213 protein-coding genes, 1 tRNA gene, 1 other RNA gene, 12 pseudogenes, 2 riboswitches and 1 other annotated feature (2 of these 230 only partly in view) are annotated in these 230,686 nt (G+C 41.0%); of the genes and pseudogenes, 52 read left to right on the forward strand and 175 right to left on the reverse strand.

Annotation, left to right across the window (positions count from 1 at the left end; translation table 11 throughout):
* Together BFM96_RS08675 and BFM96_RS08680 are read right to left on the reverse strand one after the other, a co-directional pair.
* Positions 1–2,680 carry the 5' portion of a MucBP domain-containing protein gene (locus BFM96_RS08675; RefSeq protein ID WP_068993057.1) on the reverse strand. The gene continues 4,382 nt to the left of window position 1, outside the view, so only the first 2,680 of its 7,062 coding nucleotides appear in the window; its start codon is at positions 2,678–2,680; the stop codon falls past the left edge of the window.
* Positions 2,681–2,694: 14 nt separating this feature from the next.
* On the reverse strand, positions 2,695–4,143 hold the full coding sequence (locus BFM96_RS08680) for a glycosyltransferase (RefSeq protein ID WP_068993059.1): 1,449 nt from the start codon (positions 4,141–4,143) through the stop codon (positions 2,695–2,697).
* Positions 4,144–4,783: 640 nt separating this feature from the next.
* Between BFM96_RS08680 and BFM96_RS08685 the strand changes: the two genes are divergently transcribed.
* Positions 4,784–6,040, forward strand: a complete 1,257-nt coding sequence (locus BFM96_RS08685; protein WP_068993061.1) for an ISL3 family transposase — start codon at positions 4,784–4,786, stop codon at positions 6,038–6,040.
* Between the two features lie 153 nt (positions 6,041–6,193).
* On the opposite strand, the gene pyk is transcribed toward BFM96_RS08685, so the two are convergent.
* From pyk to BFM96_RS08700, 3 genes are all read right to left on the reverse strand, one after another.
* On the reverse strand, positions 6,194–7,699 hold the full coding sequence (gene pyk / locus BFM96_RS08690) for a pyruvate kinase (protein WP_068993063.1): 1,506 nt from the start codon (positions 7,697–7,699) through the stop codon (positions 6,194–6,196).
* Between the two features lie 50 nt (positions 7,700–7,749).
* Positions 7,750–8,760 (reverse strand): 6-phosphofructokinase, encoded by a 1,011-nt coding sequence (pfkA, locus tag BFM96_RS08695; RefSeq protein WP_068993066.1) that lies wholly within the window; start codon positions 8,758–8,760, stop codon positions 7,750–7,752.
* An 84-nt stretch (positions 8,761–8,844) separates the two neighbouring features.
* Positions 8,845–11,946 carry a DNA polymerase III subunit alpha gene (locus BFM96_RS08700; protein WP_068993069.1) on the reverse strand — a complete coding sequence of 1,034 codons (3,102 nt, stop codon included), beginning with the start codon at positions 11,944–11,946 and terminating at the stop codon, positions 8,845–8,847.
* Between the two features lie 159 nt (positions 11,947–12,105).
* On the opposite strand from BFM96_RS08700, the gene BFM96_RS08705 reads away from it, so the two are divergent.
* The 3 genes from BFM96_RS08705 to BFM96_RS08715 are packed head-to-tail and all read left to right on the forward strand — an operon-like array spanning position 12,106 to position 14,004.
* Positions 12,106–12,471 (forward strand): GntR family transcriptional regulator, encoded by a 366-nt coding sequence (locus BFM96_RS08705; protein WP_068993071.1) that lies wholly within the window; start codon positions 12,106–12,108, stop codon positions 12,469–12,471.
* A gap of 1 nt (position 12,472) precedes the next feature.
* The gene (locus tag BFM96_RS08710) at positions 12,473–13,168 is read left to right on the forward strand and encodes an ABC transporter ATP-binding protein (protein ID WP_068993073.1); all 696 of its coding nucleotides are present in this window, start codon (positions 12,473–12,475) and stop codon (positions 13,166–13,168) included.
* A 23-nt stretch (positions 13,169–13,191) separates the two neighbouring features.
* Positions 13,192–14,004 carry an ABC-2 transporter permease gene (locus BFM96_RS08715; protein ID WP_068993075.1) on the forward strand — a complete coding sequence of 271 codons (813 nt, stop codon included), beginning with the start codon at positions 13,192–13,194 and terminating at the stop codon, positions 14,002–14,004.
* 211 nt (positions 14,005–14,215) lie between these two features.
* Here BFM96_RS08715 and BFM96_RS08720 read toward each other — a convergent pair.
* Positions 14,216–14,303 (reverse strand) — tRNA-Ser (locus BFM96_RS08720).
* A 154-nt stretch (positions 14,304–14,457) separates the two neighbouring features.
* On the opposite strand from BFM96_RS08720, the gene BFM96_RS11245 reads away from it, so the two are divergent.
* A complete protein-coding gene (locus BFM96_RS11245) occupies positions 14,458–15,318 on the forward strand; it encodes a hypothetical protein (RefSeq protein ID WP_068993078.1) in 861 nt (286 codons plus the stop codon).
* A gap of 229 nt (positions 15,319–15,547) precedes the next feature.
* On the opposite strand, the gene ssrA is transcribed toward BFM96_RS11245, so the two are convergent.
* Positions 15,548–15,896, reverse strand: a transfer-messenger RNA (tmRNA) gene (ssrA, locus tag BFM96_RS08730).
* Between the two features lie 490 nt (positions 15,897–16,386).
* Here ssrA and lctO point away from each other — a divergent pair.
* Both lctO and BFM96_RS08740 read left to right on the forward strand, forming a co-directional pair.
* Positions 16,387–17,523, forward strand: a complete 1,137-nt coding sequence (gene lctO / locus BFM96_RS08735) for an L-lactate oxidase (protein ID WP_068993080.1) — start codon at positions 16,387–16,389, stop codon at positions 17,521–17,523.
* 154 nt (positions 17,524–17,677) lie between these two features.
* Positions 17,678–17,917 carry a hypothetical protein gene (locus BFM96_RS08740; protein ID WP_068993082.1) on the forward strand — a complete coding sequence of 80 codons (240 nt, stop codon included), beginning with the start codon at positions 17,678–17,680 and terminating at the stop codon, positions 17,915–17,917.
* A gap of 45 nt (positions 17,918–17,962) precedes the next feature.
* On the opposite strand, the gene BFM96_RS08745 is transcribed toward BFM96_RS08740, so the two are convergent.
* The 6 genes from BFM96_RS08745 to BFM96_RS08770 all read right to left on the reverse strand — a co-directional run bounded on the left by BFM96_RS08745 (position 17,963) and on the right by BFM96_RS08770 (position 22,187).
* Positions 17,963–18,685, reverse strand: coding sequence for an MmcQ/YjbR family DNA-binding protein (locus BFM96_RS08745; protein ID WP_068993085.1), 723 nt, complete (start codon positions 18,683–18,685; stop codon positions 17,963–17,965).
* A gap of 77 nt (positions 18,686–18,762) precedes the next feature.
* Complete coding sequence (locus BFM96_RS08750; protein WP_373283968.1) at positions 18,763–19,392, reverse strand: ABC transporter permease; 630 nt, start codon at positions 19,390–19,392, stop codon at positions 18,763–18,765.
* A complete protein-coding gene (locus BFM96_RS08755) occupies positions 19,389–20,156 on the reverse strand; it encodes an ABC transporter ATP-binding protein (protein WP_068993089.1) in 768 nt (255 codons plus the stop codon). The genes BFM96_RS08750 and BFM96_RS08755 overlap by 4 nt, the downstream gene beginning before the upstream one ends.
* 9 nt (positions 20,157–20,165) lie before the next feature.
* Positions 20,166–21,083, reverse strand: a complete 918-nt coding sequence (locus BFM96_RS08760; RefSeq protein ID WP_068993092.1) for a glycine betaine ABC transporter substrate-binding protein — start codon at positions 21,081–21,083, stop codon at positions 20,166–20,168.
* The gene (locus BFM96_RS08765; protein ID WP_068993094.1) at positions 21,080–21,718 is read right to left on the reverse strand and encodes an ABC transporter permease; all 639 of its coding nucleotides are present in this window, start codon (positions 21,716–21,718) and stop codon (positions 21,080–21,082) included. Before BFM96_RS08765 ends, BFM96_RS08760 begins: the two co-directional genes overlap by 4 nt.
* The gene (locus BFM96_RS08770; protein ID WP_068993097.1) at positions 21,708–22,187 is read right to left on the reverse strand and encodes a MarR family winged helix-turn-helix transcriptional regulator; all 480 of its coding nucleotides are present in this window, start codon (positions 22,185–22,187) and stop codon (positions 21,708–21,710) included. Before BFM96_RS08770 ends, BFM96_RS08765 begins: the two co-directional genes overlap by 11 nt.
* Positions 22,188–22,592: 405 nt before the next feature.
* Here BFM96_RS08770 and BFM96_RS08775 point away from each other — a divergent pair.
* A pseudogene (locus BFM96_RS08775) lies at positions 22,593–22,857 on the forward strand (helix-turn-helix domain-containing protein); the annotation flags it as partial.
* Between the two features lie 155 nt (positions 22,858–23,012).
* On the opposite strand, the gene BFM96_RS08780 reads toward BFM96_RS08775, so the two are convergent.
* Entirely contained in the window at positions 23,013–24,788 is a 1,776-nt protein-coding gene (locus BFM96_RS08780) for an ABC transporter ATP-binding protein (protein WP_068993100.1), read from the reverse strand.
* A gap of 8 nt (positions 24,789–24,796) precedes the next feature.
* Complete coding sequence (locus tag BFM96_RS08785; protein ID WP_068993103.1) at positions 24,797–26,536, reverse strand: ABC transporter ATP-binding protein; 1,740 nt, start codon at positions 26,534–26,536, stop codon at positions 24,797–24,799.
* 463 nt (positions 26,537–26,999) lie between these two features.
* On the opposite strand from BFM96_RS08785, the gene BFM96_RS08795 reads away from it, so the two are divergent.
* Positions 27,000–27,455, forward strand: a complete 456-nt coding sequence (locus BFM96_RS08795; RefSeq protein WP_068993108.1) for a hypothetical protein — start codon at positions 27,000–27,002, stop codon at positions 27,453–27,455.
* Between the two features lie 1,135 nt (positions 27,456–28,590).
* A complete protein-coding gene (locus BFM96_RS08800; RefSeq protein WP_068993110.1) occupies positions 28,591–30,126 on the forward strand; it encodes an ATP-binding cassette domain-containing protein in 1,536 nt (511 codons plus the stop codon).
* Positions 30,127–30,130: 4 nt separating this feature from the next.
* Here BFM96_RS08800 and BFM96_RS08805 read toward each other — a convergent pair whose 3' ends face one another.
* The 5 genes from BFM96_RS08805 to BFM96_RS08825 form a co-directional block, all read right to left on the reverse strand.
* Complete coding sequence (locus tag BFM96_RS08805) at positions 30,131–31,312, reverse strand: MFS transporter (RefSeq protein ID WP_068993112.1); 1,182 nt, start codon at positions 31,310–31,312, stop codon at positions 30,131–30,133.
* A gap of 115 nt (positions 31,313–31,427) precedes the next feature.
* On the reverse strand, positions 31,428–32,303 hold the full coding sequence (locus BFM96_RS08810) for an Rgg/GadR/MutR family transcriptional regulator (RefSeq protein WP_068993113.1): 876 nt from the start codon (positions 32,301–32,303) through the stop codon (positions 31,428–31,430).
* Between the two features lie 134 nt (positions 32,304–32,437).
* Positions 32,438–34,324 (reverse strand): ABC-F family ATP-binding cassette domain-containing protein, encoded by a 1,887-nt coding sequence (locus BFM96_RS08815; RefSeq protein WP_068993116.1) that lies wholly within the window; start codon positions 34,322–34,324, stop codon positions 32,438–32,440.
* Positions 34,325–34,909: 585 nt separating this feature from the next.
* Entirely contained in the window at positions 34,910–35,695 is a 786-nt protein-coding gene (locus BFM96_RS08820) for an alpha/beta hydrolase (RefSeq protein ID WP_068993119.1), read from the reverse strand.
* 121 nt (positions 35,696–35,816) lie between these two features.
* Positions 35,817–37,478 carry a ribonuclease J gene (locus BFM96_RS08825; RefSeq protein ID WP_068993122.1) on the reverse strand — a complete coding sequence of 554 codons (1,662 nt, stop codon included), beginning with the start codon at positions 37,476–37,478 and terminating at the stop codon, positions 35,817–35,819.
* Positions 37,479–37,718: 240 nt separating this feature from the next.
* On the opposite strand from BFM96_RS08825, the gene BFM96_RS08830 reads away from it, so the two are divergent.
* Positions 37,719–38,000 (forward strand): hypothetical protein, encoded by a 282-nt coding sequence (locus tag BFM96_RS08830; protein ID WP_068993124.1) that lies wholly within the window; start codon positions 37,719–37,721, stop codon positions 37,998–38,000.
* A gap of 111 nt (positions 38,001–38,111) precedes the next feature.
* On the opposite strand, the gene BFM96_RS08835 is transcribed toward BFM96_RS08830, so the two are convergent.
* The 3 genes from BFM96_RS08835 to trpX form a co-directional block, all read right to left on the reverse strand.
* On the reverse strand, positions 38,112–38,870 hold the full coding sequence (locus BFM96_RS08835) for an ABC transporter ATP-binding protein (RefSeq protein ID WP_068993127.1): 759 nt from the start codon (positions 38,868–38,870) through the stop codon (positions 38,112–38,114).
* Positions 38,867–39,733 (reverse strand): ABC transporter permease, encoded by an 867-nt coding sequence (locus tag BFM96_RS08840; protein WP_068993130.1) that lies wholly within the window; start codon positions 39,731–39,733, stop codon positions 38,867–38,869. The genes BFM96_RS08835 and BFM96_RS08840 overlap by 4 nt, the downstream gene beginning before the upstream one ends.
* Before the next feature lie 75 nt (positions 39,734–39,808).
* Positions 39,809–40,807 carry a tryptophan ABC transporter substrate-binding protein gene (trpX, locus tag BFM96_RS08845; protein WP_068993132.1) on the reverse strand — a complete coding sequence of 333 codons (999 nt, stop codon included), beginning with the start codon at positions 40,805–40,807 and terminating at the stop codon, positions 39,809–39,811.
* 667 nt (positions 40,808–41,474) lie between these two features.
* On the opposite strand from trpX, the gene BFM96_RS08850 reads away from it, so the two are divergent.
* Entirely contained in the window at positions 41,475–43,127 is a 1,653-nt protein-coding gene (locus BFM96_RS08850) for an Rqc2 family fibronectin-binding protein (protein ID WP_068993135.1), read from the forward strand.
* A gap of 345 nt (positions 43,128–43,472) precedes the next feature.
* Here BFM96_RS08850 and BFM96_RS08855 read toward each other — a convergent pair whose 3' ends face one another.
* The 3 genes from BFM96_RS08855 to BFM96_RS08865 all read right to left on the reverse strand — a co-directional run bounded on the left by BFM96_RS08855 (position 43,473) and on the right by BFM96_RS08865 (position 46,354).
* Positions 43,473–43,739: a PspC domain-containing protein gene (locus tag BFM96_RS08855; protein WP_068993138.1), complete on the reverse strand. Its 267-nt coding sequence runs from the start codon at positions 43,737–43,739 to the stop codon at positions 43,473–43,475.
* A gap of 67 nt (positions 43,740–43,806) precedes the next feature.
* Positions 43,807–44,238, reverse strand: a complete 432-nt coding sequence (locus BFM96_RS08860) for a SprT family protein (RefSeq protein WP_068993141.1) — start codon at positions 44,236–44,238, stop codon at positions 43,807–43,809.
* Positions 44,225–46,354, reverse strand: coding sequence for a Tex family protein (locus tag BFM96_RS08865; protein ID WP_068993142.1), 2,130 nt, complete (start codon positions 46,352–46,354; stop codon positions 44,225–44,227). The genes BFM96_RS08860 and BFM96_RS08865 overlap by 14 nt, the downstream gene beginning before the upstream one ends.
* 371 nt (positions 46,355–46,725) lie before the next feature.
* On the opposite strand from BFM96_RS08865, the gene BFM96_RS11250 reads away from it, so the two are divergent.
* The 3 genes from BFM96_RS11250 to BFM96_RS08875 are packed head-to-tail and all read left to right on the forward strand — an operon-like array spanning position 46,726 to position 48,580.
* Positions 46,726–46,866 carry an SPJ_0845 family protein gene (locus tag BFM96_RS11250; protein WP_188595283.1) on the forward strand — a complete coding sequence of 47 codons (141 nt, stop codon included), beginning with the start codon at positions 46,726–46,728 and terminating at the stop codon, positions 46,864–46,866.
* Positions 46,863–47,768 (forward strand): permease, encoded by a 906-nt coding sequence (locus BFM96_RS08870; protein WP_068993144.1) that lies wholly within the window; start codon positions 46,863–46,865, stop codon positions 47,766–47,768. Before BFM96_RS11250 ends, BFM96_RS08870 begins: the two co-directional genes overlap by 4 nt.
* Positions 47,765–48,580, forward strand: coding sequence for a TIGR03943 family putative permease subunit (locus BFM96_RS08875; protein ID WP_068993146.1), 816 nt, complete (start codon positions 47,765–47,767; stop codon positions 48,578–48,580). Before BFM96_RS08870 ends, BFM96_RS08875 begins: the two co-directional genes overlap by 4 nt.
* A gap of 283 nt (positions 48,581–48,863) precedes the next feature.
* On the opposite strand, the gene BFM96_RS11255 is transcribed toward BFM96_RS08875, so the two are convergent.
* From BFM96_RS11255 to BFM96_RS08895, 5 genes are all read right to left on the reverse strand, one after another.
* Positions 48,864–49,001: a hypothetical protein gene (locus BFM96_RS11255; RefSeq protein WP_189234566.1), complete on the reverse strand. Its 138-nt coding sequence runs from the start codon at positions 48,999–49,001 to the stop codon at positions 48,864–48,866.
* Between the two features lie 130 nt (positions 49,002–49,131).
* On the reverse strand, positions 49,132–50,733 hold the full coding sequence (locus BFM96_RS08880; RefSeq protein ID WP_068993149.1) for an ATP-binding cassette domain-containing protein: 1,602 nt from the start codon (positions 50,731–50,733) through the stop codon (positions 49,132–49,134).
* Entirely contained in the window at positions 50,723–51,802 is a 1,080-nt protein-coding gene (locus BFM96_RS10960; RefSeq protein ID WP_083201778.1) for an ArsR/SmtB family transcription factor, read from the reverse strand. The genes BFM96_RS08880 and BFM96_RS10960 overlap by 11 nt, the downstream gene beginning before the upstream one ends.
* Position 51,803: 1 nt before the next feature.
* The gene (locus BFM96_RS08890) at positions 51,804–52,178 is read right to left on the reverse strand and encodes a glycoside hydrolase family protein (RefSeq protein ID WP_188595284.1); all 375 of its coding nucleotides are present in this window, start codon (positions 52,176–52,178) and stop codon (positions 51,804–51,806) included.
* 525 nt (positions 52,179–52,703) lie between these two features.
* Positions 52,704–53,081: a hypothetical protein gene (locus BFM96_RS08895; protein ID WP_068993155.1), complete on the reverse strand. Its 378-nt coding sequence runs from the start codon at positions 53,079–53,081 to the stop codon at positions 52,704–52,706.
* Positions 53,082–53,261: 180 nt separating this feature from the next.
* On the opposite strand from BFM96_RS08895, the gene zwf reads away from it, so the two are divergent.
* Entirely contained in the window at positions 53,262–54,740 is a 1,479-nt protein-coding gene (gene zwf, locus BFM96_RS08900; protein ID WP_068993158.1) for a glucose-6-phosphate dehydrogenase, read from the forward strand.
* Between the two features lie 337 nt (positions 54,741–55,077).
* On the opposite strand, the gene BFM96_RS11505 is transcribed toward zwf, so the two are convergent.
* From BFM96_RS11505 to rimM, 4 genes are all read right to left on the reverse strand, one after another.
* A complete protein-coding gene (locus BFM96_RS11505; protein WP_068993161.1) occupies positions 55,078–58,044 on the reverse strand; it encodes a pneumococcal-type histidine triad protein in 2,967 nt (988 codons plus the stop codon).
* The gene (locus tag BFM96_RS08910) at positions 58,041–58,925 is read right to left on the reverse strand and encodes a metal ABC transporter solute-binding protein, Zn/Mn family (protein ID WP_373283969.1); all 885 of its coding nucleotides are present in this window, start codon (positions 58,923–58,925) and stop codon (positions 58,041–58,043) included. The genes BFM96_RS11505 and BFM96_RS08910 overlap by 4 nt, the downstream gene beginning before the upstream one ends.
* A 552-nt stretch (positions 58,926–59,477) precedes the next feature.
* Positions 59,478–60,200 carry a tRNA (guanosine(37)-N1)-methyltransferase TrmD gene (gene trmD / locus BFM96_RS08915; protein ID WP_068994297.1) on the reverse strand — a complete coding sequence of 241 codons (723 nt, stop codon included), beginning with the start codon at positions 60,198–60,200 and terminating at the stop codon, positions 59,478–59,480.
* On the reverse strand, positions 60,190–60,708 hold the full coding sequence (gene rimM / locus BFM96_RS08920; protein WP_068993167.1) for a ribosome maturation factor RimM: 519 nt from the start codon (positions 60,706–60,708) through the stop codon (positions 60,190–60,192). Before rimM ends, trmD begins: the two co-directional genes overlap by 11 nt.
* Before the next feature lie 217 nt (positions 60,709–60,925).
* Here rimM and BFM96_RS08925 point away from each other — a divergent pair.
* A pseudogene (locus tag BFM96_RS08925) lies at positions 60,926–62,182 on the forward strand (ISL3 family transposase).
* Positions 62,183–62,221: 39 nt separating this feature from the next.
* Here the strand turns inward: BFM96_RS08925 and BFM96_RS08930 are convergent.
* From BFM96_RS08930 to BFM96_RS08960, 7 genes are all read right to left on the reverse strand, one after another.
* Entirely contained in the window at positions 62,222–62,461 is a 240-nt protein-coding gene (locus BFM96_RS08930) for a KH domain-containing protein (protein ID WP_068993169.1), read from the reverse strand.
* A 22-nt stretch (positions 62,462–62,483) separates the two neighbouring features.
* Positions 62,484–62,756: a 30S ribosomal protein S16 gene (rpsP, locus tag BFM96_RS08935; RefSeq protein WP_068993172.1), complete on the reverse strand. Its 273-nt coding sequence runs from the start codon at positions 62,754–62,756 to the stop codon at positions 62,484–62,486.
* A 115-nt stretch (positions 62,757–62,871) separates the two neighbouring features.
* A complete protein-coding gene (gene pulA / locus BFM96_RS08940) occupies positions 62,872–65,166 on the reverse strand; it encodes a type I pullulanase (protein ID WP_068993175.1) in 2,295 nt (764 codons plus the stop codon).
* Complete coding sequence (locus BFM96_RS08945; RefSeq protein ID WP_068993178.1) at positions 65,167–66,126, reverse strand: diacylglycerol kinase family lipid kinase; 960 nt, start codon at positions 66,124–66,126, stop codon at positions 65,167–65,169.
* Positions 66,127–66,134: 8 nt separating this feature from the next.
* Entirely contained in the window at positions 66,135–68,093 is a 1,959-nt protein-coding gene (ligA, locus tag BFM96_RS08950; RefSeq protein WP_068993181.1) for an NAD-dependent DNA ligase LigA, read from the reverse strand.
* 452 nt (positions 68,094–68,545) lie between these two features.
* Positions 68,546–69,589, reverse strand: a complete 1,044-nt coding sequence (locus tag BFM96_RS08955) for a zinc-binding dehydrogenase (protein WP_068993183.1) — start codon at positions 69,587–69,589, stop codon at positions 68,546–68,548.
* A gap of 116 nt (positions 69,590–69,705) precedes the next feature.
* On the reverse strand, positions 69,706–70,215 hold the full coding sequence (locus tag BFM96_RS08960) for a QueT transporter family protein (RefSeq protein WP_068993185.1): 510 nt from the start codon (positions 70,213–70,215) through the stop codon (positions 69,706–69,708).
* Positions 70,213–70,310, reverse strand: a riboswitch (PreQ1 riboswitch). (Overlaps the previous gene by 3 nt.)
* Positions 70,311–70,418: 108 nt before the next feature.
* On the opposite strand from BFM96_RS08960, the gene BFM96_RS08965 reads away from it, so the two are divergent.
* The gene (locus BFM96_RS08965; protein WP_068993188.1) at positions 70,419–70,868 is read left to right on the forward strand and encodes a GtrA family protein; all 450 of its coding nucleotides are present in this window, start codon (positions 70,419–70,421) and stop codon (positions 70,866–70,868) included.
* Positions 70,869–71,012: 144 nt separating this feature from the next.
* Positions 71,013–72,266: pseudogene (locus tag BFM96_RS08970) on the forward strand (ISL3 family transposase).
* A 98-nt stretch (positions 72,267–72,364) separates the two neighbouring features.
* Here BFM96_RS08970 and BFM96_RS08975 read toward each other — a convergent pair.
* From BFM96_RS08975 to BFM96_RS09035, 13 genes and pseudogenes are all read right to left on the reverse strand, one after another.
* Positions 72,365–73,700 (reverse strand): annotated as a pseudogene (locus BFM96_RS08975) (IS1182 family transposase); the annotation flags it as partial.
* 267 nt (positions 73,701–73,967) lie between these two features.
* Complete coding sequence (locus tag BFM96_RS08980) at positions 73,968–75,011, reverse strand: hypothetical protein (protein WP_068993190.1); 1,044 nt, start codon at positions 75,009–75,011, stop codon at positions 73,968–73,970.
* A 1-nt stretch (position 75,012) separates the two neighbouring features.
* Entirely contained in the window at positions 75,013–75,918 is a 906-nt protein-coding gene (locus tag BFM96_RS08985; protein ID WP_068993192.1) for a YihY/virulence factor BrkB family protein, read from the reverse strand.
* A gap of 66 nt (positions 75,919–75,984) precedes the next feature.
* On the reverse strand, positions 75,985–76,845 hold the full coding sequence (locus BFM96_RS08990; protein WP_068993195.1) for a methionyl aminopeptidase: 861 nt from the start codon (positions 76,843–76,845) through the stop codon (positions 75,985–75,987).
* A 9-nt stretch (positions 76,846–76,854) separates the two neighbouring features.
* Positions 76,855–78,132: a CBS-HotDog domain-containing transcription factor SpxR gene (spxR, locus tag BFM96_RS08995; protein WP_068993198.1), complete on the reverse strand. Its 1,278-nt coding sequence runs from the start codon at positions 78,130–78,132 to the stop codon at positions 76,855–76,857.
* The gene (locus BFM96_RS09000) at positions 78,125–78,676 is read right to left on the reverse strand and encodes a GNAT family N-acetyltransferase (protein WP_068993201.1); all 552 of its coding nucleotides are present in this window, start codon (positions 78,674–78,676) and stop codon (positions 78,125–78,127) included. Before BFM96_RS09000 ends, spxR begins: the two co-directional genes overlap by 8 nt.
* 20 nt (positions 78,677–78,696) lie before the next feature.
* The gene (locus BFM96_RS09005; protein WP_068993203.1) at positions 78,697–79,956 is read right to left on the reverse strand and encodes a UDP-N-acetylglucosamine 1-carboxyvinyltransferase; all 1,260 of its coding nucleotides are present in this window, start codon (positions 79,954–79,956) and stop codon (positions 78,697–78,699) included.
* A gap of 448 nt (positions 79,957–80,404) precedes the next feature.
* On the reverse strand, positions 80,405–81,598 hold the full coding sequence (metK, locus tag BFM96_RS09010) for a methionine adenosyltransferase (RefSeq protein ID WP_068993208.1): 1,194 nt from the start codon (positions 81,596–81,598) through the stop codon (positions 80,405–80,407).
* 448 nt (positions 81,599–82,046) lie between these two features.
* Entirely contained in the window at positions 82,047–82,661 is a 615-nt protein-coding gene (locus tag BFM96_RS09015; protein ID WP_068994299.1) for a hypothetical protein, read from the reverse strand.
* A gap of 49 nt (positions 82,662–82,710) precedes the next feature.
* Entirely contained in the window at positions 82,711–83,928 is a 1,218-nt protein-coding gene (locus tag BFM96_RS09020) for an ABC transporter permease (RefSeq protein WP_068993212.1), read from the reverse strand.
* Positions 83,925–84,818, reverse strand: coding sequence for an ABC transporter ATP-binding protein (locus BFM96_RS09025; RefSeq protein WP_068993217.1), 894 nt, complete (start codon positions 84,816–84,818; stop codon positions 83,925–83,927). The genes BFM96_RS09020 and BFM96_RS09025 overlap by 4 nt, the downstream gene beginning before the upstream one ends.
* Positions 84,819–84,950: 132 nt before the next feature.
* Positions 84,951–85,415: a deoxycytidylate deaminase gene (locus BFM96_RS09030; protein ID WP_068993220.1), complete on the reverse strand. Its 465-nt coding sequence runs from the start codon at positions 85,413–85,415 to the stop codon at positions 84,951–84,953.
* Positions 85,412–86,002, reverse strand: a complete 591-nt coding sequence (locus BFM96_RS09035; RefSeq protein ID WP_068993223.1) for a TetR/AcrR family transcriptional regulator — start codon at positions 86,000–86,002, stop codon at positions 85,412–85,414. Before BFM96_RS09035 ends, BFM96_RS09030 begins: the two co-directional genes overlap by 4 nt.
* 128 nt (positions 86,003–86,130) lie before the next feature.
* Here BFM96_RS09035 and BFM96_RS09040 point away from each other — a divergent pair, with 128 nt between their 5' ends.
* Positions 86,131–86,976 carry a DegV family protein gene (locus BFM96_RS09040; RefSeq protein WP_068993226.1) on the forward strand — a complete coding sequence of 282 codons (846 nt, stop codon included), beginning with the start codon at positions 86,131–86,133 and terminating at the stop codon, positions 86,974–86,976.
* Between the two features lie 74 nt (positions 86,977–87,050).
* Here the strand turns inward: BFM96_RS09040 and BFM96_RS09045 are convergent, their stop codons facing one another.
* Complete coding sequence (locus BFM96_RS09045) at positions 87,051–88,088, reverse strand: M42 family metallopeptidase (RefSeq protein ID WP_068993229.1); 1,038 nt, start codon at positions 88,086–88,088, stop codon at positions 87,051–87,053.
* 124 nt (positions 88,089–88,212) lie between these two features.
* On the opposite strand from BFM96_RS09045, the gene lysS reads away from it, so the two are divergent.
* The 5 genes and pseudogenes from lysS (at position 88,213) to tnpC (ending at position 92,137) form a co-directional block, all read left to right on the forward strand.
* Entirely contained in the window at positions 88,213–89,703 is a 1,491-nt protein-coding gene (gene lysS / locus BFM96_RS09050) for a lysine--tRNA ligase (protein ID WP_068993232.1), read from the forward strand.
* Between the two features lie 303 nt (positions 89,704–90,006).
* A complete protein-coding gene (locus tag BFM96_RS09055) occupies positions 90,007–90,192 on the forward strand; it encodes a hypothetical protein (protein WP_068993235.1) in 186 nt (61 codons plus the stop codon).
* Positions 90,173–90,523, forward strand: a complete 351-nt coding sequence (gene tnpB, locus BFM96_RS09060; protein ID WP_068993238.1) for an IS66 family insertion sequence element accessory protein TnpB — start codon at positions 90,173–90,175, stop codon at positions 90,521–90,523. The genes BFM96_RS09055 and tnpB (BFM96_RS09060) overlap by 20 nt, the downstream gene beginning before the upstream one ends.
* A gap of 51 nt (positions 90,524–90,574) precedes the next feature.
* Entirely contained in the window at positions 90,575–90,781 is a 207-nt protein-coding gene (locus BFM96_RS09065) for an IS66 family transposase (protein ID WP_068993241.1), read from the forward strand.
* Positions 90,753–92,137 (forward strand): annotated as a pseudogene (gene tnpC, locus BFM96_RS09070) (IS66 family transposase). Before BFM96_RS09065 ends, tnpC begins: the two are co-directional and overlap by 29 nt.
* Before the next feature lie 361 nt (positions 92,138–92,498).
* Here the strand turns inward: tnpC and BFM96_RS09080 are convergent.
* From BFM96_RS09080 to BFM96_RS09090, 3 genes are all read right to left on the reverse strand, one after another.
* Positions 92,499–92,948, reverse strand: a complete 450-nt coding sequence (locus BFM96_RS09080) for a type II toxin-antitoxin system HicB family antitoxin (protein ID WP_068993245.1) — start codon at positions 92,946–92,948, stop codon at positions 92,499–92,501.
* 39 nt (positions 92,949–92,987) lie between these two features.
* The gene (locus BFM96_RS09085; RefSeq protein WP_068993248.1) at positions 92,988–93,167 is read right to left on the reverse strand and encodes a type II toxin-antitoxin system HicA family toxin; all 180 of its coding nucleotides are present in this window, start codon (positions 93,165–93,167) and stop codon (positions 92,988–92,990) included.
* 183 nt (positions 93,168–93,350) lie between these two features.
* A complete protein-coding gene (locus BFM96_RS09090) occupies positions 93,351–93,758 on the reverse strand; it encodes an ArpU family transcriptional regulator (RefSeq protein ID WP_223245856.1) in 408 nt (135 codons plus the stop codon).
* Positions 93,759–94,148: 390 nt separating this feature from the next.
* Here BFM96_RS09090 and BFM96_RS09095 point away from each other — a divergent pair, with 390 nt between their 5' ends.
* From BFM96_RS09095 to BFM96_RS09115, 5 genes and pseudogenes are all read left to right on the forward strand, one after another.
* Positions 94,149–94,334, forward strand: a complete 186-nt coding sequence (locus BFM96_RS09095; protein ID WP_068993251.1) for a hypothetical protein — start codon at positions 94,149–94,151, stop codon at positions 94,332–94,334.
* Positions 94,315–94,665 carry an IS66 family insertion sequence element accessory protein TnpB gene (tnpB, locus tag BFM96_RS09100; protein WP_068993254.1) on the forward strand — a complete coding sequence of 117 codons (351 nt, stop codon included), beginning with the start codon at positions 94,315–94,317 and terminating at the stop codon, positions 94,663–94,665. Before BFM96_RS09095 ends, tnpB (BFM96_RS09100) begins: the two co-directional genes overlap by 20 nt.
* Positions 94,666–94,716: 51 nt before the next feature.
* Positions 94,717–94,923, forward strand: coding sequence for an IS66 family transposase (locus BFM96_RS09105; protein ID WP_068993256.1), 207 nt, complete (start codon positions 94,717–94,719; stop codon positions 94,921–94,923).
* A pseudogene (locus BFM96_RS09110) lies at positions 94,895–95,617 on the forward strand (IS66 family transposase); the annotation flags it as partial. The gene BFM96_RS09105 and the pseudogene BFM96_RS09110, both read left to right, overlap by 29 nt.
* Positions 95,618–95,719: 102 nt before the next feature.
* A pseudogene (locus BFM96_RS09115) lies at positions 95,720–96,330 on the forward strand (IS66 family transposase); the annotation flags it as partial.
* Positions 96,331–96,380: 50 nt separating this feature from the next.
* Here the strand turns inward: BFM96_RS09115 and BFM96_RS09120 are convergent.
* From BFM96_RS09120 to BFM96_RS09175, 13 genes are all read right to left on the reverse strand, one after another.
* The gene (locus tag BFM96_RS09120; RefSeq protein ID WP_068993262.1) at positions 96,381–96,983 is read right to left on the reverse strand and encodes a hypothetical protein; all 603 of its coding nucleotides are present in this window, start codon (positions 96,981–96,983) and stop codon (positions 96,381–96,383) included.
* Positions 96,984–97,023: 40 nt separating this feature from the next.
* Entirely contained in the window at positions 97,024–97,380 is a 357-nt protein-coding gene (locus tag BFM96_RS09125) for a minor capsid protein (RefSeq protein ID WP_068993265.1), read from the reverse strand.
* Positions 97,381–97,468: 88 nt separating this feature from the next.
* On the reverse strand, positions 97,469–97,636 hold the full coding sequence (locus tag BFM96_RS11130; protein WP_145939727.1) for a DUF2292 domain-containing protein: 168 nt from the start codon (positions 97,634–97,636) through the stop codon (positions 97,469–97,471).
* An 8-nt stretch (positions 97,637–97,644) separates the two neighbouring features.
* On the reverse strand, positions 97,645–97,896 hold the full coding sequence (locus tag BFM96_RS09130; protein ID WP_068993267.1) for a hypothetical protein: 252 nt from the start codon (positions 97,894–97,896) through the stop codon (positions 97,645–97,647).
* Between the two features lies 1 nt (position 97,897).
* Positions 97,898–98,143 (reverse strand): hypothetical protein, encoded by a 246-nt coding sequence (locus tag BFM96_RS09135; protein WP_068993270.1) that lies wholly within the window; start codon positions 98,141–98,143, stop codon positions 97,898–97,900.
* Positions 98,144–98,449: 306 nt separating this feature from the next.
* Positions 98,450–99,874, reverse strand: coding sequence for a virulence-associated E family protein (locus BFM96_RS09140; protein WP_223245857.1), 1,425 nt, complete (start codon positions 99,872–99,874; stop codon positions 98,450–98,452).
* On the reverse strand, positions 99,867–100,382 hold the full coding sequence (locus tag BFM96_RS09145) for a hypothetical protein (RefSeq protein ID WP_068993273.1): 516 nt from the start codon (positions 100,380–100,382) through the stop codon (positions 99,867–99,869). The genes BFM96_RS09140 and BFM96_RS09145 overlap by 8 nt, the downstream gene beginning before the upstream one ends.
* A gap of 154 nt (positions 100,383–100,536) precedes the next feature.
* The gene (locus tag BFM96_RS09150) at positions 100,537–100,803 is read right to left on the reverse strand and encodes a hypothetical protein (RefSeq protein WP_068993276.1); all 267 of its coding nucleotides are present in this window, start codon (positions 100,801–100,803) and stop codon (positions 100,537–100,539) included.
* Positions 100,804–100,814: 11 nt separating this feature from the next.
* Positions 100,815–101,021, reverse strand: a complete 207-nt coding sequence (locus tag BFM96_RS09155; protein ID WP_068993279.1) for a hypothetical protein — start codon at positions 101,019–101,021, stop codon at positions 100,815–100,817.
* Positions 101,018–101,410, reverse strand: coding sequence for a hypothetical protein (locus BFM96_RS09160; RefSeq protein WP_068993281.1), 393 nt, complete (start codon positions 101,408–101,410; stop codon positions 101,018–101,020). The genes BFM96_RS09155 and BFM96_RS09160 overlap by 4 nt, the downstream gene beginning before the upstream one ends.
* A 126-nt stretch (positions 101,411–101,536) precedes the next feature.
* Entirely contained in the window at positions 101,537–101,743 is a 207-nt protein-coding gene (locus tag BFM96_RS09165) for a hypothetical protein (protein ID WP_068993284.1), read from the reverse strand.
* A complete protein-coding gene (locus tag BFM96_RS09170; RefSeq protein WP_068993288.1) occupies positions 101,736–102,200 on the reverse strand; it encodes a hypothetical protein in 465 nt (154 codons plus the stop codon). Before BFM96_RS09170 ends, BFM96_RS09165 begins: the two co-directional genes overlap by 8 nt.
* 59 nt (positions 102,201–102,259) lie before the next feature.
* Positions 102,260–102,457, reverse strand: a complete 198-nt coding sequence (locus tag BFM96_RS09175; protein ID WP_068993292.1) for a helix-turn-helix domain-containing protein — start codon at positions 102,455–102,457, stop codon at positions 102,260–102,262.
* 146 nt (positions 102,458–102,603) lie between these two features.
* On the opposite strand from BFM96_RS09175, the gene BFM96_RS09180 reads away from it, so the two are divergent.
* The 6 genes and pseudogenes from BFM96_RS09180 to BFM96_RS09200 all read left to right on the forward strand — a co-directional run bounded on the left by BFM96_RS09180 (position 102,604) and on the right by BFM96_RS09200 (position 107,163).
* Entirely contained in the window at positions 102,604–103,116 is a 513-nt protein-coding gene (locus BFM96_RS09180) for a helix-turn-helix transcriptional regulator (protein ID WP_068993295.1), read from the forward strand.
* Between the two features lie 11 nt (positions 103,117–103,127).
* Positions 103,128–103,277, forward strand: a pseudogene (locus BFM96_RS11260) (hypothetical protein); the annotation flags it as partial.
* A 42-nt stretch (positions 103,278–103,319) separates the two neighbouring features.
* A complete protein-coding gene (locus BFM96_RS09185) occupies positions 103,320–104,141 on the forward strand; it encodes an EbhA (RefSeq protein WP_068993297.1) in 822 nt (273 codons plus the stop codon).
* Positions 104,142–104,352: 211 nt separating this feature from the next.
* The gene (locus tag BFM96_RS09190; RefSeq protein ID WP_068993299.1) at positions 104,353–105,354 is read left to right on the forward strand and encodes a virulence RhuM family protein; all 1,002 of its coding nucleotides are present in this window, start codon (positions 104,353–104,355) and stop codon (positions 105,352–105,354) included.
* Positions 105,355–105,516: 162 nt separating this feature from the next.
* Positions 105,517–106,680 (forward strand): tyrosine-type recombinase/integrase, encoded by a 1,164-nt coding sequence (locus BFM96_RS09195; protein ID WP_068993301.1) that lies wholly within the window; start codon positions 105,517–105,519, stop codon positions 106,678–106,680.
* A gap of 192 nt (positions 106,681–106,872) precedes the next feature.
* Entirely contained in the window at positions 106,873–107,163 is a 291-nt protein-coding gene (locus BFM96_RS09200; protein ID WP_068993303.1) for a hypothetical protein, read from the forward strand.
* A 43-nt stretch (positions 107,164–107,206) separates the two neighbouring features.
* Here the strand turns inward: BFM96_RS09200 and BFM96_RS09205 are convergent, their stop codons facing one another.
* From BFM96_RS09205 to BFM96_RS09230, 6 genes are all read right to left on the reverse strand, one after another.
* Positions 107,207–109,777, reverse strand: coding sequence for an SNF2-related protein (locus BFM96_RS09205; RefSeq protein WP_068993305.1), 2,571 nt, complete (start codon positions 109,775–109,777; stop codon positions 107,207–107,209).
* On the reverse strand, positions 109,777–110,967 hold the full coding sequence (locus BFM96_RS09210; protein ID WP_068993307.1) for a ParB/RepB/Spo0J family partition protein: 1,191 nt from the start codon (positions 110,965–110,967) through the stop codon (positions 109,777–109,779). The genes BFM96_RS09205 and BFM96_RS09210 overlap by 1 nt, the downstream gene beginning before the upstream one ends.
* Positions 110,964–112,331: a hypothetical protein gene (locus tag BFM96_RS09215; protein WP_068993309.1), complete on the reverse strand. Its 1,368-nt coding sequence runs from the start codon at positions 112,329–112,331 to the stop codon at positions 110,964–110,966. Before BFM96_RS09215 ends, BFM96_RS09210 begins: the two co-directional genes overlap by 4 nt.
* A gap of 260 nt (positions 112,332–112,591) precedes the next feature.
* Complete coding sequence (locus tag BFM96_RS09220) at positions 112,592–113,152, reverse strand: sigma factor-like helix-turn-helix DNA-binding protein (RefSeq protein WP_068993312.1); 561 nt, start codon at positions 113,150–113,152, stop codon at positions 112,592–112,594.
* Positions 113,121–113,378 (reverse strand): hypothetical protein, encoded by a 258-nt coding sequence (locus tag BFM96_RS11265; RefSeq protein ID WP_068993315.1) that lies wholly within the window; start codon positions 113,376–113,378, stop codon positions 113,121–113,123. Before BFM96_RS11265 ends, BFM96_RS09220 begins: the two co-directional genes overlap by 32 nt.
* Before the next feature lie 51 nt (positions 113,379–113,429).
* Positions 113,430–114,920 (reverse strand): Sau3AI family type II restriction endonuclease, encoded by a 1,491-nt coding sequence (locus BFM96_RS09230; RefSeq protein ID WP_068993317.1) that lies wholly within the window; start codon positions 114,918–114,920, stop codon positions 113,430–113,432.
* A gap of 106 nt (positions 114,921–115,026) precedes the next feature.
* On the opposite strand from BFM96_RS09230, the gene BFM96_RS09235 reads away from it, so the two are divergent.
* Positions 115,027–116,289: a DNA cytosine methyltransferase gene (locus tag BFM96_RS09235; protein WP_068993319.1), complete on the forward strand. Its 1,263-nt coding sequence runs from the start codon at positions 115,027–115,029 to the stop codon at positions 116,287–116,289.
* 42 nt (positions 116,290–116,331) lie between these two features.
* On the opposite strand, the gene BFM96_RS09240 is transcribed toward BFM96_RS09235, so the two are convergent.
* The 7 genes from BFM96_RS09240 to BFM96_RS09270 all read right to left on the reverse strand — a co-directional run bounded on the left by BFM96_RS09240 (position 116,332) and on the right by BFM96_RS09270 (position 123,023).
* Complete coding sequence (locus BFM96_RS09240; RefSeq protein WP_068993322.1) at positions 116,332–118,857, reverse strand: Spaf_1101 family AAA-like ATPase; 2,526 nt, start codon at positions 118,855–118,857, stop codon at positions 116,332–116,334.
* A gap of 247 nt (positions 118,858–119,104) precedes the next feature.
* Positions 119,105–119,788, reverse strand: coding sequence for a S24 family peptidase (locus tag BFM96_RS09245; RefSeq protein ID WP_068993325.1), 684 nt, complete (start codon positions 119,786–119,788; stop codon positions 119,105–119,107).
* A 19-nt stretch (positions 119,789–119,807) separates the two neighbouring features.
* Positions 119,808–120,662 (reverse strand): ImmA/IrrE family metallo-endopeptidase, encoded by an 855-nt coding sequence (locus BFM96_RS09250; protein WP_068993327.1) that lies wholly within the window; start codon positions 120,660–120,662, stop codon positions 119,808–119,810.
* Between the two features lie 112 nt (positions 120,663–120,774).
* Positions 120,775–121,827, reverse strand: a complete 1,053-nt coding sequence (locus BFM96_RS09255; RefSeq protein WP_068993329.1) for a DGQHR domain-containing protein — start codon at positions 121,825–121,827, stop codon at positions 120,775–120,777.
* The gene (locus BFM96_RS09260) at positions 121,824–122,411 is read right to left on the reverse strand and encodes a hypothetical protein (RefSeq protein ID WP_068993332.1); all 588 of its coding nucleotides are present in this window, start codon (positions 122,409–122,411) and stop codon (positions 121,824–121,826) included. Before BFM96_RS09260 ends, BFM96_RS09255 begins: the two co-directional genes overlap by 4 nt.
* Positions 122,378–122,596: a helix-turn-helix transcriptional regulator gene (locus tag BFM96_RS09265; RefSeq protein WP_068993336.1), complete on the reverse strand. Its 219-nt coding sequence runs from the start codon at positions 122,594–122,596 to the stop codon at positions 122,378–122,380. The genes BFM96_RS09260 and BFM96_RS09265 overlap by 34 nt, the downstream gene beginning before the upstream one ends.
* Before the next feature lie 73 nt (positions 122,597–122,669).
* Entirely contained in the window at positions 122,670–123,023 is a 354-nt protein-coding gene (locus BFM96_RS09270; RefSeq protein WP_068993339.1) for a helix-turn-helix domain-containing protein, read from the reverse strand.
* A gap of 609 nt (positions 123,024–123,632) precedes the next feature.
* Here BFM96_RS09270 and BFM96_RS09275 point away from each other — a divergent pair.
* The 5 genes from BFM96_RS09275 (at position 123,633) to BFM96_RS09295 (ending at position 127,794) form a co-directional block, all read left to right on the forward strand.
* Positions 123,633–123,872 (forward strand): hypothetical protein, encoded by a 240-nt coding sequence (locus BFM96_RS09275; RefSeq protein WP_068993342.1) that lies wholly within the window; start codon positions 123,633–123,635, stop codon positions 123,870–123,872.
* A 30-nt stretch (positions 123,873–123,902) separates the two neighbouring features.
* Positions 123,903–124,196, forward strand: coding sequence for a cytoplasmic protein (locus BFM96_RS09280; protein ID WP_068993344.1), 294 nt, complete (start codon positions 123,903–123,905; stop codon positions 124,194–124,196).
* 40 nt (positions 124,197–124,236) lie between these two features.
* A complete protein-coding gene (locus BFM96_RS09285; protein ID WP_068993349.1) occupies positions 124,237–124,683 on the forward strand; it encodes a hypothetical protein in 447 nt (148 codons plus the stop codon).
* A complete protein-coding gene (locus BFM96_RS09290; RefSeq protein ID WP_068993351.1) occupies positions 124,680–126,263 on the forward strand; it encodes an FtsK/SpoIIIE domain-containing protein in 1,584 nt (527 codons plus the stop codon). Before BFM96_RS09285 ends, BFM96_RS09290 begins: the two co-directional genes overlap by 4 nt.
* Before the next feature lie 88 nt (positions 126,264–126,351).
* Positions 126,352–127,794, forward strand: coding sequence for an IS1182 family transposase (locus BFM96_RS09295; RefSeq protein WP_083201781.1), 1,443 nt, complete (start codon positions 126,352–126,354; stop codon positions 127,792–127,794).
* A 47-nt stretch (positions 127,795–127,841) separates the two neighbouring features.
* Here the strand turns inward: BFM96_RS09295 and rlmD are convergent, their stop codons facing one another.
* The 12 genes from rlmD to BFM96_RS09355 all read right to left on the reverse strand — a co-directional run bounded on the left by rlmD (position 127,842) and on the right by BFM96_RS09355 (position 140,092).
* The gene (gene rlmD / locus BFM96_RS09300) at positions 127,842–129,197 is read right to left on the reverse strand and encodes a 23S rRNA (uracil(1939)-C(5))-methyltransferase RlmD (protein ID WP_068993354.1); all 1,356 of its coding nucleotides are present in this window, start codon (positions 129,195–129,197) and stop codon (positions 127,842–127,844) included.
* A 457-nt stretch (positions 129,198–129,654) separates the two neighbouring features.
* A complete protein-coding gene (locus BFM96_RS09305; RefSeq protein WP_068993357.1) occupies positions 129,655–130,899 on the reverse strand; it encodes an LCP family protein in 1,245 nt (414 codons plus the stop codon).
* A 12-nt stretch (positions 130,900–130,911) separates the two neighbouring features.
* A complete protein-coding gene (gene pheA, locus BFM96_RS09310; RefSeq protein ID WP_068993359.1) occupies positions 130,912–131,745 on the reverse strand; it encodes a prephenate dehydratase in 834 nt (277 codons plus the stop codon).
* Entirely contained in the window at positions 131,742–132,218 is a 477-nt protein-coding gene (locus BFM96_RS09315; RefSeq protein WP_068993361.1) for a shikimate kinase, read from the reverse strand. The genes pheA and BFM96_RS09315 overlap by 4 nt, the downstream gene beginning before the upstream one ends.
* Complete coding sequence (gene aroA, locus BFM96_RS09320) at positions 132,211–133,494, reverse strand: 3-phosphoshikimate 1-carboxyvinyltransferase (RefSeq protein WP_068993364.1); 1,284 nt, start codon at positions 133,492–133,494, stop codon at positions 132,211–132,213. Before aroA ends, BFM96_RS09315 begins: the two co-directional genes overlap by 8 nt.
* A 142-nt stretch (positions 133,495–133,636) precedes the next feature.
* Positions 133,637–133,975, reverse strand: a complete 339-nt coding sequence (locus BFM96_RS09325; protein ID WP_068993366.1) for a YlbF/YmcA family competence regulator — start codon at positions 133,973–133,975, stop codon at positions 133,637–133,639.
* A gap of 12 nt (positions 133,976–133,987) precedes the next feature.
* The gene (locus BFM96_RS09330) at positions 133,988–135,094 is read right to left on the reverse strand and encodes a prephenate dehydrogenase (RefSeq protein ID WP_068993371.1); all 1,107 of its coding nucleotides are present in this window, start codon (positions 135,092–135,094) and stop codon (positions 133,988–133,990) included.
* A gap of 29 nt (positions 135,095–135,123) precedes the next feature.
* Positions 135,124–136,290 (reverse strand): chorismate synthase, encoded by a 1,167-nt coding sequence (gene aroC / locus BFM96_RS09335; protein WP_068993373.1) that lies wholly within the window; start codon positions 136,288–136,290, stop codon positions 135,124–135,126.
* Positions 136,291–136,333: 43 nt separating this feature from the next.
* A complete protein-coding gene (gene aroB / locus BFM96_RS09340; RefSeq protein ID WP_068993375.1) occupies positions 136,334–137,401 on the reverse strand; it encodes a 3-dehydroquinate synthase in 1,068 nt (355 codons plus the stop codon).
* 9 nt (positions 137,402–137,410) lie between these two features.
* Positions 137,411–138,265: a shikimate dehydrogenase gene (locus BFM96_RS09345; RefSeq protein WP_068993380.1), complete on the reverse strand. Its 855-nt coding sequence runs from the start codon at positions 138,263–138,265 to the stop codon at positions 137,411–137,413.
* Positions 138,255–138,932: a type I 3-dehydroquinate dehydratase gene (aroD, locus tag BFM96_RS09350; RefSeq protein WP_068993384.1), complete on the reverse strand. Its 678-nt coding sequence runs from the start codon at positions 138,930–138,932 to the stop codon at positions 138,255–138,257. The genes BFM96_RS09345 and aroD overlap by 11 nt, the downstream gene beginning before the upstream one ends.
* Complete coding sequence (locus tag BFM96_RS09355) at positions 138,929–140,092, reverse strand: class I SAM-dependent rRNA methyltransferase (protein WP_068993387.1); 1,164 nt, start codon at positions 140,090–140,092, stop codon at positions 138,929–138,931. Before BFM96_RS09355 ends, aroD begins: the two co-directional genes overlap by 4 nt.
* A gap of 196 nt (positions 140,093–140,288) precedes the next feature.
* Between BFM96_RS09355 and BFM96_RS09360 the strand changes: the two genes are divergently transcribed.
* The gene (locus tag BFM96_RS09360; RefSeq protein WP_373283971.1) at positions 140,289–142,469 is read left to right on the forward strand and encodes an LTA synthase family protein; all 2,181 of its coding nucleotides are present in this window, start codon (positions 140,289–140,291) and stop codon (positions 142,467–142,469) included.
* A 347-nt stretch (positions 142,470–142,816) separates the two neighbouring features.
* On the opposite strand, the gene BFM96_RS09365 is transcribed toward BFM96_RS09360, so the two are convergent.
* Positions 142,817–144,355 (reverse strand): ABC-F family ATP-binding cassette domain-containing protein, encoded by a 1,539-nt coding sequence (locus BFM96_RS09365; RefSeq protein ID WP_068993393.1) that lies wholly within the window; start codon positions 144,353–144,355, stop codon positions 142,817–142,819.
* A gap of 125 nt (positions 144,356–144,480) precedes the next feature.
* On the reverse strand, positions 144,481–145,080 hold the full coding sequence (locus tag BFM96_RS11510; protein ID WP_308419380.1) for an LPXTG cell wall anchor domain-containing protein: 600 nt from the start codon (positions 145,078–145,080) through the stop codon (positions 144,481–144,483).
* On the opposite strand from BFM96_RS11510, the gene BFM96_RS11515 reads away from it, so the two are divergent.
* Positions 145,061–147,181, forward strand: coding sequence for a hypothetical protein (locus BFM96_RS11515; RefSeq protein ID WP_308419381.1), 2,121 nt, complete (start codon positions 145,061–145,063; stop codon positions 147,179–147,181). The two genes, BFM96_RS11510 and BFM96_RS11515, sit on opposite strands and share 20 nt — an antisense overlap.
* 117 nt (positions 147,182–147,298) lie before the next feature.
* Positions 147,299–148,795, forward strand: coding sequence for a hypothetical protein (locus BFM96_RS11395; protein WP_223245858.1), 1,497 nt, complete (start codon positions 147,299–147,301; stop codon positions 148,793–148,795).
* 434 nt (positions 148,796–149,229) lie between these two features.
* Here the strand turns inward: BFM96_RS11395 and BFM96_RS11550 are convergent.
* The 11 genes and pseudogenes from BFM96_RS11550 to BFM96_RS09425 form a co-directional block, all read right to left on the reverse strand.
* Positions 149,230–150,942 (reverse strand): annotated as a pseudogene (locus tag BFM96_RS11550) (lectin-like domain-containing protein); the annotation flags it as partial.
* 427 nt (positions 150,943–151,369) lie between these two features.
* A complete protein-coding gene (gene gtfB / locus BFM96_RS09380) occupies positions 151,370–152,707 on the reverse strand; it encodes an accessory Sec system glycosylation chaperone GtfB (RefSeq protein ID WP_068993401.1) in 1,338 nt (445 codons plus the stop codon).
* Positions 152,700–154,202, reverse strand: a complete 1,503-nt coding sequence (gene gtfA, locus BFM96_RS09385) for an accessory Sec system glycosyltransferase GtfA (protein WP_068993409.1) — start codon at positions 154,200–154,202, stop codon at positions 152,700–152,702. The genes gtfB and gtfA overlap by 8 nt, the downstream gene beginning before the upstream one ends.
* 13 nt (positions 154,203–154,215) lie before the next feature.
* Positions 154,216–156,606, reverse strand: coding sequence for an accessory Sec system translocase SecA2 (gene secA2 / locus BFM96_RS09390; RefSeq protein ID WP_068993412.1), 2,391 nt, complete (start codon positions 156,604–156,606; stop codon positions 154,216–154,218).
* A 23-nt stretch (positions 156,607–156,629) separates the two neighbouring features.
* Positions 156,630–157,541 (reverse strand): accessory Sec system protein Asp3, encoded by a 912-nt coding sequence (gene asp3 / locus BFM96_RS09395; RefSeq protein ID WP_068993415.1) that lies wholly within the window; start codon positions 157,539–157,541, stop codon positions 156,630–156,632.
* On the reverse strand, positions 157,538–159,139 hold the full coding sequence (gene asp2 / locus BFM96_RS09400) for an accessory Sec system protein Asp2 (protein ID WP_068993418.1): 1,602 nt from the start codon (positions 159,137–159,139) through the stop codon (positions 157,538–157,540). The genes asp3 and asp2 overlap by 4 nt, the downstream gene beginning before the upstream one ends.
* Complete coding sequence (asp1, locus tag BFM96_RS09405; RefSeq protein ID WP_068993421.1) at positions 159,132–160,688, reverse strand: accessory Sec system protein Asp1; 1,557 nt, start codon at positions 160,686–160,688, stop codon at positions 159,132–159,134. Before asp1 ends, asp2 begins: the two co-directional genes overlap by 8 nt.
* A 9-nt stretch (positions 160,689–160,697) precedes the next feature.
* The gene (gene secY2, locus BFM96_RS09410) at positions 160,698–161,918 is read right to left on the reverse strand and encodes an accessory Sec system protein translocase subunit SecY2 (protein WP_068993424.1); all 1,221 of its coding nucleotides are present in this window, start codon (positions 161,916–161,918) and stop codon (positions 160,698–160,700) included.
* Between the two features lie 2 nt (positions 161,919–161,920).
* Entirely contained in the window at positions 161,921–162,940 is a 1,020-nt protein-coding gene (locus BFM96_RS09415) for a sugar transferase (RefSeq protein ID WP_068994308.1), read from the reverse strand.
* 78 nt (positions 162,941–163,018) lie between these two features.
* The gene (locus BFM96_RS09420) at positions 163,019–163,207 is read right to left on the reverse strand and encodes a hypothetical protein (RefSeq protein WP_068993426.1); all 189 of its coding nucleotides are present in this window, start codon (positions 163,205–163,207) and stop codon (positions 163,019–163,021) included.
* Complete coding sequence (locus BFM96_RS09425) at positions 163,204–164,037, reverse strand: glycosyltransferase (RefSeq protein WP_229676524.1); 834 nt, start codon at positions 164,035–164,037, stop codon at positions 163,204–163,206. Before BFM96_RS09425 ends, BFM96_RS09420 begins: the two co-directional genes overlap by 4 nt.
* A gap of 86 nt (positions 164,038–164,123) precedes the next feature.
* Here BFM96_RS09425 and BFM96_RS10975 point away from each other — a divergent pair.
* A protein-coding gene (locus tag BFM96_RS10975; protein WP_145939728.1) for an IS630 family transposase occupies positions 164,124–165,171 on the forward strand; the annotation gives its coding sequence in 2 pieces (ribosomal slippage) (positions 164,124–164,561 and positions 164,563–165,171; 1,047 coding nt in all).
* On the opposite strand, the gene BFM96_RS09440 is transcribed toward BFM96_RS10975, so the two are convergent.
* From BFM96_RS09440 to glmU, 6 genes are read right to left on the reverse strand one after another with little or no spacing between them, the layout of a single operon-like run.
* Positions 165,151–165,510, reverse strand: a complete 360-nt coding sequence (locus BFM96_RS09440; RefSeq protein WP_068993433.1) for a glycosyltransferase — start codon at positions 165,508–165,510, stop codon at positions 165,151–165,153. The genes BFM96_RS10975 and BFM96_RS09440 overlap by 21 nt on opposite strands.
* Positions 165,507–166,700, reverse strand: coding sequence for a glycosyltransferase (locus BFM96_RS09445; protein ID WP_068993435.1), 1,194 nt, complete (start codon positions 166,698–166,700; stop codon positions 165,507–165,509). The genes BFM96_RS09440 and BFM96_RS09445 overlap by 4 nt, the downstream gene beginning before the upstream one ends.
* Before the next feature lie 47 nt (positions 166,701–166,747).
* Positions 166,748–167,440 (reverse strand): 5'-methylthioadenosine/adenosylhomocysteine nucleosidase, encoded by a 693-nt coding sequence (locus BFM96_RS09450; RefSeq protein WP_068993438.1) that lies wholly within the window; start codon positions 167,438–167,440, stop codon positions 166,748–166,750.
* A gap of 15 nt (positions 167,441–167,455) precedes the next feature.
* Positions 167,456–167,764: a cell wall synthase accessory phosphoprotein MacP gene (gene macP / locus BFM96_RS09455; protein WP_068993441.1), complete on the reverse strand. Its 309-nt coding sequence runs from the start codon at positions 167,762–167,764 to the stop codon at positions 167,456–167,458.
* A gap of 12 nt (positions 167,765–167,776) precedes the next feature.
* On the reverse strand, positions 167,777–168,325 hold the full coding sequence (locus BFM96_RS09460; protein WP_068994311.1) for an NUDIX hydrolase: 549 nt from the start codon (positions 168,323–168,325) through the stop codon (positions 167,777–167,779).
* A gap of 5 nt (positions 168,326–168,330) precedes the next feature.
* Positions 168,331–169,713, reverse strand: a complete 1,383-nt coding sequence (gene glmU, locus BFM96_RS09465) for a bifunctional UDP-N-acetylglucosamine diphosphorylase/glucosamine-1-phosphate N-acetyltransferase GlmU (protein WP_068993444.1) — start codon at positions 169,711–169,713, stop codon at positions 168,331–168,333.
* Positions 169,714–170,311: 598 nt separating this feature from the next.
* Positions 170,312–170,401, forward strand: a riboswitch (THF riboswitch).
* 35 nt (positions 170,402–170,436) lie between these two features.
* Between glmU and BFM96_RS09470 the strand changes: the two genes are divergently transcribed.
* Positions 170,437–170,997: a folate family ECF transporter S component gene (locus tag BFM96_RS09470; RefSeq protein WP_068993447.1), complete on the forward strand. Its 561-nt coding sequence runs from the start codon at positions 170,437–170,439 to the stop codon at positions 170,995–170,997.
* A 53-nt stretch (positions 170,998–171,050) separates the two neighbouring features.
* On the opposite strand, the gene BFM96_RS09475 is transcribed toward BFM96_RS09470, so the two are convergent.
* The 3 genes from BFM96_RS09475 to BFM96_RS09485 are packed head-to-tail and all read right to left on the reverse strand — an operon-like array spanning position 171,051 to position 174,152.
* Positions 171,051–172,316 (reverse strand): ABC transporter permease, encoded by a 1,266-nt coding sequence (locus BFM96_RS09475; protein WP_068993450.1) that lies wholly within the window; start codon positions 172,314–172,316, stop codon positions 171,051–171,053.
* On the reverse strand, positions 172,316–173,011 hold the full coding sequence (locus BFM96_RS09480; protein WP_068993453.1) for an ABC transporter ATP-binding protein: 696 nt from the start codon (positions 173,009–173,011) through the stop codon (positions 172,316–172,318). The genes BFM96_RS09475 and BFM96_RS09480 overlap by 1 nt, the downstream gene beginning before the upstream one ends.
* Positions 172,995–174,152: an efflux RND transporter periplasmic adaptor subunit gene (locus BFM96_RS09485; RefSeq protein ID WP_068993456.1), complete on the reverse strand. Its 1,158-nt coding sequence runs from the start codon at positions 174,150–174,152 to the stop codon at positions 172,995–172,997. Before BFM96_RS09485 ends, BFM96_RS09480 begins: the two co-directional genes overlap by 17 nt.
* A gap of 230 nt (positions 174,153–174,382) precedes the next feature.
* Here BFM96_RS09485 and gorA point away from each other — a divergent pair, with 230 nt between their 5' ends.
* The 3 genes from gorA to BFM96_RS09500 all read left to right on the forward strand — a co-directional run bounded on the left by gorA (position 174,383) and on the right by BFM96_RS09500 (position 178,089).
* On the forward strand, positions 174,383–175,732 hold the full coding sequence (gene gorA, locus BFM96_RS09490; protein WP_068993459.1) for a glutathione-disulfide reductase: 1,350 nt from the start codon (positions 174,383–174,385) through the stop codon (positions 175,730–175,732).
* Positions 175,733–176,226: 494 nt separating this feature from the next.
* On the forward strand, positions 176,227–176,763 hold the full coding sequence (locus BFM96_RS09495) for a biotin transporter BioY (protein WP_068993462.1): 537 nt from the start codon (positions 176,227–176,229) through the stop codon (positions 176,761–176,763).
* A gap of 57 nt (positions 176,764–176,820) precedes the next feature.
* Positions 176,821–178,089 (forward strand): aminotransferase-like domain-containing protein, encoded by a 1,269-nt coding sequence (locus tag BFM96_RS09500; protein ID WP_068993464.1) that lies wholly within the window; start codon positions 176,821–176,823, stop codon positions 178,087–178,089.
* A gap of 509 nt (positions 178,090–178,598) precedes the next feature.
* On the opposite strand, the gene BFM96_RS09505 is transcribed toward BFM96_RS09500, so the two are convergent.
* The 3 genes from BFM96_RS09505 to BFM96_RS09515 all read right to left on the reverse strand — a co-directional run bounded on the left by BFM96_RS09505 (position 178,599) and on the right by BFM96_RS09515 (position 180,930).
* Positions 178,599–179,267 carry an MmcQ/YjbR family DNA-binding protein gene (locus tag BFM96_RS09505; protein ID WP_188595317.1) on the reverse strand — a complete coding sequence of 223 codons (669 nt, stop codon included), beginning with the start codon at positions 179,265–179,267 and terminating at the stop codon, positions 178,599–178,601.
* 5 nt (positions 179,268–179,272) lie between these two features.
* A complete protein-coding gene (locus BFM96_RS09510; protein WP_068993466.1) occupies positions 179,273–179,908 on the reverse strand; it encodes a copper homeostasis protein CutC in 636 nt (211 codons plus the stop codon).
* A 218-nt stretch (positions 179,909–180,126) separates the two neighbouring features.
* Positions 180,127–180,930, reverse strand: a complete 804-nt coding sequence (locus tag BFM96_RS09515) for a transporter substrate-binding domain-containing protein (protein ID WP_068993469.1) — start codon at positions 180,928–180,930, stop codon at positions 180,127–180,129.
* 390 nt (positions 180,931–181,320) lie between these two features.
* Between BFM96_RS09515 and BFM96_RS09520 the strand changes: the two are divergent.
* Positions 181,321–182,629, forward strand: a pseudogene (locus BFM96_RS09520) (transposase).
* An 85-nt stretch (positions 182,630–182,714) separates the two neighbouring features.
* Here BFM96_RS09520 and rpmA read toward each other — a convergent pair.
* From rpmA to BFM96_RS09565, 9 genes are all read right to left on the reverse strand, one after another.
* The gene (rpmA, locus tag BFM96_RS09525) at positions 182,715–183,008 is read right to left on the reverse strand and encodes a 50S ribosomal protein L27 (RefSeq protein ID WP_003065365.1); all 294 of its coding nucleotides are present in this window, start codon (positions 183,006–183,008) and stop codon (positions 182,715–182,717) included.
* Positions 183,009–183,024: 16 nt separating this feature from the next.
* Positions 183,025–183,369, reverse strand: coding sequence for a ribosomal-processing cysteine protease Prp (locus BFM96_RS09530; protein ID WP_068993472.1), 345 nt, complete (start codon positions 183,367–183,369; stop codon positions 183,025–183,027).
* A 16-nt stretch (positions 183,370–183,385) separates the two neighbouring features.
* Positions 183,386–183,700 carry a 50S ribosomal protein L21 gene (gene rplU, locus BFM96_RS09535; protein ID WP_068993475.1) on the reverse strand — a complete coding sequence of 105 codons (315 nt, stop codon included), beginning with the start codon at positions 183,698–183,700 and terminating at the stop codon, positions 183,386–183,388.
* 33 nt (positions 183,701–183,733) lie between these two features.
* Positions 183,734–183,804, reverse strand: a sequence feature (ribosomal protein L21 leader region).
* Positions 183,805–183,939: 135 nt separating this feature from the next.
* On the reverse strand, positions 183,940–184,869 hold the full coding sequence (locus BFM96_RS09540; RefSeq protein WP_068993478.1) for an alpha/beta hydrolase: 930 nt from the start codon (positions 184,867–184,869) through the stop codon (positions 183,940–183,942).
* Between the two features lie 7 nt (positions 184,870–184,876).
* On the reverse strand, positions 184,877–186,091 hold the full coding sequence (gene thiI / locus BFM96_RS09545) for a tRNA uracil 4-sulfurtransferase ThiI (protein WP_068993481.1): 1,215 nt from the start codon (positions 186,089–186,091) through the stop codon (positions 184,877–184,879).
* A gap of 11 nt (positions 186,092–186,102) precedes the next feature.
* Positions 186,103–187,245 (reverse strand): cysteine desulfurase family protein, encoded by a 1,143-nt coding sequence (locus BFM96_RS09550; protein ID WP_068993484.1) that lies wholly within the window; start codon positions 187,243–187,245, stop codon positions 186,103–186,105.
* Positions 187,246–187,696: 451 nt separating this feature from the next.
* Positions 187,697–188,416 carry an acetolactate decarboxylase gene (gene budA / locus BFM96_RS09555; protein WP_068993486.1) on the reverse strand — a complete coding sequence of 240 codons (720 nt, stop codon included), beginning with the start codon at positions 188,414–188,416 and terminating at the stop codon, positions 187,697–187,699.
* 124 nt (positions 188,417–188,540) lie between these two features.
* Positions 188,541–189,776, reverse strand: coding sequence for a tetratricopeptide repeat protein (locus BFM96_RS09560; RefSeq protein ID WP_188595265.1), 1,236 nt, complete (start codon positions 189,774–189,776; stop codon positions 188,541–188,543).
* On the reverse strand, positions 189,766–190,926 hold the full coding sequence (locus BFM96_RS09565) for an AI-2E family transporter (RefSeq protein WP_068993495.1): 1,161 nt from the start codon (positions 190,924–190,926) through the stop codon (positions 189,766–189,768). The genes BFM96_RS09560 and BFM96_RS09565 overlap by 11 nt, the downstream gene beginning before the upstream one ends.
* A 264-nt stretch (positions 190,927–191,190) precedes the next feature.
* On the opposite strand from BFM96_RS09565, the gene BFM96_RS09570 reads away from it, so the two are divergent.
* On the forward strand, positions 191,191–192,198 hold the full coding sequence (locus tag BFM96_RS09570; RefSeq protein ID WP_068993498.1) for a lactonase family protein: 1,008 nt from the start codon (positions 191,191–191,193) through the stop codon (positions 192,196–192,198).
* A 429-nt stretch (positions 192,199–192,627) separates the two neighbouring features.
* Here the strand turns inward: BFM96_RS09570 and mmuM are convergent, their stop codons facing one another.
* The 44 genes and pseudogenes from mmuM to BFM96_RS09780 all read right to left on the reverse strand — a co-directional run.
* Positions 192,628–193,575 carry a homocysteine S-methyltransferase gene (gene mmuM / locus BFM96_RS09575; protein ID WP_068993501.1) on the reverse strand — a complete coding sequence of 316 codons (948 nt, stop codon included), beginning with the start codon at positions 193,573–193,575 and terminating at the stop codon, positions 192,628–192,630.
* Positions 193,576–193,584: 9 nt separating this feature from the next.
* Complete coding sequence (locus BFM96_RS09580; RefSeq protein WP_068993504.1) at positions 193,585–194,961, reverse strand: amino acid permease; 1,377 nt, start codon at positions 194,959–194,961, stop codon at positions 193,585–193,587.
* A gap of 230 nt (positions 194,962–195,191) precedes the next feature.
* The gene (locus BFM96_RS09585; RefSeq protein ID WP_068993507.1) at positions 195,192–195,578 is read right to left on the reverse strand and encodes a PaaI family thioesterase; all 387 of its coding nucleotides are present in this window, start codon (positions 195,576–195,578) and stop codon (positions 195,192–195,194) included.
* Positions 195,572–196,285, reverse strand: a complete 714-nt coding sequence (locus tag BFM96_RS09590; protein WP_068993510.1) for a YjjG family noncanonical pyrimidine nucleotidase — start codon at positions 196,283–196,285, stop codon at positions 195,572–195,574. The genes BFM96_RS09585 and BFM96_RS09590 overlap by 7 nt, the downstream gene beginning before the upstream one ends.
* A gap of 193 nt (positions 196,286–196,478) precedes the next feature.
* Complete coding sequence (locus BFM96_RS09595) at positions 196,479–198,044, reverse strand: recombinase family protein (protein ID WP_068993513.1); 1,566 nt, start codon at positions 198,042–198,044, stop codon at positions 196,479–196,481.
* Complete coding sequence (locus tag BFM96_RS09600) at positions 198,041–199,252, reverse strand: recombinase family protein (protein ID WP_068993516.1); 1,212 nt, start codon at positions 199,250–199,252, stop codon at positions 198,041–198,043. Before BFM96_RS09600 ends, BFM96_RS09595 begins: the two co-directional genes overlap by 4 nt.
* Positions 199,253–199,309: 57 nt before the next feature.
* On the reverse strand, positions 199,310–199,468 hold the full coding sequence (locus BFM96_RS11280) for an SHOCT domain-containing protein (protein WP_188595266.1): 159 nt from the start codon (positions 199,466–199,468) through the stop codon (positions 199,310–199,312).
* Positions 199,446–199,871: an RNA polymerase subunit sigma-70 gene (locus BFM96_RS09605; RefSeq protein ID WP_068993519.1), complete on the reverse strand. Its 426-nt coding sequence runs from the start codon at positions 199,869–199,871 to the stop codon at positions 199,446–199,448. The genes BFM96_RS11280 and BFM96_RS09605 overlap by 23 nt, the downstream gene beginning before the upstream one ends.
* Before the next feature lie 173 nt (positions 199,872–200,044).
* Positions 200,045–201,514, reverse strand: a complete 1,470-nt coding sequence (locus BFM96_RS09610; RefSeq protein WP_068993522.1) for a LysM peptidoglycan-binding domain-containing protein — start codon at positions 201,512–201,514, stop codon at positions 200,045–200,047.
* A gap of 2 nt (positions 201,515–201,516) precedes the next feature.
* A complete protein-coding gene (locus tag BFM96_RS09615) occupies positions 201,517–201,918 on the reverse strand; it encodes a phage holin family protein (protein ID WP_068993525.1) in 402 nt (133 codons plus the stop codon).
* Positions 201,893–202,264 carry a hypothetical protein gene (locus BFM96_RS09620; protein ID WP_068993528.1) on the reverse strand — a complete coding sequence of 124 codons (372 nt, stop codon included), beginning with the start codon at positions 202,262–202,264 and terminating at the stop codon, positions 201,893–201,895. Before BFM96_RS09620 ends, BFM96_RS09615 begins: the two co-directional genes overlap by 26 nt.
* Positions 202,242–202,475 carry a hypothetical protein gene (locus BFM96_RS09625; RefSeq protein ID WP_068993531.1) on the reverse strand — a complete coding sequence of 78 codons (234 nt, stop codon included), beginning with the start codon at positions 202,473–202,475 and terminating at the stop codon, positions 202,242–202,244. Before BFM96_RS09625 ends, BFM96_RS09620 begins: the two co-directional genes overlap by 23 nt.
* Positions 202,476–202,487: 12 nt before the next feature.
* A complete protein-coding gene (locus tag BFM96_RS09630; RefSeq protein WP_068993534.1) occupies positions 202,488–206,906 on the reverse strand; it encodes a phage tail spike protein in 4,419 nt (1,472 codons plus the stop codon).
* Positions 206,906–207,628, reverse strand: coding sequence for a phage tail protein (locus BFM96_RS09635; protein ID WP_068993537.1), 723 nt, complete (start codon positions 207,626–207,628; stop codon positions 206,906–206,908). The genes BFM96_RS09630 and BFM96_RS09635 overlap by 1 nt, the downstream gene beginning before the upstream one ends.
* Positions 207,625–210,744: a phage tail tape measure protein gene (locus tag BFM96_RS09640; protein WP_068993540.1), complete on the reverse strand. Its 3,120-nt coding sequence runs from the start codon at positions 210,742–210,744 to the stop codon at positions 207,625–207,627. Before BFM96_RS09640 ends, BFM96_RS09635 begins: the two co-directional genes overlap by 4 nt.
* A gap of 182 nt (positions 210,745–210,926) precedes the next feature.
* A complete protein-coding gene (locus tag BFM96_RS09645; RefSeq protein WP_068993543.1) occupies positions 210,927–211,346 on the reverse strand; it encodes a hypothetical protein in 420 nt (139 codons plus the stop codon).
* 11 nt (positions 211,347–211,357) lie between these two features.
* Complete coding sequence (locus tag BFM96_RS09650; protein WP_068993546.1) at positions 211,358–211,927, reverse strand: major tail protein; 570 nt, start codon at positions 211,925–211,927, stop codon at positions 211,358–211,360.
* Positions 211,928–211,929: 2 nt separating this feature from the next.
* On the reverse strand, positions 211,930–212,256 hold the full coding sequence (locus BFM96_RS09655) for a hypothetical protein (protein ID WP_068993548.1): 327 nt from the start codon (positions 212,254–212,256) through the stop codon (positions 211,930–211,932).
* Between the two features lie 7 nt (positions 212,257–212,263).
* The gene (locus tag BFM96_RS09660) at positions 212,264–212,632 is read right to left on the reverse strand and encodes an HK97 gp10 family phage protein (RefSeq protein ID WP_068993550.1); all 369 of its coding nucleotides are present in this window, start codon (positions 212,630–212,632) and stop codon (positions 212,264–212,266) included.
* Positions 212,625–212,963 carry a phage head closure protein gene (locus tag BFM96_RS09665; RefSeq protein ID WP_068993552.1) on the reverse strand — a complete coding sequence of 113 codons (339 nt, stop codon included), beginning with the start codon at positions 212,961–212,963 and terminating at the stop codon, positions 212,625–212,627. Before BFM96_RS09665 ends, BFM96_RS09660 begins: the two co-directional genes overlap by 8 nt.
* Complete coding sequence (locus BFM96_RS09670; protein ID WP_068993555.1) at positions 212,963–213,220, reverse strand: head-tail connector protein; 258 nt, start codon at positions 213,218–213,220, stop codon at positions 212,963–212,965. The genes BFM96_RS09665 and BFM96_RS09670 overlap by 1 nt, the downstream gene beginning before the upstream one ends.
* A gap of 2 nt (positions 213,221–213,222) precedes the next feature.
* Positions 213,223–214,428 (reverse strand): phage major capsid protein, encoded by a 1,206-nt coding sequence (locus BFM96_RS09675; RefSeq protein ID WP_068993557.1) that lies wholly within the window; start codon positions 214,426–214,428, stop codon positions 213,223–213,225.
* 13 nt (positions 214,429–214,441) lie between these two features.
* A complete protein-coding gene (locus tag BFM96_RS09680) occupies positions 214,442–215,137 on the reverse strand; it encodes a head maturation protease, ClpP-related (RefSeq protein ID WP_068993559.1) in 696 nt (231 codons plus the stop codon).
* Positions 215,130–216,407 carry a phage portal protein gene (locus BFM96_RS09685; RefSeq protein WP_068993563.1) on the reverse strand — a complete coding sequence of 426 codons (1,278 nt, stop codon included), beginning with the start codon at positions 216,405–216,407 and terminating at the stop codon, positions 215,130–215,132. The genes BFM96_RS09680 and BFM96_RS09685 overlap by 8 nt, the downstream gene beginning before the upstream one ends.
* Positions 216,408–216,457: 50 nt before the next feature.
* The gene (locus BFM96_RS09690; protein WP_068993565.1) at positions 216,458–216,796 is read right to left on the reverse strand and encodes a type II toxin-antitoxin system RelE/ParE family toxin; all 339 of its coding nucleotides are present in this window, start codon (positions 216,794–216,796) and stop codon (positions 216,458–216,460) included.
* Positions 216,789–217,082, reverse strand: a complete 294-nt coding sequence (relB, locus tag BFM96_RS09695) for a type II toxin-antitoxin system RelB/ParD family antitoxin (RefSeq protein ID WP_068993568.1) — start codon at positions 217,080–217,082, stop codon at positions 216,789–216,791. The genes BFM96_RS09690 and relB overlap by 8 nt, the downstream gene beginning before the upstream one ends.
* Positions 217,083–217,148: 66 nt before the next feature.
* Positions 217,149–217,271: pseudogene (locus tag BFM96_RS10980) on the reverse strand (terminase); the annotation flags it as partial.
* Between the two features lie 62 nt (positions 217,272–217,333).
* Positions 217,334–217,669 carry a type II toxin-antitoxin system RelE/ParE family toxin gene (locus BFM96_RS09700; RefSeq protein WP_068993570.1) on the reverse strand — a complete coding sequence of 112 codons (336 nt, stop codon included), beginning with the start codon at positions 217,667–217,669 and terminating at the stop codon, positions 217,334–217,336.
* Positions 217,662–217,943: a type II toxin-antitoxin system PemI/MazE family antitoxin gene (gene mazE, locus BFM96_RS09705; protein ID WP_068993572.1), complete on the reverse strand. Its 282-nt coding sequence runs from the start codon at positions 217,941–217,943 to the stop codon at positions 217,662–217,664. Before mazE ends, BFM96_RS09700 begins: the two co-directional genes overlap by 8 nt.
* A 62-nt stretch (positions 217,944–218,005) precedes the next feature.
* Entirely contained in the window at positions 218,006–219,598 is a 1,593-nt protein-coding gene (locus tag BFM96_RS09710; protein WP_068993575.1) for a terminase large subunit, read from the reverse strand.
* Positions 219,595–220,068: a phage terminase small subunit P27 family gene (locus tag BFM96_RS09715; RefSeq protein WP_068993578.1), complete on the reverse strand. Its 474-nt coding sequence runs from the start codon at positions 220,066–220,068 to the stop codon at positions 219,595–219,597. The genes BFM96_RS09710 and BFM96_RS09715 overlap by 4 nt, the downstream gene beginning before the upstream one ends.
* A gap of 47 nt (positions 220,069–220,115) precedes the next feature.
* Positions 220,116–220,319 (reverse strand): DUF4314 domain-containing protein, encoded by a 204-nt coding sequence (locus tag BFM96_RS09720; RefSeq protein ID WP_068993581.1) that lies wholly within the window; start codon positions 220,317–220,319, stop codon positions 220,116–220,118.
* The gene (locus tag BFM96_RS09725) at positions 220,319–220,582 is read right to left on the reverse strand and encodes a hypothetical protein (protein ID WP_068993585.1); all 264 of its coding nucleotides are present in this window, start codon (positions 220,580–220,582) and stop codon (positions 220,319–220,321) included. Before BFM96_RS09725 ends, BFM96_RS09720 begins: the two co-directional genes overlap by 1 nt.
* A gap of 196 nt (positions 220,583–220,778) precedes the next feature.
* On the reverse strand, positions 220,779–221,060 hold the full coding sequence (locus tag BFM96_RS09730; RefSeq protein ID WP_068993587.1) for a hypothetical protein: 282 nt from the start codon (positions 221,058–221,060) through the stop codon (positions 220,779–220,781).
* A 76-nt stretch (positions 221,061–221,136) separates the two neighbouring features.
* Positions 221,137–222,389: pseudogene (gene dcm / locus BFM96_RS09735) on the reverse strand (DNA (cytosine-5-)-methyltransferase).
* The gene (locus tag BFM96_RS09740) at positions 222,386–223,642 is read right to left on the reverse strand and encodes a site-specific DNA-methyltransferase (protein ID WP_068993590.1); all 1,257 of its coding nucleotides are present in this window, start codon (positions 223,640–223,642) and stop codon (positions 222,386–222,388) included. The pseudogene dcm and the gene BFM96_RS09740 overlap by 4 nt, the downstream one beginning before the upstream one ends.
* Complete coding sequence (locus BFM96_RS09745; RefSeq protein WP_068993593.1) at positions 223,614–224,066, reverse strand: hypothetical protein; 453 nt, start codon at positions 224,064–224,066, stop codon at positions 223,614–223,616. Before BFM96_RS09745 ends, BFM96_RS09740 begins: the two co-directional genes overlap by 29 nt.
* 287 nt (positions 224,067–224,353) lie before the next feature.
* A complete protein-coding gene (locus tag BFM96_RS09750; RefSeq protein WP_068993595.1) occupies positions 224,354–224,719 on the reverse strand; it encodes an HNH endonuclease in 366 nt (121 codons plus the stop codon).
* A 1-nt stretch (position 224,720) separates the two neighbouring features.
* Positions 224,721–225,758, reverse strand: a complete 1,038-nt coding sequence (gene metK / locus BFM96_RS09755) for a methionine adenosyltransferase (RefSeq protein ID WP_068993599.1) — start codon at positions 225,756–225,758, stop codon at positions 224,721–224,723.
* A gap of 44 nt (positions 225,759–225,802) precedes the next feature.
* Positions 225,803–225,985 (reverse strand): DUF6900 domain-containing protein, encoded by a 183-nt coding sequence (locus BFM96_RS09760; RefSeq protein ID WP_068993600.1) that lies wholly within the window; start codon positions 225,983–225,985, stop codon positions 225,803–225,805.
* A gap of 194 nt (positions 225,986–226,179) precedes the next feature.
* Positions 226,180–226,656, reverse strand: a complete 477-nt coding sequence (locus tag BFM96_RS09765) for a hypothetical protein (RefSeq protein WP_068993605.1) — start codon at positions 226,654–226,656, stop codon at positions 226,180–226,182.
* Complete coding sequence (locus BFM96_RS09770) at positions 226,649–228,025, reverse strand: DEAD/DEAH box helicase (RefSeq protein WP_068993608.1); 1,377 nt, start codon at positions 228,023–228,025, stop codon at positions 226,649–226,651. Before BFM96_RS09770 ends, BFM96_RS09765 begins: the two co-directional genes overlap by 8 nt.
* Entirely contained in the window at positions 228,006–228,287 is a 282-nt protein-coding gene (locus tag BFM96_RS09775) for a VRR-NUC domain-containing protein (protein WP_068993609.1), read from the reverse strand. The genes BFM96_RS09770 and BFM96_RS09775 overlap by 20 nt, the downstream gene beginning before the upstream one ends.
* A 284-nt stretch (positions 228,288–228,571) precedes the next feature.
* Positions 228,572–230,686, reverse strand: the 3' portion of a protein-coding gene (locus BFM96_RS09780; protein WP_068993613.1) for a phage/plasmid primase, P4 family. Its footprint extends 171 nt past the window's final position; the window shows 2,115 of its 2,286 coding nt (coding positions 172–2,286); the start codon falls outside the window, past its right edge; its stop codon occupies positions 228,572–228,574.

The following is a 230,686-nucleotide window of genomic DNA, read 5'->3' on the forward strand; positions in this document are numbered from 1 at the left end:
TCGTCCTTCTCTTGAGAAGCGCTCCATCTACTACTGCAGTCCTAGCCTTGATAATCGTACCACCGATTGTCTGGTAGGTTACAAAAACACTTCCTTTTTCTTCTTCTACTCGTGTCTTAGGTACAACACTGTAGATATAGGTAATCTCTGTCGTGCCAGCTGGGAGGATACCACTCAACTCTTTGTTGTCTTTTACTGCGGTAAATTTATATTCAAAGCCTTCATAAGTGATGGTGTCTCTCTTATCAGGCTCGACATCATAAGTCTCTTTTGTAGGAGTCTTTTCAATTTCAGGTTCGCGACCACCTGGATAAGTCGTCGTTTTTACCTTATTGACAACAACTTCAGGGTAAGTTTTGTCTTTGTCAATTGGGTTACCCTTTTCATCGACATAATGAACAACGACATGACCTTTTTCCTCACTCTCTGTCGTTTTTGGGTCAACTTCATAATAGACATCAATAGTGCGGACGTGACGGGCACGGTCATACACTCGGTATTCACCATTTGGATTATTGCGAACTTCTTCTGCTCGTTTATCGTCGACCGCTTCTACAAATGGGAAGTAACCATAATCAACGTTAAATCCTGCTCCATCGTAGCCATTTCCAGAAAAGAATGGTGGCGCAACTGTTCCCATTCTCTCAATAGCAAACTCACTATAGCGTACCCTTGATTCAACGAGATGAATATCATTATCCGTTTTAGGAACTTTATAAATATACTGTTGATCCGTATGCTCCGCTCGAAGATATTTATATCCTTCGTCAAGAACATCCTTTGATCCTTTCGTATAATATTCATTGAGCATGGTAATCGGACCTTTTTGCTCCTCAAGATGTAAGGTAAATGGATCATCAGAACTATTTCGTACCCAATGACGGACAAGAACATCTGGCACCAAAACTGAGGAGCGATTTGGATCAGCATTATCGATGTAAGCGGCTAATTCTAGTTCTGCCTGCTTAGCAACATCTTTCCGATACGGTAGATTGTTAAATCCGTAAAGATCTTTCGGATCATCCATATTCGCTGCTCTGCGCACTAAATCTTGATTTTTATACTCAGAAAGGGCAGCTGCAACACGATTCTTGTCATTTTCTGTAGTCGCTCCATAGACCTTTTTGTAGAGCTCAACAAGATACGATTTGCTAACATTAAAATTGGAATCATGGACCAATTTCAATAAAGGATTTTCAGAAATCGAAATAGTCCCTGCTTGGGCATCTTCAGCTCCTTCCGTCTTATTGAATTTTGGAAGACTAAGTCCAATCATCTGAGCATTAAAGGTTGTGTTGTCTTGACTCGTTGGAATATCTGCTGTTTTGATACGCTCCTCATTCACAACCACACGTTCGCCCGTTTTTGCATCTAGTTTATAGGTGCGATAAACTGTATAGTCACCATCAACAGTAGCCGTCGGCGATACGTCTACACTATAAGGCTTCCGATACCAAGCATCTAGCTCGAGATTTTGATCCTGACGAGCTAGATTGGGGGCTGGCTTACTCCCATCTCCTACAATATAGGTAATATGCGGTTTTAGGGTAATATCCCCGATTGTTTCCCAAGGATTGGTATCATTTGGCTTGTAGGTTTCTCCACTCCAACTACCAGTATTGAAACGTGGTCGTTCACCCTCTCCTCTAAAGTCGATAAACAGATCTAAATAAGGTAATTCTGCTGAGTAGTAGTAACGATAAGACACTTTGAGATTTAAGTCAACATCTTTTTCACCATTATAGAGATAGAGCTGATTATTGATCATACGCTTCTCTGGAACAACTTCATTTGTGCGAGGATTCAATACTTTTGTAAAGTAGTTGTATTGACCAACTTCACCATTAAGGAAATTATTTCGTGACAATCGAGTCATATAATAGCTAAAATCGGTATAACCAGGAGAACCATTAGTAGTAAATCCAGAACTCTCATTGACATCGTCACTAAAGCTTCTCTTTAAATCACGATAGCGAAGATCATCTGGGCGAATTCCTCCATCTGCTCCTGGAAAGACTCTGAAATAGGTCGTATTGCCATCGCTTCCTTCAAAACGGAATTCAACCCCACGCTTGGTATCTGCAGTCGTATTATTCCAATTATCGCTAATTGGTTTCAGGAATTTATTGAGGTCAAGACGGCCTTCTTCGCCAAACCCTTGAAGGACAAGGGAATCTTGAGGACCATTGTACTCTTTTAACTCCACATCTTCATATGGAGTGACTAAATCTTTGTAATTCTCTGCTTTTACATTTTCAACCACATCTGCAACTTCTCGAAGGGTACTTCCATTCGTTTCTGCATTGACCAAAGGATAAATAACCGTATAATTCGTAGTCGAAACTGCTTCCTTGCCATCTACGATTTTTTCTTCAACTACTGGCTTGGTCCCCACTTGAACTGTAACCCGACGATTTTCATTCGGCTCAGAAATCGTTCCCTTACCATATTCAATATTAGGGTTTTCATTGATTAAATAATCTTTGATGGGTGCTACAGCACCATAGGTATCTTGATTATCTGGTTGTTCTTGATCAGCAGTTGCCGTCGTAGCTGTGTTATTCGCTACCTCATCTGCAAATACCGGAACCATTGCCCCACCCGCTAGAGCAAATCCGATTAAGACAGAGCCTACGCCCATTTTAAATTTACGGATACTATATTTATTTTTTCTTTCCATTATTTTCACTCCCTTTAGATACTTTCTAAAAGTTCCTTCCATTGTTGTTTCGTTTTTTCTTTTGTATACTGCAACGCTTTTGCAAGGCTATTTTTTTGATACTCTACGTGACGATCTTCTTGGTAGAATTGTACGATAGCCTTTGCCATATTTTCTACCACCTCATCATCCGCTTCACCTTCAACCAGTATGCCATTGCCCTCTACCATTTCTAAATTTCCATACGGAACTTTTCGTACAATGAGGGGCAAACCTTGGCCTAACGCGTCAAAGGTTGATAAGCCAAACGATTCCCCTGGCGAACTACTGATATAAGCATCGTATTGTGAATAATACTCGACTACATTTTCAGTATGACCTTTTAGGGAAATCTTATCCTGCATTCCTACTGAATCAATAAGTTCCTGTAATGATTCTTGATCGCCGCCGCCATAAATAGCTAATTGAAGCTGAGGAAGTTCTTGACTGGCTTTAACAATAGATTGAACCAGCAAATCTAGGCGCTTTTCAGGAGCTATCCGACTAGCTGTCAATAGCCGATAAGATAGTTTTTCCCCCGTTTGAGGAGGCTCCTTTGCCAGATAAGTCGGAGGAATAGCCTCGATTCTCCCTTGAATGCCCAACCTGTCAAGATGTTCCCCAAGCAATTCTTTTTGTGCTTGCGTCATCACTCGAAATACATCTACAAGATGAGAATTCCTAAAGATATACTGGTAATGAGGATTGAAAACCAGCTTTTCTGGATAAAAATCCCTCATAAAATGTTCCGAGTGAAGAGTCGCAATCACCTTTGCTTTCCCTGTGAAAGGAAGAATATCTTGATCGATAAAAGCATAGCGATCCAATATAATCGTATCTGACTCTTTCAGATCTAGACCATTCATAACATACTTCATGAATTCTTGCTTAGAAGACCACTGGTAGTCTTTGTATTCAAAAGATGAGTCCCATTGATGAACCGTTTCCTTCAATGCACAAGAGCCGTCTTTATTATAGAACTCTCGTTGGATAAATTGACCGCGATTAAAGAACTCCGAATGCGATAATTGACTCGTATAGTAATCAACCTGAACTAGAATACCATTTTTTTCAATCATCGCATGGCTCACATAGGAATCAAATAAATAGAGAAACAAACGATAATCGCCCTGCTGGTAAACTTCTTTCTCTGCACTCTTTTCTATACAGTTTCTGTAATCAGAATAAAGAGGAAGAATTTTATCAACCGTTAATGAAGCGCCACTTAATTCTAAGTCTGTGAACAAATGATAAATAGACATGAGATCGTCTGGTTGATAACCAACTTTCCGTCCATAGTCCACTAGATTTCCAGGCCCAGTCCAACCTGCAAAAATAAACTTAAAGTCGATATCTAACTCACGCAGTAAATTGGCTAATTGAACCTCTGCGTACTCTACTCCGCTCGGAACCAGTGTCAGGCGTTCATTGAAGATATAGATCATATTGTCCTTATCCTACTAACATTAAATAGAGTTACTAGTCTATTCATAGTATTTTTATAGTGCTACTCCTCCTTAGATATTAAGATTAATTCTATCATCCAGTATGTAAGTTTGTCAACTGTTTTGTACTGTTTTTTCATATAAAAAAAGGAAATTTTACCCCCCCCCCCTTTTTTTTTTTCTATTTTTATTTTTTTACAAAAGCTTATTTTATTCTAGTATCGTTTCTACGCGAATATGATATTTTACAAAGAGAACAGTCACTTAAGCTTCCTGAGCAATTATACTCAATAAAAATCAAAGTTAGCATTCTGACTACCTTCTTAGATGATTTAGATATAAATGCCTCATTTTTATGACTGTACTTTTCATCTGCTAAAAAATCAGCTTATTTAACATACTTAAGCTACTTCATTTTGTGAATAAAACATGTATATAGCAAATGACTATTTTGAAATTCAATGAGTAGAAACCTTAAACTGCCTTCAAAGATCTATATTGGGTAGAAATATTTGTGGCTCTATAATTTCTGTAGTGGGTAAATCCACTGTGGAGATTATGGAGCCTTTTAGAGTGTAGAAAAAAAGTTCCATATGACCTATAATGAAAAGCGATAAAACCATCATTTAGAAAGACTCATATGGAACAACTAAATCTTATCACAAATTTTCTCAAAATGAAAGACAAAAATATCACGATCACTAATGAATGCGACATGGGAACTCACTTAGAACTCCACGGTCACTTGGATTACACAGCCCCTAAATGCCCTTCCTGCAAGGGACAAATGGCTAAGTACGACTTCCAGAAAGCCTCTAAAATCCCCTACTTAGAAACTGCTGGCTACCCGCTACTTATCCGCCTTCGAAAGCGTCGTTTCAAGTGCAAGGAATGTGGGAAAATAGCGGTCGCTGAAACTCCTATTGTTAAGAAGAACCATCAAATCTCTGTCGCTGTCAACCAGAAAATCGCACAATTACTCATCGAAAAGCAAGCAATGACACATATCGCACACAGACTCTCCATTTCAACATCTACAGTTATTCGAAAACTCAATGAGTTTAAGTTTGAAACGGATTGGGCTAAGCTTCCAGAAGTCATGTCCTGGGATGAGTATGCCTTCAAGAAAGGGAAAATGAGCTTTATCGCTCAAGATTTTGACACAAATAACATCATCGCTATCCTTGATGGAAGAACGCAAGCAACCATCCGAAATCACTTTCTGAGATACCCTAGACAGGTCAGAAACCGCGTTAAATTCATCACTATGGACATGTTTAGCCCTTACTATCAACTAGCCAAACAACTTTTTCCTCATGCTAAAATCGTGCTTGATCGCTTCCACATTGTGCAACATCTCAGCCGTGCTATGAACCGTGTCCGTACCCAAATCATGAATGCTTTTGACCGCAAATCGCATGAATACAAGACGCTCAAACGCTACTGGAAACTGGTACAACAAGATAGCCGTAAACTCAGTGACAAGCGGTTCTATCGCCCTACTTTTCGCATGCACTTAACCAACCAGGAGATTGTCGCTAAACTGCTCGGCTATTCTCAAGAACTGAGAGAACACTACGAGCTCTATCAACTACTGCTTTTTCACTTCCAGGAGAAGCAAGCTGACCAGTTTTTTGGACTTATCCAAGACGATCGGCAGACTGTCAACCCGATTTTCCAGACCGTATTTAATACCTTTTTGAAGGACAAGGATAAGATTCTCAACGCCATGGAATTGCCTTACTCAAATGCCAAACTTGAGGCGACGAATAATCTCATCAAAGTCATCAAGCGTAATGCCTTTGGATTTCGGAACTTTGAAAACTTCAAAAAGCGGATTTTGATTGCCATCAACATCAAAAAAGAGAAGACCAATTTGGTCCTCTCTAGGTGTTAGCTTTTCATCTACCCACTACAGTTGACAAAGAGCCATATTTGTCAAGACAACACAAAAAAGACCCAGTCCTGCTCAAGGCAGAACTGGGTCCTTTCAATATTTCTCTAACTTTTGAAGGAAGCATTCAAGCCCCCTGCTAAATGTTACGTTCTATTAACGAACCGTGCGGATACGCATTGTATTTGTGCGGCTTGCTTCTCCAAGAGGAACACCTGCAACAATAACAATGTTATCTCCTGATTCAACCAAACCTTCGTCTACTGCAATGCGTTCTGCAAGGTCAAACATATCGTCTGTTGTAGATGGCTTTTCAGTAACCACTGGAATGACACCCCAGTTCAAAGTCAATGAACGTTGGGTTAATTCATCAAAGGTAACAGCCAAGATATCTGCATCTGGACGGTATTTAGAAATCAAGCGAGCTGTGTGACCAGTTTTGGTAATCGTTACAACTAATTTAATATCCATTGAGTTCGTCGCATCTTTGACAGCTGATGCCATTACTTCTGTCTTAGAATTGCGTTCGAATTCAGCTGTTGACAAACGACCGTATTCATTCAACAATGTTTGGGCATTTTTATCAATGGTTGCCATTGTTGTCACAGACTCAAGTGGGTATTTACCATTTGCAGACTCTCCTGAAAGCATGGTTGCATCCGTTCCGTCAATAACAGCGTTAAAGACATCTGATACTTCTGAACGAGTTGCACGTGGTTTTTCAGTCATGGTTTCAAGCATGTTTGTAGCAGTGATGACCACTTTACCAGCTGCATTGACTTTCTTGATAATCATTTTTTGGTACACTGGAACCATTTCAAATGGCACTTCAATTCCCATATCTCCACGGGCAATCATGATGCCATCTGCAGCTTCGATGATTTCATCCAAGTTGTCAATCCCTTGTTGGTTTTCAATTTTTGCAAACAATTGAACATGACCGTTGCCAGTTTCTTCACAAATCGCACGAACTTCGTTAACATCTTTTGCTGTACGAACGAATGAAATCGCGATGAAGTTGATTCCTTGTTCCAAACCAAAGCGAATATCCGCATTATCCCGATCAGCAAGTGCTGGGAAAGGAATTTTTGTATTTGGGATGTTCACCCCTTTTTGTTTTGCGATGACACCGTCGTTTTCAACCGTTACTTCAAATTCGCGTTTTTCATCATCTTTTGCAAAGACACGAAGACCAAGTTTTCCATCGTCGATAAGAATTTGTTGACCAACTGCTACATCATCAAAGACATCAAGTCCACCAGCTACATTCAAAGCAATCACTTCACGGGTAGATTGAATGCCTTGAGCAGTGGCAACACGGATATTTTCACCAGTTTTGTAGCTGTACTCTTTTGCATCGCCTTCAAACAATTCTGTCCGAATTTCTGGACCTTTTGTATCCAAAAGGAAACCAACTCGTTTACCAGCAATTTCTTCTGCGCGTTTTACAGTTGCCATACGAGCACCTTGCTCTTCGTGGTCACCGTGAGAGAAGTTGAAACGGAAAGTATTTGCTCCAGCTTCAATCAATTTTGCAATATTTTGTGCAGATGATTCGACATCTAGTTTTTCACCCCAGTAACCATCATCTCCAAATTTTTTGCCACCACGGATTTCTACCGCAGGTCCTAAGGTTGCAACGATTTTTACGCGTTTATTCATGTTTTAAAACTCCTTTTTTGCTTGTGCTTGTTTTTTGGTCTCTGCTACTATTAGCTTGAAATGCTACGGTTAAGGTCAGCCAATTCGAGATCTGCTTTATGAGGATTGTTGACGATGATTTTTCCATCTTCTGTCAAGCTAAAGAGTGCTCCTTCTTCAGCTGTACCAAGGATTGGATTTTCTACCATTTGCTCATTACGAATTCCAACGGCAAGACCACCGCGTCCTTCTTTCAAAAGAGTAACCGCGTGCGCTCCCATACGAGATGCAAGAACGCGGTCGCGTGCAGTTGGTGAACCACCACGTTGGATATGTCCAAGGTCTGTAACACGAAGATCGCTCTCATCTCCAGCTTCTTTGAGCAATTTTGCAAATTCAACAGCCTGCATAATTCCTTCGGCAAGAACGATGATATTGTGTTTTTTACCAAGTTCGTAGCCACGACGAATGCTCTCTACAATTTCTTCAATCTTAAAGCCTTCTTCAGGAATGATGATTTCATCAGCTCCCGTAGCAATCCCTGCCCAGAGTGCGATATCTCCCGCATTACGTCCCATAACTTCGATAACAAAGGTACGACGGTGACTTGCAGATGTATCACGAATCTTGTCAATCGCATCAACAGCAGTTGTCACAGCGGTATCAAAACCGATAGTGAAATCTGTCCCAACGATATCATTGTCGATTGTTCCCGGAACACCGACAGCTGGGAAGCCGTGCTCTGTCAAGCGCATCGCCCCGTGGTAAGATCCATCACCACCGATAACAACAACACCTTCAATCCCATGTTTTTTCAATTGCTCAATTCCTTTAAGCTGACCTTCTAATTGGGCAAACTCAGGATAACGAGCTGAATGAAGGAAGGTTCCTCCGCGAGAGATAACATCTCCCACTGAAGAAGCATCTAGGGGATGGATTTCACCAGCAACCATACCAGCATAGCCATCATAAATCCCAAAAACTTCCATTCCTTCGGAAATTGCTTTACGAACAACTGCACGAATAGCAGCATTCATCCCAGGGGCGTCACCACCACTAGTCAAAACAGCAATACGTTTCATTTCGTTTATGCTCCTTTTTTCTTTTTAACATTCTTTGTTATTATAACACAATCAAACCTAAAATTCTTGCTTTTTTTGTAAATTTTAGCGATAAATCGTTTTCATTGTCATTTTTTCTAACATTTGTTGTAATTCCGCTGATTTTTGGACCTTAAAGTGGAGGGCAAAAACTGTTTTCTTCTCATTTTCATACCGAATTACAACAGGAATCGTTCCTGTATATTGGTGGAGGATATTGGAAATTGCAACATCATGCTCGTGCCCCGCCACCTGAATCCAAAAACGTTCATTGGTCGCTTCTTCTGCTTCATTCAAGAGCATTTGAAGTCTTCCTTCTCTTTCCTGCATTCTTCCGGTCAGATAGTAAAATCCCTTTTCATGAAGGAGGGACTGATAATGGCGGAAGGCTTCAGCAAAGACGGTTACTTCGAGCTTATTCTTGCTATCGGATACTTGCATAAAGGCCATATTTTCCCCTGCCTTGGTCCGAATAACCTTGATGGACTGAACTTCCACTAAAATCGTCTCACGGGTATTTGCCACCAAGTCGACAATAGCTTTATAAGGATGGATGGCATTTTTTGCCAATTCAGCTAAAGGATGTTCGCTTAAACCTACCCCAATGATAAACTGCTCAAATTCAAACTTTTCAGCTGGGGTATAATCTTCCACCTGAATCCAGCTGTAGGTCGTATCGGCAAACAAAGAGCCCAGTTCATCTACAAAGACAAAAAGATTGGATAGATTTTCAACAATTTTTCGGCGATTCTTTTCAAAACTATCAAACAGACCAAGCTGGATAATCGGCGTCAACAAGGTCGGCTTATGATATTGGCGGGGCAATCTCAACATAAAGTCTTCCACGCTGGTAAATGGACGATGCTCAATCATCCAATAGGCAAAGTCTCTCGGCAAGCCCTTGATATTCTTCAAACCTAGATAAATCTTTTTATCTTGAAATTTATCCTTATAAGGAATGGTATTGATGGTCAGGGGAGCTACTTCAAAGCCGAAATTCAAGGCATCTGTCAAATACTCGCTACTCGAATAATTGAGCATAATATCAAAAAAGACATCTGGAAAATGAGTTTTAAAATAGGCCAGCTGAAAAGCAAGAGCTGAATAGGCATAGGCATGACTACGATTAAAACCGTAGCCTGCAAATTTCTCCATGATGGCAAAGACCTGACGAGCTTTTTCTTCAGAATGCCCCAGAGCTATCGCTCCTGTCACAAAATCTTCCTCCATTTTGTGCATTTCCTTGGCGTCTTTTTTCCCCATGGCTCGCCGTAAAATATCAGCCTTCCCCAGTGTGAAGCCTCCAAAACGCTGGGCAACCTGCATGACCTGCTCTTGGTAAAGCATAATGCCATAGGTCGGTGCTAAAATATCTGTCAAACTAGGGTCTAAAATTTCTACTCGCTCTTGACCGTGCTTTCTGCGGACAAAATTATCAATGTAATCACTCGCACCAGGCCTATTCAAGCTGGTAGTGGCTACTACTTCCTCAAAACAGACTGGTTGCACGCGCCGCAAGAGATGGATTGCACCAGCTTGTTCAAACTGAAAAATTCCCTTGGTCTCTCCACGGGCAAACAAGGCTAGGGTCGCTTCATCTTCTAAGTCAATGTCTTCAATCGCGATATCTTGTCCATACTTTTCCAAGACAGCCTCTTTCATCCGTTGGACAAAGGTCAGATTGCGCAAGCCCAAGAAATCCATTTTTAAAAGACCATTGCTTTCCACACCATGGGCGTCATACTGGGTGATATACATATCTTCCCCATACTTGAGGGGAATGTAGTCTGTCAAATCATCATCGCTCATCACCACTCCAGCAGCATGGACGGAGGTTTGGCGAGGATTGCCTTCTATTTTCTTCGCAATGGCAAAAGCCTTTTGATAGTCAGGATTGCTATTGATGATCTGACGAAAAGACAGGTTGCGCTCATAAGCAGAAGTCAAGGTGTCTTTAAAACTAATTTTTCTCGTGATATTGGTTAATTCATACTCTGGAACCCCAAAACGTTTGAAAACATCACGAATGGCCTGTTTAGCACCAAAGGTCGAATAGGTAACAATCTGCGCTGCATGCATCGTTCCATAGCGGTCTCTGACATAGCGGATAAACTCTGGTCGGTAAACATCTGGAATATCAATATCAATATCTGGCATGGTGTAGCGTTCTACATTTAAGAAACGCTCAAAGAGAAGATTGTTTTGAACAGGATCAATCCCAGTAATTTCCAGTGCATAGGCCACAAGGCTTCCTACTGCAGACCCGCGTCCCATGCCCATATAATAGGACTGACTGCGACCGAAACGCAACAAATCCCAGACAATTAAAAAATAGTCATCAAATCCCATCTGGTGAATAACAGCAAGCTCCTCTTCCAAACGCTGTTGATAAGCTGAACTCAGCAAGCCCTTTTTAAGCAAGCCAGCCTCTGCTTTCTCCCGCAATTCTTCAACAGCTGGACGCTCTACATTGAAACAAGGTAATTTTAGGTCTTGATTGATGGTATAGGAAACGCCTGAGACTAATTCTTCTAAGTTGTGTAAACTTTCGGGAAACGTTTTTTCAAAAAGACTGGCCAAATCTTGCGGAGTAAGGAGATATTCATCTGGCACGGGCAATTCTGCCTCGCGTAAACTAACATTGTCACGGATGGCGCGGAGCATTTGCAAGGTCTCCAAGTCGCCCGAATCAAAAAAACGAACGGTTGAAAGAGGCAGCGTCTTATGGCGAAATGATTGCTGTGGCGTTTTGGGCGTGACCCCGATGTAAAAGTCCACCCCTAAATCCAACTCATCCACCCCTGCACTGGCTGGGACAATGACCGCCACATCCTCCAATAAATGACGAATGTCCGACCAAGAATCTTTCCCAGTCATCTTTAAAGTAGAAATCTTCATTAAATGCTGGTAACCAAGCGTCGAAAGTGCTAGTAAACGAACATCCAGAAGCGTTTCTTCCCATAAAAAGCTCACCTCCAAGCCAATCAAGGGCTGAATGCCATGAGAGCTTGTCACTTCCAGAAAATGATAGGCACCATAAAGATTGTCCTTGTCCATTATCCCAAGATAGCGATACCCCATCTCTTTGGCTTTTTTAACATATTTTTGGATGGGTACCAGACTATCCATAAAAGAATAAACCGTCTTTGTATCCAGCTGCACAACCATTTTCCTCTCCTTTGCTTGCTTTTCTTCTATTATACTAAAAATATCTCTGACTTGCTTAGGAAAAAAATCTCCACTTTTTGCCGTTAAATCCTTGACAGATCGAATGTGTTATTGTATTATATAGTTAGTACAATAGAACAAAACAGAAAGGAGTTCACCATGGCATGGACATTTGACAATAACTTTCCCATTTATTTGCAAATTATGAATCGGATTAAGTTGCAAATCATCTCTAAACAGCTAAAAAGCGGAGAGAAATTACCCCCTGTTCGTGAATTAGCAGCCGAAGCTGGGGTCAATCCCAACACCATCCAGCGGGCCTTGTCCGACTTAGAAAAAGAAGGCTTTGTCTATTCACAACGAACCTCTGGTCGTTTTGTCACAGATAATCACGACTTAATCTTGCAATCCCGCCAAAAATTATCCCAAGAAGAGTTGAAAAATTTCGTATCAACTATGGAAAAATTTGGCTATGAAGCAGCTGAACTACCTAGTGTAGTGGAGCAATATTTGAAAGGAGTTTAGAATGGTTACCCTTCTATTTGAAAATGTATCAAAACACTACGGCAACACTCAAGCACTTGAGCATGTCTCATTTGAAATCGAATCTGGAAAAATTGTGGGTCTTTTAGGTCCCAACGGTTCTGGAAAAACAACGATTATTAAGCTCATCAACGGCCTCTTACAGCCAAGCGAAGGCAGCATTCTCATCAACGGGATGGAGCCTTCCACCAAGACAAAATCCTTGGTCTCTTACTTACCAGATACGACTTATCTCAACGAAAACATGCGTGTCGAGGATGCCTTAACCTTCTTCAAGGATTTCTACGAGGATTTCGATTTAGAACGTGCCCTTCACTTATTAGACGATTTGGAAATTGATAAAACTGTCAAATTTAAAAAACTTTCCAAAGGAAACAAAGAAAAAGTTCAACTGATTTTAGTCATGAGTCGCCATGCTCAACTTTACGTCCTTGATGAGCCCATCGGAGGGGTCGATCCAGCAGCACGTGATTATATCCTTCGCACCATTATCAGTAATTATTCTCCAACATCCTCTGTGCTGATTTCAACGCACTTGATTTCAGATATTGAACCGGTATTGGATGATATTATCTTTATTGAAAATGGGAAAATCGTTCGTCAAGGCAATGTGGATGACATTCGCTACGAGTCTGGTGAGTCAATCGACCAGCTCTTCCGTAATGAATTCAAGGCCTAATAGGTTAGAAAAGGAGATTAGCTATGTTTTTGAAATTAGTGAAATATGAATTTAAAACCGTTAACAAATGGTACTTAGGATTATATGGTAGCATCATCACGCTATCGCTCATCATCGGCTTATGGATTCGCGGCGGCTTAGAAAAAAATGACTTTTGGACCGCTATGTTTAACGAGACTTCAGAACTCTATGGCACTCACACCTATCCGTATGAGTCTGGAAGCACTTCTGTCTTACCAGAAGTGTTTGGAATGATTGTTACGATTGCCTTTTTCTCCCTGTTTGTTGCACTAGGAATTTCCACTCTCTTTCTAATTATTCGTCGTTTTAAAAATAGCGTCTATGACCGAGAAGGCTACTTAACCTTGACACTTCCTGTCACCAAGCATGAGATTATCCTCTCTAAACTGACTGCTGCGTTCATTTGGACCATTCTCAGTGTGTTAACTCTCCTAATCAGCGTAGCTCTGATTGGCTTTATTATCAGCTTTGATCATGTCAACTGGGAACAGCTCTTCCATATCCGTGCCCTTGATTGGATTTCCATCGTACAAGGATTTTTATTCTTCGTGTTATCTACTACATCCAGTATCCTCCTCATTTACTTGGCCATTTCGATCGGTCAGCTCTTCAATGATAATCGAGTAATCTTTGGCTTTATGGCCTATGTGGGAATCTCAATAGTAATGACTACCCTCTCTCTACTCATTTCTGCTAACTTTAACATTGGTGAGTCACTCTTTGTCAGCTACTCCATCGCACAAGACCTTATCCTGTCCATTCTCTACTACTTTGGAACCTACTATATCTTAAAAAACAAGGTAAATCTGCAATAAAAATAGACATTCTGGAGAGGCTGACAATGTTCCACTGGACTTCTAGCTCTATTTTCAGGAACTCCTAAATCGAAACACACACGAGCTTTAAGTCATTTAGCATGAAACCTTACCAACCATCAGCCTAGCTGGTGGTTTTCTCTATGCTAAAAACTGATTTGAAGGCATATGAAAAGACTTGGATAACTACCAAGCCTTTTTAGCTATACTACGGAAGACATGGGATTCGAACCCACGCACGCTGTTACACGCCTACCGCGTTTCCAACACGGCCTCTTAAGCCTCTTGAGTAATCTTCCATCTCAGACATTATTCATTATACCATAGATTGATCAACTTGCCAAGCAGGGAAGTTAACTTTTGAGAAAATTAGATTTCAGAAAACAATTTCAAGAGAATTTACCATAAAAATATGATAAACTAATAAAAAACCTATTTTACTGGAGATTTCTCATGAAAAAAGAACCAATGTCTCTGCTAAAAAAGATTGGCTGGCTACTACTCATCCTCATCTTTTTTCCCTTTGTCGTTCTACTAAGCCCTGTCGGTGTCTGGTACTTTTCAAAGAAAAAGCCGGACACTCTCAAGCGAAATATCTCCATCGGACTCTCAGTCCTTGCTTTAGCTGGTGCCTTTTCTGTTGTTACAAATCCTGAAACCTATCTACGCTCCCCTCAGAGGGAGCAGAGCAAACACCTTATCTCTTCCACTTCATCTTCATCAACGAAAGAAGATGAGCACAAAAAGGCGCAAGAAAAGAAAAAAGAGTTAGAGGATGCTAAAAAAGCGGAGGAAGTAAAAAAGAAAGCTGAAGAGACTAAAAAAGCAGAGGAAGCAAAAAAGAAAGTTGAAGAGGCTAAAAAAGCTGCTGAGGAGAAAAAACGTGTCGAAGAAGCCGCCAAAAAAGCCGAGGAGGAGCGTCTCACGGCTGAGGGAGAAACAGCCGTCCAAAATCTCGAAGCCAACCAAGTGACAGACAATATAGAAGCCACACAAGGAGCGATTAACAAACTAGCCGATTCACCTAAAAAAGCGGAATTACAACAGCGACTGCAAGCTGTCCAAACAGCTATTGCCCAACGTGAAGAGGAAGCTCGACGAGAACAGGAGGCACAAGCCGCAGCAGAACGAGCAGCACAGCTTTCAGCCCAACAAGAACAGCGGATTGTCTATGTTGCACGAAATGGAAATTCCGATGCATACTGGTATAGCCTAAGCAATATGCCTTCAAATACACGCTTTGACAGGGTTGTTCAAATGTCTGAAGCACAAGCAATCTCGCTTGGCAAACACCCTGCAAAGGGACATGGGTGACACTGTGGCTGTGAGTAATATCCTGTCAACCACCCATCCACTGCTAGAGCATGGATGCAATCATTATCCAATCAGGTTGAGCACTATTGTCTCAACCTTTTTTCATCCAGTTGTCAATCATTCTGGTAATCACTTTTATCGAAAACTATCGAAATGCATCGAAAAGGAGAAAACAAAAAACGCTGAAATATCAACGTTTTCGGAAGTTATCGAAGGCTATCGAAAGTAAAAATGGAGCCGGTGGGAGTCGAACCCACGTCCAAACACCTGCCAACATATTCCTCTACAACCATAGGTTATGTCTTGATTTAACTTGGGTACGGCACAAAACTCAAGCCCCATCCAAGCGATTCAGTCAATCTCTTTTAGAACTTACTGACACAATTCTAACGTAGCTTGCTTATTTTAAGACCAGACAGCAGACACAAGCAATCCGCTACTAGTCACGCAGGCAGGTTATTAAGCTGCTAATGCGTAAGAATTTGTATTTTTTGCAGTTATATTTAACTGGCGTTTTACATCCGCTAGATGAGTTGCAAAATATGCCTCATAATGCCTGTCGAATCCGTAACGACCCCATGAGAGATTTCATTATACCACATTTTTTTAAAATAGTAAAATGACAACTGTTTTCCTGAAGATATTCCATTAACATTTTACACTAGGATGCCTCATCAATCCTACACAAAAAAATTCAAGACAAGAAATTCTAAGTAGGAAACTGATGGATGCCTGCCATGCCTTGTTATCGGCAAGAAATAGATCCTACTGTTTCCGTTTTCATGCTACAGTTGAATATGTGCGACTTATTTTTAAATCACCACTCAAGATTTACTACTATCCTCCTCTTTCCCTATCAGATACGGGAGCTAACATAGAAAAAAACATCTGTTTTCTCCATTACCATTCATTTTCTATCTATGATTTTTCACCTTGTGTAATTTTCATCCCTCGAAACAAATTATTTGACTTGATTTTCTGCAAATGATACACTATTTATTGTAAGCGCTAACAGAAATAGATTTTAAGATTAGAAAGTACATCTAGCTAGATTTAGAGGAAAACCGTATGGATTTCAAAACAAGTAATGCTGAAGGCCCTGTAGAATTCGTCAATGTCTTTGACCTAGAAAAAATGGCTCAAAAAGTCGTACCAAAAGGTGCTTTTGGATACATTGCAAGTGGTGCTGGAGATACCTTTACCTTACATGAAAACATTCGTTCCTTTAACCATAAATTGATTGTGCCTCACAGCTTAAAAGGTGTGGAGGATCCTTCTACTGAGGTTGTGTATGATGGAGATACCTTGACTTCTCCTATCATCATGGCACCCGTCGCTGCTCACAAATTGGCCAATGAGCAAGGTGAGCTAGCTAGTGCCAAAGGTGTCAGTGAGTTTGGAACGATTTTCACTACCAGTTCCTATGCGACAACCGATATTCCTGAAATTACTCAAAGCCTTAATGGAACACCACAATGGTTCCAATTTTACTACAGCAAAGATGATGGGATTAACCGCCATATCATGGATCGTGTGAAAGAACAAGGTGTCAAAGCCATCGTCCTAACTGCTGACGCAACAGTCGGAGGAAACCGTGAAGTCGATAAACGAAACGGCTTTGTCTTCCCAGTCGGCATGCCAATTGTGCAAGAATATCTCCCAGACGGTGCTGGTAAAACCATGGACTTTGTCTATCGTTCTGCAAAACAAGCTCTTTCCGCAAAAGACGTCGAATACATTGCTCAATACTCTGGACTGCCTGTTTATGTCAAAGGACCCCAATGCGCAGAAGATGTCTTTCGTGCATTGAATGCTGGAGCTTCTGGTATCTGGGTAACCAACCACGGTGGACGTCAATTAGACGGCGGTCCTGCTGCGTTTGACTCCCTTCAAGAAGTAGCTGAAGCCGTTGACAGACGTGTTCCAATCGTCTTTGACTCTGGTGTTCGTCGTGGACAACATGTCTTTAAAGCCCTAGCTTCCGGTGCAGACCTTGTTGCACTTGGTCGTCCAGTCATTTATGGACTTGCTCTAGGTGGAAGCGTCGGCACTCGTCAAGTATTTGAAAAAATCAACGAAGAACTGAAAATGGTTATGCAGCTAGCAGGTACGCAGACTATTGAAGATGTGAAGCACTTCAAACTTCGTCACAATCCGTACGACCCTGCGATGCCATTCAATCCAGATGCCTTAAAATTAGATTAAAAAGAGTGACCAATCTCTTAGAAGCTAAAGAAGCTTTGAAGAGATTCTGTCACTTTATCCAAAGTCCGATCAAGTCTGACTAGGGGATGTCTGTCAATGATGTCATGAACACGAATTGGTACGATCTTTTATCTCAGGAAATAGGGTGTAGGTCATGGAAGAAATAAGAAAAGCGCAAAGAAGTTATTTCTTTTGGGTGATTATCATGATACTTTATGTCATTGTGGGGCTTGGGCTGTTTTGCCTGTATCCTGCCGATATAGTCTCTATGATGATTTTGCTTTATTTTATCATTCCTGCTTGGCCATTATTGCTCTATTTTTTGATTGGGCTGTGCATCTATATGGCTTTGCAGACTGCTAGCGAGCGATTTGATAAGGTGCATAGATTGTAGATGCTACAGTTAAGATTATTTAAAAACGTTGAGAAATCAGCGTTTTTATTTGAAAAAATAAGGATCCGTAATGTTTACTTTGCTTATTTGCTGCCGTGAGGCAACCAAATTTCGACTTTCCAAGACTAAAGTAAAGAGTTCCTCGTCTGACAAACTATCATCAAGAATAATAGAAATCCAACTTTTCTTGGACATATGATAAGCTGGATAGACACCTTTTCTCAATAAAATTGTTGTCATTGTTTCAGGAGATACCTTAACATTAATAACATCTACAATCTGCCCTATTTTTTTCTCAGATGAGTCCAACTTCTCTCGCTTCAAAGGATAACCAACCAAATACCACTTATCCGCCACACGATAAGATATGTACTGCTGTTGCTTCTTAAATGGGTGATCATAAATATCAGAGGTTTCTTTCGTTAAATATTGAACCAGTCTATTACCCTGTTGGGAGACAAAAGGTTGTGCTTCGAAACAAATTTCTGCAATCTTTTCTAAAACTTTCTGATAGGCATCTCGAACCTGACCAACAAAGGAGCCTACTGAACGTTCTATGCGTAGGTTTAGGTACTCTTCCTTCATATCCAAGTCAATCACCTGTCCAGATACTTTACCAGATTGTGAAATCGTTACTTCAGCTTCAAAAGTGCCGTCTAACAACATTTCACGATAGACATATACTTTTCCATCAAAGTGGAATCCAAACGGTTCCAGCTTATACACCAAAACTCGCTTCATGTTAAAAATATCAGCTTCCAATGACATAAATCTTACTCCCCACAATCATCAATAAAAATAATAGAATCACCAAGTGATAATTTCCTACTATTTAGACCGCTATCCTATACAGACACCTCTTCAGGCGATACCACTTCTTCCACAAAGTCAATGACGAGCGACAAGAGTACGCTTAGAACAACTGTCAAACCAATGCCCCACGCTAGTTTCACAAGGGAAGCCGTCCTCAGACCGTCAAACAGGAGCGTCCCTAGCCCGCCAGCATTTATGGTAGCAGCGATTGTAGCCATCGCAATAATAGAAGTTGTAGCTAGTTTGATACCTGCAAAAATAGCTGGTAGAGCTAGTGGTAACTGTACCATTCGTAAGATTTGGCTATCCGTCATACCCATGCCTCGTCCCGCTTCTACCAGAGAAACGTCTATTTCGGTGAGACCTGATAGGAAGCTGCGGACTAAAATATATTGAGCATAGAGGCTTAACACTATAATGGCGGTGGTCTGCCCCAGACCTGTGAGTGGAATTAGCAAGGCAAATAGGGCAAAGGAAGGTACTGCATAAAGAAGGGATAAGAAATAAACTGAAGGTTGTCGTAAGCGAGGCCATCGCAACAGTACCAACGTCACCCCTATTCCTAGAGAGAGAGAAATAGCCAGAGCTGACAGGCTCAGGTGTAAATGTTCCAAGATCAGCTGTATGATTTGGTCTTGATGTTTGAGTGCATAGTCCATCAAGTCATCCCTCCCAAAAGCTTCTCTTGCCTATTGACCGTTGCCAATAGAGATTTGACAAAATCTGTTTTCGGCGAACTCACAATTTCTTCAGGACGATCGAACTGAACCAGCCTGCCCTTATCCATGACCATCACACGATCCCCCAGATAGAGGGCTTCATGAATATCATGAGTAATGAGCACAAAAGTCTTATCTCCCAAGGAACGATGAAGGTTTTTGAGCTGTTCTTGCAAATGATGGCGGGTAATAGCATCTACCGCTCCAAAAGGCTCGTCAAAAAGAACCATTTTAGGATTGGCAGCGAGAGCTCTAGCCACGCCAATCCGTTGCTGCTGCCCTCCCGATAGCTCTTTGGGGTAACGATGGGCGAAATCCACCCCAGGTAGCTGAACCATGGTGAGCAGTTCTTCTACCCTCTGATTAATTCTGGCATTGTCCCAACCCAAAAGCTTAGGGACGGTAGCAATATTGTCCCTCACCGTCAAATGAGGAAATAGCCCGATTTGCTGAACAACATAGCCGATTTGACGTCGGAGGGCAACTGGATCCTTTTCAGCTAAAGGCTGCCCCTCCAGCATGATCTTCCCACTATCTGGCTCTAAGAGGCGATTCATAAGTTTTAGGGTAGTCGTCTTTCCTGACCCTGATGTCCCTAAGATAGTGATAAATTCACCCTTAAAGAGGCTGAAGGACAAATCTGACAAGATGGTCAGGTCACCATAGCTCTTGCCAACGCCCTCAAAAGTCAATAATTCTTGTGTCATGCGATTGTCTTACTCCTTGATACTGTCATAAAAAACTTTAGCAACATCTGCGTACTCTTTGCCCTCAACGTCAACTTTAGCATTGAGTTCAGTAAGTTTTTCGGTAGTTAGGTGGCTGGAAATCTTATTCAGAGCGGTAGATAAGCTCGGATGTTTTTTGACAACATCACTTTGGGCAACGGGAGCGATGTTATAGGGAGGCCAAAAGGACTTATCATCTTCCAGCAGGGTATAGTCTTTGGTCTGAACGAGCTGACCTTCGGTCGTATAGGCTGGGGTCACATCGGCTTCATCATTTTTCAGGACACTATATTTGAGACTGTTGTCATAAACTTTGGAAGATTTCCAGTTAAAATCACCATAAGCTGTCTGTAAACCAACTAGGCCATCTTCCCGCTGATCAAATTCCCCTTGGGAAGCAAAGCGAAGTTGGCTTGCATGTTTTTGCAGGTCTGAGATAGACTTAATGCCAAACTCCTTCGCTACAGCTGTCCGTATCACCAGCCCCTGGCTATCTGTTGCTGGCGCATAATCTAGCCAGGTCAGGTTAAAATCCTTACTATAGGCTATTTTAACCGTCTGATAAACTTGCTCAGGGTCAGTTTCTAAAGGCGATTTTAAAATGGACAGGAGGCCTGTCCCTGTGTATTCTGGGTAGAGGTCTATTTCCTTATTGATTAAAGACGTGTGAACCAATGAGCTGGCAATATTGAACTTGCGGTCAACTCTGTATCCCTCATCTTCTAAAGCAAGGGCATACAGTTCAGCGACGATAAGGTTTTCCGTGAAATCTTTGGAGCCAATCTGTACGACTGGCTTGTTGCCAGCTACTGATTCGCTCTGCTTTTGCCCCAAAAGGGAAAAAAGCCCAATTCCAACTAGAATAAGGAGAGCTAAAAGGCCTCCGATACGTTTTTGCTTTGTCATGATGAACTCCTTTTTGTTAAGTGATGGCTGATCCCGTCAAGGATCAGCATAGCAATGAGCGATAGAGCAGCAACCGATCCACCGCCTAGAAACAAGAGGTCAAAGCGATAGAGCCCCAAGCCTGTAAAAATGAGTGTCCCTAGCCCACCAGCTCCAATATAGGTAGCTAGACTGGCAGAGGCGATAATCTCCACCAAAGCTAACTTAATCCCTGTCAAGACATGAGGAAGTGCTAGGGGAAAAACTACTTTTAAAAGAACCTGCCTGTCCGACATTCCTAACCCCCTACCAACTTCTCGCAGACTATCTGGTATCTGCACTAACCCCACAAGGGTCTGAAAACTAATGGGTGGTAAACCTAGTAGCACCAAAGCCGTCAGAGCTGGAACTTGTCCTACTCCCATGAGGGGAATAAGAAAGAATAGTACGCCCAAAGAGGGGATAACTCGTAGGCTACTGGATAGGTCTGTGAGGAGTTGCCTTAGTTTATACTTTTGATAGGCTAGAAAGCCTAAACTCATTCCAAGCACCATGGAAAAAATCAAAGCCAAGAGACTAAGCCAAACATGCTCCCAGAGATAGGTCAGATATTGCCTCCAATTCTCTTGAAGGTAGGGTACCAAACTAGTCCACATGGGCAGTCTCCTTATCGTCTAAATGCTTGTTGAGTAGACCTCTCCTAAGATTGGATAAAATTCGTTCTTGATAGTCTTCAAAAGCCTCCATTTCTTCTGAACTAAACCCGTCATAAAAAATATCTGCTAGATGCTTACCAACACGATTGCCAACAGCCTCTTGTTCCCAACCTTTTTCAGTCAAATGCCAATGCTTCTTCCGTTTATCATTGGGACATAGCTTAGACACAATCAAACCCTGCTCTTCTAGGCGTTTAAGCATAGAGGTGAGGGTATTATTTGCCAATCCTGTATCAATGGCAATATCTGTCGCAGTTCGAATACCATCATTTAACCAAAAACTATACAAAATCTTTCCCTGTTCACCACTATAAAGGGCATCTGCCTCCCGTGAAATCAACTGATGGAAGAGACGTCCATTCAACAAGCTGAGGTGCGTGGCTTGATAACCACCTTTTGTTTTTTTCATCATTATTTCCTTTGTTTTTATTTCTATATCGAACAAAAATAATTATAACATCCACCGCGGGCTTTGTCAACTATTTCGATATAGAAATAATCAACAAATAAAAACACCTGAAGTTCTATTGACGAAACTTCTGGTGCTTTGAGTAGGCAGATAATTTTTGGTCCAGACACTTTTATATTTTAGGTCGTCATGCCTTGTAAAAATTTTTCTTTGATTTCCCAGTCATCAAGAACTGCTTGATAGAAGTAAAGATGGCTAGTACGGTAGTAAGGAATAACATAGATTCCGACAATGCCGAAACTAATATATCAAAAGTTCTAAAATGAGGTTAGCCATTCATGAAAAAACATCTCAGAGGGATATAATTGTAATCACCACAACAAGAACAATTAGAAAGACTCTGAGATGCAACACTATTATACACCAAAAAGGAAACAGTTAACACTAGGCTGAGCGTAGAATGATTGAACGTTGGCTGCAAGAAGGAATCCTAAATCGTGAAATCGTAGGGAGATTGGCTAAAGCTCCTCAAACCATTCACAACGAAGTCAAACGTGGTCAAGTTAGACAACAAGTGCGTAAAGGAAAATTTGAAATGCTCTACTCAGCTGACTTCACTCAAGAAGCCTATCAAAACAACCGTAAACATTCTGTGAAGCAGGCTTCCTTGGATTATTTCATAATCCTTATACCTTCAACAGTCCGCTGGGCTATTGAAGGTGAGTTAACGATATCAGATGCTGATTTTTGACGAGTATCAGCAAAAAAGTTTGAAGAAAAGCACCAAAATGGACTCTTTCTTCAAACTGAGTGATAGTAGGCTTTTTATGCACTTTCTTCTTTTTTAGCAAACTGACTTGTGTAGAGATCATAATAGAAACCTTTATCAGCTAGAAGACTTTCATGATTTCCTTGTTCAATGATTTGACCGTCTTTTAAAACAAGAATCTTATCGGCTTCTTGAATGGTCGACAAACGATGAGCAATGACAAAACTAGTCCGCCCCTTCATTAAATTCTTCATAGCCTTTTGAATCAAGAGTTCCAAACGCGTATCGACCGAGCTCGTCGCCTCATCCAAAATCAAAATTTTTGGATCAGCCAGTAGGGCACGCGCAATCGTTAGAAGCTGTTTTTGTCCTAGCGAGATATTGCTGGATTCTTGGTTCATTTCCATATTGTAACCACCCGGCAAGGTGCGAATAAAGTGGTCCACATTTGCCGCCTTGGCTGCAGCGATAATGTCCTCATCAGTTGCCTCCAAGTTTCCAAAGCGGAGATTTTCCTTAATCGTCCCCTCGTAGAGCCAAGCATCTTGCAAGACCATCCCAAATTGCCTACGGTATTCCTGACGAGATAAGTGGCGAATATCGTGACCATCCACTGTGATGGACCCATTTGTGACGTCATAAAAACGCATCAACAGGTTAATCAGGGTTGTCTTCCCAGCTCCTGTCGGACCAACAATGGCCACCATTTCCCCAGGTTTGACTTCTAGGTTAAAATCACGAATCAAGGGTTTATTTTCCACATATTGGAAATCGACATGCTGGAAGCTAACCTGTCCAGTCAGGTCATGTGTCAACTGCTCGATTACCTCCATCGGCTCATCTGCTTCATCGAGGACTTGGAAAATCCGCTCAAGCGATGATTTGGCACTTTGTAATGGCCCCGCTAGCTGTGTTAAGTTCTGAATAGGCTGGCTCACCTGCCAGACATATTGAACAAAGGCCTGCATATTTCCGATTGTTAAAGTGCCTGCTATGACCTGTAAACCACCAACGACTGCCACAATCAAATAGGTCAAATCAGACACCGCATGAAGAATCGGCATCATCAAACCAGAAATGAAACTAGCCTTGAAACCGACCTGCTGCAAACGGTCTGTAATGGCTTGAAAATCCTCTGTTGAAGTCTCCTCACGGCCATAGAGTTTTAGGACATGAAAACCCGATAAATTTTCCTGCACAAATCCGTTCAGTCGCCCTAAAATAGCGGCCTGCTCTTTAAAATAGGGCTGGGATTTTTTTAGAATAAACTGAGCACCAAAATAAGTAAGAGGAATGCTGATTATGACAATGATGGCTAATTTCAGATTTAAAAAGAGCATCATGGCCACCACCAGTACAATAGTAAAGATAGCATTGACCATCTGGAGCACGCTCTGTTGGAGGGCATTTGAGACTGTCTCTACATCACTGGTAAAACGTCCCAAAAGATCGCCAAATTGTTGCTGATCAAAATAAGATACCGAAATCCGATTGATTTTTCGACTTAAATCATTTCGCAAATCCGCAACCGTCTGCTGCACAGCATTGGTCATAAAATAATTGGAATAATAAGCCCCAATCTCATAGAAAAGAGCACGAATGAAATAGAGCACCAATATCCAAAAAATATACGTCGCATTGATACCGGCACCCGCTACACCTTTTGCCATGTCCAGCAGATTTTTGGTCAATTCGGTAATGGCAAGTCCCAGCACAAACGGCTCTAAAACACTCATGACGACACTTAAAATCTTGAGGAAAATGGCTACAAAAAGTGCCAGTTTATATTTTTTTAAATAGCTCCATAAACGAGCAAAGCTAGATTGTTTCATATTTCCTCCTATTCTTCGGTTAATGATTGGCTATTCAGCTGAGAATTGGCAATTTCACGGTAAATAGCATTGCTCTCCATGAGCTCTTCATGTGTCCCACGACCGATAATTTCTCCCTTATCAAGAACGATGATTTGGTCTGCATCCATGATTGTTCCAACACGTTGGGCCACGATTAAAACAGTAGCATGGCCTGTTACTGCCTTCAAACGGCGGCGCAAAATCGCATCTGTCTTATAATCCAAGGCTGAAAAAGAATCGTCAAAGATATAAATATCTGGCTCTTTAACTACTGCACGCGCAATCGACAGGCGTTGCTTTTGTCCACCAGATAAGTTACTCCCCCCTTCTGCCAAGTGGGTTTCAAATTGCTCTTCCTTACTTTCGATAAATTCACGTGCCTGTGCAACATCGGCAGCTTGATGCAATTCTTCCTGACTGGCATCTTCTTTCCCATAACGCAGATTTTCAGCAATGGTTCCTGTAAACAAGAGAGCCTTTTGCGGAATAAAACCAATCTTCTGACGCAAGGCCTTGAGATTATAAGCACGTACATCCACACCGTCTACCATGATTTTTCCAAGCGTCACATCATAAAAACGTGGAATCAACTGCACTAAAGAAGATTTCCCAGAACCCGTTGAGCCGATAAAGGCAATGGTTTCTCCTGGTTTTGCCTTAAAGGAAATATTATGTAACACAGGGCTTTCTGTTTCTCCCGGATAAGCAAAGGTGACATTTTCAAATTCCAAATATCCTCTGGTTTCTGTCTCTCTTACCCCATCCTCATTATTTGGGTTAATCGAAATCGGCATCGCCATAACTTCCTTCAACCGCTCACTGGAAACAGCTGTCCGAGGATACATGGTAAAGAGATTGGATAAAAAGAGGAAGGACAAGAGGGCGTGGAAGCTATACTCAATAAAGGCGACCAAATCCCCAATTTGCAAATCTCCCCGACCAAGTGGTGCTAGGGCAAACCAGACAATGGCGACAATCATGGCAATGATAATCTGAACAAAGAGCGGTTCGGTCAAACCAGTCAATTTGAACAAACGATTGGAATTTTGAGCATAAAGGTCATTTTGCTCTGCAAAACGCTCTTCTTGAAATTCCTCTCGTGCAAAGGCACGAATCACCCGCAAACCAGTCACATTTTCCCGAGCGTATTGATTGATTTTATCCAAGGTTTTCTGTTGTTTTTCAGAAAGCGGTCGAGTCTTTACCGCCACATACCAGACTACCATGGCTAAAAATGGCATGGCAAAGGCAACTATCCAAGCCATAGAGGGACTAGTCAAGAAAATCATCATCACACTTGATAGCATCATCAAAGGAGTAATGACCCCTAATTTCAAGACCTGCTCAGCAAACTGCATTAACACAAAGGCATCACTGGTCATGCGAGTAACCAAGGATGAAACCCCAATTTGCTCATATTCATGATGAGAATATTCCTGCAACTTGCCATAGAGATCGTTACGCATATCCCGTACCATGCTGGTGGTTAATTTACTAGCTGCGTAAGACAAGACGATACGCCCCATGGTCCCCACAACAATCACAGCCAACATAACAAAAGCCCAATAAGAGAGCCGGGTCTGGTCACCTTGGTTAATTCCCTCATCAATCATTCGTGCTAGAACTGTAGGCAGACCAAGATTGACCACTACAAAAAAGATCGCCCCAATTAAATCCAAAACCAACCATTTGGGGTACTTTTTCAAATAAGACCAAATATAGTTCATTTTTCCTCCTTCTTTGACTAACAAGAAAAAAGCACTGAGTAGCACTTTTTTATTACTATTTTGGGGAATAATTCCTCACTCAGCTAGTATAGCAAAATCAAGCTTAGAAAACAAGGAAAAGAAAGAGAAAAACACAACAAACGCCTGTATCACTAGGAACCATTTTCAGGTAAGAGAAAGACAAAGTAAATAAAAAGAATAAAAAGAACGAAAAGACACAAGAACGCCCCAAAAAGGACGAATAACGCCATCCTCTGAAGGCAACGATGATGCCTCAACCGAACAACTAAAATCAGGCCTACAATAGTCAAGATAAGGACGAGACAACCCAGCAGTAATATCATTTACTCCACCTCCTCCATCTATTATAGCACTTTTTATAGTATCTTGTCCATATAGCCTATTTTTACTTGCTTTTTAACCATGTTCGCTGTATACTATAAGCAAGAAAGGAGGAAACGGTATGAAAAAATCATTTATTTCTAGTGAATATCTCTTTGTTTTCTTTCATCTTTATTGCCTGATTTATCTGTATCGCTCTCAAGTCTATGAGCCTGTATCTACTCCTTTATTTTGGTTGCTAGGGCTTGGAGTACTTCTAGCTTTGGCCATGGTTCTGTTCAACTACTTCCTCTACCCTCGGTGGCAGAGAGGTCTGTGGCCGCTAATCTTCATCCTCTTGACCCAGTACATACTTATCTTTCTCTACGATGGTTGGCTCATCCAGTCCCTTTCTCATCTAAACGCTCGTCCTTCTCAGATAGAGCATGTCCAATTTATGCTCTCACTCAACTTTTGGTTTTCTCCCTTGATGATGGCGATGGATGTCTTTCACTATCAGGATATGGTTCATGAAGCCAATCATCCCAATTCCCTCTTTGGTATTCAATTCCTTAAAAACAAAAAGAAAACCCACTAAATGCTGGAGGTCTGACCATGCGAAAATGATTTATTCCGAAAGAATGTCTGAGTTTCCCTTATCAGTGCATTTTGCGTGACTATTTTCCTGTCAGCCAAGACAGCTTGAACTGGCTAAAGGGGGAGGTAGCCCTGACATTTTTAATAGTATGATTAGGTTTCGATCCCTATTGTTAGAAATGCTCTATTTGATACTTATCTTTCTTTTGGACGCTAGTTTATCTCCCCATCCATGGCTATTATTTACTTGTTTTTGAGAAGTTGTATCCACAATATCATGATGCATTTTAAAGACAACCTCTGATGATACTAACTTTTCAGCATGCTAGGAAGCTAATTTGTGAAAATATCGCAAATTTTTCTTAGTTTAAAGAGCCTGTGACAGTGTGAATACAGAACCTGCGAAAATAAGGTAGCTAGCTATATCTGAAGGAGAATAAAGCTATCGTACCAGTTAGCAGACAAGTAGCTTCTCGATTTATCTAATAGCTTTCTTTTTTACTTTAATTGGATAGCACCGAATGGCCAAACAATCCCTACAAGACAGTGGACAGGATTTCACGTCAAACGCATGAAGAAAATTTTTCCAAATTATTTCTAAAATATGATTTTTTATTCTGAAATATTGAAAACCAATACCCATAATTGCTGAAAACGAAACTTTCATGTAGTATTAAAGGATGAAAAACTAGAGAATTTCTCGAAAATCCTTCGAATTTTTTTAAAATAAGGTTATCAAAGTAGGCGTTTTGCTGTTTTCACAACTTTTTCAACGAATGATTTTCTTCATGCGTCTGTCGTGACAGGATTTAGCAAACCATTGACAGAATTAGATTTCTATGATACAGTAAGCGTATACATATCTGGAGGTAATAGGAGAATGAACAACTAAGTCTATTGGTGAACGTTTGAGTACGGAAAATGACGTAGCCTTGCTACAGTCTTTTGCGTGCCGACATACTTTCCCTAGTAGACAGATAGTGGTTTGTATCTCCTTTTTTGCGTGGACTTTTTGGGTCCTATCCTCTTTTTAAAAGGAAGTATTTGATACGAAACCCCAGCTCTACTAGCTAAAGTAGGGCTATTTTTGCATCTTGAAAGAGCGGTTTCTTGCTTATTTTCAAAAAGGAGGATTTATGTTACAGATTAGACACTTAACCATGACTCATGAAAAAGATTTGACGGATTTGGTGACTGACCTATCTCTAGTCGTAAATAGAGGGGATAAGGTTGCTCTGATTGGAGAGGAGGGAAACGGAAAATCCAGTCTCCTCAAATGGATGATGAAAGAAGAGTTGGTTCAATCCTACATTCAGTTTACAGGGCAGATTCACCGAGATTTCGTCTATTATAGCTTTATTCCCCAGCAGTTACCAAAGCGACTGGAAACACTCACGCTCAACGATTATTTCTTTGGTCCAAGTGAGAGGAACGTGGACTATACTGCCCTCTGCCGCTATGCCAAGGAATTGCAATTTGACAGCGATCGTTTCGCAGATGCACAACTGCTTTCAGCCCTATCTGGTGGGGAAAAATTAAAAATTCAACTCATCAAAGAATTATCTCTAGAAACAGACATTCTCTTTCTCGACGAACCTTCTAATGATTTGGATTTGGCAACCCTCAAATGGCTAGAACGATTTATTCAACAAACTCCTAAAACCGTAATTTTTGTCTCTCACGATGAAGCCTTTTTACGTCAAACCGCTACGAAAATCATCCATTTAGAACGCATTAAAAAACGCCAAGTAGCACGGACAACAGTTCAAACACTAAATTACGCTAGCTACGCCCAAGGGCGGGAAGACCAGTTTCAGCGTCAGCTCAAGCAGGCACGCAACGAACGCTTGGAACATCAAAAGAAACTGGCACGCCACCACCGCATTCATCAAAGTGTCGAGTATACCGTCCGCAACACCCATAACGCAACCGCAGGACGACTAATTGCCAAAAAGATGAAGGCTGTCCTTGCCCAAGAAAAACGCTATGAAAAAGAAGCTGCTGCTCTGACCGAACTTCCAACTCAAGAAGATCACATTCGCTTGTATTTTAACGAGATAGAGAGCTTGCCAGCTCATAAACCCATTATCGAACTAGTTCACTACTCGCTTCAAGTAGGAGATACAATCTTAGTTCCGAGTGTGCATTTTCGCTTTTTGGCCCAGGAAAAGATAGGCATTATCGGCACAAATGGTGCTGGAAAATCGAGCCTCCTCAAGCAAATCTATCGTATGTTACAAGAGCAAGCTAGTTATTCGATTGGATATATGCCCCAGAATTATCCAGACCTGCTTGATGCAACTGCTTCACCACTTGATTTTCTGACACATTCGCCTGATAAAAAAGAGGAGGAACGAGTTCTCACTCATCTGGCTAGTCTCCAATTTAGCCGAGAAGAGGCTCGCCATCCGATTTCCTCTCTATCTGGCGGTCAACAAGCCAAGCTACTCCTACTAAAAATGGTCCTAGAGGCCAGTCCAGTCTTGTTACTGGATGAGCCTACACGGAATTTTTCGCCGACTTCCCAGCCTCAAGTACGGCAACTCTTTCAGGATTTTAAAGGAGCAATCTTAGCTGTATCCCATGACCGAACCTTTCTCAAAGAAGTGTGCGATAAGGTTTACCAGCTGGATCAAAATGGATTGACTGAAATTCGTAAGGAAGAATTGTAAAAACCTAGTCCTTCAACGACCGTCTCTGGTAGAGATGAGCCCACAAAGACAAGCCCAATACAGCTAAGCCAATCAAGAAAAAACTGACTAAATGAATACTAGAGGTGATGGTCATCAGAAAGGTTGCAATCGGCATAAAAAGAATAGCCAAGGTGTAAATCGTGCTAAAAACGCGTCCCATATAGTGTTTATCGACCTTGGTCTGAACCTGACTGAAAAAATGAATATTAAAAATAGTCATAAATAACTCGCAGATGAGATTGCCAGCAAAGGCAAGGAGCAAGAATTTCGGAAATAGAACGGGCAGAGCCATAAGACAAACACCAAGTCCAGTCATGGCAAGTACCAACGAAAGATTTTCCAAATAATCCTTGAACTTTTTAGATAAGACCGCTCCTAAAATAGAGCCGATAGCTCCCATGGTTAAAATGGTTGCATAGCTTCCAGAAGCATGATACAAGTGGTCGGTAAATGGAAGCAGATAATTAAAGGCTGCAAAGAAGAAATTAACGGCTGAAGCAAGAAGCAATAAAAAGAAAATCTCTTTTTGAGACCGGATATACACAAGTCCTGCCTTGATATCGCTCAAGACACCCCTCACCGTTAAGGCCGTTTCCTTCTTTTCTAGTTCATGATTGGGTAGGAAAAAGACCAAGGCAGCAGCCACGAGAAAGGTCACACCATCCACCAACAGCGTCACATGTAAACTGGCATAATGAAGCACTAAGAAAGATAGGACAGGAGCTGACACACTAATTACCTGCAACACCATTTCCAAATGTGCATTGTAGGTAATGATTTCTTCTTTTGCCACAATTTCTGTAATATAAGATTTATTGGCTGGTCTGGAAAATGCAAATGCAATAGCTTGTAGGATATTAGCTACAATCAATCCTGCAATCAAACTTTTTTGATCCGATAAACAGGAAATTCCCAAACATAAGATGGCACACAGGATGTCTGTCGTCATCAAGATTTTCCTGCGTGAAAAGCGGTCGGAAATCACACCGCCGATAGGATTGACGAGTAAAGAAGTTACCAAATCTGAAATCTGATACACCCCTAAAACGGTTTCTCCCAATTTTCCAAGAGAGGCTAACCAGACACTATTTCCATAATCATACAGCATATTCCCTATTTTATTGATTGCTCCACGTGCAATCAGTTGCATGGCTTGTCGATTCATAAAAACCCTCCTTACTGATTTGCTCTCATTATAGCAAAATCAGTAAGAAGGGTTTTAAAATTTGCATATTTGGGAAATTTGGATAGCTTTTTCAACAATAAGATTGAAAATTGAGCTATTCATCCCTATCAGGCACCACAAATCGGTCAAAATGCTCCTGATAGTAGGTCACTTGATGAGGGGTGTCTGTCCACTCAAAAATCGACATGGCCCGCTTCATCTGCACAATTCCTGCTAACTCCTGCCCTTTTTGATAAGCTGTGAAGCCGTCCACATACAACAAAATGGTTTTCTCAAAAATTTTATCCGTATCTTTCAAAAGACGCCTTGCCTGTTGCTCAAAATACTCGGCCTTCTCAAATTCCTTTTGCTCCGCAGCATGTAGCCAAAAGTTCAAAGCAAGAACAATGACTAGCTCTTTGTGTCTACTAATATGCTGATAAAAGTCCTCACGCTCCAGAATTTCACGACCTATACGGTACACATAATCCACCTCATAAAAAGAGTAAAGATTGCCAATGAGAATCATTTCGTACATAGACCACTCCTCCACCTGAAAGAGATAATCAGACACCAAGTCCAAATCAGACTGCGCTATCTGTAAGGACGGATTCCGTTGGCACATCAATCCTTGGAGTAAAATCATATTTAAACGATGATAATACTGCTCTGGATATCGCTTGTAGAGTTCTAGCTCCTCAGCCTGTAAGGCACGTAACCCTTCTATATCTTTTTGGTAATACAATTTTACCCAAGTCGTTATGAACTGACTAATGGCTGGCTTTTGAAAGCCTCTCACAGCATCCATGAAATTCTCCATGGTGATATGAATATTGTCGAGCAAGGGCAAAAACTTCCCCAAGACCAGATCCGACTCTCCACGCTCAAAGCGAGAAAGCTGAGAAACAGACAACGTCTCACCAGCAGCTTCTTCCAGCGTAAACTGACCATTCAGACGAAACTTTCTAAACATAGCCCCTAATTCTTCCATTTTTCCCCCAGCATTCAACAGTCTATCATTCCCTTGATACTAGCAGCAAACTAGCTCCATCCTTCTCCTCAAAAACTTTCCATTCAAAGTCAGCTCTTTGACGGAAAGTCCGCTTCTTTCTTGATAGGCTAGCACTAAACACTTTCTGACAGCTCTTCCCATTCTGCCAATAAGTTCATCTGCTCCTCTTGCTTTTTCTCCAAGTCTTCTTGCAATTTCATCAGATCCGCTGCATCGTTAATCGAAAGCATCTCTTCTTGAATCTGAGCCAGCTCACTATCGATAGCTTCTATCCTTTCTTCCAGCTGCTCAATACGACGAAGAATCTTTCGTTGCTCTTTTTGGCTTTCTTTCTGGGCTTGATAATCCAGATTTCCAGCTGATACAACGGTCACAGCCTCTTCTATTGGCTGAGCCAACTCTGTTTTTTTAGTCTGGTAATAATCATAATCCCCTAGATAGAGCCTACTTCCGCTCTCGGAAATTTCCAAAACATGGGTCGCCACTCGATTGATAAAATAGCGGTCATGACTGACAAACAGAAGAGTGCCATCAAAATCAATCAAAGCACTCTCTAGCACTTCCTTACTATCAATATCCAAATGGTTGGTCGGCTCGTCCAAGATGAGAAAATTGTTATTTTCCATGGACAATTTTGCAAGCAATAAGCGAGCCCGTTCACCACCAGACAGCATTCCCACTGTTTTTTTAACATCATCTCCTGAAAACAGAAAAGCTCCCAGGCGATTGCGAATCTCTACCTCTGGTGTCAATTTGAAATCATTCCATAGCTCATCCAAAACCGTATTTTGTGGCGTAAGCTTGCTCTGGGTCTGGTCGTAATAGCCCACTTCGACATTGGCACCAAGCTTGGCTTCGCCTTTGATAAAGGGGACTTGGCCCATCACTGACTTGATTAAGGTGGATTTGCCAATGCCATTTGGCCCGACAATGGCCACAGCCTGAAGCTTGCGAACATCCAGAGAAATCGGTTCCGCCAAAACCTCGTTATCATAGCCGATCGCTGCATTTTCGACAGTTAGGACAATATTGCCTGATACCTTGTCGGCTTGAAAGGCTATATGGGCTGATTTTTTACCCATGTCCGGCTTATCCAGACGTTCCATTTTCTCCAATTGTTTACGCCGCGATTGAGCCCGCTTGGTCGTTGAAGCACGCACGATATTTTTCTGAACAAATTCTTCCAGCTTAGCAATTTCTTTTTGCTGTTTCTCATAGTTTTTAGCTTCGGTCAAGAGTTTCTGCTCTTTTTGCTCCACAAACTGCGAGTAATTGCCCACATACCGATCCAAAGAATGCTTAGTCAAATCAAGTGTAATCGTTGCCACCTTATCAAGGAAATAGCGGTCATGGCTGACCAGGATCAATGCTCCACTGTAATTAGATAAATAGGTTTCCAGCCAGGCAATCGTTTCGATGTCCAAGTGGTTGGTCGGCTCGTCCAAGACCAAAAGCTCAGGTTTTTCAAGTAACATTTTAGCAAGGGCTAAGCGGGTATTTTGCCCACCAGACAGCTCAGCAATCTTCATCTGCCACATGGATTCGTCAAATTTAAAGCCATTTAAAATAGATCGGATATCCGCTTCATAGGTAAAGCCACCCGCTAGACGAAATTCCTCAGATAGGCTATCATAGGTCTGAATTAGCTGTTCCAACGCTTGTCCTGTCAACTCACCCATCTGCAATTCCATATCCCGCAGGCGTTTTTCGGTCTGACGCAAATCCTTAAAAACCTGCAGCATTTCATCATAGATGGTATTGTCTGACTCAAAACGGCTATCCTGTGCTAGGTAGGACAGGGTTAAATCCCGTTTTTTTTGAATCATGCCCGAGGTCGGCTCTTCTTCCCCTACAAGGATTTTTAAAAAGGTTGATTTTCCTGCGCCATTTTTCCCAACCAGCGCAATGCGGTCTCGTTCATCAATTTGAAAAGAGAGATTGTCAAAGAGCACCTCTCCAGCAAAAGAACGTTCAATTTTCGTTGCTTGTAAGATAATCATGTCTTTATTGTACCAAATTCTGTTTGTTTCTGAAAGGGACGATAGAAAAAGCACACGGCAAACGCATGAAGCACTTATTTCTCAATAATTGCACAGTTTAAAACAGATATGTTTATTGCTTTTCCTACAGTAAACGATTTAAAATAGAATAGATATTTTTTGAAATACCTGAGCTTTGACATGCAGAAAACTTCATGTTCACTCTAACCATCTTTTCTGCATTTGTCACAGAAAAAGCAGGCACCTCTCTCTAGTTTGTCTATAAAAGAAAATAGTTCTTGTTGTACTTCATTTCTCTTTTAAGAGAATTTTCGTCCTGCCACCATTGATAAACCAGGTCCCTTCTCACTAGAATTGCTTGAATTGACTGAGAACCTGTATTTGCCATGTCATCATTTCTTTAACAAACAATTAATGTATGATCATTTCACAAAATCGACCTCTGATGATACTGACTTTTCAACATCCTAGGAAGTTAAACTTATGAAATGTTCATCTATTTCTCTTGTTTTAAAGCTCCTGTGATGGCGTGAATACAGGTTCTTATTTTTTTGCTACTCTACCTATAAAGTCCTTCCGCCCGTGCTAACTCAAGCGTTCTTCCAATTGAAAATCAATCGGTAGCCAAGAAAGAACAACCTCCAGCTGCTTGTCCCAATAGTACCACTCATGCTTACCTGGTGCTGTTTGATAGTCCACATCATAGCCCAAGTCTTTAAAGGATTGGGCTGCAAAATCATTGGCACCGATAAGGAAATCCTGCTCCCCACACCAGATATACATCTTAGTGTCTTTATCAGCTGTTTTAGCCAGATTTATCAAGGAATGGGGATTGTCAGGACTTTCCCAGTCTATGATTTTCCCAAAGGTTCCTGTCCAATAAGCAGTATTCCCTAAACTTTCTGTCCTTGGATCAAAATCCTTAAAGCTCAAAGCACCTGATAAGCTGGCCGCATAGGAAAAGCGACTGGTTTCTAAAGCCAAGCGTAAGGCACCATAGCCTCCCATCGACAGACCTGTAATAAAGGTCTTTTCACGCTTGTCAGTCATGTGTGGGAAAAAGCGTTGCAACACAGCTGGTAATTCTATTGCCAAGGCATCAAAATAGGGATACCCATACTGGGTATTGACATACCAACCATTATGGGTATCCGGCATGACAACGATGAGATTGGTTTTTCTCACCAAGCGTTCCAAGGAGCTCAAACGTAGCCAAGTCGTATCCCTACCACCCATTCCATGGAGGAGATAGAGGACCGGAATATCGGTATCATCAGGATTTTCCACCCGTCCCTTGTCTGGATACAGAACCTGCACCGACAAGTCCAAATCCATTACTTGCGAATAATAGGTAATGCTCATTAAAGCCATTTTCGTTCCTTTCTTGTTAGAAAAAGGAGAAAGACAAGTTTCTGCCTGCAGCCGACACTTCCCTCACTCCTATCGTATTTACTCTTTTCTTGACTAAAAGTCAGCTAGTTTTTCCAAACTTTTAGCGAACTTCCATGACTACTGGTAAAATAGCTGGACGTCGCTTGGTTTGATCAAAGAGATACTTGGAGAGATTATCCCGCACAGCTCCCTTTAATTCTCCCCAGTCAAAACTATCTTGCGCCAGATAATCTTCCACAGTTTTATTGATTAAATCTGCACTTTCCCGCAAAATATCGCGACTCTTCTTCACATAGATAAATCCACGGGTGTGAACCTTGGCCTTGGAAATAATCTTCTTTTCCCGACGATTTACAGTAATAGCCACGATGAAAATACCGTCTTCTGATAGGACTTTGCGATCACGAAGGACAATATTGCCCACATCGCCAATGGCATTTCCATCAATCAAGACATCCCCTGCTGGAACACTACCAGCCGGAACAAACTCCCCTTTTTCATAGGCCATCACCTGACCACGCTTTGGCAATAAAATACGCTCAGGAGCCATGCCCACTGCCATAGCTGCCTTGGCATGGGCTGCCAACTCTCGGTACTCCCCTTGGATTGGAAAGAGATAGTTAGGCTTGAGCAGATTGAGCATGAGCTGTAAGTCGCGTTCATTGGCATGACCAGATACACGCAGGCTCTGTGTAATCAACTTGACCACACCCCCTGCTTGGTAAATCATATTTTCCACTCGAGCCACAACAGCTTCCTTAGCAATGGATGGAGTGGTCACGATATAAACGAGGTCGCCCTCTTTAATCTCTACATAGCGGTGACGACCAATGGACATCTTGCGTAATCCGTTGATAGGCTCTCCCATGCGACCTGTTTCCAAGATAATCAACTCATGGTCCTCAAACTGGCTCATTTCTTTTGGCTTGATAAGAATACGCTCGTCTGCCAAGAATAATTTCTTCAAGCGAAGGGCAGTCCGTACGATATTTTCAATATCAAAGCCAGTCAAGACGACCCTACGGTCACTGGCTGCTGCTGCGTCAAAAACTTGCTGAATCCGAGAAAGATTGCTCGCAACCGCAGCAACAATCACACGGCCTTCCCAATCCGAAATCGTATCGGTGATTTCTTTGCCGACCTCGCTATCGCTCGCTACTTGCACATTGCTATCGGCATTAGCCGAATCACTCAAGAGTGCTAGAACTCCTTCACGACCAATCTCGCCCAGCCGACCAAAGTCTGTGGCATAGGAACTACTAGCTGTCTGGTCAAAACGGAAATCCCCTGTATAAACAATATTTCCCTCTGATGTTTTGAGTACAATTCCCAAACTTTCAGGAATGGAGTGGGTTGTCCGAAAGAAGGACACAACTGTACCTCCAAAATCAATCTCCGTATCCTCATCAATCACATGAAAATCGTTAAATTTCTTGACCGCATCATTTCCCTTGACAAACAATTTCGCCAGCTCAATGGTCAATTCTGACCCAAAAACAGGGACCTTAGCCTCAGCTAACAAATAAGGCAAGGCACCGATGGCATCCGCATGCCCATGCGTCAAAAAGACCCCTGCAATACGATCTTTCTGTTCAAAAAGATAATCCATGGTCGGAATGACCACATCGACTCCTAGCTGTTCATTTTCTGGATACTTGAGTCCCGCATCCAGCACAAAAATCGAATCGTCCACTTCAGCGACATACAGATTTTTCCCATTTTCACGGACGCCACCCAAAGCAACTATTTTAATGTTGTTCATGATTTCTCCTTCATTTCATCATTTTTTACTAACGGTCCTTGGAAGTCCAAGTCGAATGACAGTTTTGCAATCTCTTGCATATCTAATCTATTATACTATTTTTTCAGAAATTTATCAAAACTAATGATGAGCAGCCAAACTTGAAAAACAAGTCAATGTTCAGGAATTAAAAAATTTTCCGAAAATGCTTGACATTATATATATATAATGAGTATAAATCTATCTACCTGAAAGAACACTATGCCAATTTATAAAGATAAAACACGCAGAAAAGCCATCCAAAAAGGACTTAAAGACTTGGGGATTTCAAAAAAAGAAGCTAATATTCGCATGATTCGTACCCATGTACTCAGCCCATGGGGGATGGTTATCAAAGAAGTCAGTGTCGCCATCACACCACTATCAGCCGAGGAAATAAAACAAGCTAATCAAAGGCGGGTTCGATTTTATCTGCTTATCGGCCTCATTCTCGTCTGCCTATCTCTCTTTATACTATTATTCCATCTATTTACCAAATCCTAACATGGTTTGTCCTACTCCCAGAAAACTTGAAATGGGTGACTGCTTTTTTAACAATCTCCACTATTTCCCAAACCACAAACTCCCCAGTTTTTCCAAACTGAGGAGTGTTTTTTATTCAAACAAGCGATAGTAATCTGCCAAGGTCATTTTTTGTTTTTCTTCTTTGTTCAAATCTTGAATAATTTGCCCATCTTTCATCACCAAGAGGCGATTGCCGTATTTGAGGGCATCTTCCATTTGGTGAGTAATCATCAGAGCTGTCAATTGGTCCTTTGTTACAAAACGATCGGTCAACTCCATAAGCGCTACACTGGTCTTAGGATCCAGTGCTGCTGTATGTTCATCAAGGAGCAATAACTCTGGTCGCTTTAGCGTTGCCATTAGCAGACTCAAGGCCTGACGTTGACCGCCAGAAAGAAATTCAATCGGTGTATCTAGATGCTTTTCAAGACCATTGCCAATCTGGTCAATCGTTGCTTGAAATTCTTCCTTGTAACTACTGAGTTTTCGTGGAACAAGACCACGCCCTTCCCCACGGAATTTCGCAATCAAGAGATTTTCTGCAACCGTCATCCGAGGAGCTGTTCCCATTTTCGGATCTTGAAAGACTCGAGCCAGATACTTGGCTCTTTTCTCCGGTGATAAATGCGTTACATTGTCACCCAAGATATGAATCGTTCCGCTCGTCAGTGGCAAGGTACCTGCAATCACGTTGAATAAGGTTGATTTACCAGCACCATTTCCCCCTAAAATCGTAATAAAATCATGCTCATGGATGGTTAGAGAGACCTGATTTAAAATCACTTTTTCTTCGCCAAATCCGCTATTGACCACCTTAGTGGCATCTTTTAATTCTACAATTGCTGTCATTTGCTAATGGTCACTCCTTTGAAGACTTTTGCTTTTAAGGTCGGAATCATGAGGCAGATTGCTAAAATCACCGCACTATAAATACGAAGATAGCTCGTATTAAAGCCAAATGCAATCACAGCCCAAATCAAAAATTGATAGGAAATCGCTCCAATGACAATGGTCATCAACCGCTCTGCAAGACTGAGACTCTTAAAAAGCACTTCGCCGATAATGAGACTGGCAAGACCCACGACAATGACCCCGATTCCACGTGAGACATCCGCATATCCCTCCTGTTGGGCAATCAAAGCACCAGCAAGTGCAATCACTCCATTTGACAAGACCAAGCCCATGAGTTCCATTCGGTCGGTATCAATGCCAAAACTACGTGCCATATCTGGATTGTCTCCTGTTGCAATATAGGCCTGCCCTAACTTAGTATCAAGGAAGAAAAGCAGAGCTACAATCACGACAACTACAAATAGCAAACCTGCTACTAGATTATTGATAGCATCCGTAAAAGGAAGATAATCCTGAATTTGTGTCGTCCCTAACAGACCAAGATTGGCCCGCCCCATAATCATCAGCATAATGGAATGGCAGGAGGTCATCACTAAAATCCCTGATAAAAGAGTGGGAATTTTCCCTTTGGTATAGAGCAAGCCTGTTGCAAGACCAGCCACACAACCAGCAAGGACTGCAATTCCTGTCGCAAGAAATGGGTTCATGCCACCGCTAATTAGCGTAACTGCGACCGCACCGCCCAAAGGAAAGCTCCCTTCAGCCGTCATGTCTGGAAAATTCAAAATCCGAAAGGTCATATAAATGCCCAGACCCAAGATAGACCAGACCAGACCTTGTGATACTATTGATACAATCATATTTTCTATCCTATACTATAAGAAATAAGTGGGGTCATGTTGATCACGAACTTAGACCCACTCTCATTTTCTAGCTTATTCTACAATTTCACCAGCAGCTTTTTCAACCTCTTCTGGGATTGTAATGCCTAATTCTGCTGCGACTTTTTTGTTGATAATTGGTGCTCCTTGATCCACTACGTCTACTGGTGTTTCTGCTGGTTTTGCACCTTTCAAAAGCTTAGCAGTCATTTTTCCTGTTGAAACACCAAGACCGTATTGGCTCACGACAACAGATGCCAAACCACCTTCTTTCACCATGGTGTCTGCACTTGGGAAGATTGGGACTTTTGCCTCTTTGTTGCTCGCTACAACTGTTTTGAAGGCTGAAGCAATGGCATTGTCTTGTGGAACCCAAATCGCATCAACTTTGCTGGTCATGACAGCCATGGTTGAAGCAATTTCATTGCTAGAAGGAACGGGATAAGCTAGAACTGTATAGCCTTCCTTTTCAGCTAGCTCTGTGAATTTTTCAACATTCAATTTAGAATTATCTTCGTTACTGGAATACAAGACACCGATTGTTTTAGCCTTTGGAGTTAGTTTTTTAATTAACTCCAGCTGTTGCCCAATCGGTTGCGGACAAGCAACACCTGTGACGTTTGCACCTGGTTTTTCAAGACTTTTCACCAATTTTGCACCAACTGGATCTGTGATGGCTCCCATGACAACAGGAAGGTCACTCGTTGCACTAGCCAAGCCTTGGGCTGCTGGAGTTGCAATTCCTACCACCACTTGGTTGCCATTTGCGACTAATTGTTTACTCATGGTTGCAATTTTACCTTGGTCTCCTTCTGAGTTCATGAAGTCAATGTTGATTTTATCGCCTGCAAATCCTTCTTCTGCAAGCCCATCTTGGATACCGCGGTAGATTTCATCAAGCGCTTCGTGGGTTACAAATTGAAGGACTCCTACCTTGGCAACATCTGTCTGACCTGCTTCTTTTTTCATATCCTTCTTTGTTGAAAAGAATATACCACCAACTACGACTACTGCAAGCACTGCAATGGTTGCTAATAAATTTTTGTTTTTCATGATTGATCTCCTATTTCATGTATAAAGTATCTCTATGTTTTAGTCTATTTGCGCTCCTCATCTTTACAGACGCCATCGTTTCTTCATGATACAAAATCCCTCCCGATAGTGACTGAGACAAAAGTCCCTAACCTCATAATTTTTTATAGATTTAACAGTTTAGCGCAGTAGTTGTCTGGTTTGTAAAACGTTGATAAATCAACATTCTACAAACCTAGTCAACCTTGCGGGGGTGGGACGACAAAATCGATTTCTACGAAATCACGATTTTTGTCCCACTCCCATACAAAAAGCCCCCGCATACAAAAACTGTATGCGAGGGCGTCAATGACACGGTGCCACCTCACTTATGGAAGTGTCTAGAATCCTTCCATATCTCCATCTCCTCTAACAAGGAGGTGCACGGTAAGGGGTGCCAACCGAATTCTCATTGTTTTGAATTCATCTATATCCTCAGCCCATTTCATAAATGTCCGCTGCTTGTTCACAATCACCACAAGCTCCCTGAAAACTTCTCATTTATTACTTCTTCTGATTAGTAAACATTATAAAATTTCTTATTTTATTTGTCAATAGGTTTTTGTAAATTTTTTAAAAAATGGTATAATTGGAAAGCAAAGAAACGGAACATGAAAACTACTGACAATTAGAAATACGAGGAATACCCATGTCTTTTGACGGATTTTTTTTACACCACATGACCAAGGAATTGCGACAAGAGCTACTGTCTGGTCGCATTCAAAAAATTAACCAGCCTTTTGAACACGAAATTGTCCTTCAGATCCGAAGCAATCGGAAAAATCAAAAACTACTTCTCTCAGCTCACCCTGTCTTTGGACGAATTCAATTAACCCAGACAAATTTTGAAAATCCTGCCATTCCTAACACCTTTATCATGGTTTTGAGGAAATACTTGCAGGGAGCTGTGATTGAAAAGATCGAACAAATCGACAATGATCGAATTTTAGAAATCTCTGTTTCCAATAAAAACGAGATTGGCGATGCCATTGCCGTGACGCTCAGCATTGAAATCATGGGTAAGCACAGCAATATTATCTTGCTTGACAAGGCGACAGGAAAAATTATCGAAGCCATTAAGCATGTCGGCTTTTCCCAAAACTCCTATCGGACCATTCTACCTGGATCGACTTACCTAGCTCCTCCAAGCACTGAGAGTGCCAATCCTTTTACCATTGCCGATGAAAAGCTCTTTGAAATTCTCCAACGTGAAAATTTAGAGCCCCGTTCTTTGCAAACACTTTTCCAAGGACTGGGACGAGATACAGCAACAGAACTCAGCAAACGCTTGGAAACGGATAAATTAAAGCATTTTCGTGCCTTCTTTGCACAAGAAACGCTGGCAACTCTGACAGAGAAATCCTTCGCTTCTCTCTCATTTTTAGATAGCCAAGCAGAATTTCCGACCCTCTCAGCTGCCCTTGATTATTTTTACAAGGATAAGGCCGAACGGGATCGTGTCAATCAACAAGCCAGCGAGTTAATCCGCCGCGTCGAGACAGATTTGGAAAAAAATCGCAAAAAGCTCATCAAACAAGAAGAGGAACTCATCGCCACAGAAAATGCTGAAGAATTCCGCCAGAAAGGGGAATTGCTGACAACCTTCCTCCATCAAGTGCCCAACGACCAAGATCAGGTCGAGTTGGACAACTACTATACAGGTGAAAAAATTTCGATTGCCCTTGATAAGGCACTGACGCCCAATCAAAATGCCCAACGTTATTTCAAACGGTATCAAAAATTAAAAGAAGCTGTCAAACATTTGACAGGCTTGATTGAAGAGACCAAATCAACCATCCTATACCTGGAAAGTGTCGAAACAGCCCTTTCTCAAGCCAATCTTTCGGAAGTCGCTGAAATCCGTGAAGAGCTAATCCAGACAGGATTTATTCGCAGACGCCAACGCGATAAACTACACAAACGCAAGAAACCTGAAAAATATCTGGCTAGTGATGGCAAGACCATCATCCTTGTTGGGAAAAATAATCTTCAAAATGAAGAATTGACCTTCAAACTCGCAAAAAAAGAAGAACTGTGGTTCCATGCAAAGGACATCCCCGGAAGCCACGTGGTCATCACAGGCAACCTTACCCCCTCTGATGAGGTAAAAACAGATGCCGCAGAGCTTGCTGCCTATTTCTCCAAGGCTCGCTTGTCCAATCTGGTTCAAGTCGATATGATTGAAACCAAAAAACTCAACAAACCAACTGGAGGTAAGCCTGGTTTTGTGACTTATACCGGTCAGAAAACTCTGCGAGTTACCCCAGATGAAGATAAAATTCAGTCCATGAGACTAGACTGACCTCTGTCATCATTCTCAGAAATATAAAGCTGAGACATACAAAAAATCCTAAAACACTGGTGTGATAACCATCGTTTTAGGATTTTTATGGTTTCTTGATAGATTTGATAAAAAATAGCTAATCCTCTATAAACATCAACATCTGACTAGGTTCCACAATTCTCAATTGTGAAAGGTGATAGATAAAACTAGCCTAGCTTGCGTCCTAAAAGGTCAGCTGAGGACTATTCTATAATCCTTATTTCCAACCCTCAACAGTTCGCTGGACTGTTGAAGCAAGGTGAGTTTACGACGTCAGATTTTGATTGTTGATGAGTATAAAACCGTTCTTGCTGTTGACAACCATCACCAAAACCAATCGTCTTCTTGAACTGGTTCTGCATTTTTACGTTTTCTGGGGCCTGTGCCATAGCGTTCTGCTTCGACATCTTCCTTGTAGGGCATCACATTTGCCAAAATGATATAAATAATAATTCCTAAACCAAAATTAAAGACGGTAAACAAGACAAATAAAAATCGAATCAAGCCTAAATCAAAGTCAAATTTATCAGCTAATCCTGCAAGTACCCCTGAGATCGATTTATTTCTACGTAATTTATAAAATTTAACCATGAACATCCTCTCCTGCTCTTCTTGATAGACTTATTCTACCATGAGGAGAACCTAAGGTCATCAGACTTTAGGCCGATATTTCCTGTAAGGGTCCTTGACACTTGCCGCAGCGGTATTTATCAACATCTACACGCCGCCTTCGAGGATATACCTGACCACAAGCTTGGCACTGATACTGATGAAAAGCAGACTGTTCAAGACTAGGAGCATAACGTAAACCATCGACTGCCTGTAACAATTCCTTAAATTCCTTGTCTTTGTGACGATAGCCCTTTTTCTGAAAATAAAGGTGGTAGTGGCAAAGTTCATGCCGAACAATTTTCCGAAAGATTTCTAGGCCATATTCTTCGTAGATTTTTGGATTGAAATCCAGATGACCATCCTTGGGGAAAAAGCGGCCACCTGTTGAACGCAATCGCCTATTCCAATGGGCAGTGTGACGAAATTCCCAGCCAAAATCTTCCAGCGAGACTGTTTGAACATACTTAGTTAGCTTCACGAGGTGCTACCAAGGAAAGATTGAGCTTTTCACGCTCCACATCAACCTTATCGACCCAAACTGTCACAATATCGCCCACAGATACGACTTGGCTCGGATGGTTGGTCTTTCCTTTCCTCATTTTAGAAATATGAATCAGGCCATCGCGATGAACCCCAATATCTACAAAGGCTCCAAAATCGACAACATTTCTTACCACACCCTCTAGTTTCTGACCAAGTACCAAATCCTTCAACTCCAAGATATCCTGACGCAGTACAGGGCTATCAAAGGAATCCCGTAAATCTCGACCAGGCTTGAGTAAATCCTCTAAAATATCCCGCAAGGTCACCTGACCAATGCCCAAGGTTTCTGCCACACTGGCTACATCCACTGATTTCAACTGCTCTGCAGCCTCTGTATTCAAATCGCTAATTCCTAGCAAATCAAATAATTGCTCCACAGCAGGGTAACTCTCAGGGTGAACTCCGGTATTGTCCAACAGATTAGCACTCTCAGGAATACGCAAGAAACCAGCCGCCTGCTCAAAGGCCTTGGCTCCAAGACGTGGCACCTTCAGAATGTCGGCACGTGAACGAATCATGCCTTCCTGCTCCCGATATTTCACGATATTTTCTGAGATGGTTTTGTTGAGACCAGCCACATGAGACAAGAGGGCTGGACTGGCTGTATTGATATTGACCCCGACTTGGTTGACCACAGTATCAACGACAAAATCAAGACTTTCCGATAATTTCTTTTGGCTGACATCGTGCTGGTACTGCCCAACTCCGATGGACTTGGGATCGATTTTCACCAATTCTGCTAAAGGATCCTGCAGACGACGAGCAATTGAGATGGCCGAGCGTTTTTCTACAGTCAAATCTGGAAATTCCTGCCGAGCCAATTCACTGGCTGAATAGACTGACGCTCCACTTTCATTGACAATGACATAGCTAACCGTCGGGTGTTCTTTCAAGACCTCAGCAACAAAGGCCTCGCTTTCTCGACTAGCCGTTCCATTTCCAATCGCAATGATTTCCACTCCGTACTGGGTCAAGAGCTGGGAAAGCTCTTGTTTGGCTGCTTCTATCTGATGGGCTTTTGCAGGATGAACAGGATAGATGACTTGTGTCGTCAACATTTTGCCGGTTTCATCCACCACAGCCAGTTTTGCTCCTGTCCGAAAGGCTGGGTCAAAGCCTAGCACCACACGACCCTTCAAGGGTGCAATCAAGAGCAGATGACGAAGATTGTCTGAAAAGAGACGAATCGCCCCATCTTCTGCACTTTCGTTTAACTCTGTGCGAATCCGTCGCTCCATAGATGGCAAGATTTTCTTTTTCAAAGCCTGGTGGATGACATCTGAAATATAAGCGTTGCTTCGTTGGAAACGAAGTTCAAAAAAACGAAGCATTTTTTCAAACTGATGGTCGAAGCTGATTTTTAAAATATCTAACTTTTCACCACGATTGAGTGCTAACGTCTGGTAACCCTGCATCCGCTTAATTCTCTCTGAAAAATTATAGTAAATCTCAAACGTCCCCTTTTCATCTAGGGTCTCGTCTTTAACGACAGAGATCAGCTGCGAATGTTCGCGGATTTCCTGATAAACCCAGGCACGAAGGTGGGTATCATCTGCTAATGCCTCCACCAAAATATCCACTGCTCCCGACAAAGCCGCTTCTATCGTTGGAAAGTTTTCATTGAGAAATCTTTCTGCTTCCGTTTCTAAGTGCTTGACATCCTGCAAAATCAAGCGCGCTAGGGGAAAGAGGCCATTTTCACGGGCAATGGTTGCCTTGGTTCTGCGTTTTTCTTTAAAGGGGAGGTAGAGTTCTTCAACTTCTGCTAACTTCGTTGCTTCTTCGATAGCCTGTCTTAATTGGTCAGTGAGTTTGCCTTGCTCTTCAATTTTTGCAAGAACGGTCTCTTTTCGCTCCTTTAAATTGGTCAAGGACTTGTCCAAATCTAAAATCGCTTTGATGGCGACTTCGTCCAGATTTCCAGTCCGTTCTTTTCGGTAGCGAGCGATGAAAGGAATGGTATTCCCCTCTGCTGTCAATGCTAGAACCTGCTCAACGCTTGATTCTTTCAACTGTAATTCTTGTGCAATTTCAATACTATTTGTGTTCATAAAGCCTATTATAACACATTCAGCTGTCTAGCTCAATTCGCTCTTTCAATGACCCACGACATATGACTAGCAACTAAATAGTGTCATTCGCAGTTAAACCCACAGACACTGAACTGTACTTAAACGAACATGCCCCCCCATTTCAGTCAGGTCATCCATAACTTGATAAAAAGATACAGACGAGTAAGATGCATATCTCTCATCGGTATTCAAAAAACTGTCCCTAACAACAAGGGACAAAAGGAGACTTCCGACCATGCAGTTCTCCTCCCATAAACCTTTACCAAGCTATCCTAGCATGGCACCTCTCACTTTATTTCCCCATATTTTTCAAAATGGTAGTATAATAGAAAATAAAAAAGGAGGCTTTTATGGCTATTAAATTTACCAAAACAGATGATTTAGATAAGATGTTTGAGGAATTTGCAAAACTTCCTGACCTGGATGCCGTGACTTTTCCTGATGAAAAAGACAAGGCACAAAAAGAAGCACAGAAAGAGAAAAAGGCATGACTGTCTTTTCTCAACTACCTGCAAGTGTCTTACAGGCAGGGGCTATTTTTCTTTCTATTATGATTGAAGCCCTGCCCTTTGTCCTGATCGGGAGTATCATTTCAGGAATGATTGAAGTCTATGTGACACCAGAGCGGGTCTATCGGAGCCTTCCTAAACATAAGTGGGGACGGATTTTCTTTGGGACCTTTATCGGCTTTATCTTTCCCTCTTGCGAATGTGGAATTGTCCCGATTATCACACGCTTTTTAGACAAGAAAGTCCCGAGCTACACGGCTGTTCCCTTTCTGGTCACAGCTCCCGTTATCAATCCTATCGTCCTTTTTGCGACCTTTTCGGCCTTTGGCAATTCTCCTAGAATGGCTGTTTTAAGAGCTTTAGGATCTATTTTTGTAGCTATGATTTTGGGAATTTTCTATGGATTTTTAGACACGCAGTCTATTCAAAAACTGGATCGAAAACAACCTCACCAACATGATTTTTCCCACCTCAGCTTTTGGCAGAAAATCTTTCAAATCTTTGTCCAAGCTATTGACGAGTTTTTCGATACAGGACGGTATCTGGTCTTTGGCTGTCTCTTTGCCAGCATGGTGCAGGTCTATGTGCCGACAAGAATTCTCACCTCTATCGTAGCGACACCGCTTTTAGCGATTTTACTACTCATGTTTCTCGCATTCTTGCTCTCACTTTGCAGCGAGGCGGATGCTTTTATCGGTAGTTCTCTCCTTTCTAGTTTCGGTCTAGCACCCGTTCTAGCCTTTCTGGTCATTGGTCCTATGCTGGATATCAAAAATATCCTCATGATGAAATCAAGTCTTACTAACCGTTTTATTTGGCAATTCATGGGGCTTACAACTGGTACAGTTCTCATCTATGCTTATCTTGTGGGGGTGCTATTATGATTCGTTTTCTCATCTTGGCAGGCTATTTTGAACTTAGTATGTACCTGCAATTATCAGGTAAGTTAAACCAGTACATTAATATGCATTATTCCTACTTGGCTTATATTTCCATGGTACTATCCTTTATCCTAGCCATCGTTCAGCTGATTATCTGGATGAAACAAATCAAGGTGCATAGCCATTTGGAAACCAAATCTGCCAAATTCGCAAGCCTTGCCCTACTGATTCTTCCTCTGTTTATCGGGCTGTTCTTTCCCACAGTCAGCCTTGACTCGACAACGGTCTCTGCCAAAGGCTTTCACTTTCCCCTAGCAGAAGGCAGTTCCAAATCCATCCAAGAAGAGGAAGGCACCACCAATCAATATCTGAAGCCAGATACTAGCTCCTATTTCACAAAAGGAGCCTATGAAAGGGAAATGAAGGTCGCTGCTAAAAAATATATAGGAAAAGACCTCCTCACGGTGACCACGGAAAATTACATGGAAATCATGGAGGTGCTCTATGATTATCCCGAAGAATTTGTCGGAAAAGAATTAGAATTAACAGGCTTTGTCTATAATGACCCAAGTAACTCCACCAATCAATTTCTCTTTCGTTTTGGGATTATCCACTGTATCGCAGACTCAGGAGTTTATGGACTTCTAACTACAGGAAATGAGGAAGCATTTCCTGACAATACTTGGATCCATGCCAAGGGAAAAATCGAGCTGACTTACCACAAACAGCTCGGGCAAAGCCTTCCAAGCCTTGCTATTTCAAACTTTGAAAAAGTAAACAAACCAGACAATCCCTATGTTTACCGTGTCTTTTAACATAAAAAAGACGATTGGAATATGTGTACAATCTCTCAAAGGTTTGAAACCTAGAGTGGCACAATAAATTCCATCGTCTTTTTCTGATACACGTCAAAAATCAAAATCTGACGTGCTAACTAATCTCCGTTATCCTTGCGTTTTTTGGGACACAAGCTACGCTAGTTTTATCTGTCATCTTCTACAATTCTCAATTGCAAGGGGCGAGCTGTGCTCGTTCTATTTCCAGCCTTCCACAATTCTCAATTGTGGAAGCTAGTCATATTTTGATTTTTATAGAGTATTAGTCCAGCTTAAAAGCTACAATAGCAGGCTTGCTGCCACTAAAATCAGCGAAGGGTTTGATTTCAAACTCCATCTCTCCGCTACCATTTACTTCAAAATGCCCAATTGCTCCCCCATAACTTCGATCAGCTGACACCGTTTAATGTAACTTTTCGTACTATTTATAAATAGTCATAATTTATCGTGAAAAATAAAAAGTATTTCACTAGTAATTAGAAAAGAAAGAGACCATATTTACTTTTATAATTTTTACGTTCTATCTATACCTACCTAAATGACTGGCTATTAATTATTTTATCAAATCTATTAAGTATTTTAGTATTTGTATTATGACTTACATAAATAAGACCTAAATTGTCAAAAGATAATATCGTTTCTTCAATAGAACTTCTAATTTCTTTGTCAAGTTGTGAAGTAGACTCATCAATTAATATAAAATCAACGTTTTTAACTAATGCTCTAGCAAGAGCAATTCTCTGCTTTTCTCCTCCTGAAATACTACGCCCATTTGACTCAAGGAGGGTATCTAAGCCCAGAGGTTGCTTTTCTATAAATGATTTTAATTGTACCTTGTTTAAAATATCGTCCATTTTTTCTTCTGAAACAAACTGACCTAAAGTTATATTATCTCGAATAGTTCCGTTGATTAAATAAATAGATTGATCAATATAAGATATGTTTTGATAAAATTTTTCTAAGTTTACTTCATTAATATCATATTCATTGATTTTAATCTGTCCTGAGTTGGGACTTGCAAGTCCCAAAATTAATTTAAGTAACGTTGATTTACCACTTCCTGAAGCCCCGACAATAACATATTTTTTACCCTTATTAAATTCAAAAGAAAAATCTTCAAATATAGTATTTTCACTATATTCTAAGTTAATTGAGTCAATTGATATCTTTTTAAGATTACTTATATAATGCTGTTCCTCTACTCTTGTACTTTGAAACTTATCTAATAATACCTCGGCTCCTTTGAAAGTTGATAACGTACCTGTCAAACTTTGAACTCCATTAAATAAATTACCTGCTAGACTTGCAATACTCAAAACACTACCTGTGGCGGTAAACCCTAGACTTGATATATACAATGAAATAACAACTAAGCCAATCTGTGACAATAGAGACGCTAATAGCATCACACCACCGATTTTCGCTTTAGTAATTGAAAAATTGAAATATTGTTTTTCTCTTAACGCAATAGAATCCTTCATTTTACTATGAAACATTGATAAAGCATTCCCCGTAAAATAAACACCTAAACCTTCAATATTATCTCTAACCGATTCAGTATATTTTTCATTTTCGATAGTATATTTTTCTTGTGATAACTTAATATATTTTTGAGTTATTCTAGGAATAATTAATGAAATAGCAAGAAATATAATTGAAGTCAGAGCGAGTAACCAATGTAATTTTAATATATAGAAAAATGCACTTAGAACAATTGTAATACCAAATATAAAATCCAGGAAATTTGCAAAGGCTTGTGATTCAATTTGATCTGCATCATTAATGAACCATGAAATTGACTTACCAATATCTTTTGTAACAATTAAACTATAAGATTTTTCAATAGTATTTTCTGTAATTTTGGTTTTTAAAGATTCATTAGTTTTTCTTATGTATTTTGCTTTAAAGTATTCAGAAATATAGGATAACAAGGTAGTTATCATGACTATGACTCCAACAAAAGTGATAGACCTATAAAAATCTGTTTTATCCTTGCTATATGCTTCAAACATAATTGATAGTGAATAAGATACTAACGTTACCGATAATGCAAAAAGAATCTGGGTAGTAATAGCTAAAACAGTATGTTTGATATTAGCTTTTATTATTTCAATAAATAATCTATTCCTCATTTCCTCTACCCCCAATTTGATTGATAAATTGACTCATTCTATCTAGTTCTATTTGATTAATCTTGTAATATATTCGTTTTCCTTTAGTTTCCGAAACTATTATGCCTTCTTTGATCAAAAGAGACAAATGATGACTAATTGTTCCTGTAGAAATTGATAATTCTTCTGCAATTTCTCTTCCATACATCGAGCTTCTAGATAATAACATTATAATATTAAATCTAGTTGGGTCCGATAGTGCCAAAAACTTACTAGCCATTTCATTCTTGTTTTCTTCAACTGAAATATAATTATCCCTTAACAAATAAGGAAGAAAGCCAATAAATAGAAAGCCATTTAGTTTATCTTCAGATGATAAACTAAATCCTATAGGCTGATGAAATTGAATAAAAAAAGTATATTCTAAATAATCTATTTTATAATTTTCTAGAATAGTACCTAAAGCTCCAGTAGAATCTATAGAACAAATATCTATTGCTTCGATACTATCGTAAAAGGTATTAAACTCCTTTATCAAGATTTTTTCACGACTTTTAATTATGCTTTCCATTGATGATAAAAATTTATAAAAAATATCATAAGTCTTATTAATATTATTAAATAATTTGTAAAGCATATAACGTTGTTGCTCATTAAAAAGAGTCATACTATCAATTTCATCGAAACTAAAACTTGTTGTAATAGTAAATCCTAACGACTCCATATTAACTATGAAAAATTTTTTTATTTTTTCCAATAGTTCATTTGGTGAATAATATTCTATGCTTTGTTTAAGATTTGAAAATGTTAAAAAATTTAAAATCTCAGGAACACTTTCATTATCAAACCTTTGAAATAGTATTTTCAAATCTGAATGACTGTCTACTAATACTCTTGCTTCTGTTCTAACAACACTTAAAAATGAAACTAACCATTGATACTCTCTCTCAATCTCAACTTTAGAAAAAGCAATTTTTTTATAGTCTATTGGCAATACAGAATCATTCGATGTATCTGTGTTGCAAACGTATGTTGCTAAAAGTAGAGCTTCATTTAAATAATTAATCTTTTTTTGCAGATTTAGTTGCATTTTATATTATAAAAGGGAATATTTTTTGATTGTCACTATTCTTATTAACTAAATCTAAAATCGTTAATATCCCTTCTTTTCCTCCAAAAAAATTTTTTTCGTGGTTATCAAAATTCACATCGTAAATTTTACCATTTAAAATCATATTTGTAATATCAAGATAAAATTGTTCAATTTGTTTAACAACTTCAATCCTAAACTCTTTATTTAATTTAAAATTTTTATAAATTTTATAGAAAGTGTATAGAAAACCTGCACTACCTCTAAAGAAGCTTGGCGATGTGCTGTATATACCTTTACAGAGTTTAGCAAAATATTCCATTTTACTAAAATATCTATCATCTTTAGTCTTTTGCATAAATTCAGTAAGAACCAATATTAAACCACATATTCCATTTGCTATATAATATTCATAAAATTCGCTATTTATATTTTTTGCTAATGATTTTTCATACTTACTATCTTGAAATTAACTAGCACCATGGGTAAACTAGAATATATTAACTAGCCTGTCTTGTTATTAATAGCATTTTCTACAAAATAAAATGCTAAATGTTTGATGAAGAACTAATCAAACTAGCCCATGAATTTGGTTTAGCTTCAGCAGATTTTTTCTGCAATTCTAAGAGCTTCATATCAATTCCTCCTTCCCAAGTTTGATTATATTCTACCACTATATTTTATAATTATCAAACGTTAATTTATATATTCATGAAACATTTTTAAAAATGATTAGGATAAAATTCTTATACGATGAGTAAGGACATAAACTTTTACCTCCTCATTACTCATCTGAGTACAATCCCATTGAGACAATATGGATTCAGATCAAAAAAGCACCTCAAAAAAGTATTGCCAAATTACGATACTTTTCTTGAAGCACTTTTGTCCTACTTTAGTTTCAGTCAACTATATTTGGATAAGTTCCCATCTTTTTTCCACCTACATAGAGATCAATATCAGATCCAATCAGTAAATCCTTATCGGATAGATTTGTCACATTGTAGGATACTTTCAAAACCTTCTCTGGATGACTTTGATCAAATTGATTGCGTTCCTCACTCCACTCAACCCCAGTGATGGTGTACTCTGCTTGCCCGTCAAAAGTAATTTTGTCTCCAATACCGTATTTTCCCTGGGCGTTTGCTTGAGAAGATGTTTGAGCCGTTGACTCTTCTGATGAGGTAGCTTTTGGGGACTCGATTTTGCTTCCGCAAGCAGTTAGGCTAAGCAAAATCCCAGCAGACCATAAAACAAGCAATGATGTTGATTTTTTCACACTAAAATCTCCTTTTTTATTTCCGTATACCACACTTGCAAAAAAATATTTATTAAACTAGAAAGGTAAGAATTTTTACCCCCATATTTTGTCTAGGTTTTTAGTTTCTCCAAGTAAAAAGGCAGAAATTTTAGATGATTTGTGGTAAAATAAAACAAATATTAGAAAAAGGTATTCGATATGTCCGCAAAAGTGATTGTAACTATCTTTGGTGCAAGTGGTGATTTAGCGCAACGTAAACTCTACCCCTCACTCTTTCGTCTTTATAAATCCGGCAATCTCTCTGAGCATTTTGCCGTCATCGGAACAGCCCGTCGCCCTTGGAGCAAGGAATATTTTGAATCCGTCGTCGTGGAGTCTATCTCTGATTTGGCAGATAGCCACGAACAAGCCCAAGAATTTGCTAGTCATTTCTATTACCAAAGCCACGATGTAGCTGACACTGAACACTACATCAAGCTCAAAAAATTGCAAGAAGAGCTCAATGAACGTTACCAAGCTGAGCACAATAAACTCTTCTTTCTCTCGATGGCTCCTCAATTTTTTGGCACCATTGCCAAGCACCTCAAATCTGAAAACATCGTTGATGGCAAGGGCTTTGAACGCTTGATTGTGGAAAAACCTTTTGGAACAGACCTCGCAACCGCTAGCCAACTCAATGAGGAACTGCTTGCTGCCTTTGATGAAGAACAAATTTTCCGCATTGACCACTACCTCGGCAAAGAAATGATTCAAAGTATCTTTGCCCTGCGCTTTGCTAACCTCCTCTTTGAAAATATCTGGAATAAAGACTATATTGACAATGTGCAGATTACCTTTGCAGAAAAATTAGGGGTCGAAGAGCGTGGTGGCTACTATGATACCTCCGGTGGAGCCTTGCGTGATATGGTCCAAAACCATACACTTCAACTGCTTTCACTCCTTGCTATGGACAAGCCAAGTACCTTTAGTAAAGAAGATATTCGCCAAGAAAAAATCAAGGTCTTCCAACAGCTCCGCAAACCAAGCCAGAAAGAGCTTCAAACACTCTTCATTCGCGGTCAATACAAGTCTGGAACTGTGAATGGGAAAAAATATATTTCCTATCGAAGCGAGCCAAATGTCACTCCCGAGTCCATGACAGAGACCTTTGCTGCGGGAACTTTCTTTGTAGATAGCCCGCGCTTTCAAGATGTTCCCTTTTTCTTTCGCACCGGCAAACGCTTGACGGACAAGGGAACTCTCGTTAATATCACCTTCAAGCAAATGGAGTCCATCTTTGGTGTTCCCCTTACTCCTAATGTCCTGACTATTTTTATTCAACCAACGGAAGGATTCTCCCTCAGTATCAACGGCAAGGAAGTAGGAGAGAAATTCCAACTTGCAGGAAATACCTTAGATTATCGTACCAATGCAACTGCATCTGGAGCCTCTCCTGATCCGTATGAAAAATTGATTTACGATGTTCTCCACAATGACTCGACCAATTTCAGTCATTGGGAAGAAGTCCGTGCTAGCTGGGAATTGATTGATCAAATCGAAGATACTTGGGCAAATAACCAGGCTCCCCTTCACTTCTATCAAGCAGGAAGCATGGGCCCAGAAGCAAGCTTCGAGCTTCTGCAACAGCAAGGAACAAGCTGGATTTGGCAACCACAAGCAAACAATGACGAACAGTAGATTTGTCAAAATACCATTTATCACAAAAAGGATTTAGCCATCATTTAGAGGCTAAATCCTTTTTATCATTTCCTTCCTACAGCCAGAAATCTTGCCGGATACCCAATGAAAATCAACATGAAAACCTACATGCACACCATCACAAGGTCTTTAAAACACAATGAATGTGTAATCGTTTCACAAACGCAACTTTCAAAGATACTGATTTTTCAACACCTTTGGTCCTATAGATAAAATGGTTATTTTGAGATTTAATGAATAGGGCCAACTCCTCATAGATACGAGGTCGATTTTGTTCATGGGATAGAAAAAACACCCTGACTAGGGCGTTTTCCTTTTAGGAAATATCTTCCAATGTCGCAAGTGAAACAATGTGGGTTACGCCTGACTTATCTGTCAAGGATACACTACCATTTTCTGGATGGTAACTAAATGTTTCGATGCTGACTTTGTATTTTAAGGCGATCGCGACTAATTTATCCTCAAAATCATCCAAACTCATGCCAAATTCCTTGGCTAAGTTAGTCCGTGCAATTTCTTCTTCGTCTGGCTCTTCCTCTGCTGGTTCGACTGGTGTTGGCTCCGCTGGCACTGTTGGTGTTGGAGTTGCTGGAACTTCTGCTTTTTCTTTTCCTTCATCAGTCGCCTTGCCATGGTCGCTGGCACTGCCAAATCCGTCATCAGAGACTGGTCGGTCTTCTGGATGAGTGACATAGTATTTGACCGTTGCGAAGAATTGTTCCAAGGTGTATCCTGCTGGTGCATGATACAAACCTTCATCAAACCAAGAAAGAGAGATATTGTGATAGTGATCATAATGTGGAATAATCATCTGCCCATCTCTAAAGTCTACAACATAAGCTGAGTTATAAGGCATTGCCTCAACTGGGACAAGTTTGGCTGCTGCGACACGATTGTAGATGTCAATTGCTTTTTCACCAGTGCTTGGAGCTGTAGGTGCTTCTTTCTTATCTGCAAGACCAGCTTCTGCCACATAGCGACGTGCTTCTTCTTGTTCTTTTTTAGACAAATCTTTCTTTGGAATATAATGGCTATGACTCATGTGAGGAACCAAGTAGCCATCTCCAAGGTCTTCAACAATGTCCTTGGCATCAAAGATATAGCCGTCTGATGTTGTATAACGACCTTGCGCCTTGGCAGCAGCAATTTCCTCAGGTGTATAGACAATCTGTGAATTTGGCTTGCCTTCTCGCTCTGGGTGGCTAGGTGCCTCTGTTGGCTTACTTTCTGGAATGTTCGGTGTTTCTTCCTTGCTCTCCTCTACAGAACCCCAACCATATTGCGAATATGGACGTTCCTCTGGATGGGCAAGATAGTATTTAATGGTTGCAAACAAGTCTTCCAAGCTATAGCCACTCGGTGCTTTAAAGGATTCTGAATCATTGAACCAAGAAACGGATAGATTATGGTAATGATCCCGGTGAGGAATGATAATCTTGCCCTTCTTAATGTCAGACACATAGCCTGAATTATACGGCAAGCGTTCAAACGGAATCACTTTCTTAGGGGTCACTCGTTCAAAGACTGCCTCTGCACTTTCCTTGCTGGCATCAAAATAGGATACATCATCTGCAGCAGGAGCTTTCAACCCTTTTGCTTCACAAAAGGCTTTGGCTTCTGCTAATTCTGCTTCTGAAAGAGACTCTTTATCTACCCAATGTGTGTAATTGTCTCTGAAAATCAGATAAGACTCGCCCTCATCACTGATGATGTCTTCTGCCTTAAAGATATAGCCATCTTCAGCAGAGGTATAGCGGCCTTCTGCTCGTGCTGCGGCCAATTCTTCCTGCGAATACATACTTTTCTTCTGCGTTTTTTCAGCCTTAGGGGCTTCCTCCTGCTTCGGATCCTGAGGAAGTACTGGCTGACTTTCTGGCTCTTTAGGAACCTCAACTGATGGCTTATCTTCAGGTTTGTAGCTTGGCTCAATTGGATTTGCTGGAGTTGGAACAGTTTCGACTGGTTTACTTGGCTCAACAGGCTGTGTTGGCGTAGTTGGCACTGCACTTGGCTTGTTAATTGGTCTTACTGGATTGCTTGGTTTCGCTGGAACAGTCGGCTCGCTTGGTGTTGCGTCTGGTTTTATCGCTTTTCCAATCTCAATCATCCGAGCAATTTTCTCCTCTAACGGAGACATTTGTGCATACGGAATGAAGTGGAAATGATCACCGTGAGGTACCGCCACTCCTCGTGACGTACGACTGGTGATTTGTGCGGGGTCAAAGACCAGGCCATCTGTCTCCACATGACGTTCACTAAGCGGTGTCCGATACAATTCCTGCAAAAGTTGGAAAAGACTGCGCTCTTGATTGGCATGCGGAATGATATTTGGACTAGTAGCAACTCCTAAATTCGGAGCATGGCCAATCACTTCTGGCTGGCTAACTGCTGGGCGCTCAACAGACCCTGCAGTTTCTGAACGATGCGTTTGTGAACCACCTGCATTTACTGGTGCACTCACACCAGTACTTGCTGCATTTGTCGGTGTACTTGCACCTGCTTGAGCATAAGACGGAGCAGAAGCTCCTCCTCCTTTTTTACTATTCCAATAACTCTGAGCTGCAGCCAACTCGCCTGGTGATAAATCACTCTTAGGAATGTAGTGGAAATGATTTCCATGAGGAACGATAAAGGCATCTCCAGTGTCCTCAATCACATCGGTTGGGCTAAAGACATAGCCGTCATCTGTGGTGTAGCGACCTTGTGCCTTTGCGGCCTTCACTGCAGGTGAGGATGTAGCAGTTCCCTTGCGACCTTCACTACCTCCACTAGCACTGGCTGCCTTGCTTTCTAAATGCTCCTCCCGCTGGCGAGCAATTTCTTCCTTGGTCCGTACATTGGTTCGTTGAGCAGGATTTTTTAGGTAAAGATAGTAGGTACCGTTGACCTTGATGATATAGCCGTCTTTTACTTCGTTGACAATATCTGACTCCTGAAGCTGATAATTCGGATCTTTCATTATCAAGTCTTCGCTGATAATGGCGTCAAAAGGGACTTTCCCATTGTAATAATGGTAATGATCCCCATGTGCCGTTACATAGCCTTTATCGGTGATTTTCACGACAATTTGTTCAGCCTTGATATTTTCCTTAGCATTGATTTGCTCGGGCGTTAGATTTTCAGCCTTCTTAGAACTACTGTCAGTTTTTTTATCCTTTTGGTCAATATAGGCTACACGATGGTTCTCCTTGCTTTCACTTGCCTGATGGCGACCTAGCTCATAGCTACACAAACTAAGCGCAAGAACGGCAACACTTCCTATGATATACTGTTTCTTTTTCATTTATTTAATTCCTTTGCTAATCTCTCTAAATTTTCTTCTAAATTTTCTAGGTAAGAAGCATCATTTCCTGGGTCAGCCTCTAAAGGGTTCAAGGTTTTCAAATCTACACCGGTTGATTTGACCAAGGTTTCTGCCACTTTTGACGATGCATTGCTTTCAACAAAAATCGTCTGTACCTTGTAGCGTTTGACAAATTCCTCAATCTCTGCCAACTGACGTGGACTTGGTTCTTGTTCAGGAGAAATCCCTGCAATTCCCAGCTGTTCTAAACCAAAACGCTTGGCCAAATAAGAAAAGGCGGTATGCTGGGTGACAAAGGTTTTCTGAGACACTTTCTCAAAAATCGGTTGGTATTTCTTGGTTAAAGCCTGAGCATCCTGACTCAGCTTGTCGGCATTTTTCTTGTAAACATCCTGATGATCAGGATCAACCTTTGACAACTCCTGTGCAATAATGTGAGCTTCTTCTGCTACCTTTTCAGGATCTAGCCAGGTATGGGGATCATAGAGCGTCTTTTCATCAACTCCTTCTCCTGCCTCCATATCCTCAAGTCCAGCGACCTTATCTAAACTCATCCCTTGCGAAGCTTCAATAACCTTCACCGTTGATTTCTGAAGACTAGGATCGAGCGACCCCGCCCAAGACTCCAAGGTCCGTGAGTGATAAACAAAAACATCTGCATCATAGATAGCAGCCACATCATTAGCAGAAGGCTCAAAGGAATGAATACCGCTGCTCGATTGAATCATGCGAACATCATTGATTTCCCCTGCGATTTCTTGAACCATTGAATAAATCGGATAAAAACTAGTGACAATCTTCATCCCTGAGTCTTTTTTGCCAGTCTCTTGGCTACATCCCATGAGGCCTATAGCCGTCATCAGACCCACCAAAGCCAAAACCATCGTCCTTTTTTTCATAGAAACTCCTTTACTCATTATAAACTGGTTAACAATAAAGTTAAAAATAAAAAGATTCACGTTGCTTTGTTAACCAGTTTCTTAACTAGTTAATAATATATCACGTCCTCCAAATCTTGTCAAGAATTTTTTTGAAAAAGAGAAAAAAGAGGGAGGGAGACAAACCAGGATGAGCGCGATGTGCTTACTCAAAAAAATATCCATTCCGTAAGATTACGTATAAAAAATCGATATTTCGTAGAAATCGATTTATCTCACTTTTTTATTTCTAGGTTCGGGCTAAACCAATCCACTGGATTAGTTTACTCTCACCTCCCCCCAAGGTTGACGCGATTTGTAGAATGTTGATTGAGCAACGTTTTGCAAATCCGACAACTACTGCGTCAAACTGTTCAATCTATAAAGGAATTGAGGCTGGACACTTTTGTCTCAGCCTCCCTGTTTCGTTGGATGGATTTACCAGTAATCTGACATTTCCCAGATAAGTTTACAAATGATCAATAAAAGCTAGTTTTACTGACCTGACTGCTGCCGAATTTCTTCTAACATTTTACCTTCTTCATCAGACAACTCATACTGCTCTAATAAATCAGGTCTGCGTTCATAGGTTTTCTTCAAGCTCTCATACAGACGCCACTTGCGGATATTTTCATGATGACCGCTCATGAGAACATCTGGTACTAGCATCCCCCTAAAATCATAGGGACGCGTATATTGAGGGTATTCCAACAAACCAGACGAAAAACTATCATCTGTATGGCTGGCTTCCTTACCAATCACTTCTGGAATTAAGCGAACAGTCGCATCGACCATAGTCATCGCAGCAAGTTCCCCTCCTGTAAGGACATAATCCCCTAATGAAATCTCGTCTGTCACCAAGGTCTTAATGCGCTCATCATACCCCTCATAATGACCGCAGATGAAAATCAAATGGTCTTCTTGAGCTAGTTCTTCCGCATAAACTTGATCAAACCGCTTACCAGCAGGATCTAGCAAGATGACGCGAGGAGAGGTCTTTTCAATCTGATCATAGGCATCAAAAATCGGCTGAGCCCGCAACAACATTCCCTGACCACCCCCGTAAGGTTCATCATCTACATGGCGAGACTTTTCAGCATTTTCTCTAAAATTATGGTAGGTAATCTCAAGCAAGCCTTTTTCCTGAGCCTTACCAACAATCGAATGCTCCAAGGGTGCAAACATCTCTGGAAAGAGGGTCAAAATATCAATCTTCATCATCTAATCCTTCTGGAATCTCTACTTGGACACGACCATTTGCCACATCTACTTCCAGGACCACAGGCGGAATATAGGGAAGAAGAAGATCGCGCTTGCCTTTCCGCTTGACTACCCACACATCATTTGCCCCTGGCTGTAAAATTTCCTTAATCGTCCCAAGCAACTGCTCACCTTCATAAACTTCAAGGCCAATAATTTCATGGTAGTAAAATTCACCGTCCTCCAAGTCCGTCAAGTCCTCTTCTGCTACTTTGAGGGTAAAATCACGGTATTTTTCAATATCATTGATATGGTACATCCCTTTAAACTTGATAATGTCAAAGTTTTTCGCCTTCCGGTGGCTAGCAATTTCTACATTCATGACAAATTGGTCTTTAGTGTCAAATAAGGCTAGCTGATTGCCTTTTTTAAATCGCTCTTCTGCAAAATCCGTCACAGACAAGACCCTCATTTCCCCCTGAAGTCCTTGAGTATTGACGATTTTTCCAACATTAAAATAATTCATGTGCTCTCCTATCCTGTATACTATGCCCTATTTTATCATGTTTCATGTATTTTCTCAAGTAAGCAAAAAAGCCACCCAAAGGCGACTTTCTTAGGCTCTATAATATCTGTAGTGGGTAAATCCACTGTGGAGATTATGGAGCCTTTTTCAGTGTAGAAAAAAAGTTCCATACGACCTATAATGAAAAGCGACAAAACCATCATTTAGAAAGACTCATATGGAACAACTAAATCTTATCACAAATTTTCTCAAAATGAAAGACAAAAATATCACTATCACTAATTAATGCGACATGGGAACACACTTAGAACTCCACGGTCACTTGGATTACACAGCCCCTAAATGCCCTTCCTGCAAGGGACAAATGGCTAAGTACGACTTCCAGAAAGCCTCTAAAATCCCCTACTTAGAAACTGCTGGCTACCCGCTACTTATCCGCCTTCGAAAGCGTCGTTTCAAGTGCAAGGAATGTGGGAAAATAGCGGTCGCTGAAACTCCTATTGTTAAGAAGAACCATCAAATCTCTGTCGCTGTCAACCAGAAAATCGCACAATTACTCATCGAAAAGCAAGCCATGACACATATCGCACACAGACTCTCCATTTCAACATCTACAGTTATTCGAAAACTCAATGAGTTTAAGTTTGAAACGGATTGGGCTAAGCTTCCAGAAGTCATGTCCTGGGATGAGTATGCCTTCAAGAAAGGGAAAATGAGCTTTATCGCTCAAGATTTTGACACAAATAACATCATCGCTATCCTTGATGGAAGAACGCAGGTGGTCATCCGAAATCACTTCCTACGATACCCTAGACAGGTCAGAAACCGCGTTAAATTCATCACTATGGACATGTTTAGCCCTTACTATCAACTAGCCAAACAACTTTTTCCTCATGCTAAAATCGTGCTTGATCGTTTCCACGTTGTGCAACATCTCAGCCGTGCTATGAACCGTGTCCGTACCCAAATCATGAATGCTTTTGACCGCAAATCGCATGAATACAAGACGCTCAAACGCTACTGGAAACTGGTACAACAAGATAGCCGTAAACTCAGTGACAAGCGGTTCTATCGCCCTACTTTTCGCATGCACTTAACCAACCAGGAGATTGTCGCTAAACTGCTCGGCTATTCTCAAGAACTGAGAGAACACTACGAGCTCTATCAACTACTGCTTTTTCACTTCCAGGAGAAGCAAGCTGACCAGTTTTTTGGACTTATCCAAGACGATCGGCAGACTGTCAACCCGATTTTCCAGACCGTATTTAATACCTTTTTGAAGGACAAGGATAAGATTCTCAACGCCATGGAATTGCCTTACTCAAATGCCAAACTTGAGGCGACGAATAATCTCATCAAAGTCATCAAGCGTAATGCCTTTGGATTTCGGAACTTTGAAAACTTCAAAAAGCGGATTTTGATTGCCATCAACATCAAAAAAGAGAAGACCAATTTGGTCCTCTCTAGGTGTTAGCTTTTCATCTACCCACTACAGTTGACAAAGAGCCCTTTCTTATTGCTCATCAATGACGATGCGCACTTTTTTATCTTCAGTTGGGACAGAGTAAACAATCGTTCTTACCGCAGAAATCGTGCGACCTTTGCGACCGATTACACGCCCAACATCACTTGGGTCCATCTCTAAGTGATATTCCAAAAATTCTGGCGTATCTTCAATTTTAATCGTTAAAGACTCTGGGTGTGAAATCAAGGGTTTCACAATTGCAATAATCAGATTTTCAATCATGTCCATAAGTGTACTCTCTTAATTCGTTTTATTTTGAGAATTTTGAATCGTGGAATTTCTTCAATACTCCAGCTTTCGAAAGGATGTTGCGAACTGTATCAGAAGGTTGTGCACCATTTGCCAACCACTCAAGAACGCGATCTTCTTTCAATGTTACTTGGTTTTCAGCCACAAGTGGGTTGTAAGTTCCAACTGTTTCAATGAAACGTCCATCACGTGGAGCACGTGAATCTGCTACGTTAATACGGTAGAAAGGTTTTTTCTTAGAACCCATACGAGTTAAACGGATTTTTACTGCCATTTTTATAGTCTCTTTTCTTTTGTAATTATTTGGGTGGTTCAGAACCACCAACAGTATCTATGATACCATAGTTGCCAAAGGGTGTCAAGAAAAAAACTTGACAGCTGATGATTTTTTAACAAATCTCAAAAACAGTTGCACTCAGGTCATCTAAAATATTAGGATTTTCCTTACTACTATTGGTAACAAGAACCTTGAGATTACCTGCATTTTCGTAAGCAAAGCCTTCGCCACTGGCATTAAAGACGATGAGGTAGTGCTTGTCAGCTTTGATTTCAAAGATAATCAAGCCACTTCCAGCTGCTGCGCTATGGATATACACCTGCTGATAGATATCTTCATAGGTTTGATAAGAGAAGGCTTGTGCCTTGGTTTTTAAGGAAATGATTTGTCGGATAAAATCGATACTCTCCTTGTGAAGCTCTAGCAAATCCCAATTCACTTGATTGACTGAATCCGGTGCATTATAGCTATTCATGGCTCGTTCCCTGTCCTTTTGGGTCACTTCGCCCTGAGCCCCTGTTGCGAGAAGTTTGGTACGAGAAAATTCCTGTCCCAGCTCCATAAAGGACATCCCTTGAAGCAAGAGATTCATGGCTGTAGCTAGCTCAATTCGCTTGTTAAGTCTGTCTTTGCTTTCATTAGGATGAAGCGTTGCTAGCAAATCATGAAGATTATAGTTATCATGGGCTTCCACATAGTTCAATACTTGATGAGGGGCTAGATAGGTTCCTAATTCCCGACTGCCTAAGATACTCTTGGCAATAATCGGCTCTGTTGCCTCACCACTCACAAATCCTGCTTTTAAGCCTCCATAGACTTCTGCACCCTTGATCGCATCGCGTTCATTGTCATTAAAAAATCCAATTCCTGATAAGCGATAGGCATTATCCTTCTTGGCTTTTTCTTCAGCTGCTAGGCCTAATCCCATATCCCAACCCTCGCCATATAGCAAGATTCGAGGGTCTAGCTCATCCAAGGCCTCGCGAATAGCTCGCATGGTGTCCACATCATGAATTCCCATAAGGTCAAACCGAAAACCATCGACGTCATATTCCTTGACCCAGTAGGTTAGGGAATCAATCATGTATTTGCGGAACATCTCATGCTCACTGGCTGTCTCAGAACCAACTCCTGTCCCATTTTGAAAAGATCCGTCTGGATTCATCCGATAATAATAATCCGGAACTGTTTTCTGAAAAGGGGAATCAAGCGTTGAATAAATGTGGTTATACACGACATCCAGCACCACAGAAATCCCCGCTTCGTGGTAGGCTTGAACCATGGTTTTGAAATCTCGAATCACTTGGGCTGGATCACTAGGATTAGTTGAAAAACTGCTTTCTAAGGCATTGTAATTTTGTGGATCATAGCCCCAATTATAAAGAACATGTCCATGTTTATCATACTCCTTATGGCGGTCCGACACTGGCTGCAGTTGAACCACATTTACACCTAAGGATTGAATGTAGTCAAAGGCTGTTTTTTGCCCATAGCTATTTGTCGTTCCCTTTTCACAAGCTCCTAAAAAGGTGCCAGAAAGGGCTTTTGTAACACCTGAAGTACTAGATTGGGTCAAATCCCTAATGTGCATTTCATAAATCACTGCTTGGCAGGGATTGTCTAAACGCCAAGGAGCCTTGCTATCTCTAGCCTTCTCCAAGGGTTCTATCCGGCATTCTGTCTCCGATACAATGGCTGTTCGCTTGCCGTCAGGACTGGTTGCCCTACTGTACGGATCGCGTGTTAGTTCTCTTTTATAGCCAAAATCCAGTTGATACTGATAAGCATGGCCTAATAAATCCTCAGGGATCGTCAAAGACCAGACACCAATTGTATTTTCTTGGTGATTGCAAGACTTCTCCTCTCCTCGCTCAAGGGAATAAATTGCTTGCAGGGAGGCTGTATGTTCAGCAGTAGAATAAAGATGGAGCTCGACAGATTTCGCTGTGGGTGCCCAGACTTTAAAGATCGTTTGCTTTTCTTCTACTTCACAGCCTAAAGTGCCTGCATACCCCCAATAGCGATCAAAAGATTGGCTATCAAGAGCCATGTCAAATGCATGTGGATTTGAGCGAGCGTAAAATGGACTGGTTTCTGCTGCCTGTCGTGAATAATACAAGCAATCATCCCCCTCAATCACCCAAACCTCTGTCACCAAGTGCGGCGGCAATAGAGAAATCTGATAATCAACTGACTGCTTGGTCCAGTCTGGACTCTTAACAAGAGCATAGACCCAATCCAAACTTCTATAAGTCGGATAATCTAGGAGCACAAAAGCTCCAAAATCATCCTCTTCTGTAAAGAGCACGTCAAACCCGTGCTCTCCGTCTCGCCACTGCCATACCTGATGGTCACTTTCATTTCCATCCTTACGATGGTAATGAAGGAGGACACGATAATGAAACATCTAGTTGCCCCCTTCTTCAGACAGGGCATCGTTGCTGATCTCATCCATATTGACAAAAAATTCCAAGTGATTTTTCAGCACTTCTAAGGTTACAGGCGTATCTCCACCATATTCACCATCTAAATTGAGCATAAATGGATTGTCTGGATCTAAAACCTCCAGGGTCAATTTACTGGTCTTCAGGTACTCCACATTGCTATCCGTGACATGCTGCCCTCCATTCATAGCTTGGATGATCAAGCTAAGCATATCAAAGACCTTAGCTGTTTTCACTAAAATCAGCGTAAAATTTCCATCATCTAGCTTGGCATCTGGTGCCAATTGCTCAAAACCTGCTATGGAATTGGTCAAGCCTACAAAGATAAGGGACACTTGTCCTTCAAAAACACCATGGTCATGTTCGATACGCACGGGACGTTGTTTGATTTTAGGGAGCATTTCCGCCCCTTTTGCCACATAGGCTAGATAACCCAGTCTTGATTTGACCTCACTTGGCACGCTATAAGTAAGCTCTGTTAAGGTTCCTGCTGCTGCAATATTGATGAAGTATTTCTCGCCATAAGCTCGACCAATATCCATCTTTATCGTTTGATTTTTTTCAATAATACGTGCCGCAGCAACGGGATCTCCCATCGGAATTTTTAAGGCACGCGCGTAGTCGTTAGTCGTTCCAGTCGGAATGAAGGCGAGTTTTGGTCGATTTTCCAAATTGGCTACCCCATTGACCACTTCATTGATGGTGCCGTCTCCGCCTGCTGCGATGATTAATTCAAAACCTGCCTTAGCAGCTCGTTCTGCCTCGGTTTGCGCAGAAAAGGGTTCTGGCGTTGTTTGAAAGGCGCTGGTTTCATAGCCAACATCCTCTAGCACATCCAGTACTTCTGCAATGTTTTTTTTGATAATCTCCTGACCTGAGGTCGGATTATAAATGAGCCGTGCTCGTTTTCTATTTGTTTCCATCTGCACCTCTATAAGCTCTCTAACCAGGCTTCATCACGAACCTCGATACCTAGTTCATTAGCTTTTGTTAATTTACTTCCTGCCTCTAATCCAGCAACGACCAAGCTCGTCTTTTTCGAGACAGAGCCTGTCACTTTCGCCCCTAAACTCTCAAGCTTTTTCTTGGCTTCTGAGCGTGTCAAACGCTCTAATTTCCCTGTCAAGACAATGGTCATACCCGATAAAGCTGCATTGTCAGCAACGGTTTCTCCTAGATAATCAAGGTTCACACCAGTCTCTTTCAATTCTGCCAAAAGAGTTTTGGTCCCTCCTTGGGCAAAATAGGTTGTCAAACTTTCTGCAATGACCATCCCTAGATTGTCAAGAGCTGCGATTTCTTCCTTTTCCGCAAGCATCAAGCTGTCTAAATTTCGGAAATGCTCCAGCAAGATTTGACTGGCCTTGGCTCCCACATGACGAATTCCTAGACCAAACAAGAGCCGCTCGGCAGAATTCGACTTCGACGCTTGAATGGCTGTGTAGAGCTTATCCGCTGACTTTTCCTTGACCTTATCCAAAGTCAAGAAATCCTCCATCGTCAGCCGATAAATATCAGCCACATCCCGAATCAAGTCCTTGGCAAATAATTTCTCAATCACATTTGGTCCCAAACCAACGATATTCATGGCATCCCGCGTCGTGAAATGAATTAATTTTTCCTTCATTTGTGCAGGGCAAAGAGGATTGATACAGCGCAGGGCGACCTCATCCTCAAAGTGAAGCAAATCTCCCTCACAGCTCGGACAATGGCTTGGAACCTCCAGCTTCTCCTCAGATACACGCTTACTTTCCACCACTCGCAAAACTTTGGGGATAATATCACCTGACTTATAGACAATCAAGGTATCGTCTTTACGAATATCTTTTTCTGCAATGTAGTCCACATTGTGGAGCGTTGCACGACTGACCGTGGTCCCGGCTAGCTGAACAGGAGTTAGATTAGCCGTTGGTGTGACTACCCCTGTTCTTCCGACCGTCCAATCAACGGATAACAGCTGGGCTTCTTTTTCCTCAGCTGGGAATTTATAGGCAATGGCCCACTTAGGTGCCTTAATCGTATAGCCTAGTTCCTCCTGCATGGCCAGGTCATTGACCTTAATCACAATCCCATCAATATCATAAGGCAACTGGTCTCGCTCCTCCTGAATTCTTTCGATGAAGGACCACATTTCCTCAACAGATTGGGCTAGGGCATACTGGGAATTGACCGAAAAACCATGTTCCACCAAAGTTTGTAAAATTCCCTCCTGAGTGGTGGCACCTGTGCTTTCCACTTCTTGGTATAAGAAAGTTGCAAGATTTCGCTGAGCCACTACACTGGTATCCAACTGACGGAGGGTCCCTGCGGCAGCATTTCGAGGATTGGCAAATTCTGGCTCACCATTTTCTTGACGCAGCTGATTGACTGCTTCAAAGGAAGCACGCGGCATATAGCACTCTCCGCGCACTGTAAGCGTCAAAGGCTGCTCCAAGACCAAGGGAATATCTTTGACACGCTTGAGATTTTCAGTGATATTTTCCCCAATCGAGCCATCTCCACGGGTCGCTCCGGCCACTAAAATCCCCTCTTCATACATAAGAGAAATGGATAATCCATCTATTTTTAATTCACATAAATAAGAAACCTTTGGAAATTCCTTGCGAATACGCTGGTCGAACTGCTCCAAATCCTCACGTGAAAAAGCATCCTGCAAACTGTACAATGGATACTGGTGTTGGTATTTTTCAAATCCCTCTAAAATCTTACCACCAACGCGATGGGTCGGACTGTTGGGCATGACCAGAGTAGGATACTGCTCTTCTAAGCTGACCAACTCATGATAAAGACGATCATACTCACTATCTGAGACCAAGGGAGCATCCGCTGTATAATAAGCTTCCGCATAACGATTTAAGGTTTTCACTAATTCCGAAATTCTATCTTTCATACTCCTATTTTACCATAAATCCGCTATTTCAACGCCATTTATCTTCCAATAACTGATATTTTTAGACAGGTAAAAAGACCTGTTCTAATGATGAAGCAGGTCTTCTTAATTTTAACGTCTGATATGAGTATGGAAGAACATTCAAATAATACAAGAAAAAACTTTTGCTCTCATTTCTAAGCTCTGAATATTTCCTACTCTCGCTTTTCCCTGCTCAGCTATCAACAGTCACTTCTCTGACTGACCTCGCCTGTTCGTGTTCAGAATTGGCTAGCAACAGTTCCCTGGATTATCGATTAGACCAGCTAGCTTAAAAAGCGACTATCGTATCTATCAGTCATAGCATCATTCTACTTTCACTCATTTTGATGAGAATAGCTGAAGCTAAGTCCAATCTCAGTCAGATGAGCATGTACGAGATGGCAGCCATGATTAGCTAGGCTGGTAAAAACCTAGTCCACAAGCAACATAGACTTGATGACCTTGCGGTCTGCCATGTCTTTATAGGCTTGGTTAATGTCATCAAGGGCATAGGTCTGCGTAAAGACCCGACCTGGATTGATGTCGCCATCCAAAACGGCTTTGAGCAAGATTTGCTTATTGTAAGTCGTCACTGAGGCTGAACCTCCTGCGACTGAAATATTTTGGGCAAAGGTTGAACCGAGCGGTCGGCTATTGTAATGTGGTACTCCAACAAAACCAACACGTCCACCATTATGGAGAACACCAAGGGCTTGTTCAATGGCAGCTTCCGTTCCGACACATTCGAGTGCAGCATCTGCTCCACCACCTAAAATCTCACGGACTTTGGCAATACCTTCTTCACCACGCTCTGCTACTACAGCTGTCGCACCAGATTCTAAGGCCATGGCTTGCCGATCAGCATGGCGACTCATCAAAACAATCTGAGAAGCCCCCATCATCTTCGCTGCGATCACCGCACATTGCCCAACTGCTCCATCTCCGATGACCACAACCTTGTCTCCCCGCTGGACATTTGCCACACGAGCCGCATGGTAACCTGTCGGCATCACGTCTGCCAAGGTCAAGAGAGATTTGAGCATACCTTCTGAATAATCAGAGGGCTGACCTGGTACCTTGATTAAAGCCCAATTTCCATAATGGAAACGCAGGTACTCAGATTGGAAACCACCACCCCAGTTAGTGGGCACAGGGTGATTATCACACGTCCCGTCAAATCCTGCACGACAAGCATCACAATGACCACAACCATGGGTAAACGGTACGATAACAAAATCGCCCGGTTTGACCGTAGTAATCTCACTTCCAACCTCTTCTACAATTCCCAAAGCCTCATGACCAGAGTTCATTGAATGTGCAGCCTTATCATCTCCATGCGAATAAGACCACAGATCTGACCCACAAACGCAGGCCCGTACAATCTTGAGAATCACATCATCCTTTTCTTGAATCTGTGGTTTATCTACCTCACCGATAATCATCGAACCGGCCTTTTCAAAAATGGCTGTTTTCATTTAGTTTCCTCACTTTCTTTACAAAACTAGTATTAGTATACCACTTGGAGTGCACTCCAAGTCAAGGGAATCTAGCTGATTTTTAAAAAAGTTGGGCAAACCCCAACTCCTTCTACTTATTTGGTTAAATCAATCCTCTTGCCAATCTTATCCATCAGAAGACTTCCTATCATCAAGGAAGCAAATTCACCGATTGCAGTCGTAAACCAAGTCAACCAAAATGGGGCTTGTGCTACAATAGCCAGCTCACCTGCAATGGTCACCATAGAAATCGAGAAAAAGATTGAAAAATAGACAAAGGCCTTGTTAAAAACGCCACCAAATAATCGCTCCTCCATATATTTGCGGAAGAAATACACACCCAGACTCAGAAAGACCAAGGTAGAGCCTCCTCCAACAAAGACATCAATCAATCCAAAGCTAAAGAAATTAGCAATCACACACCCCAAGGTCACGCCGATGATATACTTAGGTTTATAAAAAGCCGTAAAATTCATCATTTCCGATAGGCGAAATTGATACGCACCGTAGCTCATGGCATTGAGCGGTGGTGTTAAGGTCAGAACGACATAAATCGCAGCAACAATGGCAATCTGTGCCATATCACGAACAGTTATTTTTCCCATATAAAACTCCTTTGGCGGCTGTACCGCGTGTAATATGCTTGGCTAAAGGATGGAAGTGCCAAGGGTCGTAAAAAATGCGACAAGACTACATCTTAATCAGCAGAGTCAGACTTCCGTCAACTGATTGCTGAAGAAATAGATTCACCATTTTTACAACGTTTTCTAGTATAGCATAATTTTCAAAAATATGATAGACTAATTTTATGAAAAAATTGATAAAAGCCTTTTTTGACAATGAAATTCTCTCCTATCTATTCTTTGGAGTGGTAACTACAGTCGTCTATTTAGTAACGCGACTAACTCTATTTTCCATCAGCAAAGAGTCGCTCCTTGCAACAGCCGTTGCCAATATCATTGCTGTCTTATTTGCCTTTCTCACAAATGATGTCTTTGTCTTTAAACAGGCACGGGCAGGCTGGTTTTCCCGTTTGGTAAAATTTGGAGCAGCTAGACTTTTGACCTTCTGCTTTGATATAGGCATGACCTTTCTCTTTATCAAGCAATTTCCACACATCATTGGGCAATTTGTAGACAATGATGCCGCTGCTATTGATTTTATTGAGAGCCTGATTGCCCAAGTCAGTATCATTGTCCTAAACTATATCTTGAGCAAACTATTCGTTTTTAAAAATCACCCACAAAAAACCAAGTGAACAGGTCACTTGGTTTTTTCGGCTCTATAATATCTGTAGTGGGTAAATCCACTGTGGAAATTATGGAGCCTTTTTCAGTGTAGAAAAAAGGTCCCATATGACCTATAATGAAAAGCGACAAAACCATCATTTAGAAAGACTCATATGGAACAACTAAATCTTATCACAAATTTTCTCAAAATGAAAGACAAAAATATCACTATCACTAATTAATGCGACATGGGAACACACTTAGAACTCCACGGTCACTTGGATTACACAGCCCCTAAATGCCCTTCCTGCAAGGGACAAATGGCTAAGTACGACTTCCAGAAAGCCTCTAAAATCCCCTACTTAGAAACTGCTGGCTACCCGCTACTTATCCGCCTTCGAAAGCGTCGTTTCAAGTGCAAGGAATGTGGGAAAATAGCGGTCGCTGAAACTCCTATTGTTAAGAAGAACCATCAAATCTCTGTCGCTGTCAACCAGAAAATCGCACAATTACTCATCGAAAAGCAAGCAATGACACATATCGCACACAGACTCTCCATTTCTACATCTACAGTTATTCGAAAACTCAATGAGTTTAAATTTGAAACGGAGTGGGGTAAGCTTCCAGAAGTCATGTCCTGGGATGAGTATGCCTTCAAGAAAGGGAAAATGAGCTTTATCGCTCAAGATTTTGACACAAATAACATCATCGCTATCCTTGATGGAAGAACGCAAGCAACCATCCGAAATCACTTTCTGAGATACCCTAGACAGGTCAGAAACCGCGTTAAATTCATCACTATGGACATGTTTAGCCCTTACTATCAACTAGCCAAACAACTTTTTCCTCATGCTAAAATCGTGCTTGATCGTTTCCACGTTGTGCAACATCTCAGCCGTGCTATGAACCGTGTCCGTACCCAAATCATGAATGCTTTTGACCGCAAATCGCATGAATACAAGACGCTCAAACGCTACTGGAAACTGGTACAACAAGATAGCCGTAAACTCAGTGATAAACGATTTTATCGCCCTACATTTCGCATGCATTTGACCAATAAGGAAATCTTAGACAAGCTCCTATCCTACTCAGATGAGTTACGACAACATTATGAACTCTATCAACTTCTTTTATTCCATTTCCAAGAGAGGAACTCAGAGCATTTCTTTGACCTAATTGAGCAAGAAAGAGCCACTGTTAACCCTATTTTCCAGACGGTATTTAAGACCTTTCTAAAGGATAAGGACAAGGTTTTAAACGCTTTGGAATTGCCTTATTCCAACGCTAAATTGGAAGCTACCAATAATCTTATCAAAGTCATTAAACGAAATGCCTTTGGTTTCAGGAACTTTGAAAACTTCAAAAAGCGGATTTTGATTGCCTTAAACATCAAAAAAGAGAAGACCAAGTTGGTCCTCTCAGACTGAAGACAAACTAGCCCTTAAACTAGTTTGTCTTTTTGTTTGCTGTGTTATTTTTGAAAAAAGTAGTCTAAAAGAGTAGATTAGGGCAACATAAAAAGGTCTTCCTGCCCTCATTTTCACCAGTTTTTTGAGATTAAGGCACGCCAAAGTCAGCCCAACCTTATCTCGCATTTTGGTCTTACCAATTTCTCTTGTATAGCGGAGATTATGGTATTCTTTAGCCGTCCCAAAGAGTCGCTCTATCGTCTCCTTGCGATGCTGATATCGCTCTTTCATCCCTCTTTGGTGGCGAATCTCTTCACAAATCTCCATGTAACCTTTCCAGATATGTCTGGTGACTAGCTTCTGCTTGGTCTTACTTTCAGTACAACTCTTTAGGAGTGGACAGGTTGCACAAGTCTTAGGGTTACTCTTGTATTCTCGATAGCCAGAACGGTTGGTAGTGCTGTAAGACAAGACTTGGTTTTCAGGGCAGAGGTAGACGTCATAATGCTCGTCATAAATGAAATCATTCGGTCGTAACATGCCCTTCTTGCCACGAGGTCTGGTGTAGGGAAAGACAGGTGTGATATGCTGATCCAGTAGACATTTGGCAATACTGGGAGTTTTATAACCAGAGTCAGCGATGATATAGTTGGGGTGAAACGGTTCTAGCTTTGCGAAAAGAGCAGGGAAAGCTTGACTATCATGGACATTGCCTGCTTCAACAGTATAGGCTAATGCCCAACCGTGTTTGTCGCAAGCCACCTGTGCTGCATAAGCGAAAACCTCCTTATGCTCCCCCTTATGAAACCAACCACTATCAGGGTCAGTCGTGGACATCTTTTTAGTGTTAGCCTCGCCTTTTGCGGCGGGCTTTAAGGGCTTTTTTTCATGTGTTACCCGATCTTGTGCGATTTCTTTTTCGAGTTGTTCACTCATCCATTTAGCTTGAGCCTCGACCTCTTGTCGTCTGTATTTATGGTTGTTGGCAGCTGCTTTGATGTGCGTTCCGTCGATGAAAATCTCATCTGTATCCACTAATCCAGCAGTCAAACAGAGATTGAGGACATGTTCGAAGATACGCGTGATCACTTCTGTTTCAGCGAAACGACGGCTGTAGTTTTTACCGTATGTGGTAAAATGAGGCACCTTATCGTCCAGACTCAAGCCCAGAAACCAACGATAGGCAACATTGACCTCAATGTCCTTGATGGTCTGACGCATGGAGCGAATGCCATAGAAGCACTGAATCAGAGGGATTTTGACCAGCATAACAGGGTCAAGGCTAGGACGACCCTTGTCTGAGGAATAACTATCCTCCACCAAGTCATAGATGACAGAAAAGTCGACAGTTTCCTCCAACTGACGCAGAAAGTGGTCCTTTGGAACTAACTCTTCAAGCGTATAGAAGCCTACTTGACGACGGTTATAATCGGGATTTTCTTTGTGAAACATAGCCAACACCTCACATTCTTCTTACCTCTATTATACTCCTTGACATCAAAAAAAGCCCTCAGAAACAAGTATTTCTAGGACTTTGTCTTCAATCTGAGAAGACCAATTTGGTCCTCTCTAGGTGTTAGCTTTTCATCTACCCACTACAGTTGACAAAGAGCCGTTTTTTCATGCTTATATTACATCTGACTAGGAAAGAAAACCACAGCTAGAACTAGGGTTCAGCAAGCTGAGTTAAGGACATCAGCTTTTGATTTTCGACGAGTATTAAAATCCTTCTTCTATATCCTTTAGGTAGGCAGCCAGATAATCACTATAATAGTGATTTTGATTGCGTTCATCAAAGTAAGTCACCCATTCTTTTGCCCGCTCATAATAAGCCTCATCAAAGGGTGATATGGCTATCAGATATTTCATCGTTGTTAAATCGCGAGCTAGAGAAAAAATAGTATCCTCATATTGAAACATCAAGTCTATAGCCAGTTGTTCTTCGCCGATTTTCACAGCCATTTCAATAACAGTTCCGACGTTCGAAAGTAAGTTGCTATCTTCTTCCATCGCTTGGATGACTACGGGCAACAAATCTTCCACCTCTTCTATCTTGCCCAGAGCATATAAGCTCGTCAAAACTGAGCTATAAATCATCTGCGGAAGCTCCGCACATTCAAGTGTGCCTTGTAAAATCGGCTCTGCCTTTTCCAAAGCCTCCTTGTGCTTTCCAATAAAGCTCAAATAGCGGACCTCTTCTGCCACTTCACAGGCTTCACAATCACTCATAACATCTTTTTCTACCGCATGTTCCTGCCACAGTTGATATTGCTTCTTTGCCTCAGCGACGTCACCCATGGCTATCGCTTGTAGCATCAAGGTTTTGTAGTACATAGCTAAACTAAAATCCAACTCTTGGTACTGGTCATGCATGAGTTGATTGGCCTCTTGTATGAGAATGTTATCCAAGGCTAAGCTGGTCGGAAGAAGCGGTAAAACCCATTTTAAATACCACATACAATCATACATGTGATAATACAGACGCATCCGCTTTTCCCCTTCGTCATCCGCCGTCTGCTCAATCGCACAACCGATTTGGTGAATCAACCAGTGAAGGGAACTCATTTTCAAAGAAGGAGAAAAATGCTCAGCAACCCCTTCTCCTGCAATGATAAATTCGGAAATTTCTGCTAACAAAGCAAAGTTATTAACCTCATCAATTTCTCGGATACTGGCAATCACATGTGCTTCACGTTCCTGCGTTGTTTCCAGGCCCTCTAAGCGTTCTTGCAATTCTGCTAAATAATCTTCAATAGAAACCATCCTATACTCCTTCTATGTCCTTTGCGGACAAGAGACTTCTTTTTACAGTTTTAAGATCCAGATTTGGCTCTCGGCAACTTTGATAGCTAGCATTTAAAATAGCCCCGTAAATTAATATCTTAGATAAGAGAATAAACCACACCATCAAGCCAACCATCAGTACAGAACCAAACAAGCGAACATCCACAAAGCGATCAATGTAACGATCTAAATAAGCTGAAAAAATATTTAAGATAGCAAATAGTATCCCCACAACGAATAGGGTACCAGGCAAAACATACCGAATTTTAGGAATAAAAACATCTGGCAAGAGATAATAGACCATCATCAATGACAAAAAGACTACAACATACATCATCGGCTGGGTCAGATTTTGCAAATTCTGATACAAAGCATCATTAAAGGGCCACATATCGTAAAGTAAGCGGATTAGCATGCGACCAAACAAAGCCAAGCCCAATGAGAGTGCTAAAAGAAGCTGCAAGCCTATACTGACCAAAATACTCAACAGTCGCTGCCAAATCATCCCGCGTCCCTTGACAACCCCGTAAGCTTTATTAAACGCCTTTTGTAAAAAAGTCATGGATTGAGAAAAAGTCCACAAAGCTGAAATCACTGAGAAACTCAATAAACCTCCTGATGGCTGAGTTAAGACCTTTTCAATCGTGGGTCCTATCAGGTCATAAAAAGAAGCTGGTAAAATCTCTTTTAAGGTTCCTAAAAAAGCGTCCGTCGGAATATGAAAATAGGGCAGCATATTGGTCACAATCAACAGCAACGGAAATATCGAAATTAAAAAATAGTAGGCCACTGCAATGCTGGTTAAATCGCTATCTGAAGCCCGATAAAAGGTTAGAAAGGCCTGAATAAAGTCATTTTCTGCTATCTTCTGACGAATCTGGTGCATCGTCCTCCTCCATACAAAAAGGAGATAGACCAGCCAAGTGACTTGTCCATCTGCTTTTCATTCCCACTAGTAGGTCCCTTCTTCTCCTTGACTGGTCAAGATGACTGGACCGTCTTTAGTGATGACAAATTGGTGTTCATATTGGCAAGACAAGCCACCATCTAAGGTTTTATGTGCCCAACCGGTCTTTTCATCGGTATCGATTTCCCATGTGCCGGTGTTAATCATCGGCTCAATCGTCAAGACCATACCCTCACGCAAACGAAGTCCTCGCCCTGCACGTCCATAGTGAGGCACCATTGGCTCTTCATGCATGGTTGGGCCAACACCATGACCGACCAAGTCACGCACAACGCCATAGCCTTTGCTCTCGGCGTATTTTTGAATCGCAGCACCAATATCACCAATACGGTTGCCGACCACTGCCTGCTCAATTCCTCGATAGAGACATTCCTTGGTCACATCCATTAAATCTTTAACTTCTTGGCTGACTTCTCCTACTGCATAGGCCCAGCAAGAATCCGCTAGACCACCAGCGTATGGCTCGGTATAGCTTTTCATCAGAGCGACATTATTAAAGTCCAATTTAGAAACATCTACGATACTCTTATCTAAAGGCTCACTCAAAACCATGTCAACCTTCAGCAAATCGCCTTCTTTTAACTTGTAGTGACGTGGGAAAGCATGAGCTACCTCATCATTTATCCCGCAGCAAGTCGCATAAGGGTAATCCATCAAATGCCCCTCTACTCCAATTTGAAGTGGCAAAACATTTTCTTCCTTACAGCGTCTGCGGACATATTCTTCTACTTCCCACATGTCAAGACCTGGTTTAATCAGGTCACGTAAGCCAATATGAATACTTGCAAGAATATCCCCTGCTCGTTTCATTGCCTCAATTTCTCTTTGTGATTTTATGGTAATCATGTTCTCTCCTTAGTTTATTTTTACAGTAAGCATCGCCTTGGCAACTAGAGTATCTCCCAAACAGACCTGGTATTCAATCAGGGCTGACCGTCTGGTTTCATGGGCCATAAACGGTCGTATTTCCAAGGCATCATCGACCTGAACAGCCTGCAAAAAGTACACTGTCAACTGTTCAATAATGAGATTTTTTTGCTCCATGGATGGCAACTGATGGGTCACAAGGGTCAAGACTTCTGTCAAGACACCATGTGATAAAACCCCATTTTTTTCAAGCATCGAGGGATCAATGGTCAGTTGGTAGAACTGGTTTTCTTTTTCTAATCGTTGAGAAATCTGATCGCTAAAGGTCGGTAGGCTAGATACTTGATCACGGCTCATCTTATCCATGACATCACGCCGCGTTATCACCCCAATCAAGGTCTGATTGTGGCGTACCACAGGAACCATTTCAAAGTCCTCAGCAATCATCCGCTGGCTAACATTGGCAATACTGGTATTCAACTCGACGGTATAAATATCCTTTGACATCACCTTAGAAAGTGGCATCTGGGGAGATTTATCTCCAGCATCCCGCATGGTCACAACCCCCACCACTAGGTTTTGATGATTGATGACAGGAAAGCGACTGTTGCGATTTTTGCGGACCAAATCCAGATAATCGCGAACGGTATCCTCTTGTCTTAAAAAACCATAATCATGCGCCGAACGATACACTTGCTCAACTGTCAAAATATCTGTTTTAATCTGGATATTTGACAGAGCTCGATTGATAATCGTGGCCACCGTATAGGTATCATGGTGACTGCGTAGTACTGGAATGGCCAATTGATTAGCCAAGCCTAGCACCTCTTCATCTACTTCAAGTCCTCCTGTAACCAGGACAGCATTCTCATGTTTTAAAGCTAAGAGCTGAATTTCTCGTCTATCTCCGACAATTACCAGTCCTTCTGCTGTCAGATAGCGCAGAAGATGTTTCTCCGTCATCGCCCCAATCGAAAACTTACTAAATTCTTTTGCTAAGCCTTCTTGACCTGCCAGAACCTGAGAACCTGTAATTTCCACGATATCTTGAAAGGTCAGATGTTCCATATTCACCTTAGCGGTCTTCACACGAACTGTTCCGCTACGGGGTCTCGTTTCTACCAAACCGCGATTTTCAGCTTCTTTAATCGCTCGATAGGCCGTCCCCTCGCTCACGTTAAGAAAATTGGACACACTGCGGACGCTTACCCGCTTACCTACGGACAAACTCTCCAAATAAGCCAAAATCTCTTGGTGCTTACTCATGGCCCTCTCCTTTTTCATAGCGAAATTCTAGGTAGTCCCGCATTTTTCGTGTATAGCGATCACTCCCTTTAAACTGCCGAACCTGACGATATCCTGATTTTAGAGCTACTTTTTGACTGGCTAGATTTTCAAGATGGGTGATAATCTTGAGCTTTTTTAGATGAAAAACCTCTATCGACAACTGAGTCACGGTCACAACCACCTCTGTCATCAGACCCTCTCCCCAATAAGCCTGGTGAAGAAAATAGCCTAATTCTGCCTCTTTTTTGATTTCATCTAGCTTTTCAAACTTAATCGCCCCTATCATTTTATTCGTAATCGGATCACAAATGGCCCAAACTCCTAAGGGAGCTTTCATAAAATAATTGGCCAGAGCAAATTGACTTTCTTCTAAACTCGCCTGAGTTGGAAAGATAAAGGCAAGATTGTCTGGATTACTTGCAATTTCATAAAAAGCTTCAGCGTCATTAAACGTAAAGGGGCGCAAATAGGTTCGCTGGGTTTCTATCACGGCAAATGCTGCCAATCTTGTCCAAATATTCATGATTCCCCCTAGAAATCACTCTAAGCCTCTACTAACTGGATGTCTGCTCCTAACTGGGTTAATTTTTCAATAATATTCGAGTATCCACGTAGAATAAACTCTACATTGGTGATTTCAGTTTTGCCTTCAGCCATCAAGCCAGCAATCACTAAAGCGGCTCCTGCTCGCAAATCCGTTGCTTTAACAGCCGCACCTTGCAACCGATTAGGACCTGTGTAGAGGATTTGTCCTCCTTGGGTTTCAATCGCAGCACCCATGTTCGCCAATTCTGGAACGTGATTTACCCGCTTTTCATAAATCGTATCCATAATTCGCCCACGTCCCTGTGCTTTCAGCAAAAGCGGTGTGATCGGCTGTTGCAAATCCGTTGCAAAGCCGGGATAAGGTGCTGTTTTTATGGTAATGGCTTGCAGTTCTTCCTGTTTTTCAACATAGACACTATCCTCTGAGACAGTCATACGAACGCCCATTTCCTCCAGTTTAGCAAGAAATCCTTCCAAATGTTCATACAAGACATTGCTAATCTTCACCCCTTCTCCTACTGCAGCAGCAAGAGCGATGTAAGTCCCCGCCTCGATACGATCAGGAATGACTTGGTGACGAGTTCCATGGAGCTGCTCCACTCCTTCAATGGTGATAATATCTGTACCAGCACCCCGAATATGGGCTCCCATGTTGTTTAACAAGGTCGCTACATCAATGATTTCTGGTTCACGCGCTGCATTTTCAATCACAGTCCGACCTTTAGCCTTTACAGCAGCTAGCATGGTATTGATCGTCGCTCCAACACTGACGGTATCCATATACACACTAGCTCCTATCAAATCGCGATTTTTAGTCGCTAGTCGCATAGAATTTCCTTCGTAGGACATCTCCGCTCCCATCGCTTTGAAGGCTTTTAGATGTAAATCAATCGGACGCGGTCCTAAATCACAGCCTCCCGGCAAGCCCACTGTTGCTTCCCCATAACGGCCAAGAAGGCTACCGTAAAAATAGTAGGAAGCACGCAAGCTATTGATTTTCCCATAAGGCATAGGAACGTTCTTCACACCGCGTGGGTCAATCGTCAGGGTCTCTCCCGCACGCTCAACGCTGGCCCCCATATCCTTCATGATTTCAATCAAACTATCTACATCGGAAATAGCTGGCACTCCATCTAAAACGACAATATCGTCTGCTAAAATCGTTGCCGGAATTAGGGCTACAACGCTATTTTTGGCACCACTAATGGCCACCTCTCCTTGCAAAGGGCGACCACCATTTATTACAATTTTATTCATCTTCTTCTCTTTCAGGTAAATTCGTCAAAAGACCAATCTCTATTATACCATAAAATTTCAAAAAGAACTATGGTTAATTCTCCATTCTTAGAAAAGCAACAAAGGTTGAAGTATATACTTTTTCATGTATTCTAACCATGCTAGTAATTCTTGTTTTGTCTATGTAAGAAGGATGTTCAGCAACAGCTGAAAACCGCTGATAAATTCAGCCTCATGCTCGTTAAAAATCAACATCTGACATCGTTACCCCACCTTGATGAACTCTAGTTCTATCTGCTGTTTTTAGGACACAAGCTAGGCTAGTTTTATCTATCACCTTCTACAATTCGCAATTGTGGAAGGTAATCGATTTTGATCTTTATAGAGAGTAAGGGAACAGTTTCGAAGGAAAAGTTGCTTCGAAAAAAGAAGCTGAGCGTTTCGGCTCAACTTCTACCTAGGATATTTTCTAGTTTTTCAACAGCACTTTCAGTGCTTCCACCTTATCCAAGCGTTCCCATGGTAGGTCAATATCTATCCGTCCCATGTGGCCATATGCCGCTGTTTGGCGATAAATTGGTCGTTTCAAATCCAGCATTTGGATAATGCCTGCTGGGCGAAGGTCAAACAATTCTCGAACAGCTGCTTCAATACGATTTTCAGCAATGGTGCTGGTTCCAAAGGTATCAATCCGTACAGATACAGGATGAGCCACTCCAATCGCATAGGCTAGCTGAACTTCTGCTTTCTTGGCCAAACCTGCTGCTACGATATTTTTAGCAATGTAGCGGGCAGCATAAGAGGCTGAACGATCGACTTTTGTCGCATCTTTTCCAGAAAACGCACCACCACCATGGCGGGAATACCCCCCATACGTATCTACGATAATCTTGCGGCCTGTCAAGCCAGAATCCCCTTGCGGACCACCGATGACAAATCGACCTGTTGGATTGATGAAATACTTGGTCTCCTCATCCAAATAACGGGCTGGAATAACTGCTTGAATTACCTGCTCGATGATGTCTTTGCGAATCGTTTCCTGACTCACTTCTGGATCATGCTGAGTGGAAATAACGACTGTATCCACACGAATTGGTTGATCTTCTTCGTCATATTCAACGGTAACCTGACTCTTGGCATCTGGACGTAGGTAGGAAATTATACCTGATTTCCGCAAATCTGCCAATTTCTTCACCAATTGGTGACTAAGTGAAATCGGTAGCGGCATCAATTCTGGCGTTTCATCCACCGCAAAACCAAACATCAATCCTTGATCCCCAGCTCCAATCTGATCCAACGGGTCTTGCTCATCATTGCCACGAACTTCCAAGGCTTCATTGACCCCTTGAGCAATATCAGGTGATTGCTCAACCAAAGACGGATGCACCCCTACTGTTTCAGCTGAAAATCCATACTCCGTATTGGTATAGCCAATCTCTGCAATGGTATCCCGTACGACACGGTTAATATCGACATAAGCAGTGGTTGAAATTTCTCCAAACACATGGACAGACCCTGTATAAACAGCTGTCTCAGCCGCTACATGGGCGTCCCTATCCTGCTCTAAAATCGCATCTAAAATCGCATCGGAAATCTGATCCGCAATCTTATCCGGATGCCCCTCAGATACCGATTCAGAAGTGAAAAGTTTACGTTCTGACATCTTCATGTCCCCCTTTAAATAAAAATGATCCTAGAAAAACAACTACTACGTGACCCATTTCCCCTATAACCGCAAACAAGATTTTTGCTTATGACTAGCAAGTAAAGCACTTAGCTTCAAAGATTTAGTAGACCTTTGAAGGCTGGAGATAGGACTAACACAGTTAGTATCCTTAATATCATAGCGGCAACCGTAGAAAAAGTGCGACATAGGAGCCATTTTTTTTAGTTCAGTTACGAAGATTGGGAAAGGGATTCGTTACTAAGACCTTTCCCAGTCTAGTAAGTTGGCTAAGCAATTCGCCTAATAGCGACTGCTGTACAATGACGAGTAGCTTTGCTACCGACATTGTTGCCAAGTTAAAAGTTACAAAGCACCGACTGTCTTCTTTTAAGTAAACAATCGCCTTTTCGGGACTTATAACCCTTTCATTATATCATGTTTTCCATCAAAATTCAGAGTTTTTTAACATTTTTTCGATTTCTTCGGCACCGAGATGATCACCAGCCTGGCAGAAAAGAGAGAGACTTTGTTCAAATGAAAGATGACTTTCCTCGCTAGCTCCTAATTCCTGATAGAGTTCTCCTAAACCACGATAGGCACAGGCTTGGGCAATCAAATCATCCGTTTCTAAAGCCCAAGAAAGACTTTTCTTCATATACACAAGACCTTCTGAAGTTTGATGTAACTTCAAGCGGAGATAGCCTTGCTCGTAGGCATTGACCGCCAGTCTCAAAGCATCATCTGAAAAATGTTGCCGAATAATCTCTGCTTCTTGAGCAATCAAGTCTAGAGCTTCCTCCAATCTGTCCATTTCACGAGCCACCATGGCTTGTTGATGGAGAGCCACATGAAGTTCTTCTTGGTTTTTGGCTAGTAGAGCCTCTATGCGATTTTGTTCGTATAATTTCATGGCTTGCTGGTAATGCTGCTCTTCTAAAGCCAGATAGGCTCGTAGGCTCCGACTACTGGCAGTATCCTCATTTAGCTTTGAGAGAAGGTCTTTTGCTTCGACTAATTTTCCTTCTACAAAGGCCTGCCAAGCTTGTTCTATTATTGTCATTTTAGCTCCTTTCATAATACGAAAAGCCGGACTTGAGCCCAGCCTCTCTTTATTTATTTTTCAGCGCACGTTGGAAATTTTTCCACAAGCCTAAATCATCTGTCTGGAGGATAAGGCTAGAATAGATTTTTCCAATATACCAAATGCTAGCTGCTGTTGTCCCAAGTAAAATAAGTAGGGAGAGCAGACCTTCAAGAGTAGATGCTTCTTCATGAATCAGACGAATCGGCATGAAAAATGGTGAAAAGAAGGGGATATAAGAACCAATAGTGAGTAAAATATGCCCTCCTTTTATTCCCAAACTGATACTCATCAGCATAGCCACAACAACCAGTAAGACAAGGGGTTGAACCGCCTTATTGGTATCTTCCACACGCGTTACCAAGGCGCCACAAGCTGCTGACAGGACAATGTAGAAAATCAAACCCAATAGCATAAAGAAGACAGTAAAGACGGTAGAAGGTTGGAATAAGAGCGCTACTATTTCTTGGTATTGTTCCAAGAACATCTGAACCAGTGGAAACTGACCAGCGACAAAGTAAGCAAGGAGGAAACCAACTACATAGATGGAAATATGAGTCAAGACAACTGCCATAATGCCCAACATACGCCCGTAGAAATAATTGGAAGCACGAACACTTGAGAAAATGACCTCCATAATCTTGGTTCCTTTTTCATTCGCAATATCCTGCGCAGTTGTCGTTGCATACACAATAAGGAGCATGTAGAGGGCAAATGAGAGAACAAAAACCAAACCTGATTGCAGTGTCTGAGCCAATTCTGTATTTTTTTCAATCACTTCATCATAGCTGATTTCTTGGGATAAGATTTTTTCTTGCTCCCCAGTCAACTGAGCTGCTTTCTGGTTCAAATCTGCCTGAAGTTTTTTCAAATCGCCCAAGATAGATTCTTTAGCAAACTGATTCATGCTTTCCTTGCCATGATAAGCAGCATGCACTTGATCATCTTTGACATCTAGCATGAGGTAACCATCCATTTTTCCATCGTCCACTGCTTTTTGGGCAGCCGTTTGGTCTTGGTATTCAAAATCGTACTTATCCTTATCCTCTCCTAGAGCTTGTGCAATCTCAGGACTGGTCGAAACGATTGGGATCGGTTCGGAAGAGAATTGAGACATCCCAACAAGAATACCCATACCGGCGGAAAACCCTAAAAAGATAAAGGGACTCAAGACCATAAACAAGAAACTCCATGATTTCACATGACGGAGATAGGTTTCTTTCATGACAATACTCATTTGTTTCATAGGGCTACTCCTGATTCTAACTTGAAGATTTCATCAATCGTTGGGGCTTGTTGGTCAAAGGTTGACACGTATTGTCCCTGAGTGAGAATGTCAAATAAGGCTGGACCTGCTGACTCATCATCCAAGACGAGGCGCCAAGTACCCTGCTTGGTCCGACTGGCACTGACCACATGCGGGAGAGCTTCCAATTCTTTCTGTGTACGCTCGCTCGCAACGAATAGTCGTGTCTTACCATAGCTATTTCGAACCTCGTCAATGCTCCCTGAAACCACTACTTTCCCATCACGAATCATCAAAATGTCATCACAGATTTCTTGGACATTGGTCATCACATGATCTGAGAAAATAATGGTCGCTCCACGCTGTTTTTCTTCTAAAATCACTTGTTTCAGTAATTCTGTATTGACTGGATCAAGACCACTAAAAGGCTCATCCAAGATAATCAAATCGGGCTGGTGCATCAGAGTAATCATCAACTGGATTTTCTGCTGATTTCCCTTTGATAGACTTTTAATTTTATCAGTTGGATTGCCCTTGACCTGCAATTTCGCCATCCACAGGGGCAACTGCTCCTTGATATAAGAAGTCGACAACCCTTTCAAACTGGCTAAATAACGAACCTGATTATACACCGTTAATTTTGGCATGAGGCTACGTTCTTCTGGTAGATAGCCAATCTTCTCATAGCTTGCTTGTGAAATGGCTTGCCCATCGAAACGAACCTGACCTTCATAGTCCAAAAACTGCAAGATACTATGAAAAATCGTTGTTTTTCCTGCACCATTTTTCCCGACAAGACCGATAATCCGTCCTTTTTCTGCTTGAAAATCAATCCCATGCAAAACAGCCTTGTCACCAAAACGTTTCTTCAGTCCCACTACTTCTAACATCGCACCCTCCTTTTTCTGCATCACGATGCTCTGTAAGCATTTCCAAAATAATAAGTCTATTATACTCCTATTTCATGGGGAATGCAAGAAAATATTGCTTTTTTTTTTGAGTTTTTTTGAAAAATGGAACCTTTAAATCCAATCCGTCTGGCTAATCGCCTCTTTGACCTTCTCAATCGGCAGGTGAACAAGTTCGCACTCTTTTTCTTGATAAAGATAGGTGGCATAGTCATCAATACGGTACTCGTTGATATAGACCACGCGCTTGCAGCCGACTTGAAGGAGCTGCTTAGAACAGTTCAGACAAGGAAAATGCGTGACATAGGCTGTAAAACCTTTGGGAATTCCTCGCTCGGCTCCTTGTAAAATCGCATTGACCTCCGCATGTAAGGTTCGAACACAGTGACCGTCCACCACCAGACATTCTTGATCCAAGCAATGCTCGGTTCCTGAGACAGAGCCGTTATAACCTGTCGCTACCACCTTATTTTCCTTGACCAAGACTGCTCCCACCTTAGCCCTTTTACAGGTTGCTCGATTGGCAATCAAGAGAGCTTGTGCCGCAAAATATTCATCCCATGCTAAACGTTTTGTCATTTTTTCTCTCCTTTAGCTTTCTTTTTTTGTTTTTGAGGCAAGAGGGGCATGCCTAAAGAGGCTACTTTTTCAGCTGGTACCTTCATGCCATCTGAAATCCACTTGATCAAAACAGACACAATGGCAGAACTCCAAAATGAATTCAGATAAGAGGAGCCCGACTGTTTGGAGCTGGTTCGTTTTTCCAAAAAATCAAAGACAGCACTGGTTAACACCCTCTCCAGCTGATAATCCACTGCCAAGCTAATCAAACGAGATTCTTTTTTTGCCTCTTTTAACAACACCAGCCAGATATGGTAGAGATCCGTCCGTCGATGGATTTTCCCCAATTGATCTGTAATCTTTTGAACCCGTGTAGTAAAGACTTTTTCTAGCAGTTCATCTTTCGACCCATAATTGCGATAAAAGGCTGCTCTTGATACCCCTGCTCGCTCAACCAACTCGGAAATCGTAATTTTAGCCAATTTTTTCTGTTCCAATAATTGCAGAAAAGCTATTTCCAGTGCTTCTTTTGTCAATCGATTGACCTCTTCATTAGCCGTTCGCAAATTTGCTAGAGATTTTTCAGATATTTTTCGTTCAGACATAACATTTTCTTTCTACTTGTAGCAACTGAATGTAAAGGATTTCAACTTTACAATATTTATGGTATAATTGTAAAAAAAGAGAGAACCTTTGTCAATGGTTAATCCCTTGGCAAATATTAGGAGAAACCATGACTTGGAAAATTATTGCCGACTCTGGCTGCGACTTTCAATCCCTTGATAACCTTGCGATTGACACAACATTTGAAAGCGTCCCTCTGACCATCCAAATAGGCGATGAAGTTTTTGTGGATAATGCCGACCTAGATATTGATAGCATGATGGAAAAGATGTATGCAACCGCTATCGCCTCAAAATCTGCCTGCCCTAGTCCAGATGACTATATGAAAGCTTACGAAGGAGCTGACAATATCTTTGTGGTCACAATCACAGGAACCCTTTCTGGCAGCCATAACAGTGCCCAAGTAGCCAAGAAAATCTACCTTGAAGAACATCCAAAAGCAAACATTCATGTGATTGATAGTTTATCTGCCGGAGGCGAAGTCGATCTCATTGTCGAACAGTTAAACCACTTCATCAAGCAAGGCTTGTCCTTTGATGAAATCGTTCAAGCCATTACAGCTTACCAAGCAAAGACAAAACTACTGTTTGTCCTTGCTAAAGTCGATAATCTAGTCAAAAATGGACGTTTGAGCAAGCTCATTGGAACCGTTGTCGGATTGCTCAACATTCGTATGGTTGGAGAAGCCAGCCAAGATGGAAAACTTGAGCTTCTCCAAAAAGCCAGAGGAGGGAAAAAAGCCCTCGCTTCTGCTATTGATGAGGTCTTGAAAGCAGGCTATAAAGGTGGGAAAATCATCATCGCCCACCGTAACAATCTGAAATTCTGCCAGCAATTCTCAGAAGCGATCCAAAAAAACTTCCCAGAAGCCCAAATTTCGATTCTTTCAACATCTGGTCTCTGCAGCTTTTACGCTGAGGAAGGTGGACTCCTCATGGGCTATGAAATTGATTAAGTAAAAAAACGAGTGCTAGAGACAATGGTTTCTAGCACTCGTTTTTTGATTTACAAAGGGTACTCAAGGAGTGTCTACTCGACCAAACTACTGTGGAGGTAAGCATCTACCATTTGCTCGGTTGCTAGTACAGAGTCCACATGGGTTCTCTCGTAAGAGTGGCTGGACTCAATCCCTGCCCCTAGAAGGGCATGTTTCACCTCGGCTCCAGCTCTCATAGCAGCTGAAGCGTCACTTCCGTAGTAAGGATAAATATCTAATTTGTAAGGAAGCTGTTTTTCTTTTGCCAAGGCAACCAAATGCTGGCGGAATTCATAATGATACGGTCCGGACGCATCTTTGACACAGATTGAAACCGTATATTCATCTGTTGCCTGATCGTCACCCATAGCTCCCATATCCACCGCTAAATACTCCACAGCCTGCTCAGGGATACTCGAATTTGCCCCATGCCCCACTTCCTCAAATACGCTAAAAACAAAATGGGTCGTCACCGGAAGTTCCATCCCTTCTTCTTTGTAACGACGAAGAAGATTGAGCAGGATAGCCGCAGACACCTTATCATCCAAGAAACGGGACTTGATAAAACCAGTCTCAGTCACAGTTGTTCTAGGATCAAAGGAAATAAAATCTCCCACCTCAATACCTAGCGCCCGTGTGTCATCAGCTGTTTTTACTGTTTCATCCAATCGAACTTCCATATTATCCTGTGTACGCTCTACAGTTCCAGCATCTCGATAAACATGACAGCTCGTTTGGTGCACAAGGATTGTCCCAGAAATAGTCTGGCCTGTGCTTGCCACATGAACTAGACAGTTTTCTCCCTCAATCATATTCCAAGGGTAGCCACCGATTTTGTCCATTTTGAGACGTCCATCTGGCTTGATTGCACGGACAATGGCTCCCAAGGTATCCACATGTGCTGTAACGACACGGTGTTTGTCATCCTGTTTTCCCTTAATCGTCATGCTCACGCCACCTTTAGGGGTCTGTTTCGGCTCATAACCCAAGTCCAGTAAGGTTTGAAGCAAATACGCTGCCACTTCTTTCGTAAAACCAGTCGGAGAAGGAATGGCAGTCAGTTCTTGTAAATAAGTAATCGTTTGATTCATCCTATCACCTCATTTTTTCTATCTGTATTATATCATAAGGTAGATTTTTTATCGCTTTCTAGATGTATTTCTTCTTTTTTTATGGTAGAATAGGGAGGAAAACCTTTGGAGGAATGAAACAACTATGTCAAACGAACATTTTGAAGAATTAAATGACCAGCAACTCGTTCGCCGTGAAAAAATGGCGGCCCTTAGCGAAAAAGGGATTGATCCATTCGGAAAACGATTTGAACGCACAGCTAATTCAGCAGAATTAAAAGCACAATACGAAGATAAAAGCAAGGAAGATTTAGCTGAATTGGGTGCTACTGCTGTTATTGCAGGACGTATGATGACAAAACGTGGAAAAGGAAAAGCAGGCTTTGCCCACATCCAAGACCGCGAAGGTCAAATCCAGATTTATGTCCGTAAAGATGATGTCGGCGAAGAAAACTATGAACTCTTTAACAAGGCTGACCTCGGAGACTTTATCGGAGTTGAGGGAGACATCATGCGGACCAACATGGGGGAATTGTCCATTCATGCCCGCAAATTAACCCACTTATCAAAAGCCCTTCGTCCGTTACCAGAAAAATTCCACGGCTTAACGGATACTGAGACCATTTACCGCAAACGCTACTTAGACTTGATTTCAAACCGTGAAAGTTTTGACCGCTTTGTGACGCGTAGTAAAGTCATCTCAGAAATCCGCCGTTACCTTGACGGACTTGGCTTCTTAGAAGTAGAAACACCTGTCCTTCACAATGAAGCTGGTGGTGCTGCTGCTCGGCCATTCATTACCCACCACAATGCCCAAAACATTGACATGGTTCTACGGATTGCAACAGAATTACATTTGAAACGCTTGATTGTCGGCGGTATGGAACGTGTCTATGAAATCGGTCGGATCTTCCGTAATGAGGGAATGGATGCTACTCACAACCCTGAATTTACATCCATTGAGGTCTACCAAGCCTATGCCGACTACCTTGACATCATGGACTTGACCGAAGGCATTATCCAACATACTGCAAAAGCCGTTGTCGGAGACGGACCTGTTACCTATCAAGGAACAGAGATCAATATCCACCTGCCATTCAAACGCGTCCACATGGTTGATGCGATTAAGGAACAAACGGGAGTTGATTTCTGGCAAGAGATGACCTTTGAAGAAGCTAAGGCTGTGGCAAGTGAGCATAAGGTGCCTGTTGAAAAACATTATACTGAAGTTGGTCAAATCATCAATGCCTTCTTTGAAGAATTTGTAGAAGATACCCTCATCCAGCCAACCTTTATCTATGGACATCCTGTAGCTGTGTCACCACTTGCTAAGAAAAATCCTGAAGACGACCGCTTCACGGATCGTTTTGAACTCTTTATTATGACCAAAGAGTATGGAAATGCCTTTACTGAGTTGAATGATCCAATTGATCAATTGGAACGCTTTAAGGCGCAAGCTAAAGCCAAAGAATTGGGAGATGATGAAGCAACTGGCATTGACTACGACTATGTAGAAGCTCTTGAATACGGTATGCCACCAACAGGCGGACTCGGTATCGGAATCGACCGCCTCTGCATGCTCCTCACGGACACCACTACTATCCGTGACGTCTTACTCTTTCCAACGATGAAATAAATCGCGTTTTAAACCTTGATTTAATAGGCTTTCTAGCTACTAGATGCCAAAACTTAACACCAATTTAACACCAAATTTTTACACCTTGTAAAAATGGTAAACGAAAAAACAAACCGAACACCTTCATTTCAGAATTCGTATCTGAGGAAGATGTTCGGATTTTTTAAAACTTGTTTTTCCAAAAAATATCTATTTTTAGGAAAGATTGTATAACAATCGTAACCGCCCAATAACGAGGTGTCTATGATATTTTCCACGCCTCTAGTATACTGTTATCAGAAAACAGAACTGGAGGCTATTTTGATGTCACAACCTATTGTTCCCTTGAAAACACCACAATCTCGTCGATTTCCTCATAAATCCAGAAGTGATCTGATAATGAAAATGCGTATTGGAAAAGTTGAACTAAGCTTGTTCCAATCTCTTCATCAAGAAACACTGGAAACTATTTTAGATAAGGTACTTGCTTATGAACATCCGACTCAGTGATTTAGGACAAGTTTACTTGGTCTGCGGAAAAACGGATATGCGTCAAGGGATTGATTCGCTGGCTTATCTGGTAAAAAGTCAGTTCAACCTTGATCTCTTTTCTGGTCAAGTTTTTCTCTTCTGTGGCGGCCGCAAAGACCGGTTCAAAGCTCTTTACTGGGACGGACAAGGATTTTGGTTGCTTTACAAACGATTTGAAAACGGCAAACTCACTTGGCCTAATGATGAACATGAGGTCGAAGCCCTCACTTCCGAGCAAGTTGACTGGTTGATGAAGGGATTTTCGATAAGTCCTAAAATAAAACCTACAAATAGTCGTGATTTCTATTGAAATCATGGCTTTCTTTTAGGTATAATGAGATAAAAAGAAGGGGGTGAGTCCATGGAGCCACAAGATAAAGTGATTGAAAGTCTAACAAAAACTATTGAAATCATGACCAATGAGTTGACCCTCCTTCGTGAACAGGTTGCCTATCTGACGCAAAAGCTTTATGGCAAGTCATCAGAGAAAGTTGCGTATCAACCTGGTCAGCTAAGTCTCTTCGAAGAAGAACCACTTCCTGAAGAAGACGCTGACTTACCCAGGTGACACAGAAACGATTACCTATCAACGTAAGAAAACCAAGGGAGTTCGTCAGGCTGTTTTCAGTCAGTTTACTCCAGAGATGGTTCATCATGAACTAAAAGGCGAAGACTGCACTTGTCCAGACTGTCACGGTCAGTTGAAAGAAATTGGTTCTTGTATTCAGAGGCAGGAATTGGTTTATATCCCTGCCCAATTGAAGAGGATTGACCATGTCCAACACGCTTACAAGTGCCAGAACTGTAGCGAGAAGAATTTTAACGATAAGATTATCAAGGCTCCTGTTCCTAAGGCACCTCTGGCCCATAGCCTAGGGTCAGCCTCCATTATTGCCCACACCATTCATCAGAAGTTCAATCTGAAAGTTCCCAATTACCGCCAGGAAGAGGATTGGAACAAGCTTGGCTTGCCAATCACACGGAAGGAAATCGCCAACTGGCACATCAAGTCTAGTCAGTATTATTTCGAGCCAATTTATGACCTTCTGCACGAGAAATTACTAGAACAGCCTGTTCTCCATGCGGATGAGACTTCTTACAGGGTCTTGGAAAGTGATAGCCAGTTGACCTTCTACTGGACCTTCCTGTCTGGGAAGCATGAAGAACAGGGAATCACTCTTTATCATCACGATAAAGGGCGGAGTGGCTTGGTTGTGAAGGAGTTTCTTGGAGATTACACAGGCTATGTACATTGTGATATGTGGTCGGCATATAGGCAGTTAGACAAAGCTCAGCTAGTTGGTTGTTGGGCTCATGTCAGAAGAAAGTTCTTCGAGGCGACGCCTAAAAAGGCAGACAGGACTTCCTTGGGTGCTAAGGGATTAGCCTATTGCGACCGCTTATTTGCCTTGGAGAATGACTGGGTTGACCTCTCTACTGAAGAGCGACTACATAAACGCCAGGCAGAGTTAGCCCCTTTGATGGACGAGTTCTTCAACTGGTGCCGCAATCAATCTATTTTACCTGGATCAAAACTTGGTCGTGCGATAGAGTATAGCCTTAAGTATGAGGAACTATTCAAGGCAGTTCTTCAAGATGGTCGCTTGGTTCTATCCAATAATGTAGCAGAACGCGCTATTAAGTCCTTGGTCATGGGACGGAGTGAAAGAGTCCAGTGGACTCTTTCAGCCTGAGCTTAAAAATACAAAAGTGAAGGTGGTTGTTTTCCCAAAGTTTTGAAGGAGCTAAAGCAACTGCCATTATCCTGAGTTTACTGGAGACAGCTAAGAGGCATGGTCTTGATTCAGAGAAATACATCACTTATCTTCTGGAACATCTTCCAAACGAGGAGTCACTCGCAAAAAAGGAGGTTCTAGAGGCTTATTTACCGTGGACTGAACGAATTCAGAACAACTGCAAATAGAAAAGTTCCAGAGTCAAGCAAGACTTTGGAACTTTTTCAATATACCTGGTTATTGGGCGGTTACTAACAATCTTGAGAATCAATACAACTACTATTTTTTACGGTATAATAGCTACATAAAATTATTATCCAGTGATTGCCAAACAAAAAATAATAGGGAAAATAACACCCACTTTTCAGCCTATTTTTCTCAATTCTTACCAACTATGGATAAGTAGAGGAAACATAAAAGGTAGTTAAAAAGGAATTAAATTGATGAGTTCAGTAAGCAAGAATTAGCGTAGTTAATCGACTGCGCTTTTTTGATTGCTGATAGGTCTATTATACAGTAATTTACTGTATCAGAAAAGCCCAGCGGGTGCTAGGCTTGTATTTTCTTATCTGCAATGGCTTCGGTGAGTGTCTGAGAAAAATTCAAACCTAACTCACGCCCCAATTTGTCCGCCCAACGTGGAATGGTTAAAGTTTTTTTTATCGGCTCTTGGTTTCCTAGATACTCCGCAACATCAACCATAACAAGCGAGACAAAGGATTTTTCAGGGTCATAAGATAAAAAATCGGGTTCATCTTTAAATGGGGCATCTTCATCCAATGAAAGACTATTGATGTCTGATGATTGCGGTAGGTCTTGACCGTTCTCGATATAATGCGCCAGATGAATACCTAGCCAGTCACTAGCCATCGCCATAGCGTCCGAAAGGCTTGTACCTTGAGTGCCCGAACCATCAATATCTGGAAAATGTACAAAGTAAGGCACGTTAGTCCCATCTGTATCATCATAATAAAATAAGGCTGGATAAGTAACTAACATCTGTTTACCTCCGTTACTCTCAAAAAAAGCAGGGGCGGACTAAATGCCCGCTTGCTTTCTTATCCCGCGTTCAGTGTACTTATTCAGTTCACCATGCGGGACTGTGATGGGTCTTTCTCCTTGCTTTTCCATTTTGACATGGGAGCCTTTACCGCCCTTGGTCTTTGTCCAACCATTAGCGATTAGGAGTTTTACCATCTCTTTTTGTGTCATCGGCATAGCGCTCTACCTCCTGACAAGATTATTATATCATACGTGTTACACGTATTCAAGTAAAAAACAAGAATTTCATCTAAAAAGTTAATCAGTAAAAAGCCCCTAAAATCGCTTCTACGGGCTTTCAGTCTCTATACGGCTAATTTATCGGGCAAGCCAAAACAATGGCTAAAACCTAGTAAAATTTCAATCTGGTAACGTCTCAAGCACTCCATTTCTGTATTGCTTGGCAAAGGCAAGTAAAGCAAGATTTTTTAAATTGTGATACTGCCCTTCTTTGATAGGCTCAAAAGGCTTATACTTGCTTTTTATTTTTAATCGTACCTGCTCAACCGTCATACATTCCAGACAGTTCAATATCAGTAACTGGCGTAGTCTAATATCACTAATAGAATTGATAGCCGATTTTATGGCGTTCAGCTCTTGCCGTGCCGTCTCTTGGTTCATCTCCAACCGCTCCACGGGTTGAAAATCACCGTTTTCTGCCTGTAAGATATAATCATCAGAATAGACCACGTTCCCATCTCTTGCAATTCTCTGCCACCGTCTGAACTCTTTTAGTTTTCGGTTGGCGTATGCCCTGATTTGTTTCACCTTTTTCCCTCCTTTGTGATATAATAAAATTACGAGTTATTATTCACAAAAGGTCAGCGCATAAGCGTTGGCTTTTTGTTATCTACCTACCCAAATCTCATTGGCTTTATAACTTATTCTTTTTTAGAGGGTAAGAAAAATAAGGTTTTTCTTTTTCATTCAGTTCTATCTGCTTATAGTTATCAAAAAGACAGTTTTACGAATGCGTACAACTGTCTTTTTTTAGAGCCTCAGAAAAAGCAGGATAAAACACAATTTTTATTCGTTTTCTAACCCCAAAGCGGTATCAAAATGATTCACATAGCGTAACCGCCCCATAACCAGGTGTCTATGATATTTTCCACGCCTCTAGTATACTGTTATCAGAAAACAGAACTGGAGGCTATTTTGATGTCACAACCTATTATTCCCTTGAAAACACCACAATCTCGTCGATTTCCTCATAAATCCAGAAATGATCTGGTACTGAAAATGCGTATTGGAAAAGTTGAACTAAGCTTGTTCCAATCTCTTCATCAAGAAACACTGGAAACTATTTTAGAAAAGGTACTTGCTTATGAGCATCCGACTCAGTGATTTAGGGCAGGTCTATCTGGTTTGTGGCAAAACCGATATGAGACAAGGGGTTGATTCATTGGCTTATCTCGTTAAACGTCAATTTGAATTAGATCCCTTTTCTGGTCAAGTTTTTCTCTTCTGTGGTGGCCGCAAAGACCGGTTCAAAGCCCTTTACTGGGACGGACAAGGATTTTGGCTACTCTACAAACGATTTGAAAACGGCAAACTCACTTGGCCTAATGATGAACATGAGGTCAAAGCCTTAACTTCCGAGCAAGTTGACTGGTTGATGAAGGGATTTTCGATAAGCCCTAAAATAAAATCTACAAAAAGTCGTGATTTCTATTGAAATCATGGCTTTCTTTTAGGTATAATGAGATAAAAAGAAGGGGGTAAGTCCATGGAGTCACAAGATAAAGTGATTGAAAGTCTAACAAAAACTATTGAAATCATGACCAATGAGTTGACCCTCCTTCGTGAACAGGTGGCTTATCTGACACAAAAGCTCTATGGCAAGTCATCAGAAAAGGTTGCGTATCAACCTGGTCAGCTAAGTCTCTTCGAAGAAGAATCACTTCCTGAAGAAGACGCTGACTTACCCAGGTGACACAGAAACGATTACCTATAAACGTAAGAAAACCAAGGGAGTTCGTCAGGCTGTTTTCAGTCAGTTTACTCCGGAGATGGTTCATCATGAACTAAAAGGCGAAGACTGCACTTGTCCAGACTGTCACGGTCAGTTGAAAGAGATTGGTTCTTGTATTCAGAGGCAGGAATTGGTTTATATCCCTGCCCAATTGAAACGCCTTGACCATGTCCAACACGCTTACAAGTGCCAGAACTGTAGCGAGAAGAATTTTAACGATAAGATTATCAAGGCTCCTGTTCCGAAGGCACCTCTGGCCCATAGCTTGGGGTCAGCCTCCATTATTGCCCACACCATTCATCAGAAGTTCAATCTGAAAGTCCCCAACTACCGCCAGGAAGAGGATTGGAACAAGCTTAGCTTGCCAATCACACGGAAGGAAATCGCCAACTGGCACATCAAGTCTAGTCAGTATTATTTCGAGCCGATTTATGACCTTCTGCACGAGAAATTACTAGAACAGCCTGTTCTCCATGCGGATGAGACTTCTTATAAGGTCTTGGAAAATGATAGTCAGTTGACCTTCTACTGGACCTTCTTGTCTGGGAAGCATGAAGAACAGGGAATCACTCTTTATCATCACGATAAAGGGCGGAGTGGCTTGGTTGTGAAGGAGTTTCTTGGAGATTACACAGGCTATGTACATTGTGACATGTTACGGCAGTAACTTGGAACTTCAGTTCCTTAGTTCTGCCTATGCGATAGCAGTCCAAGCTTGAGGAACGAAGTGAGGATAAGCTTGGTTAACTGCGAACCGCTGAGTGCCTATAGGCAGTTAGAACGAGCTCAGCTAGTTGGTTGTTGGGCTCATGTCAGAAGATCTTCTTCGAGGCCACTCCTAAAAAGGCAGACAAGACTTCCTTGGGTGCCAAGGGATTAGCCTATTGCGACCGCTTATTTGCCTTGGAGAATGACTGGGTTGACCTCTCTACTGAAGAGCGACTACATAAACGCCAGGCAGAGTTAGCCCCTTTGATGGACGAGTTCTTCAACTGGTGCCGCAATCAATCTATTTTACCTGGATCAAAACTTGGTCGTGCGATAGAGTATAGCCTTAAGTATGAGGAACTATTCAAGGCAGTTCTTCAAGATGGTCGCTTGGTTCTATCCAATAATGTAGCAGAACGGGCCATTAAGTCCTTGGTCATTGGACGGAAAAATTGGCTGTTTTCTCAAAGTTTTGAGGGAGCCAAGTCAACAGCTATCATTCTGAGTTTATTGGAAACAGCTAAGAGGCATGGTCTTGATTCAGAGAAATACATCACTTATCTTCTAGAACATCTTCCAAACGAGGAGTCACTCGCCAAAAAGGAAGTTCTAGAGGCTTATTTACCGTGGGCTGAAAAAATTCAGAATAACTGCAAATAGAAAAAGTTCCAGAGTCAAGCAAGACTTTGGAACTTTTTCAATATACCTCGTTATGGGGCGGTTACCACATAGCTATCTACCGCCTGATTCATACCTTCATCAGCAACTACCAAAGTAAAGGCTAAATCACTTGCACTGCCTAAATTATCGGCAATTTCAGCCGCTTGATAATAACCTGCATATTGCTTAAGCGTTTCTATCGTATTAGATAACCTGTCTTCTTTCAAGATATATTGGGGGAGTTCAATTTTGTTTTCAGTTGCTATTTCATGAATTTTTTTAACCGCTAATGGATTCTTTTTATAGCGCTCTAAATAACCTTTAATTTCTCCCTCGTTAACCGCCATTGTGCCTAATAAAGTTAACTCAGCTACATCATCGGCTGTAACTGTTTCATATTCCGCTTTGATTTTCTCTTTTTCGGATTGCTCAAAAGCTGATAACTTATTTTTGATTGAATTATACTCCGTCGTGCTATATGCTTCAGCTTCTTTTCTAAAATTTGATAAACGTAAATCTGCTTCTGATTGATACATCGTCTGTTCTCGAACTTTTTTATATAAATCAGTTTTTAAACTCTGATACGCTTCGATTTGTTGCTGTTTATAAACGCCTAATTTTGCAATCTGCGCTTGGATTTGTTGTAGTGTCATTGTCTTGTACCTCCATTTTACAATTTTAAGCAAGAATAAATTAAAGCCCTGCTTCTTTGATAAATATATCTTTCCAATGATTCATGTGGATAGCTTTTGCTTTCTCGTCCCAACGTTTACCAGTTCCAGGCGTTGAGTAATGCTGAAAAGTCACAATCCCGTTCGTGCCATAAAATTGCGCTCTAGCATACGGTGGAGTCCATTCAATGGCATGACCTCCTTCAACAACATGCCCAGAAGCACGCAAATGCCCATCAGAATACGGATCAGATAACGGCACAAGGTAATTCATATCCGTTAGCATTTGTTCTGCCATTTCCGTCCGAGCCTTCACAAAGTTTTTTTCACTTAATTTGGCTGTAACACCATCTAAATCAACCTTAATACGTATTGACATTGTCTTCCTCCCTTGAATAAAAAAAATAAAGAGGCATGACAAAGAGCGCTAAACTCTAATATCATGCCTCTGGTTTTCCAGTCAGCAATTAAATTTTTTCTTTTCGCCTTGTTTCCAGCTGTACGGGTTGGCTATCCTGCATTGTAATAATTAAACTCCCATATGCTGGCAACCTTGCTGATTTTATTGTACCATCTTTTTGGTATAATATGCAACCATTATTCAGTAATTTCCTTAAATCATCAATAGTGCTCATTTGTATCTTCACCCCCTCCCATCTGTTCCATTTTGTTTGATTTTGTTCGCTTTCGCTGTGTCGCATGCTTCGGCTATCCGCTCAAAAACGCTGTTCAAGCTTCGGCTGTGCTGATAGGTTACACAAAGCTCCCCCTTGCGATAGTCAATCCGATAATGCGGTTCTTTATACGTGCCAACCATGTAGCCAATAATGGCGTGCTTACACGCTAGCATATCCGCCACGAATTGAAAATATCTATAATAGTGCCGTACGGTCATATTATCCCCCTTTATATGTATTTGCGATTCTCTCTAGGCTCTCAGTCAAATCCCTATCCGCTTCATATTCCGCCAAAAGTTGCCAACCTGTATCTAATTTGGTCAAGGCGGTTTCGATGTCTGGTTGGGCATACAAGCCAATGATATAGCCCTGTATCCCTAACTTGATTCTATCAATCGTGTCAAAGCGTGTCGCCTCTGTTTGATAGTGGTATCGGTTCATCAAAACATGGTTAAATTGTTTCATTTCTCTCCTCCTAGGGTGTTTTTCTCCTTTTTGTAGCTTTGGAGCAATAAGCGTGCATTAGAAGCGGGGAATTGCTACAGCGCCTCCGCCTTACTCTCCCAAGGGTTTAGGGCATTTTTGTAGCTATTGTAGCAAGAAACTCAATAAAAAACTTTTTATAGATATATCCCCCATCTTCTAGCCCCTCTCTTATATATTATTTTATTTATTATATAGCTACAAATAGCTACAATAGGGTTAAACCCTTGATATACCTGACTTTTTCGCTGTAGCATATCTGTAGCATATCTGTAGCAATTAGTAGCATTAACGCCTTATTTTAAAATAGTAGTGAGTTGGTTTTCCATTTTTCCATAGTCTTTTTTTAGCTTCTGACCGCTCCCAGTCCTTATGATTATCTAGTACATCCCTCGCTTTTTGACTATAGCGTCCCCCTCGTCCCTTGGTTGGATTTTCATTAAAAACAACATAGGCAACTTCGTTGGGCGTTGTCAGCTCAAGTTGGGCAGACCCAAATGCGAGTGGATACTCCTTATATTGCTGGTTATCGTCTAAAGGCTCTTGCAGATGTTTTAGAAAATACTGACGGCGTTCATGTGGTGATAGCTCGTACCAGTCTATCGGCGGATAAAAATAGCCCAAATACTCTAAAATCGCTTCTTTTTCTGGATCTTCCACCTTGTAAGCTTCTTGGATTTGTTCCAGCTCCTTATCCAGTTCCGTTGAGACGGTCAAGGGTTGCCCCTTATCGTACCACGCTTTGGCCTCTGCTAACACTTGCAAGAAGTAGCCTTCTTCCTTCTCCATCGGGTGACAAGCGACATCATTAACCCCGCATTGGAGAGGATAGAAACGCCGCTCTTTGCCCTCGTCCTTTAGAAAGCCTTTGGCGTTTGATGTCCCAATGAAAACACAATGGCGCTCCACCTTTTCAGGCTTTCTGCCATATAGCGCCCGAATATCATCACTAGAAGCGCTGATGAAGTTCTTAACCGCTTCAATAGCCGTCTTTTTAAAGCCCTTCAGCTCCCCAAATTCAATCACCGCATTTGTCTGTAAAATACGATAGTCTTCGGTATGGTCGCCGAATTTTCGGACGCTATCCGAATGAAAGTCAGGTAACAAGCGTTTGGTAGCTGTACTTTTCCCCAAACCTTGCCCACCGGTCAAAATCGGCACAATTTCAAACTTAATTCCGGGCTGATAAATGCGGGCAACCAAACCCGTCAACCATAATCTTGTAACTTCACGGGCGTAGCTTGTATCGGGGCAACCTAGCAAGTCTATAAAATACCGTTCCGCCCGCTCCACTCCGTCCCATCGTTGCGACTCTATGCGGTCTTTTACGGGGTGATAGGCGTTTTCTTTTGCGACTTTTAAAATCGCTATTTCTACATTCTCCCTCGTTGGCGCAAAGCCGTATTTTTCATCGATGAAAGCAATGGCTAATTTTGTATCCTCGTCACTCCATAAGCCCTTATTAGTCCCCCACGGAGTCAGCTCAGTCTTTTCAATCGCCTTCGAAAAATCGTTGTATCTAACCCCCTTAAAAATGCTTTTGTGCTGTTCAAAAACTAAAATAACATTATAAGGGCTTCTGGCTGGTATCTTTGATTTTCCATACGTCCGAAAGGCGGGTATCACTTCTTGATAGGCTGTTTCTGTTTCGCCTTGTGTCGCCTCCTTTTTGTCTTGCTGGATAATACTGTCTACGATTTCTTTTTTATCCAAACTCTACCCCCCTATAGATTTTTTTAGCGGTTGTTAGAAAATAGCTCGCCAACTCTATCCGCTTCACGATAGCGCTAAATAAGCTGGTCAACTGTTCAAAATCATACCCATGTAGAAACATTAGGCGGATAAAATAGGCTGTTTCTTGCTCTGTATATAAGCCGTTTGCGATAGTGTCAAATATCCACCCGCCAAGCTCCAGCCCAACGTCCTGCCGTGCCTGTTCCAGTCTATGGCGTTCCAAATCCTCCAACACCTCTACAAGGTCAGCGCCTGCCATGGCTAGCGGTAGATCTCTGACTAATTGCCAATGGCCTTCCGTAACCGTGTCCGCTATGTGAATAATAATGCCTTTATAACTAAAATCAGTCAGCCCAACATTTGACGGTAGCAAGTAGACAAACTTGTAATAGTCTCCGTTTTTTAATGCTCTGGTCGGATTCTTCTTCAAAAAACCAAAAAATGATAACTTGTCACGATGTAAGGTTAATTCTAGTAAATCATACATGTTTAGCCCTTTCTACGTTTCTTCTTCAACTTTTTTAGTCGTTGCTGTTCCTTGTTTTGCTCAATGGTTGGCCTGCGGTCTTTATATTTTTTTCATCATGATATTTTCTTCCGCCTTGCGTAGGGTGTATGTTATATCTTGCCACTATCTCCTCCTAATCCACTGCCAAAAAGTTGTATAAATCAGAAGCCCTGTAATAGACTTTCTTGCTGTTCTCAAATGGCGACTGGTAGCGTTGTAGCCCTGCTTCTTCCCAGTTTCTAAGGGTCGTTGATGTTACTTTCAGCTTTTCAGTTACTTCTTCCACTGGTTTCAAATCAAAACTATCCATCATCTGGCGTTCTAGCTCGTAGCGCTTTTCTAAGTGATGATCAACCAACTTTAAAAGCTCAAGTTCTGTTTCTCTTGATAGAATATGCATAATGCTACCTCCTAATTATAATATCGCCCTTGAGCTTGAATATAAGCCCCGTAGTTAGCGTTTTGTAGTTTCTTGGTATATTTACCCTCGGGCTTGTCTTTCAGCTCTGTATCAAGCTGAAAATAGCCTAGATGGAGCCATAGAAAGATGTTCACGATTGATAAGGCAACAATGAAAAGCAGTAGCTGTTCTGGTGGCATGTTAAATTCATCTATCATGCGCTAACCCTCGCTTTCGAATGTAATTCTTTATGTGATGATACTATGTGCATATATTCCGCCTCTGCCTGTTTTACGAAAGCGGATTGCTCATCTTTACTGCTGATGAATAACTTTGCCAATTGTTTCCAAAAACTCTGTCTAACGGCTTTTCTTTCTAAAAAACTTTCTCCGAATATAATATCGTTCCCTTGAAAAAGCGCATCATATTTTTTGCTGTCGTTCAGTTCAGGGACTTCAATGTAAAGCAGTTGCTTTAAATCAAATTCGATTCCCTTTAATCGTGCAGAAAGTAAAGATAATTCGCTCATTCCTGTTGCTTCTTGTGCCTTTTGTAGTGCACTTCTGATTTGTTTAATTTCCTGTTGTATGCTGTTAAATGTTGTCATTCTTGTTCTCCGTTCCTTTATTTGCGGTTCTTACTATCCAATCTTTTTTCTGTGGTAGCATATTCACTTAATTTGTGATATAATCAAATAAATACCTAACTAAATCCCATACTTGCTATTTATGGTTTAGTTGTTTTGTGAAAAGGCTTCTGCGGTTTGGCGATTGCTAAGCCTTTTTTTTTGTTGCCAATTTTTTACGGATACTTCGTGATGTATTCTGTTTTCTAAACGGTGAAAATCCTTGATAAACGTTTCTTTGTCTAGCTCTCCGTGCCAATATTGACTAATAAGCATCACTGACCGTTGATATAGTCTTGGTAGATGTTCAACCATTGCTACTTACCTCCTGCCATGGTAGCGTAAAGCCTATTTGTTCCTCGTAAAGTTTGGCAAAATCAATAGCGGACTTCTGTAAACTGTTCAAAATCTTATAGCGCAATTGCCTAGCCTTTACTTTGTCGCTTGCCTTGAGTTGTCCAGACTGTAGATCATCTTCTAAACCGTACAGGTCACGTACCAAAAACCATGACTGTAAGCGCCCTAGCTCGTTATCTTTAATGACAACATCGTTTTTTATCGTCCTAGGGGCTAAGATTTTGATATTTGTATAATTTTTTCCATAGTAGATTTGACCGGCTCGCCGTTTTTGGTTTAGCTTTTGCGTGATGTCTCGTCTGGATAAAAAATCAAACTCCTCCATAATGGCCGAAAGTGTCAGCTCGCCATGAATATCTTGGATCTCGTAAAGACGGTCAATCGTAAAAATTCTTTCCCTGTGTTTTTTCGTCATTTTGTACCTCGTTTCTATTTATTTTCAGATTTTTCAAGAGTGAAAGGTAGTGAAAAATCTTAGTGCTGGGCTGTGATAAGTTCATCTAGTGTTACATTCAAATAATCAGCAATCTTAGTCATGGTTTCCATACTAGGATTTTTTGAACGCTCATAATAGATAGCCGTCAAGGTACTTTTAGAAATACCTGTGCCGTTATGAACATCGGCAACTTTTTTTCGTTGCTTGGCTAGAATAACCCGAAAATTATTTTTCATAGCTGTACTCCTTTCTATAAGACATTTTTTGTCTTTGTTAATTGTATTATACAGACATTTTTTGTACTTGTCAACAATTTTTTTAATTCTCCTGTACATTTTTTGTCCGTATTGTGATATAATTGTCTTGAAAGGTAGTGTTGACAATGAACTATAATAAAAATAAACTAAAAGAGTTAAGGGAACGAGATAATATTTCCCAAAAAAAATTATCTGAAAAATTATCAGTAACCGAAAAAACTATTTCTCGTTGGGAAAATGGAGAAAGCCAAATAAAGCCAGACAAAGCACAAACGCTGGCGGATTATTTTAATGTCGATGTTGGTTATCTTCTTGGTTATAACGAAGGGCACCAAAGAATGTATGAGATGTTTGGGGTACATCCAGAAAAAGGAAGTATGGGGATTATAGAGTTAGCTGAACTTATCGAAGTCTATGATTTGAGATTTATTAAAGACGAAAAAATTCTTGATGAACTTCAAAGAGATACCACGGTTGCAATAAAATTTTTAGAAAGCATTCAAACAAAGCTCTTGCTTTATGGTTCTATCAGTAAAGGTCACACTTATAGATTTGAGGAAATAATAAATTTCCTTTTAGATTTTTATGAGACCTCCGAACGTCGTAAAAAGGAATTATCAGGCAATAATAAGAATTAACTATGCATTACTATCTGAAAAAAGTCTATACCGAAGACAATTGCTTACGCTTGGTTTCCATCAATCCAAAATATGATGATATTATTATCGATTTTCCACCCTCAGCAGATACCCATATTAAAATATATGCTGTCGTTGGTTCTGGTAAGGTGGTAGACTGACCACGCGCAACCATTTAAATATACAAAAAAGGAGAAAAAACAATGAAAAATAAAAAAATCTGGCTTGTTGCCACATCAGTGATTATAGTCTTAGCTGCAGTTGCTTATTATTTATATATCTTTACCCCTCACCAGAATGCGGTAAACACTTTTGAAGTAGCTAAAGAAATGGTTAGCAATAAAAACAAAAAACTAGAAAGCTCAATTGCCGAAGCTCAAGAACTCGTAAAAGCTGACGAAAAGCCGTTAGAGGATAAGACCCTAGACAATTTAAAAGCAACCTTGGAAGCAGCAAACAAAGAAAAAAGAAAAATCCCTGAAATAGCAAAGAAAACAGAAGATATTTTAGAGCAAGCAAAGGAACTAGAACAGCCGTTAGACTATACGGAAACCGAAACCAAAATCACTGACGCTATAAAAGAATACCAGAACAGCATTACCCAACTAAAACAAATTACAAATCCTTCCCAAGCGTTCATCGAAGAGCGCTTAAAAGAAGTTGATACCGTTACAGAAGTTCAATCTGTTACAGAAGCCAATGATCCAAACGGTAAATTAAATAAACAAGGGGGATATACAGCTTCCGTTTATTTTGCAGATAACCAAGTTACTATACCTGTTGAAGGCGCTGATATTGTAGCCAAAGGAAATGACGTTGGAGGGAATATTGAAGTTTACAACACAACCGAAGACGCCGAAAAACGTAACACATATCTCAGTGCTTTTGACGGTCAAGGATTTTTAGATCCAGGTTCGCATTATGTTTACGGATCTATTATAATTCGTACGTCAAGGCACCTAACAGCAAGTCAACAAAAAGAACTAACGGACAAAATTTATAACAAGCTAATTGAACTGAAATAAACTTTTCCGCCCCAACACAAAAAGGCGTAGCAAACGCCACGCCACCATCGGAAATAAAAAAACCAGCACTCACTAACTCCGTGAGTAATAAACAAAAATATTATATCACTTCTAATATTTTTATTTTGGGATTGCTCCCAATGGCTATATTATATCATAAATCCCAAATCTGTACCAGTACAGATAGAAAACATATAGAAAGGGGGGCTTCATGAACGAATTACAATTTTTAATCTATTCTGCTGATAATGATCAAGAAACTGCCAGCGTGATTATCCGTGGTGAAACCATTTGGGCTAGTCAGAAAGAAATGGCTCGATTATTCGATGTTGGAGTACCTGCAATCAGCAAACACTTGAAAAATATCTTTGATGAGGGGGAACTGGACGAAAAAGTGGTTGTTTCCAAAATGGAAAATACCACTAAGCATGGTGCTATGGAGGGGAAAACCCAGACTAAAGATATCAATTATTACAACCTAGATGCGATTATCTCCGTAGGCTACCGTGTCAACTCCCAAAAAGCCACACGCTTTAGGCAATGGGCAACCTCTGTATTACGTGAATACATGATAAAAGGTTTTGCCATGGACGATGAACGCTTAAAGCAAGGCGAAAATCTGCTAGAAAAAGATTACTTCCGTGAACTCTTGGAACGTGTCCGGTCGATTCGTGCAAGTGAACGCCGCATTTGGTTACAAATTACAGATATATTCGCAGAAATTTCTATCGATTATGACCCGCAAAGCACTTTGACAAAACAGTTTTATGCTGCTGTTCAAAATAAATTCCATTATGCCATTACTGGAAAGACAGCAGCAGAAATTATCTACACTCAAGCAGACCATACCAAGGACAATATGGGGCTGACCACTTGGAAACATTCCCCAGACGGTCGGATTTTGCAATCAGATACGCAAATAGCTAAGAATTACCTGTCGGCTGATGAAATTCGCTCTCTGGAAAGAAGTATCTCCAGCTATTTTGATTACCTGGAACGGCAAATCGAACAGAAAAAAACTCAGACTATGCAGCAACTGGCTGAAAGTATTGACCGCTTTTTGACCTTTCAGGAATATGATGTTTTAACTGGTCAGGGGCTAATCAGCTCTAAGGTTGCCAAAGATAAAGCAAAGGCAGAATACCAACTATTTAACAAAACTCAAAAAATCAACTCAGATTTTGAAAAACAGATAAAGAAATTGACTGACTAAAAAGTGCGTTTAAAGCCGATTTTAGGCGTTTTCTCCCTCTCTGGTATAATAACCACCTTACCCAAAACAAACGAAAATAGGGGCGTTCTCGTAACGCTCAGCATGATATAAATACCTAATTAAATCCCATACTTGCTTACTGATGTTAGAAAGGTATATATCATGAATATTAAAGAATACAAAAAGGAAAACGGTACTATCGTGTACCGCTCAAGCGTTTATTTAGGGGTTGATAGACTAACAGGGAAAAAGGCGAGAACAACAGTCACGGCCAGCACTAAAAAAGGCGTTAAGGTCAAAGCTAGGGAGGCAGTCAATGCTTTTGTGGCTAACGGTCACACGGCGAAAACCAAACCGACAATCACCACGTATAAGGAGCTTGTAGCCCTCTGGTGGGATAGTTACAAGAATACTATCAAACCAAACTCCCAGCAGTCTATGGAAGGTATTGTAAGGCTTCATATTTTGCCAGTATTTGGTGATTATAAGCTATCCAAGATAACTACGCCAGTCATTCAGCAACAGGTCAACAAGTGGGCTAATGCGGCCAATAAAGGCGAGAAAGGGGCATACGCTAACTACAGCTTTTTAAACAATATCAACAAGCGTATTCTTCAGTATGCTGTCACTATGCAGCTTATCCCTTATAACCCCGCCCGTGATGTTATTGTCCCACGTAAAAACCAAGACAAGGAAAAGAAAATCAAGTTTTTCAGCAATCAAGAGCTGAAACAGTTTCTAACCTACTTGGACAAGCTGGATCAGTCAAGCTATGAAAATCTATTCGATTTTGTTCTATACAAGTTTCTACTGGCCACTGGTTGCCGTATTGGTGAGGCATTAGCTCTTGAATGGTCTGATATTGACCTAAAAAATGGGACTGTCAACGTAACTAAGACACTCAACCGCTATCTGGAAACAAATACCCCTAAATCAAAAGCAGGGCTAAGAAATGTTGAAATAGATAAGGCTACAGTATCGCTACTCAAGCAATACAAAAAACGCCAGCAACTGCACGCATGGCAATTAGGACGGACTGAAACAGTTGTCTTTTCAGTGTTTACCAATAAATATGCCCATGCTTGCTTGTTAAGAAAGAGATTGCAGCAGCATTTTAAATCTGCTGGCGTGCCTGATATTAGTTTCCATGGCTTCCGCCATACTCACGCTACTATCATGCTCTACGCTGGCATAGAAGCCAAAGACTTGCAATACAGGCTAGGTCACTCTAATATCTCTATGACTTTAAATACTTATGTTCACGCAACCCAAGAGGGAGCAAAAAAAGCTGTCTCAATCTTTGAAACAGCTATCAGCAATTTATAAATAGTAAGGGTGTCCCACTTTGGGGCTACCCTCTTACTATACAAAAAAGTAACCATGGGTAACAAAAAGGGTAGTAAAAACTAAAAAAGCACTTTGGAATAACGCCCCAAAAGTGCTTAATTTAAAGGCTTTACAGCCCATCATCTCCAAGATGATATTACAACATTTTATTTTAATAATAGGAGAAAAAATATGGACGAATTATATGAAAACCTTTATGACTTTATAAAGAATCTTGAAATTTTAATTCAAAAAAATGTATCTCAAAACCAGCATCAGAACGAAATTCGAAGCTTTGGAAATCAGCTAATGAACCTTTGTAAAAGCAAAGAATTGAACGTAACACTAAATGACATTCAATCTTTGAATTCTTATTCTGATTTGTGTTCTAAGGCTGGTGATTATGAACAGTATCTCTCTTCTAGAATTGAAAATTTTTACTTTGATATAATCGAACCTACAAAAACTGAATTATATGGATAATGCTGAGTTTTAACTCAGTATTTTTTACTAGAAATAATCGATTTCAAGAAAAATGTGCACCAATTTCTTCTTGCATCATTCTTAATATTTCCTGCCTCTCATCATATGAGTATTCTGGATTAATAGTTTCTGATTCGATAGCATCAATCATTACATTTCTCTTTTCTTCAAGACGATTATATATTTTTCTATCTATGGTACTTCTTTTTTCTTGTTGGCCTTCAAGCATTAAATAATAATAATTTGTTTCTTGTCCTTCTGGCAAACCTAGACGATGAATTCTATCTCTAGACTGTAGCATATGAGTAAGGTTAAAAGAGTATTCATAGTAAATAGCATCATGGGCAACCATATGAAGTGAAACTGACTCTGCAAGTGTGTGCGGATTTGTAACTAAAACATCATATTTGCCCTTTTGATAATCAAGTATTATTTTTTCTCTTTCTTCTGAAGGTATCGCTCCGTAAATAACTGCGACTTTATAGCCTTGCTGGGTCAACTCTCTACTAATTTTTGTTATAGTATCAACAAAAATACACCAAATAACATGCTTTTTTCCTTCTTTTATGAGACTTTTAGATAAAGTAATACACCTCTCAAGTTTTGAATTATTTTTTAAATCATCTAGTAATTTAAGTTCGCTTTCTGAATAACACGGCCTGTCATCTGTAAACTCATCCAAATAATCAAAATCATCAAATTCATAATCACCATATAATTCATTTGTTATACTTTCTTTCAGCAAATCAGGATTTGATGATAATTGTATTAACCGCATGTACAAACTGAATGGACTATGGCTAAATTTTTTCCAAAGTAAATCTATGACTTTTTGTTCCGAATTATCTGCTACTAAACTAATAATTGTATCTGGATTTACTTCTGGTACATCTAATTGATTTTTTGTAACCCTCCATAAAAATGGATTAAGCTTATTATTTATTTCTTCAACTTCTGTTGCCGAGAGATTATTTAATTGTGCCAATGAAAAACCAAAGTATTGTCTATATTCAAATTGATAAAGAATATGTAAAAAATTCCAAATATCTTGATAGCTATTAGGAATTGGTGTCCCTGTTAAAACAATCCTATAAGGTGTATATTGAGCAATCTTTATCGCAATATTTGAACGTTCCGAGTCTATTCTCTTAATCTTATGAACTTCATCAAAAACCAACAAAGTTTCTTTATCAATTATTTGGTTTAAGGCGTCTTCATAACTTGGTAATGACTCATAGTTGATAAGAAATAGATTATATTGAGAAATATTCTTATATATCATTTCAGGAGAAAATGTTTTTGAATGAATATCTAGGACTTTTAATTCTCTTTTATTTCCAAAGACATTTTGAAACTCCTGTTTCCAAGATAAAAACGAATTTTTTGGACCAATCATAACAATTTTTGAAACTTTCTCTACCTCTTTACTGGATAAATAAGCAAAAGTCCCATAAACCATCGTTGTTTTTCCTGCTCCAGGAACAGAAAAGTTGGCTGATCGCTTCATCATAGTTTGATAAAAACTAACTCTATTTTGAATTTCAAAAAGAGAACGACCCACCTCATTATTTACAATAGTTTTAAATTTTTCGAAGTCTTCAAAAAAATTTGTATCTTGATTTTTTATAGAAAGACCTCTTTTAGCTATTTCATTAATCTCAAATTTACTCTCTTCAATAAAATGGTAGACTGTATCTGAAATCAATATATTAGTGTTTGTCCTTTTACCGTATCTCTGAAAAGCGCTGATAATATCTTCAATCTGACTATAATCTAATTGAGATTTAAACTCTGAAACTTCAAATTTAAACCAACCTTTATTTATAAGTTTTTTTATTGCCCTCTGTTTACAATCTATTTCAGGGTCTATTAAATTGTTTTGAAGCTTTAGACCATTATCATAATATATTACAATTGAATTTTCTTTTAACATAATACTATCAATTACTATTTTCCCTTGACTATAAGTAATCAATTCAGATTTTACTATTTCATTAATTTCTTTTATAAAAATCCTTCCATCATTACTTTCATTATTCCATAGTTTTTCAAAATTATACTGCTTTTCTCTTATCTCACTTGAATCATATTTCCAACTCTCCAATACTGTTATCTCTTCATAATTCCTTTTAAATGCTGCCTCTGTTTCATTAAGTGAACCTGAAAAGTAAACAATATTGCCACTATTATCTCGGAATAAGCCATATTTAGCATGAAATAACCCTGAGTGTGTAAAACCAATTTTTATATCAACTAATCCAATCTCGATTAGATATCCTAAGTTTGATAAATTAACTTTTTGCTCAGTATCTAAGCTTGAATAATTAATTCTATCAATAACATTTCTAACCAGATTTTCTCTTCTTGTATAGCCATCAATAATATCTTGGTAATCATTTTCAGAAATCTCATGTGAAATTATTAACCTAAATTTCCCTCGATTATTAATTAGATTAGCAATTCCCTTTGTATAATATGCTAGTGAAGTTCCACTAAAATAACCACTAACTCTGTCATATGCAATTGATTCATTTAGGGCTAAATTATAAAAAGATTCTGGAATATTATCACTTGCTGTAGAATAAAAGGTTTTAAAATTTAACTCTGATAGCATTAAATATCTCTCAATTCATTTATTAATTCGCTAGCTTTCTCAAGAAGATTTCCAAACTCTTGTTTTGATGAATAGTCTAATCTACCAAGTGCATCAATATCAACTTCTTTTAAGGTCGTATAGGCTCTGTTTAACATATCATAAGGTTGATTTCTTGCATTTTGATATTTTTTTCGTTCTACAAAGCTTTCAGTAATTTTTTTAACCTTATTGGTAATCGTTTCGCTTAATTCAACTGTTTCACTTTTTTCATCAAATTCATTAAAATAGTCTGTTGTGTCATCAAGAATTTCGCTTTCATCCACTTCTTCAAGGAGTTCTGCAGACAAATTTTTATCTTCAAAAACAATTTTTAAATCTCGAATTCGTCGAGTGATATCTCCATCAAGAGCCATAATATTGGTAAATAGATACTCTTTTATATCCTCTTTAGAGTCAGGGTCAATCTTATTGCTTTTCAAAATTTTATAGATTTCACGAAGTGGGCCATCAACCTTTTGCTTTCTTGCTATGTAGAATTTCTTAGGTTTGTTAATAAATTCTAGATATTCAACTAGCAGTTTTGCAATTTCAATTTCTTTCTTAACTTCATTAAGCGTTAATTGAGTTTCACCTTTATACTCCTCAGGAGTAAAAATTCCACCGTTCTCAATTAAATCTCTATAAATATCCACTAAGCGATCAATTGGATTATAATCAACTCGTGACTCGATAGCATGTTGTAAATTTAATTCTAGTCTTTTGATGTCTTTGTTATTATATTTCTCGCTATCTAAAATGACAGCCTCTAAATAGTTGAACTCAGCCCCCGCTCCCTCTCTTGATAATTGTCGTAAAGAAGTAAATCGACGATTTCCATCTAGAATTATTCCGTTAGACAAGACAACTGCAGGTTCTGTCTGTGAGAGTGCTTTAATATTAAGCTTTGTTTTTTTCAAAGCATCTGGGTTGCTTTCTTCAATAAAGCCTTCAATAATCCTATTAAATTCTTCAGACTCATCTGAAAAATCATGTCCCTCATCTATAAATTGTGAGATGTAAGTAGCGATTCGTCCATTTTGTTTATTATATTTCAAACAATCTAATGGGATTCTATAAACATCAAATACTTTTTTTTCACCTCTTAAAGAAAGCTTCTTTGTTGAAACTACATCATCATTTGTTAAATTTAAGTCTTTTATTAAATTCATTTCCCATACACCTCGTCTAAATAATCATCTTTATAAATATAAACTTTATTTAATTCTTTTGAGTAAAAGGTTTCCTCTTGAAGTAGTCTATACTTTATATTTTCTTCTTCAAAATTTAGTCCATATTTATCATTTATACCATCAGTAAAATCTTCAATATTTACACTTCCATACTCTAATAAAGAATCTAACAGAAAATCGTTTACAAATTTTTTGTCTCCCTTATGATATAAAGTCGGAAAGCTTTTAGTTACGGGTTTAAATATATCTGATGTAAATATCAATCTATCTAATGTTATTAATTCAAAACCATCATCAATTAAATCATCACTAAAACCTGAATTTAATAAAGATTTTATTGTAAAATATGCATTATACTCAATGGCACTATCAATTTTTTTAAAAAAATTGTGAAATTTATCAAAATCAAAACCTCTATTTTTTAATATAGAAGTGTTAAGATACTTATCATCTCCTATTTTTAAAATTTTAAATTCCTTTTCCAAACTATATAAGGCGGTATTAAAGTCATTTGTCTTATATATTCTCTCACCTTCAGTACTAAAAATCTTTCTAGATAGGATATTAGAAATCATTGCGTTTTTAGCACTAGAGTATTTCTTATCGATTACCAAAGTTCCTCTGGCGCGAAATCCTAATTGATTGATAAGAAATGGGCTAATTTTAGTAAGATTAGTATACTCTTTTATTATTTTTTCAAAATCTTCATGTAAATAGATTTCATCAATTAAAATCCCATCCAATATGTTTTTTATATTCGAATAATCCTCTGAATCAATAAAAATTGTTTTATTTTTAATATATTTTATAAATTCAATTGATAAATAAGCTTTGATAGACTGTTTATGTAAACCAAAATTATTATTTAAATAGTCTGCAAATTCATCAACTGATTTTCCATGATAAGGTATCATTTCTTGGAAAATAAATTCTTTTTTTGAATTAATATCAAAAATAAATTCTGGATTTCTACCCAAACTCATATTAGGAACCCGAATGTCAAATTTAAGATAAAGGTTATGAAGTTCCGAACCATCTAAAATGTTGATTCGTTTCATAAACTCCTTATTACTTGTATAAACATATTCCATATTATAAGCCCCTGGAGGTAGCTCGGTTATAATATTTTTCAAACTTTGTAATATATCATCTGACAAATCAAATTCAAAGAACCTATATCCCTTTGAAAAAGATTTTATTATATTTGGACTTCTATCAGCCATATTGTTCAGACTTCTTTGATTATTAATCAAAAGTTTGGGATATATTTGGACATATTCATTATATAAATAAAACATTTCATCTTTTGATAAATGGGTTTGTAAATCTTTATTCTCTTTCATTACTTCAACTAAAGCATTTTCTTTAGTTGCGATTTTGACATCAGTCCCAATTTGAACTCTACGGGATGCATTTAAAACATATTCTTTTGATTTTTGTGAATATTCTTCATTAAGTATTTTTTCTGTAATATCTTTTTCACCTTTTGAAAACAGAAATGATAAAAGATTATAAATTCTTTCATCTTGATTGAAAACATTGATAAAAAGATCTTTACTAATGTCATATTCTTGATATAATTCACCGAAAGTATCAACTTCTACTAGAGCAGGTAGATTTTTCTAATTTTAGCTAAACGTTGCCTTACCCTTTCTTTAGTTAATCCTTTTTTATCACCAATTTCTTGTAATGTTAAGCCATTAATTCGTTGCAAAAATAAATCTTTATCTTTAAAATCTATCTTTAAATAGTCATTTAAAGATAATTTCTCAATAACATCTTCTTTCATGGGAATCATATTTTTATCAATCTTGAAATAATTAATAAAAAAATCCTTCTCAAATAAATTATTTATGTTTAAGTATCTTATTTCACCCTCTACAAAGATTAGATTCATTTTTTCCAATTCTAAAAATTTTTCTAAATCTAATTGCTGAGTTTCAATATCTTGAATTGAAATTTTAGTATTTTTAATCAAATAGCAAAATGCTTCCCAGATTTTTATTTCGTCTGAATTTGTAATTAAACTTTCATATTCAGCTATGAGTTGATTTATTTTACTTGAAGTAACACTTAGTCCCTTCTCTTCAATAGCTTGTATTTCTATTATCTTTTTTAACCCGTTTATAGATTCATTCAATTGAAACGGATTTGTTAGTTGCATTTAACATTATGACATTATCGAAAATATCAATATCTACTTTATCATCAAGAAACCATTTTTGGATTGCACTAAATACTTTATCTCGATTTGAATTTGTTAATTGTTTTGAATAAATATTCGTATTATCTATTATTAGAAAATCTATCAAACTAAACCCTGCATCAGATACTGTTCTTGCAACTTTATGTGTTAATCCATATTTTTCTAAAAAAAAGATTGAAATCATAAAACTAAAACCCCATAAATTCCTTAAAAAAACTTCTAAATAAATATGTTCCTAATCCCATTTATTTTCCAAAACTTCTTTCAAAAATTTCTTTGGAATCCAAAATGAATGTTTAGTTATTCTTCTGCCATCAGGTAAAATATCTGTATCTGATTCTTTACCTTTCCCAACGAATTTATTTGGTTCAATTTCATAAAGTGTATTTTGAGCATGAATTTTTGTAAAAATAACTTTATTAACTCTACTTTGTGGAAAATTGGTTGATACTTTATTTCCACTCTGTATTAATTGAACTCCTTCAGCAAGAATATTTCTTGTTTCTTGCCAAACTCGCTTTACTTCATCAATTTGTCTATCTGGAAATCCCCAGAACTTTATACTATCTAGAACAAATGTTTTTGGATTAATCTCTTTAAACACTACAAACAAAAAACGCTTATTACATATTTCTTGAAAAGGATGTGACTCTTCCCAATTATTATTAGTTACTAATTCATTAAAGTTATAATTCTTGAAGGGTGAGTCCTCTTTGGGTAAACCATTTTTATCAACACGAATAACACGTAAATTCATATTTGCTTTCTGAAATTCCTGTGTTTTTTCAATATCCCCTGTTAAACCAATGATTTTCCTAATTAACGAACTGTTCTTCCCTTTTGCTTTGGGGTTAATTGAAAATTTTTCGTAAAGGTCAGTTTCAGTCATTCCTTTATATGTTAGGATTTTTTCAGCAATAATTTCAGTAAAAGTCTTCTTTTCTCCTTTTGCTGTAGAGACAACACTTTCCTGTTCTGTCTGATTAAATATTTTATTGTTAATCAGATAAGTCATATAACTAGACTTTAATTCCCATGCACGTTGTTTTGCTGGTACGTCGCTAAAAGGTTGCTCTCGAAAATCTTTACCTTTTCCTGCTCCCTTGGTACAGGTGGATAAATAATTGCCATCAGATTCAGATAATTCATGTGCCCTACCTTGTTTGATTTTTTCGGTAATTCTTTTATAGTCTTCTAGAATAACATCCATATCCTCTTCAAACCATTCAAAAAGAAAGATTTTTTCAATGATGTAGTCTGCCATTGTTTGACTTGGTATTAATCCATTATAAAATAGTAATAAGATTTTTTGACATTTCTCCCAAAGATGTGTGGAATAGAAATTATCTAAGCTCTCTTCCATATAGTTTAGAATAGTAAGAACAAGACGTTCTTTTGCACTTATACTTCCATTTCTATTTACTTTGAAAGGTGTTACCTTTAGTTCAAGACCCACCTTATCAAAGTCAGCTTGTTTATCATTGTTTGGGCTATAGCCATAAAAATACTTTTCAATATAATTACCGTATTGTCCCTTAGATTTCATACTAAGCTCTTTATTTTCAAATTTAGAAAATGTTTGAGATTGAAAATCTGCATAAGTTTTATACGGGGATTCTTGATACATCTTTATGATTTCTAAGAATTTTCTGTCTAAAATACCCTCAGTATAGGTCAAAATACTTTCTAAATTACTATCATCATAATCAAAAAGAGAAGAATCCATATCAACACCGCCTAAGCTTTATTATTAACATTATACCAAATTTATTACTTGATCGATTTTAAAAAATGCGATATAATGGTTATATTATTAAATTTAGGAGTTATTAATGAAAGTTCTAGAACTGTTCGCTGGAGTTGGGGGGTTCCGTATCGGTCTTGAAAATGCCGATAAAAATTACTTCCAAACAAAATGGGCAAATCAATGGGAACCCTCACGTAAATCTCAAGACGCTTTTGAAGTATATGACTATCATTTTCCAGATAGTGAAAACATCAATATTAGTATTTCTGATATTAGCGATGAGAGATTTGCTGAAATGGATGCTGATATGATTGTCGGTGGTTTTCCATGTCAAGATTATTCAGTGGCCCGTAGTAAAAAAAATGAACAAGGTATTGAGGGTAAAAAAGGAGTACTTTTTTGGGAAATTATTCGGGCTACTCGTATCATTAAACCGAAATATTTAGTTTTGGAAAATGTAGACCGCTTATTAAAAGCTCCATCTAAACAACGTGGACGTGACTTCGCAATCATGCTAACTGCTTTTAATAACCTTGGTTATTCTGTAGAATGGCGTGTGATTAATGCTGCTGAATATGGCCGTAGTCAACGTCGTCGACGTGTCTTTTTCTTTGTCTATCGAAATGATACCGACTTTGCTAAAAGTATCGATAATAAATATGAAACAAATGATCTCGTATTTGATGACAATAGATACGATGACTACATCTATCATACAGGTTTATTTGCTACCCAATTTCCTATCAAACATTATCCAGTAAAAAAACGACAGGTCTTTTATGAATTAGCAAATGATATTGTTGAAGTCTCAGATAACTTTACAGGTACCGTTTGGAATACAGGTGTTATGCGACATGGAAAATATTATTCTATTGACACTGAACCTGATTATGATGAAAATCCTATTACACTAGGGGAAATTTTACAAGTTGAGAAAGACGTTCCAGAAAAATACTTTTTGACAGACCAATCTAAATTAGAGAAATTTCAATATTTGAGAGGACCAAAAAGAATTGAGAGAACTTCTGCTGATGGTCATTCATACATCTATTCTGAAGGCGGGATGTCACCGACAGATGATCTCAATCTTCCTGGCCGTACCATGTTAACTTCAGAAGGAACAGTTAACAGGTCTACTCACTTCCTTAAAGTTAATAATCGTTACCGTCTCATTACACCAGTAGAGGCTGAAAGATTACAAGACTTCCCTGATAATTGGACTGCCTATAAAAAGCTTTCCGATGGATCAATTGTAGCAGTTTCCGATAAAATGCGTATGTTCTTTATGGGAAATGCTTTGGTTACTGAGATTGTTAAGGAAATTGGAAATTTCATAAAAAATCTATAAAAATCAGCTCGTATAAAAGCTGATTTTTTCTTATATATTATATTATTTATGAATATCAATAACATCTTGGTACATCTTCACTTTATGCTCAAATGATTCTTTTCCACCTTCGAGATAATTAACGATATATTTTTTAATTCTCTTTTCGCTTGGATATCCCGTTTGGCTTACCCATCCATGTTCTCCGTCAGAATCCATCAATACTACTAAGTCAGACATTGCATTTGTTACAATAGTTGCATTATGAGTTGCAATGATTATTTGGCGTTTATATTTAACTTCACGCAATACTTTTACTAAATTGTTATAGATATATCTTGAATCTAAATTATCCTCTGGCTGATCGATTAGTAGTGGGCGATTGTCATTTGTAAATTCAGAATATGCAAGTATAAAATCCAGCATTGCAACTACTTTTTGTCCCAAACTTAACTCACTTACTATTTTAAATATAGGCTTCTTACTTCCGTCAGTAACTTTTGAATTAATATTAAATTCTAGAGAAAGTTTTTCGCAGTTATTATAAATATCATTCAGGTAGCTTTGAATCAATTTATTATCACTGTTATCCCATAAGTTATAAATTTTTTCAAACAATTTGGTTATATTATTTTCATCAATTTCAATTAGATCAATATGTGATATGTTATTACTTAATTCAGTATTTTTTGAAAAGTTTTCAATAGAAAATTGTTGGTCAAGTTCTCTGCTATTCATAATATTTACGAAGTTTATAAAACCTCTTTTCAAAAATATTGTTGACAAATATTCAACAATCTCTCTATGTGTTATCCTATAACCTTGGAACGGATTATTTAAATTCTTTCCCTCTGGAAAGAACCAATTTTCAAAATTTTCTGGTATATAATAATCTAATTTTTGGCTATATACTATCTGTAATTTGTCAGCTTGATATTCATTAAAGGGCATAATAACCGATTTTAAGTCATTTTCTTGTTTTTTTAATTTAATATTTTCTAAACTAATAATAGAAGTAATACTACTTTTAGAAAATATTTTACACTGGAATTTGTATTGAGCAAACTCCTTATCTTTAGATAATATATTATATAAAAAATCACTTATTTTCTCATCACTAGCAATATTTACTAATTGATTCACAGAGTATCGGTTGTCAAACATTTTATCAACTAAATCGTATTTTTCACTCTTATTCACCTTCTTAAATTGATTACTGTTTAATACTTCATAAATTGACAGATAGGAATCCTTTATTTTTGTTTTTAAAAGTTTACTGTAAAACCAGAACTTAGTAGTACTTTTTGTCCTAACACCATAAGTATCATAGATTTCTTCACCTTGTCTAGGAACAGGTAAATTCAATTCTACAATATATTCTTTTTCAAACATTTCATATAATACATAAACTCTAGAGTGTTTGGTCAAAAATTCAAATTTTTGCTTGGAATCTGCATTTTGTGACAAAATTAATTGAAGTAAATCTAGAATTGTACTTTTCCCGGTTCCACGTCCTCCTATAAGACAATTTAATGATTCTGAGAATTTTAGTACAAAATCAGAGTTATTATTTAATAAAAAGGAATTTTTGATTTGTGGAATAAATAAGCCACGAATTACCTTATTATTATTACCTCTAGGATTATCCAATTCCACTGAAACATCATATTCAGATAAAGCCTCTTTCAATTGTTCGTAATTTCTACTACTAAATTTCACCCACATTGGATTCCGATCATGTTCTTCAATACAGTGAGAGTCATTATCTAATAAAAATGATGGATGTAAAGCTTTATTGATATTTGACAGGAAATTTTGGACTTGAGATATTTTTAGACTATTTGAAACACCCATATAATTAGCATACTTAGATGAAAATAGCTTTTTTTTATAGGCATTCGAGAAATGTTTTCCCTCATTAAATACATCAGAGGAATTAATATGTGCAATGTATGTAATGAAACCCTGATTTAAAAATGTATCCAGAACTTCGAGGCTCGCTTTAAATGTTCCCTCATTTTCATTCATTAAATTGTCTATTAGCCATTTTTCTATAAATTGTGTTTTATATTCTGGGAATGCTACTAGGACATGCACTCGGTCAGCACATGAGATTTCTAAGCCACTAATTACTTTTATTTTTTCCTTGTTAATGCTTAAATCGCTCAATAAATCAATAGCTTTTTTTAATTTTTTTATTCCCAAAATTGTATTATGATCTGATACTACTACTGTAGAAATACCCTGATTATATAAACTCTGTGCAACAATTAAAAATGAAAGCATATCAATTTCATCTTTAAAACCATTTTTTTCATAATTTCTATAAAATACTTTTTCTCCATTTTCAGTAAGAAAATATTCATCTGGAAATAATTTTTGTTTCTTTATTTCATTAATGTAATCTTCAATAGTTAGTTGTTTAAAACTTGATTCTGAATAGCCTTTCCAATCAAAAAATACTTTATAGTCATGAGATTCTGGAGTGTGAACATGAAATAATGTTTTGTAGTACTTTCCAAAACTGTTTTTCTCCCCACTTATTTTTTTATACGCTTTCTCTACTTCTAAATTTAAACTATTCTTCATTCATTACTCCTCTGCCATAAAATGACTCTAAATTTTATTGTTTCTAAATTCGACTATTTTCAATTATATTTTTCAAACTGATTCATTCTTTTGAGTTAATACTTTCAGAGATAAAATATCAATTAAAATAAAGGTCAGTGGAATGCATAAACATGAAATTTAATCAAAATCCTCTCAAACTTTGATGCGATTTTGAAAAGAAATCTAATTCTATTTTATCATCAAATATGTCATTTCTACTCAAGTTTTATCTTTCTATTGGTGTGAAGCTTCCTACAATTTTACCTACTATCCGTGGATTATCATTATAAGAAGCTATTTTATCAGAATAGTCTTTGTTAATTGAAACAAGTCTTAGCCCTTCTGCTTCTCTATAAACTTTTTTGATGTAGGTTTGAGAGTTCCAAACTACAGCATAGACTGCTCCATCATAATCAAAGCCTGTTTCACGAATTAGTGCTACGGAACCATTTTTATAGGTTGGTTCCATTGAGTCACCACTTATCCATGAAGCAAAGTCATGGGCCAGTTCTCTATCAAAATAGACGGTATTATACTCTCTATCATCATAAATTGAAGAACCAACACCAGCTGATATTTGTTCAAACACCTTATACATGAATAGTTTACGTTCACCAATTGTTGTGATATTACTTTGTTCTGTCAAAAGTTCTTGGACTAAGTTATCAACCTTCTTTTTATTGATGTCATTTAGCATTTTGTAGTCACTAGATATCTTATCTTCGGAAAGGTAGCCATGATGCACATTCAATATCTTCTCTAATTTTTCGAGGTTTTCTTTAGTTGGTGCTGATGTTCCCTTTTCCCAAGCAAAATAGGATTGTTTTGTGATTCCTAGCTTGTTTGCAATTTCTACTTGTTTAAGACCTAGTTCAAGTCTTTTATCTTTTAGTTTTGTTGGTTGATACATCACCATCCTCCAATCGTTTTTACAATAGGATTCTATTAGCTAGATTTTTAGCTTTTCTATCAGAGATTTTTTCTATCTTCCAAGCGTAGCCAATTGATTTTCCAAAATCAAATTCAACCCATGTTTTGATACTCCTACATACTTTTTGAAGTTTTGTCCTAAAGGTGGCATTTAATAAGATTGGGTATTTCTCGCTAGAAATAAAATGATTAGTGTCTAGCTCAGCTTTCATTCTCTTAAAAATGTTACCTTTAACCTTGATATATTCCTCTTCAATTTTATCTTTGGCACTATCTAATAATAGGAGTATCCAGCTACTATCATTTTGATAGTATTTTTCAATCGCTTGCTCAATAATGAAGTTTTCGGTATACAAAAAGTGTTTTAAAATATCCTTTAGCCGGTATTTTAAGGCTATCGAGGAAACTTCAAGGTCATTCATAACCGCAAAGAAAGGGTCCCTGCGGTAATATATTTTCGATAAGAGCACGATATCTGGCATTAGGACGACTGCAGAGAATATATTGGCTTCTATTTCTTCGATGTTACTGCTGGGTTGACTGATTTCTGTAAACATCCTACCAGAATGTTTTAACATAAAGTGTCCTAACTCATGACATTTGGTGAAATTTTGCTTTACAATTGGATTTTCCCTTTCATAAGACATTGAGATACCACTTTTGTTGATGAGTGTTAATCCTTCGATTTGCCTATTGCTGAAATGGTGTTCAAGAATTTTAATATCATACTTTTCAACACAAGATTCAAAGTATTCTTTGAAATTATAATTCAAGGTTGAAATATCATTGTCTTTAATGAATTTGTAAAGTTTCTTTTTGGTTACTTGGTTTACTCTAGTATAAAGTTCTTGCACTGTACACCTCCCTCACAAGTTAGCAGAAAATAGTCAGTTATTTAATTGACTAAAATTATATAAAAAAAGTGGACGAGTGTCCACTCAAAACTTGATTATTGTTCGTTGTTTCTTAATTGTCTTCTAATGCTTGTTTGAACGCATCTGATATCTTTTTAGCTCCGCCATAGCTTGATCCATAGTCTTGTGAAGTTATTGGAGTCTTTATATTATTATGGACTTTTTTTAGTTTTGAAACAAAGAACTCTTTGCTGAAATCCCTGCTTTTTTGTGCTTCAGGTATTAATACTTTATCTAGAAAGATTATTAATGCTTTAAATCCAACTGATTTTTGTAAAATAGACTCTTTTTTCCCCCAATCATTAACAAAGATTTCTCTAATCGCTGAAAAGTAATTATAGAGTATTTTATAAATTACATCATCTTGTTCAGAGCTAAATAGATTTTTAAATAGTGTATTTTTGGTAATCAAGTCTCTTAAAGGAGTAACAAATGAGCTTTGAGTTATTGGAGCAAACTCTTGGTTGTCCATCTTATACCCTAACATTTTTATAGAATTAACAAAAGGCGATTGTTCGTCATTATTAAATGTTTTTGCCAAATTATGTAATGTTTTTTCCTCACTCCTATTGGGAGAAATTTCAAATAGTTCATAAATAATAGAACTTGGAACTCTTACTTGTTTTCCGTTGATTGTAATAAATATTAAAGCATCTTCATAGGGTTCTGTATCAAATATTAAGATACAAGGTAAAACAAGTTCATCTTTTTTTCTTGATTTCATTATACCATATAAGCGATGTTGTCCATCTATAATGGAAAAATGTTCTTTTGCACTTTCCTTGAAATAAAATTTATTACCATCTTGAATAACAAAGTCACTGTTACCAGATAGTATGATAGGAGTTGGGAAAATTACATCATTACTCTCCGCATATGAAGAAATCTCTGCAATTCTATTCTCTTTCAAATCTCTTTGAGTAAGACGGCTAAGTTCAGATTCTTCATTTTTGTATTTTTCAGATATTCTGTTTACTTTTGATATCTGAAAAATTTCTGAAGCTACTAATACTCCCATATACATTTCACCAGCAGGTTGCTCAAACTTTATGAATTCAAAAGCCAAATCTTCACCAGTTACTATACTCTTTAACTTCTTCATCATAATTTTCCTCCATCAAATTTCTGCTTGTCTTTATTTTTCTTCATTGTCTCTTGATCAAATTCTAAATCATTAGTAAACTCTAGTAACATGTACTTGTCATCTTTGGTCATTTCTTTTTTTATAGTTAACCTATAGTTGAAAATAATATCAAGAATAAATAATAGAGTTGATGCAATGATAGGTAAAATAATCGGATCACCTGGTTGGTATCCAAGAAATATAAGGTGTAATATTACAGCAAACAACAATAATCCTATACTCCCAGCAAAGAAAAGTGAATAGGAATCTTCTTTTGAATCCTTACTCTTCTGATATTTCCAAAATTTTGGTGTAAAAAAAATATTTTCACTATCCAATGCATTTATAACAAATGTAATTACATGTGAAATAACAATTGTAACTAAAGTTCCTTTTGTAAAAAATGTACTGATTACTACTTTATAGTCCAAGCCATAACTTTTAGAAAGAACTGAAATTACTAATGGTATCAACAAACTAGTTAATATTGATACACAAAAAGTGAGTATCGTTTTATAGCAAGCCTCTTTTTTTACATAATCAATATGCTTATATTTTTTCTCCATTTTTCCCCCTCAACAAACTCATCCAAAGTCACATCAAAATACTTCGCAAGTTTAATTGCAGTCTGCAACATCATATCAGTCTCACCATTTTCCCATCTTGTAATTGTTCTCTCTGGGACACCAATAGCTTTTGAAAGTTGTACTCGGGTAAGTTTTCTTGCTTTTCTTAGTTCTTTTAATTTCATTGGTTGATTCTCACTTTTTTCTTCCTACTTTATCATTCGTAAAATAAATTGAAAAATGGGAGTAAATAGTAAATTATTTTTTGTCTTCGCCAAAAAGTTTTTGGCGTTCCTTCATAAATTCAACCAATTCTTGCTTAAAAACAGCTCTTTCTTCTTCTGTCATTTCTAGTGATGTAGCTCTAAAAAGCATTTCAACATCAGACAATTGTTCATCTTCAAGAGTCTTATAATCAGAATTACCTAACAAATAGTCAGTTGATACGTTGAATAATTTTGCTACTGCAAGTAGTTTATCGGGTGTTGGTACCTTTTCACCTTTTTCCCAATAAGTATATGCAGGACGTGATATACCTAGTGTATCCGCCACATCTTTTTGAGTTAAATTCGCCTCTAGGCGTAGTGCTTTTAAGCGTTCTGGGAATCCCATAGTTAACCTCTTTTAAAATTTTTAAATTTTTTTGATAAAATTGTTGACAAAGATGTAACCATAGGTTACAATATAAATGTAACCAGTGGTTACTTGCTTTTCAAAAAATAATAAGCATTCTTTGAAACCAAAAAATGTTCCTTGAAATTCTAATAAAAAATGTGCGTCTGACAACCAGAGGACTGACCGACAAACACACACAATATACTTCGTATCTATATTGTATCTTGTTTGCATAATAATGTCAAGTCCGTGTACTGGTTGGAGTTGGATTCTGCATCAATGTAGATATCCACACGCATATCGGACTTTCGCACTTTTCCGAATAGTAAAGTGAACTGGCTTTGCGACTAACGCATAAGAGAATCTTCGAGACACGAGTATCGGTCTGGCGGATTGGCTGGGAAAGCGATGGTAATTGATGTAATGCACCTTGCTAAACGTTGCCACCGTGAGAAAGAATGCTTTTCTTTCTCAACCAAATAACCATTGATGAAGACTTGCCATGACAAGACGGGAAATCTTCGAGCAAGTTTCATCTCTTAACACATAAGCTACTAGTCTGACATCGCCTTCTACTAGTAGCTTTTACTATTTAGAAAGGAAGTTATGACTTATTGTGAACAGAAACTAAAACAGATTTATACCAATTTTACTTTCTCAGCAGGTGTCTATGGTTATGATAAACACTTACTGAGGCTCTTGTATGTAGATACTTTGGAACACTTAAGCGATCAATTAAAGTGTTTAAAAAAAGCTCATTACCCTCAAGGGGAATTAACTTTTTACGGTAACTACTATCGCCGTTTAATTACACAATATTATCACTCTCATCAAGCTATGGCTTGATTTTTTTATGACTCTGAAAGGAATAACACTATGATTAAAGAAACGCTCAAAATGAACCCTGATTTTATTGGCACAGCCATTTATGAAAAACAAGGGACTGCCCCACGTACTGTCTTTGGCAAGCAGGGACAATTCCAACGTCATGAAGTAGTCAATGAAAAACACCTACAATTTTACGTCATCACACCTGCTACGGCTGAGGTCTTTGAAGAAGACGCTGAGATTGAATTGGTCAATCCTATTTTCTACCCAGATACCATCAACGGTCGTGACATGGCACCTGCTCTTAATGTATTTGCTGAAAAGATTGTGGTTAAGAAATAACTTCCCCTAACAAAAATAGAAAGATACTAGGAAAAATAATATGGCAAAAGTTGGATTGAAATTTGATAAAGTAGATATTACTGATAAACGTTATTTAGATATTACACCAGCTCTCAAAGTCGATGAAGTCTTTGGCAAGCTGACATGGCGAGGCATTAATGAAGTGGAACAAAAATATGAAAATGATACCACTCAGCCCCGTAACCAAGATGGGACTTACCCACAAATTCCAACAGGTGAAATCCTATCTACCAAGGTAGCGATTAAATCAAGCATCCAACACGGAACAGAAGAATTCTCAATCATTGGGATGTTACCAAGCGAAATTGAAGCTCTTGGTCTGAAATTCGGTGATGAAGTCGAACTCTCAGGTATCATTGTCACCTATTCAGCTGTTTCTGGCGGGGTTTATAAACTCTTTGCTCAAAGCATTGCCAAGAAAAATGCACCTGCACCTAAACCAGACCAAGGAAAGGCTAAAGAATGAGGTTCTGGCACAACCGAGGGCGGAGAGTACGAAAATACCATAAACATATTAGAGGGATAACGTTTGCCCTCTTCTACTTGCCATATCTCTTGGGATGTGGCTTTTTTCTTGGTCTAAACTATCAAGACCTGCTCAATCAGCCTATCTTCTATGTACTACTAACAGGAAGTCTATTACTCGGTAGTTTGGTGGTCAGCTTTATGCTCCAGCGCTACTGCTACAGTCATTTATTGGCTTTTTCTAAGCTAGATAGCCTACGCATTATGGCTAATTTTCTTCTTGAAAATGGCTATTACCTCTCTAAGAAAATCAAGAGAGATAATCAGACAAGAGAAAAGATTGTCCTTCCCAAAGTTTATCTTAAACAAAGTAAATTTGACCTCAAAGCGTCCTTTATCCTTCAAGGAAACAAGTTTCAAGATAAGTTCCTAACCTTAGGAAATACCCTTGAAATTCAACACGATGGCGATTTTACAGGTAAGAAATTCTCTAAAGGCTATGTGACTTACACTATTGCCATTGACCAATTTGCAGGTCGTCTCAACCTCTCAGAGGTCAAAATGACCAAGCAAGGCTTACGATTGATGAAAGATGTTTACTGGGATTACGTGAAACAACCACACTTACTGATTGGAGGAGGTACTGGAGGCGGTAAAACGGTTCTCCTTATGATTCTTCTTTACGGACTAGCACCAATTGCAGATATTGATATTTGTGACCCAAAACAGTCTGACCTCTCTTCTTTTGCAGATGTCCCTATCTTTCAAGGGCATGTTTTTATCACGAAAGAGGAGATTATCACTTGTCTCAAGGACAACGTAGAAGAAATGGAGGAACGCTACCGCTATATGAAAAATCACCCAGACTTTGTAGCTGGGATGAACTTCTCTCAGTTTGGACTTCGTCCCAAATTCATCTTCTTTGATGAGTGGGCGGCTCTGATGGCAAAACTAGAAGGAAACTACCAACTCCAACAACAGGTCAATCAGTATCTTACCCAGCTCATTCTGGAAGCTCGCCAAGCAGGTATCTTCGTTATCATGGCTATGCAACGCCCTGATGGAGAGTATATCAAAACTAGCTTGCGTGACCAATTTATGAAACGTCTTTCAGTGGGACACTTAGAAGATACAGGATACACCATGATGTACGGTGATGCTAACAAAAACAAAGAATTTAAGTACATTGATGAGATTGATGGAAAGAAGGTTATTGGACGAGGCTATATTGCTAATGCTGGAGAAATTGCACGAGAATTTTTCTCTCCTAATGTTCCATTTGACAAAGGTTTTTCATTCAATGAAGCCTTTATAAAAATGTCACCATTAACCGATACACCAGTCATTGCAGTATCTAATAAACAACCACAGAAGGCTATTTTAGAACAACCATCTGAACAACTCATATTGGATTCTTATACCATATCAGAGGCAAAACAAAAATTAGACAAGACCTATGATCAGATTAAAAAAATGGTCAACCTGATTGAAAAAGACAACTACCATACATTTGAAAGACAAGGAGGAAAACTTATTTTCAGTCCTGATGACCTTTATGACCTAGAGGTCATTTCAGATTGAAGACAAAGTCCTAGAAACACTTGTTTCTGAGGGCTTTTTTTGATGTCAAGGAGTATAATAGAGGTAAGAAGAATGTGAGGTGTTGGCTATGTTTCACAAAGAAAATCCCGATTATAACCGTCGTCAAGTAGGCTTCTATACGCTTGAAGAGTTAGTTCCAAAGGACCACTTTCTGCGTCAGTTGGAGGAAACTGTCGACTTTTCTGTCATCTATGACTTGGTGGAGGATAGTTATTCCTCAGACAAGGGTCGTCCTAGCCTTGACCCTGTTATGCTGGTCAAAATCCCTCTGATTCAGTGCTTCTATAGCATTCGCTCCATGCGTCAGACCATCAAGGACATTGAGGTCAATGTTGCCTATCGTTGGTTTCTGGGCTTGAGTCTGGACGATAAGGTGCCTCATTTTACCACATACGGTAAAAACTACAGTCTTCGTTTCGCTGAAACAGAAGTGATCACGCGTATCTTCGAACATGTCCTCAATCTCTGTTTGACTGCTGGATTAGTGGACACAGATGAGATTTTCATCGACGGAACGCACATCAAAGCAGCTGCCAACAACCATAAATACAGACGACAAGAGGTCGAGGCTCAAGCTAAATGGATGAGTGAACAACTCGAAAAAGAAATCGCACAAGATCGGGTAACACATGAAAAAAAGCCCTTAAAGCCCGCCGAAAAAGGCGAGGCTAACACTAAAAAGATGTCCACGACTGACCCTGATAGTGGTTGGTTTCATAAGGGGGAGCATAAGGAGGTTTTCGCTTATGCAGCACAGGTGGCTTGCGACAAACACGGTTGGGCATTAGCCTATACTGTTGAAGCAGGCAATGTCCATGATAGTCAAGCTTTCCCTGCTCTTTTCGCAAAGCTAGAACCGTTTCACCCCAACTATATCATCGCTGACTCTGGTTATAAAACTCCCAGTATTGCCAAATGTCTACTGGACCAGCATATCACACCTGTCTTTCCCTACACCAGACCTCGTGGCAAGAAGGGCATGTTACGACCGAATGATTTCATTTATGACGAGCATTATGACGTCTACCTCTGCCCTGAAAACCAAGTCTTGTCTTACAGCACTACCAACCGTTCTGGCTATCGAGAATACAAGAGTAACCCTAAGATTTGTGCAACTTGTCCACTCCTAAAGAGTTGTACTGAAAGTAAGACCAAGCAGAAGCTAGTCACCAGACATATCTGGAAAGGTTACATGGAGATTTGTGAAGAGATTCGCCACCAAAGAGGGATGAAAGAGCGATATCAGCATCGCAAGGAGACGATAGAGCGACTCTTTGGGACGGCTAAAGAATACCATAATCTCCGCTATACAAGAGAAATTGGTAAGACCAAAATGCGAGATAAGGTTGGGCTGACTTTGGCGTGCCTTAATCTCAAAAAACTGGTGAAAATGAGGGCAGGAAGGCCTTTTTATGTTGCCCTAATCTACTCTTTTAGACTACTTTTTTCAAAAATAACACAGCAAACAAAAAGACAAACTAGTTTAAGGGCTAGTTTGTCTTCGGTCTGAAAGCCTTGATGTCAAGGCTTTTTACTATCCCTTTCGTTCAAAGGTTTCTAGGATTTTACGAGCAGAGCTACACACTCAACATGATGCGTCTGCGGAAATAAATCAACGGGCTGAATCTTGCTAAGTTTGTAGCCTAGCTCTTCATAGTGTTTGACATCACGCGCAAGGGTTGCGACATTACAAGACACGTAGACAATCTTTTCTGGATTCATCTGGCAACTCGCTTTGATAAAACTTTCAGTAAGGCCTTTCCTTGGTGGGTCTACGAGAATGACAGTGGCTTGAACACCTTCTTGCACCCACTTAGCCATGGCTTTTTCAGCGGTATCACAAACATAGTGAGCGTTTGAAATGCCATTTAGGGTTGCATTGCGCTGACTATTTTCTACCGCTTGCGGTACAACTTCTACTCCGTAGACCTTCTTGACATGCTTGGCAAAAGACAAGCCAATCGTTCCAATTCCAGAATAAGCATCAACTACGGTATCATCTGCTGTAACATTCGCAAAATCAATAGCCGTTTGGTAAAGCTGCTCTGCCATTTCAGTATTGACTTGATAAAAGGAAGGAGCTGAGATTTCAAAGCGATTCCCCAACATCTGATCTGTGATACAATCCTTACCATACAAGAGGCGGAATTCAGAACCAAAAATCACATTGGTATCCCGATCATTGATATTTTGCATGATAGAGGTCACCTGTGGGAATTGATCTACCAAGAGCTCAATCAGTTGTTCTATGCGGAAAATCTTTGGTCGAGTTGTCACAAAAATCACCATGATTTCTCCAGAATAATGACCACGGCGAACAATGACATTGCGTATCAAACCTGTTTTTTCTTGTTCATCATAGGGTTTGATGTCAAATCTGCGTAGCAAATCACGTACAGCTAAAATCACTTGATCAATTTCTGGGTGTTGGATATAAAAATCCTCAATCGGCATCAAATCATGGGAATTTTTGCGGAAAAAGCCGGTTTCCAATTGACCATTCACACGGCGAACGGGTACTTGTGCCTTATTTCGATAAGCAACGGGGTGCTCCATACCAAGCGTTAAAGGGACTTCTATATCCTTGATACCAGCAATCTTATACAAACTATCTTTTACTTGCTTGGTTTTAAAATGTAGCTGGGCTTCATAGGTCAAATGCCCCAAATCCGCAATTCCAGATCTGAGATAGGCCACATCAATAGCCTCATTCCTATCTGCTGAAGTCGTCAACCGCTCTTCTACTTTTCCATAGCCGATTTTTTTATTGACCTTAAGCACCCGCATCTGAATTTTTTCACTAGGTAAGGCATTCTCGACAAAAAAGACCAATCCGTCTAGTTTGGCAACTCCTAGCCCCTCATGGCTCAAATCCACAATGTCTACTTCTACCACATCATTTTTCTTCATCATTGTTTTTTAATTCTTTCTTTATTCAAACATATAGGCAACAGGACAATCGGTACGATTGGCTGAAATCAACCTTTCTCCTTCATTTTTTACTCTATAGGCATCAAAATCTGACTAGGTTCCACAATTGAGAATTGTGGAAAGGTTGGAAATAGAGCTAGCGAAATGTTCGCTAGTCTCCTCTACTAAAATGTTGATTTATCAACGTTTTACAAACCAGACAACTACTGCGCTAAACTGTTAAATCTAGAAAAATGATAAGATTAGAGACTTTTGTCCCAGCCTCTTATTTCCAGCCTTCAACAGTCGTCCGCTGGGCTGTTGAAGCAAGGTAAGTTAACGGCAGCAGATTTTGATTGGGGACGAGTATTATTAGCCAAAAACAAGCATATCACATAAAAATAAAAGAGGTCGGGTACCATTGTCTCAACCTCTTTTTATTATATCATAAATCTAGGCATTAGCGCAGTCCCAGCTGAGTCAATTTCTCCTGATAGCGTTCAAAATCAATCAAAAGCCCCTGTCCACCATAACTATCATAGGCATCTTCCCAATCTCCATATTCTGGAACTGTGACTTTTTCAATGCCATTTTTAGCATTTCCTAGCACGCCTAAGCCATTGGTCAATAAGAAATGATAAGGAATATTGGTTGACGTCAACGCAAAGACTTTGCCCGCTGCTTCAGAGCCAGTGAAAAGCTTAGTTGGATCCTTTATTTGCTGAAAAATCGCTGCCAGGACCTCTTGCTGACGACGAGTTCTCCCAAAATCTCCCTCGTCATCTTTCCGAAACCGAGCATAATTGAGCAAGGTGCGGCCATCCATTCTCTGTTTGCCAACTGAAATGGTCTGATTAGGAACAAGACCATCTTTCCTATTCAAATCATCTGGAACTTCCACAGCCTCGACTTCTTCTCCATCAACGGTTGAAAACCGAGCATCCATCTCTACTCCATTGGGAAAGAGGGTATCAACGACCGTTGCAAAGGTTGAAAAATCCACCAAGGCATAATACTTGATATTCAAGCCAAAATGATTCTTGAGCGTTTGTCTCATCCATTCTGCCCCTTGATGATTATCCTGCTCTCCAATCGTGTAAGCCACATTCAACTTTTGGTCATATTCATTGTCCGAACTAACGTCGTCTATATGGACAAGGGTATCTCGCATGAAACTGACCAGTTTCATTTTTTTATCCTGACCTCCGACATTTAAAACCATAATAGAATCCGTCCGCGTATCGGTAGACGAATCACCAATCCGCCCGTCAGTCCCTAAAATCAGGATATTCACACCATCCGCTGCATCTTCCCCGTTGAAAACTTCCGTCTCTGCCGCCTGTTGGTCTCCAGTAGTACCCATCAAGCCTTTGAAAAACATAAATAGCATGCCTAATAAGACGAGGACAAGCCCCACTGCTATCCATTTGATAAGACGTTTTAGCTTAAATCCTTGAGTGTTTACAGTTTGGTGCTCTTCTGCTCTTGAATAGCTTGGTAATTTTTGGTTCACATCTACAGTTTGTTTGGAAGCCTGCTCCCTATTAGCTTTCAAAGAAGAAGACGACAACTCCTCCCCTCGCTCTTTCCTTCTCAAATGGTCATATTCTTTTCGTTCTTTTTTGTTTAAATAATGGAAATTTTCGTCTAGATACTGAAGTCTGAGTGCTTCCTGACGACTGAGATTCGTTGATTTTTGGCTCATAGCGTCTCCAATCTACTGTTCTTTGATTCGATAAACCTCATAATTTCCTAAAATTTTATAAGTAATCCCCATTGTTGTCAATTCTTCTATGGCAAAGTCAATCAAGGCTTCTTTTTCTGCATGGATATCCAAAATAAAGAAATACTCTCCTAAAGCTGTTTTAAGAGGCCGACTTTCAATCTTCGTCAAGTCAATGCCTCGCCAAGCAAAGGCTGATAAGGCCTTGTACAAGGCACCAGGAAGATTGTCTGGCAAGGTCAAGGCTAGACTGATTTTCTTTTCGTGTGCCAACAAGGAAAGATTTGGACTGGATTCTCCTAAAATCCAAAAACGAGTATAATTTTCAGGCATTTCCTGAATGTCTTGCCCGATGATTTCAAGTCCGTATTCTTTTGCAGCCGAGCGTGGTGCAATAGCGGCATACGGTTGTTCTGGATGCTCTGCCACAAAACGAGCCGCATAGGCCGTGCTTGCAGTCACCTCCAATTGTGCCTGTGGATACTGCTGCTCAACATACCTTTTCCCTTGGGCAAGCGCTTGGGGATGAGAAAAAATTTTTTCAATTCTCTTCCCTTTTTCAGTCGCAAGGAGCTGTTGCTTAATCGGCTGAACAAGCTCCGCCACAGCATGAATACTTGCCTGATGAAAAAGGTAATCTAAAGTTTCATGGACACTTCCCTCGATAGAATTCTCCACAGGAACAATCGAATAGGCAACTTCTTTACGCTCATACGCCTTCATCACTTCGGTAATGGTTGCATAGCCATATAAATTTCCCTGTGGGAACGTTGCTTTTGCCACCTGATGGGAAAAGGAGCCTTTAGGTCCTAAATAGGCAATTCTCATCCCAACTCCTCCGCTATCTCAACAGGTTTTTTCCCAACCACACTGACAATGTGGCTCGCGACTTCTTCATACCAAGGCTCACGCTCGACAAAAATATCATAGAGAGCTTCCCTGCTATGTTGCAGAAATAAGGGACGGATATTGTCTGGGTCGCAAACAAGTCGTTCATAGAGCGTGTCAAAATCAGCTTGAAGATAGACACATTTCTCAGCTTGTTTGAGAAGGGCACGATTTTCTGCCCTTGTCACAATCCCTCCGCCAGTAGATATCCAGCCATCCTTTTCCAGCAATTCCTTTAGTAGCTCCGTTTCTGCCTGACGAAAAGATTCTTCTCCATAACGGTCAAAATAGCTGGAAATAGGCATTCCCAATCGCTCAACCAATAAGGCATCCATATCAACAAACTCTGGATCCAGCAAGGCGGCAATCGTTGACTTTCCAGCCCCCATAAACCCTAGTAAAAATTTAGCCATGAAGCAAGCCCTCTAAATCATCAAAGAAACTCGGGTAGCTCGTGTTGATGGCTTCCGCTCGCTCCAAATGAACCTCTCCATCTTGCACCAAGAGGCTAGCAATAGCTGTCATCATCCCAATGCGGTGGTCACCAAAGGTGTTAATAGTAGCCCCATGAAGCGGCGTTTTCCCTTTGATAATCATGCCGTCATCTGTCGGTGTAATCGCTCCTCCCATGCTATTTAAGGCATCTGCCACCACCTGAATGCGGTCTGTTTCCTTAACCTTGAGTTCTTCGGCATCACGGATAATGGTTGTTCCATTTGCCTGTGTCGCTAAAAGAGCAATGATCGGCAATTCATCAATCAAGCGTGGAATGATTTCCCCCGCAATTTCTGTACCTTGTAAATCTGATGTTTCTACTGTAATGGTAGCCGATTTCGCTCGCTCATCTACTTGGCTCAGCCTTATCTTTCCACCCATAGCCTCAATCACATCCAAAATCCCTGTTCTAGTATCGGCTATCCCAACATTTTCTAAGATAATCTTTGCATTGGGCACAATAAGCCCAGCGACCAGCCAAAAGGCGGCGCTTGAAATATCACCTGGCACCTGAATCTCTTGGGCTGTAAAAGTCTGACCACCTGTGATGCGGATTTCCTTACCCGATACCTCAATCTTACCGCCAAACTGACGAATCATATCTTCTGTGTGGTTTCTTGTCCGTTCCTTTTCGACAATAACAGACTCCCCTTCTGCCTGTAAGGCGGCAAAAAGCAGGGCTGATTTTACCTGGGCAGAAGCAATTGGCAAATGATACTGGATAGGTCGAAGATTTTTCTTGCCTTTTATGGTCAGTGGTGGCAAATCTCGATCCGTCTGACCACTCATCTCGACCCCCATTTGTCGAAGGGGAATGCTCACCCGGTCCATAGGGCGTTTGGATAAACTATCATCGCCAAACATCTCTGCTTCGAAGGGCTGACCTGCTAAAACGCCTGAAATCAAGCGAATGGATGTGCCTGAATTTCCCATATCAAGGGGCTTTTGGGGAGCTTTTAACCCATGAAAGCCTACCCCATGGATTTCAACGACATCTCCCTTATCTTCAATCTCTACGCCCAACTCACGAAAGACCTGCATGGTGGAGAGTACATCTTCTCCCCGTAAGATGCCATAAACCTTAGTCACACCCTCTGCCAAACTTCCAAACATAATCGAGCGATGACTAATCGACTTATCCCCAGGTACACGGACAGTCCCATTTAATGCACGAACATCGGTCCTCAATCTCATCTCAAAACCTCTCACTTTCCTATTTTTTACCATTGTACCATAAAAATAGAAGGGATACAAAATCAAACCAGAATTGCATGCGTTTTCCCTCTTTGCAATTTAAGAAAAATGCCCTAGGATTTTCCTAAAGGGCAGGGGGTGTTTATTTCATGACCTCTTGAATTGGGCCAAAGATAATGCGCTCAATATCGGCTAGGTAAACCGATAATTGCTGTTGATTGCCAAAGAAGGTTTCAAGGGCTGGATTGGCTTGAATTTTTTCACCAAAGGCCTGCAATTTTTCTTGGACATCTGGCGTTGGCATTTGACCTGCTTGCGCCATAGCCTGCAATTCACTTTGAAAAACGAGATAGTCGTCTAAGATTTGTTTGGCAGTGCTATCTGCATCCACTGCCTTCTTGCTTTCAACGACTGCCTTGTATTCTGGCAATTCACGAACGGCACGTTCCAATTGATTGGCGATATCATAAATATTTGACATAGGTTCTCCTTTTTAATCGATAAATACTTGGTAAGAGGTATTGGTTTCAATAATATGAGCAGATTTTTCTAAATCTTCGCGATTTTTGAAAGTAATCTGCAAAATACCACTGATATCCTCACGGTTTTCTTCGTTGATATGAATATTGACCACAGATGTTCCACGCAAGAGCTCTAAAATCCCCAAAATTGCGTCTTCTTCGTCTGGCACATTGACAAATAAATCGTAAAAACTATCCACACCAGCTCGTTTATGGATATTCATTTCCTTACGTTTGAGGCGACCATGGTTAAAAAAATTCCAAATTTGATCCCCATCTTCTTGGCGAATCAGCTCCGAAACCTTGTCCAATCGCAGCTTAAAATCCTCAATTCTCTCCAAAATCTCTGCTGGGTTGGTCATCAAAATAGCGGTCCACATACCAGGCTCACTCTCAGCAATCCGCGTCATATCACGAAAGCCCCCTGCTGCAAATTGCTGAACCATTTCATGGTCTCTCGCATAATCAGCAGCCTGCTCCATGAGGCTAGAAGCCAGCACATGAGGAAAGTGACTGATTTGACCAGTCACACGATCATGCTCCTTGGCATCAATCTCGATAAAGCGAGCATGGAGACCTGATAGAATCTCTTTCAAGGTTGGAATCGTTTGATCAGTTGTCAAATTTGAAGGTGTGAAAATATAATAAGCATTCTCAAACAAATTGACATCTGCTGCACTCGCTCCTGACTTGTGGCTCCCTGCCATCGGATGTCCCCCGACAAAAGAAATGCCTCTGTCAGTCAGGTAGTTTTCCGCAGCCTTTACAATTTCAAACTTGGTCGAGCCAGCATCTGTCACGATGACATCTTTCTTGAGAGGTATTCGTGATAAATCCTGTAGAAAGGCAATGGTCTGCTGAATAGGGACGGCTAAGATAATCACATCCGCCTCTGGGGCAAGGGAGAGAAAGTCATCTGTGACCCTATCTACCATCCCTTTTTCTAGGGCAATCCTGCGCGAATCCTCACCTCGATTATAACCCCAAATTTCAACATCTGGGTGGTCCCGCTTGATGCCCAGTGCAATGGACGCTCCAATCAAACCCAAACCTGCAATATACACAACTCTTGTCTTCACACATTCTCCTTCTTGGTCATAGCAAGCGATTAAAAGCCTTTGACATAGGCACGGTGATTGTCCACCGCTTCTTTTAATTCCTCCATATTATCAGAAGAGAATTTATCCAAGACTTCTGTGGCCAGAACTGTCGCAACCACGCTTTCCATCACAACGCCAGCAGCTGGAAGAGCCGTAGGATCACTTCTCTCCACCGTTGCCTTATAGGGTTCATGGGTCTCAATATCCACACTCATCAAAGGCTTATACAAGGTCGGAATTGGCTTCATCACTCCCCTGACTACAATAGGCTGACCATTGGTCATACCACCTTCAAAGCCACCAAGATTATTGGTTCGGCGGGTAAAGCCCTCTTCCTCAGACCAGAGGATTTCGTCCATGACTTGACTTCCCTTGAGACGACCCGCTTCAAAGCCTATGCCAAATTCAACTCCTTTAAACGCATTGATGGAAACCACACCTTGGGCCAGCTTGGCATCTAATTTTCGGTCCCACTGCACAAAGGAGCCTAGACCCACAGGAACCCCACCTACAATGGTCTCAACAATTCCTCCGATTGTATCCCCATCTTTCTTAATCTGATCAATATAGGCCTTGATTTCCTCTTCCTTTTCAGGATTGACAATCGAAACTTCCGACTTGCGTGCTCGTGCTTTAATCTCCGCAACCGTTAGTCCATCAGGCACTTCCACGTCAATCCCTCCAAAAGTGACAATGTGGCTTGCCACATCCATGCCAAGTTCTTCTAGAATTCGTTTGGCAACAGCCCCAACTGCGACACGCATGGTGGTTTCACGCGCACTCGAGCGCTCTAAGGAATTACGCAAATCAGAAAACCGATACTTCATGCCTCCGACCAGATCCGCATGCCCAGGACGCGGTTTAGTGATCTTTCGAAGACCTTTTTTCTTATCCTCCACATCTGCAACATTCATAATCTCCAACCATTTTTTGTGGTCCAGATTGGTGACATTTAGGGTGATCGGTCCTCCCATGGTCAAACCATGGCGGACACCCGCAGTAATCTCCACTTGATCACTTTCAATTTTCATACGTTCACCACGACCATAGCCCCCTTGGCGTCGCTTTAATTCTGCATTGATATAGTCCGCTGTCAAGGGGAGACCAGCTGGAACTCCCTCAATAATCGCGGTCAGTCGCGGTCCATGCGACTCTCCTGCTGTCAAATATCTCATCTCATCCTCCGCTTTTCTACTCTAAATCGTACAGAGCCATCCATTATCGTTTCAAATAGTCTTTCATCTCTGTTAGAGGAATTGGGTGAATCTGGGCTGTCCCAATTTCCGGAACCAAGACTAGCTGAATCACCTGACCTCTAGCTTTTTTATCATGAAGAAGGGCTCGGTACAATTCCTCTTCCTGCCAAGAATCAGAAGCAACTGGCAAGCCGAATTTTTCACACATTTCAATGATCGCTTGCGTTAACCCTTCTTGGATAAGCCCTTTTTCTTCTGCTACACGCGAAATCTGTACCATTCCTATAGCCACGGCCTCGCCATGCATGATTTGACCATAACCAGCCGTTGCCTCAATCGCATGGCCGATGGTATGACCAAAGTTTAAATATAACCGCACGCCATTGTCAAGTTCATCTTCGACCACTACCTTACGCTTCACATCACAAGAATGATAGATAATGCTCTCCGCATGCTCATAAATGGATTCTAGGCTGCCATCCATTTCCTTTAATTCTTGCCAGAGTTCCTGATCTGCAATCAAGCCGTACTTGACCACTTCACCCATCCCCTCAATCAATTCACGTTTGCCAAGGGTTTTTAAGGTCTCAGGGTCAATCAATACCCCGTCTGGTTGGGCAAAGGTGCCCACCATATTTTTCGCGAAGGGTGTATTGACACCTGTCTTGCCCCCAATCGAAGAATCTACCTGCGCTGTCAAGCTCGTAGCAATCTGCACAAAATGAATACCTCGCATATAGGTTGACGCGACAAAGCCAGCTAAATCACCGACCACACCGCCACCAAGGGCTACAATCCCATCACTTCGCGTCATACCAACCTTGACCAAAAACTCATAGACTTTATTGACTGTCTTTAGGTTCTTACTGGCTTCACCCTCTAAAAAATCAAAAACATAGGTTTCAAAACCAGCATCTTCTAGGCTTAATTTGACCTTTTCTGCATACAGACTTGCTACATGATTATCTGTGACAATGACTACTTTCTGTGCTGACCACAGACCAGCTAGCCATGAGCCTGCTCGTCTCAAACTCCCCTTTTCAATAACAATATCATAGGGATGATGGGGTAGATCGACTGTTAATTTCATCTCATTCTCCTATCTATAACGTTCTTCTAGTAACTGCCAAATCTCTTTTGTTGGCATCGCTTTTCCTGTCCATAACTCAAAAGCACTCGCTGCTTGGTAAAGAAGCATACCAAGACCGTTGACCGTTTGATTTCCTTGCTGCTTTGCCCAGCCTAAAAAGGGAGTTTCAAAGGGTTGGTAAATCACATCTGCAACGAGTGTTTCTTTCCTTAAAGCTAGAGAGCTAGAAAGGGGGAGAGATTGCCCATCCATTCCTAGACTGGTGCTATTGACCAATAAATCCGTCTCAAGAAGCTTCTTTTGTAAGAGCGACTCGTCCTCCAAAGGGTAAACAGAAATCTTTACCCCTGTCTCATCTGCTATTAGCTGAACAGCTTTTTTCACACGGTCCAAAGAAGCTGTTCGAGTGAAAATCACAATTTGTTTCGCCTGTCGCAGGGCTGCTTCTGCAATGATTGCCATCCCTGCTCCCCCTGCTCCCAGAATGAGCATGGTTTGTCCTTGGATAGAAAAAGAGGGCAGGCTTCTAAAAAAGCCCTGTCCATCTGTATTGTATCCCAACAAACGTCCTTCTTGATAGACCACTGTATTGACCGCCCCAATCAACCGAGCGGCTGGTGTCACTTCATCCAAATACGGAATCACCGCCTGCTTGTAAGGCATGGAAAGATTGATTCCAAACATGTCATAACGCTTGATATTTTGCACTGTTTCTGCCAAATCTTTCTCATCAATCTCCCACGCCACATAGGCCCCATTGACCTGGGTTGCCTGAAAGGCATGATTATGGATAAAAGGTGAAATGCTATGCTTAATCGGCTTTGCAACTACGGCAGCTAAACGGGTGTAGCCATCAATCCGCATCTAAAATCTCCCGAATCCGCTTCATACTCTGAAGAGAAATCTGCCCAGGGGCACTCCCCTCGTCAATGCTTGCAAACGACCAACTAGAGCCTGTCACATCTGCTGCAATCCGTGAAATCTTCCCAATTGTTCCCATGGAAATACTCACAAATTCTTGTTCTGGATTGAGCGTTTTAAAGCCACGGGTATAATTCATCAAGTCCAGCACATCCTGTTCGTGACGTGCCATAACCGAAACCTTCACCACCTTGGGCGTTAAACTCGTCAATTCTGACAAAATTTCCATCATGTTTTCTGGTGTTTTTTCAACATTATGATAGCTGAGCACCAGATTTGGAAACTCTAACATTTGTTCAAACGCTTCCTTATGCGAAAAATACTCAAAATCAATGTAATCTGGCTGATAAAGACTCGAAACTTCCTTGATAATAGAAACGTATTCCTCATCAGAAAGAGCAATTTCTCCTCCTTCTGCCTGTGTTCGCAAGGTAAAAATCAACTCGCGTCCAGCAAACTTTTCAAAAATAGCAGGTGCTACCCTTAAAATCTCCCCTTTGGGCAGAAAATCAGCTCGCCATTCGATGATATCTGCATCTTCATAGCGCGATTGATCAATCTTTTCAGCCTCTTCTAAACTGCGAGGCATGACTGACACGACTAATTTCATTTATCCACCTTAATTGTAAATACCTTTAGGTAATTACTACTTTCATCTTTTTTATTATAGGCAAAATCTGCCGGCAAACCATATTCAGAAAGATACTGGTGCTTGGTCTTACCAAACCCTTTTTCAAGTTCTTCCTTAAATCGTCTCCGTGAGAGATTGGCTGCATTGGTACTAGCAATAAGGATACCATCTGGCTCTAAAATCTCCAGTGCTTCTGCAATCAATTTATGGTAATCCTTGGCTACGGAAAAAATCCGCTTTTTATTTCGAGCAAAACTTGGTGGGTCAAGGACGATTACATCATAGGATAAGCCGTGCCGTTTGGCGTATTTGAAATAGTCAAACACATCCATGACAACTAAGCGGTGCTGATCCATCCTAAAGCCATTGGCTAGAAAATGAGCTTCTGACAATTCGCGACTGCGTTTTGCCAAATCAACTGAAGTCGTTGCAACAGCTCCCCCCATGGCTGCGGCAACTGAAAAGGCTGCCGTGTAGGAAAAGAGATTAAGCAGAGATTTCCCAGCTGCAAGGCCATCAACCAGACTTCCTCGAACCTCGTGCTGGTCTAGAAAAATCCCCGTCATCAAGCCATCGTTGAGAAAGACTTGATAGGAAACACCATTTTCAAGAACTAGAAAAGGCTCCTCCTGCTTTTGCCCATACAAGTGAGCGGACTCCTGCTCAAGCCCCTTAAAGCGAATCTTTTCGTAAGCTCCCAAAACTTCTGGATAAACCTGTTTAAAAGCAGCAGTCATCACTTCTTTCAACTGATAAACATAGGCATTATACCAAGAAAAGACAGCATAATCTCCGTAACAATCAATCGTAACACCACCAAAGCCATCTCCTTCTTGATTGAAAAGACGATAAGCCGTTGTACGATTATCTAGCGCATAAGCCGTTCGCTTGGCTTTTGCTTGCTGGAATATCCTTTGAAAAAATACCTGATCAAACTGAACCGTCTCCTCCGTCACAAACCATCCAATTCCCTTGTTTTGAGGGGATAGATAGCCTGTCCCTAGAAAATTTCCCTTGCGGCTATAAAAGGCAACGGCCTGGTTGTCCAAGTCTAGCTGTGGAAAATCATCCTTTTCCAAAATCCATCTGCCTCGTTTGAGCTTATCTTCTACCGAAGAATGAAGAATCACTTGTTTCATACAGCTATTATACCAAATTTTGTGAATTTTCTCAAAAGAATATCTAATTATAGACGTAAAATATCACAAACTTTACTATTCTGGGTTTTTCACCTTAAATACAGAAGATTTTTTGAAAGTATGATATACTGGAAATGATGAAAATTTTAGGAAATAAGACAAGGAAGTACATATTGTGAAAAAAACAGTTCGAACGATGCTCCGTTTCATGAGCACTCGACTAGGTTTTGTCTTAACCTTGCTCAGCCTGTACTGGCTGAAGACCATGTGGGCTTATACAGTGGATTTCGATTTAGATATTAAGGGACTTTACCAAGTCTTTCTAGCCATCATCAATCCTATTCCTCTGGGATTGCTCTTGATTGGTCTAGCTCTTTATGTCAAACGGACCAAACTTTTTTATGGACTAAGCATTGGAATTTACCTCATTCTCTTTGCCTGGCTGGTTTCAAATGCCATCTATTATCGAGAATTCAGTGATTTTGTCACGGTCAATACCATGCTAGCTTCTAGCAGCGTCTCAGCAGGGCTAGGAGAAGCAGCTTTAGAGCTCTTTCGGCCATGGGATTTGGTCTACATCATGGATTTTCCCATCTTAATCTTCTTGCTCTATAAAAAATACATTCGCTTAGACGAGCGGATCTTTAACACACGGGCAAGTTTTGCTGTGACCGCCCTATCAAGCATGCTCTTTTCGGCTAATCTCTTTCTAGCAGAAATTGATCGACCAGAGCTCTTGACACGTGGATTTTCCAACTACTATGTTGTGCGTGCCCTTGGCCTTCCAGCCTTTCTCGGCTACAGTGGCAATCAAACCTATAGTGCCAATAAAGAACGCTCCAAGGCCAGTGCAGAGGATTTACAGCCAGTTGAAGAATATATTGCTAGCCACCATGCCAAGCCAAATCCTGAGTATTACGGCATTGCCAAGGGACGCAACGTCATTTACATTCACTTGGAAAGTTTCCAGCAATTTTTGATTGATTATAAATTAGTCTCAGATGGCAAGGAGTATGAAGTCACTCCATTTCTCAACTCCCTTTATCATTCTAATTCGACCTTTGCCTTTCCAAATGTCTTTAACCAAGTAAAGGCTGGAAAGACTTCGGACGCAGAAACCATGATAGAAACGGGATTGTTTGGTCTTAACCAAGGCTCCTTTATGGTCAACTATGGAGGAACCAATACCCAGCAGGCAGCCCCATTTATCCTATCTCAGCAAGGTTATCAATCCAGTGCTGTCTTTCATGGAAATGCTGGAAGCTTTTGGAATCGCAACACTACTTATAAACAGTGGGGTTACCATTATTTCTTTGACTCATCTTACTTCACCAAGCAAGATGAAACCAATTCTTTCCAATACGGGCTGAATGATAAGATTATGTTCAAGGATTCCATCAAGTATCTTGAGAGGATGCAACAACCCTTCTACGCCAAATTTATTACGGTATCCAATCACTATCCCTATACAACAAGTCTGATTGGCGATGAGGTTGGATTTCCCTTAGCAGATACCAAAGATGAGACAATCAATGGTTACTTTGCAACGGCAAACTACTTGGATGCGGCAGTCAAATCTTTCTTTGATTACCTCAAGGCTGCGGGACTCTATGATAATTCTGTGATTGTCCTCTACGGGGATCACTACGGCATTTCTAATTCCAGAAATCCTGCCCTAGCCCCTCTCATTGACAAAAATTCAGAAACCTGGTCTAGCTATGACAATGCCATGCTGCAACGAATTCCTTATATGGTCGTGGTCCCAGGAACGGATAAAGGAAAAATCATTCCAACCTACGGCGGCGAGATTGATATGCTGCCAACCTTGGAACATCTCTTGGGGATTGACTCTAGCAAGTATCTACAAGTCGGACAAGATTTACTCTCAGATGAGCACCAGCAAATTGTCGCTTTTCGTTCTTCCAATTATTTTGTCACTCCCAAATATACGAGTTATAGCGGTCGAACTTACTATACTGAAACTGGAGAGGAAATTACACTTCCTGACGAATCCACCAAGGCTGAATTGGACAAAATTCGCGAAGCGGCAAATACCCAGCTCAAGATGAGCGATGCAATTCAGACTGGGGATCTGCTTCGTTTCTATACTGCTGATGGACTAGGACGAGTCGATGCCAGCCAATTTTCTTACAATCATTCGATGAAGGCCTTGAAAAAAATTGAAGAAGAAAGAGGAGAGCAATCCACCAGCCTTTATAGCAAGCGTGGAAAACAGTCTTCTATTGACCTCTTTCATTCACCCACCTACAAGGCGCTACATCCCGAACAATTCGCTCCAGCACCAAGTAGCGATAACTCCTCGCTAGATGATGCTAACTCATCAGAAAACTCAAGTTCATCCAACGCTAGCCCTTAAAGAGAAAGACTAGTTAAAAACCTTTAAAATAGTAAAAACGCATCCAATCAAACTCTCCAAGACGCTGATTGTATGCGTTTTTTTACGCTGAACTGTTATCTTTTTTAATAACCTTTGCATTTTATCCTCAATGAAAATCACAGTTATCATTTTGACTAGCTTCTTAGGTGGCTCAAGCATCAATGAGCTATTTTATTACTCTTCTATTCATCTATTAAAAGCTTGACTTATACTCGTCAAAAATCACTCTCCAGCAACTAGGCAAGACTGCATCGGAATTACTTTCTACGGATAGCAAAAAACAAGGGAGATAGCAGATTTCATAAATCGCTAGCTCCCTTGTTTTTTTATAATTGATTAAAATCCCAAATTTGATCCATCCAGCCTTCATAGAAGTCAGGTTCATGACAAACCATGAGAATACTTCCCTTGAATTCCTTCAAGGCCCGTTTTAGTTCCTCCTTGGCATCCACATCCAAGTGATTCGTTGGTTCGTCAAGCACTAAAACATTGGTTTCTCGATTCATCAAGAGACACAGACGAACCTTGGCTTGTTCTCCTCCAGATAAGACTTGAATTTGACTTTCGATATGCTTTGAGGTCAACCCACAGCGAGCAAGTGCCGCACGCACTTCTGCTTGATTGAGTGCTGGAAAGGCATTCCAGACAGCTTCAAGTGGCGTTTGGCGGTTGCCACCTTCCACTTCCTGCTCAAAATACCCCAACTCCAGATAGTCTCCTCGCTCCACTTCCCCTGCAATGGCAGGAATAATTCCCAGTAAACTCTTTAACAAGGTTGTCTTTCCAATCCCGTTAGCTCCGATGATGGCCACCTTTTGATTGCGCTCAAAGGTCAGATTGAGCGGTTTTGTCAAAGGTCTATCATACCCAATCTGCAAGTCCTTGGCTTGGAAGATGAAACGCCCTGGTGTCCGTGCCACTTTAAACTCAAAGGAGGGTTTCGGCTTTTCTGCCTGTAGCTCAATGACATCCATCTTGTCCAACTTCTTCTGACGTGACATGGCCATATTTCGTGTTGCAACGCGGGCCTTATTGCGATTGACAAAATCCTTTAAATCTGCAATTTCCTTTTGCTGACGCTCATAAGCTGCCTCTAATTGCGCCTTTTTCATGGCATAGACTTCTTGGAATTGGTAGTAGTCCCCTGTATAGCGTGTCAGATGGAGATTTTCCACGTGATACACAATGTTAATCACATCATTCAAGAAAGGAATATCATGGGAAATGAGGACAAAGGCATTTTCATAATGTTGCAAATAACGCTTGAGCCAATCAATATGCTCTGCATCCAAATAGTTGGTCGGCTCATCTAGCAACAAAATATCAGGTTTTTCAAGAAGAAGCTTGGTCAGCAATACCTTGGTCCGTTGCCCTCCACTGAGCGAAGTCACATCCGTATCCATTCCAAAATCCATGACACCCAGAGCACGGGCCACTTCATCAATCTTGGCATCCAAGGTATAAAAATCCCGACTTTCCAAGCGATCTTGCAATTCTCCAACTTCTTCCATGAGGGCATCTATATCGGCATTTTCATCAGCCATAGACAAATAGATTTCATTAATCCGCTCTTCTGTCTTAAACAACTCATCAAAAGCCGTCCGCAAGACATCCCGAACAGATTGCCCCTCCTCCAGAACAGAATGCTGATCCAAATAACCAACTGTCACATAGCGTGCCCACTCGACCTTGCCTTCATCCGGCTGGCGTTGACCTGTGACAATGCTCATAAAGGTGGATTTCCCTTCTCCATTTGCCCCTACGAGACCAATATGCTCTCCTTTTAATAGGCGAAAGGATACATCTTCAAAAATGGCACGATCTCCAAAACCGTGGCTCAAATTCTTTACTTCTAAAATACTCATGTGCTTCCTCATTCCTGCTTTTCTTTTGACATTATATCATCTTCTATGACTATTTGACAACTAGAAAAAGAGTAGCACTCCTGCCACTCTATCTTCTAAAACTTTTCTTGCAAAGACTCATTGCCTTAGTCTTCCAATGATTGTTCTTTCTTTTTCTTGCGTCCCAGGACTGCTAAGCTGGCTACAGCTCCCAAAGTTCCAAGAATCCCTGCTTGATTGGATTTCATACCTGTCTTAGGTAAACTTTCTTGATATCTCATAGAGACTTGCGAGGATACGAGACTAGAAACTGAAGACCCCGCACTGCTAGTGCTAGAGGCGCTTGTAGAGTCAACCATATTCAACGATTGACTAGTCGAGACGCTAGCACTGGTACTTAGCGACTGACTGGTCGAGACACTCTCACTGGTGTTAAGAGACTGACTTACTGAGACACTTTCGCTCGTACTTAGAGACTGACTAGTCGAGACGCTAGCGCTGGTACTTAAGAATTGACTCATTGAGACAGACGTACTCACAGATAAGTTGACACTCATAGTTTCGCTGACACTTGTGCTAATGCTTGCTGAAACAGATAAACTCAAGTTCGGCTTGCCATCAATACCAGTGCCCATACCTGTACTATTACTAATGCTAGTACTTTCTGACATTGAGCCGCCGACTGTCTCAATCGAAACAGAATCACTCAACGAATCGCTAGCACTCATGGAAACAGATTCACTCAAGGATTCGCTGGCACTCATCGAAGCTGATTCACTTAAGGACTCGCTAGCACTCGTTGAAGCGAATTCACTTAAGGACTCGCTAGCACTCAACGAAGCGAACTCACTTAAGGACTCGCTAGCGCTCATCGATGCAGATTCGCTTAAGGACTCACTGGCGCTCATGGACGCAGATTCGCTTAAGGACTCGCTAGCGCTCATCGATGCAGATTCGCTTAAGGACTCACTTACGCTCATGGAAACTGATTCACTTAAGGACTCGCTGGAACTCATCAAGGCTGACTCGCTTAACGACTCGCTAGCGCTCATGGAAACTGATTCACTTAAGGATTCACTAGCGCTCATCGACGCGGATGCACTCAAGGACTCACTTGCACTCATGGATGCGAACTCGCTTAAGGAATCGCTGGCGCTCATGGACGCGGATTCGCTTAAGGACTCGCTAGCACTCATGGATGCGGACTCACTTAAGGATTCGCTTAAGGACTCACTTACGCTCATGGATGCTGATTCACTCAAGGACTCGCTAACGCTCATGGACACTGACTCGCTTAAGGACTCGCTAGCGCTCATAGAGGCTGACTCACTCAAGGATTCACTAGCACTCATGGACGCTGACTCGCTTAAGGACTCGCTAACGCTCATCGACGCGGATTCACTTAAGGACTCACTTGCGCTCATGGACGCGGACTCACTTACGCTCATGGATGCGGATACACTCATGGAAGCCGATTCACTCAAGGACTCGCTAAAACTCATGGATGCTGACTCACTTAGCGACTCGCTGACGCTCATCGACGCGGATTCGCTCAATGACTCGCTAGCACTCATGGATGCGGACGCACTTAAGGATTCGCTGGCGCTCATCGATGCAGATTCGCTTAAGGACTCGCTAGCGCTCATCGACGCGGATTCGCTTAAGGACTCACTTACGCTCATGGATGCTGATTCACTCAAGGACTCGCTGGCGCTCATGGACACTGACTCGCTTAAGGACTCGCTAGCGCTCATGGAGGCTGACTCACTCAAGGATTCACTAGCACTCATGGACGCGGACTCACTTAAGGATTCGCTGGCGCTCATCGACGCGGACTCGCTTAAGGACGCGCTGGAACTCATCGACACGGATTCGCTTAAAGACTCGCTAGCACTCATCGACGCGGACTCACTTAAGGATTCGCTGGCGTTCATGGACACTGACTCGCTTAAGGACTCACTTGCGCTCATGGAGGCGGACTCGCTTGAGGACTCGCTAGCACTCATCGACGCGGACTCGCTTAAGGATTCACTAGCACTCATCGACTCGGACTCGCTCAAGGATTCACTGGCGCTCATCGAGGCTGATTCACTCAAGGATTCGCTAGCGCTCATCGAGGCTGATTCACTCAAGGATTCGCTAGCGCTCATGGACGCGGATGCACTCAAGGACTCACTGGCGCTCATCGAGGCTGATTCACTCAAGGATTCGCTAGCGCTCATGGACGCGGATTCGCTTAAGGACTCGCTAGCGCTCATCGACGCGGATTCGCTAGCACTCGTTGAAGCGGACTCACTTAAGGATTCGCTGGAACTCATGGATGCGGATACACTCATGGACTCGCTGGAACTCATGGAAGCCGATTCACTCAAGGACTCGCTGAAACTCATGGATGCGGACTCGCTTAAAGACTCGTTAGCACTCATGGAAGTAGATTCACTTAACGACTCGCTGGCGCTCATCGACGCGGATTCACTTAAGGATTCACTGGTACTCATCGAGGCTGATTTGCTTAAGGACTCGCTGATACTCATCGAAGCGGATTCACTTAACGACTCACTGGCACTAATGGAGGCGGACTCGCTTGAGGACTCGCTGGCGCTCATCGAGGCGGATTCACTCAAGGATTCGCTAGCGCTCAACGAAGCGGATTCACTTAAGGATCCACTAGCGCTCATCGACGCGGATTCGCTTAAGGACTCGCTGACACTCATGGATGCTGATTCACTTGCACTCATCGAAGCGGATTCACTTAACGACTCGCTTAAGGACTCGCTGGAACTCATGGACACTGACTCACTTAAGGACTCGCTAGCGCTCATCGATGCGGACTCACTCAAGGATTGACTAGTACTCATCGAAGCCGATTCGCTCAAAGATGCGCTGGAACTCGTTGAAGCTGATTCACTTAAGGATTCACTAGCACTCATCGACGCGGACGCACTTAAGGATTCACTAGCACTCATGGAGGCGGATTCACTTAAGGACTCATTGGCGCTCATGGACGCGGATGCACTCAAGGACTCGCTGGAACTCATAGAAGCGGATGCACTCAAGGACTCACTGGCGCTCATGGACACTGACTCACTCAAGGATTCACTGGCGCTCATGGACGCGGACTCGCTGGCGCTCATGGACGCGGATGCACTCAAGGACTCACTGGAACTCGTTGAAGCAGATGTACTTAAGGACTCGCTAGCACTCATTGATGCAGATTCGCTCAAGGACTCGCTGGAACTCATCGACGCGGACTCGCTTAAGGACTCGCTAGCGCTCATGGAAACTGATTCACTCAAGGATTCGCTAGCGCTCATGGACGCGGATACACTCATGGACTCACTGGCGCTCATCGAGGCCGATTCGCTCAAGGATTCGCTAGCACTCGTTGAAGCGGACTCACTTAGAGACTCGCTAACACTCATGGAGTCGGATTCACTTAAGGATTCGCTAGCGCTCATCGAGGCGGATGCACTCAAGGATTCGCTAGCGCTCATGGACGCGGATGCACTCAAGGACTCACTGGCGCTCATCGACGCGGATTCGCTCAAGGATTCGCTAGCACTCGTTGAAGCGGACTCACTTAGAGACTCGCTAGCACTCATGGATGCGGATTCACTCATGGACTCGCTTAAAGACTCGCTGGCGCTCATGGATGCGGACTCACTTAAGGATTCGCTGGAACTCATGGATACGGACTCGCTCAAGGATTCACTGGCGCTCATCGAGGCCGATTCGCTCAAGGATTCGCTAGCACTCGTTGAAGCGGACTCACTTAGAGACTCGCTAACACTCATGGAGGCGGATTCACTTAAGGATTCGCTGGAACTCATGGAAGTAGATTCACTCAAGGATTCACTAGCACTCATGGAGGCGGATGCACTTAAGGATTCACTAGCACTCATCGACGCGGACTCACTTAAGGATTCGCTGGCGCTCATGGAAACTGACTCGCTTAAGGACTCGCTAACGCTCATCGATGCTGATTCACTCAAGGACTCGCTGGAACTCATGGAAACTGATTCACTTAAGGACTCGCTAGCACTCATCGATGCTGATTCACTCAAGGACTCGCTGGCGCTCATGGAAACTGATTCACTTAAGGATTCGCTGGAACTCATGGAAGTAGATTCACTCAAGGATTCACTAGCGCTCATGGAGGCGGATGCACTCAAGGACTCGCTGGAACTCATCGACGCGGATTCGCTTAAGGATTCGCTGGCGCTCATGGAAACTGATTCACTCAAGGATTCGCTAGCACTCATCGACGCGGACTCGCTAGCGCTCATCGAGGCGGATGCACTCAAGGACTCGCTGGAACTCGTTGAAGCGGATTCACTTAATGATGCACTTGCACGCGCTGAGACAGATACACTCCCTGATTCACTAGCTGAAGTCGATGCAGATAATGAAGATTTTGTAGAAGCTTCTACCGATTCTGAGGTAGAGAGCGATTGTGACTGAATCGTTGAAATAGATTTACTGGTACTGGTTGCAATACTTATACTAGTAACCAACGATGTACTGAGCGACTCGCTAACAGCTTTATAGCGATCATGGTAAGAATAAGTAATGGTTTGCACACCTTCTTTATAAGAAACCGTATTGCCACTCACAAATCCTGCTGCGGTTGAAACATTGGTTTGTTTCAGCTCATAGCGCGGACCATAATCAACACCGTTAATGACAATTCGATCTGCCAAGGTCACATCTGGTGTTAAATCGCGTGTTTCTCCTTCTGGAGCAGAGAAAACCTTTGCTTCCCGAATCTCAGCTCCAGTTTCATCGTTGACTAGTTTCACCTGAATGAGTGATCCTGCAGCTGTATATTCAAACGATTCCAATTTAAGTTGCTGCAAGTTGGTTCCTACTGCTGTAGACGCAAATACACTGAAAGCAAACTTCTCTCTTCCTTGTGCATCACCTGTCACCAGACGCGCTTCCCTTAACCATCCCCGTGGATCCTTAGAGATCATAATACCATTATAGATTACCCTTACAGTAGGATAGCGATTCTCAGGTGTTCGAGGACGATATTCAAATACAACATCCTGAAATTCATTGTTCAGTACAGAAGTTGGTAGCACACGTGAGTCACTACGACTCGAATCTGTTGACACAACACCGTCTTTGTTTGCGAAAAACGCCATATAGGGTCTTCCTGTTGAGGCATTATAGACTGCTGGGTCCCCGTTAAAATACTGTTTCTCACTACTAGTCTCTGACGGCTGATCCCAGGATGTATCAAATTTAAAGCCAAAGGAATTTTTGACATTCTCGCCACCTAAACCAAGAGTCGGTCCAGCTCCATTTCCTGAAGCATTGCCTACCTCACCAATAGCACCCGTCGTAAACAAGAACGAAATACCATCACCACCTGAATGTCCTGAAGGAGTAAATACCTTGTCAAACGCATCACCCAACTTCATTTTCGCCTTGAAGATAAAGGGTTGATTCAAATCAACCTTAGTATTTAAGGTGTAGGCCCCAGCTTGACCTGATTCATTTTCCGTGAGTGTCACAACACCTTCAGCATCAATCGTTGCCGTTCCTTTGGTTGAGAAAAATTCATTTTGATTGACTGCCGTCACCTTGATTCTTGTTTTATCATCGGTCAGGGTCGCATTCTCTAAAGTTATCGGAACATAACTATCCCCAGATGATGCCGCAAAAAAATAGGTTCCTCTGGGAATGGGTTGGCCTTCCAGTAGTGAACGACGAGTGCGAACCCGAGTCGGTTCAGTTGTTGAACGAGAAGTTTCGCTAGACAAAACAGCATTTGTGAGATTTCCAGCCACATTCGGTGCAATCTTCTCAAGCGTTTCTGAACTAGTCCTGAGAGGTTCTGCTGGCGTAGATATAGAACTAGCAACTGAATCCAGTGTATCAGAAGAAGTTTCTAACTCTTTATTGAGCACACTAGATTCCAAATACGAACCTGTGTCAATGGATTCTGAATCTTGAACTGAAACACTGCTTGATACACTGATTGAATCACTCATAGACGCTGATACCGAAGCTCTCTCTGACTGGATCAGCGAAAGACTGCTTGACAGAATCAAACTCTCTGATTGGCTACTACTCGTCGAATGACGAACACTGGTAGACGCACTCTCTGACATAGATTGAGAATAAGAAAGGCTCTCAGAAAGAGATTGAGCCTGCTCAGATACACCAGATTCAGATTCCATTTGGGAATCGTTTTGAAGAGAGGTTTCTAAATCTTGACCAGGTTCCTTGCCACTACTATCCTCACTCTCCAAAACAACCCTATCTTGACCAGCCACTATATGTTCAGGAGTTGATTGCAACTCTTCTACCCTATTTTCCACATCATCTGATGCATAGACAGATGAGGGTAAGAGCCCAACTCCTCCTATTGCTCCCATAGAAATTAAAGCCTTTACATAAGTTGAGGTATTGGATTCAATTTTATCTGCCTGATCAAGCTCTGCCATCACATTTTCAGTAGCAGTTTTTGTTCCGAGAATTCTCATCAAACCGAGCTGAGATAAAACCGTTCGCACCCACTGCTTACCAGATTTGTGCAATTTGACACGGCTTTTACGATCGATTTCATCGAATTCCTTGGTAAACTTTTTCCGATTCATATAACCATCCTTACATAGTGATAATATTAAAAAATATCTTTACCATTCTACCACAATCATCCTCTTTGAATCAACCATCATACCTTACCAGTCTCAAGTTTATCACCCAAAAACTTTCACTCCTAAACCAACATAAACTAGTATGATTAATAGAGAATAAATCTCAAAATCACAATTCGCTAAAAAATATCATCAAAAAACCTAGAGAAATGAACATAATCCTTGACGAAAAACAGATATTCAATTTTTCTACCCCACTTTTAAAGGATTGTGATACATCAGTCTAGGTTTTCATAGTTAAAAAAGATACAAAAAAAGAGTTGAGACATACGCCTAAAACTCTTTATAAAGTCCCTATCATTCTATGTTTATACTTCTCCTAGTCAAAATGGATGACTAAACAATATAATAATAGTAGTTCTAATAATCAATCTTCTTCAGTTACTTCACCAATCATCAGCTGATAGTGGGAGCTCTCTGCTGTATTGGCCTGTTTTTTTTGTTGGTTTAATCCTTCTTCTACCTTTTCAGGATGTGCAAGATAGCTTTTTACACATGCGATAAAGTCTCCTGTATTTTCAGGAGAAAAACAATGTTTCGATGCTACATACCTAGTGTCATGAATGGTATTATCAAATGCCAAAATCACTGATTGATACTCAAAAGCTGCTCGTACGGCAGAAAGGATTTCACTGTGGTGATTGATATCAAAGTAAAAGCTTGTAGTACGTAAAAGCTCCTGAGCCTTTGCAACGGTCACATTAGGATACAAGCGGACGTTAGGATAACGAGAGAGTGACAGAAGCTTGCTAGACATCTCGGTCACAGCGGCAATATGAATGATCAATTCTGGTAAGGCTTGAAGGAGAACCTCCACTTGCTCTAACTGGTCTGAATTGGTCAAGAGTAAGGCCTCTGGAGTAAAGACCTGTTTCTCCTTAAATGGATATTGCAGTCCTAAATAGTCCACAGTTGCTTTACTTTCTGGAGGTAAAAGCGCTAGCAACTTTTGATAAGTCGCTTGATCTTGCACCAAGATTTTCGTCTCGCGCTTGCCTCCCTTCAAAATTCCTTGCATGTTTCCTGGTATTCCGTCTATGATTGGCTCCTGCCAAAAGAGAATATCACTCCCCTTTTCTTCTACAAGTAAAGTTAGAAAGAAAGGCGTACTCAGAGAATTATAGAAGATGCGATCTAGCGTAAATCCTGCTTGCTTCAGATAAAAATGGATAAACTCTTGCTTTTGATGGAAAATGTAATGCTTGTCTTGATAAGTCAAGAGCAAATCTCCTGTCACATGGTTTTCCAAAATCACTTCTTTGCCATCACGATTATAATAAGAAGTCTTGAGCCACTCCCCATCTTCATTGATACTGGTCTGCGCAAAACGATACCCAAATCGATTGTAACGATCAATCCATCGCACGCGCCCCTTACTATCCAACCAGTCAACAGACTGAATCAAGCGATTGTGTCCTGCTGGCCAATAGTGAATGGTTGCCTTCTTCTCATGAAAATTATACACCTCAGCCTGCTGATTTGTGGCACGGATTTCCCAAAATCTAGGAAGAACCAAATCATTAAAATAACGTGGCTTTCCACTCGCATTTGCAAATCCTGTAAAAAAGAGATAGGGAGAGGTCACATCCTCTGGCAAAAATCCATCGTCTACAATCACGACTGTCGGATGTCTGTAACCAGCTTTTAAGAGTGAAAAATGCAAATCCCAGCTTGCTTGATTGTAGTGGTCAAATAGATTAATCATGCGTCATCTCCTCTACTAATTCCCTCCATGTTTTCTCCACTTGCTGATCCAAATAATTCTCTGCAATCTTATAAGAAACCTCATGGAAAGACGAAAGATTGCTTTCTTGGAAAATCTTGCAAATCTTCCCAACAATACTAGCGACTATTTTTTCTTCCTCTGGAGTATCCGTCCTAGGGATTAGATAGCCATTTTCTCCTTCTTTTACAAAGGTTTGATTGCCATAAGGTACATCAAAGCCAATAATCGGAAGGCCTGAACCAATAGCTTCTAGAAGGGTAAGCCCAAAGCCTTCACTAGTAGAAGCCGTCACATATACTTCGTACTCTTGATAGATATCATTCAACTCTTTATGCCCTTTTAGTTGAATATAGCTTTCTGCCTGACCTTGTGAAATCAAGTCACGAAGTTTTTGTTCTTCCCCACCTGCTCCATAAATATCAAATGTAAGTCCTGGTACTTGTTCATGGGCCTGAATGACTGCTTTCACTAGCCAGTCAATATGTTTTTCCGAAGCCAGACGAGAAGCTGTTACCAAAGAAAAGGGGCTTCGTTCTTTTGTAGGATGTTTTAAACAAGCAAGACTTCCTACCGGAATGGTTCGAATGACTGGTGTGCGCTGTTCAAATGTCTCAAACTGTTCTAGCATGGTTTCTTTCTGCCGCTCTGTTGCCACCAAAAAGAAATCCACCTCATCAGAATAGGTAAATTGGTAATCATAGAAATTATTCCAAAGAATGGTAGAATCTGTCACTGCATTTGCACTGTAATGCTCAGCATGGACCACCACACCCAATTTTGCTGGGGCATGGTATTGAAATACTGCTTGACCAATCCCTGTTGCACGGTCTAAAATGACGATGTCTTTTTCTGTTAATCCCAGAGACTGTAGAAAATAAGCCATCAATTCTTCTTTTGAATAACAAATTCGATCGGAAAAGCGATAAATAGGATTTTCTCCTATGAACTCCTCGTACGCAATGCTTCCATCTTCATTGTAAAAACTCCGCTGATAAAGGGTCGCACGGTTGTCCTTAGGAATATAGTACTCACTAAAAGTCTTTTGATACGTATAAAAATCCTTTCGAATAAGATTGCCACGCGCCACAATTTCCACACATCGAACCAAATCTGTAGTTTCCCCTTTTCGATAAATAGTGATAAAATCAACTTCACTAAAAAAGAGTCTCAAAATGGTGCCATCTGCTTCTTCTCTGATGACTGGAGTCGGGTATTCCCTACGAATTTCTTCTACAGTCACACTCGACGGCGCTAGTTTCATATCCGTAAAATAGGAGTAAAGCCAGATAATCTCCTCATCATGAAAACCAATATTGCGGGTTAAATCACAAATGTTATCTTGGCTAAAAAAATCTGTAAAAATAAATTTTGCAGGAATCTTTAACGTCCGAAGGACTTTGCCACGATAGGCTTGGGCATATTCAACACCACTGCTAGCCCAGCCAATTCCTAAATTGATGTTATAAACTGTCATTTTTGCTTCTTTCTTATGCGAAATAAATCTCCACTTCCCGTTTTTTATTATAGGAAACTTCACTCAGGAGAATGTTCCGAACGACCAATTGATAGACATATTGTTTCATTCGATTGTAAGATTCTAGGGCCTCTCTATGGTATTCGAAAATTGGATTGCGTTGGGCAGTTGATCGTGCACTAACAACTACTCTTAGCTGCTGCAAATAGTCCACCTCCTCAATCCAAGCTTCATCAATAGCTTTCAGGATAGATACGCGTTGAAACTGGGCAAAATCCTGCTTGAGAAATTCTTTCTTGCGTTCCAATTCTTCCTGTGCAATCCGCAACAAATGAGAGCGTACTTGCTGAGGATTCTGATAATCAACTGGTTGGTGAATCAAAGGACTATGGTAGGAGAGGTTATCAAAGATAAAGCGTTTGACAACAAATTCACTCAAGCTTTCCTCCTGTGCGAGAAAATCGTCAATCACCCCTGTAATGACATCCAGCAAGTGAAACTCATCCTGGTTAGCGTAAATCAGACGATTGCGTTGGGCATAAATAGTCTCGCGTTGAACTTTGACACTGTCATCATAGGCCAAGCTCGTCTGCCGTGAACTGCGACCAACTGCCTCACTCTTAGCTTGAGCTTGGGTCAGATACCTAGCAAACCTGCGATTGGACAATTGTTTGGGCGACAAGGGGTCACATGCATCCTTATGCTTTTTAAAATACTTCTGGCACCAGTCGCCTCCGTGCTTGATGAGCAAATCATCTTCAAGGGAGACAAAAAATTGGCTGAACCCAGGATCTCCCTGCCGTCCCGAACGTCCCCGCATCTGCAAATCCATACGTTCATTAGCCATGCGTTCAGTTCCAATAACTGCGAGACCACCTAATTCTGCTACGCCTTCTCCCAACTTGATATCTGTTCCCCTTCCTGCCATGTTTGTCGCAACCGTTACAGCCCCTAATTGACCAGCCTCGGCTACCATCTGTGCTTCTTTGGCGGCATTGTGGGCATTGAGCACACTATGCGGAATGGATTCCATTAGAAGGATTTCAGAGTACAATTCCGACATTCTGACCGAACCAGTCACGATCAACATGGGTTGCCCTGTCGCATGGAGCTGCTTGATGAGCTGCATAGAGGCCTTAATTTTTTCAGGCAAGGTGGTATAAATCTTATCCTTACGGTCTTCTCGTAAAATGGGACGATGGGTTGGTATGCGGATAACCTCCATGTTATAGATATCCACAAACTCATCTTCTACCGTCTTACCCGTACCAGTCATCCCGGCCAAGACAGGAAACTTGAGAAATAAATTTTGATAGGTAATCGAGGCCATTGCCCGAGTCTCATCGGTGATTTTCACGCGCTCCTTAGCTTCTAAAGCCTGATGTTGCCCACCTTGAAGCTTGGTCCCTTCTAAGATACGTCCATTTCCAAGATCCAGTAATTTAACCTCGTCTTCTCCATCCTTTCCAGGATCCACCACGTAATCTTTCCCTTTTTCAAACAGGTAGTGGGCTTTTAAGGCCAAGGTGACGCGACGAACCAAGTCGAAGTTTTCAAGGCTAAAGAAATTCTTCACTGAAAAATAGGATTCTGCGACATCAATCCCTTTCTGAGTTAGCCAAATCTCTTTTTTATCCTCTTCAAAGATATAGTCCTCCCCTTTGGTCAAGCTGAGAACAAAATTATCCGCAAAAGTTAATAAATTGGACTGAAGACGAGGTGAGCCAGAGATGACCAGAGGAGTCTGAGCCGTGTCTAACAAGACCGCATCTGCTTCGTCAATAATAGCATAGTGAAAATCTCGCATGTACTTTCCCTGAGCAGAGGTTGCTAAATTGTCAATCAAATAATCAAAGCCCAAGGTTCCATTCGTTGTATAGACAATGTCCGAATGGTAAATTTGCCGCTTCTTTTTCGGAGTTATTTTCTTCTTTCCATCATCTCCCTCAGCAATTCCAACCCTCAAGCCCAAAAATCGAAATACTTCTCCCATTTCTGTCCCATCGCGTTTTGCCAGATACCCGCTTGTTGTGACCAGCATAGCACCACGCCCAGACAGGGCATTTAAATAAAGAGGCATCGTAGCTGTTAAGGTCTTGCCTTCCCCTGTTTTCATTTCGGCTAAGTTTCCTTCATGGAGAACGATTGCTCCAAGCACTTGGACATCATAAGGAAACATCCCCAAAATCCGCCTATCAGCCTCTCGAACCACTGCAAATGCTTCAGGTAACAGACTGTCTAAACTTTCTCCTTGAGCAAGGCGTTCTTTAAATTCAGCTGTTTTTTTCTGCAATTCTCTATCTGTCAAAGCCGCCATTTCAGTACTTCTGGCATTGATTTTTTTCAATATCCTTTTCAATCGTTTCAAACGATAATAGTCCAAAGAAAACCAATTTTGTATCATTTTTCTTTCTTCCAGCTTTCTGCTTAATCAGTAGAGGGAATCAACAAGGCATAGTCTATTGCATTCATACTAGGTGCGATAAAAGATAGTGTGTCCCGTATCCTCAACTCCTCATACCAAATCACTTTTTCCTTATAAGATAGGCGCTCCAAAAAACGGTCAACATCAATTTCTTGTTCAAAGATCTGCGATATCATCCTATCGTACTCTTCTTTTGCATACATGTCATTTGTCACATAAGCCTTGCCTAACTCAAAATACATGGCATGATACAGTGCCGCAAAGTTTCCACATGGACCACTTCCAATAAAGTAAATGGGCAATCGGGGATACTGTGTAATAAACTGCTCGACTTTTTCCAAATTTACTTTGTCAAAATAAAGAGTATCCGCTCCCTCAGTCAACACAAGGGTATCTGCTTGTTTAGCATAGAGACTCCTAGCTAACACATCCTTCACTTCCTGATCCCAAAACAAAATTTTTAAAACCTTTGGCTTCTCTCTATCTTTTTCAAGAGTAACTTCTTCCAATTCTAAATAATGGAAAATCATCTTCGTACAACCAGCATTGACTAATTCAATATCATAGTAGTAGGCTTCATGAGGGTAGGTGAAGGATTCGTCAGAAGATTTCAAGATTACAAAATCAACAGCTTTTTGAAATCGGTCGTAAAAATTCACTCGCATATAGACACTACGAGCAGGAGTTATTTCTGCCGACAAAGACAGATGATAGCTTGCACCTTTTGTTAACAAGGGTAGATTCGCTTGTCCTCTCGCTACTTGGTAATTTTTCGCGGACGACCACTTATACATGGTTGTCCCAGGGGGAATGAGGATATTTTCAATCCTGACCTGCTTGTCTTTTACTGATAAACTTGTACCTGATAGATAAGCTTCTTTCGCAAAATTTTTCCAATAAATACGGTAATTCACAGTTGCTCCCCTCTACCAAAATCTGTTTCCAATACTTTCTGATATTGATTAAGAAACCAAGGAACGGTGAAGGAAGATCCATCCATGTGACGACCAGTCCAACCACGACCAACTATCTGAACTTCACGATTACTAAGTCCCTCTACTAACTCTCTAAAGGCTGTCTTATCATAATCATCGTCTTTCATATAGGCAATAAAAAACTTGGTTCCCTGATAACGACCGTTCACACATACATCCCAGAACCGCTTATCTAGTCGCCTAGCCGCTGCATCCTCCATCCCACCTTCTAAATGGAGCAAGATATCAAGAGAAGCAGGAAAACCACCTGGCCTTAATGTTTTTTCTAATTCAGCTACTCGTCCTAAACTAAAAACAGGTTTCGCTAAAATAAAAGCATGAGGGTCCAGATTTGCGCCATGATAAACCGCTCCAAATGTTCCCATCGACATCCCAGACATAATCAATTGCTTATTGTTAAATCCAAGATACTCTAGGTACATCTGAATCACATCCGAAATCTTATTTTCAAACTCTTTGGTGCCAAGATAGAAGGAGCCACCTGTAATGCGCGAGTCACAAATCAAGAGCATCGGCGCTCCTAATTTTCGCATCATGCCGTATCCTTCAAATCCTTCAGCCGTACGCCATCCAGAAAAATAGACGCACAAGGGTGGTTTGAAATCTCCCGGATGAAAAAAATAACTAAATTCCTGACGTTGAGAATCAAAAAATCGTTGACCACCTAGGCTAAACTGACCAAAGCCCCCTCTTCCCCGCCGATAATGCAAGGAACCTAATTGTAAACGACCTTGTCCTTTCACAAAAATCGTAACAAATAAAGTTCCATTTTTATCGAGATCAATCACATTTGGTAGTTCTAATTCTTCTCCTTTAAACTCCCACTCTGCAATAATCGATGCCAATGCTCCCTCAGGTATATGACTAACACGAATCTTCACTTCACAAGTTGGATCCTTAATAAATTCCTGCCAAAGCTCAATCTGGGCTTCTTTATAGTAGGGGACACCATACACATAACTACCTATAGCTTTATAGTCTTCTCCATACTCCCCGTCTAGCACCAGATAAGCATTCCCTTCATAGTGATGGAAATAGTTTTGCGCATCCGGATTGATTGCAAAATCAGAAATAGCAATTTTCTGACCAAATTGCCCCTTGAAAAAGATTTTAGAAAAGGTCTGTAACAACGATGCTTTATCAGAAAAGTCCGCAGCTTGAGCGAATATTCGAGCAAGAAATGTCTGTAAAACGGGATCTGTCGTTTCTAAATCTTCAGGGAAAAAAACCCGATACGGCTCAATAATAGATTCAAGCAGTAATAAATCTTGAGAATAGCTTGAAGCTGGTAAAATAATCCCGTCTATCTGAATCTTTCCTCGTTTCACTCCCTCTTTTTTAGGAAACTTCGCTTTTTCTTTTTGATAACGAGCTTCTAGTTTCTTATTTTCTGCCTCTAAAAAAGAAAGAATTTCTTGCGGTTGCAAGTAAATCCAGTCAATATTTTCTGGGATTTCTGCCTCATCCTGCCAATTGTGATGACCGATTTGGAGCAATCTAATCTTTTTTTTACTCATGATATCCTATACTTTGTTTTATTTTTTCTACCAAACTACCACTGGTGTAGGAGGCGATTTTTTGAGCGGCATACATCAAGGATTCATTCCAATTCCGTAAGCCGACTAAATAATGGTGCAAAGCAAGACTTAGTTCAGACGGATGAGAGAGCAGATAACCATTTTTCAAATGCTCGACAAACTCCGTTGGCTGGATAGTAATCTGTGGAATTCCTGCACTGATTCCTGCAATCTGGGTATATAAATCCGGCTCACTTGTCACATCAATAATCAGACGGCTTTCTTCTAGGGAGCTCATAATGTCTAAATCTGAACGTAGAAATTCTAAGCTCACTCGCTTCGCTTCTATCTCTACCTCTTCATCATCGTCTTCAAAAGCCTCAGTCTGTTCTTCCTCCGTTTCCAATTGGAAAAAGTCCAAGTCATAAGACTCCAACAAGGCATCAAGCCACTCTCGTTTGACGTCTTCTTGGGCTGGATCCGTCTGATAAGTCACCATTTTCAGATGAACATCTTCATGCTCAGTCATAAAATAAGCAATCTGCTCCAAATACTGCAACAACTCCTTTTCCTCTACCCCATCCATCAAGAAATAGAGAAATAATTCCCGAAAACGCTGGCTCTTTCCAAGATTCAAGCGAGCGTCAAAAAGAGAAATATGCTCAATAGGCGTAGAAATGGCTTCTTGCAATCGTTCCTTACTCCTCTGTCTATCTATCACCACCAAATCAGCTAGCGCTGTATCCTGCGCTATTTGCGCCATTGGATGAAAAGGATAGCGCTCATCAAAATACGATAGAATCAATCGATGCGAACCTTTAGCTTGCAAGATAAGCTTGTTATGTTGTGGGCTGGAAGCTAAAACTAAGACATCTTCTACTGTTAATCTGGTTACATAGGCTGCTACTTTTTCTTGAATAACTTCAGCAATCGATCCATAGCGTTCTTTCTGAAAACGGTGGGCTACACTAGGATTAACAGTCACTTCCTGCGTCTGTAAATTCTCCCGAATCTGCCAGTCTCCCGTCGCATTTAGATAGTCTTGATAGTTCTCTTTTCCTTGGTCATCATAGTACAGGATACTTGATAAGAAACCACGGTCGTCAAAGACCAGGCGTTTTGATGGTCTGTCATCTTTAAAAAATTGGATATAAATCAAATGTGCTTCTTCGCCAAATTCCACATGCGCCAGTACCTTTCCATCCTTTCTGACAAGCACCAAAAAGTTTGTATAGAGAAATTCTACATTTTCCGGCCACTGAAATTCTTTGAAATCAAGTATTTGTGGCTGGATATGATGGGTATGTTGAATCTCGTCAAAAACAGACCAATAAGGGACTTCAAATAGGTCATAGCGATGGAGAAAATAGCGAAGATTAGGCATATAATTTAAGAGTACCATCCCTATATCTTCATTTGTGTGCTGAAACATCCGCATCTGATTGATTGTATCATCAAAATGAATCGAAGAAACGCCACGATACCAAGCAGTTGTCGGATCATACCAAGGTCTGCCTTGTCCATACCAGGCTGGAATAAACTGAAACATCTTCTCTACCTAATTTCCTTCAAATAATTCTGTATATTTACGCCGTAAGCGTGAGGTCACTACTTCGTCTCGAATCATCAATACCATTCCTGTCATCATCATAAAAATCCCTGATAAGGGAGTTAAATCCTGCAATTTCTCATCAGATAAGAAAAGAATTAAAGGAATGCTGAGTAATATACTGGTAATGACTCCGCTAAACACCCCAAAGAAACGAATATATCTTGCTAAGTATAGTTGGGTTGGCTTTCCAGGACGAACATCTTTTATAAAATCACCCGACACCCTAAACTCTTTTGAGAGAACTACAGGATCTACATTTACAAACGCAAAGCTGTAAGATAGCAATAACACCAACACCACATATATAACTATCCCAATCCCTGTACGAGGTGTAAAATAAACACTATATTGCAAGAGAGCATTTCTTTTTAAAAGATAGGATAATAGAATTAAAAAATACTGTGGTAAGGCCAAAAAGGTAAATGCATACATGATTGGCATTCCATTTGAGGGATTGACACGAATGGGCAGATACGCTTTTTTGACGAAATCGTTATGAATGGATACTCTTTGGATGGGAATTCGGTATTCTGATTTGTCAAAAATAACAGTCACATAGATACTCAATAGAGTCCAAACCATAATAAACACAGCATACATGATCTTAGGACTGGCCACAACCTCTACCAGAATTGGAACAGCCCGAAATTGGGAAACAACAATACTGATAAACATGATAAGGGTTGTCCCTCCCATCCCATAAGCCGCATTCAGATTGCCTAACCACATAAGAATAAAGGAACCTGTCACCAATAAAAAAGTTGTCAGCGCAATCAACTGAATTGGCTGTAAAATCGGATGAGCCACATAGGTTAGACTTGCAGCAATGCCCAATCCCTGCATGGCTGCCACAAGGAACATTACTATCATTTGTTTTTTTTGTTGCGAACTGTCAGTCGCCTGCCGTCTCCTCCCCAGTGCAAAAACCCTATTCAAAATCATCGAATACATAGAGGGGCCTAACCCTAATGAAAAAAGCCCTATATTGGCTAAACTTCCACCAGATACAGCAGAAGCCACCTCTAAAGAGGAATTGGCTACGACACTTGATTTTGAAATATCCACATTTGGCAAGGGAATATAGCGTCCGATTAAAAATAAGAGGACAATCCCGAAAGAAAAGAAAATCCTCTTAAGCATCGGATATTGGAAAAAGAATTTCTTCATGCTTACTGGTCGCTCTCATTCTGAAATAATAGGTGCACCATATCAATTAAGACCTTTTTCGTAAAATAACCTTCATTTAGCAACACGCGAAAGCGTTTGACATTGCGGACCAATCCATCATATTTTTCTTGTGAAATCTTGTTGAGGATCTCCGGCACTTCTTCTAGCGAATGAATTACAAAGCCTAAATGATTGTTTTCTATGATCTCCTTATTCGATAAAGTCGCTGGAACCAGAACCGGAAGCCCTGCTGCGAGATAGGTACTCAGCTTGTAAGAAGCATTTAAAGAATAGTATTCTGAATCTTCTGTTTGATTCCATACCAAGCCAAAACCACCATTTGAAGCCAGTTTATCGAGCAATTCTGTCTTAAATTTCCACTCTTCCTGAATGACCGTTGAAGCAGGAGCTTCAAGCTTTGCATTGGGCGCTGCAAACACATGCAAAGGAAGATCATATTTCCACTCCTTGATAAATTGAAACCGCTCTGGTGATCCTGAGAAATTGACTAACTTTTCAAACTGTGGCGTTTGCCAGCTAAGTGGAGTGGTATGATCCCACATATGCTGCAATAGTACCTTTTTAACCGTTAATCCGTTCTCTCGTAAAACGCGAAGCATAGCTTCAGATGGCACTATAATAACATCCGCCATATTATAGGTTTCGATTACTTGAGGCATTCGGTAAAAATTTCCACTAAACATTAAAGGCGGAACATCATGCACAAATAGCACCAAATTTATATCATAGCCAGCTCGCAATTGCTGTAAATAGGCGCGTTCAAATTCAGTTGGGTGCCAAGTGGGAGTCTGCAACACAATCGTATCACCGTGAGCTACCGCTGCATTCATCCCATCAAAGCGAGTTCGAAGAGAGGCTGGATTTTCCTTTGACGAATCATAATAATAGATTCCAATTTCCTTCATGCCCAACATTTTTCCAATATCAGATACTAGATTTTGCGACATCAGCGCCACACTATACGGTGATTGCCCGTATAGATTTGTAATGTGTATCGTCATAATGACCATCCCTTTTTCTTATTTGCATGCAAGCATTCAATTACACCATTTCTAATGATTATCCAACAGATAAGTCCATCAAGAAAATAATTTAATCAACAACTGTACTGTCGAAGCAACTAAACCTATTCCCATCACTACAATAAGGAGAAGCTGTACAAAGGACACTCGCTGTTTTTCCTTCTTCTTTTCAGAAATTTGGTAGCGCTCCTCTTTTAGGCGATTTTTTATACTTTCTTCTAAAGGATTTCTTAGCTCTTTTTTCATTCTGATACAACCTCTCGCAAACAATCTATCATCTGTTCAGGATTTACTGATGGAACAATCGCATCATAGAACCGCTCTTCCCGATGTTTGGTATGCTCAAACGTCAGAATCTTTTTCCCTTTTTGATAGGCTCGCTCCACAATCGAATCCACTTCACTATAATGATTGATATCCAAATAAATACTTGTTTGGTCTAAGAGTTCCTCAATTTGAAAGGGGAGAATATTTGGATAGACAAATACATTCGGATAGGCTGCTAAATTTAGTAGCTTAGGCGACATGATCGTACGGGCCGCAATCATAAATTGTAGATTTGGAAATGCTTGAATGAGCTCTTCGAGCTTCTCAATATTATCAGAATTGGTCAGGACAAAACATTTTTGCTGACTATAGGTGGTAAATAGCTGCACATCCGCATTCTTAACCTTCCAATAACCTACTAAATCCGACCATTCTAAGTTGTGATAAACCCACCAGAGCTCTCGTAAGCGGCTGTGACTATAGGTCTTCCAAGGTTTTTGATGAGTCGAATAATGCACAACGGTAGGTTCAGCCATTTCTCCGACTTCCCCTCCTAACCATTCTACTCCAACTTGAGTATTGTATTTCTTAGGTAAAGCTAGATAATCTGGATAGAAGTGGTTTAACACCGTCTGATCGCCATCTTTTAGGTCTGAATAATGTTGTTCTGTATAGGCAATCAAGGTCTCTGTAAACTGCTCCTTGCGGCAGCGCTCTAAGTTTAATAATAGTACACCTGCATTAAACTGACCGTTTAATCGCTTATTCCAATCTTTAACAGCTCCAACTGTATGTTCTGTCAAATCCATGGAAAATAATTCATCCAAGCTCCCTGTCACAATCAAATCAACATCTAATACTTAACAAAAATCAAATTCTGATGTATAATAGTCCTATGAACGCTACACAAGAACAAATCACAGAACTCAAATCAGCTCTCAAGGCTAAACACCTCTCTGCCTATCACAAACGGATTCAAGCGGTCTATTTACGCTCTCAAAAGTTGACCTACAAGGCCATTTCTGACTTAATCGGTTTATCTCATGATACGATTTGGCGTTTGGTGAAAAAATATGAACAAGAAGGCCTCTCTGCCCTTACCCATGATGCACGAGGGGGGCGTCATCGTTCTTATCTTACTTACGAAGAAGAAAAAGCATTCTTAGAAGAACAGTTTGTTGGTAGTGCTTCAGGACAATTTGTCACTATTGCAGAAATGCACGAGGCTTATCAAACTAAAATTGGGAAACAAACGACGCGAGAAGGGTTTTATGCACTGTTGAAGCGTCACGGTTGGCGCAAAGTAACACCAAGACCTGAACACCCTAAAAAGGCAGATGCCAAAACGATTTTGGCGTCTAAAAATAAAATCTACCTTCAAGAAGACGAGAAAGCGCTTTAAGAATAGTAGACGTTACCAGAAGGTCAGACTCATGTATCAAGATGAAGCAGGATTCGGACGGATTAGTAAAATTGGGAAGTCTTGGGTGCCAAAAGGTGTACGACCTCATGTTCACAGCCACTATATTCGAGAATATCGCTACTGCTATGGAGCTGTCGATGCCCATACAGGGGAATCTTTCTTTATCATTGCTGGGGGATGTAACACCGATTGGATGAATGAATTTTTAAGACAACTGTCCCAAGCCTACCCTAATGACTATATCTTACTCGTGATGGATAACGCCGTATGGCATAAATCACGGACGTTAGAGAAACCTACCAACATTGGCTTTGAGTTCATTCCACCTTATACGCCTGAGATGAATCCCATTGAACAAGTCTGGGCTGAGATTCGTAAGAGAGGTTTCAAGAATAAGGCCTTTAAGACGCTAGACGATGTCATTAACAAGCTGCAAGAGGTGATTCAACGTCTGCATTGGTCTGTGTTAAAACCCATTGTTCATAGAAATTGGCTCTTTTCAGATTTTGATGTTAAATGAGTATAAATAGAGTGCCCTATCTTCACTGACCACTTCTGGAATCATATAGCGAAAATACGTGACATAATTGATGTAGTGATAAGGTCCGTCAAATTTAGTGACCCTATTTTCCACTAATTTGACATCCTGAATCTCACAACTTAGTTTCTCTAAGTGGCGCTTCATCAAAATAAACCATTCTTTTGGAATATCGTCATTTAAAATATAAAACTTGATGTGTTGATTGTGGGCACAGACTGATTTAATCGCAGTTGTCAGCTGGCTCACATACTGATTATCTGCTGCAAAAACAATGGCTCTCTTAGCAACTCCGCTAGCTTTTTCGTTCAACTCTCTCATTCATCTAAACTTTCTTTCACTAGTTGTAACATTTCGTAGGGATTATCATGCGAAACAATCCCATCATAATACGATGCATCTCTATGCATCGTGTGATCAAACGTAAATAGCTTCTTTCCTTTTTGCTTAGCTTCTTCTACGATATCATCTACTTCAGTGTAATGATTAATGTCTAGATAATATGTTGATTCTTCCAATAGTCGTTGAATCGTTAATGAATTCGCACTAGGATACAGGAAAATATTTTCTTTGTCCGCTAGATTTAATAAATCAGGGCCCATTGGTGAATAGGCCGCAATATTAAACTGTATTTCTGGTAATTTATCACTAAGATAATCAATATGAGCTATTGATTGACTGTTCGTTAAGATGAAACACTGATGAGGTCTCACCTTTTCAAACCGTTCATATTTTCTTGAACGAATCTTCCAATATCCTCTAATCTCTGCCCAATCTAAATCATGGTAGAACCACCATAAATTCCTCAATCGGATTCCGCTATAGGTATTCCAGGGTTTGTGAGGACTAGAATAGTGAATAATCGTCGGTAAGGTTGAGATTTGTTCAAAGTTATGATAGGTATCCTGACCTACCTGACAATTGTAGGTCCTCTCTAGAGCTATATAATCTGGACACAGGAGATTCAGTGCACTCTGATCACCCCACAGTAGTTCTGCAGCACGGTGTTCTGTAATCTCTAGCAAATGTTTTGTAAATTTCTGCTTCCGACACTCGATGAGATTCAGCAAGAGAACGCCTGCATTAAAATCGGTTCTACTAGAATAGATTTCATCTACATCACGAACTGCAGCAAGCATTTTTCCTTCCATATTTCTCAAAAATAAAGAGGTGACATCACCTGTCACGATGATATCTGTATCTAGGTAGAGGACTCTATCTTCTGGCACTACTTCAGGAATCATATAGCGAAAATAGGTAACATGATTAATATGTCCAAAATGGTTCGGATACTTTTCAAAATCCATTCCTACTAACTTCACATCCTGAATCGTGCAATCCAGCATGGCTAGATGCTCACTCATCAGCAGAAACCATTCTTTTGAAATATCATCGTTTAAAATATAAAACTTAATGTGTTGATTGTGGGCACAGACTGATTTAATCGCAGTTGTCAGCTGACTCACATACTGATTATCTGCTGCAAAAACAATGGCATTTCGCGACATCATTGAATCCCCTCTATACATAGAAAAACTGTTATTGTGAAAACGTCTCTTTAACCAACCTTTTGCAACAAAGCGATTAAAGCTTCTGCCGAGCGTTTCCCTGCTTCGATGATAAATTCATCAAAGGTGATATTGGCATCTCCTTGTGCGGTATCACTCATGGCGCGAATGACAAGGAAAGGCAGTCCGATGCTATGAGCGGCTTGGGCAATAGCTGCTCCTTCCATTTCAACCGCTAAAACAGTTGGGAAATGAGCCTTTATGGCTGCAATCTTGTCTTGACCTGCAATAAAGCTATCTCCTGTCGCAATCAATCCACTATGGGCTGTAATAGCTTGTTGAGCAAGGATTTCCTTCATCTGCGCAAGGAGCGCCTTATCTGCTTCAAAATATAGGGGTTGTGCAGACATTTGACCGTACTCATAGCCAAAGGCTGTCAAATCCACATCGTGGTAAGCCAACTGATCTGCTACAACCACATCCCCAATGGCAATTCCCTCTGCAACTGCGCCAGCTGAACCGGTATTCACAATCACATCGACCTGAAATTGCTGGGCTAGGATAGCCACAGACATAGCCGACATGACCTTTCCAACCCCTGATTGGACCAAGACCACCTCATGCTGGCCTAGTATTCCAGTATAGTAGGTTCTTCCTAATACGATTTGCTCACTTCCACACTCGAGCGCTTCCACCAAGGTCTTCAATTCTTCTGGCATGGCAGCAATAATTCCAAATTTCATACGCTTCCTTTTCTTTTACAATTTAAACATAGCAATCAATAAAGCCGTCAGCAAGAGAACAATCCAAAAAAGAATTTTATTGAGTTTAGACTCAAAGAGGCCTCGTTTGGCATTTTCAATCCTACGACTTTTCACAATCGTAGGTTCAACTTCAATATCCAAGGTTTTTTGGCTAAAACCATGTCCTTGCGGAGCTGCATAGCCAAATGACCGATTCGTATGGATAATCTTGGTTTCCTCCTCATCATAAAGACGAGGTCCTGAAATCTTTTCGCCACGGTTGGCTTTCTCAATCATTTCATCTGTCAACAAGGGTCTTCCCATGCTGGCCACCTCCTATCTTTTCTGTCTCTCCAAAGCCCAATATTGCAAGGCTAACAAGGTTTTAGCGTCACAAATATCTCCGCTTTTTACAAGGTCTTGGGCTTCATCAAAACTCACTTGGTACAATTCTAAAGTTTCATCTTCGTCCATAGGACGGGGATTTTCAACCTTAACCAGATTGGTTGCTTTGTACAGTTTGATTTTTTCATTGCAAAATCCAATCGCTGTATAAAAATCATAGAGTAATTCAAGTTCAGCTGTATAGCCTGTCTCTTCTTCTAATTCCCTCAGTGCAGCAGCTTTAGGGTCAGCATTTTCTCCCACTTCTAATTTCCCTGCTGGAATCTCATAGCTGGTTTGTTCAATCGCCTTACGGTACTGCTTGACCAAAATCAGCTTGTCCTCAGGCGTCACAGCAAGAACACAGACGGCTCCCTTATGAAAAATCAACTCCCGCTTGGCTTCTCCGCCCCTAGGAAGTGCAACATCATCTACCACGACATCAAAAATATGGCCCTTGAAAATCTCTGTCCGCTTTATGGTCTTTTCTTCGAATTTCATCATCATTACTCCTTATTCTTTGGGTAATGAGGAAGACGTTTGGCGTATTCATCCTTGTTTTCCTGACGATTACGGCCGATGGCAACTGCATCCTGAGGGACATTCTTTGTAATGGTTGAGCCAGCAGCTGTCAAGGCATTGTCTCCAATTTCAAGCGGAGCAATTAAAGTCGAATTAGAACCAATAAAGACATGGTTGCCAATCTTCGTCGCGTATTTGTTCTGTCCATCATAATTGACGGTAATCGTTCCAGCTCCAAAATTGACATCTCGTCCCACTTCCGCATTTCCAATATAGGTCAGATGACCAGCCTTGGTATTTTCGCCGATTGTAGAGCCTTTTACCTCAACAAAATTTCCAATATGAACTTCTTTTTCTAGCTGAGACCCTGGGCGGATATGAGCATAAGGGCCAACTGTTACACCTTCTGCAATACGAGATTCTTCAATCATGGAGTTGGTCACAACTACCCCAGCACCAATCTCTGAATCGACAATATAAGTGCCATTTGTCAAGATGCTTTCTGCACCAATCGACGTTTTTCCTTTCAAGGTTACATTGGCTTCAATCTGCACATCCGGTGCAATCTCTACATCTATATCAATATAGGTCGCCGCTGGATTGACAAAACTAACCCCATTGACCATGTGAGCCTTATTAATACGGCTACGCATGACCTCTTCGGCCTTAGCAAGGGCTACACGGTCATTAACTCCAAGACTTTCATCAAAATCACGAAGCACATAGGCACCAACCTTTTCTCCTGCTTCACGGAAAATGCTAATCACATCTGTAATATAGTATTCTCCCTGTGCATTATTGGTATTGATATTTTTCAGTGCCTCAAACAACCGTGCATTATCAAAGACATAGGTCCCTGTATTGATTTCTTTGATTTGCTTTTCAAACTCAGAAGCATCTTTTTCTTCGACAATCTTCGTCACTTCACCGTGCTGATTGCGCACAATACGACCGTACCCAAATGGATTATCTGTTTCCGCTGTCAAAATAGTGGCTACGTTCTTATGATTCACATGAAATTCAACCAAATCTCGCAAACTCTCGCCAGTAATCAGAGGGGTATCGCCAGCAATAACCAGCGTCTGTCCAGTACAATTTTGAAGGAGAGGCTCTGCCATCATCACCGCATGGCCCGTTCCAAGTTGTTCTGCTTGGGTTACAAAGTCTGTCTGCTCTGCCAAGACAGCTTCGACCATCTCCGCCTTGTGTCCAACCACTGTGACCATTTTTTTAGGAGCAATGGCAGATACACTTCGGAAAACGTGTTCCACCATTGAAATCCCTGCCACCTTGTGTAAGACTTTTGGCAAGTCCGACTTCATCCGAGTTCCCTTACCTGCTGCTAAAATAATTGCATAATTTGTCATACTATTTTTCCAATCTACTATTTTCGTTCCTATTATAGCATATTTTCTAGCTCCGATAAAGTTTCGTCACTTCAATCATAGCCTAGAAACGAGGATTGATAAGCATTCTTGTCTTCTCTATTAGACTTGTTCAGAAACTCGATGGGGTAATTTTAAGCCGAGCAATATAGATAAGTTTTTGAAGCACTTGCATTTCAAAATTGAAAGTTTCTAAACAAGTCTATTGATTGATCTTTTCACCATTGTTTTGAAGTTTGCTTTAAAACACATTTATTATAGACGGAGTTGAAAAAGTCATTAAAAACTTAGAACAAGCCGCACATGATTCAGATGCTTCAAGTGAAACAGATACTAGATTGTTAACATTATCATCCACTTAAATCCATATCTCCTTTGAGTCCAAAATCATTTATCAAGCCTTAAAATTGAAGCATCTCAAAGTAGCAAAAGATGAAATCAACCAATATATATATTGGTCACGGTGAAACATATAGATATTTCAGCTAGTAATACCAACTCATCAATCTAGTTTCTATTTCTTTATTTTCTATTTACATTTTTCGAAAATTCTAGTACACTAAAAAGGCAGAGAATTCTGCACAGAGTAGGTGGTTTGCGTTAAGTGTGTATGGATGGGATGTTGCCATACAACGAAGCGAAAGCGCGGTAAACCATTGCATCCGCTGTCTTAGGACAGCTCCACAATCTATAAAGGAGCACAATATGTTTTCTAAAAAATCCCCTTCATTTGGGGTTCAGTTAATTGTTGTCTTAGCGATGCTGATTGCTATTCGTTATATCTTGGGGCACTACTTTTCCTTTTGGATTATCCCAAATGTTCTCAAGGTCAGTCTATCATTTATCGCCAATACCTTAATTGGTGCCCTTGCAGGCCCTGCAATCTCACTACTTGTCTTTATCGTCAATGATGTGGTAACAGCATTGCAGTCTGGGTATCCTTTTATTATCTGGTTTACCCTCTTAGAAGCCATTCAAGGTTATCTATACGGCTACTTCTACTATGGGAAAAAGCTGGATAATCGAAACAAGCAAGATTGGATTTATGTGATTATCGCTACAACCGTAATCATGGGAATTGGGACTTTCTTTCTAACCCCCATTCTCAACCAAATCTACCAAAATATACCCATCTCGGTACAGTTTTTTGCCCAAGGGCGCATCTTTAAAATCTTTGAAATCCCATTTCGGGTGATTGTTACGATGATCATCCTTCCACAACTTCAAAAAATCCCAGAAGTCAAAAAACTCATGGGATTATCGTAAATCGTTATAAAAAAAGCTTTGACTAACATCCATCAAAGCTTTTTTTGTAACCTTTATTCGTAGCGAAGGGCTTCAATTGGATTGAGTTTAGAGGCCTTATTCGCTGGTAGGATTCCAAAGATAATTCCCACAAAAGCAGAGAACAACAGACTGCCAATCGCTGAGGAAATGGTAATCACAGGCGGTCCTGCAAAGAGTGCATCCAAGGAATGACCGATGGATAAGACAATGAGATAAGCCAAGGCCAAACCAATCATCCCTCCAATGACTGTCAAAACAATGGATTCGATGACAAACTGGGTCAAGATATTACTGCGTGTCGCACCAAGTGCCTTTCTCAGACCAATCTCTCTCGTCCGCTCTGTCACGGATACTAACATAATATTCATCACGCCAATACCACCGACCAGCAGAGAAATCCCAGCAATAGCACCAAAAACTAGCTGAAAGACCACAATTTGTCCTTTTACTTGCTCCAACTGGCTTTCCACATCGAGAACCTGAAACTCACCGTCCGTTGCACCTGATAATTTGGTCAAGAGTCGAGCGGCAGCAGCTCCATCCTCTAAGGATTTATCGAGATGTTTGACATGAACCATGACGTTTTGGATTTCATCTCCGCCAAATTCTGCCGACAATTGGGTATTAGCCATGACAATGTTACCATTTGAAGGTGCTACTGCCTTGAGCTTTTCCATATCTGGATCGCGGTAGACACCAACGACACGATAATCACTTTCTCCCAAGCGAATGATTTTATTTAAGGATTCTTGAGGGCTGGTAAAGAGAATTTCTGCTAACTTCTCATCAATCAAAATCGCGCGTGAGAAATTCCGGTAGTCAGCATTGGCCAACAAACGACCTGCAAGAATTTCATAATTTTTCGCCTGAAAATAGGAAGAGTTGACCCCTGTAATCGGGATATTTTCTGCCTTTTTAGTGCCATAAGAGACTGAGGTCGTGGAGTTATTCGTCGCATAATATTTATCAATGCCATCCAATTCTCGAACCAACTGCTCTAGCCAAGCTTCTTGAATCTTAGGAGGATCGCTATAAACTTCTGGACCTTCATCGGCCTGCGATTGCAAATCTTCAACAGTCTGAATACCGCTTCCATCCTTACTTTTGGTAAAAGAGTAAAAAAGGGCGACATCTTGACGATTGGAACCGACAATATCTGTAAAGGCTCGTTCAACCCCACTTCCGAGAGCCACAATAACCACGACGGACATCACCCCGATGATAATCCCTAGCATGGTCAGAAAAGAGCGCATTTTATGCCCCAAAATAGAGCTAAGAGCAAATCTAAAATTTTGCATCAAGCCTCTCCTTTCCACTTGCTATCAGAAGAGATAAGACCATCTCGAATCACAATTTGTCGTTTGGCATAGGCTGCAATCTCTGGTTCATGCGTGACCATGATAATGGTTTTTCCCTCGTTATTAAGCTCAATCAATAACTCCATAATCTGCTCACCCGTTTTGGTATCTAGGGCTCCTGTTGGTTCATCAGCTAAGATAATGGAAGGATTGTTCACTAAGGCACGCGCGATAGCCACCCGCTGTTTTTGCCCTCCAGAAAGTTCCGATGGCAAATGGTGCATACGCTCTGACAACTCGACTTTTTGTAAAAAACGCTCTGCCAACGTCTTTCGTTTGGACGGTGCCACTCCTGCATAAATCAAGGGCAATTCCACATTTTGGAAAGCGTTCAATTTCGAGAGCAAAAAGAATTGTTGAAAGACAAAGCCGATTTGTTGATTACGAACTTTGGCCAGTTTTTTTTCACCCAGGCTAGCCACCTCTTCCCCTGACAAATGATATTCGCCACTTGTGGGACGATCAAGCATGCCGATGATATTCATCAAGGTTGATTTCCCCGAACCAGACGGCCCCATAATTGCCACAAATTCGCCTTCTTCTACGTCTAGGTCAATATCTTTTAAAACACGAAGTTCTTGATCCCCATTTCGATAGGTTTTGTTGATATTTCTGATACTAATCAAGTTCTTCATAAGACTTCACCTCTTTACCCTCTTCCAAATCAGCGGATGGATTGGTGATAACTCTCTGTTCCTTGGTCAAGCCAGAGGTGATTTCCTGATTTTCAGCATCTGCATTTCCTAGGGAAACTTCCACTTTCTTTGCAATGCCTTTGTCATCAATCGTCCAGACATAGCTCTTCTCCCCATCTGCTAAAATAGCGGTTACCGGAATCAACAAGCCCTTGCTATCATTTTTTACTTCCATATTGACAGAAAAGCCTTGTTTCAAATCACCGATTTCGCTCGTAATCTCAACGATAAAGGGATATTTAGAACCAGACTGACCACCCGCTCCACCTGCGGCCGCATCTCCGTGATTATCTTTGGGATAATCCGAAATAAAGCTAATTTTTCCTGTCCAGGTCTTATCTGGATAAACTTTTGAGGTGATAGATACTTCTTGTCCTACCTTGATATTGGAAAGATTAAACTCAGATAATTCTCCTTTTACCTGAAGATTGCCATTGCTGACAATGTGAACCAAGGTTTGGTTGGTACCTGTTGTGGACTTGGAAACATCATGATTCACCTCCACAACGGTTCCTTCACCTGTACTTAAAACCGTTGTATTATTCAAGGCCGTCCAAGCTTTATTGAGATTATCAACAGCATCTGCTCGGCTATCTTGAAGTTCTCGCAATTGAGAATCTACCGTCCGTTGGGCTGTGGCAACGCTGGCATTATCAGCCTCCGCATCACCTGTTTTTTCAACTGTTGTACCATAGGTATTTAATTCATTGATTTGGCGGTCAATCTTATTGACTGCACGAGCAGCGGAATCATAGGCCGTTTGAGCATCCACACTGGTATATTGAACCAAGGCTTGACCTTCTCCTACTTGGTCGCCAACATTGACCAAGATACTATCCAAATCTCCCTTGGTGCTATCAAAATACACATATTGCTCCCGCTCTGCAGCGACCGAACCTGCCAGTAAGACAGAAGAAGCAACGGAGCCTTCCTTGGGCTTTTGAACAAGTGGAGTTGCATTTTCAATAGGCTCTCCACCCCCTGCTCCTCCACCAAAGAAGAAAAATCCTCCCGCCGCTAGCACCACAGCAGCTACCACGCCGATAAGAGTATAGAGCTGCCACTTTTTGAGTCGTTTCATCATGTGTCCTCCTCCAAAAATTTATACTATTTATTTTACCATAAAACAAACGCTTCCAATCAAATAATTTAAAATTTTTCTCTTTTTGATTGTACTATACATATAATACAATAATACATTTTAAAAATCAAGCATTTCTATAACATTTTTCTAACTAGGTCGTAGCGGATTTTTGCATTCATATCCGAAAAAAGATACAATGATAGCAAGAAAAAGCAAAGGAGAGAAGAATGAGAGAATACGATTTAATCACTATCGGCGGAGGAAGTGGCGGAATTGCTACTGCTAACCGCGCTAGTCTCTACGGTGCTAAAGTTGCTGTTATTGAAGACGGTCTTTTAGGAGGAACCTGTGTCAATCGTGGCTGCGTCCCTAAAAAGATTATGTGGTACGGGGCTCAGGTTTCTGAAGCCATTCAAAAATACGGCCCTGAATACGGTTTTACAAGCCAAGACCAACAATTTGACTTTGCAACTCTTCGCAAAAATCGTGAAGCTTACATCGATCGCGCCCGCGGCTCTTATACGACAACATTTGAAAAAAATGGTGTGGAGGTCATTCCAGGTCGAGCTCGCTTTGTCTATCCGCACACTGTTGAAGTCAATGGAGAGTTGATTTCTGCCAAACATATCGTCATTGCAACGGGGGCTCATGCCCATATCCCAGCTATTGAAGGGGCAGAACTGGGGCTGGTATCTGACCATGTATTTGAATGGGAAAGTCTGCCAAAATCGGTCGCAATTTTGGGGGCTGGCTACATCGCTGTTGAATTAGCCGGTGTTCTCCATGCTTTAGGTGTCAAAACAGAGCTCTTTGTTCGTGGAGACAAACCTCTGCGAAACTTCGATGATTATATTATCGATGGTTTGGTCGAAGAAATGGCTAAAGACGGATTGGCTCTTCATCCCCATAAAGTCGCTAACTGCCTTGAACAATCAGGAGAGAATCTCATCACCATTCACTTTGAGGATGGTAGTCAAGCCAGTGCTGAAAAAGTCATCTGGGCAACGGGCCGTAAGCCCAATGTCGCGGACCTCAACTTAACTGCCGTTGGAGTTAGTCTCAACGAACAAGGCTTTATCGCTGTTGATGACTATCAAAACACGACCACAAAGGGAATCTATGCTCTTGGAGATGTCAGTGGCGAGAAAGAATTAACTCCTGTGGCCATCAAGGCTGGTCGTATGCTGGCTGAACGTCTCTTTAATCATCAGCCTGAAGCTAAGATGGACTACACCAACATTCCAACCGTTGTCTTTTCTCATCCTGCCATTGGAACGGTAGGACTCACTGAAAAAGAGGCCATCGCGACTTACGGAGAGACAAATGTTCGTGTCTACACTTCTAGTTTTGCTTCTATGTATTCAGCTGTGACTAGCCACCGACAACAGGCTCGCTTTAAACTCATCACCAAAGGCCCTGAGGAAACCGTTGTCGGTCTGCACGGTCTTGGCTATGGAGTTGATGAAATGATTCAAGGCTTTGCTGTGGCCATTAAAATGGGAGCTACCAAGGCTGACTTTGACAATACCGTTGCCATTCATCCGACTGGATCCGAAGAATTTGTGACCATGCGATAAGTGCGAACAACCTAAACCAGCGAAGTCCTCTTCTCTGGTTTTTTGTCTCCACCAACAATCAAGATGAATGACAATCCGTATGATTTCTTTAACCAAAGAAAACCTGTACCCTCTAACAATCAAAATCTGACTAGGTTCCACAATTGAGAATTGCAGAAGGTAATCGATAAAACTAGCCTAGCTTGTGTCCTAAAAACTGCAGGTAGAACTAGAGGTCAGCAAGGTGAGTTAACAACGTCAGATTTTAATTTTTGATGAGAAGAATTTCCCCTTTTGATGAACTCGCTGCAAGACAATTCGCCTGACCTTTATAAGAAATGCTCTTCTTTAGTATAAAAGAGCTAATCCCCTTCTACCATAACTTTGCCTTTCATTTTCTCCTTATTTCTTACACTTTTGTAAGAAACAGGCTATTCCGCCTAGACAAATCCAGCTTGACTTTTCTTATTTTTGGGATACAATAGTTACCATAAAAAAGAAAGTTGGGTTACAAAATGAAACAATATACCACTCTGACGCTCCCCGCTCTCGGAGCTGCTTTTATCGCTGTCTTGGCTCAAATCACCCTTCCCATCGGCCCTGTCCCCTTTTCTCTCCAAAACATGGCCATTGGATTGATTGCCACCTTGTTCAAACCAAGAGAAGCGCTCTTATCCACTCTGCTTTATCTCTTGCTCGGTAGTATCGGTTTGCCAGTGTTTGCGGGTGGACATGGGGGTGTTTCAGCACTGATAGGACCAAGCGCCGGCTATCTCTGGGCCTATATTGCCTATGCAGGTCTCACCTCCTACCTGACCAAGCCGAAAAGCCCTATCTCTGCTATCTTTTTCGCCAATCTTCTAGGAGATAGTCTCGTCTTTGTCGGTGGTTGTTTGGGACTCCATATTCTAGCAAGCATGCCTGTTGCAAAAATTTGGCTCCTCGGAGTTCTTCCTTTTATCCTTCCAGATTTGGTGAAAATACTCGTCATCAGTCTGATTAGCCGAGAACTTTTTAGGCATTTGGGACAACATACCTATTTCAAAAGTTGATAAATCTTGGTAAATACAGTAAAATGATGTTCAGCAAGAAAAGGATTGGCAGGGAGAATGAAAGAAAGTAAATACCAAATTATTGTCAGCTATCTCAAGTCAGAAATTGAAAGCGGAACCTTCAAAAGAGGCAATAAAATCCCTTCTATTCGAGCTTTAAGTCAACAATTCCAGTGTAGCAAAGATACGGTTCAACGAGCTTTGATGGAGTTGAAACACCTCCACATGATTTACGCTATTCCAAATAGCGGCTACTATGTGCTAGAAGGTGATGAAGAAGCAGATGAGCTTCATTTAGAGCTTATCGACACCCCCAATCAGGCGTATGAAGATTTTAGACTCTGTGTCAATGAAACTCTTGTCGGACGGGAGCACTATCTATTTAACTACTATCCTCAGCAAGAGGGACTATTGGAACTCCGCAAAGCCATTCAGCAACTCTTACTTGATTCCGCTATTTACTGCAAATTAGAGGATTTAGTCCTAACTGCTGGAACCCAGCAGGCTCTCTACATTCTCTCTCAGATTAATTTTCCAAATCAACAATCACAGATTTTAGTCGAGCAGCCCACCTACCATCGCATGAATAGCCTCATCAAATCTCAGCAATTGCCCTATCGCACAATTGAACGAACGACAAAGGGCATCGACCTTAAGCAACTAGAGGATATTTTTAAAACGGGGCATGTCAAATTCTTCTACACTATCCCCCGCTTTCACTATCCTCTAGGCCACTCCTACAATCGACAAGAAAAAGAAGCCATTCTTCATTTAGCAAAGACCTATCAGGTCTACATTGTCGAAGATGACTACCTAGCCGATTTCGATAACAAGCGAGAATTGCCTTTTCATTATCTGGATGAACATGAGCAAGTCATTTATATCAAGTCTTTCTCAACCAGCCTCTTTCCAGCCTTGCGAATTACAGCGCTCCTTCTGCCACCAGCAATTCGAGATGCCTTTATAGTCTATAAGAGTGCTGTGGACTACGATAGCAATCTCATCATGCAAAAATCTTTGGCTCTTTACATCAACAATTTGATGTTTGAAAAAAATCGTCTATCCCTTCTCCACCAACAGGAAAAGGAGCAGCTATTAGCAGAACAGCTGTTAAAACAAACGCCCCCTCCCTGTCCTGCGGTCATGAGCAGAGATGGTCTGATTTTAGAAATTCGAACGGCTAACTCCATCAGTGCCTTGAAGCACAGTCAACTGCCACTTGATTTTTTTGAGGATGCTTATTTGCACACCTGCCCCTATCGCTATGCTAAGATTTCCTACCAAGATTTGCCCGAGGCACTGACCCAGCTTCAAAACTATTTTTAATACTCGTCAGAAATCAAAGTTAGCAATTTTGCGACTTTCTCAGATATTTCCTATCTCTTTTTTATCACTGTCCTTTTCATTTACTGAAAAAGCATCCTATTTGATTGACTTAGCCCACTTCATTTTATAGCAAAAAATATATTTTTATATATGGAATGACTGTTTTTGAAATTAAATGAGTATTCAAGAGTGGAAAGACAAGTATTTCAACAAACACAAAAACGAACAATTGGCCCTTCTCTCCAAGAGAAACTTACCATTGTTCGTTTTTTAATGATCATCTCCAACATCCATCAAAGGAAAATAAATCATACTCAATGAAGATTAGAAGTAGCATTTTTGCGACTTTCTTAAATGGTTCGGACATAGATGACCTATTTTTTATGACTATCCTTTTTATCTGCTAACACATCATCCTATTTGATTGACTTAGTCTACTTTATTGTGTAGCAAAAAATAAACAGATCTACTCCAAATGACTATTTTTGAAATTGCATGAGGATACATTCTTAGCGAGTGAGGGTGTAACTTTTCTCCATCAACTTCCAAACTTCCTGATCAGATAAGCGATCATTTAAGGGGACACTAATCCAATATTTTTTATTCATGTGATAGGCGGGATAGTAGCCCTCTTTTTTTAGAAGCACAGGAACAGCATCGTGTTTCAGGGTCAACAGTTCAATTTTTCCTTCCTTTTGAGGATCTAGTTTCGCCCAGTCAATCGTCATCAAAACACCATACCACTTCTTGCTTTCTTGGTGGCGAAAAGCACCAGTAGGATAGGCTGTTTGGGCTCCTAAGCGTTCCCAAAGATACTCGAGTTGACCTTGATAGTGAATGGCTATCTGCTCCAGCATTCGCTGGGTTTGTGGATAGAGAAAATTCTCCTGTTGAAAACAAGCGGCTCGAATCTCCAGCAAGATATTCATGACTTCTTCGCGTACATGTCCGATATAAGAGCCTGTGAGATGTGACACCCAAAAAGGGGCATAGGATTCCTTGGTTTCTGCGTCCAAAATCTCTACAGCTACTCCTCCATCTTGAATAGCAATAGAGAGTAAAAAATCTCCTGCTAAAACAGCCTTGGTCATCTCATAGCGATTTTCTTTCTTGTGAAATCCATATATTTCCAAGTTTTGTTCATGAATCTTATACCCTAGAAATAAGTCTTTTATCACGCTCCTCATTCAAAAACAATCCTCGTTCCATGGAGTTGATGAACTCCTAAGGCTTCAGAAATACTGTCTCGATTGTGGATGGAAATCCCTCCACCCGGCAAGATTTCAATTCCACCATTGGCATGATGGATAAGACTTTTTAGCCAATCAAGATTATCTAAAATATCCGTGTCGGCAGAACCCCCATGCGTCAAAATCCGTGTCACTCCATGCTGGGCCAACCAATCCATCGCTGTAAACTGCTGATCTTTAGGCAAATGGTCAAAAGCCATGTGAAAGACTATTTCCATGCCTGTAGAAGCTACAAGTAGCTGCTCCAAGGCTGGTTTGTCAAGTTGCCCTTGCTCTGTCAACGCTCCAAAAACCACTCCCTGCGCACCTAATTCCTGTGACAAACGAATGTCCTCAAGCATTTCTTCTAATTCCGCCTTGTCATAGACAAAATTCCCTCCTCGTGGTCGAATCATGACCATCACACTAGCTTCGTAGCTAGCCGCCAAAGTCAATGCATCTTGTATCACTTCTCTTGTAGGCGTCGTACCCCCAACAGCTAAATGGTCACATAGTTCTACACGTCGAGCTCCAGCCTGTAAAGCTGACTCGAGTAGGGTTGTATTTTCTGAACAAAATTCAAATATCATCGTTCGCTCCTTTATAAGTATTGGACAAACCATCGCAAACTAAGCATCCTGAACTCGAAAACGATTTTTTCAGACGCAAGCCCAATTTCTGGTTATCATTGATAAAGCATTGATAGCTCTTTTTCCTTTATTATAACACAAAATTGAAGGAAGCACTGGCATTCGGCAACAGTAAAAAGGTTGGATTTCTGCCAACCTTTTTTGTTCTTACAAAGACTTTATTCTGGCTCGCTCAATGCTGAAGCCTTTTCGAGATAGGTTTTATAGGTGCCGTCTTCCTTGACTTTTTTGACTACCTTATCAACCACTTCCTTCAGCTCCTTATTGCCCTTTTGCATGGCAACAGCATTGGCATCACCTCCTGTTGCTTTCAAGGCTACCTTGGCAATCGCTAAATCCTTATTCTGTGCTGCATAGCTCAGAGCCACAGGCTCATCTAGGTTGACCGCATCCACCTTTCCAGTCTGCAATTCATTGATTGCTTCCCCCATGTTGGTCAAAGAGATTAGATGAGCCTTGGGCAATTGTTCCTTGACCATGGTTTCAGGGATGGAACCTTTTTGGGCAGCCACGTCAACCCCCTCAAAGGATTCTAAATTTGCATACTTATTCACATCTTCCTTACGAACCAACAGGCTTATCTTCGTTTCGTAGTAGGATTCTGAAAAGTCAAACACGGCCTCTCTCTCCTCTGTCACAGCTAATCCTGAGATAGCTAGATCAGCCTTACCAGCCTGCAAACTCGTCAAAACATTATCAAAACTCATGGTTGAAATTTCTAGTTCGACCCCTAGTTCATCGGCAATTGCTTTTGCCAGGTCCATGTCTGCTCCTACTACCTCATTTTTCCCATTGACCAAGGTCTGGAATTCAAAGGGAGCATAATCTGGACTGGTAGCTACCACTAATTTTCCTTTGGATTTAATGACATCAATCCCTGAACTTTTCGCCGAACCACAAGCAGTCAAACAAAGCGCTACTAGACCTGTTGCAATAAGTGCTATCCAATTTTTAAACTTCATAAATATACTCCTTTTTGTTTTTATATGTATAACCATACAACTATTTTCTGAAAATGTCAATATTTTTTCAATATTTGATTTTCAGTTATAAAAAATCCTCTTTTTGTTTTTTTATACAGACTATCTTATGAAGTTTTGAAGCCTTTGTCAAGTTTTTTTGTATAAAAAGTGACATTTTTTCTAAAAAATCACTTAAAATTGAGTTTTATTGGTTATTTTTTGAATAAAAAAAGCTTAGAGAACTATTTTGTTCGCTAAGCTAAAAAGGCTCTATAATATCTGTAGTGGGTAAATCCACTGTGGAAATTATGGAGCCTTTTTCAGTGTAGAAAAAAAGTTCCATATGACCTATAATGAAAAGCGACAAAACTATCATTTAGAAAGAATCATATGGAACAACTAAATCTTATCACAAATTTTCTCAAAATGAAAGACAAAAATATCACTATCACTAATGAATGTGACATGGGAACACACTTAGAACTCCACGGTCACTTGGATTACACAGCCCCTAAATGCCCTTCCTGCAAGGGACAAATGGCTAAGTACGACTTCCAGAAAGCCTCTAAAATCCCCTACTTAGAAACTGCTGGCTACCCGCTACTTATCCGCCTTCGAAAGCGTCGTTTCAAGTGCAAGGAATGTGGGAAAATAGCGGTCGCTGAAACTCCTATTGTTAAGAAGAACCATCAAATCTCTGTCGCTGTCAACCAGAAAATCGCACAATTACTCATCGAAAAGCAAGCAATGACACATATCGCACACAGACTCTCCATTTCTACATCTACAGTTATTCGAAAACTCAATGAGTTTAAATTTGAAACGGATTGGGCTAAGCTTCCAGAAGTCATGTCCTGGGATGAGTATGCCTTCAAGAAAGGGAAAATGAGCTTTATCGCTCAAGATTTTGACACAAATAACATCATCGCCATCCTTGATGGAAGAACGCAGGCGGTTATCCGAAATCACTTCCTACGATACCCTAGACAGGTCAGAAACCGCGTTAAATTCATCACTATGGACATGTTTAGCCCTTACTATAAATTGGCTAAACCCTTCGCCCTCCAATTTCTAAGCTCAGGCTGAAACAGTCTATTCCCAGACTGTTTCACTTCCTTACGCTAAAATTGTTCTTGATCGCTTCCACATTGTGCAACATCTCAGCCGTGCTATGAACCGTGTCCGCATACAAATCATGAATCAATTCGATAGAAAATCTCTTGAGTATCGAGCCTTGAAACGCTACTGGAAATTGATACAACAGGATAGCCGTAAACTCAGTGATAAGCGGTTCTATCGCCCTACTTTTCGCATGCATTTGACCAATAAGGAAATCTTAGACAAGCTCCTATCCTACTCAGATGAGTTACGACAACATTATGAACTCTATCAACTTCTTTTATTCCATTTCCAAGAGAGGAACTCAGAGCATTTCTTTGACCTAATTGAGCAAGAAATAGCCACTGTTAACCCTATTTTCCAGACGGTATTTAAGACGTTTCTAAAGGATAAGGACAAGGTTTTAAACGCCTTGGAATTGCCTTATTCCAACGCTAAATTGGAAGCTACCAATAATCTTATCAAAGTCATTAAGCGTAATGCCTTTGGATTTCGGAACTTTGAAAACTTCAAAAAGCGGATTTTGATTGCCATCAACATCAAAAAAGAGAAGACCAATTTGGTCCTCTCTAGGTGTTAGCTGACATCTACCCACTACAGTTGACAAAGAGCCAAAAACTCTTCCGAAATCTCGGAAGAGCTCTATTTTACGCTATTTTAACGTCTTATTTGGCGATAGGGTAAACAGATACTTGTTTCTTATCGCGACCTTTACGTTCAAAGCGTACTACGCCTTCAACTTTAGCGAACAATGTATCGTCGCCTCCGCGTCCTACGTTCACACCTGGATAAATGTGAGTACCGCGTTGACGGTAAAGGATTGATCCACCTGATACAGTTTGTCCATCCGCTGCTTTAGCTCCAAGACGTTTTGCTTGTGAATCACGTCCGTTTGACGTAGAACCTCCACCTTTTTTGTGGGCGAATAGTTGCAAGTTAGCAAGATTCATTTTCAACATAATGTTTTCCTCCGTGTTAGTTTTCTGTGATAACTCTTGTTTGGACGAACTCCGAAGAGTCCTCCGATAAAGTTGCTAATCCCAAGAAAAATGATTCAAAAAATAATTGGGTCATTTCCCTTTGATGGCTCGGTAGATCATCTGGAATTTCAATTCGCAAAAATCCACCTTCTTCTTCGTTTAATTCAAAGTTCAGTTCATAGCCTGCAAATTTCTCAATCGTATTGATAAAATTAATGGCAAGCGTAGAAACTGATGCACACACGACATCAAAGCCGTATTCGCCACTTGCGGCGTGCCCAGTAATTTCTGCACTCCTCAGCTCGCCATCTTCGGCTCTCTCAAAGACTGCTTGTATCATGTGTTCACCTCAAAAATTAAGCGTTGATTGCGCTGATAACAACTTTTGTATATGGTTGACGGTGACCTTGTTTGCGGTGGCTACCTTTTTTAGGTTTATATTTGAAAGTAACAACTTTCTTTTGTTTTCCTTGTTTTTCAACAGTTCCAACAACAGTAGCACCAGCTACAAGTGGAGTTCCGACAACAGTGTTTTCACCACCAACAAGAACAACTTCGTTAAATGTAACTTCTTGACCTGCTTCAACGTTCAATTTTTCAACGTAGATAGCTTGACCAACTTCAACTTTAACTTGTTTTCCGCCAGTTTTAATGATTGCGTATGTGCTCATTATGCACCTCCTATGATATTTTGGGTTTCCCCGTTTTTTGTGAAGACTCGCCTAGCATCGTGGGACGAACCTCTTAAACGATGGTCGAGCGGTTGCACAGGCTGTGCATAGTCAACATTTTCATTCTAGCATTCTTTTTTTAAATTGACAAGTATTTACTATTATTTTTTGAAAAAATTTTAGCAGATAAACCACTTATTCCAAATAAACCCTTCTAGGATCAAACTCAGTCCTAACTCTTATTTAGTCACGATGGTCGTTAAATACTGATCAATGGCTTGCAGAGCTTCTAGGGTCTCTGTTTCGTTTAAAATATGCCTGCCTCCATCAATCACTTTTAAACTTGCATGAGGAATGGCTTGAACGGCACGTTCAGCACTGCTAACAGGAATAATCTCATCTTGGTTTCCTTGGATAATGAGTGCTTCAGCTGTCACCTTCATCATTTCTTTGTAAATATCTGTCTCTAACAATTGCTCAAAATAGACTTTTCCTAAATTAGTACCCCGGTGGTTATAAATTTCAGGAATGCTGTCCTGCGTTGGAAACAGAGCTTTGGCATCATCAAACAACACAAAGGCTCCGTTTACGCTGACCAATCCTTTAATCTGAGGATTGTCAATCGCTGCTAGAGTGGAGACAACACCGCCTTGACTATACCCCATCAAGACAAGATTTTCAACATCCACATAAGCTTCTTGACTAAACTGGTCAATAACAGCCTGAAGATCAGCTTGCTCTGTAAAGACAGACATCTCCAGCATACTTCCACCACTGCGGCTGTTAGGACTACCTCCTACAAAATCAAAGGCATAAACCAAATATCCTTTATGGGCCAAGAGTTCAGCATACGGTGCTACAAATTCTAGGGTATTGCCAAAGCCATGAGACAGGATAATCAAGGGCAGTTTCTTGCGTTGATAATTCTCTGGGGCAAACAATTTCCCGTAAATGTGATAAGCATCACGCGCAACTGTCTTTTCTTCTTCAACGATACGAAGACTGGGAGTGATTGAACCATTTGGGGGATTATGAACAGACGAAGAAGAACTGACTTGAGCGTTCGGTGTTTCTCTTTCAGTCTCAAATGGGGCTGTTTTCAGATAAAATAGACCACCCATCGCTACCAATACCACCAACAACAAGCTGAAAAAAATTTTCCGTTTCATAGCTCTCCTACAACAAATCGCTAATCCAGTCATCGACTTCGTCTTTTTCTGCCTGAGGGGTAATTTCTGTTACCATTATACCGCTAACTGCTCTCTCTACCAGTCCCTCTACATCCAAACGGCTCTCATACTGCTCAACATTTTTAATCTTAGGATTAGTCTTTGGACGGTCTGGAGCAAAAATGGTACAGCAATCTTCAAAAGGCTGAATAGAAATCTCAAAGGTATCGATTTTCTCTGCAATGTCAATGATTTCTAGCTTGTCCATGGTCACAACAGGACGGATGACAGGGGTATTGGTCACAGCATTAATGGCCTGCATACTTTCCAAGGTCTGACTAGCCACTTGTCCTAGGCTTTCCCCATTGATAATCACAAGACCACCACGTTCTTCTCGAATTCGATCGGTAATCCGCATCATGAAACGACGCGTCAAGGTCATAAGATAAGCTTCAGGCGCTTTTGCCTTAATTTCTTCTTGAATTTCTGTAAATGGAACCTCGATAAATTGGATATTTCCACCAAACTTGGTCAATTTTCGTGTCAAATCCTGCGCCTTTTTCAGTGCACCTGGACTGGTATAAGGAGGACTGGCAAAATGCACTGCTTCAATATCTACACCGCGTTTAAGGGCTAAGTAACCAGCTACTGGCGAATCAATTCCTCCAGACAACATGAGCATGCCCTTGCCAGATGTTCCGACAGGCAAGCCCCCTGCTCCACGAATGGTTTCATAGGAAATATAGGCTGCTTCTGAACGAATCTCCACTCGCAACTCAATATCTGGAGCTTTCATTTTGACTTGAACATGGGGAATCGCATCAAAAACGGCATTTCCCAAGGTTTGATTGAGTTCACGGCTATCCAGTTCAAAGCCATGGTCGCTCCGCTTGCTAGAGACCTTAAACGTCATTCCTTCTTGGTAGATGTCCGTCATAATTTCTTGCACCGCAGCAATCAAGGCTGGAACAGATTTCTCAATCTTGTAAGACGGTGAAAAATTTTGAATCCCAAAAATCTGTTTGAGGCTTTCTGCGACTGGCTTGTAGTCGGTTCCATGGAGATAAACATGGGCCCGATCGCGATCTGCCATGACCTTGACTGCTGGATAAATGGATAAGACATCCTGAATATTATTTCTGAGTTTGTTGATAAAGCGCATCCGATTTTTGCCCTTGGTAGACAATTCTCCGTAGCGAATCATAATTTCTGAATACTGCATAGTTTCTCTTTCTATCTTACTTTTTTCGTTTGTTCATAAATGATTTTAAAGGTCGTCAGTACCTGCTCTATTTGGCTCATATCATTTTCTAAATCCAAACTCATGCGAACGGCTGTTGTTGCAAGCTGAGATTGAATCCCCATGGATAAGAGCGTTCCAGCAGGTTTTCCTGCCTTAGATGAGCAAGCTGAGGTCGTTGAAACATAGATACCATACTCCTCAAAGGCATGAACTAGGACCTCTCCCCGAACTCCTTTGAGACCAAAGGTCAGAATATGCGGGGCAAACTGGTCTTGACCGGAGAAAATTCGAATATCTTCATAGGCGGACAGTCCTTGGAGCAATACTTGCTTCATCTGACTAGTTTTGTGGGTAAATTCTTCCTGCCGCTCCATTGCTAGTCGAAGAGCTTTAGCTGTTGCTGCAATCCCTGCTAAATTTTCAGTTGTGGAACGCTTATCTGTTTCCTGCCCACCACCTGTTAGCAGAGGGGTAATTTTCTTTCCATTTTTAATGTAAGCAAAGCCGACACCTCGAAGACCATGAAATTTATGGCTGGAAAAAGTGGCAAAATCAACACGATCCGTTAAATAGGTAGCTGTTGGAATCTTAGCCAAGGCCTGTACGGCATCTACATGAAAGGAAATCGTTGGTTTATCTTTTAGTAAATCCGAAATAGTCTGAATGGGCTGAATCGAGCCAATCTCATTATTGACTGCCATAACGGAGACCAAGATTGTATCTGGGCGTAGTAAGGTTGCCAGTTTCTCCACATCGACAAAACCTTGCTGATCAACAGGGGCAAAATCCACTTCATATCCTTGTGTTTTCAGCCAAAGTGCAGATTCCTTAACCGCAGGATGTTCAATATCAGACACAATGATATGCTTGCCAAACTGCTCCTTTTCAAAAGCAACACCCTTGATAACCCAATTATCCCCTTCTGTCCCACCAGAAGTAAAAAAAATTTCCTGTGGCAGAACACCTATAAGGTCTGCAATTTGCTTCCTAGAAGCCTGTAAAATTCGGCTTGCCTGGCTCCCCAGCTGATGTAAACTGGATGGGTTCCCCCAAATTTTTGAAGCAACTTCTGTATAGGTTGCAAGAGCCTCAGGATAAGGACGCGTGGTCGCCGCATTATCTAAATAAATCATGTACACTATCCTCTTTTCATTCATTGACCATTATAGCAAAAAAAGAAAAAGACCGCTACTATGGACTTTTCAAGCTCCTCCCCGACCAATGCCCAACATCTATTTTCAACATAAAAAGGCTAGATAAGATGTTCCTTTTGTATGCACTTTTATCGCTTCTTGGCACAGAAAAAGAGGACAATAACCGACATTTAGCGACTGTCCTCAAAGTATTTTCGCTGTAAAGCCTTGGTATGCTTGACAAATGGTAGAAAAAAGCCCTGTCATAAGACAAGGATCTTTCTATCACAGTTGGAAACATCGTTTGAGGCAGTAGTTGATTGACAGAATGACTGTTTTTCACGCCTCAGAATTCCTCTCATAAACTGTATAGGGAAATAAAACTAACCCAAAATGACTGTTAGCATGAGCCTAAACTCTACAAGCAAAAGTTCTGTTGGAATAGTTGGGGTTATTCTGCCCTTTCCATGTCTTCCTTGACTTCATTCACATTAAACTTGGCAAAGAGGTATTTACGGTCTTGGACAGGGAAACGCTGGTCGAGCTGATCAACTGCTCCCAACTCTACTATACCTTCTTCAATCGTATAATCCATCACATGGCCTCCAAAAGACAAGTCATCTGAGATGAAGTGGAGATGATAACCTGCAAGGCTCACCCCATGGAAAATCTCCGGCGTCCAGAAGCCCACAATCGTTCCCATCAAATCCTCTGCTCGATACTCTGGCTGATGGACTGCCACTTCAGCAAATTTGCGCTCAGAGGTCGATTTAGGAATCATGCGTACATGCATGTGCTTAAATCGTCCATGAATTTTAATCGAGCGAAAGAGATTTTCCCCGTCATAATAGGACTCAATGCGCTTTTCCAGTTCTTGATTTGTCATCTCAAAACGTTGGCGAAAAATCACTTCCGCCTGATGAGGAACCACAGCTGCGTAAGGAACCATAACATCATCAGCCACCTCAATCACTTCAGGGGCTTGAGCAGAACTTTTGGCTTGATAGGCTTTGCCATCTAAAATAATCAATTCTCCATCAATCGAATCCAAAGTCCCTAGCCCCAAATCCCCATGCTCCAATAATTCGCCGATGGTCATGCTTCCGCCATAAAGACCTGCCATAAGGGCTCCTAAGGTATTGTATTGAAATAATTTTACTGGCTCTGACATTTCCGCTCTCTTTTCTAACTCATTTTCCCTTAGTATACCATATTTTCAGCTAATCTTCCCTTTTGCTATACTTAGCTAGAAACTCGCTAAAAAATAGCCAAGAGACTGGTTTGTCCCACTCCTTTTATTCTTCTAAGGAATGATAGAAATCCACCATAGCAGGGTCATCTGGCACGAGCTTGAGATAGCTCTTAGCTGTTTCCTTCGCTTTAGTCAAATAACCTAATTCTCGAAGCAGGTAACTATAGGCTTCTAAAAATTCAGGATTGTCTTTCATGTCTTGCGAAATCTCCCGATAAAGGAGCAGGGCTTCTTCCTCTTTTTCCAAGCCTTGATAGGCACGAGCTAGATTCCATTTGGTCAGAGAACTGTCAATCTCATCTGAGACAAACGCTAAAACATCTTCAAATCGTTCTTGTTCCAGATACAGATTGGTCAGACGCAGGAGCAAATCTTCCTGCTCCACTGCGTCTTTCAAAGCGTCTAAGAGATAGTTTTCTGCACCCGCTTCATCATGTAATTCATAGGCATACTGAGAAGCCAGGAGAGATAGCCGAGTTTCAAAGGGATTTTTCAACAAGCCCTGCTGGGCAATCACTAAGGCTTCCTTCGTTTGGTGCTCAGCATGAAGAGCCAGGGCATAGCCATACTCGTAACCCTCATAGTCCTGTGACAGAGTGTCCAATTGCTTAAAGTACATCAAGGCGCGTTGATATTCGCCTTGCTCGACCAAAATCAAGGCCAATTCCAAGGCTGTCTGATCTTCGTATGCCAACTCCAAGGCTTTTTCTAAAAACTCAATCGCAACCTCTAGCTTGCCAAGCTGAGCATAGCACCACCCAATCCGCTGGTAGGTCGAAATCCCCGTTTGCTCATAAATCTTGCGATTATCAAGACTGGCATAGGCTTTGATTGCCTGAGCAAAATCCTCTAATTCTACCTCTATCTCCGCAAGTCCTAGCAAGATTAAAGGGTCTTGGCTTAATTGATAGGCTACTTCCAGCTTTTCCCGTGCAACATCTGGTAATCCCTCCATTTGATAGAGATCTGCTTTGATGACTAGGCTAGCAGGATACCAGTCACTCTCTGGAGCAATTTCCTCCAGATAACCGAAAGCCTCCTCGATATCTCCATCTTCACTGGCAATGCTAGCAAGACTGAGAAAGGCTTGGGGAAAGGCTTCAGCCACCTGTTCATAGGCTCGTTTTGCCTGTGGAAAAAAGCCGATACTTTCCAAATATTGAGCCAAATCAAACAAAACATTTTCATCATCTGTTAACAAGGCCTTTTCAAAATGGGCTTGAGCCTGTTTCAGATCTTGCTGCTCCAGTGAAATCAGCATATTTTCACTATTGTTCACAACTATCTCCTTCTTCCTCATAAAGTCCGCTGACCTTTTGATACCAGTGGAAAAGAGCTGCGATAACCACCTTGGCACAGGCATATACCGGAATTCCTAATAAAACGCCCCAAATTCCAAACATAGAACCCGCCGTCAACAGTACAAAGAGAATGTTAATTGGATGGATGTTGAGTTGGCTTCCTAGCACCAAGGGGGAAACAAACCGTCCCTCGATAGTCTGCTCTATGATAAAGACCGCAACTACTTTTGCTAACATAACAGGTCCAGCAATCAAACCCAAGACTAAAGCAGGAAGCATGGCAAGAAAACTTCCCAGATAAGGGACCAAGTTGAGAATTCCTGCCGTTACCCCCAAGGTCACCGCATAACGCAAGCCGATAATTTTAAAGAAGAGGATAAACATACCTGCAACGATAATCGCCACTGTCACCTGCCCACGAACATAATTGGATAACTGGGTATTGACTTCAGAGAGCACCTCCCCAACTGGCTGCCGCAATTTGGTCGGTAAAAATTGGGTGACATAGGCTTTTAGGCCCTTGCCATCTCGCAAGAGGTAAAAGAGCAAGAAAGGCATGATAATCACAGCGACAATAATTTGGGATGCCGCACTAATGAAACTGCTGGCCCAATTGACTGCCTTAGCAGAGAAATTGCTGGCCCAGGTCGTCACCTGAGAAGAGAGGGTATAGCTTAACTCTTCCAACTGCGGTTTCAAATCATCTGAAATCCGATTGGCCAGTAAATCATTCACCATCTCGTTGATTTTCTTGACATAGGTAGGGACATTTCTTGAAAAACTGATAATTTGATACTGAAGGCTAGGAATCGCAACTGCCAAGCCCCAAATCAACAACAAACCAATCATGATAAAGACCAAGACAATCGCCCAGAGACGCTCCATCTTGTGACTCTCCAACCAATCCACAATAGGATTGAGGAGATAATAAAGTAGTCCTGAGAGAATCACTGGTAGCATAATCACGCCTAAAAATTCAATGACCGGCCCAAAAATAAAACTAATCTTGCTTAAAAGATAGATATTCAAGCCCAACAAGAGGGTGACAAGAAAAACGGTGATGGCTTTATTGTCTAAAAACCACCGGAAAAACCAGGATAAACTAAAATCTTTCTTCTGCTGTTCCATAGCAAGTTCCTTTCTACTTATTCTGTTTATTGTAACATATTTTAGGAAAAATTGCTCTAAAAAACAGGAGAACTTATCACACTTTTGGTTGTTCTTCGCATGAAAAAATCCTTTTAAAAACAGGAGACGACTTCTAAAAATTGTTTGTAAAAAATAGCCTCTCTTTCTGCCTAAGCAGTCATCTATGTTTTATCTGTTTTTTAGAAGAAAAATAAGCCCTATTTATGGTATAATAAGACTAATCAACTGTTGAGGTGACTAAACATGGAAACTATTTATTTTGGAACCTATACCCGTCGCACATCCCAAGGAGTCTATCAAGCGGATTTCAATCCTGAAACAGGACAACTATCCAACCTCCAAGTCTTTGCTCAGGAACCAAGTCCGACCTATCTTGCCTTTGACCAAAAAGGGCGATTGTATAGCGTGGGTGCAAAGGACAGTCAAGGAGGAATCGCAGCCTTTGACCAAACAGGACAGCTCATCAACCACGTCCTTGCAGAAGGTGCTCCTCTTTGCTATGTTGCCGTTGATGAACCTAGAAACCTTGTTTATGGTGCCAACTACCACAAAGGACAAGCCCTGGTCTACAAACGTGCAGAAGATGGCTCTTTGAGCCTTGCAGATGCAGTGAGCCACACTGGCTCTGGCCCCCACGAAAATCAGGCTAGTCCTCACGTTCACTTTACAGATTTGACACCTGACCAATACTTGGTAACCTGTGACTTAGGGACTGATCAGGTTGTCACTTATGATGTGAGTGCAGATGGCAAACTAACCGCACTAGCTCACTACAAGTCCCAAAGTGGGGCTGGACCTCGCCACCTTGCCTTTCATCCCCATTATAAAATTGCCTACCTCATCTGCGAATTGAACTCTACTATCGAAGTGCTCATCTATGATGGTATCGGAGAGTTTGAGCATCTGCAAACCATCTCCACTCTACCGAGTGACTATACAGGCTTCAATGGAACTGCAGCCATTCGTCTCTCTAAAGATGGAAAATTCCTCTACGGTTCCAATCGCGGACACGATTCGATTGCGGTCTATGAGATTTTATCCGATGGAAGCCTCTCCTTACTCGAAATTGTCCCAACCAATGGGAAAAATCCGCGTGATTTTAATCTCAGTCCTGACCAAAATCATCTCATCGCTGTTCATCAAGACTCTGATAATGCCACCGTTTTTGCCCGCGATGTAAAAACTGGTCACCTCACAGAACTCTCTCACGACTTTACCATTCCAGAAGGTGTTTGTGTGACCTTTCAATAGAGAAAAAGCTTAGAACCAAGAAAGATTGGTTTTAAGCTTTTTTGAATTATCTTATACTCTATAAACATCAACATCTGACTAGGTTCCACAATTGAGAATTGTGGAAGGTGATCGATAAAACTAGCGTAACTTTATACGTAATCTCCCTGATTACATTCTTTTGTGGATGAGCGCGGCACGCTCATCCTGGTCTGTCCCAAACCCATATTTCCAACGAAGTTGGAACAAAAGTCTCTGGCATCGTTATTTTTGTAAATTTAACCGTTGAGCACAGTAGTTGCCTAATTTGTAAAATGTTAATAAATTAACATTCTAAAAACCTAGAAATAATGAAGTGAGAGTAATCGATTTCTACGAAATCACGATTTTTGTCCCACTTCCCAAGGTGAGTGAACGACGTTAGGTTTTGATTGTTGACGAGTATAACCCTCATTTTTTTAATGTTTCTGCAAGATAAGCAATGTCGGCCGGTCTTGTTCTACAGCAACCTCCAAGGATTTTAGTGCCTAGGCTTTGCCAGATTTTAGCATTTTCGGCCAAGGTTTTGGAGTTGTCTGGCGCTTGGTGCCAGGTTTGAGTTGCGCCATTATAGACCTCACCTGAATTCGGATAGGCAACCAAAGGCTTGGTCGTCACTGTTTGTAATCTCGCTAGTAAGGCAGGCAACAGATGCGGAGCACTACAATTAACCCCCACAGCAACAATTTGCGGACAAGTTTGACATAGGGCACCCACTTCTTCAATCGGTGTACCATCTGACAAATGTCCATCATCCTTGGCGACAAAAGAGATATAACTTTCCGCTTCTGGAAACTCAGTTTCCAATAAATCTAGTAAGGCCTTGGTTTCTCCGATATTAGGAATAGTTTCAATTCCTAAAAAATCGCTCCCTGCTTCTAAGAGAGTTTGGATTCTCGGACGATGAAAATCCTTATAAGCTTGAGTAGTGAGGTCGTAAGCTCCTGTGTATTCTGAGCCGTCTGCTAAGTAAGCCGCATAAGGTCCCACATCCCCGCTAATCAAAGGATAGAGTCGTTTTTCCTTCTCCTCATCGCTCACAGTTGTCCAAAATCTATCGCGACTTTCTCTCGCTAATGTCACTGTTAAGGCAATGATTCGCAGGGCATCTTGCTCACTCAAACCAGCTTCGCAGAGTCCTGGAACAGTCGCTTGGTAGCTTGAAGTCGTCACAATATCCGCTCCTGCTAGCAGATACGTATCATGCAAATCCGCAATCACCCGTGGATTATCCAATAAATACTTGGCTGACCAGAGCTTTCCTGTCACATCATATCCCTGACTTTCCAACTCCGTCCCCAAAGCACCGTCCAAAATCAAACATTCACGCGCCTCTAAGGCTTCTTTTAATCTTCCCATACCTTCCTCCTACCATTTTTTAAACCGAAGATAATGATAACCGTAGCAAATTAGGATAAAAGGAATCCCAAAGTACAGACCTGGCCGCTGAGACTCATCCCAAGCAATCCCCACAATGGAAATCACAAGCAAACAAATAGTCAGCCAAGGCAGAAGCGGTGTCAACGGCGTTCGATAAGACAAATCCTCCACCTGATGTTCTTTTACCCATGCTTTTCGGAAATTGATTTGAGCAAGTGGAATGGACAGCCAGACTGCTACGACGGCAAATCCTGCGATTGAAACAAGAGCCAAGTAAACCGTATCCGCTGCATAAATACTAGAAAACAAGGACAAAACCGCTCCCAACATCGATAGAAGAAGAGCCCGCATAGGCACCCCTTGCTCATTGATTTTAACTACTTTTTTGGAAAGCATGCCTTCATTGGCCAAGGACCAAAGCATGCGACTAGAAGCGTAAAGCCCGGAATTCCCAGCAGACAAAATCGCTGTTAAAATCACAAAATTCATCATATCCGCAGCATAAGGAATTCCCATCTTGTCAAAGACATCTACAAACGGTGCAGTTGATACCCCAGCTTCGTCCATAGGAAGGAGTGATGCCAGTACCACAATCGTCAAGACGAAAAAGACAACCAAGCGGCCAATCGTGGTTTTAATCGCTTGCGGTACAGCCACCTTAGGATTGTCCGTTTCCCCAGCCGCAATCCCAATCAACTCTGTCCCTGAAAAGGCATAATTGACCGCCAACATAACAGACAAAAGAGCTGAAATTCCCTTGGGAAAAGCTCCACTGCTGAACAAATGCTGGAAAAGAATCGCTTCGCGCTTTCCTTCAAACGATACCCAGCCAAACATGGCTCCAAATCCTAAAAGGATAAAAATAATAATCGCTATTACCTTGATACTGGAGAAAAAAGACTCCGCTTCTGCAAACGAACGCACACTCAAAGCGTTAATGCCAAAAATAATCAAGGCAAACACGGTCGCAAATAGCCACGTTGGAACCGCTGGAAACCACCGCCCCATTAGCAAGCCAGCTCCTAAAAATTCAGTTCCTAGCGCCACTGCCCAACAAATCCAGTAAAGCCAAGCCACAGTAAACCCTGTTCCTGGGCTGATAAACTTGGTGGCATAGGTATGAAAGGAACCTGTCACCGGCATGGCAACCGCTAATTCCCCCAGGGAGAGCATGACCAAATAAACCACAACTGCCCCTATCAAATAAGAAATCACCGCCCCCAAAGGCCCTGCCTGTGCAATCGTGTAGCCCGAACTCAAAAACAGCCCTGTTCCAATAACCCCTCCCAAGGAGAGCATAAAGAGATGACGACTGGTCATTTTTCGTTGAAATTGACCTTCCTGTTCAAAATTATGATTTTCCATAAAACCTCCCATTTCTAACATTGCTTTTGAGACCTATGTCCCAAAATAACATTAGAATTATCATATCATAAATTAAAATACTTGGGTAATAGGCTTTTTTTATCACTTTCTTAGTTTAAAACTATAAGAAACAGGATCCCCCAGCAGTCAGTTGATTACTTGTTTATTTAAGCAAATAATATCTAAGTAGTGCAAGGAGAAATAGGAGTCTCATGCTGAATGTCACTCTCTTACAGTTGACGCTCACCTGTGACAAACATGGTAAAGGTTGCTTTAACGATTTCTTCCTTCTTTTGATTGGTCACTGTCACATCCACTACCTTAGTCGTTCTGCCGTCATGAACACATCTACCATCAATCAAAAGGGTATCTCCTAGCTTACCTGACTTGAGGTAATTGATACTCGATTGGAGCGTTACGGCGTCAACACCCGTCGAAATTGCAACCAAGCCACTAATCTGATCACAAAGGGTAAAGAGATAGCCTCCGTGGGCAAAACCATAATAATTTAAGGACTTTTCGACTACTTCCGTTGTAACCACGACATGACCCTTTTCAGATGAGACCATTTCAAAATTTTCAAAGACACGAATTTCATGCAAGGATTTATCTAGCATTTTTCTCCTCCTAACTGATTGACTTGCAATAAGGTTAGCAATTCTTGATAATTGCTGACTTCATAGGTTGGTTTAGCACTAGTGTGATTTTCTAGCCCCTGTGGATTGTACCAAACAGTGTCAATTCCTGCATTATTGCCACCTTGAACATCTGCTGTCAGACTATCGCCAATCATTAAGGCTCTTTCTTTGGTAAAACCTGTAATCTGCTCTGCTATTTTGTCATAAAAGAGAGCCTCAGGCTTTTTGGTCCCCATTTGTTCAGAAATAAAGATTTCCTTGAAAAAAGGTTGGATGGGTGAATGAGCCATCCGATTTTCCTGAATATAGGTCACACCATTTGTTGCTCCATAAAGCTCATAACCTAGAGCTGTCAGCTCCTGCAATAACTCTACAGCCCCCTCAAATGTCTGCCCCTGTTGGCTAATGAATTTCTGGTACAGAAGCGCCATTTCTCTGCCATCTACCTCACGACCAAAATGGGCAAAAGCTCGGGAAAAACGTGTGTTGATTAAATCAAGCTTGCTGATTTTTCCCTGCTCCAAATCCTTCCACATAGCCTGATTCATCGGTTTATAATAGGCTTTAAAGCTCGCCATATCTGTTACTTCCATAGCTTCCAAAAACTGGGTTAAGGCTACTTCCTCCCCTGCTGCAAAATCCAACAAGGTATGGTCAAGGTCGAATAGTAGAAATTTGTAATACAATTTTAAGTTTTTCCTTTCTAGGGGTGTGCAAGGCGGTAAAAAGGGTGTGCATAATAGAACAATTCAAGTATCATTATACCATATTACACAAAGAAAATTGCCTATTTTATAAATAGCTGACCCGCTCTAGGTATACATACATTCGCCATTTTCTAGCTTTCATTTCTTCAAAAAATAAAGAGTGATGAGGAAATCAAATGATAATTTCCTGACCACTCTTGAAGGTGAAAATAGCTGATTTTTCTTTGGTAATGATGACTTGCTCAACCATGGTATTCCAAAGTTTTTCGTCAAAAGCTGTAAGAAGACATTGCTGATGAGTAAAGGTGTCAATGACATCCTTGACCTTTACTGCTCGTTTTTGTTTATCCGCTTTCTCAACTTTTAGTCGTTCAAGTTCGGCTTTTTTCTCCTCATACTGACTTGCCAATTGATTATAGGTGTTTTGGTAGCTTGTCTGGTCTTGAATCGTTCTAGTATTGTCACTGATGAGTTGCTCCACCTCACTCGTCAAATCGGTTAGTTCTGTTTCAAGCCTTGAAATCTCACTATCCAATTCACTTGTGTTAGCTACCACCTTCCGCAATGCTTCAAGATTAGCTAGTATCTCTGCCTTGTTTTCAATGACTTGATTCATCGCTTCAATGAACCATTGCTTCACTTCATTTTCTATGACATGCGGTGTTTTACACTTTTTGTCCCCATCATACTTGTGATTACAGCGATAAACTACTCGTCGGTACTTACTATTGGAATGCCAGACCTTACTACCAAAAGCTGCCCCACAACTCTCACAGATCAGTTTTCCTGAAAAGAGCGTCTTGGAACTTTTGCGTTGTTTTTGTTTGACAAACTCTACTTGAACCAATTCAAATACTTCTTTTTCAATAATGGCTTCATGGTTGTTCTCAACATAGTACTGTGGTAACTCGCCTTCATTAACTTTAGTTGATTTTGTGAGGAAGTCAGTGACGAAAGTTTTCTGCAGAAGGGCATCACCCTTGTACTTTTCATTTTGGAGAATCCGTTTAATCGTTCCAAACGTCCACTTAGTCTTTCCCATAGGGGTAAGAATGCCTTTCTCAGTCAATGACTTGGCTATAGTGTTACAATTCTTACCTGTCAAAAACTCATGGAAAATATAGCGAACTAGTTTAGCTTCTTCTTGGTTCACCACTAACTCCCCATGTTCACCACGTTGAAAACCAAGAGTGCTCTTAAAGGGAATACTGACCTTTCCTCGTTCGAACTGCTTGCGTTTCCCCCATTTGACATTTTCAGAAATAGAGCGACTCTCCTCCTGCGCTAAACTTGACATAATGGTGATGAGCAACTCCCCTTTAGAATCAAATGTCCAAATATTCTCCTTCTCAAAGTAAATCTCAACTCCGTGCTCTTTTAACTTCCGAACAGTAGATAGTGAGTCTACAGTATTTCTGGCAAATCGACTAACAGACTTAGTAATGATGAGGTCAATTTTTCCATCCAAGGCATCATTAATCATTTCCTTGAAGCCCATCCGTGATTTTGTATTGGTTCCTGTAATCCCCTCATCTGAATACATTTTGACGAACTCCCAATCAATACGACTGTTAATGTAATCCGTATAGTACTTCATTTGAGCTTCATACGATGTCGCTTGTTCTTCATGGTCTGTTGATACCCTAGCATAGCCTGCAACTCTTCGCCTAGTGAATACTGAGGTTTCTTCTACTTGGTGAACAGGTCTAGCAGGTTCAATGGTAATGACTTTCTTCATTTCAATTGTCCTCGCTTAAGTGTTAGTATTTGAATGTTGTCGTCGTCAAAATAGAGTGTGACTTGATTTGAACTAGAATCAAACATAACCTTTTGAATGCTACCGAGATAATCTCCTAGTTGTTCCTTAACTGTCCGTACCAAACGACGCTCTGATAAGGTTTTACTTGGGCAAGTTGATATACCGTATTGTTGCCGTGTACGACAATTATAGCGATACCCAAACTTCTTCTCCTTTGTAATAAGCATATCTCGTCCGCATTGCTGACAAAAGACCTTGTCTTTAAAAAAGGCATCGTCATAACACTTCCGATAACACCGTCCTTTTGAACGAATTTTCTTTTCAGCTTGAGCTTTATCAAAGAGTTCCTTACTGATAATGGCTTCATGGGCATTGTCTACGATGTATTTCGTCCGTTGACCTGTATTTCGTTTTGGACTTCGGTTGAAATCATTTCGGTAAGTTTTCTGTAAAACCAATCGACCAAAATAAGCTTCTTGTTTGAAGAACTCATAAAGAATACTCTTAGTGAAAATGTTCCCTAGTCGAGTTGTCTCACCCATATCATTCAATTTCTTTGCGATGGATGGGACACCTAGCCCATCCAAATACCAAGTGAAAACCTTTCTCACGATTTCAGCTTCATGTGGTTTAATGATGTACTTTTCACCATTCCAACGGTAGCCATAAATAGCTTGAGGAATGTAAGGTAATCCTTGTTTGAACCGCTCCTTTACTCTCCATTTGATATTTTGGCTAAGTGAGGTTGACTCTTCTTGTGCAAAGGATGCTAACAATGTCAAAAGTAATTCACCATCAACCGATAAAGTACGGATGTTCTCCTTTTCAAAAACAACCTCAATTTCGAGACGTCTTAACTCACGAACCGTTTCCAGTAATTCAAGAGTGTTTCGACCAAACCGTGAAATAGATTTAGTTAGAATACAGTTGATTTTTCCATTCCTACAATCTGAAATAAGTCTTCTAAACTCAGGTCGCTCCTTTTGAGACTTTCCACTTATGGCAAAGTCCGCATAAACTCCTACAAACTCCCATTCTCTTTTATTTTGAATGAAGTCATTGTAGTAGCTTACCTGATTTGAAAATGAATGTTCCAAATTACTATGTGAAACACGAATGTAGGCTGCTACTTTCTTTTTTGATTGAAAGGGAGAAACCCTCTGTTGTATTTTAGTAACTGTCTTCAATTAATACAACTCCTTTCCGATTACATATTCACTCTAAATCCGCTATTTATCCAGTATTTAGCCCACTAATTGGCTAATAAAGGGCTGGTATTTTTGAAGGATTATTTGCTGAAATTGCTCGTATTCTTCTTGTGTAATCAGCTGTTGCTGCCAGAGTTTATGAGCTTGCTTTAGGGATAATTGGTAAGTCAGCTCATTCTGATACAACTTTTTCATCTTGAGAACCTCCAAATCGATTAGTGATATAACACTGGTGCGAGCAATACTTTCTCTTCTGTTTTCCATAAGAAGTGAAAAATTGTTGACAACCAACACAGGTATATTCAGAGTAAGCTTTTCGATTGACCTTCTCTTGGTGAGTGTTCCACCACTTCAAGCGACAAGTATCTGAACAGTATTTCTTTTTCTTCTTTCCAAAAATATGCGTCAAAGGCTTTGAGCAAACCGGACAATAATCGCATGATATCTTAGCTGAATTTGTTTTTTGCGATATCAATCCTTCTCTTCGACAGAATGATTTAATCGTATTAACAGAGATGGAAAGCTTATGGCTAATCGCTTTATAGCCCAAGCCATCTTGACGTAATTGCTTAATGGCAAATTGTTGTTCTGGGGTCATCTCATTCCTCCTTCTACCTACTAGGGGAACTTGTAAATAGTTTAGTCCAAAATAACTAACATTATTTTTCCCCTCCTACCTTACTAGGTAAGTTTCAAAGGAAATTTTCCGCACTTTTGAGAAAAAAGTTCAAAAAAATAAATCCTGATGTTTCCACCAGGCTCTAAAAAGAGTTATGAAATTCTAAACCAACCGATGACTTTCCCAAGCTTCACAGTACCTGACGCATCATAGAGCGAGCCATCTGCCATAAAGACTCGTTTCACACGACGAGTGATTCCACCACCACCGATTTCCAATTGGTCGTTGATGCCATTATGATTATGATCAGAATACCCATCGACATTCTGTTCCACACCGTCAATACTTTCTCCGTCTGAATCCGTCACACAAATCCCAATATGACCAAATGGTTGTCCTACGGTGTCAATGACGTAGAAATCACCTGCTTTGGGATTAACTCCCCAAGCATCGTAGATAACTTGAAAACCATTGGATTGTGCCTTCTTCAAACAATCAATCGCATTGGTGTAAGACATGTTCTTATCGGTCAGCTCCTGCACAATCTTATCCACTAAAGCCACACACTGCCCACCATAGGGATTGGTTGGTACAGTGACTTTCTGACCAACCTTAGATAAGGATGACGCAACCACACGACTGGCCATACTGGTTGGAAGGCTACTCGTTGAAGATAAGCCTTTGTTTACCTTCAATGTTTGTCCAACTTTTAGAATGTCGGTTTTCTTCAAACCATTTACCGCAAGTAGACCATCAACCGTAAGACCAAACTTCCGGGCAATCCCATAATAGGTATCTCCCTTTTGTGCTGTATAGGTTTGTTCAGAATGTCCAAGGCTTGTGCCTGCGACATCCTGCTCCAGCACCCATGACTTGATACCACCCAACAGATAGGCTCTCTTGCTGCTGGACTGGTGAACATTCTTCACTTGGAGGATGTTGTAGGTGCGTCCCTTGACCCAATTAGTGATTTTCTGACCTGTTTGATAATGAGTCGCATGATCAAGCACACGAACACGATCCCCAACGTGATAGGTAGGGCTAGTAGAAGAATTGGGGCTTCGTCCTTGGTTACTGGGAGGGGAGGGCACAAGGGTCTTAACTTCAGCTCCTGTGATGGCAGAAACAAGCCCTTTCGCAATTTCCTCCTTCTTGCTCTCAAAAATCGCCATATCCGCTTCATTATCAATAAAGGCAATCTCAACTAAGCGATAGCTGTAGCCACGGCTAGCTGCTTCGTTGGCATTATAGAGCCAATCCACCTTCTTAATCCCTCGATTTGGGAAATAGCGCGAAAGAAGAGACAAAATAGCCTCATCTTCCTTATCCGCTGTTAAAGAAGACTGGATCAATACTTCAGTTCCCCTAGCACTGCCATTAAAAGCATTGAAGTGCAGTTCCGTAATCGAGTCATATCCCTTACCAAGACGTCCAAGGCTTCGATAATCATAAACATTTTGGTCAGTAATATAGTCGATAGAAGTTCCACTATAGTTCGCCATTCGCTTCGCTACTTCTCTCACCTTACCAGCTTCTGTAATACCTAATTTGGCATTGACCGCTCCAGGATCATAGGCTGTCCGACCTTGACCGTGTCCGCAAATCACAAGATGTTTTCCCATATCTATTCTCCTCTTTCATTCATTTGTTTTAAAATCGCTTGTAGTTTCTCTGGAATAGGCAACCCTATTCGAACAGTATTCTCTAAAATACTTAGACCTTCATTGCTGAGGTAAAAGAAAATCACCATTGTCCGAATCGTTCCCCCTTGTTTGATAATAGCTGTATCAATCAAATAGCCAATTGAAACTAAACATAAAATGGCAATCTTTTTAAAGATGCCACGAAAACCGATACTGCTGGATAGCTGTTTCTCAACAACTGCCGCAAAAATCCCTGTCAGATAATCAATCACAATGAAGACAAGGAGGGCATACAAGATACCATCCAACTCTCCAAATAGACTTCCGACAAATCCTCCAATCATCGAAAAAAGGAGTTTATTGAGCGTTAACAATTCCTTCATCTGCCACCTCACTTTCTGCTAGTTTTTCCTCTTCAAGGCTTGGGTCTGACCAGTCTGGATTTCCGAATTCATCAAACCGCATGAGATAGAAACAATCTTGGAACAGGTCAGAAAGATTTAGGGTCAAGGCTGTGCTGCCCCACTGGTTAAAGGCCCAAACCATTTCTGTTGTCACTAGCTGACGCTTCCCATTTTTTAGAACTGGTCGGCGTACCTCTTCCAAGTACATGTAAAAATCCTGTTCAAGGGTCTTACATCGAATAAACTCACCGTTCTTTCGCATATAAGACAGAGCGGTTTCTAAGTTAAAGGGTTCTGTAACCTTATCCATATTGAGTAGTGCCATTGTTCTCTTCTCCTTTTTCTTCTTCAGGTGTTGTATGAGCTTCTAACAGCTCTGTCAATTCCTGTTTTTCTTGACGCAATCGGCTAAGCTCCTCATCTCTTTCCACCAATTGGATGGCAATGAGGTTCTTAGCGGTGATTTCATCAGATAACTTTGTGACGAGTTCTTGAATAGTTAGTTTTAGTGATTGGTTAATCTGTTCTAGATTCATGTCAAATCTCCTTTATTTGATGGTATCCCAAGTCAGAAGAACATCGCCTCGACCTGTGATATTGACTAAGTGTTTAAAATTATGATTGAACTGTTGAAGAACATCCTTCAAACTGACATAGGTGGATGCATTACGATATATGCGGATATCGCCAATATTAAGGACAGATGTCGGTCTATCCACTGCTCGGTGGGCATCGATAGAAAGGCGATTGGGAAGAGTGACAATGTTCCAGCCATCTGGATTGGTATAAGGTGAACTCGCTAATCTGACACTATCACCAACGATATCAATCTGGTCATCATTTGCCCCATTCCAAGCTCGAATACCGACAAAACCACCATCATTGGCATTCCAATTATTCCAGCGGTTTGAGCCGATAATGGTCACACCACAGGGCTTGCCATTGGATGTTCCAGTCTCAAACGAAACCCATTGATGGGGATAGCCTGAAACCTCTCGCGATATGGAAGGAGAATTGGTGAAGAACTTGATATTTCCTTGGGTGAGATGAATCTTCATAGCTCCATTTAGAGCCGTTAAAATGCCTCCCGAGATGTTGTTGGCAGATAAGGTTACTGCCTGTACTTGGGTAATGAAGGCTGACTTGGCAAAGAGCTGTCTCAGATAGGCATCGTTTGCCATAAACTTGTTAAAGAAAGCTTGATCAACTTTTAACTTATCAGATGTGATCGCTTCTGAACCAATGCGAGCCGCAGCGATGAGTCCTGAGGTGATTTTTCCTGCATCAAGACTGGCAATCTTTCCACTTGCAATGACGCCATCCTGAATATAGGTCGTCCCTGTGATTTGAACCAACTTTCCATCAATTTTTACCGATCCATCCTTATTGAGATTGAGCTGACTCAATACCGTTCCTGCACTGGTCAAATTTCTTACTGACCATGAGCCTGCAAGAGTGCTCACTTGGGTTTGGATGGCATTTACAGTCGTAGTCGTTGCTCGGCTAGTCTCAAGACTGCCAACCCTCGTCACAATACCGTTTGCCGTCTGAATGACTTGACTGATTTGATTGGTATGGTCTCCTATCGCTCGAGTATGATTTGAAACAGTGTCTCGAACTTCATGAAATACGGTTTCTCTGACGAATTCTTGAGGAGAAATGTGCCAATCCGTTGGAATAGTCCCGACTTCTAGCTGTGGATGAAAGAAGGAAAGATACGTTCCACTCGTTCTAAATGCCAATACGTTATGCAAATCAAAGAAATCAAACGCTCTCAGGCGATTATTCTCTAAATTCCATGTGTAGGTTGACCAAATGCGATAGAGCTTATCTCCCATCTTTTTGATTTTTGCGGGCTGTTCATTATGCCGATCAGGGGCAGTGAACCAAGTACAAGAAAAATTTCCTTCTGAGATAAAAGTCGCATCCGTTTCGACAAAAATAGATTGTGTGTAGGTCGTCCCTTTTGTAGGAACAAAATCAAAAAAACGACCACTCTGAGGTAGAACCTCCTGATGGATATCCCTCCTGACACCAGAACTAAAGCGCAAAGTCGCTTTTTTAGTAGCCTCTTCCCAAGTAGTATTCGTGATACCATAGCCCATCACAAAAGCTTTATCTGTATTTCGCATCAGGTTCACTCCGCCTATTTGAGTCGGTATCTTCCCTTCGACTTGACTTAATCTTGTGGTGATTTCTCCTGCTGTCGTCGTAATCAAGGTCTCGACTTGAGACAGATTCTGATAGCCTTTCTGACCCAAAATCTGTTCTAACTGCACGTTGCTTAGCTTCTCCTCAATCTGCCCTGCCTGTGTTCGAATACTTGTCTCCGCATTCGAAACCCTACCAAGTAAAGTATTGAAATCCGTTTTAGCCACTTTTTGAGTGATGGCATCCTGTGCGACCCTTAACTCCGCTTTCGTTTGTGCAATGAGAGTCGCATTGTTACTGGCTTTTGAAAGGGCAACATCCGCACTTGATTTCACTCCATCTACGAAAGCTTTGTCTGCCTTTAGGGCAATAGACTGATTGGTTTGGTGAAGGCTAGTCGTGTGACTTTCTACGGTCTGCTTCACTGTATTAAAATCCGTTTGACTAACTTTCGAAGACACATCATTCACCAATTGACGAATTTGAGTTTCTGCAGTCGATAATTTGCCTGCTTCTTCTGTTAATCTGGTAGAAACTTGTTCTACCCCACTTGCTGTTTGTTGGATGCTGGTCTTGACACTCCTAAATTCATCTGTCACATCTTCTGGAGAAGGTGACCAATCAGAAGGAAGTGGTCCCAGAGTTAACTTGGGTTTGTAAAACTTGAGGTAGGTGCCACTCGTTCGAAAGCCAAGCACACGGTGAAGATGGAACACATCAAAGGCTCGCAAACGTTCGTTCGTCAAGGTCCAAGTGTGGGTACTCCAAATTTGATAGGTATTTGTTCCTATTTGCCGAATGAAAGCTGGTGTGGTTTGATGCCCCCTTGAGGTATACCAGCTCCACTCTAGACCATTCCTCCCAAGGAAAGAAGCATCCGTATCCACTAACATAGACTGGGTATAAGTCGTTCCATTTTGAGGAATAAAGCTAAAAAACTGATGATTCTGCGGAAGAATTTCATCGTATCTCGCTTTTTCAACTCCAGTTTGAGTGAGGCTAAGAACTGCTTTTTTCTCGCTTGAATCCCAACTAGTATTGGTGATGCCGTATCCCATGACAAAGGCTTGATCCGTTCCTTTCACGAGATTCACCGTATCAAGACTCACTGGTATCTTTCCTTCCACCTGACGAATGTCAGTCGTGATGCGGTCTCCTAACTGTGTGATGGTCGTCTCGGTACTCGTTACTCTACCAGTTAGGCTATCCACTACCTGCTTACTGGAAAGAAGTTTCATCTCCTCCTTCGTTTGGGTGAGACTGGTACTGACTGTGGTCAACTGTCCACTTAACAGAGCCTTTGCTACATCAACCAAACGGCTAGCTTCTAAAATAGCCTGAGCTTTAGCCGTCGCAATCTTCGTCTCTGTTTGACTTCGTTCACTAGTGGTGAAACGATTCGCTTCTTGAACCGCTTCAACCTTGGCTTGTTCTGCCCTTCTGAGGGCTTCTCTTGCCCCAGTCTCTGCCTCCTCCGCCTTTTGTTTGGCTTCTGTGGCTAGATGTGTGTTGACCCCTGCCTGTGCCAACAAATCTCGGGTTGTCCGATTCTGCTCCTCTTCCTGTTGATGCATTCGTTGGTTGACGGCAGAAAGTTCCGAATCAAGGCTCGCCTTTAGTCGGTCCGCATACACCTCTCCATGACTTTGGGCTTGCTCGATGGCATCGTCAATCGCTGCTTTGCCTTTCTCAAATGCCGCTTCAAAAGCTCTGTTGGCATGTTCAATCGCTGCTTCAATAGCCACATCTTCACTTCGCTTGTTTCCTTCGACAAGAGAGTGTGCCAAAGTAGACAAACCACCACTAGTGCTAGATGTACCAACAGTTGCCTTATCGTCAAAGGTAATCGAACGATAACTCTCAGCCAAGGGGTCATAGTCATAAGCGACAGCTTTCTTGGTCATATCAATGCCATGCAGCCGACTTTTAAGAGTTACCGTATCACCCAAATGAACCGTCTGCCCATCCAACTCATAAGCTTCAATGGTAAGGGTATCCTTTGGTCGATCAATTCTCTCCAAGCGAAACTTAGCTCTCGCCCACTCCTCCAACTCTTGTCTGGTTTTCAAGTTATTATTGGTATAGGTCACTTCATTGATGAAGGGATACTGCGTAATCAGTGGGCTATCAACTGTTACTGTAAGCACGGTTTCTTCGTCTTGACCTTCCTGTTTGAAACTTGAGGTCGCATGAATCCGAGTGATCATCTGGGAACTTTCTGTTGTTCTCTGATACGTTTTCAAATTAAAATGAGTAGAAAGAATGACACCACGGTTCTCTCCACGATTGGACTGAATCGATAAGGCAAGGTTATCTCTGACCAACTCCCCCTCCCAAGTGCCCACAATGGAATGGTTGCCATCCAGTAAGGTGGAATAAAGCGTTTGTTCCTTGTCTGCCGTGTAGGTTCGAGGTTTGACAATATCACTAGTAAAGGAAAAATCACCCAGAGGCGTTTTACTAGCCATCACAAGGCTGGTAAGAGCAGTTGCACACGGTACTTGTTCGCACCTAAAAGGAGCTAATAGCCGAGTCATAATGTCTTCAGAAATGTGATAAGCTGTCACTTCAATACTACAATCCCCTTCAATCACTTTCTTGATACGAAAGAGTTGATGCCCCAATACTGGGACTGGACTGCGAACCAAGTAGTCCTCTTTCAACTCCCTGTATAAGCCACTATCTGTAATGGGATAGGTAAAGGTCAGGACAAAATCCCCATTCAAGATTTCTTTGACACTGGCCTTTATCGTTTCAGGAAGTGCCTTCCCATGCCATTTTGCCGTTTTAACTGTTTTGTCTAATAATGAAAGCACTAAGCCCACCCCCAATTCGTTTCAATGGTCAATGAGGTCACACCAGTCCCTAAGACAACCCCAACTGAGTCCTCTTTTCCAGCATCAATGGAAATAAAATCGCCAGCCCATTTGATGGGCTGACCTCTTTGTGTCCTAAAACTAGGTTGACTGGGGTTATTCTCCATGATGAGCGTTTCTTGCAAGCGTTCCAAGCGAATAACCGCATCTCCAACGGTAAAACTCGTCTCACCACCAGAATTTCCAGTAATGGTAATCTTAGGAAAAGAGATGGCAGAACCCTGACACCGAAGGCTTCCACTTGTCCTAAATGCTTGTACGTCGGTCCTTTTAAACCACTTTGTGGGATGACACAAAAAGGTCACCTTGGTTTCATACACACCGAGTTTGTCTTTTTGAACGGGGCTGTGATGCGCCTTGTAACACCAAAAGCGGATTGTCGTAAAACTGGCAGTTTCCATCCAAAAGCCCTCCTTGAGAAAAAGTTTCAAAAAGGAATACAACTGCTCTTCACTTGGCTTGACCAAATACAGTTGATAGGACAATTCCATCACACCTCGGTGAGGGTTGGTTTGGAGCACGGCACCAGTCAATCCTTGGTGTTCAATTAACAGCGTCTTACTCTCATTCACTGTAATGGACGGACTATCTTCTACGATAATCTTAAAGGGAAAACTGGCAGTGGAAACACCACCAATCGTTAAGGCATTCTGTCGAATCATGGTCTTACTCCTTTCAATCCTTGTTGGCGTTCGAGTTCATACAAAAGTTTTTCTCCTACCATTTCCGCCAGACGATGAAGGTCAGCTTCTTCTCTCACCGTATTTCCACTAATGGTAATCTGAATGGGTGGGAAATGACTGGTCATGGTTTTGGCAATCCCTCGTCCGATAGCCCCTAAGGTTTGTTCATTGAGAGGAAGAACAGCTTCTCTCCCTGCTTCGCCACCCACCATCAACCGATTCCCACTCATGCCAAAAGCCGTGGGCTTGGTTAAAATCCCACCCTTGGCATACCAGTCAATCCCAATACTGGGAAGATTTCCCTTCAACCAATCAAGCGGATTGGCAGAGCCAGACACTCGGAAATGAGGGAGAGGGATGTGCGGCCATCTGATTTGGAAATGAAAGAGATTTTTAATGGCGTTAATGGCAGAGCTGACCGCATCTTTTGCCCCATTGATGGCATTAGAGATACTACTTTTGACATCATTCCAAACGGATGAAACCGTATTTGAAATCCCATTAAGAACACTAGATACTGTATTTCGGATGCCATTCCAAGTATTTGAAATGCTTGTGCTAATATTGGATAGAATCGTTGATACAGTAGATTGAATAGATGACCATATGGATGAAATAACAGAACTAATAGCTGAGAGTACATTTGAAATCGTATTCTTAATCCCTGTCCATGTAGTTGTTATATACTGGGCAATGAAATTTAATGCTAAGGAAATCAAGGATTTTATTCCTTCCCAAGCTAGAGATAACACTTGTTTGATGGTTTCCCATGCTCCAGACCAATCACCAGTAATCACTTGCATAACCGCCTTGATAATGCCTAAGACTACACTGATGGCTGTTTCAACCACTATCTTGATCATTTCCCAAGCGGTTGTGATAATCAGTCTAATGTTCTCCCAGCCAGCTTTTATCAATGGCTCCACTATCCCCATCACAGTCGAAATAACTCCTGAAATTGCAGTCCAAACCGTGCTTACTGCAAGCAAAATCAACTCTTGATTCTCACCCCACCAAGAAGTTAGTAGCCCCCAAACGGACATAATAAAACTGGAAACGTCCTCTATCACGGTTGAGATAAAGCTAGAAATGGCCGTCCATATTTCCATGACAGCTGTCCGAAATCCTTCATTCTGTTGCCAGAGTTCTTGGAGGGCAACCACCAAGAGGGCAATAACCGCAATTATTCCTAAAACCATACCTACAATTGGGAGGGCAGCTGTTATCATGCCAACAATCGTTGTTCCCATCGCTAGGGCGGCGGCTTGCAGGGCAATGAAAATAGGGAGGACTAAGCCAACTCCAGCGACCAAGATTCCAACAAGGACGATAAACTGTTTCACAGGTTCCGATAGTCCAGAAAACCATCTTGCCACATCTTGTAATAGCTCTGCCAGTACCTGAAGGATGGGGGCAAGTGTAGCCGAGAGGGCATCACCGATTTCTGCCATGGCTAATTTGGCACTGTTTTGTGCTCTTGTGAACTGGTCAATGGAATCAAGTGTCCCTTCATAGGTTTGAGTGACAATGCCCTTAGCTTTCTCGGCTGTTCCTGCCAAGTCCTCAAAAGAGAATGCCCCACGCTTGATGGCATCTACCATTCTTGGAGCAGCTTTGCTTCCGAAAATGTCAGAGGCAAGCGATAAAGCTTCTGTTTCACTGGTAGACTGCTTGATTAGCTCAACCGTTCGAGCCAGCCCATCTTTTAAGGTCAAGCCATCTTTGGCATAGGCAACCGCAGCTTTTGATAGGGAGGATAGAGCAGCTGATGAATCCACACCAGCCTTTTCAAAACGACCCATTAAGGTCACCCCATCATCAAAAGACAGCCCAAGGGACTTAATCTGCGGTGCTCCAGCCACTGCCTTATCCATCAACTCCTGAACCCCTACACCTGTCGCTTGACTAGTATAAGTAACCGTATCAAGGACTCGTGTTAAATCAGTGACTTCAAGACCATAAGCTTCAATCGCTTGTTTGGCAGAAATCGCAGAGCTTGTCACATCACTGCCATTGATTTCAGAGAATTGAATCAGTTGAGTGGAAGCAGATTTGAGAGCATCTCCTGTTAAACCAAACTGGGTATTTAATTCGCCAACAGCACTACCAGCAGTCTGAAAATCTGTGGGAATCTCCGTCGCTAGCCGCTTTGCGATGTCTGTCATCGCATCAAGCGCTGAACCTGTCGCTCCAGTCTTTGTGACAATGATATCCATTCCCTCATCAACCTCTAAAAAGGCATCAAGTGTCTGTCCACCAAAGTCAATCAACTTCTGGGACAACTCTCCCAATTGATCCCCAAATTCCATGAGCAGGTCAGCTTTAAGAAGGTTGTTGGTTTCTGATAGGCTTTCCTGAACAGAATGAGAACTAGAAGACATTTCCTCCATCTCCTGTTGGAGATGGTTATAGGCTGTTTTAGTTTCATTGAGTGTTTTCTCAAGTTTATTAGCTTCAAGAGAGTTCTCACCATATTCAGCCTTGGTAAGAGACAGTTGTTGTTCAAGATTATGGATTTGTCTTTCCAATAACTCCGAATTAGAAGCAATCTTTTTCTGGGCCAATGCCAATTTTTCCGATTCACTGGCAGAGCTTCCTAAAGCAGATTCTTGGAGTTTGAAGGAACTATTAAGATTGTCACTTTCAGACACCAATTGGGCTTGTTCACTTTGAAGTGCAGTCAACTTGGACTTATTGCTTTCGACCTGTGTGCCGTTTTCAGCGAGCGTTTTTGAAACACTGTCTAGTTGACCCTCATAGCTTTTAAGAACAGTCTGAGTGGTTTCCAGTTCCCGTTGAAAAGCACGGTACTGGTCTGCCCCAATGGTTCCAGCCTTGAATTGTGCTTCGACTTGAGATTGAGCTTGGCGCAAAGTTGCCAACTTTTCTTTGGTTGACTCAACTTGTTTTGCCAAGACTTCCTGCTTTTGGGTCAGAAGAGTGACGTTTCCTGTATCAAATTTCAAAGCCTTGTCAATTTGACGCAGTTCTTTGGTGGCTTCGCTAGACGCCTTGTTCACACCCTTTAAGGCCTGTTGTAAGGGCTGAGTATCCCCACCAATTTCAATCGTAATTCCCTTAATCGTTCCTGCCATAGTCCCTCCTTTCTAAAATCAGAAATTATCAAAATCTGCTTGAGTAGCTCTACGCTCAGTTCCTTCTTCTCTCGTTCGTAACTCCACATAGTCTGTCTGGTAATCTAGCGCCATTCCAATCGAGATATGTTTTAAATCATCAATAGAAAGTCCAGTCTCCTTACAACAAGAAAAATAACTCTCTACTGTGAAGACTTCCTCGCTCGCTGCTTCTGTTTCATCTGCTTTTTTCGAGTCATCATCCCTTGGTTCAACATCTCCATCAAAACTGGTGCTACCTCTTGTACTGGAAATTCCTCCATCTCCAGAAAGAAATCCATAAACGGTTTAATGCGAGGATTGGCAGACTTGGCAAAGACCCAAAATAATCTATGAAAAAAGGTCATGTCAAAATCAGACAAAATAGAAACATCAATATGATGTGCCTGTAAATCTTCTCCTTCTTCCAACTGGTCAAGTTTTGCGAGGATTGCTTGACTATTGACCATCGAGAATAAATCTTGGAAATAGTCCTTGCCAAACTGTTCTTTGTAGGCGATTGGTGTATAGGCATTGGTGGCGAGTTCGTAATTTTTTTCATCAATTGTGATACTTGTTCTCATCTTCTTCTCCCTTATTTATGAGGTTCAAAGACAGTCTTGAACCAATTTTGACGGACTTCATCACTGGTCTCTTCAGTTGTTCTACGACGCACCACCTTGTCCAGTGGGCGTGGACTGGCCGTAAAACTTAGCTCCACCTCATTGATATCAGAACCTGACTTGGTTTTTGAGCCAAGTGCAGGGCGTGAAGCATAACAGTAATACAAAACATGTAAGGTTTCTTTCTTGTCTCCTTCAAATCGGAACATCAACGCAAAGTTCTTCTTCTCGGCATTTGCGACTTCTGAGATGGTGTTGGTTGTCGCATCCAACTGTTCTCCAAGCACTCGAGTCAGAAACTCTTGCGAGAGTAAAGCTACCTTGAGTGTGCCCTCATAGCCATCGTTTGATTCTGCGGTATAAAAGTTGATATTATCTGCCTTGTAAGAACTCTTGTCTCCAGTTGGTTCAAGGGTTAATTCTGCCGCACCACGCAAACGTTCAACCGTTCCATAGGTAAGAGCACCATCTGCTCCTTCATTCGTTACTTCTGCCCAATGGACATCTTGTAGTCCAAAGGTGACTTTATTCTTTTCAGCCATTTCTATCCTCCATTTAGTGTAATGTAATAGGTAATTTGATAGAGTTTTTCTGATGAAATATAGGTCTCTACCTTGTCAAAATAAAGTTGGTGGCTATCAAACACTGTTTCCACCTTTTCTTCTGTTCCTAAATCTTTCTTACTGGTATACAGCTCAATCTGAACAGTGACTTCTTTGTGATAAGCCCAGTTATCCGCCCCAAGGTTTGCGGAATCCGTCACCAGATAGACCATAAAGGGAGGACTGGGACTATGGCCTTCCTCAAAGTGATGATAGGCTACTGGAAGGGTGGTTGTTTTTAAAAGTTGATAACATTCTAATAGAGTCATAGGAACCTCACAGCTTCTTTCTCAGTTTCTCTTCAAAAGACTGAATCGCTTGTTTCTCTACTGGTGCAATGTGCTTTCGCCCTTCAACCCGACCACCGTTTTGTTTGGCATGTCCATCTTCCAACAGATGCGTTAGCCCTGGCCTTCGGTTGTGAATGGTCTTGGCGAGAGCTGTATTGGTATTGATGGTTTCCTTACTCTTCCAGCCTCTGGCATATCTGCCAGTCTTTTTGGGCGAAGTTGCTTTTAAGGTATCGACCGCGTCATTCGTTACTTCCTCAACCACCTCACGCATGGTATCAGTAGTATGGTTGACATATTCTTCCAACTCATTTGCGATGATTGTCCCTAATTCATCCAGTCCTATCCTAGTCATTGGTTTCCTCCTTGGTTGCCACAATATAAATCAATTGCCGAGGGCTACTATCTCCATCAATGGACTCAACGGAGTAAGTCTGACCTCGGAATAGAATGTGAGTTGTGAGTGAATGTAACTCCAGTACCTTCTTTTCATACCGAAGGGTGAATTGAACCTTGTTGCGAATGAGTTTGAACGCACTGCCATCACTTTCTGTCAAGGCAAGCGGTCGTACTGAGCACCAACGTTCAAACAGTCTTGTCCATTTGGAGCTTTCATTGCCAATCTCATCTCGCACAATCTGTCGAACTTGAAAGGTTAGACGTTCTCGTAATGGCGCAATCTTCATCAGAATACATCCTTTCGCTCTGCCAAAAGAAGATGGTAAAGAGTTTCCTTCAACTCCTTATGATTGGCAACTTCACGGTGTTCATAAAGATAGGCAACCCCGTAAAGGACTGCCGTCTTTAGAACGTCTGAATCACTCGTTTGACGAAGAATCGCTTCACAGAGTTGGTGACTGGCTTCCATCAACTGCTCAAGCAAGTCATCTTCCTCATCATGTTCTACCTTGAGGTAGAGTTTTACCTCTTCTAGACTAACCATAGCTATTTAGCCTTTACAGTGAGTGTTTTCACCGCTTCTGGAAGAACGAGTTTTCCATCCACACGCTGACTGGCAAGAAAGCCTATTTGACCATTGTTGGCGTAAAGCTCATTGAGACGCTTGAAAGTACGACCTTGTCGATCCGCAATCCAGTAGTAGGAAAAATCCCCAAAAGCAATGACCTTCTTTCCTGCCTCAGGAAGTGGCGCAAAAGTAGAGGTGTAGTAAGGACGATTTAAAATCATATCGGGTTGTCCTGCTTGAGTTGATGGCTGCCAGATGTAGTTGCCGTTGTTGTCCTTGAGCTTACGAATGGCTTTAACCGTTGTATCATGTAAAATCCAAACCGCATTCTTCCGATATGGAGCTGGCAAAGCATGGTACAACTCAATCATGTCGTCAAAAGTGATGTCTTTTGTAGCAGTTGTTGGACCTGTTACATCCGTTTGCGTAAAGATTCCTGTTGGTTTCTTCGAACCATCCCCCATAAGAAAGGCCTTTTCTTCTTCTGTCCCAATGCGACGGGCAAACTCAGTTGTCATATAGGACTCAAGGTCAAAGACAGAGTCGTTCAACAACTCCTCAGAGATACGGATGGCTGTCCCAATCTTGTGCGAATCAAGGGTCACCTGCCCAAAAACTTCATCGGTTTCTGGGTAAAGACCATTTTCATCCATCCATGAGGCAGACCCATGACCGGTGACCACTGGAATCTTACGCTCACCACTAGACGTTTTTATCACCGTCGCTAAGCTACGAAAGAAATTCTCCTCTTGTAAGCCTTGAACCAGTTTTTTCTCGTATTCATCAGGGACAAGATGACCACCTTCGGTATCTTCCCCCACACGAAGGGCATTGTTCAAATCTAAGAAATTCCGTTTACGGACACTTGTCCAAAATGTTTGGGCATAGACGTCAGATGCAACACCTTTCTTGTCATCTTCTGCTAGCTTATCCTTCAAGACAGTGGTTGGTTGAGTGGTCAGTAGCTGTGAGGTTGGTTGAGCCAGTTCAAGGTCAATCTTTTCTTGACGTTCCAAGCGAGCAATTTCTTGATTGTAGAGATTGATTTTAGTTTCCATCTCATCATAACGCTTGGAATCTTCTTCTGACACTAGACCGTCTTCTGTACGAACTGAGTCAAGGAAGGTTTTAGCCTGTTGCCAAGCTTGGTTACGTTTTTCTTTTAATGCAAGTAATGTAGACATCGGTATTCTCCTTTTATTTCAATAAATTCAATCGTTTTTCCAATTGATTGAGAGGGATTGTTTTCTTTGGTTGTTGGGCTTCCAGTTTTGCCTGCATCTTCACTAGTAAGTCGTGATGGGCTGTAGTGCGGCTGAAAGAATAGCTCTTAGACTCTAACTCCTGTTCCTGATGGTTATCAAAAAGCACCTTATCCGCAAAGCCAAGCTCCACAGCTTTTTTGGCATTGAACCAAGACTCTGAATCCATCAAATGAGAAAGCTTGGCCCTTGACAGTCCAGTTTTCAGCTCATAAGCATTGATAATGGATTCTTTGATTTCACCCAGCATCTCAATCACTTTTGCCATATCCTTGGCTTCACCTTGAGCGACTGTCCAAGGGTTGTGAATCATCATCATGGCAACTGGACTCATGGATACGGTTGTTCCTGCCATGGCAATGACACTAGCAGCACTTGCGGCTAAGCCATCAATGATGACATGGACATTGTCCTTATAATCCATAAGCATGTTATAAATTTGAGCAGCCGCAAAAACATCACCCCCTGGACTGTTGATCCAGAGGATGATATCACCTGTTCCTGCTTGTAAATCATTCTTAAAGAGTTGTGGAGTGACTTCATCGCCAAACCATGTTTCGTCCGCAATCTGCCCTTCAATCCGAAGGGTGCGAACATCCCCTTCATCTGTAAAATTCCAAAATTTACGCATTCTCTTCCTCCTCTCCTTGTTTAGTTTCGATGGATTGTTTCATAAAACCACCCGCATCCTTTAATTTTGTCATGTTTCCGTTAATCAAGTAAAGATTTCCTCCTTCTTCATCTGAAATAAGGTTTAAGTCCTCCAGCTCACGGATGTCATTCGTTGAGAGCCAGCCATTCTGTCGTGCAATCGCATACCCATTCATGCGGCTTTGGTAATCGCCACGAAGAAGGCCATCCACATTGAACTTCACAAAGTACGTTTTCTTTTCTTCGGGTAAAAAAAGAGACCGCTTGAAGGCTTGTTCCAGACGAACCACCCAAGGGTCTAAGGTATATTTGACAAATTCAAGGGATTGTTGCTCGATATTTGAAAAAGACGACTTCTCCAAGTCCCCCACCATGTGAGGTGGTATGCGATAGAGCCGTGCGATTTCGTTAATTTGAAACTTTCGTGTTTGTAAGAACTGCGCCTCTTCTGGTGGTATCCCAACTTGAGTGTACTTCATTCCTTCCTCTAAGACCGCCACCTTATGAGCATTTGTGACCCCATTATAAACCGCATTCCACGAATCACGGACTCGTTTGGGGTCTTTTAAAATACCTGGGTGCTCTAAGACACCACCTGGATTTGCCCCATTCTTGAAAAAGGAGGCTCCATAGTTTTCCGTAGCCAAGGTCATCCCAATGGCATTTTTCGCAAGGGCGATTGGAGAATAGCCAATCAAGCCATCAAAGCCAAGACCAGGGACATGAAGCACATCCTCCGATTTCAAAATGACAGCTCCCTTCTCCGTGAAGTTTGGATTTTCTTCAGTCTGTCGTTGGTATTTGTAATAAAGTTTACCTGTATCATCACGGTGGACTGACATCTTATCTGGCAAAAGTGGGTAGAGGCTGATGACATTGCCACCTCTGTCTCGGATAATTTGAACATAGGCATTCCCCCAAATTAGGAGATGCGTCATCACTGTTTCTCGAAAGACAAAGGAGGACATCTCAGGATTGGGTTCATCATGAAGCAAAAAGTAAAGGGGATGAACAGTCTTTTTCTCCTTTCCAGTCTTGGTTCTCTCATAAACATGAAGAGGTAACGAAGCTACTGCTTCAGCCAAAATTCGCACACAGGCATAAACGGCCGTCGTCTGCATGGCCTTAAACTCATCTACGTTCTCCCCACTGGTCGTGCGTCCAAATAGGTAGGAGAAATCCTGACCTTCATAGCTATTTTGTGGTTTATCTCTAGCCCTTTTTCGTCCAAATAAATCAAGTATTCCCATAGTTCCTCCTCATTTTGGGTACGAAAAAAGCACCTCGTGAAGTGCTCTCGTCATTTATTAAATAATTTAGCCCAATTTTGCTTGGAACTCAATATTCTAGCAACGTAGACATCATGGTTCTCAATGTAGTAAAAGGCCAAGTAATTCTCAATTGGCATGTAACGATAGCGTTTACCATCATTTGTCAACTCACCATAGCCTCGACTAGAAACTAATGGACAAGCTTCTGGAAATGTTTCCAATGTTTCGAGTGCCGTTAAAATAAGGTCTAGTTTGCCATCTGCCGATTGTTGACTGTAGAAATTGAGTACAATATAGTCGTATATCTCTCGTAAATCTTTCTTCGCTTGATCCGTAAGAGAAACATGGTAACGTTTATGATTATCCAAGACCAAATTCCTTTCTCACATCTGCTAAAGAAGTCAGCTTACCTTGCTCAATTTCTTGATGACCAAGCAGAATCTCTTTTTTCAAATCCTCAAAGGCAACTTGGTACTGCGTTTCCTGTGTGTCACTGGAGACAAACTCTTTAGGGTCAACTGCACCTGTCGCAATTTTACGAAGGGCTGCATTGAACACATCAGATAAGGTTAGCTTTTCATCCGCTAATATTTCTTTTGTCTGTTGATAAAAAGTTGAATCTGCTCTAAAGTTAACGGGTTGTGTGCTTGCCATAGTGAATCACCTCTTTGTAAAGATATTTTGTAAATACATTCTATCATGCTTATGTTTCAAATTCAACTAAAAACTCAAAATTCCTCGCTCATCATAGACACTTCCTCCATCACCTTGATGGCGAATACAGCGGTCAAGTCCCATAATGAGTGCCACAATCCCATCAATCTTCTCAATGGACTTTTCCTTTGAAACAAATGTTGAATCAAAATCAACTGATAGAATGGTTTCCAACATAACGCACTCCCTACCTATAAAAATAGTTTTGCGTAATCGCTCTTAGATGGTAACAAATGCGAAACATTCACCACCTTTTCTTTTTCATCAATAGAATAAAAAATAATATAGCGATTGTTGGCTACTAAAATGCCTCTAGTTTTAACGTTTTGGGATATTTGAGTGTTCACTTTAGCATCCGCATCAAAACCCCTTTCAGGAAAAACTTCAAGACTACGTAATCCTTTTACCAGTTCCTTTACAGTATTCTCCGCAGATTGTTCACTTAGAAGCACATTTTTGATGTAATCCCTAATACTTTCTATTTGATCAAAAATATCATTAGGTACTTTGACTAGATACTTATCCAAGCAAACTCTCCTCAATTTTATCCAATGTCATATAGTTGCCTGCTTGAATATCCGCAAGATTTTTATCTATTTTAGCCCCAAGTTCAGAGATTAACTTTTCACGAATTAAATCATCCGTTGCTTTCTCCAACAACAGTTCATTACTTGGACTAAACAATAAAGAACCATCACTAGCTTTATAAACAGTATATTCTTGGCCAATTTCAATCCCTAGCTCTTTTGGAATTGTAAGGCTAATTGAATTGCCAACTTGCCTTGTTTTTACTACCGTCATAATATTCCTCCAACGCATATATCGTGTATACATAGTGTACACCTTTTAGGGAATGATTGCAACTAAAAACTAAGTATTCCCCGCTCATCGTAGACACTTCCGCCGTCACCTTGATGGCGAATACAGCGGTCAAGTCCCATAATGAGTGCCACAATCCCATCAATCTTCTCAATGGACTTTTCCTTATCTGGCTTTATGTTGCCAGCTGGGTCTTGTCGCATGACGACATTTTGTGCCATCCATTTGAGAACAGGATGACCACCATGTTGGACTTTCCCCTCCATCATCAGTTTGTACAGTTCTTTGGACGGTGGACTCATGTCCTTGTAGCCTTGTCCAAATGGAATCATCGTTAAGCCCATAGCTTCTAAGTTCTGCACCATTTGAGTCGCATTCCAACGGTCATAGGCAATTTCCTTGATGTGATAGATCTCAGAGAGCTGCTCAATAAATTTCTCAATAAAGCCATAATGAACAACGTTTCCTTCTGTTGTCTTGAGATAACCTTGACGCTCCCAAACGTCATATAAAACATGGTCACGACGACATCTTAGCTCCAAAGTATCTTCTGGCAACCAAAAGAAAGGTAAGATAATATAGTTCTCCTTCTCATAGCGTGGTGGAAAGACTAAGACAAAGGCTGTAATATCCGATGTACTTGAAAGGTCAAGACCCGCATAACAGTCACGACCTTTAAGGAAGTCATAGTCTATTGGGATATTTCCTTTATCATAAACGTGTTCAGGAATCCAAGCTACACTTGAACTTGTCCACATATTTAGTCGGAGTTGCTTAAAAACATTCTCTTCAGCTGGATTGTCAAGTGCCTGCCTATAGGCTTCTCGCACTCGGTCAAGACCAATGGTATGCCCAAGAGACGGATTGGCTTTCATCCAGTTAGCTTCATCATTCCAATCGCCCTCATCAGACAGGTCGTATACCACTGGATAAAAGGACGTGTCCTTCTTTCTTCCTTTTAGAATATCCAGAGCCTTGGTATGAAGTTCATAACAGATGGAGTTTTTATCCGTTCCTGCAGTTGTGATGATGAAAAAAAGCGGTTGTTCACGAGCATCTCCAGAGCCCTTGGTTAAGACATCATAGAGATGGCGATTGGGTTGGGCGTGGATTTCATCAAAGACAAGACCAGAGACATTGAGACCGTGCTTGGTGCCAGTCTCGGCAGACAAGACTTGGTAAAAACCAGCGTTTGAATAGTTGACGATGCGCTTGGTTGCCCCCATAATCTTGGAACGCTTTTCAAGTGGTCGGCTCATCAAGACCATTTGTTTGGCGACATCAAAGACAATCGAGGCTTGATTTCGGTCACATGCCGCTCCATATACTTCGGCACTTGCTTCATTATCCGCATAAAGAAGATAAAGAGCGATAGCGGCTGCTAGTTCACTCTTGCCATTTTTCTTTGGAATCTCAATATAAGCTGTTAAGAATTGACGGTTGCCATCTTCTTTCACTATTCCAAAGAGGTCACGGACAATCTGTTCCTGCCACGGCAGAAGATCAAACTTCTGTCCTGCCCACTTGCCTTTGGTGTGGGAGAGGTTATTGATAAAAGTTACTGCCCTATCTGCCTTTGCCTTATCGTAATGTGAGGTTGGAAGCATAAAAGGACTTGGTTCATAATGATAGCTCATAAAATACCTCCTAACAAATCTTCCATTTCATCACCATTACCAACTTCTGAATCCATCGTCGCTAATCGGTTTCGTGCCGATGGTGTCAAACCAAATTGTTCACAGAATTTAAGCATGATTTTGAGGTTCGTCTGGCTAATAGAAACCTGTGGCACTTGTTGGAGATAACCGTTCGGAGTCTTGATGATCGAGCCGTGTTTTGAAAGAAACTCTTCCGCTTCTTTCCAGCGTGCATAGGCTTGGCAATACCCTGCAAAGGCTGTCATGTCCATATCGGTCAGCAACCCCATCTGTTCCAAGATTTTCCCCATCCGTTTCCATTCCTTCTTGGCATCGTCTTCAAGCCACTGGGGGCAACGTGGGACTTTCTTTTGGGGTTTAACCTCCTTGGTAGGTAGAGGTCGTTTGCCTGGATTTCCTTCAAGTATTTTCAAATTGGTCGGCTTTGGTTTCCGCCCTCTAACTGCCACGTTCTCACCTCCTTTTGGCACAAGAAAAAGGCTTCCCTTGAAACCTTCTATATCTTTTCTACTCTGTCAATTCCATATAGTACATTCAAGCTCTGCCCATTATCCCAAGTGACAATAAGAGAACCAATATCATCCACACCAGTGACCGTTCCAAGTGTTCCTACTGGGACTGGGTGAGGATCATCCATGTGAACTAACCGAACTCTTGTCCCCTTTGGATACTGATGTTGAATACTCTCAAGATAAACCATCAATACCCTACTTTCTCAAACTCTTTGGAAACTTCGCTCCACAAAAATTCCGTATCGTCGTAGATACAGCATGCTTCTAGTTCCGTAAAACCACCTCGTTCAATTCCACTTGTAATATCATCTAGTAAGTCATTGATTTGATTAAGGTTTTCCTGTTCAATCACATCTAAGGCAAATTCTCGTGACTTACTATAGTGCTGCTTCATCACCATTAAGTGAATAAAGCAGGTATCAATAATCTCATTAAGTTCAGCTCTTGTCATTATTGTGACTCCTTTTCTTTTGGTAGCTGTATATTACCGTAAGTTGCCACACTTATCCAGTCATTCGTTGACTTTTTTTGACGCTAGAATCGTTTGACTGAAAAGATTTTCAAATAATTCAGCTTTGATTTGCGCCATCTAACTACCACGGTATCACCTTCATTTCATCAGAAAAAGGGCTCTCGCCCTTTCGTTCTTATCCTAGAGAAGCCACCGACTTTTTGAAAGTTTGTTCTGCTTCTTCTGCCTCTACAAGTTTTTCCATTTCCTCTGGTGTTGGCTGACCTTTACAAAACTCCCATAATTCTTCATGGGCTTGTCGCATACATTGTAGTGCCATCTTTGCGATGTCTGCCATTGCCCAAGCGTGTCCTTGTCTGCCTTCTCGTGCAGCTTTTTGTGTGGCTTTTGAGTAGCGTATAACTGCTTTTGTTTCAATTTGAATTCCCTCAAAGGCTTGTTCTCTTGTTTCGTACATCTGGGTTCTCCTTTTGTTTTCTTGTGTACAGTTTACCTCTGAAGAGAACTTATATCCAGTCTTTTTTGCGAATGGTTCACTCTTTTTTTGACGCTAGAATCGCTTTTCCAATGGCATATACAACTGTCACGGTTACACTATTTCCAGCCTGTTTATAGAGTTGAGCATCTGAGTTGACTGCTTGTGCTTTTTCAAAAAGGTCATCTGTAAAACCTTGAAGCCTAAAGCACTCTCGTGGGGTTAACCGTCTGATTTTCACCACACGTCCATTCCACACCACAGCTCCCATCTGCCCACCACAAGAAAGATTATGGGAGATACCTTTTCCCACCCTTGCTCGTCTAGTTGGTGAGCTTGGATAGGATAAATCAACGGAATCGCCAATTTCTGCGACTTGGTAGCCCTGCTTTGTACCATTTCTGACTTTAATCCCTTCAAGCACACCATGACGGTCTTGTGAGGTTAAGGTAAACATAGGCTCATCCTGTTTTTTAAGTCGTCTACCATTTTGACGCTTCTTCATTCTATCTGGTGTCAAGATAGGTTGGATTTCTAGTACACCAGAATTCATAGCTGTTCGTTTTGTGGCTCCTGCCGTATAGCGTGCAGTAAGACAACGAGCTTCCTCTGTTACCTTTGGCTCAGTCAGCGATTGGTCTATCAAATAAAGACCTGTCTTAGCTCCTAGTCCGCCACCCTCACCAACAAGGGTTGTCGCAATCCCACTAGGGTCATAGACTCGGTAGCTTTGCATGCCTCCTACAAGTTGCTTAAGATGGCTACCGCTTTCTCCGCTGAGAGGTAATACTTGTCGTCGACCTCTGCTTCTAAGATGTCCGAGAGTGTAGATGCGTTCTCGGTTTTGGGGAACTCCGTAGTCTTTTGAGTTGAACACCTGCCACTCAAGGTCGTACCCTGCTTCATCCAAGATAGAGAGATAGTCGAGATAATCTCGTCCCCCGCCACTTGATAAAAGTCCCTTAACATTTTCAAGGAGTATCCACTCGGGTTTAGCTTCTTCCTTTTGGCTTTGGATGAGATGAACAAATGTAAACTTCGCTCAGCTCGTAAGCCTGCTCGCTTTCCTGCGATAGACACATTTTGACAAGGGCTTCCCGCACACCAGAGATCTGCTTTTGGAAGTTGTGTTGGGTCAATAGTGGTGATATCGTCATGAAAACACTCTCCTTTCGTATCATACATTGCTTCATAAGATTTTCGTGCAAATTTATCCTTCTCACAGTAACCGATGCATTTGAAACCAGCTAGTTCTAAGCCATGCCGAAAGCCACCAACTCCTGCGAAAAAATCAAGAAAAGTTAAGGTCATAAACTTTCCTCCATTGCTTTGATAGCTTCATCATAGGTTAGCGTTTTACCTTCACGGACTACCGTCACATCACTATTTCCTGTTGACTCCATGTAGCGTTTGACAATCACATCCACAAACTTCTCATCAAGTTCAATTCCATAACAGATACGTCCTGTCTGATCAGCTGCCATGAGGGTTGAGCCTGAACCAAGGAATGGATCTAAGACCAAAGTCCCTCTCATAGATGAATTTTGAATTGGGTAGGCCATAAGTTGAATCGGCTTCATGGTTGGATGGTCTTTGCTGGACTTAGGACGGTCGTATTCCCAAATGGTAGTCTGCTTACGGTCGCTGAACCATTGGTGTTTACCTGTTTGTCGCCAACCAAAGAGACAGGGCTCGTGTTGCCATTGGTAAGGACTGCGTCCGAGGACAAGTGAATTCTTCTTCCAAATGCAGCACCCACTCAAATAAAATCCAGCTTCCTTGAAAGCCTTTCTAAAGTTAAGACCTTCTGTATCCGCATGGAAAACATAGATAGAGGCATCAGCTTCCATGTGGTTTTCCACTTGAGTAAACATGTCGTAAAGGAACTGATAAAAATCACCGTCCGACATATTATCGTTGAGAATCTTTCCAGCCGTTTCTTCCACATCCACATTATAGGGAGGATCTGTCACAACGAGATTGGCTTTTTTATCACCTAGCAGCTGATCGTAAGTTTCTGCCTTGGTTGAATCACCACAAATCACTCGATGTTTACCGAGTTGCCAAATGTCCCCTCGTTTTGAAAAGGTCGGTTTCTTCAATTCCTCCTCCACATTAAAATCATCTTCAGACAAGTCCTTATCATGGACGTTTGAGAGAATGTCATCAATCTCTGGTGGCTCAAAACCAGTCAGGTCGAGATTGAAATCAGACTCCTGCAAGTCCAAAAGCAAGTCAGCGAGAAGCTCCTCATCCCATTGGCCTGTGATTTTATTTAAAGCGATGTTGAGTGCCTTCTCATCTTCCTTGGAAAGTGAAACAATAACGCACTTATCCGTTTCATACTCGAGGTCTTTCAGAACTGTCAATCGTTGATGACCACCGATGACCGTCATATCTTTATTGACAATAATAGGGTCAACGTAGCCAAACCTGAGAAGAGACTGCTTGATTTTCTCATATTCCTTATCACCCTTTTTGAGTTTCTTTCGAGGGTTGTAAGAGGCTGGCTTTAAGTTACTTAAAGGGAGTTCCTTAATCTCCATGCTTGGTTGAGTTGTCATGATGTCCTCCTTTGTAAAAGCGTGTGTGAATGTAGCACTCGTGGCTACAATACTTTCTTGTTGGGTTGGCATAAGATAAAAACCTGCCGCAGTTCTGGCAAGTCAATTCTTCATATGCAGTTTTAGTTTTGTCGTGTTCTTCAGAATGAGTATTCCACCAAGTTTTGCGACAATAGTTTGAGCAGAATTTCTTAGGTCTACCTTGATGCACATGTTGTAATTTTTGCATGCAATTTTTACAGTAAAGACGTTCACCTTCATCTAGCTGAACTTTAACCAGTTCGCCAAGGCCTTTTAACTCAGGATGTCTTCGACAATATTGCTTAACTGAACCAAGAGACAGATTTAGCATCTGGGCAATAGCACCATATCCAAATCCATCACTCCGCAACTTCCAAATCTCTCTACGCTGATTATCGTTCATTTATTTGCCTCCACATGCTAAAAATAGTTTATTCCTTAATTTTTCATTCATTTTCACCCTCAAAAACAGCTTAAAATATAAATCATAGAACGATACTTACCCCACTCCAAAATCAATTCTCACAATAGCTAAAGCCTCTTTTCTTATGATTTTAGTATGCCCCTTACGAATTTTGCGAAATTGCACGTTTGAGGGGGCGTCGGTCTTAGTCTCCCAAGGTTTTAGAGATTTCATCCCCCTCCCCCAATAGGGTGAAAATGAGATACTTTTGGAACGAAACTCCAAAACTAAAATCGATACGTATACTCCACATATCGGTCAGTTGTCTTGGTCTTTCTATCATGACAAGACTTACAAAGTGCTTGCCAGTTAGATCGATTCCAAAAGAGTTCTTGGTCACCTCGATGGGGTGTGATATGGTCAACAACAGTAGCCTTGGTCAGTTGACCTTTGGCTTTGCATTGAACACAGAGTGGATGAACTTTTAAGTAACGAAGTCGTGCTTTGTTCCACTGGGCATTGTAACCTTTCGCTTTGGTTGACTTAGCATCCAGCTTCAGGTTTGCTTTATGGTTCTCACAATACTTCTGACCATAGGATACTAAGTTAGGACAGCCATTTTGTTTGCAAGGTGTGCTTGGTCTTCTAGGCATTTTACTTCTCCCAAGGAAGATTTGCTTTCGTAAAATGACCAAAACAAGATATTTTGGTGTAGTCTACATCCAAGAGATGAAGTTCCTTAATGATACCTCGTGGTGTTAAATCATACCGCTCACGAATCATTCCTTCCAGCTGTTTTGCGGTGTAACGACTAGTTCCAAAGGTTTCTACATACACCGACACAGGTTCTGCAACTCCAATGGCGTAGGCTAATTGTACCTCACATCGTTTCGTATACCCTTCTCGAACAATATCCTTAGCAATCTTTCGTGCCATGTATGCTGCAGAACGGTCAACCTTGCTTGGGTCTTTTCCAGAGAAAGCACCTCCGCCATGATGTGCGAAACCACCGTAGGTATCCGCTACGATTTTACGTCCAGTAACTCCTGCATCCGCAAATGAACCACCAAGAACAAAGCGACCAGTTGGATTGACTAAAACTTTGAAATCTAGATTCTGACGGTAACGAAGAGCTACTGCCATCATAGCTTCCCTCACAATTCGTTTCACTTTGGCTAGGTCTGCCGTTTCTGCATGTTGGATGGAAACTAAGAAGGTATCAATTCGTTTCCTCTCATAGTCGTAGGATACCTGTGCTTTTGCATCCTTTCCAAGTAAGGGGTGACCAAGTGACATCAGTTTCTCAAGGACTCGAGTTGCTAAGACATAAGGAAGTGGCAGGTACTCAGGTGTTTCATCTGTCGCATAACCGAACATAATCCCTTGGTCTCCTGCACCGCCCTTATTCACACCTTGTGCAATATCCGGACTTTGAATACCAAGAAGATTAGTTACCACAACATCCGTCATGCCGTAAGGTTCCAAAACATTTTCGATGATCCCTTCGAGGTTAAAGAAGTGCTTGGTTGATACTTCTCCAGCCACAACAACTTGGTTATCCTTGATTAAGGTTTCAACTGCCACTCGACTTGATTTGTCATACTTGAGACACTCCATCAAAATGGCATCTGAAATCTGATCACAGATTTTATCTGGGTGTCCAACTGACACTTGTTCACTAGAAATAATCATAATTCCTCCACGCAAAAAGCCCAACCCTTGGGCTAGACTTTGGTTTATTTTACTGATTGTCGGCCTGCTTCGTAGGCTCTCTCCAATGCTCTCTTGATTCCCCAAACCGAAACATCGTAGAAATCGAGGTTGTCGCTCCAACGTTTTTCCAAAGTTTCAACAAGTAGTTCTTCTTTAGCAATCTCTGTTAAAAGGGCATTGAGTTTTTCTTGTTGGCGTTTTGTCATTGTATTGTTCTCCTCTTCTTTTGTTGTGTACATATTAACTCTAAAGAGGAGATATATCCAGTCATTACTGGTTATTTTTTATCTTTTTTGACACTTACAATTCTACCACAAATTTTGACAAAGTGAGGTCAATGTTAGGTCACATATAGTGCAGGGGGAGGTTACTGTTAGGTCACGGGGAGGTCAGGGGGAGGTTACTTTTCCAAAGAAAATCCCATTTTCAAATAAACTTCCCTAATATGGTCTAAGACCTTACGTCGCCAATTTCTAACAGTACTTCGGCTAATATGAAACTCTCTCATCAAGCTATCCCAATTACTATCTGTCTTAAGCATAGATTGAGCAAAATCATATAAATCTCCCTTTAGAAATTTTAAAGCCATCTCAAAATTATCAAGGTCATTAGCCAATCGGATATACCGTTGCGATAAATCCGCCAATAGTTCCTCATTTTCCTGAATCATCTTCTCACGAAAATTCAGTGCAATCATCTCTGAACGTTGATTGGTAGGTGTACTTTTAACTTTAGGTTCATCAGATTTCTCAAAAACTAGCGAACCAATTACCTCATTTTCTGTCACAGGTTTGAAATGGTTCAAACGATACTCCAACATCGCCAAGTCACTTTTGAGTTCATTGTAATTCGTCAGTATGTGCTCTGCCTTATCCATATTTTCCTCCTACTTGTGCTTTAACAGCTTCAATCAGCCGTTCTTGTTGTGCATCTTTGTTTTCTAGTGCTTTGAGGATTTCCTCATCAATCGTTCCTTCAGTCACAATGTGTTGGATAACAACTGTCTCAGCCTCCTGACCTTGACGCCAAAGTCGTGCATTTGTTTGTTGGTATAATTCCAATGACCACGTTAATCCAAACCAGACCAAGTGGTGACCGCCTTTTTGAAGGTTCAACCCATGACCAGCTCCAGCTGGATGAAGTAAGCCAACTGGGACATTTCCCTTGTTCCACTCACGAATATCTTCTTCAGTTTTCAACAACCTACTCTTTACCTTGAGTTTTTCTAAACGACCAATAATCCGAGCTAAGTCATGTTTGAACCAATAGGCAACTAAGACAGGTTCTCCATTTGCGGATTCAAGGATATCTTCAAGGGCATCTAGTTTCTGTTCATGTAATGCCACAACCGTATGATCATCAGAATATACAGCTCCATTGGACAACTGAACTAACTTGTTCGTAAGGCTTGCAGCATTTGCGGCAGTTACATCTAGTCCGTCTAACTCTGACAAAACATACTCTTTCTTAAACTGACTGTACTTTTCTTTTTCCTTTTCTGTCATACGCACCAGTTTCTTGGTTGAAATCAATTCAGGCATATCCAGATAATCTAGGGCCTTCATGGAAATGGTAATATCACTAATCTTGTCCTGAATTTGACACTCCGCATAATCCATGGGGATGTATTCATAGACAATGTTTCCGTTGCGACGCCCCTCTTCAAAGTAGCGACTACGAAACTCACCAATGAATCGACCAAGGCGTTCCCCTCCGTCAATGACTTTAAACTCTGCGAACAAGTCCATAAGTCCATTTGAGCTTGGTGTTCCAGTCAGCCCAACAATGCGTTTCATGTAAGGACGCATTGCCATAAAGGCTTTGAAACGTTTGGACTGCCAAGACTTGAAAGAACTCAATTCATCAATCACTACCATATCCCACTTGAAATAGGGACTACATTGTTCCACCAACCAAGGGAGGTTTTCACGATTGACAATGTAGATGTCCGCATCTTTCTGAAGAGCTACTTTTCGTTGCTTTGGTGTTCCCACAATTTTCGAATACCGTAAGTGCCGTAACTCTGTCCATTGCTCAATCTCATCACTCCAAACAGTATTTGCAACTCGAAGTGGGGCAATAACCAAAACCTTAGTGACCTCAAATCGGTCAAACATCAGCTCATTTACTGCAGACAAAGTTGTAGCTGTTTTCCCCATCCCCATGTCTAAGATGACTGCTGCATTAGGGTGACCTATGATGAAGTCCTTGGCGACTACCTGATAGTTATGTAATGTCAATTTCATCTAGCACCTCTCCAATCATCTCAATGCGGTCAATCACATAAACCTTAAAGTCTAACCGCTCGAACAGTTTATGTCTTGACACTTGTAACATCCTTGGCTTTTGGTTAGGAGCTTTTACTTCCACCAAGCCAAACTTGCCTTTGGGTAAAAACACCAAGCGATCTGGCACACCAGAAAAAGATGGCGATACCCACTTAGGACAAATGCCTCCTCTAGCTTTCACAGACTTCACCAAGGCTTGCTCAACGCACTTTTCTCTCATCGTTTTAAATCCTTTCGTCAAATTGAAGTGTGTAGGTCTAGTGCAGTCATTTCCAAAACTCCTCTTATAGGCTTTTTTTATAGTAATTTTTGCTTATAGGATAGTTTTAGAAAAGACCATAATAGACCTACACAAAATCAAAAAATGTCACTCATGTTGGTCGTTTTAAGCATTTATCTGAAGCCTCATTCAAAATAAGTTCCAACCATTCAGTCTACGACTTACACACCAAAAATAGTCCATCACCTCTCTTGTGGAGGTAAGGTGGCTAAAAATGCTGGTCATTAATCTAAGAAATCATAACCATCATCAACCAATTTCAAACCAAGAATGAAGTTCCCTTTACTTGTCCGTTTTCGTTTAAAACCTGCCTGATCAAGAGCAGAATAAAAATCGGTCGTACTTCGTGTGTACTCCATGTTTTTGGCGCAATAGGCACGATACTGACTGTATAATTCTCCTGATTTTTCTGTCAACTGATCACCAACTTGACAGCAGTCACTAAGGAAGTGTCCTAACCAATCATTTGCCTCACGATAGGCTTTGACGGAAGATGATACCGCAGTTGGTACTTTTGTTTTGAAGTTCGCTTTGATAGCTTTTTCTGCACCTTCTATAATCCAAGACAAAATTGCTGGTGCAGCATGGTCATACAAATGATCCGCAAAGTTTTTGATATCAGAGCGACCTGTGATTTTAGCGTTAAAAGGAATAACAACCAAACGTCGCCACGTTCCATCATCGTTCGCTCCTACTTTTGGCAGATGGTTGGTGTAAAGAACCAGCGTATGTGATGGTACAAAGTGAAAAGGATCCTTGTACTTTTTCTCAGCTTGGATTTCATCTGTAGATGTAATCTGCTTAACAACAGCCGTATTAAGTCGCATCCCTTCTGCCATCTCAGAAGCAATGACCAGTCGTTTTCCTTTAAGCTCAGCAAGCTCAGGACTGACATTTCGCTTGTTTGACATGGTTAAGGCATCTGCGGATAATTTTCCAGAGTAGCTACCTAGCACACGAGCAATGGTATTCCAAAAGGTAGACTTTCCGTTCGCTCCACCACCGTAGGCAATAATCATATGTTCTTGATAGACCTTCCCAATAGCTGCCATACCAATAATTTCTTGAACATAATCAATTAATTCTTGGTCGTTACAGAAAAAGGTAGCTAAAGTTTCCTGCCATAATCCAATTCCCTGATCACTAGGAGAGACTGCTGTCATTTTAGTTATATAATCTTCAGGATTGTGCTCTTGTTGCCCATTTATCCCTTTTCGTAAATTATAGGTAGCCTCTGGGGTATTGAGTAATAAGTCATCACTATCTAATTCTGACAATTCTACTGAAAGCATTGGCTTAGCTGTATTATAGACAGCCATCAAATTCTTATAGTCACGATGTTTCATAACAAATTTATGAAACTCTTTAGCTGCTAGGTAGGCTTTTAAATATTTCAATTGAAGTGGAGTTTCGACTGCATTTTCTAGACGCTTTCCTCCAGCCTTAATGGTCAATTCATCAATACCTGAAGACTGAAGTTGTTTTTCTGCAGTTTCCAGGAGTGCATTCGCTTCAGCAAGTTGAGCATCGGTAAAGTGTACAACTGCCCCTAATGCTAGCTGCTTATTCTCACGCCAGTGCGTCCCATCGTAGTAGAGATAGTCTGTCGCATTGGTGTAAGCCAGCTTATTGGCATACTCTCTTGCAAGAACTCCCGCTTCTCCAACATCAGAGTAATCATCTGGTTTTAATGTTTCTCTATTGAAAGCATCAGGAGCCACGTAGCCTTTAGATGTTTTTATAGTTCTGTTGTAGAATCGCACAGCACTACCCCAGATGGTATCTAACTCTGCTTTATCAAGTGGCGGTACACATTTCTGAGCCTGCTCATCAAAACCATCCCTAGCTTCTTGGCTCACGCCAAACCGTTTGAGAATCTTTGCTGCAAAGACAGACATCGTTGAATTACGACTTCCTTGCTGAATTGGTCCACTTGGAGGAGTATAGAAGTCTGCATCGAAATCTTCCTCGTCTTCAATAGAAACAGCTTGAAACAAATCTTCATCAATAGTTAGCCATGAATCATGCCATATAACCTGTGCATTAGGATTTCCAAAGAAGAACCTTGCCGCATCCTTGGCATTATCATCAAAAAACTTGTATTGATTACAGAGTTCTTCCTTCATAGCTATGTAGACATCTTTAGCAGTTACCTCATTGATTTGGAAGTAGATATGATATTTGGGTCTTGGAGCTTTTCCTGCCTTTGCCTGCATATGACTTCGACTAGTTACCAAGGCAAAGTTATAATCCGAAAAAATTTCTTTTAATCGCTCTACAGTTATCCACTCATCTGAATTTTCAGAATGGTCATTATCAATATCCATGACCAAGACGTC

The sequence above is a fragment of the Streptococcus himalayensis genome (assembly GCF_001708305.1).
Taxonomy (GTDB): Bacteria; Bacillota; Bacilli; order Lactobacillales; family Streptococcaceae; genus Streptococcus; species Streptococcus himalayensis.

Coding starts and splice junctions, on each gene's coding strand:
- BFM96_RS08930 (WP_068993169.1), bottom strand. CDS start 62,461: ATGGACATGATTGAAAATCTGATTATTGCAATTGTGAAACCCTTGATT.
- BFM96_RS09640 (WP_068993540.1), bottom strand. CDS start 210,744: ATGGCAGGAACGATTAAGGGAATTACGATTGAAATTGGTGGGGATACT.
- BFM96_RS09040 (WP_068993226.1), top strand. CDS start 86,131: ATGACTTGGAAAATTATTGCCGACTCTGGCTGCGACTTTCAATCCCTT.
- BFM96_RS09230 (WP_068993317.1), bottom strand. CDS start 114,920: ATGGATTCTTCTCTTTTTGATTATGATGATAGTAATTTAGAAAGTATT.
- BFM96_RS09150 (WP_068993276.1), bottom strand. CDS start 100,803: ATGCATATTCTATCAAGAGAAACAGAACTTGAGCTTTTAAAGTTGGTT.
- BFM96_RS09085 (WP_068993248.1), bottom strand. CDS start 93,167: ATGCCGATGACACAAAAAGAGATGGTAAAACTCCTAATCGCTAATGGT.
- BFM96_RS09765 (WP_068993605.1), bottom strand. CDS start 226,656: ATGGATAAGGCAGAGCACATACTGACGAATTACAATGAACTCAAAAGT.
- BFM96_RS08740 (WP_068993082.1), top strand. CDS start 17,678: ATGGAAGAAATAAGAAAAGCGCAAAGAAGTTATTTCTTTTGGGTGATT.
- BFM96_RS09745 (WP_068993593.1), bottom strand. CDS start 224,066: ATGAACGATAATCAGCGTAGAGAGATTTGGAAGTTGCGGAGTGATGGA.
- mazE (WP_068993572.1), bottom strand. CDS start 217,943: ATGACGGTAGTAAAAACAAGGCAAGTTGGCAATTCAATTAGCCTTACA.
- BFM96_RS11245 (WP_068993078.1), top strand. CDS start 14,458: ATGAAAAAAGAACCAATGTCTCTGCTAAAAAAGATTGGCTGGCTACTA.
- trmD (WP_068994297.1), bottom strand. CDS start 60,200: ATGAAGATTGATATTTTGACCCTCTTTCCAGAGATGTTTGCACCCTTG.
- BFM96_RS08820 (WP_068993119.1), bottom strand. CDS start 35,695: ATGGCTTTAATGAGCATTACCTATTATTCGCAAGTAATGGATTTGGAC.
- BFM96_RS08800 (WP_068993110.1), top strand. CDS start 28,591: ATGTTACAGATTAGACACTTAACCATGACTCATGAAAAAGATTTGACG.
- BFM96_RS09275 (WP_068993342.1), top strand. CDS start 123,633: ATGACTTATTGTGAACAGAAACTAAAACAGATTTATACCAATTTTACT.
- BFM96_RS09325 (WP_068993366.1), bottom strand. CDS start 133,975: ATGTCAAATATTTATGATATCGCCAATCAATTGGAACGTGCCGTTCGT.
- gtfA (WP_068993409.1), bottom strand. CDS start 154,202: ATGACAGTTTATAACATCAATTTAGGAATTGGCTGGGCTAGCAGTGGT.
- BFM96_RS11280 (WP_188595266.1), bottom strand. CDS start 199,468: ATGAAAAAGTTGTATCAGAATGAGCTGACTTACCAATTATCCCTAAAG.
- rplU (WP_068993475.1), bottom strand. CDS start 183,700: ATGAGCACATACGCAATCATTAAAACTGGCGGAAAACAAGTTAAAGTT.
- BFM96_RS09660 (WP_068993550.1), bottom strand. CDS start 212,632: ATGACTAGGATAGGACTGGATGAATTAGGGACAATCATCGCAAATGAG.
- BFM96_RS09565 (WP_068993495.1), bottom strand. CDS start 190,926: ATGGAACAGCAGAAGAAAGATTTTAGTTTATCCTGGTTTTTCCGGTGG.
- BFM96_RS09550 (WP_068993484.1), bottom strand. CDS start 187,245: ATGATTTATTTAGATAATGCGGCGACCACGCGTCCTTATCCTGAGGCT.
- BFM96_RS09180 (WP_068993295.1), top strand. CDS start 102,604: ATGAACTATAATAAAAATAAACTAAAAGAGTTAAGGGAACGAGATAAT.
- zwf (WP_068993158.1), top strand. CDS start 53,262: ATGTCCGCAAAAGTGATTGTAACTATCTTTGGTGCAAGTGGTGATTTA.
- BFM96_RS09680 (WP_068993559.1), bottom strand. CDS start 215,137: ATGCGTAAATTTTGGAATTTTACAGATGAAGGGGATGTTCGCACCCTT.
- BFM96_RS11505 (WP_068993161.1), bottom strand. CDS start 58,044: ATGAAAAAGAAACAGTATATCATAGGAAGTGTTGCCGTTCTTGCGCTT.
- BFM96_RS09270 (WP_068993339.1), bottom strand. CDS start 123,023: ATGGGATTCCCAGAACGCTTAAAAGCACTACGCCTAGAGGCGAATTTA.
- BFM96_RS09720 (WP_068993581.1), bottom strand. CDS start 220,319: ATGGTTTATCTTGAGAGTATTCAACATCAGTATCCAAAGGGGACAAGA.
- BFM96_RS08825 (WP_068993122.1), bottom strand. CDS start 37,478: ATGAACAACATTAAAATAGTTGCTTTGGGTGGCGTCCGTGAAAATGGG.
- BFM96_RS09155 (WP_068993279.1), bottom strand. CDS start 101,021: ATGATAGATGAATTTAACATGCCACCAGAACAGCTACTGCTTTTCATT.
- BFM96_RS09260 (WP_068993332.1), bottom strand. CDS start 122,411: ATGGAGAAAAAATATAAGCATATTGATTATGTAAAAAAAGAGGCTTGC.
- BFM96_RS09160 (WP_068993281.1), bottom strand. CDS start 101,410: ATGACAACATTTAACAGCATACAACAGGAAATTAAACAAATCAGAAGT.
- lctO (WP_068993080.1), top strand. CDS start 16,387: ATGGATTTCAAAACAAGTAATGCTGAAGGCCCTGTAGAATTCGTCAAT.
- aroA (WP_068993364.1), bottom strand. CDS start 133,494: ATGAGATTGAGGACCGATGTTCGTGCATTAAATGGGACTGTCCGTGTA.
- BFM96_RS09125 (WP_068993265.1), bottom strand. CDS start 97,380: ATGTCAATACGTATTAAGGTTGATTTAGATGGTGTTACAGCCAAATTA.
- aroC (WP_068993373.1), bottom strand. CDS start 136,290: ATGAGATATTTGACAGCAGGAGAGTCGCATGGACCGCGACTGACCGCG.
- BFM96_RS09045 (WP_068993229.1), bottom strand. CDS start 88,088: ATGAATCAAACGATTACTTATTTACAAGAACTGACTGCCATTCCTTCT.
- BFM96_RS09030 (WP_068993220.1), bottom strand. CDS start 85,415: ATGACAAAACGTTTAGCATGGGATGAATATTTTGCGGCACAAGCTCTC.
- BFM96_RS09195 (WP_068993301.1), top strand. CDS start 105,517: ATGAATATTAAAGAATACAAAAAGGAAAACGGTACTATCGTGTACCGC.
- BFM96_RS08745 (WP_068993085.1), bottom strand. CDS start 18,685: ATGTCATTGGAAGCTGATATTTTTAACATGAAGCGAGTTTTGGTGTAT.
- BFM96_RS09605 (WP_068993519.1), bottom strand. CDS start 199,871: ATGACCCCAGAACAACAATTTGCCATTAAGCAATTACGTCAAGATGGC.
- BFM96_RS09095 (WP_068993251.1), top strand. CDS start 94,149: ATGTCACAACCTATTATTCCCTTGAAAACACCACAATCTCGTCGATTT.
- BFM96_RS09440 (WP_068993433.1), bottom strand. CDS start 165,510: ATGAGAGAGTTGAACGAAAAAGCTAGCGGAGTTGCTAAGAGAGCCATT.
- tnpB (WP_068993254.1), top strand. CDS start 94,315: ATGAGCATCCGACTCAGTGATTTAGGGCAGGTCTATCTGGTTTGTGGC.
- BFM96_RS09685 (WP_068993563.1), bottom strand. CDS start 216,407: ATGGGAATACTTGATTTATTTGGACGAAAAAGGGCTAGAGATAAACCA.
- BFM96_RS08960 (WP_068993185.1), bottom strand. CDS start 70,215: ATGGGAAAAATAACTGTTCGTGATATGGCACAGATTGCCATTGTTGCT.
- BFM96_RS08910 (WP_373283969.1), bottom strand. CDS start 58,925: ATGACGGCTATAGGCCTCATGGGATGTAGCCAAGAGACTGGCAAAAAA.
- BFM96_RS09020 (WP_068993212.1), bottom strand. CDS start 83,928: ATGAAACAAATGAGTATTGTCATGAAAGAAACCTATCTCCGTCATGTG.
- BFM96_RS09495 (WP_068993462.1), top strand. CDS start 176,227: ATGAAACAATATACCACTCTGACGCTCCCCGCTCTCGGAGCTGCTTTT.
- BFM96_RS09635 (WP_068993537.1), bottom strand. CDS start 207,628: ATGATTCGACAGAATGCCTTAACGATTGGTGGTGTTTCCACTGCCAGT.
- BFM96_RS08760 (WP_068993092.1), bottom strand. CDS start 21,083: ATGACAAAGCAAAAACGTATCGGAGGCCTTTTAGCTCTCCTTATTCTA.
- asp1 (WP_068993421.1), bottom strand. CDS start 160,688: ATGTTTCAGTTTATTCCAGCCTGGTATGGACAAGGCAGACCTTGGTAT.
- BFM96_RS09200 (WP_068993303.1), top strand. CDS start 106,873: ATGGACGAATTATATGAAAACCTTTATGACTTTATAAAGAATCTTGAA.
- BFM96_RS08875 (WP_068993146.1), top strand. CDS start 47,765: ATGATTCGTTTTCTCATCTTGGCAGGCTATTTTGAACTTAGTATGTAC.
- rpmA (WP_003065365.1), bottom strand. CDS start 183,008: ATGTTGAAAATGAATCTTGCTAACTTGCAACTATTCGCCCACAAAAAA.
- BFM96_RS09515 (WP_068993469.1), bottom strand. CDS start 180,930: ATGAAGTTTAAAAATTGGATAGCACTTATTGCAACAGGTCTAGTAGCG.
- thiI (WP_068993481.1), bottom strand. CDS start 186,091: ATGCAGTATTCAGAAATTATGATTCGCTACGGAGAATTGTCTACCAAG.
- BFM96_RS09475 (WP_068993450.1), bottom strand. CDS start 172,316: ATGCAAAATTTTAGATTTGCTCTTAGCTCTATTTTGGGGCATAAAATG.
- BFM96_RS09105 (WP_068993256.1), top strand. CDS start 94,717: ATGGAGTCACAAGATAAAGTGATTGAAAGTCTAACAAAAACTATTGAA.
- BFM96_RS09580 (WP_068993504.1), bottom strand. CDS start 194,961: ATGGAAAATCATAATTTTGAACAGGAAGGTCAATTTCAACGAAAAATG.
- BFM96_RS08805 (WP_068993112.1), bottom strand. CDS start 31,312: ATGAATCGACAAGCCATGCAACTGATTGCACGTGGAGCAATCAATAAA.
- BFM96_RS08780 (WP_068993100.1), bottom strand. CDS start 24,788: ATGAAACAATCTAGCTTTGCTCGTTTATGGAGCTATTTAAAAAAATAT.
- BFM96_RS09235 (WP_068993319.1), top strand. CDS start 115,027: ATGAAAGTTCTAGAACTGTTCGCTGGAGTTGGGGGGTTCCGTATCGGT.
- BFM96_RS09080 (WP_068993245.1), bottom strand. CDS start 92,948: ATGTTAGTTACTTATCCAGCCTTATTTTATTATGATGATACAGATGGG.
- BFM96_RS08990 (WP_068993195.1), bottom strand. CDS start 76,845: ATGATTACCATAAAATCACAAAGAGAAATTGAGGCAATGAAACGAGCA.
- BFM96_RS09165 (WP_068993284.1), bottom strand. CDS start 101,743: ATGGTTGAACATCTACCAAGACTATATCAACGGTCAGTGATGCTTATT.
- aroB (WP_068993375.1), bottom strand. CDS start 137,401: ATGAAATTAACAGTCGATCTACCCCATCATCCCTATGATATTGTTATT.
- BFM96_RS09005 (WP_068993203.1), bottom strand. CDS start 79,956: ATGAATAAAATTGTAATAAATGGTGGTCGCCCTTTGCAAGGAGAGGTG.
- BFM96_RS08710 (WP_068993073.1), top strand. CDS start 12,473: ATGGTTACCCTTCTATTTGAAAATGTATCAAAACACTACGGCAACACT.
- BFM96_RS09530 (WP_068993472.1), bottom strand. CDS start 183,369: ATGATACAAGCAGTCTTTGAGAGAGCCGAAGATGGCGAGCTGAGGAGT.
- BFM96_RS09480 (WP_068993453.1), bottom strand. CDS start 173,011: ATGAAGAACTTGATTAGTATCAGAAATATCAACAAAACCTATCGAAAT.
- gorA (WP_068993459.1), top strand. CDS start 174,383: ATGAGAGAATACGATTTAATCACTATCGGCGGAGGAAGTGGCGGAATT.
- BFM96_RS08955 (WP_068993183.1), bottom strand. CDS start 69,589: ATGAAAACAGCCATTTTTGAAAAGGCCGGTTCGATGATTATCGGTGAG.
- secA2 (WP_068993412.1), bottom strand. CDS start 156,606: ATGATACAAAATTGGTTTTCTTTGGACTATTATCGTTTGAAACGATTG.
- BFM96_RS09770 (WP_068993608.1), bottom strand. CDS start 228,025: ATGAAATTGACATTACATAACTATCAGGTAGTCGCCAAGGACTTCATC.
- BFM96_RS09645 (WP_068993543.1), bottom strand. CDS start 211,346: ATGAGAACAAGTATCACAATTGATGAAAAAAATTACGAACTCGCCACC.
- spxR (WP_068993198.1), bottom strand. CDS start 78,132: ATGAGTAAGCACCAAGAGATTTTGGCTTATTTGGAGAGTTTGTCCGTA.
- secY2 (WP_068993424.1), bottom strand. CDS start 161,918: ATGAAGAAATTCTTTTTCCAATATCCGATGCTTAAGAGGATTTTCTTT.
- BFM96_RS08985 (WP_068993192.1), bottom strand. CDS start 75,918: ATGCACCAGATTCGTCAGAAGATAGCAGAAAATGACTTTATTCAGGCC.
- BFM96_RS09450 (WP_068993438.1), bottom strand. CDS start 167,440: ATGAAATTTGGAATTATTGCTGCCATGCCAGAAGAATTGAAGACCTTG.
- metK (WP_068993599.1), bottom strand. CDS start 225,758: ATGATTATTTCTAGTGAACAAGTGTCAGTTGGACACCCAGATAAAATC.
- BFM96_RS08785 (WP_068993103.1), bottom strand. CDS start 26,536: ATGAACTATATTTGGTCTTATTTGAAAAAGTACCCCAAATGGTTGGTT.
- rpsP (WP_068993172.1), bottom strand. CDS start 62,756: ATGGCAGTAAAAATCCGTTTAACTCGTATGGGTTCTAAGAAAAAACCT.
- BFM96_RS09655 (WP_068993548.1), bottom strand. CDS start 212,256: ATGACTCTATTAGAATGTTATCAACTTTTAAAAACAACCACCCTTCCA.
- BFM96_RS09290 (WP_068993351.1), top strand. CDS start 124,680: ATGAGGTTCTGGCACAACCGAGGGCGGAGAGTACGAAAATACCATAAA.
- BFM96_RS08700 (WP_068993069.1), bottom strand. CDS start 11,946: ATGGTTGTGCAGCTGGATACAAAGACGGTTTATTCTTTTATGGATAGT.
- BFM96_RS08840 (WP_068993130.1), bottom strand. CDS start 39,733: ATGATTGTATCAATAGTATCACAAGGTCTGGTCTGGTCTATCTTGGGT.
- BFM96_RS09650 (WP_068993546.1), bottom strand. CDS start 211,927: ATGGCTGAAAAGAATAAAGTCACCTTTGGACTACAAGATGTCCATTGG.
- BFM96_RS09775 (WP_068993609.1), bottom strand. CDS start 228,287: ATGAGAGAAAAGTGCGTTGAGCAAGCCTTGGTGAAGTCTGTGAAAGCT.
- BFM96_RS08835 (WP_068993127.1), bottom strand. CDS start 38,870: ATGACAGCAATTGTAGAATTAAAAGATGCCACTAAGGTGGTCAATAGC.
- BFM96_RS09135 (WP_068993270.1), bottom strand. CDS start 98,143: ATGAAACAATTTAACCATGTTTTGATGAACCGATACCACTATCAAACA.
- BFM96_RS10960 (WP_083201778.1), bottom strand. CDS start 51,802: ATGCAACTAAATCTGCAAAAAAAGATTAATTATTTAAATGAAGCTCTA.
- BFM96_RS09485 (WP_068993456.1), bottom strand. CDS start 174,152: ATGAAACGACTCAAAAAGTGGCAGCTCTATACTCTTATCGGCGTGGTA.
- BFM96_RS09295 (WP_083201781.1), top strand. CDS start 126,352: ATGTTTCACAAAGAAAATCCCGATTATAACCGTCGTCAAGTAGGCTTC.
- BFM96_RS11265 (WP_068993315.1), bottom strand. CDS start 113,378: ATGATTTCAATCTTTTTTTTAGAAAAATATGGATTAACACATAAAGTT.
- BFM96_RS09500 (WP_068993464.1), top strand. CDS start 176,821: ATGAAAGAAAGTAAATACCAAATTATTGTCAGCTATCTCAAGTCAGAA.
- BFM96_RS09570 (WP_068993498.1), top strand. CDS start 191,191: ATGGAAACTATTTATTTTGGAACCTATACCCGTCGCACATCCCAAGGA.
- BFM96_RS09280 (WP_068993344.1), top strand. CDS start 123,903: ATGATTAAAGAAACGCTCAAAATGAACCCTGATTTTATTGGCACAGCC.
- pheA (WP_068993359.1), bottom strand. CDS start 131,745: ATGAGAATTGCCTATTTAGGACCTAAAGGCTCCTTTTCCCATCAGGTG.
- trpX (WP_068993132.1), bottom strand. CDS start 40,807: ATGAAAAACAAAAATTTATTAGCAACCATTGCAGTGCTTGCAGTAGTC.
- BFM96_RS09210 (WP_068993307.1), bottom strand. CDS start 110,967: ATGAATTTAATAAAAGACTTAAATTTAACAAATGATGATGTAGTTTCA.
- BFM96_RS09540 (WP_068993478.1), bottom strand. CDS start 184,869: ATGAAACGGAAAATTTTTTTCAGCTTGTTGTTGGTGGTATTGGTAGCG.
- BFM96_RS09215 (WP_068993309.1), bottom strand. CDS start 112,331: ATGAAAGAGAATAAAGATTTACAAACCCATTTATCAAAAGATGAAATG.
- BFM96_RS11515 (WP_308419381.1), top strand. CDS start 145,061: ATGGAAACAGATTCACTCAAGGATTCGCTGGCACTCATCGAAGCTGAT.
- BFM96_RS08715 (WP_068993075.1), top strand. CDS start 13,192: ATGTTTTTGAAATTAGTGAAATATGAATTTAAAACCGTTAACAAATGG.
- pulA (WP_068993175.1), bottom strand. CDS start 65,166: ATGTTTCATTATCGTGTCCTCCTTCATTACCATCGTAAGGATGGAAAT.
- BFM96_RS08855 (WP_068993138.1), bottom strand. CDS start 43,739: ATGGTTAAATTTTATAAATTACGTAGAAATAAATCGATCTCAGGGGTA.
- BFM96_RS09065 (WP_068993241.1), top strand. CDS start 90,575: ATGGAGCCACAAGATAAAGTGATTGAAAGTCTAACAAAAACTATTGAA.
- BFM96_RS09120 (WP_068993262.1), bottom strand. CDS start 96,983: ATGACACTACAACAAATCCAAGCGCAGATTGCAAAATTAGGCGTTTAT.
- BFM96_RS09130 (WP_068993267.1), bottom strand. CDS start 97,896: ATGACCGTACGGCACTATTATAGATATTTTCAATTCGTGGCGGATATG.
- BFM96_RS11250 (WP_188595283.1), top strand. CDS start 46,726: ATGGCTATTAAATTTACCAAAACAGATGATTTAGATAAGATGTTTGAG.
- glmU (WP_068993444.1), bottom strand. CDS start 169,713: ATGACAAATTATGCAATTATTTTAGCAGCAGGTAAGGGAACTCGGATG.
- BFM96_RS09585 (WP_068993507.1), bottom strand. CDS start 195,578: ATGCTAGATAAATCCTTGCATGAAATTCGTGTCTTTGAAAATTTTGAA.
- BFM96_RS08945 (WP_068993178.1), bottom strand. CDS start 66,126: ATGGAAACAAATAGAAAACGAGCACGGCTCATTTATAATCCGACCTCA.
- BFM96_RS09205 (WP_068993305.1), bottom strand. CDS start 109,777: ATGCTATCAGAGTTAAATTTTAAAACCTTTTATTCTACAGCAAGTGAT.
- BFM96_RS09145 (WP_068993273.1), bottom strand. CDS start 100,382: ATGTATGATTTACTAGAATTAACCTTACATCGTGACAAGTTATCATTT.
- BFM96_RS09285 (WP_068993349.1), top strand. CDS start 124,237: ATGGCAAAAGTTGGATTGAAATTTGATAAAGTAGATATTACTGATAAA.
- BFM96_RS08870 (WP_068993144.1), top strand. CDS start 46,863: ATGACTGTCTTTTCTCAACTACCTGCAAGTGTCTTACAGGCAGGGGCT.
- BFM96_RS09625 (WP_068993531.1), bottom strand. CDS start 202,475: ATGAATCTAGAACAGATTAACCAATCACTAAAACTAACTATTCAAGAA.
- BFM96_RS09315 (WP_068993361.1), bottom strand. CDS start 132,218: ATGGCTAAATTTTTACTAGGGTTTATGGGGGCTGGAAAGTCAACGATT.
- asp2 (WP_068993418.1), bottom strand. CDS start 159,139: ATGAGTAAAAAAAAGATTAGATTGCTCCAAATCGGTCATCACAATTGG.
- BFM96_RS09610 (WP_068993522.1), bottom strand. CDS start 201,514: ATGGGAAAACATCTTGTGATTTGCGGACACGGTCAAGGTCGGACAGCC.
- BFM96_RS09355 (WP_068993387.1), bottom strand. CDS start 140,092: ATGAAACAAGTGATTCTTCATTCTTCGGTAGAAGATAAGCTCAAACGA.
- BFM96_RS09035 (WP_068993223.1), bottom strand. CDS start 86,002: ATGTCTGAACGAAAAATATCTGAAAAATCTCTAGCAAATTTGCGAACG.
- BFM96_RS09665 (WP_068993552.1), bottom strand. CDS start 212,963: ATGAAGATTGCGCCATTACGAGAACGTCTAACCTTTCAAGTTCGACAG.
- BFM96_RS09425 (WP_229676524.1), bottom strand. CDS start 164,037: ATGGATTTGACAGAACATACAGTTGGAGCTGTTAAAGATTGGAATAAG.
- BFM96_RS08880 (WP_068993149.1), bottom strand. CDS start 50,733: ATGAGGAATAGATTATTTATTGAAATAATAAAAGCTAATATCAAACAT.
- BFM96_RS08765 (WP_068993094.1), bottom strand. CDS start 21,718: ATGTGGACTAGTTTGGTACCCTACCTTCAAGAGAATTGGAGGCAATAT.
- BFM96_RS08810 (WP_068993113.1), bottom strand. CDS start 32,303: ATGGAAGAATTAGGGGCTATGTTTAGAAAGTTTCGTCTGAATGGTCAG.
- BFM96_RS09420 (WP_068993426.1), bottom strand. CDS start 163,207: ATGAAAAAAGAGCTAAGAAATCCTTTAGAAGAAAGTATAAAAAATCGC.
- BFM96_RS08755 (WP_068993089.1), bottom strand. CDS start 20,156: ATGACACAAGAATTATTGACTTTTGAGGGCGTTGGCAAGAGCTATGGT.
- metK (WP_068993208.1), bottom strand. CDS start 81,598: ATGTCAGAACGTAAACTTTTCACTTCTGAATCGGTATCTGAGGGGCAT.
- gtfB (WP_068993401.1), bottom strand. CDS start 152,707: ATGATTAATCTATTTGACCACTACAATCAAGCAAGCTGGGATTTGCAT.
- BFM96_RS09365 (WP_068993393.1), bottom strand. CDS start 144,355: ATGAGTATTTTAGAAGTAAAGAATTTGAGCCACGGTTTTGGAGATCGT.
- BFM96_RS08680 (WP_068993059.1), bottom strand. CDS start 4,143: ATGATCTATATCTTCAATGAACGCCTGACACTGGTTCCGAGCGGAGTA.
- BFM96_RS08685 (WP_068993061.1), top strand. CDS start 4,784: ATGGAACAACTAAATCTTATCACAAATTTTCTCAAAATGAAAGACAAA.
- rimM (WP_068993167.1), bottom strand. CDS start 60,708: ATGAATTATTTTAATGTTGGAAAAATCGTCAATACTCAAGGACTTCAG.
- BFM96_RS08865 (WP_068993142.1), bottom strand. CDS start 46,354: ATGAACACAAATAGTATTGAAATTGCACAAGAATTACAGTTGAAAGAA.
- BFM96_RS09240 (WP_068993322.1), bottom strand. CDS start 118,857: ATGAAGAATAGTTTAAATTTAGAAGTAGAGAAAGCGTATAAAAAAATA.
- BFM96_RS09255 (WP_068993329.1), bottom strand. CDS start 121,827: ATGATGAAGAAGTTAAAGAGTATAGTAACTGGTGAAGATTTGGCTTTT.
- budA (WP_068993486.1), bottom strand. CDS start 188,416: ATGTCAGAGCCAGTAAAATTATTTCAATACAATACCTTAGGAGCCCTT.
- BFM96_RS08705 (WP_068993071.1), top strand. CDS start 12,106: ATGGCATGGACATTTGACAATAACTTTCCCATTTATTTGCAAATTATG.
- BFM96_RS09245 (WP_068993325.1), bottom strand. CDS start 119,788: ATGTATCAACCAACAAAACTAAAAGATAAAAGACTTGAACTAGGTCTT.
- BFM96_RS09670 (WP_068993555.1), bottom strand. CDS start 213,220: ATGGTTAGTCTAGAAGAGGTAAAACTCTACCTCAAGGTAGAACATGAT.
- BFM96_RS09460 (WP_068994311.1), bottom strand. CDS start 168,325: ATGAAATTCGAAGAAAAGACCATAAAGCGGACAGAGATTTTCAAGGGC.
- BFM96_RS09710 (WP_068993575.1), bottom strand. CDS start 219,598: ATGAGCTATCATTATGAACCAAGTCCTTTTATGCTTCCAACCTCACAT.
- BFM96_RS09345 (WP_068993380.1), bottom strand. CDS start 138,265: ATGCGGATTGATGGCTACACCCGTTTAGCTGCCGTAGTTGCAAAGCCG.
- BFM96_RS09185 (WP_068993297.1), top strand. CDS start 103,320: ATGAAAAATAAAAAAATCTGGCTTGTTGCCACATCAGTGATTATAGTC.
- BFM96_RS09615 (WP_068993525.1), bottom strand. CDS start 201,918: ATGAAGGAATTGTTAACGCTCAATAAACTCCTTTTTTCGATGATTGGA.
- BFM96_RS09265 (WP_068993336.1), bottom strand. CDS start 122,596: ATGAAATTAAAAGAACTAAGAAAAGCAAGAAAACTTACCCGAGTACAA.
- BFM96_RS09220 (WP_068993312.1), bottom strand. CDS start 113,152: ATGCAACTAACAAATCCGTTTCAATTGAATGAATCTATAAACGGGTTA.
- mmuM (WP_068993501.1), bottom strand. CDS start 193,575: ATGGGAAGATTAAAAGAAGCCTTAGAGGCGCGTGAATGTTTGATTTTG.
- BFM96_RS09595 (WP_068993513.1), bottom strand. CDS start 198,044: ATGAAGAAAGTCATTACCATTGAACCTGCTAGACCTGTTCACCAAGTA.
- BFM96_RS11130 (WP_145939727.1), bottom strand. CDS start 97,636: ATGAGCACTATTGATGATTTAAGGAAATTACTGAATAATGGTTGCATA.
- BFM96_RS09175 (WP_068993292.1), bottom strand. CDS start 102,457: ATGAAAAATAATTTTCGGGTTATTCTAGCCAAGCAACGAAAAAAAGTT.
- ligA (WP_068993181.1), bottom strand. CDS start 68,093: ATGAAAGATAGAATTTCGGAATTAGTGAAAACCTTAAATCGTTATGCG.
- BFM96_RS09510 (WP_068993466.1), bottom strand. CDS start 179,908: ATGATATTTGAATTTTGTTCAGAAAATACAACCCTACTCGAGTCAGCT.
- BFM96_RS11395 (WP_223245858.1), top strand. CDS start 147,299: ATGGAGGCGGATTCACTTAAGGACTCATTGGCGCTCATGGACGCGGAT.
- tnpB (WP_068993238.1), top strand. CDS start 90,173: ATGAACATCCGACTCAGTGATTTAGGACAAGTTTACTTGGTCTGCGGA.
- rlmD (WP_068993354.1), bottom strand. CDS start 129,197: ATGATGAAGAAAAATGATGTGGTAGAAGTAGACATTGTGGATTTGAGC.
- BFM96_RS08795 (WP_068993108.1), top strand. CDS start 27,000: ATGAAAAAATCATTTATTTCTAGTGAATATCTCTTTGTTTTCTTTCAT.
- BFM96_RS08850 (WP_068993135.1), top strand. CDS start 41,475: ATGTCTTTTGACGGATTTTTTTTACACCACATGACCAAGGAATTGCGA.
- BFM96_RS08770 (WP_068993097.1), bottom strand. CDS start 22,187: ATGAAAAAAACAAAAGGTGGTTATCAAGCCACGCACCTCAGCTTGTTG.
- BFM96_RS09360 (WP_373283971.1), top strand. CDS start 140,289: ATGCTCCGTTTCATGAGCACTCGACTAGGTTTTGTCTTAACCTTGCTC.
- BFM96_RS08965 (WP_068993188.1), top strand. CDS start 70,419: ATGAAAAAATTGATAAAAGCCTTTTTTGACAATGAAATTCTCTCCTAT.
- BFM96_RS09305 (WP_068993357.1), bottom strand. CDS start 130,899: ATGAGCCAAAAATCAACGAATCTCAGTCGTCAGGAAGCACTCAGACTT.
- lysS (WP_068993232.1), top strand. CDS start 88,213: ATGTCAAACGAACATTTTGAAGAATTAAATGACCAGCAACTCGTTCGC.
- BFM96_RS09675 (WP_068993557.1), bottom strand. CDS start 214,428: ATGTCTACATTACTTGCATTAAAAGAAAAACGTAACCAAGCTTGGCAA.
- BFM96_RS09445 (WP_068993435.1), bottom strand. CDS start 166,700: ATGATGTCGCGAAATGCCATTGTTTTTGCAGCAGATAATCAGTATGTG.
- macP (WP_068993441.1), bottom strand. CDS start 167,764: ATGGGAAGACCCTTGTTGACAGATGAAATGATTGAGAAAGCCAACCGT.
- BFM96_RS09415 (WP_068994308.1), bottom strand. CDS start 162,940: ATGACGATACACATTACAAATCTATACGGGCAATCACCGTATAGTGTG.
- BFM96_RS08980 (WP_068993190.1), bottom strand. CDS start 75,011: ATGGTTTCTATTGAAGATTATTTAGCAGAATTGCAAGAACGCTTAGAG.
- BFM96_RS09750 (WP_068993595.1), bottom strand. CDS start 224,719: ATGCCTAGAAGACCAAGCACACCTTGCAAACAAAATGGCTGTCCTAAC.
- BFM96_RS09015 (WP_068994299.1), bottom strand. CDS start 82,661: ATGACAATAATAGAACAAGCTTGGCAGGCCTTTGTAGAAGGAAAATTA.
- BFM96_RS09470 (WP_068993447.1), top strand. CDS start 170,437: ATGTTTTCTAAAAAATCCCCTTCATTTGGGGTTCAGTTAATTGTTGTC.
- aroD (WP_068993384.1), bottom strand. CDS start 138,932: ATGAAATTAGTCGTGTCAGTCATGCCTCGCAGTTTAGAAGAGGCTGAA.
- BFM96_RS09740 (WP_068993590.1), bottom strand. CDS start 223,642: ATGACAACTCAACCAAGCATGGAGATTAAGGAACTCCCTTTAAGTAAC.
- BFM96_RS08830 (WP_068993124.1), top strand. CDS start 37,719: ATGCCAATTTATAAAGATAAAACACGCAGAAAAGCCATCCAAAAAGGA.
- BFM96_RS09620 (WP_068993528.1), bottom strand. CDS start 202,264: ATGGCACTACTCAATATGGATAAGGTTACAGAACCCTTTAACTTAGAA.
- BFM96_RS09170 (WP_068993288.1), bottom strand. CDS start 102,200: ATGACGAAAAAACACAGGGAAAGAATTTTTACGATTGACCGTCTTTAC.
- BFM96_RS09025 (WP_068993217.1), bottom strand. CDS start 84,818: ATGTTAGAAGTAGTGGGACTGAAGAAACGTTTTGGTGACAAGGCTGTT.
- pfkA (WP_068993066.1), bottom strand. CDS start 8,760: ATGAAACGTATTGCTGTTTTGACTAGTGGTGGTGACGCCCCTGGGATG.
- BFM96_RS09000 (WP_068993201.1), bottom strand. CDS start 78,676: ATGAATATTTGGACAAGATTGGCAGCATTTGCCGTGATAGAAACCCAG.
- BFM96_RS09055 (WP_068993235.1), top strand. CDS start 90,007: ATGTCACAACCTATTGTTCCCTTGAAAACACCACAATCTCGTCGATTT.
- pyk (WP_068993063.1), bottom strand. CDS start 7,699: ATGAATAAACGCGTAAAAATCGTTGCAACCTTAGGACCTGCGGTAGAA.
- BFM96_RS09730 (WP_068993587.1), bottom strand. CDS start 221,060: ATGTACGAAACAAGAGAACAAGCCTTTGAGGGAATTCAAATTGAAACA.
- BFM96_RS08815 (WP_068993116.1), bottom strand. CDS start 34,324: ATGATTATCTTACAAGCAACGAAAATTGAACGTTCTTTTGCTGGAGAG.
- relB (WP_068993568.1), bottom strand. CDS start 217,082: ATGGCAAGCACACAACCCGTTAACTTTAGAGCAGATTCAACTTTTTAT.
- BFM96_RS09760 (WP_068993600.1), bottom strand. CDS start 225,985: ATGACAAAACGCCAACAAGAAAAACTCAATGCCCTTTTAACAGAGATT.
- BFM96_RS09725 (WP_068993585.1), bottom strand. CDS start 220,582: ATGACAAGAGCTGAACTTAATGAGATTATTGATACCTGCTTTATTCAC.
- BFM96_RS09190 (WP_068993299.1), top strand. CDS start 104,353: ATGAACGAATTACAATTTTTAATCTATTCTGCTGATAATGATCAAGAA.